This is a genomic window from Mesorhizobium sp. M0771 (assembly GCF_040320155.1).
In the GTDB taxonomy this organism is placed as follows: domain Bacteria; phylum Pseudomonadota; class Alphaproteobacteria; order Rhizobiales; family Rhizobiaceae; genus Mesorhizobium.
This window is the reverse complement of the sequence record NZ_JAMYPC010000001.1, coordinates 391,595-622,280: the sequence shown is the minus strand read 5'-3', so window position 1 is coordinate 622,280 and position 230,686 is coordinate 391,595. Positions and strand designations below refer to the sequence as shown.

The window sequence follows — 230,686 nt, the reverse complement described above, 5'->3', positions numbered from 1 at the left end:
GGCAAGCGCGTCGGAGGCGGCAAAGAGCTCGCCGCCGAGTGCCATGCGGCGCACGATCTGGGCCCCAAAGCGGCGCACGGCGCGCTGCGTGCCGGACCAACCGGGGACGACGCCGATCGATGTCTCGGGAAAGCCGAGCTTCACCTGCGTTTCGGCGACCCGGAAGTCGCAGGCGACTGCCAGCTCCAGCCCGCCACCCAACGCATGGCCGGAAAGCACGGCGATGGTCGGCTGCCGCAGCCGCGCCAGTCGGTCGAAGACGCGGTGCCCGTAACGCACCCATTGCACCTGAAAGTCGGCAGCGCTCATCTCGCCCCAGGCCTCGACGTCGCCGCCGGCGCAAAAGCCTTTGCCTTCGCCGCAGATCAGCACGACGCGCACGCCTTCAGCCATTTCGGCTTCGTCGAGCGCTGTGTCGAGCGCGCGCAGCATCGGAATGTCCAGCGCGTTGAACTTCTCCGGCCGGCGCAGCGTGACGATGCCGATGGCGCCGTCCTGCTCGAAGGTGACGAGGCGCTCAGCCATGCGCGCATCCGAGAGAAGCGCCACCATTCAGCGACAGGCCGATCGGCCGATCCTGGTACAGCGCCGCCGGTGTCACCTTGAGGTCGTTGGCGACGCCGAGCGGTGTTTCGGACTGCGCCAGCACATCGCGTTCGAGGTCGATGCCAGGCGCCAGTTCCGTCACCATCAGACCGTCCGGCGTCAGCTTCATCACGCAGCGCTCGGTGACGTAGGTGATGTCCTGCCCTTGTGCGACGGCGCGCTTGCCGGAGAAGGAGATGTGCTCGACCTCGTTGACCACCTTCTTCACCTTGCCTTCCGCATCGATGCGGATGCCGCCATCGGCGAGCGACAGTTTTGCGCCGGCATTGAAGAAGCCGGAGAAGACGATCTTTTTCGCCCGTGCCGTGATGTCGACAAAGCCGCCGGCCCCGGCGGTGACATGTGGCCGGGCCGAGAGTTTCGACACGTTGACGGAGCCATGGCGGTCGATCTGCAAGAAGGAGAGCAGCGAGGCATCGAAGCCGCCGGCCTGGAAATAGATGAACTGGTGCGGCGAGGGCATGATCGCCTCGGCATTGGAAGCGCAGCCGAACTTGAAGTCGAGCAGCGGCACGCCGCCGACGGCGCCCTGCTCGATCACCCAGGTGACTTTGCCGTGCTGGCCTTCCTCGAGAAGGATACGCGGCACGTTTGCCGAGATGCCGAAGCCGATATTGACCGCCATGCCGTCGCGCAATTCCATGGCGACGCGGCGCGCGATTACTTTCTGGACGTTCATCTCAGCGTTGCGGAAGCTGGACAACGGCCGGAAGATCTCGCCCGAAATCGCCGGGTCGTAAGGCGTCAACGTCGTCTGCAACTGGTCCGGCGCCACCACGATGTGGTCGACCAGGACGCCGGGCACGCGCACGTCATGCGGCTTCAGCGTGCCGTTCTCGACGACGCGCTTGACCTGCGCAATGACGATGCCGCCATTGTTGCGGGCGGCGAGCGCCTGTTCGAGGCCGCCCAAATAGGCGCCTTCATGCTCGTAAGTGAGGTTGCCGCGCTCGTCGGCGGTGGTGGCGCGGATGATCGAAACGTTGGGCACGATCGAGCGGAAATAGAGCCATTCCTCGCCGTCGAACTGCTGCACCGAGACGATCGGCTCGCTTGCCGCCGCGTTCATGGCGCAGCCCTGGTGGCGCGGGTCGGCAAAAGTGTCGAGGCCGACCTTGGTCAGCACGCCCGGCCGCTTGGCGGCGGCCTCGCGGTGCATGTCGAAAAGGATGCCGGAGGGCACGTTGTAGGCGGCGACCGAATTGTCGCCGATCATCTTCCATATCTGCGGCGGCTCGGACGAGGAGGGGCCTGAGGGATAGGAGCCGCAGAGCGTGCGCTTCAACAAGCCGGGCTTGGCCAGATGGTCGATGCCCTTGATGCCATACATGTCGCCGGCGGCGATCGGATGCAGCGTGGTGATGTCTTTCGGATGGCCTTCGGCGTCGAAGCGCTCGCCGATGGCAGCCAGGACGGCGTCAGGGCAGCCAAGGCCGCTCGACGACGAGACGGAGACGGTCATGCCGTCCTTGATGAGGCTTGCTGCTTCAGCGGCGGAGACGAGCTTGCTCACACAACACCTTTCGGATCGATAGTGACGGCCTTGCCGGACTTTGCCGACTGCAACGCTGCTTCGGCTGAGGCCAGCGACCAGACGCCGTCCTCGCCGGTGGCGGAGGGCTGGCCTTCTCCACGCATGGCGGCATGGAACTGGCGCAGCGACCTGGCGTAGAGGTCTTCTCGGTCGAAGCTCAGTTCCTCCTCGCCTTTGGCGGTGCGTAGCAGCACCGAGCCGACTGGCTTCTGCGTCATCACATTTTTTGCGATCAGCGAACCTTCGGAACCATGCACCTCAAAGCCGGTATCGGCGAACTTGGTTGTGAAGCCTTCATGCGACTGGGCGATGATGCCCGACCCGAAGCGCCAGATGCACATGGCGCCGTCTTCCAGCCCGCTGCTGGCCATGCCGGCCAACTGGGTGAAGGCCGAAATCTCGACCGGGTCGTCGCCGAGCACGAAGCGCAGCGTGTCGGCATCATGCACGGTGATGTCGAGCACCACGCCGCCGCCGGCCTCAGGCTTGGTAATGCGCCAGCCCTGCAGGTTTTCCGGCAAATAGACGGAATGGAAGACGCGCGCGGCAATCGGCTTGCCGATATGGCCGGCTGATATGGCGTCGCGCATGGCGCGGTGGGCGCCGGCATTGCGCAGATGATGATTGGTGCCAAGCACGACACCGGCTTCCTTGGCGGCGGCGACCATTGTGCGCGCGTCGGCGCTGTTCAGCGCCAGCGGCTTTTCGCACAGAACATGCTTTCCCGCCTTGATCGCAGCCAATGCCTGTTCGAGATGCAGTTCATTGGTGGTCGAGATGTAGACGGCGTCGATTTCGGCGCCGAGCAGGTCGTCCAGCCTCGAGACGGCAAGCGGAATATTCTGTTCCGCGGCATAAGTCTTGGCGCGCTGCGGACTGGAGCTCATCACCGCCGCGATCTCGCCACCCTCTTGCGCGCGGATGGCGTTGATCATGAACTGTTTGGCGATCGTGCTGGCGCCGATCAGTCCCCATTTGACGCTCATGCCGCGTCTCCCATTCCTGCTGATGTGTCCTGGGCGCCGCGATCGGGACCGCAGCTGTCCCTGACGACCAGATTGACGGCGCCGATATGGTCCTCGGCATGCGTGATGCGCGACTGGATCATCTTCAGCATGACGTGAGCGGCGCGTTCACCGAGGCCGGGTGTGTCCACCGAGACGCTGGTCAGCGCCGGCATATAATGCTCGGCTTCGACCACGTCGTCGAAGCCGACGACAGCAAAGTCCGCGCCGGGCTCCAGCCCGCGCTTGCGCAGCGCCAGCATGACGCCGAAGGCGACGGCATCGTTGAAGCACAGTGCCGCCGTCGGCGGCTCGGCCATGGCAAGGGCGGTTTCCAGGCACGCGATGCCGCCCCTGCGGCTGGTCTCGCCTTCGACGACAAGCACGTCGCGCCTGGCAATGCCCAATGTTTGGCAAGCTTCACGAAAACCGCCCAGGCGCTCCTGATAGACGACCAGGTCGGAGGTGCCGCCGAAGAAGGCCAGCCGGCGATGGCCCTTGCCGATCAGATGGGCGGCGGCGAGATACGCGCCGCGATGGTTGTCAGGAGCGATCACCGGGATGCGGCTGTCCGGCAGGCGGCGCATGGCGAAGACGACCGGCACGCCCGCCATCTCGAGGCGACGGAAGGCGCCCGGCGTGGTGCCGCGTGCCGGTGACACGATCAGGCCTGCGACGCCCTGTTCCATCAGCGATTTCAGCACTTCTTCCTGGCGCACCGGGTTCTCCGCCGTGTTGGCGATGAAGGGCACGATGCCGGCCGACTGGAAGACGCGCTCCATGCCGACCGCCAGCTCGGCGAAAAAGGGGTTGGTGAGATCGTTGATGACCATGCCGATGACGTTGGAATGGGCTTTGCGCAGATTGGCGGCGCCGCGGTTGTAGACATAGCCGACATCCTCGATCGCCTTGCGAACCTTGACCGCGGTTTCAGGCCGGATCAGCCCTGAGCCTTGCAGCACAAGCGACACCGTCGATTTGGACACACCAGCCTCGCGGGCGATGTCCAGGATCGTTGCCTTGGCCCGGCTGGCCATGTCGGTGGTTTCCTCCGCTTAAATGGGCAAATCTATTGGAACGTTCTAATCACTCTGCCAACCGAGAGTCAATCGGGATTCTTGCGGAGATCGAAAAGGTGATGAATGTGGTTCCTAGCAAGGACTCTTAGCCTTCTTCGGCATTTGGACCGGTTCAATCGCCGCAATCATAAAGGTTCTTGATTTATTGGAACGTTCCATTTATAGGATGCCGAAAACGGAGGTTGCCATGGATATCACCCTGCCTACGCAGAATGGCGGCCGCGTCAGCTACAAGCTGGCGGGCAGTCCGGTCGAGCCCGTAATCGGTGCGGTTTTCCCGCGTATCGCCTATGCCGCGGCCCATGTCGTCGCCGATCCTTTCGCGATGACCGACCCCTGGTCGAAGCCTGCGGTCGATTGGGACAAGACGATGGCGTTTCGGCATCATTTGTGGCGGCTTGGCTTCCGCATCGCCGAGGCGATGGACACCTCCCAGCGCGGCATGGGTTTCGACTGGGCGAATGCGCAGGAATTGATCCGCCGCTCGATCGCCGAGGCGCGCAGCGTCGAAGGCGCAGACCTCGCCTCGGGCGCGGGCACCGATCATCTGGCGCCGGCCGCTGCCAGAACGCTCGACGATGTGATCGCCGCCTATGAGGAGCAGTTCACCTTCATCGAAGGCGAGGGCGGCAAGGCGATCATGATGGCCAGCCGGTCGCTGGCGACGGTCGCAAAAGATCCGGACGACTATATCAGGGTCTACGATCGCATCCTCAGCCAGGCATCCGGCAAGGTCATCCTGCACTGGCTGGGCGACATGTTCGATCCGGCGTTGCAGGGATATTGGGGCAGTGGGAATTTCGAGGCTGCGCTCGACACCGTCGTCGCCATCATCGAGCGCCATGCTAATAAGGTCGAGGGGATAAAGATATCGCTGCTCGATGCCGGCAAGGAAGTTGCCTTGCGCAACCGGCTGCCGGAAGGCGTCGTCATGTTCACTGGCGACGATTTCAACTATCCCGAACTGATTGCCGGCGACGGGAAGCGGCACTCGCACGCTTTGCTCGGCATATTCGATGCCATCGCGCCGGTCGCCAGTGCGGCGCTGGCGAAACTGGCTGAGGGCGACCGCGCCGGCTATGACGCGCTGATGGCGCCGACAGTGCCGTTGTCGCGCAAGATCTTCGAGGCGCCGACGGAGTATTACAAGGCCGGCATCGTCTTCATGGCCTGGCTCAACGGCCATCAGGACCATTTCGCCATGGTCGGCGGCATGCAGTCGGCGCGCGGCATCCTGCACTATGCCGACATCTTCCGCCTTGCCGACCAGGCAGGGTTGCTCGCCGATCCCGAGCTTGCGCTGGCCAGGATGAAGCATTTCTGCGCGGTTGCAGGTGCCTGAGAACGACACAATCGCTGGCTGAAACCTGTCTCCCGTATGGGGGATTTGCGTTCTCGCGCCAAATCTGTATTCGGTTGCCGGGATTGGATGCGGACGGAGCGGCAATGACGGAAAAAGTGGCGCTCATCACCGGGGTTACCGGGCAGGACGGGGCCTATCTCGCAGAATTGCTTCTGCAGAAGGGCTATATTGTCCATGGCGTCAAACGCCGCTCGTCCTCGTTCAACACCGAGCGCGTTGACGACATCTATGTCGATCCGCACGAGCGCGGTGCGCGTTTCTTCCTGCATTATGGCGACCTGACCGACGCGACCAACCTTATTCGCCTGGTGCAGGAGACACAGCCCGGCGAGATCTACAATCTCGGCGCCCAGAGTCATGTCCAGGTGAGTTTCGAGACGCCGGAATACACCGGCAATGCCGATGCGCTGGGAACACTCAGGCTGCTCGAGGCGATCCGCATCCTGCGCCTGGAGAAGTCGGTGCGCTTCTATCAGGCATCGACGTCGGAGCTTTACGGCAAGGCGCGCGAGGTCCCGCAAAGCGAGGCGACGCCCTTCCATCCGCGCTCGCCCTATGCCGCGGCCAAGCTTTACGCCTACTGGATCACGGTCAACTACCGCGAGGCTTACGGCATGTTCGCCGCCAACGGAATCCTGTTCAACCACGAAAGCCCGACACGCGGCGAAACCTTCGTCACCCGCAAGATCACGCGGGCCGTCGCCTCGATCCATCACGGCCTTCAGGCCACGCTCTATCTCGGCAATCTCGACGCCAAGCGTGACTGGGGCCATGCGCGCGACTATGTGGAGGGCATGTGGCGCATTCTGCAGCACAGTGAAGCCGACGATTTCGTGCTGGCGACCGGTGAGGCGCATTCGGTGCGCGAATTCGTCGAACTGGCTTTTGCCGAGACCGGACGCACCATCCGCTGGCAAGGCGAGGGTGTCGATGAAGTCGGTGTCGATGCCGGTTCGGGCACTGTCCTGGTGCGCATCGATCCGCGCTATTTCCGGCCGACCGAGGTCGACCTGCTGCTCGGCGACCCCGCCAAGGCCAAAGCCAGGCTGGGGTGGTCGCACACGACCGGCTTCAGGGATCTGGTGGCGGAAATGGTGCAGGCCGATCTGGCGCGCACCGCCGGCGGCACGCGGCAGAACAGCCGTTCTGCGTGAGGCAGGTTCATGGACGCGACATTTGATCTGAAAGGCAAGCGTGTCTTCGTCGCCGGGCATCGCGGCATGGTCGGTTCGGCCGTCGTGCGCCGGCTGGCGAGCGAGGACTGCGAGATACTCACCGTATCGCGCGACGGGCTCGACCTGCTTGACCAGGCAGGGGTGCGGCGCTGGATGGCCGAGCACAGGCCGGATGCGGTGGTGATGGCGGCCGCCAAAGTCGGCGGTATCCTGGCCAATGACCGGTTCCCTGTCGATTTCCTGCAGCAAAACCTGGTTATGCAGGGCAATGTCATTGACGGCGCCTTTCGCAGCGAGGTCGGCAAGCTTTTGTTTCTCGGCTCGTCCTGCATCTATCCAAAGCTCGCGCCGCAGCCGATCAGGGAAGACGCCCTGCTGACCGGTCCGCTCGAACCCACCAATGAATGGTATGCGATCGCCAAGATCGCCGGGCTCAAACTGTGCCAGGCCTATCGGCGCCAGCATGGCGTCGACTACATCTCGGCGATGCCGGCCAACCTTTACGGTCCTGGCGACAATTTCGATCTCCAGTCCAGCCATGTCGTGCCGGCCCTGATGCGAAAGGCGCATGCGCTGGCGCTGAGCGGCGGCAACAGCCTCGAGGTCTGGGGCTCGGGCACGTCACGGCGTGAATTCCTGCATGTCGACGACGCCGCCGATGCCTTGGTCTGGCTGTTGAAGAATTATGCCGGCGACAGCCACGTCAATGTCGGTTCGGGCGAGGATGTCACCATTGCCGAGCTTGCCCAGACCGTCGCATCGGTCGCCGGCGTCGAGGCTGATATCGCCTTCGATACGACCAAGCCAGATGGCACGCCGCGCAAGTTGATGGATGTTTCGCGGCTGTTTGCGACTGGATGGCGCCCGCGCTACGCGCTTCGCGGCGGATTGGAACAGACATATGCGTGGTTTCTCAACCATATTGGGAAGGGTGGTGTCCGCCTCGGCGCGGCCTGATTCCAATTTTCCTTGAACCATTTCGCTGCCGCTGGCGACCAAGCGGTGTGTAGCAAACACGGTCCATCAAGGAGAACGTCAATGTTTATCACTTCAAGAAACGTCTTTCTCGCCGCCATCGCGGTTTCGGTGCTGGCAGGGTGTCAGACGGCACCGCCGAGGGAATGCGAGAAGACCAAGCCCGGTGTCACCTACAACGGCAAATGCTGCGGCATCGGCACACCGTGCCGTGAAGGCAACAACACCCCTCATGACAAGCCCGACAGGCCCGATCCGCGGCCACAGTGATCCGCGAGCCAGAAACGTCCCGGCACGTGCCGGGACGTTTCGTCCCCCGACAGGGTGGATTTACGGATCGGAAGGCCGCTACCCGGTTCCTTGCTGGCCGGCATTTTAATACGAAACGGGACGGCGGGGCAGTAGACGATGCGGTCGCGCAGATCGCGCGAAAACTTCCCGCCGGATCTGTACTTCAAGGGGCTGTTCGACTGTTCGAAGGGAAGGTCCCGGAGAAACTCAGATTTCGCTTTCCGTCGATGCGAAGGATGCTACTAAAAAAAATTCGAGATGCTCTTGAACTCATTTGGGGCGCCTCCTAATTCGATTTCCGCCAAGGCCATAAGGCTCGGCAAAAAATGGCGGCGCCGCACGGGGCGGCGTCCTTGTACCCATGTTGCTTCAAGGAGGATGTGGCTATGAGAACCTTTGATACCCTCTATCGGACCACCGTCGGTTTCGACCGGCTTTTCGACATGCTCGACAGCGGCACGCGTCCGGACTGGCCGCCCTATAACATCGAGAAGGTCGACGAGAACGATTACCGTATCTCGATGGCCATCGCAGGCTTCAGCCAAGATGAGGTTGAGCTGACCCAGCATGGACCCGAACTGGTCGTGGTAGGCCAGAAAGCTGATGATCAGAGCGGACGCCAGCTGCTGCACCAGGGCATTGCCTACCGCAGTTTCAGGCAGACGTTCAAGCTTGCCGACCACATGAAGATCAAGGCAGCCAAACTGGAGAATGGCCTCCTCTCGATCGACATTGTCCGCGAGATTCCCGAAGAGCTGAAGCCGCGCCGCATCAGCATCGGCGTGGGCGACACGCCAACGGCCGCCACTCAGATCACGCAAGACACGGACCGCGCGCGTAAAGCCGCGTAATCCTGTCGATCTGTCACACTTTGAACTGCGGGTCCGCCTCCCGGTTCCGGCCGGGAGGCTGTGATTGCGGAGAAACGAAGATGATCACTGCAGGACCTACTGGCGCGCCTCTGTCGCGCGCCTGCAGTTGGCCTGGACCGCGCAAACCATGAAACTCAATGGTTCGTTCAATTTGGAGGATCATATGAACGATCGGATGTTTGACAGCGCCGTTTTCGTGAAAAGCGGCGACAACCTTGTTCAGGAAATCACGTGTCTCGAGGACGCTCTGGAGTTCCTCTATGAATGGCCGAAGGACAGGCGCGGCCCCATTCACCAAACCGCATTGCGGGCCTGCCAGCGAGCTTTCGATAGCGATTATCCGCTTTCCGCAGCCAGAGACGCGTTCAGCGGTTTTGCGAAAGCAGCCAGAATCCTTGAGGAAGTATCCACGACAATGCCGTGGATGATGGGCAGAGGTGGCGAAGGCGGAGGAGTGACTGCCTAAAGCGCGTCGCGAAACGGATTCATGCGACACGCTTTAAGTCTTTGTTTTGATGCATGTCGTTGTCCCAGAACGGCGGCATACTTCTGGGTGACATGCATTAGGAAAGGAGGTCATGATGCTATCGAAACCTTTTGAAAAGCCAGTCCGGGTGTGGGTGGGATTGGGCTTTCCCCGCCAACTCAACACGGTCGCAGATGCCTATCAATTCGCAGCCGAATGGTGTGGCAACAGCCCGGAGCAGAGAGCTGCTATTCGCGCTTGCAAAGCCGCTCTGATTGGTGATGTGGAACCCGAGACAGCACGAGGCGTCTTCGTCGCGTTCGCTCGCAAGAAGGATATTCTTATGGAGGACGGCATCGAGCCTGCGCCTTCAAGGACGCTAAGCCCGCACCACGTCTAAAGCGCGTCGCGTTTGAACGGACTCAGACGACGCGCTTTAGGTCTTTGTTTTTATGCATGTCGTCGTCTCAAAACCGGGGCCACTTTTGAGCGCCATGCATTAGAATGTCCACAAACACGAGGCGGCTGCCACAAGCGGTGGCCGCCTTACCGGCTAAGTCGTCGAAGGGGTGCGCCAAAAACGGGCTTGGCTAAGTTATTGAAAGGATGGTGGGCGTGACAGGGATTGAACCTGTGACCCCTGCAATGTCAATGCAGTGCTCTCCCGCTGAGCTACACGCCCATCCGAAGCCGCGCATACACCATTTTTGGTCCAGCGCGTCAATAGCCGGAAAGGGAAAGAAAGGCTCGTTTTGTCGCGCCGCCGACGAAGCGGCGAGATCACACTGTGCGTGCTTCAGGCGGCCTGCAGCATTTTTTCGACCTCGTTGACGAGATCGCGCAGGTGGAAGGGCTTGGACAGCACCTTGGCGTCTTTCGGCGCCTTGGAATCGGGGTTGAGCGCGACGGCCGCGAAACCGGTGATGAACATCACCTTCAGGTCGGGATCGATCTCGGTGGCGCGGCGGGCGAGTTCGATGCCGTCCATCTCCGGCATGACGATATCGGTCAGCAGCAGGGAGAAAGGTTCTTCGCGCAGCCGCTCGTAGGCGCTGGCGCCATTGTCAAAATCGCTGACGTGGTAGCCGGCCCGCTCCAGTGCCTTGACCAGGAACCGGCGCATGTCGTCGTCGTCTTCCGCCAGCAGAATGCGTGCCATCTTGTCCCGTCCGAATCACCCCAGCCAAGCCTGCCGTCCGGCAAGCCCGTTAACCATCCTGTATATGAGGAGCTGACGGTAAACATCAAGTGAACGTTGGCGGCATTAATCCTGATTTGACGGGGTTCCTGACATGCCGAAATGCTGGACATGCGGCCGATGAGGTGGCAGTTTCCCATCATGATGCATTGCTGTTTCCGGGTTCGTTCAAATTGACGACGGCAGCCGAAGATTTTTCGGTCGTTCCACCCTTCGAAATCCGATCGGGCGCCGAGCAGCGCGTTCCCTTCGTCTTCAACTCACCGCATAGCGGCCGCTATTATCCAGACCGCTTCCTGGCCATGGCGCGGCTCGACCGGAACGCCATCCGCCGCTCCGAGGATTGCTATGTCGACGAGCTGTTCGGCAGCGCGGTGGCGCTGGGCGCGCCGATGCTGGCGGCGAATTTTCCGCGCGCCTATCTCGACGTCAACCGCGAACCCTGGGAACTCGACCCGCGCATGTTCGCCGAGCCGGTGCCGTCCTTCTGCAACATCCGCTCGGCGCGCGTCGCCGGCGGGCTCGGCACCGTGCCCAAGCTGGTGGGCGAGGGGCTCGACATCTATTCCGGCCGTCTGCCGCTGGCGGAGGCCGTCCAGCGCATAGAGGTGGTCTACAAACCCTATCACGAGACGCTGAAGCGGCTTTTGACCAGAACCCATGCCAGGTTCGGCTATGCCGTGCTGATCGACTGCCATTCGATGCCGGCGAGCATCAGGGTGGGCGACAGCGGCCTGCGGCCGGATTTCATCGTCGGCGACCGTTTCGGCATCTCGGCCACGGCGGCCCTGACCGAGACGGCGATCGGCCTGCTCATCGGCATGGGCTACACCGTCGCGCACAACAAACCCTATGCAGGCGGCTTCATCACCGAGCATTACGGCCGGCCGGCGCGCCATCTGCATGCGCTGCAGATCGAGGTCAATCGCGGCCTCTACATGAATGAGCGGACGTTCCAGAAATCGGCCGGCTTCGATGCGCTGGCCGACGATATGGCGCGCTTTTCGGCCGACCTGATGGCGATGCCCGACCACCACTTCATAGACCTGCCGCTGGCCGCCGAATGACACGGAGCGGCGGCTGTTCATGAGATCCCGCGCTGGCCATCCCGCAGCGTAAAAAAAGACCGCATCGTTTGCACGACACGGTCGAAGTCTAGGGAGGAAACGCCCAAGGAGGGCATGGACAGGAAAACCTGTCCGAGAACAAATTTATTGTGCGATGCACAAATGTCAATCGATCCCACGCTTTTTTGATTCACTCTGATGTGAAAATGCGTTTCGATGGCGCCGATGTGTGACATTTCGGCAACGCTGATGTCTCTAAAATCGATAAACCGGCTTGTTTTGGCGGGAAAGTGCCTGCAGACCGGGTTGGCACTCTGCAATGCGGGAGAATCACGTGGACATCAGCATCGATTTCATGCGCCGGATCGCGCAAGCGGCGGCGGCTGAAACCTTGCCGCGTTTTCGCGCACAGGGCGCGGTGGCCAACAAGGAAAAAGGCAGTTTCGACCCGGTCACCGAGGCCGACCGCGAGGCCGAGCGCGCCATCCGGGCGCTGATCTCGGCTGAGTATCCCGATCACGGTATCCTTGGCGAAGAACATGGCAGCGAAAACATCTCCTCAAGGCATGTCTGGGTGATCGATCCGATCGATGGTACCCGCGCCTTCATCTCAGGCCTGCCGGTGTGGGGAACGCTGGTCGGATTGACGGTCGACGGTGACGCCGTCGCCGGTATGATGGCGCAGCCGTTCACCGGCGAGCTGTTCTACGCCAACGCTTCCGGCTCCCACTACGAAGGCCCCGGTGGGCCGCGGAAGCTGTCGACCCGCAAGAGGACGAAGCTTGACGAGGCGACCTTGTTCACCACCACGCCGGCGCTTTTCAAGGGCGAGGCGCGCATCCGCTACGACGCGTTCGAGAAACAGATCCAGCTCGCCCGCTACGGAGCCGATTGCTACGCCTTTGCCATGATTGCCTCGGGCAGCGTCGACATCGTCGCCGATCCCGGATTGAAACCCTACGACATCGTGGCGCTGATCCCGATCATCGAAAAGGCCGGCGGCGTCGTCACCACATTCGTGGGCGGTCCGGCGGAAAAGGGCGGCGACATCCTGGCCGCCGCAACGCCGGAGCTTCACGCGGCTGCAATGGCAGCCCTGCGGGGCTGATAGTCGACCCGATCAGCGCGGCTTGATCGAGCGCTGGAATTCCGCCGGCGTTCGCCCGTAGACCTGCCTGAACGCTGAGCTGAAATGGCTGTGGCTGGAGAAGCCGAGGTCCAGGCCGAGCGTGGTCAGATTGTCGTAGCGGCCAAGCAGGTCGAGCGCGCGCGCCAGCCGCAGGCGCAGATGGTAGCGATAGAGCGGCATCGCCTCGACCTGCTGGAAAACCTGCGTGAGATAAACCGGTGATACCCCGACTTCAGCGGCGATCTCGGCCAGCGTCCAGCGCCGCGAAAGATCCGAGGACAGGACGAGCTTGGCGCGATCGACCAGCTTCTGCCGGCCAGCGCTTGCGCCGGCCGGCATGCGAGGTGCGCTCGCCGAGGGAGCGCCGCACCAGCGTCAGCGCCAGGGTTTCGGCCTCCAGCGTTTCGGCAATGTTGCGGCTCAGGCTGTGGCGCAGCACCGCCACCAGCGCCTGAGCCCGCGGGTCGATGCGGCGGCGCTGACGACGAAACGCCACGGCGCTGCCCGAGCGCAACTGCTCCTTCGGCGTCAGCTCCTGCAGTTGCGCCTCCTCGACAACGAGATCGAGGCAGGAATCGCCACCCTCGACGGGATGGCTGATCCGGTAGCCTTCGGCGTTGTTGAAGAACAACAACTGGTTGGCTTCGGCGACCGCATCGTTGCGGCCGACATGGCGCACGAAGACGCCGCGATAGGGAAACACAAGATGCGTGGCAGCGGTGCACTCTTCTTCGCTCTTGTGCCGGCATTCGCCGCTGCAGAGGACATCCCTCACCATGACGGTGCCGGTGTCCAGAAGTGTCTGTACCGTGAACTGCGACATGGTGAGCTGAGACATGGCCGTGGCATTCTACCCTTGCACCGAAAGCTGCTCCGGCACATTAGGCGATTGACCTGTCCAAACCTGTCAGGAGACTTCACCTGTCGGGCCCTTTGTAACGGCCATGGCTCAGTCCCACAAACGGCGCATGTATTCGCAGTGAGCTTGGCTGCGCGACAGGCCGATGTCCTTGAGCTGTTCGTCGGTCATTTCGAGCAAGGCAAGGCGGCTTCGGCGCCTTTCCAATTGACGGCCGATCCAGTTGGCCGCCGCGATGCCTTGTGTCCGCAAGGACCGCCGGAACGTCGCGGTTTGAGTTGTCGGCTGATGTGCGAGGCATTGCGCCGCATGATCGGGGCGCATCGCTCAGGCTTCCCCGTTGCCGGCGCCGGCCACTGAGGCGCCGGCTTCGTTCAGCGCAATCGCGCATTCCTCGCAGCAGACCTCGACGGTCTTGCCGCCGACCTTGACGCGGATCGGGTTGGCGTCCAGCTGGCAATCGCAGGCAGCGCAGGTTTTCTCGGTCATGACGTCATCTCCTTGGCGTTCGGTTCGACCCGGAGAGATGAGCATTCCGGGGCGGCACCGGCTGTCAGAATCTTTAGCTCTTTGGATGCTGCCGGCGCTGCTCCTGACAGTAGGCTGTCAGCAGGCGACGCAAGCTCAAGGCGCCGCAACATGCAGCGCCGGCGGCATCAGGCTGTCGGGTCGCCGTTGCCGGGTATGAAGGCGTCGAAGGCGGCGAGCAACTGCTCGCGATAGACATCGGCCTCCTGCAGGATCTCGTGTTTCGAGCCATCGATCATCAGCAGCGAGCCCAGACGCAGACGCCTGGCATAGGCTTCCACGGCCTTGGTCGAGACGACCTGATCGGCGCCGGCGGCGATCATCAGCAGCGGCACCTGGATCCTGGCCATGAAGTCGGGCTCGCTGATGGCTTCGCCTGCCTTGATTGCCGCCTGCAGCCAGCGGATCGTCGGCCCGCCGAGCGCCAGTTGCGGATAGTGCTCGTAGATTTTCGTGTTGCGCTGATAGCGCCCGGGGTCCGATGTCACCTTGTTGAGGGCGAAGGGCAGGGTTTCCCTGGGACGCGGACCCCAGGCGGCGTAGAGCCGGCCGAGGCCGAGAAAGCACAATACCGAGCAGACGCGGCGCGCCGTTTTTGCCGACACGGGCGAGTCGGGCACCGTCAGGAAAGGCGCAATCAGCACCATGCGACGCACCCGGTTGACCATCGACGGCGCCGCGAGCAGCGCGATCACGGCGCCCATGGAATGGGCGAGGATGTAATACGGGCCGCGGCAGTCGGGCAGCACGATATCCTCGAAGAACTGTTCGAGGTCGCCGGTGTAATCGTAGAAGGAGCGGACATAGCCGCGTTGCGGGTCGGCGATCAGCCGGTCGGAATCGCCCTGGCCGCGCCAGTCGAGGGTGGCGACGCCGAGGCCGCGGTCGGTCAGGTTGCGGATGGTTTCGAAATATTTCTCGATGCACTCGTTGCGGCCGGGCAGCAGCACGACGGTGCCTTTCAGCGGCCGGGTGACCGCGGCAAACAGGCCGTAGCGGATCTTCTTGCCGTCGCGCGTGGTGAAAAAGCCGCCGCCGACATTTTGCGGCGGCGGATTGCCTGGCGTGGGATGGAAGAGATCCGTCATTAGGCGCTTGCGTCTTCGTGGTGTCTCACCCGGCAGGGCGTCGGCATGGTGATAGACGCCAATGGATGAAAAGCAAAGGGACGACGCCAAGGGGGCGGACGAACGACAAGCAAGGCCGGAAGCAGCCTGCGGCGGCGTGCTTCCGGCCTCTGTCGATCCGGGAGGAAGGGACGTTACACCCGGTCGGCCTCGTCGCGGCGCTTTCATCCGGCGCCGCCTGGTTCTTTATCGTGGGGCACTCTAGCGCCGGCCGGCTGAACGGGCGCCGAAGCGGCGGTTCATCTGCCGTTCATCGACGCCTCGATTGGCGCTCTTCAAAAATCCTTGAAATGCGCTTTTGCGCTCCCCAAATGTCGGATGCAGCCGCCGATGTCGGGGCTGCTGGTCCACCCGAAACGCCTTTCCAGGGTTTCGCACCGGCCACACGCAAACATGTTGCTCAACAGGAGAACACCTCATGCGTCACGTTGATTTTTCCCCGCTCTATCGCTCGACCGTCGGCTTCGACCGCCTGTTCACCATGCTCGACTCGCTGGCCCAGCCCGATGGCGCGCAGACCTATCCGCCCTACAACATCGAGCGCACCGGCGAGGACGCCTATCGCATCTCGATGGCGGTTGCCGGCTTCTCGGACGAAGAGATTTCGATCGAAGCCCACCGCAACGTGCTGACCGTCAAGGGTGAGCGCAAGGAAGAGGGCAATGGCGAAGGCTCCGAGCTGCTCTACCGCGGCATTGCCTCGCGTTCGTTCGAGCGCCGCTTCCAGCTTGCCGACCATGTCGAGGTCGTCGGCGCCACGCTGAAGAACGGCCTGCTTTTCGTCGACCTTAAGCGCAACATCCCCGAGGAGCTGAAGCCGCGCAAGATCGCGATTACCGCCTCTTCGGCCAACGCCAAGCAGATCGAGGCCAAGAACGCCGCGTGATCAAGACGGCGGCGTCACAACGCCCAAGGTTAAAAGCGTTTCCTCCCGAGACGAAAGCGGCGCCGCGAGGCGCCGCTTTTTTTTCGCCGCAGCCTCTGTCACCCCAACCGAAGAGTTCTGGCTCTTTTGCGGCGGGCGCCGTCTTCCCATGAAGGGCGATGTCTGATCTCTCGGCTGATTTTTCCCTGGCCCTAACGGCAACCATTGCGGTGACCTTCCTGCTGGCCGGCATCGTCAAGGGCGTTACCGGTATGGGACTGCCGACGTTGGCGATGGGGCTGCTGGGCACAATCATGCCGCCGGTCGCCGCGGCTTCGCTGCTGATCGTGCCGTCCTTCGTCACCAATATCTGGCAGCTGTTTGCCGGCCCGAGCTTCGGATGGATCCTCAGTCGGCTGTGGCTGATGATGGTCGGCATCGTCGCCGGCACGCTGGCCGGCTCATGGCTGCTGGCCAGCGACAATGTCAAATGGACGACGGCCGGCCTCGGGGCGGCGCTGATCGTCTATGCCGTCTATACGCTGCTGGCGCGGCAGTTGACGGTTCCCGCGTCAGCCGAGCGCTGGTCGTCGCCCATCGTCGGTTTCCTTACCGGCATCGTCACCGGCGGCACCGGCGTGTTTGTCGTGCCCGCTGTACCTTACATTCAGGCGCTGGGCTTGAGCCGTGACGATCTGATCCAGGCGCTCGGCCTGTCCTTCACCGTGTCGACGATCGCGCTCGCTGCCGGCCTTGCCTCGCACGGCGCGTTCCAGGTCGGGCATGTCGCCATGTCGTCGCTGGCGGTTGCGCCGGCCTTGCTCGGCATGTGGCTCGGACAGTTGCTCCGGCAGCGGATCAGCCCGGCGACCTTCCGGCGCTGGTTTCTTGTTTTCCTGATCTTGCTTGGCCTCGAGCTTTTGGCGCGGCCTTTCCTTGCTTAGCGACCGGTGCCGGTTGCGAGAACGGCCTCGACGTTTTGCCGGTGGACGGGCTCGTACAGCGCGAAGTACTCGACAGCGCCCGTGGCGAACATGTCGGCGCCGAAGGTTTTCAGATCCTGCTTCGCAAGATCAGGCTCATGCCGGCAGCGAAGCAGTTTTTGAACGTAGGCTTGCGTGGCGGCGATGAGGCCTTTGTCGTAGCCGCCTCGCTCAATCGCTTCGAGCGAGCCGTGATTGGGCAAGATGCGGTCTATCGGCCACCCGCTCATGCGTTCGAGATCGACCAGATGTTGCGCCAGCCGATCCGCCTCGCTGACATACGTGATCGGATCCTCGAGCGTGTCGCCCGCCAGGAGCAGGCCGGTTTCGGGCATGAACAGCACCGTGCCGTCATGGCTGTGGATTTCGACCTGACGCAGTTCGACGGCGATCGATCCAACGGCGAGGTCAAGACTGCCTGCGAAGGTCCTGTTCGGCAGCACGAGAGGCTTGATAGGTGGAACACCGCTTTCGATCTCAGCCCGGTTGTTCGCAAGCGCCGAGGCGGTGAGCGTGTTGGCGATAATCTCGCAATCCTGAAACACCTCATTGCCGGCAATATGATCGTCATGCCAGTGGCTGAGCACGACCCGGATCGATGTTGCGCCCATGTCTTCGAGCGTCTGCCTGATGAAGCGCGCGTGAGGCAGCGAAATATGCGTGTCGTAGACAAGCGCCTGCGAGCCATCGACGATAGCATAGGTGCAGATGCCGAGGGCATAGGCGCCGTCGTCCAGCCAGTTCGGCTCGTCCGACCAGGCGCGAACGCCGTCAACGCGGCCATCGTAGAAGCCGAGCACGTTTGGCGCCGGGCGAACCAGCCGCATGGTTGAGCCGAGAGGCATTGGCGCGGTCTCGCGGGTTCAGGCGATCATCTGGCCGAAGCGATCGACCTCATCTGAAGTCGTGGCAAAGCTGGTGACGAAGCGATAGAGCAACTCGTCCTCGCCGACATGGCCGTCGAAGCCGTGCGGCCGGTGCCAGTCGTAAAAGGCGGCGCCGACGGATTGCAGCCTTTCGGCTTCCGCCTTTTTCATCACCGCGAACACCTCGTTGGCCTGCGGCAACCAGGCGAGCTTAGCCGTTGCCGAATCCTCGATCGCAGCCGCCAGGCGCGCGGCCATGGCATTGGCACGACGGGCCATGTCCAGCCACAGGCCGTCCGTGAAGTAGGCGTCGAACTGCGCTGCGATGAAGCGCGACTTGGAGAACAGCTGTGCGGCGCGCTTGCGCAGGAAGGACAGCTCCTTGGCGCGGTTTAGATCGAACAGCACCACCGCTTCGGCGCACCAGCAGCCGTTCTTGGTGCCGCCGAACGAGACGATATCGACGCCGCGCTTCCAGGTCATTTCGGCCGGCGTCGTCTCAAGCGCGACCAATGCGTTGGCAAAACGGGCGCCGTCCATATGCAGCGGCAGGGAAAAGCGTTTGGCGATCTCCGAAATGGTGGAAATGTCGTCGAGCCCGTACACTGTGCCGACTTCGGTCGATTGGGTGATCGAGACGGCCGTCGGGCGTCCCCAATGGACGATTTCGGGTGCGAAACGGGCGACGGCGCGTTCAAGATTGTGCGGATCGATCTTGCCCAGGGCGCCGTCGACAGCATGGAGACGCGAGCCGCCGCTGAAATATTCCGGCGCGCCGCATTCGTCCTCGATGATGTGCGATTCGCGGTGCGCAAAGGAAATGCCGCCGGGCTTGTTGCAAGCGGCCAGGGACAGCGAGTTGGCCGCCGTGCCGGTAGCGACGAAGAACACCACGACCTCGCGTTCGAAGATCTCGCTGAAACGCTGGTAGACGGCGCGGTCGAGATCGCCATCGCCATAGGCGGTCGAAAAGCCGCCGGCATTGGCTGACAGCCCGGCGGCAATGTTGGAATGGACGCCCGCCCAGTTGTCGGATGCAAAGAACATCAGGAAAGTCCCTGTCTGGTTGAGAAAGTCTGGTTGCGACAAGAGCGCGACCATGGCCGTTTCGGGGTTTGACGCGCAAGGGCCAAGGGCTGAAAAAGCGGTAAAGCCAAAGGCGATCACGAAGGAGCGCCGGGACCGAAATTTCGTTTCAACAGCGCCTGACGTAATTTTCTGTCGCCAAACGTCCGAGATTTGGTGAATCGGTCTTGTGTGCGCCCAGGATTTCTGCCATAAAAATTTAGGACAGTAGTGCTGTCTTATTTTGTCGCACAAGTCAGGCTGGATTGGCGTATCATTTGGGCCACTCCGGCCGTTGCCGCGAGCGACGGGTAGACGGCTCGGCTGTGGCCTGTACGATACCGGATACGAACCGGCGGTGCACCGCACGCTCCGCCAAGGATTTCGAAAAGACGTGCCGCAAGAATGAGAGCGGAAGCCAGTCGCTTCCCAAGGTAGACCAGCGACCCAAATGCTAGACGTGCAAGGGGCCGGAACGGAGGACAGGACGATGACGGAACTGACGCCATCTGCGATTATCGGCCAGGCCGCGCAGACGAAAGCGGCAGCCGTTAAAAATACCGTTCTGACCAAAGAAGGCCGAACCACCAACGGCCTGACCGGCAACGGTATGGCCGCGCAGGGTCTCTACGATCCGCGCAACGAGCATGACGCGTGCGGCGTCGGCTTCATCGTCAACATGAAGAACGTGAAGTCGCACCAGATCGTCAAGGACGGGCTCTTCGTGCTCGAAAACCTGACGCATCGCGGCGCTGTCGGCGCCGATCCGCTGATGGGCGACGGCGCCGGCGTGCTGGTGCAGATTCCCGATCATTTCTTCCGCGAAGAGATGGCGGCCCAGGGCGTCGAACTGCCGGCGGCAGGCCAATACGGCGTCGGCCACTGGTTCATGCCGCAGGATGCGGCACTGCGCGCCCATATCGAAGAGATCATCGCCGAATCGGCGCTGTCAGAAGGGCTGCCGCTTTTAGGCTTTCGCGACGTGCCAGTCGACAATTCATCGCTGTCGAAGGCGCCCGATATTGCGGCCTCCGAACCGTTCCATCGCCAGGTCTTCATCGGCCGCACATCGGACATTCCAGATGACGAGGAATACGAGGCCAGGCTGTACCTGCTGCGCAAGGTGATTTCCGGCCGTATCTACGCCGAGAACAACAACAAGGATATCGGCGCCTACTGTGTGTCGCTATCGGCGCGTACCATTGTCTACAAGGGCATGTTCCTGGCCTACCAGGTCGGCGCCTATTACAAGGATTTGTCGGATCCGCGTTTCGAGACCGCGCTGATCCTCGTCCACCAGCGCTTCTCGACCAACACCTTCCCGTCCTGGAAGCTGGCGCACCCCTACCGCATGGTCGCGCATAATGGCGAGATCAACACGGTGCGCGGCAACAACAACTGGATGGCGGCGCGCCAGGCCTCGGTCGATTCCGAACTGTTCGGCAACAACATCTCGAAGCTGTGGCCGATCTCCTATGACGGCCAGTCCGACACGGCGTGCTTCGACAATGCGCTCGAGTTCCTGTTCCAGGGCGGCTACAGCCTCAGCCATGCCATGATGATGCTGATCCCCGAAGCGTGGGCCGGCAACAAGCTGATGGATGCCGACCGCAAGGCTTTCTACGAATACCATGCAGCCCTGATGGAGCCGTGGGACGGGCCGGCCGCGGTCGCCTTCACCGACGGCCGCCAGATCGGCGCCACGCTCGACCGCAACGGGCTGCGGCCGGCGCGCTACATCGTCACCGACGACGACCGCGTCATCATGGCGTCAGAGGCCGGCGTGCTGCCGGTGCCGGAGGAGAGGATCGTCAAGAAGTGGCGGCTGCAGCCCGGCCGCATGCTTCTGATCGACCTCGCCAAGGGCCGCATCATTTCCGACGAGGAGATCAAGTCGGAGATCGCCACCAGGCATCCCTACAAGACCTGGCTCAACAACACGCAGCTGATCCTCGAGGATCTGAAGCCGGTGGAGCCGCGCGCGCTGCGCAAGGATGTCAGCCTGCTCGATCGCCAGCAGGCTTTCGGCTACACGCAGGAAGACACCAAGCTGTTGATGTCGCCGATGGCGACCACCGGCCAGGAAGCCGTGGGTTCGATGGGCACCGACACGCCGATCTCGGCGATGTCGGACAAGTCGAAGCTGCTCTACACCTATTTCAAACAGAATTTCGCCCAGGTCACCAACCCGCCGATCGACCCGATCCGCGAGGAGCTGGTGATGAGCCTGGTGTCGTTCATCGGGCCGCGGCCGAACATCTTCGACCTGGTCGGCAATTCGCGCCGCAAGCGGCTCGAAGTGCGCCAGCCGATCCTGACCAATGGCGATCTGGAAAAGATCCGCTCGATCGGCCACACCGAGGACCGTTTCGACACCAAGACCATCGACATCACCTACGGGTCGAGCGAGGGCGCGGCCGGCATGCAGGGCGCCGTCGAGCGTCTGTGCGAGCGGGCGGAAGCCGCTGTCGCCGGCGGCTACAACATCATCATCCTGTCCGACCGCCAGGTCGGTCCCGACCGTATCGCCATTCCGGCACTGCTGGCGACGGCTGCCGTGCACCACCATCTGATCCGCAAGGGTCTGCGCACCGCGGTCGGCCTGGTCGTGGAATCCGGCGAGCCGCGCGAAGTGCATCATTTCTGCTGTCTCGCCGGCTACGGCGCCGAGGCGATCAACCCCTACCTTGCCTTCGATACGCTGCTCGACATGCACAAGCGTGGCGAACTGCCGGCTGAGGTCGACGCCTACGAGGTGGTCTCGCGCTACATCAAGTCGATCGGCAAGGGCATCCTCAAGGTGATGTCGAAGATGGGCATCTCCACCTACCAGTCCTATTGCGGCGCGCAGATATTCGACGCCATCGGGCTGAAGTCGGATTTCGTCGAGAAGTACTTCACCGGCACAGCGACGCTGATCGAAGGTGTCGGTCTGGACGAGGTCGCGGCCGAGACGCTCAGCCGCCACACCGACGGTTTCGGCAACGATCCGGTGCTGCGCAACAGCCTCGAGGTCGGCGGCGAGTACATGTACCGCATGCGCGGCGAAGCCCATATGTGGTCGCCCGACGCCGTCGCCACCTTGCAGCACGCCGTGCGTCAGGGCTCGTGGGAGACGTTCAAGGAGTATTCCGCGCAGATCAACAGCGAGACGGCCCGTGCCCAGACCATACGCGGCCTGTTCAGGATCAAGCTTGCGGAAGAGACCGGCCGCAAGAAGGTGGCGATAGAGGACGTGATGTCGGCGGCCGATATCGTCAAGCGCTTCTCGACCGGGGCGATGTCGTTCGGCTCGATCTCGCGCGAGGCACACACGACGCTGGCGCGCGCCATGAACCAGATCGGCGGCAAGTCGAACACCGGCGAGGGCGGCGAAGAGGCCGACCGCTATCTGCCGCTGCCCGGCGGCAGCAAGAACCCCGAACGTTCGGCGATCAAGCAGGTCGCCTCGGGGCGCTTTGGCGTCACCGCCGAGTATCTCGTCAATTCCGATGTCATGCAGATCAAGGTCGCGCAGGGCGCCAAGCCCGGTGAGGGCGGCCAGCTGCCCGGCCACAAGGTCGACGCCACCATCGCCAAGGTCCGGCACTCGACGCCCGGCGTCGGCCTGATCTCGCCGCCGCCGCATCACGACATCTATTCGATCGAGGATCTGGCGCAGCTGATCTACGATCTGAAGAACGTCAACCCGGCGGCCGACGTCTCGGTAAAGCTGGTGTCGGAAGTCGGTGTCGGTACGGTTGCGGCGGGCGTCGCCAAGGCGCGCGCCGACCACATCACCATCTCCGGCTATGATGGCGGCACCGGCGCGTCGCCGCTGACCTCGCTCAAGCATGCCGGCAGTCCATGGGAAATGGGCCTTGCCGAGACGCACCAGACGCTGGTACTGAACGGGCTGCGCTCGCGCGTTGCGCTGCAGGTCGATGGTGGCTTGCGCACGGGGCGCGACGTCATCATCGGTGCGCTGCTCGGTGCCGACGAGTTCGGCTTCTCGACCGCGCCGCTGATCGCGGCCGGCTGCATCATGATGCGCAAGTGCCACTTGAACACCTGCCCGGTCGGCGTCGCGACGCAGGACCCGGTTCTGCGCAAGCGTTTCAAGGGCACGCCCGAGCATGTCATCAACTTCTTCTTCTATGTTGCGGAAGAGGTGAGGGGGCTGCTGGCCGAGATGGGCTACACCCATATCGACCAGATCATCGGCGACAGCGACCTGCTGGAAAAGCGCGAGATGATCCAGCATTGGAAGGCGCGCGGGCTCGATTTCGGCAAGATGTTCTTCAAGCCGGACGCGCCGCATGAGGCGGTGCACTGGACCGAACGGCAGAAACACCCGATCGACGATGTACTCGATCGCAAGCTAATCGAACTGGCGAAGCCCGCGCTCGAAAGCAAGCAGCCGGTCAAGATCGAGGTCGACATCCGCAATGTCGATCGCTCCACGGGCGCCATGCTGTCGGGCGAAGTCGCCAAGCGCTTCAGGCACAAGGGCCTGCGCGAGGACACGATCCAGGTGAAGCTGACCGGCACCGCCGGCCAGTCGTTCGGCGCCTTCCTGGCGCGCGGCATCTCGTTCGATCTCGTCGGTGCGGCCAACGACTATGTCGGCAAAGGCCTGTCGGGCGGACGCATCGTCATCCGGCCGCCGGAGGAGTCCAGGATCGTCGCGGCGGAATCGATCATCGTCGGCAACACCGTCCTCTATGGCGCGACCGAGGGCGAGGCCTATTTCGCAGGTGTCGCCGGCGAGCGCTTCGCGGTGCGCAATTCGGGCGTCGCCGCCGTCGTTGAAGGCGTCGGCGATCATGGCTGCGAATACATGACCGGCGGCATCGTCGTCGTCATCGGCCAGACCGGTCGCAACTTCGCTGCCGGCATGTCGGGCGGCGTGGCCTATGTTCTGGATGAGGCCGGCGATTTCGCCGCGCGCTGCAACATGGCGATGGTCGAGCTGGAGCCGGTTCCGGAAGAAGACGATCTGATGGAAAGGCTGCTGCATCATGGCGGTGACCTCGACCACAAGGGTCGCGTCGACGTCTCGGGCGACATGACCACCCATGACGAGGAACGGCTTTACCAGCTTATCTCGAACCACGTCCATTTCACCGGTTCGGTACGCGGCCGCGAGATACTCGACGACTGGACGACCTTCCGGCCGAAATTCCGCAAGATCATGCCGGTCGAATACCGCCGCGCGCTGATCGAGATGGAACGCATGCGCATGGGCGTGGCGGCGGAATAGGTTTTTCGACTTGCCGGGAGGCGCAGGCTTCCCGGCGGAACTTTCAGCGACAGTTTGACCTCGGATGCAAGGTTGCCACGGCTGCCTCAAGGGGTTAACGGGTGCGAAAACCGCACCATCTGGACAGCAGGAACTGGACTATGGGCAAGGTAACAGGCTTTCTCGAAATCGACCGGCAGGTGCACAAGTACCAGCCGGCCTCCGACCGCATCCGGCATTTTCGTGAATTCACGCTGCCGATGTCGGACAAGGAGGTCGAGAAACAGGCGGCGCGCTGCATGGATTGCGGCATCCCGTTCTGCCACGGGCCGACCGGTTGCCCGATCCACAACCAGATCCCGGACTGGAACGACCTCGTCTACAATGGCGACTGGGACAATGCGATCCGCAACCTGCATTCGACCAACAATTTCCCCGAGTTCACCGGCCGCATCTGCCCCGCGCCCTGCGAGGAAGCCTGCACGCTGAACCTCGAGGACATTCCGGTTGCCATCAAGACTGTCGAACAGGCAATCGCCGACAAGGCTTATGAAACCGGCCATATCCGGCCTTATCCGCCAGAGAAGAAGACGGGCAAGCGGGTCGCTGTCATCGGCTCCGGCCCGGCAGGGATGGCGGCGGCGCAGCAGCTTGGCCGCGCCGGCCACGAGGTCAGCGTTTATGAGCGTGAGAGCCGTCCCGGCGGGCTGATGCGCTACGGCATTCCCGACTTCAAGATCGAGAAGCACTATATCGACCGCCGCATCGAGCAGATGCAGGGCGAGGGCGTGACCTTCCATTGCGGCGTCAATGTCGGCGTCGACAAGCCGGTGGCAGAGTTGCTCGCCGGATACGATGCGGTGCTCTATTGCGGCGGTTCGGAATCGCCGCGTCCGGCCAACATTCCGGGCGACGATCTCGGCGGCGTCTATGACGCCATGCCCTATCTGGTGCAGCAGAACCGTCGCGTCGGCGGCGAGCCGATCCAGTCGGTGGCCTGGCCGTCGCATCCGATCATCGCCGGCGGCCAGCATGTCGTCGTCGTCGGCGGCGGCGATACCGCGTCCGACTGCGTCGGCACCGCCTTCCGCCAGGGCGCGGTGCGCGTCACCCAGCTCGACATCCGCCCGCAGCCGCCGGAGAAGGAAGACAAGCTTTCGGTCTGGCCTTACTGGGCGACCAAGATGCGCACCTCGTCCTCACAGGCCGAAGGTGCGGAGCGCGAATTCCAGGTGGCGACGCTCGAATTCATCGGCGAGGACGGCCAACTGACCGGCGTCAAATGCTGCGAAGTCGACGAGAAGCGCAAGCCGATCGCCGGCACCGAATTCGTCATCCGTGCAGACCTCGCCTTCATCGCCATCGGCTTTGCCGGACCGGCTGCCGCCGGCGTCGCGAAAGAGCTGGACGGTGAGATGAAAATCACCACCGACAGCCGCCGTTCCCGCAATGTCGAAGCCAACGATCGCGACTACAAGACCAGCGTCGACAAGCTCTACGCCGCAGGTGATGTGCGCCGCGGCCAGTCGCTGGTTGTGTGGGCGATCCGCGAAGGCCGCCAGGCCGCGCGCTCGATCGATGAAGCGCTGATGGGGTCGACGGTACTCCCCCGTTAACGGTTGATCGCCGTCGTCGTATCCGTCGCGGCAGCGGCCTTGGGCGGCCAGGAGAAGTCGTCGGCGCGGCCGGGCGAGGCCTCGGGCGCCTTGCCTTCGAGGATTAGTTTTTCGCCGGGCAGATCCGGATTGGCTTTCGGCGCCGCCGCCGCACCGAGAAGCTCGGTCCCGCCGTCGAGCGCCGGATCGTTGAGCAGCATTGGAACGGTGCGGTCGACCACGATCGGGGCGGCGGGCAGCGACGGCGCCTCGACCGGGGCGCCGGCCGGCGCGGCAGCCGTCACCACGCTTCCCGGCGCTGCCAGGCCGAGGATCTTGGCCAGCGGCTTTTCGGTGTAGAAGGCGAGCTTTCGCTTGCCGGCTTTCGAGACGTTGATGCCGTCGTCGGAGCGCAGCCGCACGGCCTGGCCGTTAATGTCGGGGCCGGTCGAGACAAAGGCGCCGTTCTCGTCGACGAACCCATCCCAGACATCGACGAATTCGCCGCCGTTCTTCTCGGCTGCCGAGTGGTAGATGTCGTTGAATGCCAGCATGTCGGAGGTCATCTTCGGCGTCTTGAAGGCTGGCATGCCGACCCACAGATAAGGCACCTTGGTCGCCGCCAGTGCCTTTCCCAAGGCTTCGGTCCGGCGTTCGTATTCCTTGGTCCAGTTCTCGGAGCGCGGCTGCTCGCGCACATCGTTGACGCGCATCTGCTGGCGGTCGTTGGAGCCGAGCATGACGACGACCACGGAGGGTTTTTCGGTCTCGACCAGCGATTTGACCTGTTCGGGCCAATTGTAGACATCATCGCGCACGAAACCCGAAGAACCGTTGGCGCGCTCGACGATCCTGACGTTGGCATTGTCGGCAAAGGCTGTTTCGAGGCCCTCGGCCAGGCCGTTGGCCATGAAATCGCCGATCACCAGAACGACGCGGGCATCCGGTGTCTTCTCGACAATCGGAGCGGAAGGTTCAATGGGTGCACGGGGCTTCTTCTTGACCTTCGGCTTTGCCTTGCGGACGTCGAGCGGCGGCTCGATGCGTTCGCTGCGGCGCGGGAACAGAAGGTCGCGCAGCGACCAGCCGCGGTTCTGCGGTTGTTCCTGCGCCAAAGCCGGTGTGTGGAAACTGCCGGCGAGTCCCGTCGCCAGGACGACGATGGCCAGAACGAGGATCGGCAAGCGGAAAACGATCACACGGATACGCGTTGCCGAAACCAAGCACCCTCTCCATCCCTTGGTGCATGGCCCTCGCAGGGGATCATGCACAGACCGATGCTACGGCATCCCTTGCGCGTCGCAGATGCGCGCTGCCGTCGCCGGCTCTATTTCTTTCTGAGCCATTTGAGCACTTCCATGCTCGGATACCCGTCCTGGGTCAAGCCGACCGTTGCCTGATAGGTCATGATCGCGGTTTTTGTGCCGTCACCGATCTTGCCGTCGAACTTGCCGTCGTAAAGTCCGTGCTGCGAAAGCCGCTTCTGCAACTCCTGCCTTTCCTCGAAGGACAGTTTGGTGAAAGGCCGCTTCCAGTCCTGCACCAGACCATTAGAGCCGGCGATTTCGTCGGCAAGAAGGCCGACGGCCAGGGCATATTTGTCGGCGTTGTTGTAGGCCTTGATGACGGAGAAGTTCTTGATCATCAGGAAGGCCGGTCCGCCGCGGCCGTCCGGCACTTTCAGCGTCGCCTTGTCGGTTGCGTTCTTGAACGGCTTGCCATTGGCCCTGGCGACGCCGAGCGCCTGCCACTGCGCCAATGTCTTCGAGCCGGCCGGCAGTTTGCCCGCCGGAATGGTGACCTCGTAGCCCCAGGTCTTGCCGCCCTGCCAGCCATTCTTCTTCAGCAGATTGGCTGATGTCGCCAACGCATCGGGGATCGAATTCCAGATGTCGCGCTTGCCGTTGCCGTCCATGTCGACGGCATAATGCTGGTAGCTGGTCGGGATGAACTGGGTCTGGCCCATGGCGCCGGCCCAGGAGCCCATCAGGTGGCTTTCGTCGATGTCGCCGGTCTGCAGGATTTTCAGCGCGGCGACCAATTGGGTGCGGGCGAATTTCGAACGCTTCGGGTCGCCATAGGCGAGGGTTGCCAGCGAGCGGATGACATTGCGCATGATGTCGTCGCGCTTGAGGATCTCGCCATAATTCGATTCCATCGACCAGATGGCGAGCAGGATGTAGCGGTCGACGCCGAACCTCGCCTCGATCCGTTCCAGCCACGGCTTCCATTTTTTGGCCATCTGCTGGCCGACGGCAACGGACTGGTCGTGGACGCGGTTGTCGAAATAGTCCCAGGCAGGTGCGGTGAATTCGGGCTGGGTGCGTGCCTTTTCCAGCACCACCGGGTCGGGCTCATTGATGCCCCGGAACGCTCGGTCGTAGACCCCGCCGGAAACGCCGCCCGCCACGGCCGTGGCGCGGAAGCCGGCGACCCATTGCCGAAAACCGGCATCGGCGAAGGCCGGTCCGGCCGGCATCAGCAAGGCGAGCGAGAGGCTGGCCGCCGTCAGCACGCTGGTAAAGAGTTTTGCGGCACTGCGAACGGACATATTTTCCCCTTTCTCTATCTCAGGAAAGACCATTCATCGCCGAACCGGGTTAGCAATTGGTTTACCATAGGCGGCGCCTGGAACGAAAAGACACCTGGATGCTTTACCGGTTGATGTTTCCCTCAATGGCCCGATAATCCACAATTCCGGCGCGAAAATGTCGCGAGGCCGGGCACGCCCTCAAACGGATAATTGACGCATGAAGCGAGTTCGCAAGGCAGTTTTCCCGGTCGCCGGTCTCGGCACACGGTTTCTCCCGGCCACCAAGGCCATTCCCAAGGAGATGCTGACCGTCGTCGACCGGCCGGTCATCCAGTATGTCGTCGATGAGGCGCGCGAGGCCGGCATCGAACATTTCATCTTCGTCACCGGCCGCAACAAGGCGGTCATAGAAGACCATTTCGATATCCAGTTCGAGCTCTATGATACGCTGGCACAGCGCGGCAAGGACGATCAGCTGGCCCGCTTGCAGCGGCTGCAGCCGGCGCCGGGGCAGACCTCGTTCACCCGCCAGCAGGTGCCGATGGGGCTCGGCCACGCCGTCTGGTGCGCCCGCGAACTGGTCGGCGATGAACCCTTCGCGCTGTTGCTGCCCGACATGATCATGCAGTCGGAGAAGAGCTGCACGAAGGCCATGGTCGAGCTCTACGAGGAGACGGGCAACAACATCATCGCCGTACAGGAATGCGATCCGGCCGAGACCCACAAATATGGCATTGTCGGCCGCGGCGAGGACACGCATCACGGCTTCCGCATCACCGAGATGGTCGAAAAGCCGAAGACCGGCACCGCGCCGTCCAATCTCTACATCAACGGCCGCTACATCCTGCAGCCCGAGATTTTCAAGATCCTCGAAAGCCAGGAAAAGGGCGCCGGCAACGAGATCCAGCTCACCGACGCGATGCTGAAGCTGGAAAAGCAGCAGCCCTTCTTTGGCTACCACTTTCAGGGCCGCACCTTCGATTGCGGCTCGCCGGAAGGCTTCGTCGAGGCCAATGTCGCCTTCGCGCTGTGGCGCAGCGACATGAACGAGAACATGGCCGGCGTCATCCGCACGCTGCTCGATGAGATGAAGCCGTCCGAGCGTCGCGGCGCTGCTTTTTAGCTACCGCTGCAGCTTCAGCCCCAAATAGATGCTGTTGGCGGTGTAGTTGCGCCCGGGCAGATTGCTGGTCAGCTTTTCGGTGCGGGCGCGGCTGGTGAGGCCGACATAGCGGTTCAGCCACCAGGTCAGCCCGGCCTCTGCACTCAGCGTCATGTCATGGCCGTCGGAGCCGGTGTAATTGCGCCAGTCGAGCCCAAGGGCTGCGTTGCCGGTCAGGTCGGCGCGGATCTGCCGCTCGCCGGTGAGGCGGCCGGAATAGAGGATGTCGCCGCTCTCACCGGCATTCGTTGTGCCTTCGACCGTGGTTCGCCCGGTGAGGCCGATGATGGTACCGCGCTCGGGCGACCATTTGAGGTCGGCATTGATGGTGGCTCCCGAAATCGCCTCCAGGTTCTTGTCGTCGATCGCCTCCCTCAGCCAGCCGGCCGAGAACTCACCCTTGAGCTTCTCGCCCATGTCGACTTCGATACCGGCGCGTGCGCCAAGCCGGGTCGAAGAGCGCTCGAAGCCCTTGTTGTCGATCCGTTGGTCATATACCCGGCGGCCGAGCTCAATCTCGGCAAAGGGCGTCAGAGCCGGGGAAATTTCATAGCCGGTCCGCAACGTTGCGGTGTAGAGCGTGTTGTCCTGGTCCTTCTGCGACAGCGAGGTGCCATCGGTAAGTTCGGCATCGCCATAGATGTCGTGGGAGACGGCGCCGGTCAGCGCAAAGCGCATCTTGCCGACGTCCTTCTCGACGCCGAGGCTGCCGTCGACCGTCTGGCGGATCGGCTGCGATTTGACGCCGGCAATGGCGTCGGGCGCGGAGGCCGATTCCGGCGCAATCTCGTAGCCGAGCTTGGCGATGGCACGCAGTTCATTATCGAGGTCGACATTGTACGTGCCTTGGATACGGCCGCGTGCCTCATTGATCTTCTGGCCCGAAATGGTGTTGCGGAAATTGCCGTAGCCGTCGATGACCGCCGAATTCTCGCGCCAATCGGAGGCGGCGGAAAAACGCAGCGCCGTTTCGGACAGCACCGCCGACTTGCCGCCAGCGCTGGAATCGGCGTTCGACGTGACGGCAACGCCCTGCTCGAGCGTCGGCCGCAGCAGGAACGAGCCGACCTTGATGCCGGTTGCCGCGTACGGGTCGTCCTCGAGCTTCTTCTTCTGGCCCTCGATGGCGTCGGTGCGCTCGGCGCCAGGGTCGAGCTTCTGCCGGTCGACGCTGTCGACGGTGAGGACACGGCGGTTGGCTGTGTCCTGATCGGCGTCGTCTGCCGCAGTGCCGTCCGGAGTCGTTCCGGTGGTGGTCTGGTCCGTGGCTTTGCCAGGCTTCTTCTTGTCGGCAGCCTTGGTTTTGTCCTTGGCCTTGTCTGCATCCGCGGAGGCGCCTTGTTTTGCCGTCGATGGCCGGCGTGGCTGGACGGTTGGCGGCTTGTCGGCGCCCGAATCGTCGATGGTCGCCGGCGGGTCGAAAATGCTGTTTGCGCCGGCCTGGGGCGGGTCGGTGTCGTCAGGCAAGGCGCCATCGCTGGCCGGCACATAAGCGGTTGGCGTGTTTCCCGTGGGGGCGGTGTCGGCAGGGGCGGGCTTGACCTGCGTGTTGGCCTTGGTCAATTGCCTGGCCCGGCGCTGCTGGTCGGACAGGATCGCCGATTCCGAAACCTCGCCGCGCAGCTCGGTCTCCTGGGCATGAAGCGCAGTTGGCCGCAGCAAAGCGAGCACGCTCGTCGCCAGAAGCAGAGCGCAAAAGGCTCTGCCCGTTCGACCTTTTTTCTCTTGAGGCTGGGCCCGCGACATCGTCACCACTGCTTGCGCGGCGCAAGCGCGCCATACTTACCGAACCGTAAACGGGGATGGTTAACGGAGGGTTGAAGGTGTGCCTGTACGACATGGCTGGACGGCAATTCTGTTGGACAGGCGAACGGCAAAGCGCTAATCGCATCAGCCATGCATGCGGGATCCCCAGAAAAGAAGCCTTTGGAGGCTTCGGTCGCCTCGGCGCTGAGAACGGTAGCCACGGAACAGGCCGGCGTGGCGGCATTGGCCGCCGCGCTGGAGAACGAACTGGCCGAACCTTTCGCCCGCGCCGTCGACATGGTGTCGCGCATCAATGGCCGCGTCATAGTCACCGGCGTCGGCAAAAGCGGCCATATCGGCACTAAGATCGCGGCTAGTCTGGCTTCGACCGGCACGCCTGCCTTCTTCGTCCATCCGGCGGAGGCCAATCATGGCGACCTTGGCATGATCGCCAGAGACGATGCCATCATTGCCATGTCATGGTCCGGCGAGAGCAAAGAGTTGATGGGCATCGTCGCCTATTCCAGGCGCTTCTCGATCCCGCTGATTGCGATTACCGCGGGCGCGGCCTCGGCGCTGGCGCGCGCGGCCGACGTGGTGGTGCTCCTGCCGTCCGCGCCGGAAGCCTGCCCGCACGGTCTGGCGCCGACGACATCGACCCTGCTGCAACTGGTGGTCGGCGATGCGCTGGCCATAGCGCTGCTCGAAGCGCGCGGCTTCACGCCCGACCATTTCCGCACGTTCCACCCCGGCGGCCAGCTCGGCGCCAACCTCACGCAGATCCACGAGATCATGCATGTCGGCGACAGGCTGCCGCTGGTGTCTTCCGGCACGGGCATGCGCGAGGCGATCCTCGAATTGTCGAACAAGGGCTTCGGCTGCGTGGCGATCGCGACGGCGGATGGCGCGTTGGTGGGCATCATCACCGATGGCGACATCAGGCGTCACATCGGCAGCAATCTCATGGAAATGAGCGTCGATCAGGTGATGACGAAAAAGCCGAAGACGGCCACACCGGACACGCTGGTGGCGACGGCGCTGCAGATTATCAACAATTCGGCCATTACGAGCCTGATGGTGGTCGAAGGCAGGCGGCTCGTGGGACTGGTTCATCTGCACGACCTGCTGCGCATCGGCGCCGCCTGAAAAAATCAAAGGACGCGTCGCGTTCGGGAAGCCCTAGGCGACGCGGCCTGATTTTTCCGGATCGAAAGCGCCATGCGCTTTCGAAATGTCAAACTGCCTCGACGGTCAGTTCCAGATCGGTGTCGGCCGAACTGACGACGCGCACCTGCGTGCCGGCCGGCAGGTCGGGACCGGAGACGCGCCACAGTGTATCGCCGAGTTTGATGCGGCCGCGACCGTCCTTGATCGGCTCGGCCAGCGTTGCCATCCTGCCGACCAACTGCGCGCCGCGCCGGTTGAGCAGCGGCTGGTCGCTAGGGGTATTACGCCCACCAACCAGCTTCTTTCCGGCAAAGGCCGAGACCAGCGACAGGGCCAGGAAGGCGAGGACCTGGACTTCCCAGGCCCAGAAGCTTGCGTCCCAGACGAGCAGGGAAATCACACCGATCACCAATGCGGCGATGCCGATCCACAGCATGAATATTCCTGGCGCGATGACCTCCATCACCAGGAGGACGAAGCCCAGAACCATCCAGTTCCACGGACCAAGTTCGGAAATGATGCGGTCGAACATGGGAGTGCGCTCCTATGATCTCAGTTCTCAGCTAGCCTCAATTCTCGCCTGGGCGAACCACCGGAGGGCGGGCGGCCTGCCTGGCGGCGCCGGCGGTGCCTTCGCTGCGGAACACCTCCCTGGCGATCTCGCTTATGCCGCCGAGCGTGCCGATCAGCGCCGAGGCTTCCATCGGCATCAGCACGACCTTGCTGTTGTTGGCGGTACCGATCTTGCCCATCGCTTCGGTGTATTTGAGCGCCACGAAGTAGTTGAGTGCCTGCACGTCGCCCTTGGAGATGGCTTCCGATACAACCTGGGTGGCTCGCGCTTCGGCTTCGGCCGAGCGTTCGCGCGCCTCGGCGTCGCGGAAGGCGGCTTCCTTGCGGCCCTCGGCCTCGAGGATCTGCGACTGCTTGAGGCCTTCGGCGGCGAGGATCTGCGCACGCTTGTTGCGTTCGGCGGTCATCTGACGGCCCATCGATTCGATGAGGTTGGCCGGCGGATTGATGTCCTTGATCTCGACGCGGGTAATCTTGATGCCCCACGGATGCGCCGCTTCGTCGACGACGCGCAGCAGCCGTTCGTTGATGGCGTCGCGGTTCGACAGCAGTTCGTCGAGGTCCATCGAACCCATGACGGTACGGATGTTGGTCATCGTCAAATTGAGGATGGCGTTCTCCAGGCCGGCGACCTGGTAGGCGGCCTGGGCCGCATTGAGGATCTGGTAGAAGGCGATGCCGTCGACGCCCACAATGGCGTTGTCGCGCGTGATGATTTCCTGGCTCGGAACGTCGAGCACCTGCTCCATCATGTTCATCTTGGCGCCGATTCGGTCGACGAACGGCACGATGAGGTTGAGGCCGGGGCTTAGTGTTTTGGTGTAACGACCAAAGCGCTCCACCGTATAATTATAGCCTTGCGGGATTGTTCGGATGCCTTTGATAAGAAGCACCAATACCAGAAAGGCAAGCGCACCAATCGCAATACCGAAACCACTGAAGTCCATTTGAATCTCCCTCAGATGCCGGCCATGGCGTTGATTCCATGCAACCGACTTCACCAAACACTTAGGTGTGTTTCAATAATGTTACAATCAGGTGATCGTTGATTATTAGTGCATGGAATAGCGCAACTGCGGCGATCGATCGCCGCAACGTGGCGGCCTCAGACCCAGCCCGACAGCTCGCGCCGCACCATCGCCTCGATCACCGCCATGCCTTCTGCACTGTCGTTGAGGCACGGGATGTGGGCGAATTTCTCGCCGCCGGCGTGATGGAAGGTCTCGGCCGCCTCGCGGCCGATTTCGTCCAGCGTCTCGATGCAGTCGACGGAAAAGCCTGGGTTGACGATGGCGATCGATTTCACGCCGTCCTTCGCCAGTTTCTCGACCGTCTTGTCGGTGTAGGGCTGCAGCCATTCCTGGGCGCCGAAGCGCGACTGGAAGGTGATGATCAGCTTCTTTTCATCCCACCCCAGTCGTTCACGCAACAGCCGTGTCGTCTTCTGGCAGTGGCAGTGATAGGGATCGCCCTTCTCGAAATAGGGCTTCGGGATGCCGTGATAGGAGGTGATGACCACCTCGGGCTCGAAGTCTAGCGTTGCCAGATGCCGTTCGATCGAATGGGCGAGCGCCTCGATGTAGACCGGCTCGTCATAGTAGGGCGGAACACTGCGCACGGCAGGCGCGCGGCGCATCTTCATCAAGGCGCGAAACAGCTGGTCGTTGGCGGTCGCGGTGGTGGTCGCGGAGTATTGCGGGTAGAGTGGGAACGACAGGATGCGGTCGCAGCCTTGCTCGACCAGCCTTTGAGCGACGCTCGCGGTCGAGGGGTTGCCGTAGCGCATCGCCCAGTCGACCACGACATCGGGTAGGTCGATGAGCGCTGCGGCCAGCTTTTCGCCCTGCGCGCGGGTGTAGGTGCGCAGCGGCGACTCGTTCCTCTCGCGGTTCCATATCCTGGCGTAATTGGCGCCGGACTTCTTCGGTCTGGTGGTCAGCACCAAGCCGTAGAGGATCGGATACCAGATCGCCTTGTTGAGTTCGATGACGCGCGGATCGGACAGGAATTCGCGGAGATAGCGCCACATCGGCTTGAAATCGGTACCGTCCGGCGTGCCGAGATTGACCAACATGACGCCGATCTTGCCTGCCTTTACCGGCGGATGTCCGGCCGGCAGCGGGTCGAGCGCTTTCGCGGCTTTGGGGTCGACAGGCGTGGAAAGCGTCATGAAGGTCTCCCGACACCGCGAAACCGACGATGTCGGGCGAACCTAGCGATGTGGCGCGAGTTTTCAATGCCGCGTCTGGCCGCACCTTACCCTGAAAGCCAAAAACCCGTCCGGTTACCCGGACGGGTTTTGCTGGTCGCAAGTGCGAAGCGAGGTTACTTCGCCGGAATGGTCAAGGTCGCGCCGACAGGAAGCCGGCGTGGTTCGTAGCCTTTGTTGGCCTCGGAGATCACCTTCCACTTGGCGCCGTCGCCGTAGGCCTTCTTGGCGAGATCCCAATAGGTATCGCCGGCGACGATGACATGGCTGGCTTCGGCCGGGGCGGCGTCAGCCGGCTTTGCCGGAGCAGGTGCGGCTTCGGCCGGTTTTGCCGGTTCGGCCGGAGCCGGCGTTGCCGGGGCGGTTTCCGCCGGGACAGTCGGCGGCGTGGTGGTGATGTCGCCGGAGCCTGCCGGCAATGCGGGCATCGCCGGCTCCGCCGGTGCAGCCTCGGCCGGTTTTGCCGGTTCCGCTGGAGCAGGTGCCGGTTCGGCTGGTTTTGCCGGCTCGGCGGCCGGGGCAGCCGCTACGGTTGCCGCGACCTCGGTGATGCGGCCGTCGAGCTTCGGCGTATAGGGCCGGTGCGCCGCGAGATAGTCGGCAACCACCTGTTCGAGGCCGGGGCCGTAATCGTAGGCGTTCTTGGCCTTCTCGGCGAAGACCTTGTAGCCGTCGCCGCCCTGGCGGACGTAATTGTTGGTGGCGACCAGATAGTCCTTGTCCGGATTGATCGGCGCCCAGGCACCGTTCTGCATCACCTCGACCGACTTGACTCGGCCGGCATTGGGCGCGACCGACTTGTCGAAGGAGTATTTCAGACCTGCCACCTGCGGGAAGCGGCCGCCGCCGTCCTCGACCTGGCTGACGCCGTTTTCCAGCCCGGCAACCAGATCCTTGCCGGAAATCTGGAAGGTCGCCAGCGTGTTCTGGAAAGGCAGCACGGTCAGCACCTCGCCCATGGTGACGGTGCCCTTGTCGATCGAAGCACGCAGGCCGCCGCCATTGGAGACGACGATCTCGACGCCCTGTCCCTTGACGCGGTCGAGAATGGCGTCGGAGACGAGATTGCCCATCGCGCATTCCTTGGTGCGGCAGCTTTCGCGGCTGCCGTCGATGGCCTCGGTGGTCTCGGCCACTTCCTTGTTCTTCAGCGCCTCGATCGGCGCGCCGAGCTCCTTGATGCGGGCAAGAACGGCCGGATCGGGGATGATCGACTTGTCGAGGAAGATCGGGTCGCCGCTGGCTTCCTTGACGCTGCCGTTGTCGTCGAACACGACCTTGAATTCGCCGAGATATTTCGAATAGGACGCGGCCTGCACGACAGGCACCTTGGAGCCGTCGGGGTTGTCGACCATCGTCGGATAGGGGCCTTCCGCCTTCGGGTCGGTGTTGGACAGAAGCGAATGGCTGTGGCCGCCGACCACCACATCGATGCCCGGGATCTTGGCGATGACATCGCGCTCGCGCCTGTAGCCGATATGGGTGACGGCAATGATCTTGTTGACGCCTTGCGCCTTCAGCTTCTCGACCTCGGCGGTGATCGACTTGACGTCGTCCTCGATGGTAATGCTGGGGCCGGGAGAGGCGAGTTCCGGCGTGTCGTTGGTCACGGCGCCGACAATGCCGATCTTCTGGCCGCCGACCTCAAGCACAATCGACGGCTTGATCTTGCCTGCGGCGCCGGACTTGTCGTTGGGCACGACATTGGCGCTGACGATCGGGAACTTCGCCTTGTCGAGATAAGGCACCAGCGCGCTCTCGCCATCGTCGAATTCGTGGTTGCCGAGCGTCACCGCGTCGGGCTTGATCTGATTGAGGAATTCCTCCTCCGCCGTGCCCTTGTAGGTGATGTAGAACAGCGATCCCTGAAAGCTGTCGCCGGCATTGAGCAGCAGCACGTTCTGGCCTTCGAGCTTCTTGCGCTCCTGTGCGATCGCGGTGACCAGCCGGCCGGCGCCGCCGATGCACTCACCCTTGGTCTCTTCCTCGGCCGAGCAGGTCGACTCGTATTTGTTGTTGCCTTCGATGCGGCTGTGCCAATCGTTGAAATGCAGGATGTTCAACGTGTAGTCGGCAAAGGATGGTGCGGCCGACAGGCCGAGTGTCGAGGCAGAGAGGGCGGCAATGGCGGCGAGCTTCTTCATCTTCGTCTCCCGGATATGATCAAAGGCGTTTAACGCTCTTGCCCGACTGCAGGATAACAGCCAGCATTTCGGGTATGTTCACATCGCGGTTGTGGCGATGCAAGAAGAATCAGGGCGGATAACCGGCATCGGTTTTGCCGGCATAAAAAAGGTGGCGGCGTCGCGGCGCCGCCATCCGCAAAGCCGCATGGGAAAGGTTCAGCCGCGCCTGGTCAGCACGAAGTTCTGCCCGGCGGAGCTGGTGCAATTCAGCTGGTTTATGGACACCAGCAGGCAGTTGAAAGCGATTGGCTGCTGCCGGATCAGCGAGGTTCCGTTGATCTCGACCGAGGTGGCGCCGGTCTTGGTGTAGCTGCCGTCAGCGAATTTCTCACCGGTCTCCGCCGAAACGGTGGTGAAGACGCCGCCGTTCAATGTCGAGACCGCCTTGCCTTCGGCGTTCAGCCATGAGCCTTCGACGCCTCGCGCCTGCGATGAGATCGGTGGCCCGTCGGAGCCGCCGGTGGTGCAGGCGGCAAGCATCGTCGCAAGAACGCCCGCCGCGCCCGCAGAAAGAATTTTGCGCGCAATCGTCATATCAAATCCTCTCCTGACGCATCGGCCCAATCGTCACGACGTTTTGGGGAACACGATGTGCGTGGCCTCAAGTTTCCAGAGCCGTCCCTCGTGCGTCCAAATGGATGCACACTGCTCTCGTCCGCATCCCTTCAATCGCCCGATTTCCGGGCGATTGCAAGGCAGTGAGGCAGGGGTATGGAACCGCTATCGAACGAGGATGTTGCGGAATTGCCACGGGTCGCTTTTGTCGAGGTCTTCGGGAAACAGGCCCGGACGGTTATCGAGCGGCGTCCAGTCGGTGTAGTAGCCCTTGACAGGTCCGAGATACTGGGACTGCACTTCCAGGCAGCGCTTGTAGTCCATCTCGTCGGCCTCGACGATGCCGGCTTCCGGGTTTTCCAGCGCCCAGACCATGCCGGCGAGCACGGCCGAGGTGACCTGCATGCCGGTAGCGTTCTGGTAGGGCGCCAGCTTGCGGGCTTCGGCCAGCGACAGCTGCGAACCGTACCAGTAGGCGTTCTTGGCATGGCCGTAGAGCAGCACGCCAAGCTCGTCGACGCCGTCGACCAGCTCGTTTTCGTCGAGCACATGGTGGACCGGCTGCGGCTTGCCGGCAGCGCCGAACATTTCGTGGAGCGACAACACGGCGTCGTTGCAGGGGTGATAGGCATAGTGGCAGGTCGGGCGGTATTGCACCTTGCCCTTCTTACCGCGCACGGTGAAGAAGTCGGCGATCGAGATCGCCTCATTGTGCGTCACCAGGAAACCGTATTGCGCGCCCGGCGTCGGGCACCAGGAGCGCACGCGGGTGTTGGCGCCGGGCTGTTCGAGATAGATCGCAGCCTTGGAGCCATGCTTGTGCTCCTTGCCGTTCTTCGGCATCCATCTCTCATGCGTGCCCCAGCCGAGCTCGGCCGGCTGCAGCCCTTCCGAGATGAAACCCTCGACCGACCAGGTGTTCCAGAACACGTTCATCGGCTTCGGCTTCTTGGTGCGCTGGGTGTCGCGCTCGGCGATGTGGATGCCCTTGACGCCGGCCTTTTTCATCAGCTTGGCCCAGCGGTCACGGTCGTCCTGCGCGGGTTCGGAAAACTCGAGGCCGAGGTCGCCGGCAAGGTTCAGCAGCGCCTGCTTGACGAACCACGAGACCATGCCCGGATTGGCGCCACAGGTCGAAACCGCGGTAGCGCCGCCGGGCTTGTCGTGCTTCTCCTTGATCAAGGCTTCGCGCAGCGCGTAGTTGGTGCGGCTGGCATTGTCGGCCCTGGCGTCGAAATAGAAGCCGAGCCACGGCTCGACGACGGTGTCGATGTAGAGCACGCCGAGCTTGCGGCAGAGCCGCATCAGGTCGACCGAGCCGGTATCGACCGACAGATTGATGCAAAAGCCCTGGCCGCCACCATTGGTCAAAAGCGGCGTCAGCAGTTTCTTGTAGTTTTTCTCGGTCACGTGCTCCTGCACGAAGGCGATGCCGCGCTCGTCGAGCAGCTTGCGGTCGGTGTCGAGCGGGTCGATGACCGTCATGCGCGACTTGTCGAATTTGAAATGGCGCTCGATCAGAGGCAGCGTTCCCCGTCCGATCGAACCAAAGCCGATCATCACGACAGGGCCGGTGATTTCACCGTAAACGGGCCAGTTTTCATTCGCCATTTTATCGAGCACTCCTTCAAGCAACGCGCCAAAACGGCCGTTCGACCGCCGCGCGACAAACCATAGATCATTGTCACAATAAAGCGAAAAGCAGGGATAAGGTTAGTTCCCGACGGCGCAGATGCGCGCCTACGGTTCGAGCAGTTTCGCGAATTCCGGTGTGAACAGCGCTTGTGCTTCGGAGACCGGCATTTCAACGAGATCGTCGCCGCAAGCCTGGATGACGTTGGGCAAACCTTGCAGCCCGAAGACCAGAACCTGCCTGTCGCCATCGCGCTTCAGGCTGGCGCCGAGATAGTCGCTGATCAAATCGTCGATGCCGCATTCGGCCTCGTAATCCACCTCGGTCTGGTCGCTTGGCTTCTTGCGGTTTTCCCTGACGAAGGCGGCCAGCGAGGGGCCTGGCTTGCCGTCGCCCGTATCGGAAAACATGTCCTGAAGGGTAAGCAAGGCGCCACGGCGCACGTCCATGACATAGGCGTCGGAATAGTTGTTCGGATGCGCACCGCCGCAATAGAGGCTGCCGGATTCCGACCAGCTCATCAGCTTCGGCGTCAATGACGTCACTTTGGACGTCGTGTCTTCGTAGCCGCCAAGCGAATCGTCATCCATGCCCTCCATCGGTGGTCCATCGTGGAAGCCGGCGTATTGCAGCGCCGCGCAGGTCAAGGCGCTGAGGCTGTCATGCCAATGGCGGTTCTGCAGCAAGGCATTGGCGGCTTCGATCGGCGCGCCGCCGGCGAGATCGACGATGCGCGGCCTGGCGAATTTGGTGCGTGGATCGGTGACATAGTTGTAGGCTGCATCCGGCCAACCTTCCTTGGCGTCTGCCTCGGGCGCGAAATCCAGCTTGAGATAGTCGTAGGGCGATGCCGCCATGGTGATCGGCGCATCGTCACCCGAGAATGTCATGTCGGTGAAATCATAAAGATCGCGTGGCGTCGTCGCCGGCGTCTCCGTCTGGGCACGGCTGGCGATCCTTGTCAGCTTCAGCGGCAGGGTCTTTTTGGCCGTCCAGGTGCCTTCCAGCGTCTTGCCATTGTCGGCGGAACTCAATCGCCAGACGGCGCCGATGGGTGGAGCCTGGCCGTCGCCGCACTTCTTGGCATCGCAGGCTTCTTCCTCGGCCAATTGAAAGGTGGCGCCCTTGCTCGACTTCGCCTGCAGAGGAATATCGACGCCCTTGGAGCGGTAGAAATAGCGGCCCGCCAGTGCCTCTCCAGCCGTCGCCGGATCACCGGTAAACTCGACGACGATGTCGATGTTGCCGAGCTTCCCCGCATAGGTCACCGGTTCCGCATGCGCTGTTGCCGGCAACGCCAGCAATGCACCGAGCAGGACGGCTAGCTTCAGAACATGTCGGATCATCGTCACTCCTGAGCCATGGTTTGCAGGCGTTGCACCAGCCGGTCACGGTCTGATGTCATCCCCTTGTAGTCGAGTTGAGCCTCATCCAGCGCCTGCAATTGCGCCGCGAAAGAGGCGGCAAGCGTTGCCCGGTCGGGATGCCGCGCCAGCACTTTCAGCGGGTCGAGATGGATGCGGATGGTGAACAGGATGTCGCGCGAGACGGGGAGCTTGCGCAGCGTCTGGCGCTCGACGCGGATGAAGGCGTGGGCGTTGACGTCGCCGTCGGGAAATCGCGAGGGGCGGTTGGTGGCGCGGTCGATGCGCTCGACATTGGAGAGCGGATGATAGAGCGCGTCGTCGGCCTGGATCGACCAGTTGAAGCGTTCGACAGCCTGACCCTGCAGGCCGTCGAACATGCGGTTGATGAGCTCGGCCGGCCTGGTGCCCGGACCGAAGCCCGGCACCGGTGCGTGGATCTGCTGCAGCGGCCGGCCGAATTTTTCGACCAGCGACCAGGATGACGGGAAGCACAGCGAGCCGGCGGCGAGTCGCCAGCCGGTGTCGTCACGGCGCATCAGGATCAGGTCTTCCTGGACGAGCAGCGACGCTGCGACCAGCGGGGCATCGGGGAAGGTGGCGTCAGAGTCGGCTTTGGCGCCAATGACCTCAACCCCGGCATTGGTGCGCCGGTACATCCCGGGAAATGTCGACAGCAGATGTGCTTCGATGAGGCCGCGCACTTCGCGCTGGGCGTCGCGCGTGCCGTCTTCCTCGACAAACACCTTGTCGGGGATTTCGGCATACAGCCGGCGCTTTTCGGCGAGATGGTCGAAGAGATACCGGTCGACCTCGATCCACTTGTCGAGTTCGAGCGGCTTCAGCCCGATGGTGAAGAGCTTTGAGGAGCCATCATAGGGCGTGTGCGTGGGCTGACGAGAATTCATGCTTCGCTAGAAAGTGTCCAATGCCGGCGGTTATTCTCGCAGCCGCTTCGTATCAGGCCAATGTTGCCGGGATCAAGCCGCGCAGAGAATTGCCGACGAACAGTGTTTTGGCGGATTTCAACTCGTCATAGCTGTAGATCGCCTCCTGGGCGCGGCCTTCGTCCAGCAGCTCGGCGCGCAATACGCCAGGCAGCAGGCCGCAGTCGAGCCTGGGTGTCATCAGCATGCCATCACCGAAATCGGCGAAGACGTTGGTGATGGTGCCTTCGCAGATTTCACTGCGCTCATTTGCGAGCAACACTTCGTCGGCCTGGGTGATCAGATATTCGGAGCGGGCGTGAGTGTAGACTTGCCGCCGGCCGGTCTTGTGGCGCAGCAGCGTGTCGGTGGAGGAGAGCCGCACCCGTGCCAGCTGCAGCCGCCAGACCTTGTCGGCGGCGAACGGCTCATAGGGCTGGACCGAGGCGGTCACTTCGCCATCGCGCTGCAGGACGAGCCGGGTGCGCAGCGCCTTTTGCTGCGGCCCGATAGTATTCGCCAGCACCTCGCCGATCCGCTGCGGATCGCAGGCAAAGCCGAGTTCTTCCGCCGAGCCATAAAGGCGCACGAGATGGCGTTCGAAGCGCAGAAAGCCCTGGCCGGGCTCCCAGCGCATCGTCTCGATCAGCTCGAAATCGGCGGTGTCCCCGTCGCGAAGCGCGCCTTCAGCAGACACTCCTGATACTCCTCTTGCGCCGTCGAATCGAAGACGATGCCGCCGCCGACATTGTAAACGGCCTCGCCACTGGAAAAGAGCGATATGGTGCGGATCGCCACCGAAAAGCGCATCATGCCGGCAGGCGCGATCCAGCCGATGGCGCCGCAATAGACGTCGCGCGGTGTCTCTTCCAGCTCGTGCAGGATTTCCATGGCGCGGATTTTCGGTGCGCCGGTAATCGAGCCACAGGGAAACAGCGCGCCAAAGATTTGGCGGATGCCGAGATCAGGCAGAAGCTTCGCCCGCACACGGCTCACCATCTGATGGACGGTCGGGTAGCTCTCGATGCGGAACAGTTCCGGCACTTCCAGCGTGCCGATCTCGCTGATCAGGGAGATGTCGTTGCGCAGGAGATCGACGATCATCCGGTTCTCGGCCTGGTTCTTTTCATCGCTGCGCAAGAAGGACTTCAACCGCGCGTCCTCGGCCTTGGTCGCGCCGCGCGGTGCAGTGCCCTTCATCGGATGGGTTTCGATCATGCCTAAGGCATCGATCTCGAAGAACAGCTCGGGCGAACGCGACAAGATGATGGGATCGCCGAGCGAAATCAGCGCGCCATACTTGACCGGCTGGCGTCCTGTCAGTGCGTCGAAGGCAGCAACCGGATCGCCCGACCATTGGGCACGGACCGGAAAGGTCAGGTTGCCTTGGTAGCAGTCGCCCTTGCGGATGTGGTCGTGAAGGCGCGCGAAGCGTTTGGCGTAGTCCTGAGCGGACCAACTGGCCCTGGCGTCGAAGATGGGGCCATTGGTGGCCGGCGCATCGTTGCGCGGCACGGCCTCTTCGACCGGAGCATCGAACACACCCAGACAAACCAGTGGCGCGCGCCGGCCTTCAGGCAGCAGCGGCACCAGTTTCGGTTCGAGCAGATAGCCCGCTTCGTAGGAGAAATAGCCGGCCAGCCATTTGCCGGCATCGCTCGCCGCCTGCGCGGCCACCAGCGCCGGCAGAAAATCCTTGGCATCATAGGCAATGATGATGTCGGCCTGGTGGTCGAAGACCAACTGACGGCCGCTTTCATCGTTGCGGAAAATGGCAGAGGGCAGGGGCATGGGGCTCGGGTACTGCGGTCGATGACGCCAGAACCGCTCTATATGGGGGCCGGGCGGCGTGCAATCGAGGGAGCGGCGTCGCAGGGCGCAAAGACAGTGGCGAATGCAAAAACAAAGACGGCGCCCGAGAGCGCCGCCTTCTGGTTATGTTGCCGATGACAGATCAGCTGTTGTTGGCGGTCCCGGCGCTCGGGAATTGGCGTGCGAACTCCTTTTCGTCGCCGGCGGCAAGCAGCTTGGCCTGCTCGACCCACTTTTCGCGGGCGATGCGGCCGTCGAAATTCAGCGTGTCCTCGATGCGCTTGACATCGGCCGCGGTCCAGCCGGCGATCTGCGCGTAGGTCGTGACGCCAAGGCCCTTGAGCAGTTTGTCGTTGACCGGGCCGATACCGATCAGGCGGCGCAGATTGTCGGCCTTCCCAGCTGCCGGGGCGGCCTTCTTCGGGACGGCGGCGGGCTTTGAAGCCGCGGCTTTGGGCGCGGCCTTGGCGGCGGCAGGTTTGCTGGCCGCTGGTTTTGCGTCCGCGGATTTGGCCGCAGCTGGTTTGGCCGCGGCGGGTTTGGCGGGGGCCGGTTTCGCGGCCGGGGCGGACTTGGCCGTTGCCGCTGTCGACACCAGCGCGGCCGGCGCCGAACTGGAAGGCTTGGCGGATGGAGCCGATGTTTCACGCAGCCGGCGTTCGAGATCGGCGCGGGTCTTGCCGCAGGCGTCGAGTTCGCCGGTCAGGCGGTCGGCGTCGGCGCGCAGTCTGTCCCGCTCGCTGCGGGTGCGGTCGAGATCGCCGCGCAGGCTGTCAAGTTCGCCGCGCAGCCGGCCCCAGATAAACCAGCCAACCAACACACCTACAAGGAACGCCAGGACAATGTAAAAGAAGGTCATCGTCTCTCTCCAGTCGGATCCGTCCGCCGCCGTCCCAAGTCATGACCTTGGCAGATCGGATCATCCAATGTGGTTCGGCGGCTCAGGGAACAGCCGGTCTGTCGTCGAGTGTCGGCGTTCGGCTTTGCCGCCCATTGCCAACCGTCGCTGTCGCATTCGTCAGACCGCTGCCATGGGCCGGGATGCTGTCCGGCCTTAAGCCGCGCGCCCGGCTGAGCTTCGGTCGGAAAGCTATCATACGGCTTCGGGAAAGCTAACGGAAAATTTCGCCGGAGAGTTATTCAAGAACAGGTATTTAGAACAAGAACAGCGCTGCCGTCACATGCATCCCGGCTAAACTGTTCTGCGATTCTGCAAAGTCGAGGCCGCTGCTGAACCTGCCACTCTGCGCCATCGGTCCAATGGGTGCGCGCATTAACTGTCGAGCGCTTCCAACTCGTCGATCAGGCCGCCGATCACGCCAAGCCCGATCTGCCAGAAGGCGGGGTCGGTGGCGTCGAGGCCGAAGGGCGCGAGAAGCTCCGAGTGATGCTTGGTGCCGCCGGCGCGCAACATCTCGAAATACTTATCCTGGAAGCCATGCTCGGCGTTCTGGTAGACCGCGTAGAGCGAGTTCACCAGGCAGTCGCCAAAGGCATAGGCGTAGACGTAGAAGGGGGAGTGGACGAAGTGCGGGATGTAGGTCCAGAAGACCTCATAGCCCTCGCGCAGCTTGATCGCCGGCCCCAGGCTTTCGGCCTGCACCTCGAGCCAGAACTGGCCGAGCTTGTCGGAGGTCAGTTCGCCGTTCTTGCGCTCTGCATGCACCTTGCGTTCGAACTCGTAGAAGGCGATCTGGCGCACGACCGTGTTGATCATGTCCTCGACCTTCTGGGCGAGCATCGCCTTGCGCTCGCGCTTGTCGGTGGTCTGGTCGAGCAGCGAACGGAAGGTCAGCATCTCGCCGAACACCGAGGCCGTCTCGGCCAAAGTCAGCGGCGTCGAAGCCATCAGCGCGCCCTGGCCGCCGGCCAGCACCTGATGCACGCCGTGGCCGAGTTCATGCGCCAGTGTCATCACATCGCGCGGCTTGCCCATGTAGTTGAGCAGCACATAAGGGTGCGCCGAAGGCACGGTCGGATGGGCGAAGGCGCCGGGCGATTTGCCGGGCCTGACCGGCGCGTCGATCCAGTTGCGGTCGAAGAAGGTGCGGGCGATCTGCGCCATGTCGGGGGAAAAGCGCTGATAGGCCGATAGCACAGTGTTCCTGGCATCATCCCAAGGAATCACCGCTTGCGGCGTTTCGGGCAAGGGCGCGTTGCGGTCCCAGTGGTTCATCACCTCCATGCCCAGCCAGCGCGCCTTCATCGCGTAGTAGCGATGAGACAGGCGCGGATAGGCCTCGCGCACGGCCGATGCCAGCGCGTCGACCACGCTGCGCTCGACACGGTTGGCGAGATGGCGTGAGTCGGCGATGTCCTCGAAGCCGCGCCAGCGGTCGGAAATCTCCTTGTCCTTGGCCAGCGTGTTGGTGATCAGCGTGAAGGTGCGCAGGCTCTTGCGGAAGGTTGTGGCCAGCGCTTCGGAGGCGCGGCGGCGGACCTCCCCATCGGCGTCCTGCAGGCGGTTCAGCGCCGGCTCCAGCGTCAGTTCCTCGCCGTCTATGTCGAAGCGCAGATCGGTCATCGTCTCGTCGAACAGCCGGTTCCAGGCACCGCGTCCGGTGATCGATTTCTCATGGAACAGCTGCTCGACCCGGTCCTCGAGCTGGTAGGGCTTGTCCATTCTGAGGTCGAGCACCCAGGGGCGGTAATGGGCAAAGCCGGCGTCGGCGGCGAGGGCTGCTTCGAGCGCCTTGTCGTCGATCAGGTTCAGCTCCAGCGCGAAGAACAGAAGATGCGCGCTGGCGTCGGTCATCTTCTCCTGGATGTCGCCATAGAGCTTTGCGCGCTGCGGATCGGCGGTGTTGCCGGCATAGATCAGGCCGGCATAGGAGACGATGCGGCCGATCAGTTCCTCCAGCGCCTCATAGGCTGTCAGCGCCTCGCCAAGCCTGCCGGCGCTGCCGCGCCCGGCCTCCGCAGCCAGCGTGCCCTTCCAGCGGTTCTCGAAGGCGACGGCATCGGCCGCCGCCTTGGCAAGGTCGCGCTTCAGTTCGGGTGCTTCCATGCCGGAATAGAGGTCGGCGAGATTCCATTCCGGCAGGTCGCCGAGTTCCGCCGCGCCCTGACCGGACGCTACCGCCGCAAGCTGCCGACCGAGAATCCTGCGCATCAACAATTACCTTCTGGAATCAAGGGGAAAGGACAAGCCGGTCAAATCCTAAGGAATTCATTCACCGGGTTTTTTGAAACCTTGTTTAGAACCCTGTGCCAAGATGATCCATGGGAATTTCCCAGGCGGGCAACTCAAATCAGTCATGACAGGTTCCATTCTTATAGTCGATGACGATCCCGTGCAGCGCCGGCTGCTCGAGGCGGCGGTGACGAAATTCGGCCACAGCGCCATCGTTGCCGATGGCGGCGAGGCCGGTCTGAGCGCGCTTGACGGACCCAATGCGAGGGATATTTCGGCAGTCATCCTCGACCTTGTCATGCCGGGCCTCGACGGCATCGGCGTGCTGAAGGCGATGCGCGAGCGCGGCATCACTGTTCCCGTCATCGTGCAGACTGCGCAGGGCGGCATCGAAACGGTGGTTTCGGCGATGCGCCACGGCGCCTTCGATTTTGTCGTCAAGCCGGCGTCTCCCGACCGGCTGCAGACCGCGGTCGGCAACGCGCTCAAGGTCGAGGCGGTCGAGGACGAGGTCAAGCGCACGTCGCGGCGTCGCGGCGGCCACCTGACCTTCAAGGACATGATCACGCACAGCCCGGCGATGGACCGGGTGATCCGCCTCGGCCAGAAGGCTGCGGCCTCCAACATCCCGATCCTGATCGAGGGCGAATCGGGCGTCGGCAAGGAATTGGTGGCGCGCGCCATCCAGGGCAGCGGCGAACGCCGCACAAAGCCGTTCGTCACCGTCAATTGCGGCGCCATCCCCGACAATCTGGTCGAATCGATCCTGTTCGGTCACGAAAAAGGTTCGTTCACCGGCGCCACCGAAAAGCACACCGGCAAGTTCGTCGAGGCGCATTCGGGCACCCTGTTCCTGGATGAGATCGGCGACCTGCCGCTCGACGTGCAGGTCAAGCTGTTGCGCGCCGTGCAGGATGGCGAGGTCGATCCGGTCGGCGGCCGTTCCACCGTCAGGGTCGACATCAGGCTGATCTCGGCCACGCACCGCAACCTTCTGCAGCAGGTCAAGGACGGCAAGTTTCGCGAGGACCTGTTCTACCGGCTCAACGTTTACCCGATCGTCGTGCCGCCGCTGCGCGACCGCCGCGACGACATCCCCTATCTGGTCAAGCATTTCATGGACAAGGTGGCGCCGGCGGGCAATCGCCTGCACGGCATCTCGGATGCCGCACTGGCCATGCTGCAGGCCTATGATTGGCCGGGAAACATCAGGCAGCTGGAAAACGCCGTGTTCAGGGCCTCGGTGCTTGCCGAAGGCGATGTGCTCACGACTGACGAATTTCCGCAGATCCGGGCGCAGGTCGACGGCACCGTCAATCTCGACGCCGATGCGTCCTTGTCGGACCCCGGCATGGCCTTGAGCACCGGATCGCAAGGCGATGGCGCGCAGACTGATGATGCCGGTACTGCAGCTGCCGAGTTCGCCCCTCCGGCCAGGTTGCTTCAGCGTTTCGGCACATTGAGGGCGCTGGACGAGCGTGGCAATGTGCGTGCGCTGGCCGATGTCGAACTCGAAATGATCAAGCTCGCCATCGACCATTACAACGGCCAGATGAGCGAGGTCGCACGGCGTCTCGGCATCGGCCGCTCGACGCTCTACCGCAAGCTCAAGGAATACGGCATCGACCCGGAAACCGGCCGCCTCGACCGCCTTGCCTCCTGAACGCCGAATTCCACAGCTTGCCAACGCAAGGCCGGGACCAGCTTGCCATGCCACATCCGGCGCTGCATAAGGGTTGGGGCGGGAATATGGCTGATGCGGACAGCGTTGTTCACGCATTAAGGCCAGCGGTAACAGATCGTGTAGCGGGAAAAGGCTGAATCTTGATCTAAACCAGCAGTTTACCAAGAAATCCTGTGTATTATTTTTGACGGGATATCGCCACGGTGTTACCGCATTTCGGCTTCAATAAGCGATGATTAACCATTAGGATCGATATTCGGATGTGAGAACCACGCATCCGTTTGGACAAATCCGGGGACAAACGGCAGCCTGCAAGGCCTTTTGATTTGAACAAAGTCGAACGACACAGAAACGGGTGGCGCGATCACATGGGCGTCTGGCCGAGATGGCTGGCAGCGTTGATCGTTGCGTTCGCTTTCCTCGCCGCAACTGCTGCCGGCGCCAGCGCTGAAACGCGCTCGCTCAAGCTCTATCACCTCCACACGCACGAAAAGGCCGAGATCGTCTACAAGCGCAATGGCCGCTACGATCCGGCAGGCCTCAGGAAGATCAACATCATCCTGCGCGACTGGCGTCGCAACGAACCGACCAAGATGGATCCGCGCCTGCTCGATCTGGTCTGGGAAGCTTACCGGCAGGCCGGCGCCACCGACTACATCCAGGTCGTTTGCGGCTATCGCTCGCCGTCGACCAATTCGATGCTGCGCAGCCGCAGCCGCGGTGTCGCCAAGGAAAGCCAGCATATGCTGGGCAAGGCGATGGACTTCTACATTCCGGGTGTGCCGCTGAAAAAGCTGCGCAACATCGGCCTGAAGATGCAGGGCGGCGGCGTCGGCTACTATCCGTCGTCGGGTTCGCCCTTCGTCCACATGGACGTCGGCAATGTGCGGCATTGGCCAGGCATCAGCCGCCAGGAACTGGTCAGCCTGTTCCCCAATGGCAAGACGCTGCATGTGCCGAGCGACGGCAGGCCGTTGCCGGGTTATGACCAAGCGCTCGCCTCCTACAAGGCGCGCAAGGGCGCCGGTTCTCCTGCCATCATGATGGCCAGCGCAGGCGGCAGCACCAAGAAATCCGGTGGCTTCCTGTCCGCGTTCTTTGGCGGTGGCGGTGAAGACGAAGCCGACGACAGCGCCGATGTCGCTACCGCCGCGCCGCCGCCGAGAAGCGTGAAGCCGGTGCTGGCTGCCACGAGCAACAACAACAGCAATCTGCCTGGCATCGCGATCGTGTCGCCGCAGAACGCCAAGCGCGCCAACATTCCGCAGCTTGCCGACGACAGCGCTGACGATTCGGAGCCGCAGGACACGCCGGAGACGATCATCGCCGCGCTGCCCGCCAAGGAAGTGCCGCTGCCCGCTTTCGCACCGCGGCCGAAGGCCGATGTCGGCGCGCAACAACCTGAGACCGTGCCGTTCGGCGTGGCCGATGCCACCACCGAACAGACGGTGGCGACGGCGCAGGCGCCGGCCAATGTGCCGTTCGGCACGGCCGATGCGAGCAATGCCGACCAGGGGGCCGATCAAGCTGCCGCTCCGGCGCAGGTCGCGGTCAACGTCCCGTTGCCGACCTGGCGTCCCGACCGCTCTTCGCCGCCGGCTGAGCTTGCGCCGCAGGACAAGGGCGTTCTGCTGGCGCTGGCCGATACGGCTGCCCACAAGCAGACCGCAACCGACGCGTTCTCGGTGCTGCCGTCGCAGCGTCCGGACGAGGTCAAGGCGGTTCTCGAACAGGCCAGCGCCGCCGATACAGCCGGTGCTACCGACGACTATCAGGTTGCGTCGCTCGAGCCTCGCTCGGCGTTCAACGATCCGTCAGGTGTCGATGCCGCATCGCCGCGCGGTGCTATTGCTGCCCGTCCCGCCGGTACCGATCCAGCCTCGGTGATCGGCGCCGGCGTCAAGACGACACGCAAGGAAGCAAGGGCTTCGGCTCGCGACCTGAAGCCAGGACCGAAGGCAGTGGTGGTGGCGGCCGAACCGCAGGCGACGCGCTGGGCGCTGAGCAGCGGCGACAACATCGCCACCGTTTCCAGCCCGACGACTGCGCCGCGCTATGCCTACAACATCGTGCATACGCCGCCGAGCGAGGTCTACACCGCAGGCTTCCAGGCGGACAACCAGATGGCCGATGCCAACCGCTTCACCGGCAATGCCGTAAAATTCCTTTCGGTCGCCCGCTTCCAGACGAAGTAAGGGCGTGACCGGGGCGTTATCGACTCGAAGCCGCGCTGGGCAACCCGTGCGGCTTTTGTTTTTAGCGAGATCTCGAGCACTGGCTTCCATCGCCACAGAATGCTAACCACCAAGCTGCATTCCCGCTTCGTCTAATGGTAGGACAGCGCCCTTTGAAGGCGTGAATCGAGGTTCGAGCCCTTGAGCGGGAACCAAAATCTCAACGCGTAGCAAACCCGGTCGGCGCAGCTGGCGGGTTTTTGTGCCGAGTGCAATTCCGGGAACACTGTGATTTTCCCGGGAAAGCGCGGAGCGCTTCCCTTGGGATTGCGCAAAGATAAAGTAGCGGAGGTTATTTTCCGAGCTTGCTCGCGGTCTGTGCGAGCGCCTCGATCTCATCCCACTTGCCGGCCTTGACCAACTCGTCCGGCGCCACCCACGAGCCGCCGACGCAGATAACGTTGGACAGGCTGAGATAGTCGGCGGCGTTCTTGGCCGAGATGCCGCCGGTCGGGCAGAATTTCACGTCGGCCAGCGGCGAGGCAAAGGCCTTCAGCGAGGCGATGCCGCCGGATTGTTCGGCCGGGAAGAATTTCAGGAACCGCAGGCCGGCCTCGCGGGCAGCCATGATCTCGCCGGGCGTGATGGCGCCGGGCAGCAAGGGAACGTCGCTGTCCTTGGCCGCCGCCAGCAACTCGCGCGTGATGCCGGGGCTGACGATGAACTTCGAGCCAGCCGCCGCTGCCTGGTCGAACTGCTTGGCATCGAGAATTGTGCCGGCGCCGACAATGGCGCCCTCGACCTCACCGGCCACGCGGCGGATCGCTTCCAGCGCATCGGCGGTTCTCAACGTGATCTCGATCGCCGGCAGGCCGCCGGCGGCCAGCGCCTGGGCGAGCGGGACGGCGTCCGCGACATTGGCGATCTTCAGCACCGGAATGACCGGCTGGCCATTGAGCAGCGACAGGAGCTTTTCGGTCTTGCTGGGCATTGGCTTTTCTCTCCCTGGGTGATTTCAACCGATTAGCAGAAGGCCGATTCCGAGTCCACGAAACTCGGCCTGCCGCGATGTCACATGTCGGCCAACGAGCCTGCGGGCGAATACCGACGAAGTGTCTTTAGCTCTGCCTTGAATCCGCTTTGACCACGGTCTAGTGGCTTGGCGATGACCAACCATGAACCCGTGCGCGTCGCCGCGCTCTACAAATTTGCGAGGCTGGGCGACTTCGACGCGCTGCGGGTCTTGCGCACGCCGCTTGCCGCCTTCTGCTGCGGGCGCGGCATCAAGGGCACGCTGCTTCTGGCGCAGGAGGGCATTAACGGCACGGTCGCCGGCAGCGAAACCGACATAGCCGACCTGATCGCTTATCTCGAGGCCATCGAGGGTCTTGCCGATCTCGAGGTCAAATACAGCACTGCCGCCGAAATGCCGTTCCATCGCATGAAGGTGCGGCTGAAGCGCGAGATCGTCACCATGGGCGTCGAAGACCTCGACCCGGCGACGGGTGCGGGGACCTATGTCGCGCCGGCCGACTGGAACGCGCTGATCTCGGACCCCGGCACCATCGTCATCGACACACGCAACGCGTACGAAGTGTCGATCGGCACGTTCGAGGGCGCGGTGGACCCGCGCACGTCGAGCTTTCGCGAATTCCCGGCCTGGGTGGAAAAACACCGCGACCAACTCGACGGCCGCAAGGTTGCGATGTTCTGCACCGGCGGCATCCGCTGCGAAAAGGCGACGGCCTATGTGAAGTCGCTCGGCTTCGAGGATGTGTTCCATCTCAAGGGCGGCATCCTCAGATATCTCGAAGAGGTGCCGGCCGAAGACAGCCTGTGGCAGGGCGAGTGTTTCGTCTTCGACGAGCGGGTCTCGGTGTCGCATGGGTTGACCGAAGGCGAGGCCGAACTCTGCCGCGCCTGCCGGCATCCGCTGACGCCGGAGAACCGGCTGTCGCCGCATTTTTCCACCGGCGTGTCATGCCCGCATTGCTACGAGGCACGCTCGGATGAGGATCGCACCCGCTATGCCGAGCGCCAGCGCCAGGTCGAACTTGCGCAGGCGCAGGGCAGGGGACATATCGGCAGTTAAGTGCCGCCGACGCCCTGACTGGATCACCACACGACAGAATAGCGGTCGATCACCCACAGCCATGTGCCGTCGGCCTGCCGGCGCGCGACCTCTGAGGTTATCGAGCCGTCGGCAAGCCTGGTCGACGTCAACGCGAGTTCGCCGTTAATGGCCGCCGGGCGCTGCTCGCCGCGCTGGAATTTTCGCCAGCTCGCGGCAAAGGCTTCGAACAAAGCGCGGATCGCCTCATGGCCACGCGTCAATTCGGCTGCTCCGGTGTCGATGACGGCATCGGGTTCGAACAGCGCTACCATGCCCTCAATGTCTCCCGCCCATTGCCGATCAATTAGCAGGCGCTCCAGATCCTGGGGATCTCGTGCTTGGTCGCGGTCTGGCTGATCGGTCACGGCAAAACTCCTCCCTCGCCGACGTTGCGGCGACACTAACCGAAGCCGAGGCGGGTTTCGACACATCGAATTTGATTTGCGGCATTGCCGGCGCCGATAGCAAAGCGCCGGTCCGTCATTGTAATGTCAACAATCGGGACCTACGTCTGCAACGTCCAAAACCTGCCCGTCCACGTTGGCGCGGGCCCTTTTCTGGAGGCACCATGTTCGACCCCAAGAAGCTTCTCGACGATCTGCTCGGCTCGCAAGTTCCCGGCACAACCGGCACCGTTCGCGACAAGGCCGGGCAGGCTGTGCAGATGGCCAAGGACAATCCGCTGGCCGCCGGTGCGCTGGCCGCGGTGCTGCTTGGAACCGGCACGGGACGGCAGGTCACCGGCACGGCCGTGAAGCTCGGCGGACTGGCTGCGATCGGCGGTCTCGCCTACAAGGCCTACCAGAATTACAAGGCCGGCAATGCACCCGAGCAGGCGCCGGCGGCCGGCCAGCCGGAATTGCTGCCGCCGCCCGCCGACACCGGCTTTCATCCTTCACAGGCGCCACAGGGGGAGGACGAGTTCACGCTGACCCTGGTGCGGGCGATGATCTCGGCGGCCAAGGCCGATGGCCATGTCGATGACGCGGAACGCCAAAAGATCGCCGGCAAGCTCAGTCTGGCCGGCATCGGCACGGAAGCGGAAAAGTTTCTGATGGCCGAGCTGGACAGCCCGCTCGACCTCGATACGCTGGTCGCAGGCGCCAAGACCGATGAGCAGAGGCTCGAGCTCTACACGGCGTCCCGACTGACGATCGACCCCGATACGCGCGCCGAACGCGGCTATCTCGACCTGCTCGCCGGCCGGCTCGGCCTGCCGGATGCGCTCGTCGATCATGTCGAGGCGACGGTGTCGGCGGCCAAGGTGCCGGTTCCGTCAGGCACGGCGCCGAACCCGCGCTGGTAGACAACGCAGCCGCGCGCCTGGGGCAGGGGCGCCGAGGCCGGAAAAAATGCGTTAACGTCTCGTTTACCGAGGAAGCGCATGATTTTAGTCAGTCGGATCGGCTTTTCCTCCTCCCAAGCCCGGTTCAGATCAGGGGGCGGTCGCCAATGACCGCCCTTTTTGTCGGACCGATCACATAAAGCGCGTGGCGCTTCATGTTTTTGTCCTGATGCATGTCGTTCTCTCAGAACCGGGGCCACTTTTGAGCGACATACATTAGTGTCCGGCTTGCCATGATCGCCCTCATTTGCGATGGGTCGGTGCATTCGGATGCACCCCGATCTGTGCCGGGGATGCGCGGCGCGCAGGAGCAAAATCATGACAGTCCTCACAGAGAAAACCGCCATTGTTACCGGCGCCGGCACCGGCATCGGCAAGAGCGTCGCCACGGCGCTGCTCAAGGCGGGCTGGAACACGGTGTTTTGCGGCCGCCGCAAAGCGGTGCTCGATGCCGCCATTACCGAGGCCGGGAAAACGGACGCCAAGGCGCTGGCGGTTGCCTGCGACATCAGCAAGGCCGGCGAAGTCGATGACCTGTTCGAGACGGTGGCCGCAGCCTTCGGCCGCGTCGACCTGCTCTTCAACAATGCCGGCATGAGCTACAAGTCGACGCCGATCGACGAGATCCCGGTCGAGGTCTGGAACGATATTGTCGGCGTCAATCTCACCGGATCGTTCCTATGCGCCCGCGCCGCCTTCGGCGTCATGCGCAAGCAAAAGCCAATGGGCGGCCGCATCATCAACAATGGCTCTGTGTCGGCCTATGCGCCACGGCCGGGCTCGGTGCCCTACACCGCGACCAAGCACGCCATATCGGGGCTGACCAAGACGCTGGCGCTCGACGGCCGGCCCTATGACATCGCCTGCGGCCAGATCGACATAGGCAACGCGCTGACCGATATGGCGCACGCAATGACGGTCGGCGTGCCGCAGGCCAATGGCACCATCGCCGCCGAAGCGGTGATGGACGTCCAGCGCGTCGCCGACGCCGTCGTCCACATGGCCAGCCTGCCGCTCGATGCCAATGTGCTGTTCATGACGGTGATGGCGACCAAGATGCCGTTCGTGGGGCGTGGGTGAAGAGCCGAAGGCCTACCTCTTCAAAAACGACTCGATCCGCTCCAGCGCGCGCAAGATGTTCTCTTCGGAATTGGCGTAGGAGAGCCTGATGTAGCCTTCGCCGAGAATGCCGAAATCGGGGCCGCCGATCAGCGCCACGCCGGCCTCCTCGAGCAGTGCCGAGGCGAGCTTCTTGGCCTTCCAGCCGGTCTTCGAAACATTCGGGAAGGCATAGAATGCGCCCTTGGGCGTGATGCAGGAGACGCCGGGCAGCGCGTTCAGCCCCTCGACCACGATCTTCCTGCGGTTGTCGAAGGCGCGCATCATCTTGTCGACATCGTCCTGGGGGCCGTCGATGGCGGAGATGCCGGCGAACTGGCTCGGCGCGTTGACGCAGGACCAGCAATTGACCGCCAGCTTGCGCACCTTGTCGTAGAGATGCGCGCCCTTGTCGCCATTCGGCCAGATCGACCAGCCCATGCGCCAGCCGGTCATCGCCCATGTCTTCGACCAGCCGTTGAGCACGATCAGCCGGTCGCGAATTTCCGGAAAATTGAGCAGCGAAAAATGCGTCTCGCCGTCATAGGTCATGACGTCGTAGATTTCGTCGGAGAGGATAGCGACCTGCGGATGCGCTTGCAGTCCCTTCACCAGCTTCTCGATCTCGGCGCGCGGCGTGACGCCGCCGGTCGGGTTGGCCGGTGAGTTGAGGATCAGGAGCCTCGTCTTCGACGTGATCAGCGCCAGCGTCTCTTCTGCCGAGAAGGCAAAGCCGTTCTCCTCGCGGATCGGCACCGGAATGGGCGCGGCGCCGGTGAACTCGATCATCGAGCGGTAGATCGGAAAGCCTGGGTCTGGATAGAGGATCTCGGCGCCGGGTTCGCCGAACATCAAGATGGCCGCGAACATGGTCGGCTTGCCGCCGGGCAGGATCATCACATTTTCCGGCGAGACCTCGACGCCGGTGGTGGCCAGCGTGCGCCGCACCACCGCTTCGCGCGTCGCCAGCAGGCCGTTGGCCGGGGTGTAGCCATGGTGACCGTCGCGCAGCGCCTTGATCGCTGCGTCGACAATGTGCTGCGGCGTTTTGAAGTCGGGCTGGCCGATGCCGAGATTGACGATGTCGCGGCCCTGTTGAGCCAGTGCAGTGGCGCGCGCCAGCACGGCAAAGGCGTTTTCCTCGCCGAGGCGGTCGAAGGCCGAAATCGTGTGGAGCATTTTTCCCGTCCGTGTGGTTCTTGCTGTTAGGTCGCGTTTTTGTGAGCGTCTGCTCACAAAAGTCAAACGGATTGGAGTTTTGCGTGTCGGAAAATCTCAAAGATTGGCAAGCGCGTCCGCGGCCCGAGCGCAAGCCCATTGACGGCCGCTATGTCCGGCTCGAACCGCTGAGCGCCGAAAAGCACGGCGATGGGTTGTACGAGGCGTCGTCCGTGCCCGACATCGATGGACGCTTTGCCTGGCTGCCCGACTACCCGCCGCAAACCCGCGCCGATTTCCAGCCATGGCTGGATAAGGTCGAGGCGAGCGAGGATCCGCTGTTCTTCACCGTCATCGACAAGGCCAGCGGCAAGGTCGCCGGGCGACAGACGCTGATGCGCATCGATCCCACCTATGGCGTCATCGAGATCGGCAACATCTATTGGGGGCCGCTGATCTCGCGCAAGCCGGCAGCGACCGAGGCGCAGTTCCTGTTCATGAAGTATATTTTCGACGGGCTCGGCTATCGCCGCTACGAGTGGAAATGCAACAACCGCAACGAGCCGTCAAAGCGCGCGGCGGAACGGTTCGGCTTCAAGTTCGAGGGCATTTTCCGCCAGCATCTTGTGGTCAAGGGTGAAAACCGCGATACCGCATGGTACTCGATCATCGACAAGGAATGGCCGGCGCTGCGCAAAGCCTATGAGGCATGGCTCGATCCCGCCAATTTCGATGGCGAAGGCCGGCAGAAGCGGCGGCTCGAGGATTTCCGCGCCGAGTTCGGCGCGTAACAGGAGTTTTTTCCGATGGCGCACAGCCATGATCATGGTTCGCATGCTGGGCATGGCGCCGGCCACGTGCATGGCTCGACCGACAAGAAGCGTGTGCTGATCGCAGCCTGCCTGACCGCCGGCTTCATGGTGGCCGAAGTGCTTGGCGGCCTTTTGACGGGATCACTGGCGCTGCTGGCCGACGCCGGCCACATGCTCGCCGATTCGATCGCGCTCGGCCTTGCCTGGTATGCCTTCCATCTTGGCGGACGGCCGGCGACCGTGCGCCTCACCTATGGCTTCGGCCGGGTCAAGACGCTGGTCGCCTACACCAACGGCATCGCCATCTTCGCCATTGCGCTGTGGATCGTCTACGAAGCCTGGGGCCGGCTGATGACGCCGGCGCCGGTGCTGGGCGGGCCGATGCTGGTGGTGGCGATCATAGGGCTCCTGGTCAACATCGCCTCGTTCTTCGTGCTGCATGGCGGCGACCGCGACAGTCTCAACATGCGCGGCGCCATCCTGCATGTGCTGGGCGACCTGCTCGGCTCGGCGGCGGCGATCGTGGCGGCGCTGGTCATTCTGGCGACCGGCTGGACGCCGATCGACCCGATTCTGTCGGTGCTGGTCTCCGTGCTGATCTTGTCCACCGCGTGGTCGCTGATGCGCGAAGCCGCTCATGTGCTTCTCGAAGGCGTGCCGGCAAGCCTCGACCGCGACCTCATCGCCAAGGACATTGCCGGCACCGTCAAGGGCGTGCGCGAGGTGCACCATATGCATGTCTGGTCGCTGGACGGCTCCAGCAACATGGCGACGCTGCATGCCTGCCTCAACGATGGCGTCGATCCGCACCAGGCGGTCAGCGCCATCAAGAAGCGGCTCGCCGCCGAACACGGCATCAGCCACGCGACGGTCGAACCGGAATTCGGCCAGTGCGCCGACAGCCATGACGAGCACGATCATGACCACGACCATGGTGCGCCACCGCATCACGGCCATTATCACTGACAGGGAATTTCATGGCATTGGCATCCGAGTTGACGAGTTCCCGCTGTGGCGGGACGGCATGATGGATCGCGACACGCGAAACGCGCTGATTGCCGCAGCCTGGATCATGCTGCTGTTCGGCATCGCGGCGTTCTATCTGCCGACCGTGATGCTGGCCGTCGGCAATGTCTCGACCGTACTTGCCGGCATCGTCGGCATCGCCTTCGTGCTGGCATTCTTTCTGGTGTTCTGGTTGCGGGGTCGCAGCCAGAACAAGGGCAAATAAGAGGCTTTGAAATGCGCATCCTGATTACTGGCGCCGCCGGCATGGTCGGCCGCAAACTTGTCGACCGGCTGGCCAAGGACGGCACGCTCAACGGCCGCAAGATCACCGGGCTCGACCTGCACGACATCGTGCCGCCGCAGGCGCCGGCGATGGACGGCGTCAGCATCGCCACGCATACCGGCGACCTTGCCGACGCCGGTGCTGCCGAGAGCCTGGTCGCCTCACGCCCCGACGTCATGTTCCATCTCGCCGGCATCGTGTCGGGTGAGGCGGAAGCCAATTTCGATCTCGGCTACCGCGTCAATCTCGACGGCACACGGGCGCTGTTCGACGCCGTGCGGCTGGCGGGCTTTTCGCCGCGTCTGGTCTTCACCTCGTCGATCGCGGTGTTCGGCGCGCCGTTCCCGGATGTCATCCCGGACGACTTTCATCCGACGCCGCTGACCTCCTACGGCACGCAGAAGCAGATGAGCGAAGCGCTGCTGGCCGACTATTCCAGGCGCGGCTTCTTCGACGGCATCGGCATAAGGCTGCCGACCATCTGCGTGCGGCCCGGCAAGCCGAACAAGGCGGCGTCAGGTTTCTTCTCCGGCATCATCCGCGAGCCGCTGAGCGGCCACGAGGCGATCCTGCCGGTGCCGCGCTCGGTGCTGCACACCCATGCCAGCCCGCGCTCTGCGGTCGGTTTCCTGATCCATGCCGCCGGGCTCGACGGTGCCGCTGTCGGGCCGCGCCGCAACCTCACCATGCCCGGCGTTGCCGTCACCGTCGGCGAGCAGATCGAGGCGCTGGAGCGCACTGCAGGCGCCGAGGTGGCGAGCCTGATCCGTGAGGAGCCCGACGAAACGATCTGGGCGATCGTCAAGGGTTGGCCGACGCGCTTCGAGGCGCGCCGTGCAAGGGACCTCGGCTTCAGCGCCGAAAACAGTTTCGATGAAATCATCCGCGCTCATATCGAGGATGAGCTGGGCGGAATGATCGCGGGTCAGGCCTGACCCGCCGAGGTCACACAGCTCCGGACAGGCTCGCCGACAACAGCAACAGCCCGAACAGGAAGACGAAGGCGGCGCCGCCGATTTCGACGACTGTGTGGATGCGGTTGCCCATGCGGCCGTCGCCGGCGAAATAGACCGCCCAGTTCTTGGCTGTCACCGCGATCGTCGCCAGCGCCGAGACTGTGATGGCGGTGCCGATCGACATCGCCAGCACCGAGAGCAGGCCGCCGAGCCACAGGCCGTTGAGCAAAGCGAAGCTCAGCACAATCAGCGCGCCGGAGCAGGGGCGGATGCCGACGGCGGCTACAGCCGACCAGGCCGTGCGCCAGTCGAAGCGGTCGCCCGACAGCAGCGCCGGATCGGGCGCATGTGAGTGGCCGCACGTATCACAGACCTCGCCGGCTGGGTGATCGTGAGCGGCGTGATCGTGATGAGCGTGGTCGTGATGGGAATGATCGTGCGTGTCGTGGTCGTGCGCAGCGTGATCGTGATGATCATGCGAATGGTCGTGATGCACATGCAAGGCATGCGAATGCGCATGCGCCGCGTGGCTGTGAGCGGCATGCGAATGGCCGCCATGGGAATGACCGGCGTGGGCTGCCGACAGGCTGTAGGCGGGCGCCCTGCCGAACCAGCGCTGGACCGTGGGCCTAAGCTTGCGCCACAGCAGCCAGGCGCCGAACAGAGTGACGAAGACATAGCTCATGATCTCCATGAACCAGGCTGCGTCGGTCATCGAGATCGCGGTGCCGCGCAGGACGAAATAGGCAAGCAGCATCACCAGGATCGCGGTCAGGCCCTGCAGCAGCGCCGAGACGAAGGACAGCAGGATACCGCGCCTGAGCGCCACTTCATTGGCCACCATGTAGGACGAGATCACCGCCTTGCCGTGGCCGGGGCCGGCGGCGTGGAAAATGCCGTAGGCGAAGGACAGGCCGATCAGCAGCCACATCTTGCTGCCGTCCTCGCGCATTGCTTTCATCGCCGTGGCCAGTGCGCGGTAGAATTCCTGCTGGCGCAGATTGATCCACATCAGGATGTGGGCGAACGGGCCGGTGGTGGGCGCCATGCCGTCATTGACGCCGATGCCGAGTGAGCTCTGGGCATGGGCCTGCCCGAGAAAGTGCGTCATCAGCAGGGCAGCGGCCACGAGGCCGAATGCCAAACGCAGGGACGGTTTCATCACCGGATCTATCCTTCTGGCGGGCAATTCAGTTCGAGCTTGGTGGCGAAGATCTTGCTCATGTCGGTGCCTGTCGGGTCGTTGAAGAACGCGTCCGTCAGGGTCTTCTGGTTTTCCTTGATCGCCTCGTCTGGATCAGGCCGGATGACGCTCTTGGTGCAGTTCGAGGGCAGGCCTTCCACCGTGATGTTGCTATCCTCGGTGAAGTCGATCGCTGTGTAGAAGGTTGGATCGTAGACGCCGAAATCGATCTTGCCGGCGAGCTTGATCGGCACCTTGGGTTCGGATTCGAACAGGATGATCAACTGGTCGTTGTCGAAATTGGCCATCAGATGCGGTGGCGGCGTCATAGGCACGTCCTTGCCGTCGACGGTGACGAGCTGGAAATAGTTGAATTCGGCCAGCGAGGCATGAACTGTGTCGGCGACATCCTTCAGCTCCTTGTCGTCAAGCTTCAGGTCGGAGTTCTTGTCGAACTCCATCATCACCGTACTCGAAAACAGATCATCGAAACGCCAGAGGTGACGCAGCGCTTTCACACTTTGGTGATCCGGCGAGAGGATCACGTCGAGGCGGGCCTCGGCGAAGACATGAGGATGCGCTCCAGCCGCTCCGACGGAGGCAAAAGTCGTCGCCAGGGCCGAAGCCAGCATGATTGCGTGCCGTTTCAGATGCATTCTCGGTCGCTGTTCCATCGGCCTCGGAGAGATTTCGAGAGGTTACCAGAAACGGGGCGAAATTGGGACCGCGGCACGGCAGGACCGGCTCAAGCGCTCTCGCGGTTCTTGAACCATTGCACCAGGAAATCGACGAAGACACGGACCTTGGCCGGCAGATAGCGACGGTGCGGGTAGACGGCGAAAATGCCGCTGCCCGACTGGATGCGGTCGTCGAGCAAGGACACCAGCAGCCCGGATGCGAGGTCGGGCGCGGCGATGAAATCCGGCAGGATGGTGAAGCCCAGACCGGACACGGCGGCGGCTCGCGCGGCCATCGGGCTGTTGACCTCGATCGGACCCGATACGTTGACACTGACTGACTCCTCGCCATCGCCCCTGAAGCGCCAGTTGGCGAGCGAGCGGCCATTGGTGTCGACGATGCAGGGCAAGTTGGCGAGATCCTGCGGGCGCGTCGGCTTGCCGTGCTTGGCGATCAGCTCCGGCGAGGCGCAAAGCTTGATCGAAAACGGCCCCAGGCGGCGGGCGATCAGCGATGAGTTCTCCAGGCGCGAGATGCGCACGGCAAGATCGAAACCTTCCTCGACCAGATCGACAAAACGGTCGTCGAGATGGATGTCGAGCACGATGTCGGGATGCTGTTTGGCGAAGTCGATGAGCGACAGGCCTATCGGCGCGTCGGCGAAGGTGCGCGCCGCGGAGAGCTTGATCCTGCCGCGCACGTCGCCGGAGGATTCGCGCACGGCGTCGGCTAGGCTGTCGACCTCGCGCACGATTTCCGAAGCGCGGCTGTAATAGGTATGGCCAGCCTCAGTCAACGAGAACTGCCGCGTGGTGCGGTTGAGCAGCAGCGCGCCGAGTTCGTCCTCGAGTTCGCGCACATATTTCGACAGCAGCGCCTTGGAGCGACCGATCTTGCGCGCGGCCGCCGAAAAGCCTTCGGCCTCGACGACGTCGATGAAGGCGCGCATGCGGGTCAGTGTATCCATCATCAGGCCTTTCGTGCCGCATCGAGAATTCGCCGGCCGAGCCGTATCAGGGCAATGTCGCTGCCGGGAGGGCCGAGCAGCGAGAGGCCGAAAGGGGCACCGTCAACCGAGCCCAGCGGCAGGGTGATTTGCGGAAAGCCTGACAGACCCGAAAGGCACAAAAGATGCAAGGCCCTTTCGCGGTAGGCCTGGAGCTGCTGCGGCTCGCTTTTGACCAGAGGTGCGGGGCCTGGAACGGTGGGCAGGACAAGAAACCCGTCCTGGCCGAGCAGCGCGGCTAGCTCGGAGCGGAACGTCAGGCGGCGCACCGCCTCGGCCCGCGCGGTCTTTTCGTCGATCGTGCGGCCAAAACCAAAGCGCTCCTCGACGCCCGGCCCGAGATCGCGCTCGCCAGAAATGATCCAGGCGCCATGCTGCTGCCAGGCCTCGGCGGCCTGGAGGCGGCGAAAGCACCAGTAGAGCTCGTCGGGGAAGGAGGCGAAGCTGTACTCTTCCGGCGCCGGCTCACCGATAAGACTGGCGGCCAGCGCTCTCATCCTGGCATATTCGGCTGCCTCAGCGGGGCCGGCCACGAAAGCGTCCAGCCAGCGGATCGAAAGCGGCCGGGTGAGCGGATACGGATGCGGGTCGCGGCCGAGCAGCAATTTGCCAATCGTCTCATAGGTCTCGATGTCGTCGGCGAACCAGCCGAATGTGTCGAAGCTCGGCGCCAGCTTCATCGTGCCTTCGAGCGAAATGCGGCCATGCGTGGTGCGCAGCCCGATCAATCCGCAAAAGCTCGCCGGGGCGCGGATCGAGCCGCCGGTGTCCGAGCCGGTAGCGATATCGGCAAGCTTGCCGGCCACCGCCGCCGCCGAGCCTGACGAGGAACCGCCGGTGACGCGATCGGGAGCGGCCGGGTTCACCGGAAACGGAAAATGCGCGTTCTGGCCCATCAGCGAGAAAGCGAACTCGTCGGTCTGCGTCTTGCCGATGAAGCGCGCGCCGGCGTCGAGAATCATCTGCACGGCCGGTGCCGTGCTGGACGCGGCATGCGCCTCGTCGAACTTCACCGGATTGCCGCAACCGGTGCGGTAGCCGGCGACGTCGTAAATGTCCTTTACCGCCAGCCTGAGCCCGGCCAGCGGCCCCAGTTCCGCATTGGCGACCGGCATGCGGCGCAGGTCAAGAAAGGCGTTGAGCGGGCCGTGCGTGCCTGGCATCGTTCGATATCCGTATACAGTAGGCCCAGCATTGTTCGATGCCGGAAATTTTACAACCTGGGATACGATTTTTATTGATTGTGAAATCTTTCGATCTTATATCGCGCTTGCCCAAAGTCGCACGTGCCTGTGGGTGTCCGCCGATCCTCGAATGGTGAGGGAAATCGGTAAGGTAACTGGAGCTAACCCCTCCAGTCGGTCTAGCGGCCAACCGCCAGCCCGAGGACACCTTGAAGCAACGACGGTGCGGGCCTTTCTGGTGTTCTGCCGGTCGTCCAAAGACCGGGGTTACTGAAGAGGCACACCTTCATTGCCGGCAGTGCGGACGGGTCTCCCATCCAAGCCAAGGCAGACAAAGCGAACCGAGGCCGGGCAAGGCCAAGGTTCACCGCCGCGAGACGGCGTTTCATGGTTCCGGGGTCTCCACCGGCTGGTTCCATGAATTTCCGTCCCGCCTTTGTTTGACCGCGCGTCGCGAGGCCGAGAGCCCGCGTCCGCAGCCTTATTGCGCGCCGCAAGGCGTTAATGGAGAGACCCCGATGGCCACTCAGCGCATCCTCGACTTCCTCGCCACCCGACGTCCGTCCGGCCCCTGCCTCGTCGTCGACCTCGATGTCGTGCGCGACAATTTTCGCGCCTTCGAAAAGGCGCTGCCCGATTCCCGGATCTACTATGCGGTGAAAGCAAATCCGGCGCCGGAAATCCTGCGCCTGCTTGCTGCGATGGGCTCATCCTTCGACACCGCTTCCGTTGCCGAGGTCGAGATGGCGATGGACGCCGGTGCGCCGGCGGACCGTATCTCCTTCGGCAACACCATCAAGAAGGAGCGTGACATTGCACGCGCCTACCAGCTCGGCATTCGGCTGTTTGCCGTCGATTGCGTCGAGGAAGTCGACAAGATCGCCCGCGTCGCTCCCGGCGCCCGCGTGTTCTGCCGCGTGCTGACCGACGGCGAAGGCGCCGAGTGGCCGCTGTCGCGCAAGTTCGGCTGCGTGCCGGCGATGGCCGTCGACGTGCTGCGCCATGCCAGGACGCTCGGCCTCGACGCCTATGGCGTGTCGTTCCATGTCGGCTCGCAGCAGACCGACCTGACGGCGTGGGACCGTGCGCTGGCCGACGCCAAGAAGGTGTTCGCCACGCTCGCCGATGAAGGCATCGTCCTCAAGATGGTCAATATGGGCGGCGGTTTCCCGACGCGCTATCTGCGTGACGTGCCGGCGGCCCAGGCCTATGGCCAGGCCATCTTCTCGGCGCTGCGCAAGCATTTCGGCAATGCGATCCCTGAGACCATCATCGAGCCGGGTCGCGGCATGGTCGGCAATGCCGGCGTCATCAAGTCGGAAGTCGTGCTGATCTCGAAGAAGGCCGAAAACGACAATGTGCGCTGGGTGTTCCTCGACATCGGCAAGTTCGGCGGTCTGGCCGAGACGATGGACGAGGCGATCCGCTATCCGATCGTCACCCGCCATGACGGTTCGGAGACCGCACCTTGCGTGCTCGCCGGCCCGACCTGCGATTCGGCCGACGTGATGTACGAGAAGACGCCGTATCCGCTGCCTCTGTCGCTGACCATCGGCGACGATGTGCTGATCGAAGGCACCGGCGCCTACACGACCACCTACTCGGCGGTCGCCTTCAACGGCTTCGAGCCTCTCCGATCCTACGTGATCTGACGGCTTCGGCCTTCAGATCACCCCAGGCGGACGTTTGCGTCCGCCCGGGTTCGCCTGTGGAACAAGCTCCGCTCGTGAAGGATCGCGGAAATGGACATTGTAAATTACATTGACGGCATTGGATTCTCCCCCCCCGAGGGGGAGATGGCCGGCGCCATTCCCATCGTCGCCGAAACTGCGGCAGACATTGGATCGCGTGAAGCGTTGCTCGATCGCGCCATGGGGCCGATGCGGCGCAAGAAATCGTCGGAGAAGCTGCGGCGTGGCCGCCGGCCTTCCGAAGGTCTCGCTTTTGTCGTGCGGGATGCCGCCGGCGCGGTTGCCGGCACGGTGCGGCTGTGGGACGTACGTCTGGGCGAGGGCGGCCCGGGAGCACTTCTGCTCGGACCGCTCGCCGTCGATCCGGCGCTGAAGAACGCCGGCATCGGCTCGGCGCTGATGCGCCATGCTTTGGCCGAGGCCGCGCGTCTCGGCCATGCCGCGGTGCTGCTGGTCGGCGATGCGCCTTATTACGGTCGCTTCGGCTTTTCGGCGGAGAAGACCGGCGCGCTAGCCATGCCTGGTCCGTACGAGCGGCACCGCCTGCTCGCGCTGGAACTGATCGATGGTGCGCTCGACGGCGCGCATGGCACGCTGAAGGCTGCAGGTCGCAAGCTCAAGACACAGAGGCTCTCGCTGGCCGCCTGATTGGTCACAAACAAACGCCGCCGGTCCTTTGCATTTCAGCGAGGGCGGCGTTTTGTTTTTGCGAAGGGCTCAGCCGATCAGCTGGCTGAGCGCCATGGCGACCGACATATCGCCTTCGACCTTTATCTTGCCGGACATGAACGCCATGGTCGGATTGAGGTCGCCGGCGATCAGCGAATCCAGATCGTCGAGCGACAGCTTGATGGTGCAGTCGGTCGGCGCATCGGTGTTTGAGACGGTCGCGCCATCGATGACGATGACGCCGTCGGTGCCGGTGTCGAACTTCACGGAATGTTCGAACCCGGCGCTCGCCACGCGCGACCTCATCTTCTCGGCAATGTCCTGAACGCTCATGACTGTTCTCCTGGTCTCGTTGCGTTTTGCCGCGCTTCAGTGACCGGCCTCCGCCGAAGTCGCTGTCTCGCGCGTACCGCGATCCTGGTCGCTTGGCGCATATAGCTTCGAGTTGACGTAAACGTCAACGCGCGATGCGTCATCTCGTTTCAGTCGGAAGGAATGCGGCAGAGACATTCACCCTGCGATGAAGGTTAGTGTTCAGCAGCGGACTTCGCTGCCTCGGCCTGGGCCGATTCCGCCGGGGCCGGTTCGGTCGGCGTGGCCGGATCCTTGCGGCGGCGCATGGCGTTGTCGCGGATTTCGTCCTTGGTCAGGAAGTTGACCTGGTCGATCAGCACTTCATGCACCAGGTCGGCGCCGACGCGCGCGTTGACGGTGTCGCGTATGGCCTTGCGGAAGGCATCGAGATCGATGGTTTCCTTCTTGGTGAAGTCGATCTGAGGATTGGAGTAGAGATAGGAATAGACCTGATCGGTCATCAGGGCTTCGGCCGGAATCGACATCTTCTTTATCTCGGCCGGCTCGACCGTGTAGACGAGCTTGGTGAGGAAATAGCCGTCGATCTTGGAATCGCGGATCAGCGGCACCGAGATGATGTCGGTCTTGACGTAGTCGAGGCCACCCAGCATCGGTTTCGGCGTCTCGCCGACGCCGCGCTCACCGGCCGCCTGGAACGAATAGAACACGGCGCCCAGCGTGGCGGCGCAGATCCAGATCGCGGCGGCGATGAATTTGATCACCGGTTGTTCCCGCCTGGTGCCGAGATCATCAGCTCGCCCAACCGAATTCGCCGGCCGAATAGGTGCCGTCGGCTTCGGCGCGCTGAATGGCGTTCTTCAACAGCGTGGCGACTTCGTTGACCGCGTTGAGGTGGGCGAGGATTGCAGCCTCGTTTTTCGCGAGCTTCTGGCGCAGCCGCGCCAGACTGTCGCGATGCTGTTCCAGGAATTCGATCTCGTTGGCGCCCTTCATGGCGCGGGTCAGCTCATAGAGGTAGCGGCTCTTGCGGGCGTTGGAGGCCTTGAGGTCATAGCTGGTGTCGTTCTTCAAACCGGCCGTCTCTTCCTCGACCGCTTCCTCGATGCGGCCGATGATGGCGGCAAGGTTGCCCGGCCGTGCAAACGGGATCGGCGCTTCGGACGTACGCGCCGGCAGGTTGGAAGAGTATTTTGAAAAATCGGCCATTGAAAATCCTGGTCTAGATCTTGATTTCGGTTTTGATGGTCGTCTCGTCGCCGGTCATCGACCGTGCGGCCTTGCGCTGCAATTCCTCGACCAGCGAGGTGGACAGCCGGGTCTGCTGGTCGATCTCGGTCTTGTGCGGCCCGGTTGACACCGGGCCGATCGGCACGGTGCGCTTGCCGTCCTTGTAGTGGTCGGCGAGCAGCGATTTGGCGATGCCGATCCCGCCGCGCTCGGCCATGACGTCGGCGACACGCTCGGCAAGCTGCGATTTCCACATGTCGCCGGCCAGCCCCTTGCCGTAGACGCCCTCGGTGTCCTTGGGCAGCATGTTTTGGATGAAGGTCTGCAAGACCATCGCCTCGAACTTCTTGAACTTGCTGGCGGGATCGGCATTTGCGGCGGCCTTGTCAGCGGTAGCGCGCGACAGGATCGAGCCGGCATCGACCGAAGCAGCCATGTTGACAGAAAAATTACCGCCAACGCCGTTGGCCCGCTTGGCCAGCGCGGCACGGGCAGCCTCGATATGCGCCGGGTCGACGGCTCGGGCAACATCGAGAACGATGTCACTGGGTGGAGAAATCGCCAAGAAAGTCCGCCTCTTTGCCGGGTTTCCTGAGCGACCATGCCGCAACAAGCTTGTGGCAGGCTTGCGAGGGAGAGGGGAGGCGGAATGCTGTCAGCTCGTCTGCTACGAGCCAATAGCGGCCGTCCACACGGGTGGTCTTCAATGACCCCGACGGTGAAGGCCTGCTTACCGAAGCCTGTTCGACGAGGCGGCTATCCCACTTGTAATCCCGGCCCAATCCTTTACCGCACCCGTTGTGCGGTTTATCACCGCCAGAGTGGCGGATTCAGTGAGATCCCAAAGTGAAAAGAAGACGCCTCTTGTTTGTCGGCGGGAGCGGGGATCCTGGCGGTCTTCATATCCATACCGCCGACGTGGCCCACACCGCCGCTTCGCTTGGGTTTCCCGTCAAGATCATTTCAGTCAACACCGACTATTTTTCCGACCTTCTTCCCCCTGAGACAATCGATGTAGAGCTTGTCGAGGGCCTTTCTTATCAAAGGCTCATCGTCAAACCGAGACGGTTCCCGGTCTCAAGATACATCCTTTGGGGGTCTGTGCTGGTCAGGCATCCCGGCCATGACATCATTTTCTGCCGGGGGGCTTTCGCGGAAACGCCTGTCGTCGAGTTGCTCATGGCCAAGGCCGCGGGCCGGCGAATTTACACCATCGAACACAGGCCGCGCGAGGCCGCGTGGCGATCCATGTTTTCGAAGCGCAGATATGGCGCGGTCATGAATGCCTGCGTCCAACGCGCCATCGGCGTGTCGAGCGAATTGTCAGAGATCGCGACGAAAGAGTTTGACATGGCTCCCCATAAGGTCCGTGTCTGTGCCAATTGGGTAGACCCCAACTTCGCACCTCCGACTGCCAATGAAAGGCGCCAAGCGCGCGAACGGCTTGGACTGTCAAACGATGTGCGGACGATCGGCTATGTCGGCCGGTTCGGGCCGGAAAAAAATATCGACGTGCTGATTGATGCTTTCTCGGCTCTTCGCGCGAGTCGGCCCGCCGCCAACGTCGCTCTGATCATCGCCGGGGATGGCTGGTTTCGCTCCGAAGTGGAAAACAAAGTGCGCTCGTCCGGAGCTGCTGACCGGATCAAATTGCTCGGCTGGCAAAACGATCCGCGTGCGATCTACCATGCGCTTGACCTCTTCGTCCTGGCCAGCTCAGTCGAGGGTTTTTCCCTCAGCCTGCTCGAGGCGATGGCCACAGGCCTACCCTGTGTCGCCCATCCCATGGCGAGCGCGCTGGAGCTGATCAAAGACGGCAGTAACGGCTTTGTGTCCGACATATCGACGGCGAGCTTGTTGGGCGAAAAGCTGAAGGAATTTCTGGACGCCGAAGCAGCGACGGTGAGCCGTCTTGGTCAGGCTGCCGCGCAGACCGTGGCGACCAGCTTCTCACGCAGCGCACGCTTGCCCGCAGTCCTTAGGGCACTTGACATCCCGCTCGATGGCTCAGGCCTGCCGCAGCCATTTCCGCGCGTTCTCACCTATCGGAACGCACAAGCCCGATCGCCCGCCGCAGGCTCGAAATCCAGTGCTTGAGCCAGAGGGTTTTCCGGCCTGTCCGCCAGGCGGCCCTGGCACAATTTTTGTCAAAATAGTCGAGCCGGTCTTCCATCAGAGCGTTAAGCGCTGGAGAAAGTCGGTATTGTTTTCGAATGCGCAGCATGAGCGCGAGATGGTGCTTCCACTCCGTGTATTCGTCGTGATGTCGTGATTCTGAATGCGTCTGGTAGCGTTCGCCTTCTGCCGTATCGCGCCCAGTGACGTCATAGGTCGCCAATTGCCGGTCGATATAGACGAAGGGTCCGCGCGTGTTGAGCCGCAGCCAAAGGTCGATGTCCTCGGTGCGGGCGAGGCTTTCATCGAACCCTCCCGCCGCCAGTATCGCGTCGCGCCGAACCATCGTCGAGGAGGTGTGAATCCAAAGGTATCCGGCGATGGTCGTGGTCAGCACGACATCAGAGCGGGCCAGCAGAGAACGGTCCGCCTTGAGTTCCCGGCATGGCAGAAGAGATGCGGTCCGATCATAGGTTTCCCACCACGGCATCATGGTACCGAAGATCATGTCGCAGGCGGTCATGGACGTGTCGGCAAGCTCGTCGACCATGCGATAGTCGCTGCCAATCAGGATCGCGTCGGGCCGGGTGTTGGCCGCCGCAATGAATTGCGCCAGCTTGTCGTCGTCCCACCGATCATCGCTGTCCAGAAACGCGATATACCGTCCGCGCGCCTCGCGAATCGCGGCGTTGCGCGCGCCGGCCGGTCCGCTCGTGCCGGGGTTTCGCAGAATGCGCAGACGTGGCTCGGCCAGAGAGAGCGCAGTGATAGCGGCCAAGGTGTCGTCCGTGCTTCCGTCGTCGACAATGAGCAGCTCCCAGTCCCCGAACGTCTGAGCCGTAACCGAGGCGACCGCCTTCAGCAGATAAGGCAGGCGATTGTAGGTTGGAATGATGACCGTGCAGGCTCGCTCTGACATAAGGGCTCTTGCGTTGAAAGCCGGTGCCACGACGCGCTGTTGCGCCTTGCAGGCCCTGGACAGCAGGTTCACCGGCAGGCTTGTCACTCCTCGCGCCGCTTTGCAAGTCGCAGCGCCTGCCTACGGACCACAGCGCTTTCTCCGCCTGCTGCGAAACCACGTTGCAACGGCGTCGGAAACGGGGGACCGCTCCCAGCGCCATCTTTACGAGACAATCGCCTTTCATGGTGGCGCTTCACAGGGTGGCTGGACGGCAGGGACAAGCGTCGCCTTTACTCGGCAAAGAGCCCGTAAACCTCAGTTCCGCAACCGGGCAAATTCGAAGTGACGCAATCAATCAAAACCCTGATCGTGTCGGAGTATTTTCCCCACCTGCCGGACCAGATGGTCCATGGCGTCTTCCAGAGGCTCCGGCGTCACGCCGATGCGCTGGGTAGTGTCGGTTCCGTCGATTTCGTTTTCATGTGGCCGTTGCACTGGTCCGAAAACGAAGACCGGCAACGTCAATCCGTCGAGGATTTTCGGCGGTCATGGTCTGTTGCCGGGCGGATCATACTGATTTCACCGCCCGCTCTGCCGTCTTGGTTCCGGCGCTGGCCGCGCGATCTTGGCATCCGCGACGTGATCGCCGCGACGCGCGGCGCAGTCAGTTTCACGGAGGGCCGGGTCACGATGCGGTCCAGCCGTATGGCGGAAGTTTCCCGGCTTGAGCGGGCGATCCGCGAATTGAAGCCCGACCTCATCCTGGCGCATCGATTGGCGTCGACAGCGGCTCTGATCCGCACGGTGATGGATTTGCCTCCGGTGCTGGTCGACTTCGATGACCTCGAACATGTCGCCCTTGGCAGGTCTCGCCAGATGGAGCGCTCTCCCGCGAAACGCCTTAAACTGAGCCTGGTGTCCGCGGTCGCGCGCCGGACAGAAAGACTCGTCGCGGGGTTTGCGACGGTGGGCCTCGTGTGTTCCGAGCATGATCGCAAAATCGTCGAAGAGCTTTCGCCGGGCGCCCGCATCGAAGTCGCACCCAATGCTGCCGTGATGACCGGCCGTTCCCCGATGCCTTCCGAGCCAACGGCTCTTTTTGTCGGCTACACCCGATATCCACCGAATGCCGAGGCTATCCTCTGGCTTGTTGGAAAGGTTTTTCCGCTGGTCCGGGCACGGCTGCCGCGAGCGCGGCTCCTCATCGCCGGTGATGGCGGCCGCGAACTTGGAATAGATGACGCCGGCCCAGGGGTAGAGACGCTAGGATTCGTCACGGATCTTTCATCTGCCTATGCGAGGGCAAGGGTTGTTGTCTGTCCGGTCAAGCGTGGCGGCGGCACACGGATCAAGATCATTGAGGCTGCGCTGTACGGCCGACCGGTCGTTTCAACTTCCATCGGAGCGGAAGGGCTCGGTTTCATCGATGGCAAGGAAGTGGTCCTTGCCAATGAGGAAGGGGCCTTTGCCGAAGCGATGGTCGAGTTGATGAGCAGCGATGAAAGGTCGGCCAGCATCGGCGCTGCAGCGGAGGAACGGGCACGCCAACTTTACGGCGCGGAACAGGTGCGATCCAATCTGGCAGCGTTGGCAAGGTCGATGGTCGATCCGGACACTGCGCAGACATCGAAATCCGAACTGGACATCGATGCAACAGTGAACACGCCGATAGCGTACCTATAATCCAACGTGTTTCACGCAGTTGGTCGCGATCCACCATTGCATACCGGAGCCCCTCACAAGGCTCGAAAACTCCGAGGTTTTTTCACCAAAGCGTGAACGCTACATTCTTGTTTTTGTCGCATTCCTTGTTTTCAAAGCGTTTCGACTGTGGGGGCCAAATATAGTGTTTTGCCGGGATTACTTCCGTTCCGAGGGCTGGTGAATGCGCTTCGGGATAGCGATCAGCAACCTGTCGACTTTCGGCGGGCTGCAAAGGGATTGCCTCTCTATCGCCAGGAATATCGTGGCGGCGGGGCATGAGGTTACGATCCTGACCACGGAAATACGCGGGTCGATCGCAGACCCCGGCTGTTCGATCCAGATTGTAGAAGCCAACAATCGCACCAATCCCGGAAGGGATATCGCGCTTGGCGCCGCGCTGAAGGCGCATCGCCAGGGGTTTGACCGGATCATCGGTTTCAACAAGCTTCCGATGCTCGACATCTATTATTCCGGCGATCGCTCTTACGCGAAGATCAAGACAGGCGCGTGGCGCCCTTTTTCACCACGCCACCGAACCCAGATGCGGCTGGAGCAGCTTTGCTTTTCGCCAAGTTCGCGCACCAGCCTCATCATGCTGACCGAGCGCCAGCAAAATGAGTATCAGAGCGTCTGGAAAACGCCGGAGAGTCGGTTTCGACGCATTTCGCCCAATCTCGATCCGGCGAGGCGCATGCCGCATCTACGCACCGACGGAACGCGCGAACGCATCCGGGCTGAATTGGGCATTGCGCCAAACAGCAAGGTATGGCTGTCGATCGGCTCCTCGGCTTGGGTAAAGGGCTTCGACAGGGTGGCGGCCGCGCTGGAGGCATTTCCCGACTCGGTCTGGGTGGTGGTGGGCGTCGTGCCTGTCAGCGGCATGGGCAGCCGCCTGATCCAGAAGGTGACAATACACGCCCGGGGCCGAACAAAGATCATTGGAATCCGAGACGACATACCGGCTGTTATGGCTGCGGCGGATCTTCTCATTCATCCTGCCCGAATCGAAACCACGGGAACGGTCATCGTCGAAGCCCTTGCCAATGCACTTCCGGTGATCACCACCGATACGTGCGGGTTTGCTCCCTTGGTCGAAAAGGCCGATGCCGGCGTCGTCATCGCCGGCGCGTACTCTTTTCGGGCGCTCGTCGAAGCCATCGCCATGGCACGAGCACCGGGCCAGCAAGCAGCATGGTCGTCACATGCCAAAGCTTTCGGCGGCGACCCCTCCTTATCCGATGGGCACGAGGAAGCGGCGCGCCTGTTTGTCGGAGAGCTTTGGTAGACACGGCCACATGCGCCGAGCCGAGGCAGTTGCTTTCAGCGGCTGGGCATTGGAACAGAAGCCTGACTATTTCGGGGTGCATGGCCGGCAAGATGAAAATCCCACGCTTCTCATCACCGTTTGACGCCCGGAAGCGTGACGCCGGGAAATTGCCGAAGCGCGTCTGGCTTACGCTCGACGATGGTCCGGAGCCCGGTCATACCGAGCAGATCTTGAAGGTGCTCGACCTTCATCGGATCAAGGCTACGTTCTTCGTGATTGGAGAAAAGGTGGCCGCTCATCCGGCCATCGTCCAGCGCGTCTTCGATGCGGGACACCGGATTGGAAACCATACGTTTTCGCATCGCCGTCTGACCGAGCTTAAACCAGCGGAAGTTCGCCAGGAGATCGAGAGCACCGGTAGTCTGATTTCCGCATTCACGCCGGGAGGGAAGATTTTTCGTCCGCCTTTCGGGGCTTTGAGCCGGGTCGTTTCAGAGATTGCGGATGAACTCGGGCATCGCACCCTTCTGTGGGATGTGGATCCAAACGATTGGGATCCTCACCGCCAGCCGAAGGGGTGGATCAGGAGCGCGCTTCGCGAAGTTCGAGCGAAGCGGGATTGCGTTATCCTCACCCACGATAGCCTGCCCACAACCGCTGAGAATTTCGACCTGTTCATCACGCTCCTGAAGAAAGCCGGCCCGATTACGTTCGAAGATCCGGCGACTCTTTGTGCGACCCACCTGGCCCTTCAGGCGTTCTCGTCGACCGATTGAGCCATAGCTTGAGCCGATACCGCCAGAACCGCCATTGCGTCCTTGCGGTCTTCGGCATAGGCCTGGCGATCATGAGAAATCGTTCGGCTGTGCGGAAACTGCCGTGGAGGTAATGGACGCGGGCAATCTTGATGGCCAGAAGAGCTTCCCGCCTGCGCAATGTATCCTCGTCGATCCGAACAGTGCCAAGCTCGCGCAATGCCTTGCGCCAAATGAAAAACTGCGTAGCGGGCTGGACCAAAAGCCGATTGTCGGCCCGTGCAGTCGATATTTGGTAGGTCAGCACCGGGTTGGGCACCTTGTCGACGCCGGCCTGGGTCAACAGCCTTGCCCAGAACAGTGTGTCCTCCTCGTAGGCGACGCCTTCGGGAAAGCGGACTGTGCCGATCGCCAGGCTTCTGATCAGGGCAGCGCCGACGTTGATCGTCTCGCATTTGTCAATGAGATAATTGCCTGCGTTTTCGAGCTTTGATGGACCATATCCGGCTGGCGCGTCGATGAGCCGGTCAACGCCATCTGTGCGCCTGATATAGGAGCCGACCACTATTCCGGTGCTCCCGTGCTCGGTCCCCTTGCGCAGCAAGTTGCGCAGCCCATCCTTCATATGGATGTCGTCGGCGTCGATGAAGTAGAGCCATGGCGAGACGGCTGTCTTTATGCCGACATTGCGGGCGGCGCCCGCCTGAAATCGGGCCACCCGTTTGACCAACACCGGAAGCCCGCTTTGCCGGCCGGTCTGCTCGGCGATTTCAGCGGTGCCGTCCGTCGATCCGTCGTCGACGATCAGGATTTCCTCGATGAGGTCGGCTTCCGAAGCCAGCGACCGGATCGTCGAAGCGATCGAACGCCCTGCATTGTGTGCAGGGATGATCACTGAAATGTCCTTCATCCGTATGCCCCCCACCCGACATCAGCAGTTGCGATTTGCAGGTTCGGGTCAAGCCGCAGTTTGGCGCGGGCGCCTTCTTGCGGCAACTTTCCGGTGAACAGGAGCGCGCCGGTTCGCTTTGCTCGCCGGCGGGCGACTGTTTTTCGGGCGTTCGGCTTTGCCTAACGGCAAATTGAGATTTGTTCTGCGAGGAGCGCCGTTATAAACCCATTGCTGTTGGAGGGGATACTCTTGAAGGGCGTTGCGCTTTTAACCGTACCGAGAAGCGGCTCCGAATGGCTTGGAAGCCTGGCGAACGCCACAGGTTCCATGGGGTGTTTCGGGGAATGGCTGGATCCAGACCATCTCAAATTCGTGGCCCGCTCCTATGACGAGCTGGAAAGCGCCGTCCTCAAGGCCGGATCGTCAGAAAACGGGCGTTTCGCCATCAAGCTGTTCCCTGGCCATCTGCGTGAGACGCGAGAAAAGTTTGAGAAAGACTTTCTGTTTGAAACGCTGAAGAAGCACGAAATCGGGTTGATTTTCCTTGAACGGCGAGACCGGCTCCGGCAGGCCATTTCGTACTATCGCGCCAGTGTTTCCAGGCAATGGACCAACAGAGCAAGGGGAACGGGAGCGAAAGCCGCCTACGATTTCGCGGAGATCTCCCGAGCCTGCATTTCTCTTGAAGATGGGTACTCGTTCTGGTCGAAATATCTCGACATGCTTGGGCTGCCCCACAAGCATGTCGTCTATGAGGAGATGTTTGAGGATCCGACACCTTTTTTGGAAGCGGTCGCTGAGCATATGGGTGTTGGAGCTCCAGCCGAGAGACCGGCTTCTTCGATTCAGATCCAGCGCGATGGCCTGACAGAAGAATGGGCAGAGCGTTTTCGATCGGATGCCGCAGCCAACGGGATTATTGATCTGCTGCTTGAGGAGAGACCAGCTGTAAGGACGTTGTCCAATCTTCGGCGGTTCTTCAAAAAGCGGCCACTAACCAAAGCCTATTCGTAGGATATCGGGCTGCGCAGATGCAGAGGTCATCTCGCTCGAAGCTGACGCGTTTAAGATCGCGGTAAACCGCGGAACGTCCAATGCGCGCAAGCCAGCCTGTCGACAGGCCGCCGGAAATGCTTGCATTTACTGGAACGCAGCTACTCGCCGCCTCGCCTCTGCGCGATCAGATCGAGCCGGTCGCGGTCGGAGCGTTCGCGTTCGTCCTGTCGGCGCACGTCCTTGTAGGCGCGCTCGACCATGTTGGTGCGCGCCGTCGCAGTGGCGATGAGCGTGACCTCCTGCCTGGCGCTTTCCAGGCTCGCTTCCTGCCGGACCAGCGCATTGGCGATGCGGCGATGGTAGAGGTCAGGGAACAGCACCGCCATCGACTGGTCGGCGTCGAAATGCTGGACAAGTTCCCTGGCCTCGGTTTCGGCGGTTGCCGCTGCCGCCAGGAAGGCCGCATGGCGCGTCTCGTGCAGGGCCTTCAACTGCTCCTGCACCTTGACCAGTTTCTTCAGCCGTTCCTTGCGCGTGCTCATCTCACCTCGCCAGCGTCAGGTCGACAAAGCCGTCGACGAACAGCGACAGCATGGTGCCGATGGCGAAGTAGAAGATGATCATGCCGCCGGCGATGACGAAAGGCAGCGAGATAAAATAGACCGGGATCTGCGGCGTCAGCTTGTTGACGAAGCCGATCGTCAAATTGACGAGAATGGCATAGGCGATGAACGGGCTGCCGAGCCGGATGACCAGGAAGAAGGCGTCCGACACCGTGTCGGTGAGATCGACCAGGGCGGCCTGGGGATTGAAGAAGACGTTGACCGGCGCCACCGTGTAGGAGGCGACCAGAGCGCGGATGATCTCGTGGTCGAAATCGAAGACGAAGAGCAGCAGCAACGCTGAAAACGAGATGATGGCGGCGAGAGCCGCCTGCGGTTCTGGCTCCTCGATGGCGGGGCCGCCGGTGCCGCCATAGCCGATCAGCATGGCGATGGCCGAACCCATGAAGCGCAGAGCCTCCATGTAGAGCCTCGTCATCGCGCCGATCAGCCCGCCGACCAAAAGTTCGGAGATGATCATCGGCGCCAGCACCTGCGGACGCGCATCGACGAAGGGAAAGATCTTGTCCCACAGGAAGGCGAGCAGGCCACCGGTGGCGGCGATCGACACGAACAGCCGGACCTGGACCGGCACGCGGGCGCTGGACAGGCCCGGCATCAGCATGAAGCAGGCGCCGATGCGACAGAAGGCGAGGAAGGCGGCGATGACGACGCCTTGCGACAGTATGTTCACGAGATCGTCCCGAGCACCTTGATCTCGACGCCCTTGGCGATTTCGACATGGGAGAGAACGGGAAGCGTCGTGAACAGGCGCTCGATGATCATGCGCACATAGGGGCGAGCATCGGGCGCGGTGACGAGGACAAAACGCTCGCCGGCCTCGAGATGCTTGCGGATCGCCTTGGTCGCGTCCTGGCCGAATTCCTCCAGCTGGCGCGGGTCGATGTCGAATTCGCGCACCTCGCCCTTGGCGTCGCGCTTGAGGCTCTGGTGGAAGGCGAGGTCCCAGCGGTTGCCGAGGCGCAGCACCTTGAGCATGCCGCCCTCGGAGAGATCGCCGCAGATCTGCTGGGCCATGCGGATGCGGACATGCTCGACGATCTGCTCGGTGCGGCGCACATGCGGCGCGATCTCGGCGATAGCCTCGATGATCAAATGCAGGTTGCGGATCGATACGCGTTCGGCCAGCAGCAATTTCAGCACCGCCTGCAGGCCGGGATAGGAGATGTGCGAGGTGCAGATCTCGTCGGCGAGCTTGCGGTATTCCGGATCCTGGCGCTCGAGCAGCGCCTTCATGTCCTTGTAGGACAGAAGCTGCGGCAGGTTGTTGCGGATCACCTCGGACAAATGGGTGAGCAGCACCGACATGTTGTCGGCAAAGGTATAGTTCTCGCGCTTCAGATCCTCGGCGAAGGTTTCGAGCACCGAGAAGGCGCGCATGCCGAAGGCCGGCTCGCGGATTTCCTCGCCGGGAACGTCGGGCAAATCCCGGTTCCCCAGCAGCACCATGATCTCGCCGACGCGCATCTGGTATTCGGCGACGACGGTGCCGTGGACCTTGATCTGATAGCTTTTCGGCGGGATGCCGAAATCGTCGGCGACGCGCACTTCCGGCACGACGAAGCCGTATTGCGTGGCAAATTTCTTGCGCATCTTGGCCATGCGGAACACCAGTTCCTGATGCGACACCAGCAGCCGCGTCGACAGCTGCTTGCCGATCAGAAGCTCGATCTCGGCGGTGGTCAGCGAAGCCTTGACCGAGTTCTTCTCTTCCTCGACTTTGTTCGCCTTCTCCAGATCCTTGATCGCTTCGGCGGCGGCAGCCTCGCGGTTGGCGCGCATCGGGATGACGTAGCCAAGACCGGCCATGCCTGCAGCCAGCGTGAAGAACGGGAAGAACGGCAGGCCGGGCATCAGGCCGAGCAGGACGAGCAGCGAGGCCGCGACATAGAGCGCGCGCGGATGCGCGCCGAGCTGGCCGAACACCGCCTGGTTGGTCGAGCCGCGCGTGCCGCCCTTGGACACCAGCAGGCCGGCGGCGAGCGAAACGATAAGCGCCGGGATCTGGGTGACCAGGCCGTCGCCGACCGACAGCTTGATGAAGACATCGGCGGCTTCGCCCATGCCCATGCCGTGCCTGATGTAGCCGATGGCGATGCCGCCGACGATGTTGATGGCGGTGATGATGAGGCCGGCAATGGCATCGCCGCGCACGAATTTCGAGGCGCCGTCCATCGAGCCGAAGAAGGACGATTCTTCCTCGAGTTCTCTGCGGCGCAGTTGCGCTGTCTTGTCGTCGATCATGCCGGCGGACAGGTCGGCGTCGATCGACATCTGCTTGCCGGGGATAGCGTCGAGGGTAAAGCGGGCGCCGACTTCGGCAATACGGGTGGCGCCCTTGGTGATGACGATGAAGTTGACTACGATCAGGATCATGAAGACGATCAGGCCGATGACGAAATCGCTGGCCATCACCAGTTTGGAGAAGCCGGCGATGACATAGCCGGCGGCGTGCGTGCCCTCATTGCCATGCGACAGGATCATGCGCGTGGTGGCGATGTTGAGCGACAGCCGCAACATGGTGGCGATGAGCAGCACGGTCGGGAAGGACGAGAAATCGAGCGGCCGCTGGATCCACAGCGCCACCATCAGGATCAGCACCGACAATGCGATCGAGAAGGCGAGGCCGATGTCGATGAGGAAGGCCGGGATCGGGAGGAACAGCACGGCCAGGATGATGACGATGCCGATGGCGAAGAAGACATCGCGGCCGTTCTTGGCCACTGTTCCTGTCGCTAAGCTTTCGCTGACTGCCATGTCGTCCCCAATCACAAGCCTGCCGAGCACGCGACAGCCCTTCGAGCCTAACCGGTCAAGCTTGCGCGAGGGTGGGAGGACTGGTTAGTTGCCAGGACGACAGAGGCCTTGAGGAGAGAGATCATGCTGGTGATCATCGGCACCATTCGCTTGCCGGCGGAACGGCTCGACGAGGCAAGGCCGGCCATGCGGCGCATGATACTGGGCAGCTGGGCGGAGCCCGGCTGCATCGAATACTCCTACGCGCAGGACGTGCTCGACGCCGGGCTCATCCATGTAATCGAGGTGTGGAGCGACAGGGCCGCGCTCGACGCGCATTTCCGCTCGCCTCACATCGCCGATTGGCGGGCGAGCTGGGCATCGCTCGGCATAGGCGAGCGCAACCTCATGCTCTACGAGGCCGGCGAGCCGAAGCCGATCTGAGGACCGGGCACAGTCAAGAAGGCGTAGGCCCAAGAAAGTCTAGCAGGCGTTGACCTGTCTGCAGGACCATCCGCCGCCATCGGTATCGTGGCAGTCTTCATAGCTGCCGTAGCAGGTGTTCGTCGAATTGCGATACCAAGGGTAGCCGCCAGGACAGCAAACATCTTGTTGTGCAGTCTGGATAAATTCCTTTGCCGGCCGGCTTTGGTTTTCCGGATTGCCTCCCGCCAAAAAAAGAGACATCGGGTGTGACACAACAGACCTAACCGGCATATCCATGCTTGAATTGCTCACCGCAGACGAGCTCAAAAAAATCATGCCAACAGCTAATGAAAAAAATCCCCGCGCACTCATCTTCTCCTCCTTGAGGGAAATGGAGACGGCCAAAAATAACACAGCTGCGTCGATTGCGTAAGCGATCGCTCATATACCTCGACACGCTCGCGGGGAATTGAAGCGGGGCGGCAAGCCTGACTGCGCCTCAGCGCCAGAATGGCGCCGCAAGCAGCCGGCATTATGTCGGCGTGCTGATCGTCGCCGAACTGCACAGCGATCCGTTCGATGGTGAGACGCCGGTGCTGGCGCCGGCCAAATTCCGGCATGCGGTGCTGGTGCCGACCATGAACGTCCAGTCCACCGCCGAAACCATCCAGCGCGCCGTCGCGGAGGAACTGGCGGTGGTCGAGAATTTCGACAACCGGGCCGTTGTCGGGCTTTTGACCGAGGGCCATCTGATACGGCGCTACGCCGAGGAACTCGACAAGGCGCGGCGCGACCTGTCGGGCGAAGACTAGGCCTCGGCCGGCATCTTAAATGTCCCTACTCGGCGCTTGCCACGTGTACAGTGTCACTGTACAAATTGTTCAGTGGGAGAAAAAGACGGGATGAGCACCGACCAGGCTCCGGTCAAGAATGGCGTCGCCTCGACGGCGACGCATGCCCATCAGATGCTGGGCCAGCGGCTGAAGAGCCTGCGTCTCGGCCGGCGGCTTTCGCTGCGCGAACTCGCCGAGCTGACCGGGACCAGCGCCAGCTTCATCAGCCAGCTCGAGCGCGGCCTGACCGGCGCCAGCACCGCCTCGCTCAACCAGATGGCCTCGGCGCTTGGGGTGAGCGTGGCGATGCTGTTCGAGGATAGTGCCGCCGGGCAGCGCGGGGTCTTGCTGCGCAGCGAGCGGCCGAGCCTGCCGCCCAGCGACGGCTGCCGCAAGATGCTGCTCTCGCGTCCCCCTTTAAGCGACATGGAAGTCTATGTCGGCGAGTTCGAAATCGGCGGCTCGACCGGCCCAGCGCTCTACACCCATGGCGACGCGCACGAGATGCTCGTCGTGCTGCGCGGCATCGTCGAGGTTTCGCTCGGCGATGTCAGGCATGTGCTGGAAGAGGGCGACAGCATCGAATACGCGACATCGACAGCACATCGCTCAGAGAACATCGGCAGTGGCCGAGCCGAGGTGATGTGGATCATTGCGCCACCGACTTCGGTGCGCGCCGAACTCGATCAATACAGGGCCTGGAAACCGCTCGCAGCCAGGTAGGTTCAATCCATGCGGGTCAAATGGGAGAACAATAATCATGCTGAAAACAAGACATCTTGGCCTTGGCGCCGTGCTGGCGCTCGGCGTTCTGGCAACCGCAGCGTTCGCGCAGGAAAAGCCTGTCGCGGGTGAGGTCAAGGAAGGCTCGCTCAAGGGCAAGACGCTGACGCTCGTCTCCTATGGCGGCATCTACCAGGACGGCCAGGCCGCCGCGCTCAAGGAGTTCGTCGAAAAGTCCGGCGCCACGCTGCTCAATGACGGGCCGACAGAGATCGCCAAGCTGCAGGCGCAGGTCGAATCCGGCAACGTCACCTGGGACGTCGTCGACACCGCCGACCTGCCGCCTTACGTCTATTGCGGCAAGCTGTTCCAGAAGCTTGATTTCAGCAAGCTTGACGTCTCCAAGGTGCCCGAGGGCCAGGTCGGCGAATGCTCGGTGCCGGCCATGAACTACGGCGTCGTGCTGATGTACAACAAGGAGAAGTATGGGGATAACCCGCCCAAGAACTGGGCCGATTTCTTCGACACGGCAAAATTCCCCGGCACGCGCGCGCTCGACGGTTCGGGCGACCCGACGGGCGGCCTGCTGGAGCAGGCGTTGAAGGCGTCTGGCGGCGACCCGAAGGCGATGACGGCGGCCGACATCGACAAGGCCATCGATGTCATCCGCAAGCTCGGTCCCGACACGATCTATTGGAAGACCGGCGCTGAGTCGCAGCAGCTTGCCGAATCTGGCGAAGCCGACATGCTGATGATGTGGACCGGACGTGCCATGACGGCGGTGAAGAACGGCGCCAAATATGCGCCGGCCTGGCAGGACTGGCTGGTGGTGATGGACCAGATGACCATTCCGGTCGGCGTCAAGGATACGGATGCGGCTTATGCGCTGCTCAATGCCTATCTCGGCAAGGGGGCGCAGGAGATCCTGGCGCAGCAGACCTCCTATACGCCGATCAACAATGACGCGCAGCCCAAGGTCGATGCGTCGGTCGCCGCCTTCCTGACCAACACGCCCGAGCGCCAGAAGCAGGGTTACAAGCAGAACATCAAGTTCTGGGTCGAGAACTTCCCGGTGGCGCAGGAGAAGTGGTCGGCGCTGATGGCAGGCAACTGAACAGCCAAGTGAGAGCCAGGCCGTGAGCGCGTCCGAACCCATCGCCCAACCCGCCGCCCATGCGCGGCCGGGTCGGGCATGGCGGCCGTTCGCGCTCACGGCGCCGGCGCTCATCCTGCTCGTCGCGGTGATCGGGTATCCGCTGCTCACCATCGTGCTGCGCAGCCTGTCGGAACCTGAGTGGGGGCTGCAGAACTATGCCTGGTTCTTCGGCGCGCCGGTCAACCTGACAGTGCTGCAGCGGACTTTCGTCATTTCGGCCTGGGTGACGCTGGTCTGCGTCATCGCGGCCTATCCCTATGCCTATCTGATGACCGCGGTCGGGCCGCGCGTCCGGCTGGTGCTTGTGCTTTGCGTGCTGATCCCGTTCTGGGTGAGTGGTGTGGTGCGAACGCTGTCATGGGTGATCCTGCTGCAGGATTCGGGCGTCATCAATTCGTTGCTGCGCTCGGTCGGGTTCGGCGGCGTCAAGCTGATCCGCACCCAGACCGGCGTGGTCATCGGCATGGCGCAGGTGCTGTTGCCGTTCATGATCCTGCCGCTCTATTCCGTGATGCAAGGCATCGACCTCAGGCTGATGCGTGCGGCGCAAAGCCTCGGTGCGCGGCCGTCGCGCGCGTTCTTCACCGTCTATCTGCCGCTGTCGCTGCCCGGCGTCTATGCCGGCGCGATCATCGTCTTCATCCTGTCGCTCGGCTTCTACATCACGCCTGCTTTGCTCGGCGGCCCGCGCTCGACCATGCTGTCGACGCTGGTGCAGACGCAGGTGCTCAGCCTGCTGCAATGGGGCAGGGGCGGCGCCATGGGCGTCGTTCTGCTGGTCACCACCTTCGTGCTGCTGGCGCTGGCAGCACCTGTGATGCGGTCCAGTCATCGGGAAGCGGGGCGGCGCTGATGGAGATGAAGCCGCTCACCCGCGTTCTTCTCGGGCTCGTCTGCCTGCTGGTGGCGATATGGCTGGTGGCGCCGACGCTGGTCGTGGTGCCGATGTCGTTCAACGAAAACAAATCGCTGGCGTTTCCGCCGCAAGGCTTTTCCTGGCAGTGGTACCAGAATTTCGCCACCAATCCGGACTGGTCGAACAGCTTCCTGAACTCGCTGAAAGTCGCCTCCATCGTTGCCGTCCTGGCAACGGTGCTCGGCACGCTTGCCGCCTTCGGCCTCGACCGCATGAAGGCGCGGCCGGCGAACCTTTTGCGTATGCTGATGCTGACGCCGATGGTGGTGCCGGGCGTGGTGCTGGCGATCGGCATCTATGCCGTCTATCTCGACACGCAGCTCGTCGGCACGCTGCTCGGCTTCGTGCTGGCCCACACCATCCTTGCGCTGCCCTTCGTGCTGATCGCGGTCTCGGCCAGTCTCGAAGTGTTCGACCGCCGGCTGGAGACAGCCGCCGCGAGCCTGGGCGCCGGCGCACTGACCACGTTTCGCACGGTGACGCTGCCGCTGATCGCGCCGGGCGTGCTCTCAGGCCTGCTGTTCGCTTTCGCCACCTCGTTCGACGAGATTGTCGTGTCGCTGTTCATCACGAACGCCTATCTCAAGACATTGCCGGTGCAGATTTTTGCCTCGATCACGCGCGACGCCGATCCGACGGTGGCGGCTGTCGGCACGATCCTGCTTTTCGCGACCACGATCCTGATCGGCGGCGGCATGCTCCTTCTTGGCCGCGAGCGGAAAGGACGCCAATGAATCCGAAGCCGACAAGCAAGGGCGCGGCGATCGATCTCGAAGCGATCAGCAAGGCCTATGGCGGCTTCAAGGCGCTGGACGGCGTGTCGCTGCGCATCGAGCCCGGCGAGTTCATGACGCTGCTCGGCCCCAGCGGCTCGGGCAAGACGACGACGCTCAACGTGATTGCCGGTTTCACCGATGTCACCAGCGGCAAGCTTCTGGTCGGGGAAAAAAGCGTCGTCGGCGTGCCGGCGCACAAGCGCAACATCGGCGTCGTCTTCCAGCATTACGCGCTGTTCCCGCATATGAGCGTCGGCCGCAACGTCGCCTATCCGCTGACGCTTCGCGGCGTCGACCAGGCGACGAGGCAGACACGCGTGGCAAGGGCGCTCGACATGGTCAAGATGGGCGATTTCGCGCATCGCTATCCCAGCGAATTGTCGGGCGGCCAGCAGCAGCGCGTGGCGTTGGCACGCGCCATCGTCTTCGACCCGCCGCTGCTCCTGATGGACGAGCCGCTCGGCGCGCTCGACAAGAAGCTGCGCGAATGGCTTCAGCTCGAGATCAAGCGCATCCATCGCGAACTCGGCACCACCTTCGTCTATGTCACGCACGATCAGGAAGAGGCGCTGGTGCTGTCGGACCGCATCGCCGTGTTCAACCGCGGGCGCATCGAGCAGGTCGGCACCGGCCGCCAGCTCTATGACGAGCCGGCAACGCTGTTCGTCGGCCGCTTCATCGGCGATTCCACCGTGCTGCGCGGCAAGGCGCGCAGCGATGGCAACAGCACCGCGCTGAGCATCGCCGGCGAGACGGTGACGGTACCGCGTAAGCTGTCGGGAGAAGCCAGTCCGGTGATGCTGCTGCGTCCCGAAAAGCTCGCGATCCGAAGAGCCGGCCAAAGTGCTGCCAATGGCGCCAACCGCCTGTCGGGGACGATCGCGGAAGCCATCTATCTCGGCTCGGAATCGAAATACGAAGTTAAGCTCGCCGACGGCTCGGCCGCGATCGTGCGCTCACCACTGACCGGCGAGAGTTTTGGCCTCGGCGACAAGGTCGAGCTCTGCTTCGACGGCAGCGATGCCAAGCTGCTCGCGGACGACGCAAGCGCCGACACCACACTCACCTGATTCCATCTGGCCTGATCCCATCTGGCCTGATCCCATCTGAAAGTCATTCCATGCAAGCCAAGCGCAACGGCGACATATCGTTCTGGTATGCGGATCTGGGGGCGGTTCCCGTTCCGCGCCCGTCCTTGCCTGGAAACATCGAGGCCGATGTCGCCATTGTCGGCGCCGGCTATACCGGCCTGTGGACCGCCTACTATCTGAAAAAGGCGAAGCCATCGCTGCGCGTCGTGATCGTCGAGCGCGAATTTGCCGGCTTCGGCGCTTCGGGGCGCAATGGCGGCTGGCTGTCGGGCGGCTTCAGCTGGTCGCGCGAAAAATATCTCAAGACATCGAGCCGCCAAGGCGTGATGGCGATGCAGGCGGCGATGGCAGGCTGCGTTGATGAAGTGATCCGGGTCGCGACCGAGGAAGGCATCGACGCCGACATTCGCCGCGTCGACAATCTGACGGTGGCCACCAACGCAGCGCAGTTGGAGCGCGTGCGCGAAGAATGCGAGACGATCCGTTCCTGGGATGTCGACCCGAACCGCGTCGAGATGCTGGACGCCGCCTCAACGCGCACGCGCATCAACATCCGTAACGTCATGGGCGGCTTCGTCGTCCATGGCCAGGCGCGGGTGCAGCCGGCCAAGCTGGTGCGCGGGCTTGCCGATGCCGTCGAGCGGCTGGGCGTGCCGATCTATGAGAAGACGACGGTGACAAGCATCGCCAAGGGCAGCGTGACGACAGACCGCGGTACGGTGCAGGCGGAGACGATCATCCGCGCGACCGAGGGTTTTACATCAGGCATCCCCGGCGAGGAGCGGACCTGGCTGGCGCTCAACAGCGCGCAGATCGTGACTGAGCCGCTGCCTGCCGACCTGTGGCGCGACATCGGTTGGGAAGGGCACGAACTGCTCGGCAATGCGGCGCATGCCTATTGCTATGCCCAGCGCACGCGTGAGGGACGCATCACGATGGGCGGACGCGGCGTGCCTTATCGCTACGGCTCGCGCACCGACGTCAACGGCCAGACGCAGCAGGCCACGATCGACCAGCTGCACACGATCCTGACGACGCTCTTGCCGCAGACCAAGGGATGCCGCATCGATCACGCCTGGTGCGGCGTGCTCGGCGTGCCGCGCGACTGGTGCACCACGGTCGGCCTCGATCCCGCGACCCGCATCGGCTGGGCCGGCGGCTATGTCGGCCTCGGCGTGTCCAGCTCCAACCTTTCGGGGCGCACGCTGGCTGACCTTGTTCTCGGGGCAAACACCGAGCTGACGAAGCTGCCCTGGGTCAACCGCAAGGTCAGGCCATGGGAACCGGAGCCCTTCCGCTGGCTGGGCGTGCATTCGATGTACCAGCTTTATCGCATTGCCGATGGCCGCGAGGCGGCAGGGCTTGCGCGCACCTCGAAGCTGGCCGCGTTGGCCGACAGCATCACCGGCCACTAAAGCCATTTGTTCTCACGCAATTCCGGGGCAGACCGCTTTCCTGGAATTGCTCTTATCCATGGAGCTAGACTTGATCGATCTTTCGACCTTCCACGATCTCGCCAAGGCCGAGATCGGCGCGTTCTCTCCTAAGCCAAGCTCGATTGAAGGCGATCAGGTCGAGGCCGTGCGCTCGTTCTTTCAATCGCCTGACGGGACTGTCGATGTCGGCATCTGGGAATGCACGCCCGGCCGCTTCACCGCCGATCGTTCGGACTCGTCGGAGATCTGCCACATCATTTCGGGGCGCGTGGAACTGAGCCGCATCGATGGCGAGGTGCGGGAACTCGGTCCGGGCGATCTCCTCGTCCTGCCGCAGGGCTGGAAGGGCGAGTGGCTGATACGCGAGACCACGCGCAAGCTCTACATGATCCAGAGCGCCGGCTGACCGGCGCTACGGCTATGGCGAGCTCAGTGATCGATCGGCCCCTTCGGCGAGACCAGCGCGGTGCCGGCGGTCGTCGGGCGCTCGATCAGGCGGCGCACGCGCGGCGGTTCGTCGCCGCTGTGCAGCGCCCGCACCCGCTCGCCGACGACGGCGTCGGCATGGGTGGCGCGCCGGTTGTGGCGGATGTATTCCAGCCAGGTCGGCGTGTGGTAGTGTTCGATCCAGACTGCGGGATTTTCTAGGTCCCGAGCCAGCGTCCAGTTGCGGGCGCCGTCGCGGCGGCGGATGCGCCCGCGCTCGGCCATGGTGGCGAGGAATTCGGGTACATCTTCGTCGCGGATAATGTACTCTATCATGATGGCGATGGGGCCGCTGCGCGGCTTCAGGTCGAGGCCGAGATGCGGCTCCTTGAAGCGGTTGAGCGGGTCGAGGTTGAGAGTCGTCTGCTGCGGCAGCGGCAGGAACAGGCCGATGGCGCCGCCAACAAGCATCGCGATGGCCGCCGCAATCAGCGCGGTTTCGGCGCCATGCGCATCGGCAACGACGCCCCAGATCCAGCTGCCCAGCGCAATGCCGCCGAAGGTCGCCGTCTGGTAGACCGACAGCACCCGGCCGACGACCCAGCGCGGCGTCGACATCTGCACCGTGACGTTGAAATGCGACAGCGCGATCACCCAGCAGGCGCCGCCGATGAGCAAACCCGCCGCAGTCTGCCAGGCATTGAGGCTGATGGCGGCATTGAAGGCGCAGACGGCAAAGCCGGCGAAGGCCATCCGCACCATCGTCTCGCTGGACAGCAATTGTCTGAGACGCACGCTTATCAGCGCGCCGCCGACGGCGCCGATGCCGAAGGCGCCGAGCATGATGCCGTAGGTCAAGGCATCGCCCTTGACGACGTCGCGCGCCACCAGCGGCAGCAGCGCCAAAACCGCGCCGGCGCTGAAGCCGAAGGCGGAGCCCCTGACCAGCACCTTGCCGATGTTGGGCGACATGGCGACATAGCGCAGGCCGGCGCCCATGGCGGCGCCCAGCGTCTCGCGCGGCAGCGTCGAGACCGGCAGCTCCGGCTTCCAGCGGAAGAGCACGATGATGAGACCTATATAGCTCAGCGCATTGGCGGCGAACGCAGCAGCCGCACCAGCGGCGGCAACGATGATGCCGCCGATCGCCGGGCCGACGCTGCGTGTCAGGTTGAAGCCCAGTGAATTGAGTGCAACCGCGGCCGGCAGCTTGTTGCGCGGCACCATGTCGCCGACCGATGCCTGCCAGGACGGGTTGTTGAGCGCCGTGCCGCTGTCGATTAGGAAGGTGAAGGCAAGCAGCGTCCACGGCGTCATCCAGCCGTTCCAGGTGAACAGCGTTAGAAGTGCAGAGACGACCAGCATGAAGATTTGGGCGATCAGCATCACCTTGCGCCGGTTGAAGCTGTCGGCGATGGCGCCGGCGACGAGTGCAAACAGCATGATCGGCAGAGTGGCCGAGGCCTGGACCAGCGCCACCTGATAGGGCGACGTGGCGATGGTGGTCATCATCCAGGCGGCGCCGACGCCCTGGATCAGGCCACCGAAATTCGACACCAGGCTGGCCGACCAGACGGCGCGGAAGATGCCGTGCCGGAACGGCGCCAGCGCCGAAACGCGTTCGCTGTCCGGCTCGTCATCGATCATCAGACCTGTCCCACCTTAACGTGCTGGTTTCGTCCGCGGGGACGACAATCATGGCATCCGTTTGAAATAGAGCACGACATCCAAAAGGGCGAACGCGTCTTCGAAAAAGATCATGGTCCAACAACAGGATAGCAAGGCGAAAATACGTCAGCCGGGAATGGTCCGCTACCCAGAGCGATGTTCTCATTGGTCCACTGCGCGGGGCTGTCGGCCGCGCGCGAAGTCAGCTTCTGTCCCGGGCAGCGGTATGCAAGGCTTCGGTCAGCGTGCCTGTCGTCTCGCCGCCGGCGTGAAGGCGCAGGAAAAGCTCCATGCCGACAAGCCGCAGCCTGGACGGTTGCTCGCGCCGCGCCAACTGGACCATGTCCTCCAAATTCGCGGCGGGCCATTTCAAGGCATCGCGCAGGAAACCGCCGCGTAGCAAAGTCTCCGTGCCGGCCGAAAATTGCGACGACATCTCGAAGCCGATCTTGCGCGCCTGGACGTTCTGGCGCGGAATATGCTTTTCAGCGACCTTTCGCAAAAGCCATTTTCCTGTTTTGTCGCGGTATTTCTGCCGCCTCGGCAAATGGATGGCGAAGTCGATCAGGCGGTTTTCCAGGAACGGGACCCGCAGTTCCACGGACGCCGCCATGCTCAGCCGGTCGTGCCGGTGCAGGATGTCCTGCAGATGCGAATAGAGGTCGTAGAGGCAACTACCGAGAAAGGCGCGATCCGCGGGCGGCATAACCGGCTCCAGGCGGTCGAAGATCTCGGTTTGCACGAAATTCAGCTCCGGCGACAAAGCACGCAGGACCATGCTGCGATCCATTTGTGAGTGGCTTCCAGCCGAGACCTTGTAGGGGGCATGACGCTGTTGCTCGAATCTCCGGTCGAGCGAGCGCTTCGAATGGACCAGGCGCCGGGGCCACGACCAGGAACGCCACTTCTTCATGCTCAAGGCCTGCAAGGGGTAGCCGCCAAACAATTCGTCTGCGCCTTCGCCGGTGAGCAGCACCTTGACGCCATCGGCCCGGCATTGTTCGGCAAGCGCCAGCAGCGCGACATGGCTGGCGTGCCAGCCATCGCTTTCAAGATGCCAGATTACCCTTGGCCAAAGTTCGAAAAACCGGTTCCTGTCGACCTGCACCCGGCGCAAGGGCACGCCCACATGGCGGCCGGTGCGTTCGGCGTCTTCGGCCTCGCTGTGACCGAGCTGCGGGTCGACGACATAACCATGGACTTCCGGCCTGAACCGCTTTGCCAGCGCCGTTATCAGGCCGGAGTCGACACCGCTGCTGCAGGCGGTGGCAACGCTGGTATCGGCGATGCAGTGAAGCCCGACGCTGTCCTTGAGCAACGCCTCGAGCGTCGCCATGTGCTCAGCATCAGAGGATACGTCACCGGTAATGCGCGCGGTCTCCAGCACGTCCAGCACATGCCAGAAGCGGCGCTTCTCGATAACGCCATCGGTGATCTTCCACAGGCCGGCGGGCGGCAGGCGCTCGATGCGGTCGAACAGGCTGTAGCTGGAATCGCGGCTCTGCCAGGCAAGCCGCAAGGTGATCTCGCGGCTGTCGATGTCGCGCGGAAAACCGTCGCAGGCGAGGATCGCCTTGTCCTCCGAGGCGAACAGGATTCGCTCCGGCGTGTCGGCCACCGACATCGGCTTGATTCCAAGACGGTCACGCGCAAGCCACAGCGCACTGCTGCGAGCGTCGAAATAGGCGAAGGAAAACATCCCGTCGAACAGCGGCACGGCTTTTTCGGGACCCCAGTGATGCAAGGCTTCGAGAACCACTTCGGCATCGCAGATGGTTCGAAAGACGACGCCTTGCGCCTGCAGCGTTTCGCGCAGCGAGCGGTAATTGTAGACCTCGCCATTGTAGACGAGAACGCCATTGCCGGAAGAAGTCAGCATCGGCTCACGGGCGGCGGGCGAGGGATCGATGATGGTCAGTCGGCGGTGACCGAGGGCCAGCCGATTGTTGTGCCAGCTGTCATGATCGTCGGGGCCGCGATGTACCAGCGCCTGCATCATGCTGGCGACATCCGACAGGTCGTTGGCGTCGATCGGGTTTCGTTTGCGCCAGACGCCGGCTATTCCGCACATGGCCTGCCGGTGAGTTCTGCCTGAGTCATGGCCTGCAATCTAGTCGGAACACAGCCGCCTGCAAGCGCTGCCTAGAACCCGTTTTCAATGCGCTCGAAAATGACGTTGGTGAAGGCCGAGATCTGGCTGCCGATGAACGGACCGGTCAGCGCCACGACCAGCATGATGGCGACGATCTTGGGCACGAAGGTCAGGGTGATTTCCTGGATCTGGGTCAGGGCCTGGATCAGGGCAATGCCGATGCCGACCACCATGGCGACCAGCACCACCGGCGCGGAAGCAACAAGCACCGTCCATACCGCGTACTGGACGATGTCGAGTGCGTCGGCCTCGTTCATGTGAGCGCGCCTCTATGGAACTGTCTAGCTGGCCGGCTTTATCGAAACGCCCGCGCCGACCGGCACTTCGGTGCCGTTCTGCAACACGGCGATCACGCCGTTGCTTGCAAGCTTGACCGAGGCCACGACGCCGGTCGTCTTGCCGTCGGCCGAGGTGATCGAGCGGCCGATCAAGGCATCGGCCTGCGACAGCGCCGACGACTGCATGATCTGGTCGAGCTTGGTGTTGGTCTGCACCGATTGCTCTACCTGCGAGAAGGTGGCGAGCTGGGCTACATACTGTGTCGAATCCATCGGTTTCGTCGGATCCTGGTTCTTCATCTCGGCGATCAACAGCTTCAGGAACGACTGGTAGTCGACCGCTGTCTTCGACGTCTGCTGGGTGCCCTGGTTGGCGCCCGTGGGGATCGTCGTCGTCATGTCCACATTCATCAGTATTGTGCTCCCACGGCCAGCGGGCGCTTCGCACCCTGAACATCGTCATTGCCGCCAAGTGCGCGGCGTTCGAGCGGATAAAGCGCACGGATAGCCTTCAGCGCTTCATAGATATGGTCTTCGCCGACCATGCGGTCGATCTGCTTCAGCGCGCCACTGATCTGCTCATCCTCGAAGCTTGCCAAAAGCAAGGGCAGCGAGCGGCGGAACATGGCGCGCGCCTCGATGGCGCCGGCCGGGTTCATCAGCATCACCTGCAGGATGAAATAGAGCTGCTTGAGCGGCGTCAAGGCATCGTCGGCCTGGATGACATGGTTCTCGAGCAGGAACTGTACGTCGTTCATCAGCTCGACGGTGACCTTGCGGTCGACGCGGATGACGGCGCCGTTGATGTAGATCTTCTCGTTCGGCTTCAGCGATATCTTCAGCGTGTTGGTCATTGAATGCCGTCCCGGATGATCTGGGACACTTCGATCAGCCCTTCGAAATTGTCGGTGCGGCCCTGGCGGATGTCCTCGGCCTCGCGCAGCAGCCACAGGCCGATGGAGATGAGGTTGGCGCGCAGTTCCTTGGGCAGGACATTGTCGCTGGAACCGAGATCCTCGACGAAGGTGGTCCAGACCCGGTTGGTGAAGTGCAGCGCTTCGACCGCCTCCATCGAGGTGTGGCCGACCGCCGCCGCCGCCGCCAGCATTTCGATCGAGCGGGTCAAAAGCTGCCGCTCGCGATCTTTCGCATCGGCAACGGAGTCGGTCTGGATGTCGGCGTAGGAGAATTGGTACATCGTTTGGCTCTACCGTTGCGGTTGAGATTGTCAGGTCAGGTAGTTCAGCAGGCTCATCTGCTGCAGGCGCGCGGTCAGCGCGAAGGACGTCTCGATATGCTGCGTCAGATCCGCGACGCGGGTGGCTGCCTCGGCGGGGTCGACGCCTTCCAGATCAAGGATATGGCGCTCGAACAGGTCGACCTGCGTCTTCATGCGGTCGCTGGCGTCGGAGACCCGCTTCTCGGCAAGGCCGGTCTCGGCCTGCAGTTGCCCTAGCCCGCCCAGCGCCTCGCCGACCATCGCCTGGGCGCGGCCGACAACGGTGGTCTTCGCCGCCTGGCTGATATTGCCGGAGAGCAGGCCGGTGATCAGGGCGGAAGCCATGGCGAGCTTGCGGATGCTGTCGTCATTGGCGCTGGCCGAGGTTTGGGTGGTTTCGCCCAGCGAAATGCGGCTGACGATCTGCTGGTCGGTGGCGTTCGACCAGTTGGCCTGCCAGCCGGAGCCCATGAACTGCGGCAAGACATTGCTGGTGATGAAGCCGTCCATCTGGGCGGCGGTGATGTTGGCGGCGAGCGGATCGGTCTGCGTGAAGCCGAAATACGACGAGAAGGAAGCGTCGAACGCCGCCTTGGCCGGCGAGCCCGCGGCGGTGAAATCGTCGATCGGCTTGACGTCGGTGTTGGTGCCGGCAAACAGATATTCGCCGTTGACGCTGGCGTTGAGGATAGAGGTCATCTGCTGCACGGCGGCCTTGCCGGCTTGCTGCGTGATGGTGCTCGAGGAATTGCCGGCGGCGGTCAGCGCGGTCAGCAAATTCTGCGCAGTGTCGGAAAGCTGGCCAAGCGCAGCCTGCGTCGAGGACAGCCGCGCGGTGACCAGCGAATTGGAATCGATGATGACGTTCAACCGGTCGAGGTCGCGCGAGAAGGTGACCGCCTGCGAGGTGCGCGCGCCGAGCGCCAGACCGACATCGGCGACGGTGCCGGTCGTCGATTCCTTGGTGGCTTTGACCAGTTCGGCCTGCATGCGCATCTGCTGATAGCGCGCGGCGTTGGAGAGGGCGGCTGATGAGACGGATGTGGCTTTCATGGCTTATCCTACGGCATCGAGCAGGGCCGACAGCATGTCGTCGACGGTTTTCATCATGCGCGCCGAGGCCTGATAGGTGTGTTCGAGGTCGAGCAGCAGCGACATCTCCTGGTCGACATTGACGCCGGTGTCGTTGGACAGCGCCTCGGCGGTGCGCGATGCCAGCGCTTCCTTGGCGTCGGCGTTGCTCGAGGCCTGCTGGCGCTGGCCTTCGAACCAGCCAATGGCATTGGCGGCGTAGTCGGACACGCTGGACGTGACGGTGATGCCGGCCGCAGCGTCGAAAGGCATCGGCTTGTCGAGCTTGTCGCCATAGCCGATCAAGAGCTGCGAATAGGAGGCGTTGCCGGCAGTGTTGGCGATATAGGCCGCACCATTGGCGCCGCCGTCGCGCAGCAGCACCGGATTGCCGCCGACGCTCGAGTCCATTGCGGCGTTGACCTTGATCGAGCCGGCAAGCCCGTCGATCAGCGTGCCGGCGGCCGGAATGGCGGGCGCACCCGACCAGGTGAACAGGCCGGTTCGGTCGGGCTGCGAAGGTGCTGTTTCGGCAAAGGCGGTGATGAGGCCGCGCGCCACTTCGTCGAGCTGGCTCTGCATCGTCGCCGCGACGCCGTCGCGCAAGGTGATGAGCCCGGCGAGCTTGCCGTCGGCGCTGGTGTTGCCGCCAGCCCCGGCGCTGACCGGCACATTGTCGATGTAGATGGTGTTGCCTGGTGTGCCGGCCGTGTAGCCCGCCGACGGGGTGAAACTTACCGAGCGCGGAATGGTCTCGAACAGTGTCGTGCCATCCTTGGTGGTGATGACCATGTCGTTGTCGCCACGCGTGAAGGTCGACACCGGCACATAGTCCGCGATCTTCTTCAGCAAAGCGTCGCGCTGGTCGAGCGCGTCGGATGCGTCGGTACCCGAACGGGTTGCGGAGATGACCGCCTTGTTGGCGTCCTGGAACTGACTAAGCAGCGAGTTGAGATCGTTAACCGCCGTTGATATCTCGCCATCGGCCTGGGTGCGGAAATCCTGGATCGCGTTGGTGCCGTCGTTCAGAGCGCGCACCACCTGCTGGGCCGCGTCGATGACGCTGGAGCCGAGGTTCTGGTTGGATGGCGTAGCGGCGTAAAGCTGCAGCGCGTTCTGCAGCTTGCCGATCGCGGTCGAGGCAGAGGAGGCGTTGTCGACGCCGTTGACGGCAACGGCGAGGCGGTCAATTCCGCTGTAAAGCGTGCTCTGGCCGCTCCATGCCGATTGCGCGCTAAGGTTCTGGCGAAACAGCAGGGCGTTGGTGGCGCGCTGGATCTCGACCGAGCGGGCGCCGGGCGCGCTGCTGACGACGACCGCCGTGCGGCGGGCATAGTCGGGGTTGCTGGCGTCGGCAATATTGCGGGAAAGGACGCTGGTCTGCTTCGATGTGGTCTGAAGCGACTGTTGGGCTATGGTCAATGCGGAAGTCAGCGACATGCGGGTCTTTCACGAGGCCAGTGGGGAGGGGATGACGTCTCTGCCCTGTCGGCGGCGTCGGCGTTCGGAAACCTGCAATTCCAGACCACCCCGGCCGGTTTGCCGGTGTGGCCTTGAATTCGAAATCCGCGCACCGCGCTGCTCTGGTTTGGGTTCATTCCCCTGGCGCCCGTCGTTTATCTCTTCAGGTTGACAAGGACATCCATGAGGTCGGAACCGGTCTGGAACACTTTCGAGTTAGCGGTGTAGCTGCGCTGCGCCGCGATCATGTTGGTCAATTCCTCGGCGATATCGACGTTGGAATTTTCCAACGCGCCGGAGATGATGCTGCCGAGCTTGCCTTCATTGGCGAAGCCGATGCGCACGGTGCCGGAGTCGGTGGACTGCGCATAGACATTGCCAGGCAGTGCGGTGAGGTTGTCGGCGCTCTGGACGTCGGCCAGTGGGATCTTGAACAGCGGCTTGGTCGAGCCGTCCTGATACTGGGCGTAAATGACTCCGTCCTCGCCGATCTGGATCTTTTCGATCGTGCTGGGCGCGTTGCCGTTGACCTTGGCTTCGGAGACCGTGAAGCCGGTGCCGAGCTGAGTCAGCTTGGACAAATCGAGGTCGAGCGACGCACCGCCCGGTACGGGGATGGTAATCGAATCGACGGCGCCGGTGAGTTTGCCGGTGGTGGTGTCGAAGGTCAGGTTGGCCGTGGCCAGCGCGCCGCCCGTATAGGGAAAGGATGTGCCCGGCGTCGCCTGGGACTGGTCGAACACAGAGACCGACCAGGTGCCGGTCCCGGTGTTGGTGAAATAGAGGTCGAGCAGCTTCTTGTTGCCGAGATTGTCGTAGGTGACCATCGAGGATTTCGACGTGTATTCCGCCGTCGGGCTGTTGGTGGACGGCAGCGGACCGGCGGGCGGCGTGGCGCCGGCCGGCAGATTGGCGTTGAAGTTGCCCGCGGTGCTGGGCGTCGCGGTCATTTCCTGGTCGGAGATCTGGACCGGCACCAGCCCTTCGAAACCGTTGGCGGTGGCAGCCGGTGTGCCGTTGGCGTAGCTGTAGGCCATCAGCTGGTAGCCGGCGGCGTTGACCAGTCTGCCCTGAGCGTCGGGAACGAATGCGCCGGCGCGGGTGAGGAAAGGCGTTCCGCTGGGGTCCTGGACGACGAAGAAACCGTTGCCGTTGACCGCAAGGTCGGAAACCGAGGTCGTGTACTGCAGCACGCCCTGGGCGCTGATGGCCGAGCGGATGGTGGTGTTGACGCCGCCGGAATTATAGGCGCCGCCGACCTGCGGCATGATCAGCGTCGAAAACTCGGCCGAGGATCGCTTGTAGCCGGTGGTGTCGGAATTGGCGATGTTGTCGGCTGTGGCCGAAAGGCGGTTGGCCTGCGCGTTCATGCCGGAAACGCCGGTCCGCATCATTCCGTAAAGGCTCATCGAACGTCTCCTCAATGCCCAACATCGTTGGGCCCATCTGTGGTCGCGAGGATATAATTTCTGTCTTGCGCGAGGCTGGCGCAGACCGCCATCAGAACACCAGCCGGTAGCCAAGGAAGCGCTTGGAATCTATCGGGTCCTGGCCGAGCTTTTCGCGCAGCTTCTTGCGCAATTTGGAGATGTGGCTCTCGACGACGTTCTCCTCGACCTCTTCGTCGAAGATGCCGTAGATGGCGTTGAAGACCTGGGTCTTGGTGACGCGGCGTCCGCGGTTGCTCGCCAGATATTCGAGGATGCGGCGTTCGCGGCGCGGCAGAGGCAACGGCTGGCCATCGATCTCGGGATCGCGGCCGTCCATGAAGATGCGCATGGCGCCGATCTCGGTATAGCTGACGTCCTCATGGGCGCGGCGGCGGATGGCGGTGATGCGGGCCAGGATCTCCCGGATATGGACCGGCTTGCGGATGACGTCGTCGACACCGCTCTCGAACAGCCGCAGCGTATTTTCAAGCGAGTGCTGTTCGCTGAGCGCGATAACCGGAGCGCCGGTGCGGTCGCGGATCTGGCGTGGCGAGATGGCGCCTTCGCGGCAGTCGCCGATGAGGAAGGCTCGGACCGATCGCAAATCCGTGTCGGCGGCCGATGTCACCCACTCGCCGAATTCACCGGACGCGAAGCCTGCACAGGCGACGCCCTCACGATCGAAAAGTGAATTATAGCCTTCAGTTACGAGCTCACGCTCGTCAACGATTACAATCATCGGCCCCGCCTCCGAATCAGATCATCTGCCCCGTGGGAAGAGCCGTAACCGGTGCCGGGAATCCTGAACAACCATCATTTCTTGTAGCTATTTTCTTGGGAGTTATTTCGAGTTTCGAAATAACCGCAATCAGGAGGTTGTATCGTTGGTTGCCGAACGGGTGACGTGGCACGTCACCCGCCGGGCGTGGATTTGCAGCCGTTCGCAAGAGATGATTCACCTAATGGTTGCAGAAGTTGCGGGCGTTCGGGGTCCATTTGCCGAAGCCGGTGGCGACCATATTGGCGATGACGCGGCAGACATAGAATTTCTGCGCGGGGTCATTGTCGGGGCCGGCGTGGTAGCGGGCGACGGCCATCGACCAGCTGACATGACGCGCATGCAGGCTGGCCAGGAAGCGCGCGGCATAGTCGACATTCTGGCGCGGGTCCAGCATGTCGTCGACGCTGCGGAAATGCGCGGCGTGATAGTGATGGTTGATCTGCATGCAGCCGAGATCGATGAGTGTCTTGCCCTCGCGCCGGGCTGCTTCGAAGGCGGCCAGGGCCTCGGTGCGGTTCCTTGGAAATACCGCTTTCCCCTCTATATTCAACGCATTAGGCTGCAGGCTTCCCTTCTTGCCGGTCTCGGTCAGTCCGACCGCATAGAGGATGCCGGCCGGCACGCCATAGCGATCGGCGGCACGCAAAATCTCGGGCTCGCAAGGGTTGGTGGCGGCGGTGGCCGGCTTGGTGGCGAGGCTAGATAAACATATCGTCGCCAGCACGCTCGCGAGCAGGCGCGCCAGCGCGGCCGAATTCCTGGGCATCGTCATTGCGGTTTCTTCCCGACTGGTGGCCGCCCGAACCCGTATTGTTGCCGCTCGAGTTTCCGGGCTGAAAAGCGGACTGGTCGCGGCCTTGCGGCATTGGCTGCGAGTTCGCTGCATCGCTGCGGGCCGCTGCGTGGATCGCTATCGAGGGTTGCAGGATGGTCACCTTGTCGACATCGAAGCCGAGCCCGCGCAACGACTTCACGATGGCGTCGCTGTCGGTGGCGAGACGGCGGTAAGCCTCATGGGTTTCGGGCTTCAATTCTATCGAAAGTTGTTCTCCGGAAAGCCTGAGACTGGCGGTGACCATGCCGAGCTCTGCCGGGTGAAGCTCGATCTTCAATATATGTGTCGGAACGGCAACAGAACCGGCCGTCTGGGCGGTCGTCGACGGCGTCGAAACCGCTTGCCGCAGGCCGTTATCCGAAGCCAGCGCGTCGATAAGCGCCGAAGTCGTTTGGTTTATCGGACTATGCGCCGGCGCGGGGAAGCTCTGTTCGGCGACAATGTCGACGCGCGCAGCGAATGGCGGCTGTTTTCCCTGTGTGGACGATGCCGCGGAATGGGCTCCATCGACGGACTTCGCCGACGGCGCGGACCGTTTTGCCTCGGGTGCCGAAACGTCGCTTGCCGTCTGGCCCGCCGGTAGAGGAGGCGTCGGACCATCCTGGTGCGGCAGTTTGCCGGACTGGAGCCCGATCGCGGGCAGCTTTTGCCCCTGATCCTGTGCGGAAACGCTGGTACCGGGCTTGGCCCGTTCCGATCGCGTCGTCGTGTCGAGTCTGTTGTCAATGCCGGACGCTGCGCGGTGTCTCTTCAGAGGCGACGTCTGTGCAGAAGTGGCCTCGCCAGCGGGCGCCGGTTGCCCAGTCTGTCCATTCGTCGCGATGCCGTTCCCGCTTGTCCGGACCGTTGAGAAATGCCTGATATCGTGCAGCGCCAGCACCAGTGGCAAATGATCCTGCAGCGATCCTGCATCCGCGTCTCGTCCGGCCACCTCAGCGTCCTTGGATGGTTTGTCCGGGCCACTATCGGCATGTTCTTTTGCGGCCTTGCCGGCAGCGGATTTCGTCCCCGTTTTGCCAGACTGGGTGTGTGGGATTTCGCTTTTGCCGGGACCGGCAGGGCTGCGTTTGGCCCAATGCAGCTCGTGCGACGCGGCCTCAATTGCTCCCTGGCCTATCGGTGTCGGCGCATCGTCGTCGCCGCGCACCATGTCGCCGAAGCTTTTGTCGCCGCCCTTGGCGTTTGAGGCCGACTGCTTCGATCCGGCGTGCGCGGGAGCCGGCAGGGCCTGGCCAACATTGGTGGTCATTTCGGGGCTGCTCCAAGCATCTGGTCGATCAAATCGAGCTGGTGACGCGTCCTCGCCATGGCGGCGTCGGTGGGATCGGTAGGCTCTACTGCGGCGGGGGCCGGCACCGATGCCGGCACGACCGGAGCCGCATCGCTGGCCGAGGCGACTGCAGGCGTTTCCGCCGCCTTTGGCTCGGGCGTGCTCGGTGCCTGCGCGGCCGGCTCACTTGCCGCCTTCGGTTGGTCGGTTGCGGGCTGTTCACTCGACGTTGTGGCGGCTGGCTGTTCCGGCATCGCGCCTTCGACCGGCGGCAGCTCTGGCTCGTCGGGTCTTTCCACGGCCGCGGTCTTGACCGGCTCCTGCCTGGCCGCGGCAGGTGCGGGCTTTTCGGCAGGCAGCGGCGCCGGCGGGGCGATGACTTCACCCGCCACGGCCTGCGCGGCATCGAGCAGGTCGCGGTCGCTTTGCGAAAGCTGGTTGCGATCGATCTTGTCCAGCTTGGCGCGGACCTCGCCGATGGTGCCGGACGTTACCGTGGACAGGCTGGAATAGAGCTGGGCGCGCGGATCGTCCTGATTGTGGATGCCGTCGCGGCCCCGTTCAGCCCTGGCCGAGGCAAAGGCGGAGAGATCGGCAAAGCCGTCGATCGCGGCGCGGCGGGCGATGCGCAGATAGATCACCTTCTCGCGTTCTGGATCCATCATTGCGGTGATGTCGGCGAGCTTGTCCTGGCTGATCGCCATGTGCAGCGTGATGACGCCGGAGACGAAGGCGTCGGCGAACTGGCTGGCATAGGGCGAATAGAGGTAGTCTTCGACGTATTGGGTTGAGGCAAGCGCGAAACGCGCACCGTCGCCTTGCGCGGCGGCGATGCCGACCGAGCGGCGCAGTGCTGCTTCCTCGACCAGCGTGCCGGGGCTGAGCAGGCGAGCATCGTCGAGCAGCGCAAGCGCGCTGACCGGTTGCTCGGTGGCGAGAAGCGAGCCCTTGACCAGCGCCAGAAAGGCACCGACATCGGGGGGCAGGGTCATCGGATCGATCGGCTTCAGCGCCTCGATCGCAGCCGCCTGCCGGCCGTTCAGATAATCGACAATGCCCTTGGCGATGGTCAGGCTTTGCGGGTCGGTCTTGGCGCGCGACACCGCCGCCTCGACGGTGACGGGGTTGCCGCCACTCATGCCATAGACCAGCAAGGCGCGAAAATTCTTCGGGTCGCTGAAATCATCTGCGTCCGCCGCGCGCAGCCTTGTGTCGGCCATTTCGAGCAGCTTGGCCTGCATCGGCAGCGCGGCGTGATCGCCGGCGGCGATGCGGTCCTGCACAAGCTGCAGCGAGCGCACCAGCTGATAGGGCTGCAAGCCGTCCTCGGCGAAGGCCGATGGCGGATGGACAGCGCTCAGCAGCAGCAGCCCGACGGCGCGGCCGATGATGGCGGCGCGCCTCATCCGTCGGTCGCCATCAGGATTTCGATGCGGCGGTTCGCGGCCGCCATCGGGTCGGCTGCAATTTTCGGCTCGCGATCGGCGAAGCCGGCGACCTCGGTGATGCGGCGCTCGTCGACGCCGCCGCGCACCAGCATGTAGTAGGCGGAATGGGCGCGCGCCGTGGACAGCCGCCAATTGTCGTAAGTGTCGCTGCGGAACGGCCGCGCGTCGGTGTGGCCGTTGATGATGATCGTGCCTTTCTGCTCGTTGACGATGCGGCCGATCTTTTCCATCGCCAGCACCAGTTCACGCCTAGGCACCGCCGATCCGATCTCGAACATGCCGAAATCGAACTGGTCCGTGATCGAAATGACGACACCCTTGTCGGTGGCCTCGACGGAAACGCCGTCATGCAATTTGTCGCCGGACTTGAAGGCCTCGGCCAGTTCCTGCTTGACCTGCGCCGCGGCTCTAACAGTGGCGGCCGTCGGCGCCTTTTCCGCGGCTTCGGGTTTGGGTGCGGGTTGTGCTTCGGCAGCTTCGGCCTTTGCAATCTGGGCCTTCGCTGCTTCAGCCTTGGCCTCTGCCTTGGCTTCAGCCTTGGTCAGTGGCTTATCGGAAACGGATTTCGCCAGCGGCTCGAGCGGCGCCGCGGCCACTGGCGGCGCGGCCGGCACGGCCTTCACCTCCGCCACTTGCGTCTGTGCCGCCTTGTCACCCGGCTTCAGGGGATCGCCTTCGATCTTGGTGCGTTCGGCGGTGGCTTCGGCGCCTGGTGCAGCCACCTGCTGCGACCAGAAATCCGGCGCGAACGGGTCGCGGTAGGATTGGCCGCCGGATGCGCCGGTAGCCGGGCCGGACGCCTGCGCGCCGCCATCGCCCTTCTCGCTGACATTTTGCATGACGCCGGTGTCGGTGGCGATTTCCGACAGCACCGCATATGGATCGGCAAACAGATGCTCGTCGGAAAGATCGGTCTTCGGCGCCGATTCCTTCGATTGCTTCTTGTCGGAAGTACCGGCGCCGCCGACGCCGTCCTGTCCGGCCTTGCTGGTCTTGTCCCGCGGGTCGTCCGCCGTCAGCCTGACCTTGCTCGGGCCATCGCCGAGGTCTTCGAGGCCCTTGCGGCTGGCGTTGCGATCGACCAGCTTGACCGGATTGAAGTAGCTGGCGACGGCTGCCTTGGTCTGCTCGTTGGCGGCGTTGATCAGCCACATGACGAGGAAGAAGCACATCATGGCAGTCATGAAATCGGCAAAGGCGATCTTCCAGACGCCGCCATGGTGGGCGTCGTCGTGGTCGTCGTGGTTGCGCCGCACGATGATGATCTCATGCCTGGCGTCTGCGGCCTCGACAACGCTCATGACGTCCACTCGTTCTTAAGAGGGCCCTCGCTCATGACAGGGCCTCCGACAAGGCGGCCGACCATTCGGCAATGCGGGTTTCGAACACCGCCTCGTCAATGGCGACGGTAAGGTCGAAGCCGGGCGCCTCGACGAAATCGAGATTGGCCGCGCGTGGGCCGAGCGAAGCCTTCAGCGTCTCGAACAATGACAGCGGTCCGCGCACGGCGATGCGCACCGCCTCGCTGTCGCCGACGGCTTCGCGGATCGTGCCGGCAAGGGCTTCCAGCGAACGCTTCTGCAGATCGTCGCTGACAAGGCCGCCAATGATGCGCGCGATGGTGGCGCCGACGAGGTCGCTGACCTTGGCCTCCATGATCTCGATACGGGCAGTGACGACCGCGCCGAGATCGCCGCCGAAACTTTCCAGAAAGGCCTTTGCTTCATCGGCGTTGGCCTGTCTCTGCGCCTCGAGCGCTGCCTGTTGGGCGATGGCAAGGCGGGCTTCAAGGGCGGCTTCGGCATCGATGACCGCTTCGGCGATCAGCGCGCCGATGTCGGCCTGCGGCGCCGACGTCTCCGGCCTTGGCTCGGCCATGGCCGCGAGCGAGGGCTGGCCGGCACGCTGGCTGCGTGCGCCGAAATCCGGCAAAAGGTCGAAAAGCGCTGCCGAGGCCATGGTCTATACCGCTGCTTCCTGGGCCGCCCATTTGCGCAGGATCTGCGCGGTGCGCTCCTCATTGATGTCGACCATGCGGGCAAGCCGCTCCTGTGGCGCCGGCCTGATCTTCTGGCGAAGATCATCGAGTGGAGTCGGGCCGGGGCGGCTGCCGGGCAAGGCAGCCGGCGCCTGTTCGGCGCTGGCGGCTTCGGGTGTCGGCAGTGAACGCTGGACGTCGTCGAAGCTCGGACCGGCAAGTGCCGGCGTCGGCCGCGCGCTCAGCGCGGTGGCCATTGGCCTCAGGCCGAAGAAGGCGACCAGGAACACCACGACGATGAAGGCGCCGGCATTGATCATCGTACCGGCATGGGTTCCGATCGATGCCATTATGCCCGGCTGTTCGACCGCTTCGCCGTCCAGCCCGTCGATGAACTCGACCGCCGAGACATCGATGATGTCGCCGCGCTTGTCGTCGAAGCCGGTGGCTGAGGCGACCATTTTCTGGATGTCGGCGACGCGCTTGGCGATCTGTTCGGGTGTGGCGTCCTTGCCGAGGATGGTCATCAGCCGCTGCTGGTTGACGACGACGGCGATCGACATCTTGGTGACGGAATAGCCGTTGGAGACTGTGGCGATCTTCTTGGAGTTGATCTCGTAATTGGTGATCTCCTCCTTGCGATCATTCTCCGATGACGTCTGCGGACCATCGGTGCTGGTCGCCTGGGTCTCGGGCAGGTTCTGCTCGACGGTGGCCGGGGTCGAGGCCTGCCTCTGATTGCTGTTTTCGTTGGCGCGCACCGACTGCACGGAACGCTCCACGCGTGACTCCGGATCGAAGATCGTCTCTTCGGTCTGGCGGGTGTCGGTGTTGACGTCGGCCTTGACGCTGGCGCGGAAATTGTCGGGGCCGAGATAAGGCGTCAGCGCGCGGCGGATGTTGTCGCCGATCTGCGCCTCGACGGTCTGCTCGACGCCGAGCGTGCGGGCAGCACTTGTGTTGGAGGGATCGTCGCCGGCGGCGAGAAGGTTGCCGTTGGAATCGAGCACGGTAACCTTGTCGGCCGACAGGCCCGGCACGGCGGCGGCGACGAGATGGCGGATCGACATGGCGCTCTTTTCGGCGTCGATGCCGGAATAGCGGATGACCACCGAGGCGGAGGGCTGCTGTTCGTCGCGGCGGAAATTGGCGCGCTCGGACATGACGATGTGAACGCGGGCGGCCTTGATGCCGGATATCGACTGGATGGTGCGGGCGATCTCGCCTTCCAGGGCGCGCACGCGGGTGATCTGCTGCATGAAGGAGGTCAGCCCGAGCGAGCCGACATTGTCGAACAGTTCGTAGCCGGCATTGGCGCTGGTCGGCAGGCCCTTTTCGGCGAGCAGCATGCGCGCCTGCGCGGTGGTGCCGGCCGGCACCAGCACGGAGGTGCCGTCGGAGCCGACGTCGAAGCCGATGCCGGCCTCGCCGAGCACCAGGCCGATCTGGTTCACGTCGGAGCGATCGAGCCCGACATAGAGCGTCTCATAGGCCGGGCGGTTGAGATAGACCGAGCCGATGCCGATGACGGCCATCACCAGCGCGGCAATGCCGGCCAGCATGGCAAGGCGCCTGACGCCAAATGCCCTGAGATTCGAGATGATGCTCTGGATCTGTTGCGGCACGATTCAAGCGCTCCCAGCATGATATTCCGTGGGAACACTAGACCGCGAAGCTTGTGCGAAGATGATAGAGCATGTCGCCCGGAAGTGTGCAGCGGTTCCGGGTCAACGACATGCGTCAAAACACAGCCACAAAGCGAAAGGGCCGCGCTGTCGGCGCGGCCCTTCAATTCAAGAAGGAGAAAGCCGGGTCAGGCTTACTGCTTGAACAGCGCCAGGATCGACTGCGAGTTGCCGTTGGCGATCGACAGCGACTGGATGCCGAGCTGCTGCTGGACCTGTAGGGCCTGCAGCCGCGTCGATTCCTTGTTCATGTCGGCGTCGACCAGCGCGCCGACGCCCTTGTCGATGGAGTCCGAGAGGTTCGACAGGAAGCTCTTCTGGGTGTCGATGCGCGACTTGGCGGCGCCGAGATAGGCGGCACCCGTGGACAGCTTGGCAAGCGCCGTTTCAACGGCGCCGAGTGCGGTGTCGATGGCCGCCGGGAGGACCTGGGTGGTGCTGGGATCGAAGAAGGTCGTCGCCAGCAGAGCGCCGACGATGCCGCCAGTGCCAGGAAGATCGAGAACCTGCGTGTCGGCCGCCTTGACGTCGATGGTGTCGATGGCGACGGTCGTGCCGGTGCGGTTATAGGACGCGACGATCTTCAGGTCGGAGGTCGCAGCAGCGTCGTTCTGCAGCAGGTTCGAGCCGGCATAGGAGGCGTTGGTGACCGACGACTTGATCTGGTCCTGGATGGCCTTGATTTCGGTCGCGATCTTCTGCTGGTCGTCCTTGCTGGCGCTGCGTGCAGTGACCAGCTTGGCCTTGATCAGGTCGACCTGGTCCTTGATGTCGGTGATGGCGGTGTAGGCGGTATCGACCTTGCCGGCGCCGAGGCCAAGCGCGTCCTGAACGGCCGAAAGCGCCTTGTTGTCGGACTTCATCGTGGTGGCGATCGACCAGTAGGCGGCGTTGTCGCTGGCGGTGGCGACGCGGTAGCCGGTCGAAATGCGTGACTGGGTGGTTTCAAGCTGCTTGTTGGTGTTGTTCAGGCTCTGCAGCGCGGTCAGAGCCGAAGCGTTCGTCATGATGCTAGCCAAGATATTTACCCCTTTTCAAACACTGGCGTGTCCCGAACACGCCGGATCAACTTCATCAAGGGGGTAGGCATAAGCCCATCGACCGTATGGTCTGCCCGCCATGGAATGGTTAACCATGACTACCGGGATATGGTTAACGGCCTGTTAAACCAAGCCATTCAGGGCGCTGGCCAAGAGCAAAAATCGGCAGCCATTCAGCAAGACAATCAACAGCCGCAAAAGAAATCGGGCCGCGCTGTTGGCGCGGCCCGACGGATGGTGTCAGTCGTAATGTCGAGAGATCAGCCGCGGAAGAGCGACAGGATCGACTGCGAGTTGCCGTTGGCGATCGACAGCGCCTGGATGCCGAGCTGCTGCTGGACCTGCAGGGCCTGCAGCCGCGTCGATTCCTTGTTCATGTCGGCGTCGACCAGCGCGCCGACGCCCTTGTCGATCGAGTCCGACAGGTTCGACAGGAAGCTCTTCTGGGTGTCAATGCGCGACTTGGCGGCGCCGAGCGAGGCAGCGCCGGTGGACAGCTTGGCAAGCGCGGTTTCAACAGTGCCGAGCGCGGTGTCGATGGCGGCGGGGGTAACCGCCGTGGTGCTCGGGTCGAAGAAGGCAGCGGCGAGCAGGCCGCCGACGATGCCGCCCGTGCCGGCGACATCGAGAACCTGCGTATCGGCTGCCTTGACGTCGATGGTGTCGATGGTGACGGTCGCGCCGGTACGGTTGTAAGCCGCAACGATCTTCAGGTCGGACGCAGCGGCAGCGTCGTTCTGCAGCAGGTTCGAGCCGGCGAAGTTGGCGTTGGCGACCGAGGACTTGATCTGCGCCTGGATGGCGTTGATTTCGGTCGCGATCTTCTGCTGGTCTTCCTTCGAGGCGCTACGGGCAGTGACCAGCTTGGTCTTGATCAGGTCGACCTGGTCCTTGACGTCGTTGATGGCGGTGTAGGCGGTGTCAACCTTGCCGGCGCCGAGGCCGAGGGCGTCCTGCACGGCCGAGTTGGCCTTGTTGTCGGACTTCATCGAGGTCGCGATCGACCAGTAAGCGGCGTTGTCGGAAGCGGTGGCAACGCGGTAGCCGGTCGAGATGCGGGCCTGCGTCTGCTCGAGGGATTTGTTGGTGTTGTTCAGGCTCTGCAGCGCGGTCAGCGCCGAGGCGTTCGTCATGATACTGGACATGGCTACTCGTACCTTGATTTTTACAGGGTGTTTTTGACATACCGGCTTTTCCGGTATGACGGAGCGGCATCATGCCAATGATCGTGAGACCCAATCACCCGCCATCTGCGAGCAATATGCGGGCAAGTCCCTACCAAAGGGCTAAACGGGACGGTTAACCGGAAATATATTGCATAAAACTTTAGCAAGGCGCCAACGGCGCGCGGACGGTCAGGTGAAGGAGCGCACCAGGCTGCCGACAAGCAGGTTCCAGCCGTCGATGAGGACGAAGAACAGGATCTTGAAGGGCAGCGAAACGACGGTCGGCGGCAGCATCATCATGCCCATGGCCATGGTGATGGTGGCGACGATCAGGTCGATGACGAGGAACGGCAGCACGATCAGGAAGCCGATCTCGAAGCCGCGGCGGATTTCGGAGATCATGAAGGCCGGCACCAGGATGCGCAGGTCGACGGTGTCCCTGGCAACGACCTGGCCGCGTTCGCGGGCGAGATCGGCGAACAGGTCGAAGTCCTTGTCGCGGACATTGTGCAGCATGAAGGTGCGGAACGGGTCCGAAATCTTTTCGAACGCCTCGGTCTGGCTGATCTGGTTGTCCATCAGCGGCTTGACGCCGGTGTTCCAGGCCTGGTCGAAGGTCGGCGCCATGACGTAGAAGGTCATGAACAGCGACAGCGAGATCAGGATCAGATTGGCCGGCGTCGACTGCAGGCCGATGCCGGCGCGCAGGATCGAGAAGGCGATGACGAAGCGGGTGAAGCTCGTCACCATGATCAACAGGCCCGGCGCCACCGACAGCACGGTGAGCAGACCGAACATCTGGATGATATAGCCGACGGTGGCGCCGTCGGCCTTGCCGATGCCGCCGAGATCGAGCTGCTGGGCGGCGGCGACAGAGGTGGCGGCGACGACGATCGCGGCGGCGAGGACGAGTTTTCTCATTCGAGCAGCAATGTCCTGATCAGAACCTGTTTGGCATGGCCACCGCTGCGGATTGCGGCGCGCTCCTCGAGGTCGGCCTTCAAATGCTGGTAGCCGCTGGCGCCTTCGATCTGATGCATCTTCAGGGTGCGGACCATGGCAAGCAGGTCCTGGTGAATGCTTTCGGTAAGTTCCGGCGGCTGCGGCGCATCGTAGACCACCGACGCTTCCAGCCTTATCCAGGTGTCAGCAGGCGAAGCCAGATTGGTGGTGATCGGCGCCAGCTGGACAAGCGTCGGCCCGGTGCCGGGAGCATGTTCGGCCGCCTTGCTCGGTTGCTCGGCATTGGACTGGTTCTCCGGTGCGGCGGGCACAGGCACCGGTCCCCCGACGCCCTTCAGATAGCCGCCGGACATCCAGCCCATGCCAATCGCGGCGCCCGTCACCGCCAGCAGCATCGCAAGCTGGATGACAAGCGACGGGCCCTTTTTTTGCTGAACCTGTTCGACATTTGCCACGGCGCCGTTCTCCAGTCCTAAAAGGGGAGGACTTGGTCGAGGATCTGCTGACCGTAAGCGGGCTGCTGGATTTCGCTGACGCGGCCGCGGCCGCCATAGGAGATGCGCGCCTCGGCGATGCGTTCATAAGAGATGGTGTTTTCAGCGCCGATATCGGATGGACGCACCATGCCGGCGATGGTCAGCACCCTGAGCTCGTAATTGACGCGCACTTCCTGCGAGCCGCGGATCATCAAATTGCCGTTGGGCAGGACTTCGGTGACGACGGCGGCGACGTTGAGCTCGAGGTTCTCCGAGCGCTTGATTTCGCCGTCCGCATTGGTTTCGGTGGTGGAACTCAAGCCGGCGTCGCCCTTGCCGCTGGTGGTGGCACCTTCCCATCCGAGGTTGACGTCATAGCCGAGCTTGCGACCGGCGGTGCGGCTGCGGTCGTTCTGGTTCTTGAAGTTGGCCTTGTCGTTGAGCTTGATCCTGACGGTGAGGATGTCGCCGTCGCGCAGCGCGCGTGGGTCGGTGAACAACCGGCTCTGGCGATCATCCCACAGCGAGAATTTCTTCACCGGCGCGGCTGGCGTTTCGGGATAGGAGTAGGGCGCATTGACGCTGCCGGTGATGCCGGTGCCAACCGGCGACAGCGCCGGCTCCCTGCCGATCTCCCTGGGGTCGGAGGCGCAGCCGGCAAGTGAAGCCGTGGCGACCAGGGCGAGAATATGCGACTTCATGACGGATCTACCCTTCGGGCCGCGCTGGCCATGATGCCGGTGAGTGTGGCCGCTGCCTTCTGGTCCATCTCGTTGAGAATGACGCCGGCTTTGCGCGAATCGAGTTTCATCAGGATGGCGGCGGCGAGATCGGCGTTGACCATGGCCAGGCGCTCGGCCGCGGCATCCGGTTTCATGCCGGCATAGATCTTGACGACGCCATCCTCGGCGCGGGCCAGGAAGACTTCACGCCGCTTCAGCCATTGCTCGTATTCGGCGCGCTTGTCGTCCAGCGCCTTCATGCGGAGGTCGATGCCGGCCTGCAGCTGCTTCAGCTCTTCGGCCTGCAGCGCGTAACGGCGGTCGCGGGCGGCGTCGGCGATGTTGGAGCAGAAGCGCTGGATCTCGCTTTCATCGGGCACCTTCTCGCGGACCAGCTGCTGCACTGCCGCCGGCTGTTGCCCGCCAGGCAGAACCTGCCGCACCGCTTCTTCCGCGCGGACAGTGCCGCCGGCAAGGACGGTGGCGGCGATGACGCAAGCTGCCAAGGCTGCGCTGCGTCGGTGCTGCTTTTGGGAAAAGAAATCGATCATCGGCATGGCCTATTGGAGAACCAGATCGGCCTGCAAAGCGCCGGCCGACTTGATGGCTTGCAAAATGGCAATGATGCCGTCCGGCTTGACGCCGAGACGGTTGAGGCCCGACACCAGCGTTTCGAGGTTCGGTCCGTCGAGCACATTGACGCGGGCGTCAGGCCGCGTGGCATCGATGGTGGTGAAGGGTTCCTCCGCTGTCACGCCCTTGGAGAACGGTTCCGGCTGGACGATCTTCGGCTGTTCGGTGATGCGCACGGTGAGCGTGCCGTGGCTGATCGCCACCCGCGAGATCTTGACCTCGTTGCCGATGACGATGGTGCCGGTGCGTTCGTCGATGACGACGCGTGCCGGCGTGTCGGTCTCGACCACCAAATTCTCGATCTCGGCGTAGAAGCGCGCCGCCGAAACATTCTTCGGCCGCCTGATCTGCACGGTACGTGCATCGCGCTCCGCCGCCACGCGCATGCCGAAGCGTTGCGAGGTGTAGCCGTTGATGGCGTCGGCGATGCGAACGGCAGTGGAGAAATCGGGGTTGCGCAATTGCAAGGTGAGCAGCGCCTGGTCCTCGAATTCGGCGCGCACCGTGCGCTCGACGATGGCGCCGTTGGGCACGCGGCCGGCCGTCGGCACGCCCTGCGTCAGCTTTTCGGCATCGCCCTGGGCAGTGAAGCCGGAAACGATGACCGAGCCTTGCCCGACAGCATAGATTTCGCCATCGGCCGCCTTCAGTGGCGTCATTATCAGCGTGCCGCCGGCAAGCGATGTGGCGTCGCCCATCGAGGAGACGTCGATGTCGATGCGGGCGCCCGACTGCACGTAAGGCGGCATGTTGGCGGTGACGATGACGGCGGCGACGTTCTTGGCCCGCGCGCTGCCGCCTTCGGTGGCGATGCCGAGATTTTCGAGCATGGCGCGGATCGACTGTTCGGTGAAGGGCGAATTGCGCAGGCTGTCGCCCGATCCGGCGAGGCCGATGACGAGGCCGTAGCCGACGAGCTGGTTGTCGCGCGAAGCCTGCAGCTGCGCAATGTCCTTGATGCGCGATGCGACCTGGCCGGGTGGCAGAGAGCTTGGGCCGTTGGAGACCCTGAACATGCGGTTGGTGGTGGCCGGATCATATTCGGGATCGACAAAGGCGCCGCCATTCTGGCCGGCAAGATCGCGCTTTTGCTTCGGCGTAAGACCGTCGGCCAGCGCCGGCTGCAGGCCGACAACGGTCGCGAGCAGAAGGGCAGCTCCGCGTCTCATGACGCGCTGACCCGGACGGTGCCGTCCGCCATCACCGTGCCGGAAAAGATCTTGCCGCTGTCTGTGTTGCGGACCTTGATCAAATCGCCGGCGGCACCCGGCTGCAGCGACACCGCCGTAGCCGAAATGGTGAGGTCGCCGGCGATGAAATAGACCTGCACGGCGGCGCCCTGTTCGACCAGCCAGGCGTCGCGGATGGCGGCGGCCGGGATGTAGCGGCCGGGCAGCAGCGTGCGCTTGGCGACCTTGCCCTGGAGTTCCATGGCCTGCGTGGCGACCGCATCCGGCCTGTGCTTTCCGGGGAGCAGCGTCACCGGTTTCAGCACGCCGGTGTCGATCATCTCGCCGGGATAAATGACCCGGTTGGGGATCAGAACGATCTCGCCGGTTGCCTGACTGCTCGCGACGTGGGTGCTGGTCTGCTGGTCTGCGCTCTCCTGGGCAAACGCCGGCACACCGCCGGCTACCAGCGCGAGCATCAGCGCGGTGCGGCAAAGCGCGGAGCGGGAGGCCGGAGAGAGCATCAAACCTTACCTGATGTTCTTGGACACGACGGAGGCCATGTCGTCGGCGGCCTGGATGACCTTGGAGTTCATCTCATAGGCGCGCTGCGCCGAGATCAGCTCGGTGATTTCCTTGACAGGATCGACGTTGGAGGCCTCGAGATAACCCTGCTCGACCGAGGCGAAGCCGGGATCGCCGGGCACGCCGACATTGGCCGGGCCCGAGGCCGGCGTTTCCTGGAACAGATTATCGCCGAGCGGCGCCAGGCCGGCTTCATTGGCGAAGTTGGCGAGTTGCAGCTGGCCGAGCAGCTGGAGGTCGGTCTGGCCGTCGATGCGGGCAAAGACCTGGCCGGTCTTGTTGACCACGACTTCGATGGCATCGGTCGGCACGGTGATGGCCGGGATGACATTGGCGCCGTCGACGGTCACCAGCTGGCCGGTGGCGTTGGTGTTGAAGGCGCCGGCGCGGCTGTAGAGCGTGCCGCCGTCGCCGCCCTCGATCTGGAACCAGCCGCGGCCCGTCAGCGCCATGTCGAAACTGTTGCCGGTCGAGGTCAGTTCGCCCTGCGTATGGACGTTGCGCACCGCCGTCGTCTTGACGCCAAGGCCGATCGACACGCCTTCCGGCACAAGCGATGAATTGGAGCGGTTGGGCACGCCCTGCGTGCGGTCGACCTGGTAGAGCAGGTCGGAGAATTCGGCGCGCGCGCGCTTGTAGCCGGTGGTGTTGATGTTGGCGATGTTGTTGGCGATGACTTCCAGATTGGTCTGCTGGGCATTCATGCCGGTCGCTGCGATGGCGAGTGCTTTCACGGCAAGTCTCCTCAGATGCCCATACGGCTGATTTCGAGATAGGCGGAGACGACCTTGTCGCGGATGGCGATCGTGGTCTGCAGGGCCTGCTGGGCGCTCATGACGGCGTCGACGACCTGACGGGTATCGGCGTCGCCCTTGAGCGCCTGGATCGAGACCTGCTCGGCGTTCTGCAAGGTGTTGACGGTCTTTGAAGCAGCCTGGCTCAGCGCTTCGGCGAAGGTGGCGCCGATTTCGCTGCCGGCCATCGGCGCCCTGGTGCCCTGGAACAGGTCGGTCGTGGTATCGGCGCCACCGATCTCCGGCTTGAGGGGAAGCGATCCGATACCGCCAATGCCGCTGATCATTACTGGTTCCTCATCAGGTCGATGGTCATGGAGATCAGATCACGCGCCTGCTTGATGACCTGAAGGTTGGCTTCGTAGGAGCGGTTGGCCTCGCTCATGTCGGCCATCTCGACCAGCACGTTGACATTGGGCATCTTGACGTAGCCCTTGTCGTCGGCGGCCTCGTTGCCGGGCTGGAATTCGACGGGAAAGTCGCTGGGGTCGCGGTCGATGGAGTTGACCTCAACCGTCGTGCCACCCGAGGCACGATCGAGTTCCGAGACGAAACTGATGGTCTTGCGGCGATAGGGGTCAGCGCCCGGGGTGTTGCCGGTCGACTGCGCGTTGGCGAGATTTTCCGAGACGACGCGCAAGCGGTCCGACTGGGCGCTGAGGCCGGACGCGGCGATCTTGAGGGCTGAGGTCAAGGCGTCCATGGTCAGCTCTTCACCGCCATCATCATCATCGAATGGAAGGCCTTGACGATCGCGGTGTTGAGTTCAAACGAGCGGCGGACCTCGCCGGCCTTCATCAGTTCGTTCTCGACCACGACCGTGTTCTTCGAGGGCATGATGGCGCCGGTCGTCTCTTCTGGCTTGACCGTGAAGCCGGCATTAGTGGCGGCAGTGCCGAGGTGGCCTGCCTGGGTGGCGGTCAGCGACACTGCCGTGCGGTCGAGCACCTTCTCAAACGGCTCGACATCGCCGGCGGTGTAGCCCGGCGTGTTGACGTTGGCGATGTTGCCGGCAATGGCCGACTGGCGCACCGACAGCCATTGCGACTGCTTGGCGGCGAGATCGAAAAGATTGACGGGCTCCATGGGGATCTCCGGGCTGGTACGTACAAGACTAGGCTGCCAGTCTTGCGCGGACCTTGCGCGGCTCGGGGGTAAATCCGGTGTGCCGCTATTTGGAGAGTTCGATCACCTGGTCGGTGCTGGTGACCATGACCCACTTGCCGCCCCGTTGCTCGATCGACGAGACGACGCTGGTATCGGGCAGCTTCGAGCCGCGCTGGACGATCCACAGGCCGGCATCGTCCTCGATCATGGCGCGGCCATTGGCGACATGAACCATGCGAAATTTGGCGTCCGCCGGGAAGGGCTGCTGGTCGACGCCGGGAGGCTGGGTCTTGTCCTCGGGGTCCTGCAGCGTGCCGGTGGCGAACAGGTCGACATCGGGAACATCGTTTGCCGTCAGCGGCTGACCGCTGTTCTCCATCTGCGAGCCGCCGCTGACCCGCCCTGCATTGGTGCCGCTGCCGCCGAACTTGATCGCCTGCACGCCGAACTGGTCCTGATTGAAGAAGATATACCAGGGAAACAGCGCGCAGATCAGGCCAAGCGTGATGCCGAGCGCGGCAAAGACGATATCGCTGCGGCGGTCGGATTTCTTGTCGAGCCTGGGATATTGCGGCCTTGGCGGCTGCGGCCATTCGGTGACCGGGAACAGCCCGTCGAGAAGCGAGCCACGACTGGTCTCGATCGCTTCTTTGGGGCCGGCGCGAGGGGTCCTTGGCAATTCAGGCTTGACGACGCTGGGCAAGGCAGGCTCGGCCAAGCGAGGCACAGTGGACTCGACTACGCTGGCTACCCTGGGCAAGAATGGCCTGGCGGCCCTGGCCAGAATGGCCTCAGCCTTGGCGGCCTTGTCGAGATCGGCCTTTGCCCTGACAGCTCTCGCTTCATTGGCCCGGGCTTCCTCGGCGGCACTGGCCTCTGCGATCATCTCGCGCAAAAGCCGCTCGGTGTACTGAAGCTCAGTCTCCTGCATCGACACTTTGCTTGCCTTTCAGATGACGGGCGAGGTCGGAGAATGCGTCGCTCGAGGCGCGATCCCTGGGCGACTGCGTCAGCGCCTCGTAGATCAGCGGCACCTGGCGCACGGCAATATCGAGCTCGGCATCGGCGCCGCCCTGATAGGCGCCGAGCAGGCGGATGTCGCGCGTGTCCTCGAAGCGCGAGATCATCGACTTCAGCCTGGTCACCAGCATGCGTTGCTCGGGGCTCCATGCCTTGTCGGCGAGGCGCGAGATCGACGACAGCGGATTGACCGGGGGGTAGCGGCCCTGTTCGGCAATGGCGCGGTCGAGCACGACATGGCCGTCGAGAATGCCGCGTACCGAATCGGCGACCGGGTCGTTGTGGTCGTCGCCGTCGACCAGCACCGAGATGATGGCAGTGATTGATCCCTGTCCTTTGATACCGGGGCCTTCAGCGCCCGGGCCAGCGCGTTCGAGCAGCTTGGGCAGGTCGGTGAAAACCGAAGCGGGATAGCCGCGGGCGACCGGCGGCTCGCCGGTGCCGGTCGCTACCTCGCGCAGCGCATGGGCAAAGCGGGTAATCGAATCCAGCACCAGCAGCACGCGATGGCCCTGGTCGCGAAAATGTTCGGCAACGCGCATGGCGGTATCCGGCGCGCGCCGGCGCATCATGGCGCTCTCGTCGCTGGTAGCGACGACGGCGACCGTCTTGGCCATGCTCTCTGCGCCGATCGTGTCTTCGAGGAATTCGCGTACCTCGCGGCCGCGCTCGCCGATCAGCGCCACGACCACGGTGTCGAAGGCGTCGGCGCCGGCCAGCATGGCGAGCAGCGTCGACTTGCCGACGCCGGAACCGGCAAAGACGCCGAGGCGCTGGCCGAGGCAGAGCGGCGTGAAGATGTCGATGACCTTGACCCCGGTCGTGAAGGCGGTGCCGACGCGCTGCCGCGCCATGGCGCCGGGCGTTGTGCCGTCGCCGCTCGCAGCCTCGCCGATCCTGATCAGCGGCGGGCCGCCGTCGATGACGCGGGTCAGCGCGTCGATGGCGCGCCCACGCCACGAAGCATGCGGCGTTACCGTCAGCGGGCCGCGGCGAAACACGGCGTCGCCGATGCCGGCGTCGGCGCTGCGTTCGAAAGGGGCGATGACGACTTCGTCGCGGCCGATCCTGACGATCTCGCCGCGGCGCGTGCCGGCATTGCCGCGCTGTTCGACGAGGTCGCCAAGCCTGGCGACTTCAGACAGGCCGCGCACCTTGTAATGCGTTGGCGAAACCTCCGAAACACGGCCGCCGCGCCGCAGCAACGTCTCGGTGTCATCGAAGCGGCGCCAGATCCGCTCCAGCGCAGCCAGCCGGTTTTCCGGTGCTGTCTCCGGTTGCCGTTCAAGCGCGCGTATCGATGATTTGCTGCTCGACATGCTGCTACGACTTGGAGCCGAGCGTCTTGATGGCGTCGTCGGTCGAGGCATCGGTCTGGCGCATCAGCGCCGCCGTGTTCTCGAAGGCGCGCTGGACCATGATCAGGCGCGTCATCTCCAGCACCGGATTGACGTTGGATTCCTCGACATAGCCCTGCGCGACGCCGAGATCGGAACGGTCGGTGACCGGCTCCGGCGCACGCGCGGGCACGATGCCAGAATTGCCGTAGCGGACGAAATTCGGGCCGGGATCGAAATTGAACAGGCCGATGGCGCCGACGAGCTTGTCGCCCTGGCGCAGCGAGCCGTCGGCGCCCGCCTTGGGTGGGCCGTCGCGCGGGTCGAGCTGGATCGGCGCACCGCCGGCGTCGAGCACCGGATGGCCTTCGAGCGACATCAACTCGCCGTTCTCGTTCATCGAAAAGCGTCCGTCGCGCGTCATCACGGTGCCGGCCGGGGTGTCGATGCCGAACCAGGCATCGCCCTGGACGGCGAAGTCGAACGGGTTGCCGGTCTGCGTCATCGCGCCATGCGCGCCGGACAAATAGGTCTTGCCGGAGGAGGCGAAGGACACCGATTTGGGGCCGCTGCCGGAGACGACATCCTCGAACTTCACGCCGGTGGCGCGAAAGCCGATGGTCGAGGCGTTGGCGACATTATCGGCGATGGTGTCGAGACGGCGCTCAAGCGCGATCTGCGAGGAAAGGGCGACGTAAAGGCTGTCCTGCATGGTGTTCTCAGAATCTCAGTTTCTGCATGGCCATCATCAGATCGGTCGAGATGCCGACGGTGGTCGGCTGCGCAAACAGCACACCGATCGATGTCTGGGCGGTCGAGGTCGGATGATTGATTTCCCAAAGGCTGGTGAAGCGGGTGAGGAATTTCTCGAGCTTGGCCGGGTCGGTGAAATCGGTGAGGTCGAGCTTTGCGTCGAAGGCCTGCGCCTGCTTGTCGATATCTGCGGCAGCGAAGGAATCGGGCAGGCCGATGGCGGTGCGTACCACGCTGGCCAGGGCCGTGTCGGCCAGCACGTCGTACCAGTTGGTGATGGTCGAGGCCTTGCGCTCGAAATAGAGCGCCAACCGCACGCCCTCATTGGTCTTGCCGGCGTCTTCTTCCAGGGTCTGGCGCATGTATTTGTCGACCACCGGCTGCTGCGACGGGCTGCGGGTCGTTGCCGCTTCGCCGTAGGCCTCGAAATTCAACGAGGTGGCGAGCCTGGCATAGGCCTTGTTGGAGAGCTTGTTGGCGACACTGGCGGGATCGCGGACACCGCCCTCAAGGACATCACGGACGAGATCCTTGTTGGTGGTCGCCGGATCGAACCCGCTTGCGGACAGAGCATAGTTATAAAGGCGGCTGTCGGCCATCAGGTCGTCGACCGATTTCACCTTGGTGATGTTGGCGAGGTAGTAGCTGGTCTCGGCCTGGACGGCGTCCGCATTCGGCTTGATGAGGCCAAGACTGGACTCGGTCGTGTAGAGCTTCGGCGTGGTCTTCAGCACCGCGTCGCGCGTGATCGTCTGATCGCCATACTGGGCAAAATCAAAGGCGCTGACGAAGTTGGCGTAGCTCTTGTCGGTCAACAGGTTGGCGGGACTCAACGGATCGGTGACGCCGCCATTGACCATGGTGCGGATCTGCTTCGTCGTCTGGGTCGATGCATCAAGCCCATAGGCAGCCATGGCGAAGGTCAGCAGGCGCTTGTCCTTCAGCAGGTCTTCGATGGACTTCACCTTGGAGATGTTGGCTGCGTAGTAGTCGGCCTCGCCCTTGATGTATTGCGCGGTCGGCTTGACGAGCAACAGTCCGGTTCCGCCGATCACAGCCTTCGGCACCGCCTGCTGGACGGCGTCGCGCGCCGTAGCCTGGTCGCCATATTGGGCAAAGTCGAAAGCCGCGACGAAAGCCGCATAGCCCTTGTTTGTCGACGTGTTTGCGGGGCTGTTCGGGTCGGTGACGCCGCCTTCCAGCATGGCCCGCACGGTCGCAGCCGGCTCGGCGTCGGCGTCCAGGCCGAACGCGGCCATCGCATAGGTGAGCAGGCGATCGTTGCCCATCAGGTCGTCGATCGATTTTACGTTGGAAATGTTGCTCAGGTAGTACGAGGTTTCGCCCTTGTAGTAGGTGAAGCCGTTCTGCGAAGGGCCGACCGAGACCTGGAGACCATAATTGTTGGTCACGCCCTGCTGTGCCGAATTGTAGCTCGTGGCATTAGCGCCAAGTGCGGCGAAATTGAAGGCCGACACGAACTCGGCATAACGCTTGTCGCTCAGTTTGTTGGCGAAGCTGTCGGAATCCGACACCCCTTCCTTCAGGGCTTTGACCATGAAGGCCTTGGCGTAAGCCATGTCGCCGAGACCGAAGGCTTTCATGGCATATTTGAACAGCCGGTCGTTCTTGACGAAATCGTCGATCGATTTCACGCTGCCGATGTTCGCGAGATAGTAGTCGGTGTCGCGCTTGGTGATCGGCTCCGCCTCGATGCGGTCGATCGCCTTGGGGATGTCCCTGGCGATGAGCTGGTAGCTGGTAAAAGTGCTCAACACGACATGCCTCCGGTCGCAGCTTCAAAAGCAAGACTATGCGGACTTGCTTGCGCGAGGCTGAATCGCCTCACCTTGCATGATTCAAGCCTCACACAAGGCACGGGGGCTATCGGTTAGGCCTGACGTGATGCGGAAGGATCTGGCGTGGGCATTCTGATCGGACTTGTGGTGACGCTCGGCTGTGTTCTCGGCGGCTTCATGGCGATGGGCGGCCATCTGCATGTGCTGATGCAGCCTTGGGAAGCGGTGGTCATCTGTGGCGCCGCACTTGGAACCTTTCTCGTCGCCAACCCGATGAAGACGGTCAAGGACACCGGCAGGGGTATCCTCGAAGCGTTCAAGCAGGCGGTGCCGAAAGAGCGCGACTATCTGGAGACGCTGGGCGTGCTGCACAGCCTGATGCGCGAACTGCGCTCGAAGTCGCGCAGCGAGGTCGAGGCGCATATCGACAATCCGGAGGAGTCGGCAATCTTCCAGGCGTTCCCGACCGTGCTCAAGAACCACGACCTGACGAATTTCATCTGCGACTACTGCCGCATCATCATCATCGGCAATGCCCGCTCGCATGAGATCGAGGCGCTGATGGACGAGGAAATCCAGACCATCAAGTCCGACAAGATGAAGGCTTACCATGCGCTGGTGGCGGTGGGCGATGGTCTGCCGGCGCTCGGCATCGTCGCCGCCGTGCTCGGCGTGGTCAAGGCGATGGGCGCGCTCGACCAGTCGCCCGAAATCCTCGGCGGCCTGATCGGCGCTGCCCTTGTCGGAACCTTCCTCGGCATCTTCCTGTCCTATGCGGTGGTCGGGCCGGTCGCCACCAAGATCAAGACGGTGCGCGAGAAGAAGAACCGCCTCTATATCATCGTCAAGCAGACGCTGCTTGCCTACATGAACGGCGCCCTGCCGCAGGTGGCGATCGAGTTCGGTCGCAAGACCATCTCGTCCTATGAGCGGCCGACGATCGATGCCGTCGAGCAAAGCACGATGAACACAGCTTCCGCCGAGAAGAAAGCGGCTTGAGCCATGCATGACGACAGACAGGACCGCACGCCGTCATGACAAGTCCTGGCAGCCCCTCGCAAGCCCGCTCGCTGATCATTGAGCGTCTGGTCGGTGACAGCGGTGAGGCCGCTCATGTCATCGGCACCGGGCGCTCGATGGGCGAGCGCGCCCTGCCGCTGCTGCAGAAGAGCCTGGCCGGCGAACTCGGCGCACCGGTCACCGTCGACCTGCGCGCGGTCGAGATCAGCCGTGTTCCCGATGCCCGCACGAATGCCGGCGATGCCTTTGCCATGGCCATCATAGCATCGCCGACGTCTTCGGATGCGATGACGCTGGTGGCTGATGCGCCGGCCATCGCCGTGATGGTGTGCGCGCTGTTCGGCGGCGATCCGGATCAGCCGGTTTCGCCGATCGAGCGCGCTCTGTCGCAGATCGAGACCGATGTCGCGACCACGGTCTTCCAGGAAGTTGCGCAGGCGTTGAACGGATCGGGCCGGCGCTCGCTCGAGCTGCGGCTGCCGGTGCCGCGGGCGCTTTCGGGCAGCGAAGCCAAGCGTCGCGTGCTGCGCGATGGCGCGGCGGTGCGCATCGTCTTCGGCATCTCGACGCCGACCGACAGCGGAACGGTCACGGTGATGATCCCGCAGCGCATTCTGCTTGCCACACGCGGTATCGCCGATGTCCACGACAGCGAAGGCACGACCTCCGACTGGCGGGCACGTTTTTCCGAAGAAGTGATGCGCTCGACGGTGACGCTCGAAGCGACCATGCCGCTGGCCCGCCTGACGCTCGGCGATCTCGCCGGTTTCGAGCCAGGCCAGGTCATCGAGTTCGAGGAAACCGCGCAGTCGCAGGCCAAGCTGAGCGCGCGCGACAAGACGCTGTTTGTCTGCGAGTTCGGTAAACTCGGGCAGAACTACACCGTCCGGATCAGGCATCCTTACGATGCCGGTCAGGATTTTATCGATGGGCTCATGCCGGGCTGACGCCGGGCAAGCCCAAGCATTTGGAGACGACTGATGGCCAAGACCAAGGTGGAAGCCAATATCGACCAGCCGGACGAACAGCTCGACCGCGCCATCGAGGAATTGCGCGGCGTCCTCCAGGAGGAGGAAAAGCGCCCCGACGCCGCCTTGCGGGCTGCCACGTCCGGCGCCAATTCCAACATCATCATGAGCATCCCGGTCGATGTGCAGATCATCCTCGGCAGTACGGAAATGCCGGTGTCGGACCTGATGGCGCTGCAGAAGGGCTCGACGGTGGCGCTCAACCGGCGCATCGGCGAACCGGTCGATGTCGTGGTCAACGGCCGCAAGATCGCGCGCGGCGAGATCACCGTGCTGGAAAGCGATCCGTCGCGCTTTGGCATCAGGCTGACCGAAATTATCGCGGCGACCAAGGGCGCTTGAGCAATGAATGACATGCGGTCTCAGCAGGAGCGGATGCCATGACGACGCCGGTGACGCTCACGCGCCCGCAAAAGGCCGCCGCCATCCTGGTGGCGATGGGCAAACCTTCGGCCAGCCGGCTGCTGAAATTCTTCAAGCAAGAAGAACTGAAGGCACTGATCGAAGGGGCGCGGCTGCTGCGCACCATTCCGCAAAGCGACCTCGAACGCATCGTTGCCGAATTCGAGGCCGAGTTCACCGAAGGTGCGGGCCTGCTCGATTCCGCCGACCGGATGGACACGATCCTCAATGAATCGCTGTCGCCCGAAGAGATGAGCGCCATCATGGGCGACAAGCGCTTCGAGGTTGCGCCGGAAGGGCCACCGCCGATCTGGCCGGAGCTGGAAAAGCTCGAACCGACGCGTCTGGGCACATTCCTTGCCGCCGAGCATCCCCAGACCGCGGCCATGGTGCTGTCGAAGCTTGCGCCGCAAGCCGCCGCCAACATTTTGCTGACCATGGAAAAGCCGATGCGCAGCGAGATCATCAAGCGCATGGTGACGATGGCGACCATTCCGGACGCGGCCACCAGGATCATCGAGAACCAGCTGCGCGCCAGCGTGCTGGCGCAGACCGCGACCAAGGATATCTCGGCGGGACAGGCGCGCGTCGCCAGTATGCTCAACGAGATGGACAAGCCTCAGTTGGAAGAGGTCATGCAGGATCTGGAAGAGGCCGGCACGCCGGACCTCGGCGGTGTTCGCTCCAGGTTGTTTGCCTTCGACGATCTGCCGCTTTTGACGCAGAAGGCGAGGGTACTCCTTTTCGACGGGCTGTCGACCGAACTGATCACGCTGGCGCTGCGCGGTGCGGCGCCCGCATTGACGGAATCGGTGCTGTCGGCGATCGGCGCACGGTCGCGGCGCATGATCGAGTCCGAGCTCGGCCAGGGCTCGGAAGGCATTCAGCTTGCCGACATCATGACGGCGCGCAAGAACATCGCGGTGGCGACAATCCGGCTTTCGCGCGAGGGGGCTTTCGAACTGCCCTCATCGCAGCAGAGCGAAGCGGCTTAACGCCGAGCGCTGAATGGCTGAAGCGGCGGACAAAGACTCCAAAACCGAAGACGCGACCGAAAAGAAGATCCGCGACACCGTCGAACAGGGCAAGCTGCCCCATTCGCGAGAGGCCGCACTTCTGGCGTCCTTCATCGCCATACTGGTGTTCACCGTCTTCTACGCCAAGGACGCGGTCGTTGATCTCGGCATGTTCCTGTCGATGTTCCTGGAAAAGCCCGAGGCGTGGCCGATGGACACCGAGACCGACGTCATCGCGCTCTACAAGACCGTGATGATGGAAATAGGCAACGCCGTCGTCAGCCTGCTGGTGCTGCTGGTGGTGGCCGGCATCGGCGCCTCGGTGCTGCAGAACATGCCGCAAGTCGTCGGCGAGCGGATCCGGCCGCAACTGTCGCGCATCTCGATAGCCAAAGGCTGGACCAGGATGTTCGGTATTCAGGGCTGGGTAGAATTCCTGAAATCGCTGGGCAAGCTCGGCTTCGCCAGTATCGTGCTCTACTTCACGCTGTCGCAGGACTACCGCCAGCTCCTGGCCGGCATGATCACCAACCCCGTCGCTTTCGGCCTCGTCATCAAAAGCATCACCGTCGACATATTGGTGGCGATCGTCTTCGTCATGGGGCTGATCGCGGCGGTCGACGTCGTCTGGTCGCGCTTCCATTGGAAGCAGGATCTGCGGATGACCAAGCAGGAGGTCAAGGACGAGTTCAAACAGTCCGAGGGCGACCCGATCATCAAGTCGCGGCTGCGCTCGCTGGCGCGTGACCGGGCGCGCAAGCGGATGATGACGGCGGTGCCGCGCGCGACGCTGATCATCGCCAATCCGACGCACTTTTCCATCGCGCTCAGATATGTCCGCGACGAGGATTCAGCACCCATGGTGCTGGCCAAGGGCCAGGACCTTGTGGCGCTCAAGATTCGCGAGATTGCCAAGGAGCACAACATCCCGATCTTCGAGGACGTGGCGCTCGCCCGCTCCATGTACAAGCAAGTTTCGGTTGATAGCGTGATCCCGTCGCAATTCTACCAGGCCGTCGCCGAACTGGTGCGGATCGTCTACTCCAAAAAGGCTGAGCGGAGACAAATTTCATGAACCGCCAACCGCACGCAAAATCCCGCGAACTCATCGTCGCCAAGGCCATCGAGCAGGTGGTCGACGAGTTGCGGCTGATCGATGTCGCCGACTACATCGCCTTCATCCGGCTCGAGCATTTCGCTTGCCTGTCGGATCTGGTGGATTCGGCGGTGGAGCTGTTCTTCCTGCCGGGCACGCTCAGGCTCGGCCATGGCGGAGAGGCACATGTCGACTGGAGCGGCAGCCCGCGCATCGTGCTCGATCTCGAGCTTCGGCCGCCGGGCGTCACCGTCTATTTCCAGCTGACGCTGAGCGAGGAGAGGTCTTCGGTCGCGGTCAACTATGTTTCGTTCGAGAAGCCCGGCGAAGACCCCGAGCACAACACCGCCTTGCTGGAGACGGTCATCGAAGAGGCGCGCATTCGCCGGACCGAGCCGCTCGCCTATCGCTGATCTTTTGTCTTATCCCAATCGCCGGACGCGGCTTTGATCACTCGATCAGACCCAGGCGCAGCGCCTTGGCCACCGCCTGGTTGCGGTTGACCGCGTTGAGCTTCTGCGTCGACTGGGTGAGATACTGGTTGGCGGTGTGGACCGACAGCTTCAGCAGCCTGGCGATCTCTTCGCTGGTGTTGCCGTTGGCGGTCAGCTTCAGGCACTCCAGTTCACGCTTGGAGATCGACCGCATCCGGCCGGCATCGTTCGGACGAATGCGGGCGACGGCGGCGAACAGCGAAAAACAGCGGGCGTGGATTTCGTAGAGCGTGTCCTCCGGCAGAGCGATCGTCGAGCCGAGGAACACCACCAGCCCGCAATGGCCGCGATCGGCATGGACGGGAAAGGCAATGCCGTTGGTGCCCGGCGCCAGCGGCGCCGTCCGCTCCGCCCAGGCGAGGTTCTTGAAGACGGCGTCCGAGCCGGCGATGCCGTCGTCCGCCCACCAGCGCGGCGCTGTCGAGGCGCCGCTGTGGCGAACCATCTCCTCGCCATTGGCGCCGGCGATGAACTTGGTTGTCACCGCAGTGGCTGGATAGTCGGAATCGAAGCTCGGCACCAGGCGCGCCCGTTCCGGCGAGGGGCTGACGAAATAGAGGCCGAACGCCGACGCGTTGATGTCGACGGCGATCCAGCGGCAGCGGCGCACCGCGTCCGGGATGGTAACGGCATGGTGCGTCTCGGAACCGATGGAGAAGGCGCCGAACGGATTGCGCTGCTCGTTGAAAAGGGCTTCGGCCGCCGCCTTGATGTCAGCGTGTTTCAAATGATGCCGCTCCTGATCGCCGTGGCGATGGCCATCGCGCGGTTCGAGGCCGCGAATTTCTGGATGGCGTGGGTGATGTAGCTGTTGACGGTGTTGGACGAGACCCCGAGGATCACCGCGACCTCATCGGTGGTCTTGCCTTCAGACACCCAGAACAGGCATTCGCGCTCGCGGTCGGACAGCGGGTCCTGCATGGCGGCGGCGGCGATCAATTGCGGGATGGCGGACAGCGCGTAGCAGCACTTCAACTGAGCCTTCATCAGCGCCGGCTGGTCGATTCTGCCGGCCTCGGCCGCCGAGAAAAGCGCAAACAGCCGCTGGCGACCGACATTGAGCCGCAACGAATAGACTTCGGCATGGCCAAGCACGTCGAGCAGGCGCGCCTCTTCGCCGGTGAGCAGTCCGCCGGCGTCGGGCGCCGCGGCGGCGACCAGCGGCCTCGGGCGGATGCCAGGTGCAACGGTCAGCGGTCCCTGGGCAAGGCCGGCGATCAGCCGCTTGCCGATCAGTTCGATGGCGTCGAAGATCCAGTTGGATGAGACGATGCGGGCGTCGTTGCGATCCTGGTCGTGGACGATGGCGACGAGCATGTAGCTGTCGGCGCCGATCTCGGCGGCAAGCTGCATGAAAAAGGAGGTGAGATCGCCGCGCGATTCGAGGCGCGAGCCTAACGTATCGGATTGGAGAAGCGCGGCGGAACTGCTCATTGGATGCTTTGGTTGTATGTCATGGCCGGAGTCTTTTCTTGAGCCCGGACGCTGGGGTTAGCAGCGGCCGAACTTGAAGACGCATCACGTTTACGAAGCACTCACACGGCGCGGCGGTCGCGCTGATCGCCGAATCCATTCAGGGAACGCGAAGCCGTCCGCGTCTGGTGCCGGTCATTGGCCGGAACTTGAGACTTTGGGTGGTCGCCGCGCCCCCCAAGGACCGGCTGATTCGGGTCTAATCTACCCGCAGATGAATCCGACATCAAACGCGATTTGACAAAATCAATATTATTGGACTCAAGCGACTCAGGGGCGGCTTTCGCGGCCTTTTCCGCCGCAAAAGGCCTGAAACGCCGACACGAAAAAGCCAGAGGGTGTTGCGATACTGCCGTATCGAGGGCCGATCGATTCCGATAGGGTCTCGGCAGCCGGCAGGGGCGGGCATCCCTTCGGTCATACGGCGGATTTGGCGGCGCTTGCTCGCGGCCATCAGCATCGGGGGTCATGATGAAGCAGGTTTTCCTGGCGTTCACGGTGGTGCTTGCGGCTCTTGCCGGCATGGCAGCGCCCGCCAAGGCTGAGCCGACCGTTACCTATGCGCTCGACAACGGGCTGCAGGTGGTGCTGGTGCCCGACCATCGCGTGCCGAAGGTGGTGATGAACCTGCGCTACCGCGTCGGGTCGATGAATGAACCCGCGGGACGCTCGGGCTTTGCGCATCTGTTCGAACATCTGATGTTTTCCGGCACGCCGGCCTGGCCGAACGTGTTCGGCGCGCACGCCGCGCTCGGCAACGAGATCAATGCCTGGACCACCGAAGACGGCACGGTTTATTACGTCGACGGGCTGTCGTCGTCACTGCCGATGATCTTGTCGCTGGAGGCCGACCGCATGGCCAATCTCGGCCGCTCGGTGACTCAGGCCAAGCTCGATCTGCAGCGCTCGGTGGTCAAGAACGAGATGCGCCAGAACGTGCTCGACAAGGCCGGCGCATCCGGCTGGGAAGCTTTCTGGTCCGGGCTGTTCCCGAAGCCGCATCCCTATAGCCGCATGGTCATCGGCTCGGTCGCCGATCTCGATGCGGCGACGCTCGACGATGTCAGGGGTTTCTTCAACAGCTACTATCTGCCCAACAATGCGGTGTTGGTGCTGGTCGGCGACTTGGAGATCGACGACACCAAGGCGCTGATTGCCGACACGTTCGGCCGCGTGGCGCGCGGCGCCGATGTGGCGCGGCCCGCCGTGCCGGCACCGACGCAGGCCCGGCTCAAGCTGGTGCTCGAGGATCGCGTGCCAAGCCCCATCGTCGTGGTCGGCTTCAGTGGCCCGGTGGCGCAGTCGCCCGACAATGGTGCGCTCAGCATTGCCGCCGAACTGCTCGGCAACGGCGAATATGGGTGTTTGCGCAACCGGCTGGTTTCGCAGTTGGGCATTGCCACCTATGCCAGCGCGAGCTGGACCGGCGGTCTGCTCGGTGGCCGCTTTACCTTCGAGGCGGGTGCCGCCGAAGGTGTGGCGCCGGAAGCGCTGGAAAGCGCGATGAAAACGGCGTTTGCGGATTTCCTGAAGACCCCGCTCGATCCGGTCGATGTCGAGCGTGCGCGCACCGGCATCTTGCAGGCAGCGCGGCTCGGCAGCGAAGCACTGAAGGATCGCGCCGGCGTCGTCTCCTACAATGCCGACGTGCTCGGCGGTGCGCAGAGCGCGCTGGTCGACGACCCGCGGGTGAAGGACGCCAGCGTGGCGGATGTCGAGGCAACGATGAAGCGGCTGTTGAAACCGGAAGACGCCAGCGTGCTGGTGCTGAAGCCCGGCCCGCGCGGCGGCTATCCCGATGCACTGATCGGCTCGTCCGGCACACCGCAGCCGTTCACCGCGCCGGAGCGAGCGGCGATCGACATTCCGAAGCATGCGGCCGGGCAAGCGCCTTCGGCAACACTGCCCGCCATGGAAACGGCGACGCTCTCGAATGGCATCAAACTCGTCCACTACACAATGCCGGAAGCGCCGATGGTCTATGTCGCGGCCAGTGCCGCCGGCGGCTGGAACAGCGTGCCGGAAGGCAAGGAGGGATTGCTGGAGCTTGCAGCAAGCATGGCGACACGCGGGGCCGCCGATCGCGGCTCGGCTGATTTCGCCAAGGCGGCCAGCGACATCGGCGCCGGCGTCAGCCACCAGGCCGGAACGCTGACCACGATGATGACGCTTGGCGTGCCGCCGGAAAAGCTCGACCAGGGTATTGGCCTGCTCGCCGACGCGGTACTGAAGCCTCGTTTCGACAAGACCGAATGGACGGTGCTGATGGCGCAGACAGTCGACTGGCTAAACGGCCGCGAGGCGGATCTGCCCGACGTTGCCGGCCGCATGGCAAAGGCGACGCTGATCCCGCAGGTGCCGGGCAAGGCAGCGGTGGACTGGTCGGCAAAGGCGCTGGCCTCGATCTCGCTCGACGAGGCGAGGGACGCATTCAAGGCGGAGTTCACGCCGAAGGCGGTGACCTTCTACAGCGTCGGCCCGATGCCGGTCGCGACCGTCGCCGCCAGCCTTGAAAAAGCATTCGGCGCGTGGACAAGCGACACCGCCGGCTATGCCGTCGAGCCGTCGCCGGCGGCGCATTTCAACGGGGGACAGAAAGTGCTGCTGGTGCCCGAACCCGGCGCCAGCCAGTCGGCGCTGTTCGTGGCGCGGCCGGCGCCCGGCACCGACGAGAGCGAGCGCGCTGAATCGACCGCGGTCTCCAACCTGCTTGGCGCCGATTTCTCCAGCCGGCTGAATTCGGTGATCCGCGAGGAGAAGGGCTACTCCTATGGCGTGTCGAGCTATCTGATGAGCCCGATGAAGGCCGGCTCGGGATTGGTCGTGGCAACCACCGTCGAGCGCGCCAACACCGGGCCGGCGATTACCGAAATCCTGAAAGGATTTGCCGGCCTGACCACCTTGCCGGTGGCGCAGGACGAAGTCGACCGCACGGTGACTGTCTATCGCCGGGCGCTGGCTGGATCGGCCGAGACGTCGGCTGGTCTGTTCTCCTCGCTGATTGGCGCGGTCGGCAGCGGATCGACGCTGGAGGACCAGCAAACCCGCATGGCGGGGCGCACAAAGCTGACGCTCGATGCGGTTCAGAAACAGGCGCTGGCCCTGGCGTCGCTCGATCCGTCGCTGATCGTGGTGGCGGGCGACCCCGATGTGGTGATGCCGCAGCTTGCCGCGATCGGCCTCAAGGACGTCGAGATCGTCAAGCGTGACGAGGCTGGCGAAGAGACGGCGATGCGGGCGCTCGATCTTCTCGGGGGCAATCGGCAGGCGCCGCTGTCTGCCTCGCCGTGGCGGGTTGGCGATGGCGGCACGACACGGGCGGTGCACGCCTGCGCCGGCGACAGGGATTGCGGCGCGCAGATCCACGCCGATTGACGGGTTAAACACGCGGCCGCCGGCCGCGTTGTAATTCTGGGGTAACTTTGTTTCGGGGGAAACGATGAGCGATTCATTTCGGGAAGTCACATCCGTCTCGTGGTTCGGGCGGATCAAGCGCGCGGTCGGCGGGGTCATCTTCGGCCTTATCCTGATCGTGCTGATGGTGATCGGGCTGTTCTGGAACGAAGGCCGCGCCGTGCAGACGGCGCGCTCGCTGGCCGAAGGTTCTGGAGCGGTGGTTTCGGTCGGCGCCGACAGCGTCGATACCGCCAATGACGGCAAGCTGGTTCATGTCAGCGGACTGGTGACGGCGGACAGCGGCCTGGCGGATCCGGATTTCGGCATCGCCACGCAAGGGCTGCGGCTGTCGCGCAGTGTCGAGATGTATCAGTGGAAGGAAGAGTCCAAGTCGGAGACGACCAAGAAGCTCGGCGGTGGCGAAGAGACGGTGACCACCTACAGCTATTCCAAGGTGTGGGACGACAGCCAGATCGACTCGTCGGACTTCAAGAAGCCGGACGGCCACCAGAATCCGCCCATGGAAATCCACGGCCGGACCTTCCAGATTCCTGAGGGCAAGCTTGTCGCCTTCGATCTCGATACGCCAGTGCTGGACCGTATCGAGGGTGACAAGGACTATTCGCTCTCAGCCGACCAGTCGGCGGCGATAAAGGCTGCCTATACCGGAACGAAACCGCTCAGCATCGTCGATGGCAAGATTTTTCTCGGCAATGACAACACGACGCCCGCTTTGGGTGACTATCGAATCGGCTACGAACTGGCGCCGCTGGGCGTGATCAGTATCATCGCGCGCCAGGCCGGCAGCCGCTTCGAGCCCTACCAGACGCAAGCCGGCGATGCGCTGCTGATGGTCGATACCGGCAACGTCCCGGCCGAAAAGATGTTCGCCGACGCGGTCAGCGCCAACACGCTGATCACCTGGCTGCTGCGCGGCGCCGGCTTGCTGTTGCTGACCATAGGCTTTGCGCTGTTCCTCAGCCCGATCGGGGTGATCCTCGACGTCATACCCTTCCTCGGCAGCATGGCGCGGATGGGCACCGGCATCATCGCCTTCGTCCTGGCGATCCTGGTCGGCACGGTGACGATTGCGATTGCCTGGTTCTGGTACCGGCCGTTGCTGGCGGTGGCCATCCTGGCGGCAGGCGTGATTGCGGCGGTGATTGTCTACCGCATCGGCCGGTTGCGAAGGCCAGCCGTTCCGGTGGTTGCACCCAACCCGGCTGCGGCCGCCTAGATGGTCGGGGCGGCCGGAGCCGCCCCATATCTCTTTGGCGCAATTCCGGCCGGAAAACCGCCTCACACTTATCCTGGAATTGCTTTCTTATTTGTCCTCGAAGCCGGTGAGCACGCCGACGGCGTTGATGCCGATCTCCTCGACGGCGTAGCCGCCTTCCATCACGAACAGCGTCGGCAGGCCGAGCTTGGCGATGCGATGGCCGATCTTCGGATAGTCCGGGCTTTTCAGCTTGAACTGGCTGATCGGGTCCTTCTCGAAGGTGTCGACGCCAAGGGAGACGATGACGATATCGGGGGCGTAGGCGGCGAGCTTGACGCAGGCATCCTCCAGCGAGGCGTTCCAGGCGTCCCAATTGGTGCCGAAGGGCATGGGATAATTGACGTTGAAACCTTCGCCGGCGCTGGCGCCGCGTTCATCGGCATGGCCGAGGAAGAACGGATACTCCACCATGGGATCGCCATGCAGGTTGAGAACCTGCACGTCGGCGCGTTCATAGAAGATCTCCTGCGTGCCATTGCCGTGGTGATAGTCGACGTCGAGGATCGAGACGCGTTTTGCGCCCTGATCGAGGAACCACTGCGCGGCGACCGCGGCATTGTTGATGTAGCAGTAGCCGCCCATGAACCCAGCACCGGCGTGATGGCCGGGCGGGCGGCAGAGCGCGAAGGCCGACCGCTCGCCACCCTTGACCAAGGCCGCCGCCGTCAGCGCCACGTCATAGGATGATTTGATGGCGGTCCATGTGCCTTCGACGAAGGTGGCGCCGGCGTCGAAGGAATAGTAGCCGAGCAAGGCGTCGACGCGCTTGGGTGGCACGTCGCCGCGCAGGCCGCGCGTCGGCCAGGTGAAGGGCATCGCCGTGCCCTCGAAGCCGGCGGCCTTCCACGCCGGCCAGACGGTCGGCAGGAAGTCGATATAGTCGGCCTTGTGGATGCGCTTGGCGGCTGTGAGATCGTGCTCGACCGGTCCGATGATCGGCCCCAGCTTCTCGCTCTCGACCCGCGCCTTGATGAACTCGGCCCGCGACGGCTTTTCGAAACCCGGCACGATTGCCGACGTGACCAGTTCCATCTGGCCGGCATGGCCGGCATGAAGCGGCGAATAGACAGTCTTCATGAATTTCCTCTCGAAATAGCGAAATCAGTCAAGGTTGAGATAGGGGGTGACCAAAGCGAGCCACATTCTTTCCACATCGTCCTCGATGAGGTCGTATGTCTTGCGATCCCGCTTCAACCCCACAAGCCGGCAGGCGTGCCCGACATCCATCATCAGCACGCCGAGCCGGCTGGCGATCTTGTCTTCAAGGGCCGGGTTCACATGCTGCAGCCATGCGGCGTAAAGCGCGATGATCTGCTCGTCATATTCGTCTTGGATCGGCCTGAGGTCGGCATTGCCGGATATCGCCTCGATCACCGGCATCAGGGTGGCGTTTTCGAGATATATTCTGGAGGTATCGATGAAGAGCTTGCGCACCTCCTGCCGAAACTCGTCGCGGTTGGTGGGTGGGGTGACCTCGATGCGCCTGGCGATCACCTCGGGAAACGACGACAGCCAGCGCCGGGCGAGGTCGAGGAGAATGGCTTCCTTGTTGGGAAAGTACTGGTAGACCGAACCGACCGACAGGCCCGCGCGCCGGGCAATGGCGAGCGTCGTCGGCGTCTTGGTTCCCTGCTCCCGCGTCAGGATCAAAGCCGCGTCGAGTATCCGGTCGACCACCTTGCTCGACCGTTCCTGCCGCGGCTGCTTGCGCGGTTCGAGCGCCATCCTGGTTTCGCGGCTGAGACTGCGCTTCACGGATTGATGCCTTCGTTCCCTGCCGGTTTCAACACAGGTCCCGGTCTCAACATTGGCGTGGTGTGTTGTCCACAATACATTCGAAATTCGGCACGTTGACAAACGCGAATAATTAGTCGCATTCTTTTATCCACGCTGTTTTGAGAGATCACAAGGGGAATTTCGAAACAGCGCACTGGCATCAGTTTTCGTCCGATAACGCCGCTCCAGCGGAGTGGCAGCTTGTCGGACAAGAGGGTTGTCGGTCTCAGCCAGTCGTCAAAAGCGCGGAGTCGCGATGTCTGTCACGGGTGCGGGTCAAAATGCTGATCTGATCGTCATCAATGGTCGCGTGCGGACCATGGACGATGACAATCCCGCCGCCGAGGCGATTGCCGTCAAGGACGGCGCCATCATCGCCATCGGCAACCACGCCGCCATCGAAAAACTCAAGGGAACGACCACAGAGGTGATCGACGCCAAGGGCGGTTCGGTCCTGCCCGGTTTCATCGAAGCCCACATGCATCTGTTCTCGGGAGGGGCCGAACTCGCGCATCTTCAACTCGGCGGTATCCATGGCTTCGAGGCGCTTCAAAGCGCCATCCGCGACTACGCAACGACGCGGCCCGAGGCGAAAATGCTTGTGGGACAGGGCGCCGACTACACCGTGCTCGGCGACGAGCGGGTGACACGCCATCATCTCGACGCCATCCTGCCCGACCGCCCCTTCTGCATGGCGGCGCCCGACCACCATACGATGTGGGCCAACACCAAGGCGTTGGAGATGGCCGGCATCCTGAAGGGACGCACGCTCGGTCCGGGCAACGAGATCGTGATGGGTGACGACGGCCTGGCCGCGGGCGAATTGCGCGAGGGCGAGGCCTTCGGTCCGGTGCTCGACCTTGCCGGCGAAAGCCGGGTGCGGCTGGGGCTGTCGACCGGCGGCGAGCCCGACCCAATGCCGTCGGCCGCCGAGCGGGCCGCTGACCGTGACATCATGCGGCGCGGACTTGCCTGGTGCGCGCGCCACGGCATCACCTCGATCCAGAACATGGACGGCAATCTCTACCAGCTCGAATTGCTTTCCGAGATCGAGGCCGAGGAAGGCCTGCCCTGCCGCGTCAAGATCCCGTTCCACTACAAGAATTTCATGACACTCGACATGCTCGAGAAGGCGTCCGTCATGGCCGAGCGCTACGACAGCGAGTGGCTGTCATCGGGCATGGTCAAGGTGTTCTATGACGGCGTGCTCGATTCCTGGACCGCTGTTATGGTCGAACCCTATGCGGATCGTCCCGACTGGGTCGGCGAGCCGCTGTTTACGCCGCAGCAATTTATCGATCTCGCCGTGGCTATCGACAAACGCGGGCTGCAGATCGCGGTGCACTCGATCGGTGACGGCGCGGTGCGCGCAGTGCTCGACGGTTACGAGGCGGCGCAGAAGCTCAATGGCAAGCGCGACAGCCGGCACAGGGTTGAGCACATCGAGGTCACCACAGCAGCCGACGTGCCGCGTTTTGCCGAACTCGGCGTCATCGCCTCGATGCAGCCGTCGCATCCGCCCGGCGCCATGGATTTTCCACTGGAGCCGACGGTGTCACGCATCGGACCGGCCCGCTGGCCGCTGAGCTATGCCTGGCGCACCCTGAAAAGCGCCGGCGCCCATGTCGTGTTCGCCTCGGACTGGCCGGTGGCGGCGATCGACCCGATCCTGAGCATTCAGGCGGCAGTGCAGCGCAAACCATGGGCAGAAGGCGATCCTGACCAGAGTTTCTCGCTGCAGGAAGCGATTGCCGCCTACACGGTCGAGGGCGCCTATGCCGAATTCGCCGAGCATCGCAAAGGCGTTCTGAAACCCCGCTATATGGCGGATCTGGTGGTTTTGTCGGCCGATATCGAGAAGACGGCGCCGGCCGATCTACACAAGCTGCGGCCGGTGACGACGGTCTGCGGTGGCAAGGTCACCTACCAGGCCTGACAATGGCATGCGGCTTGCACAGCTTGCCGCTTGCAAGACGAAATGACCGACTGAACTGTGATTCAATGCCGGACTTGCCAACCTACCGGCCGTGTGGTCACATCGAACAGGGGAAAAACTCCGCCAGCAAGAGCGGGGTCAACAGTGAGGCGTATCGTGCCGGAAAAACCGGATCGGAATGCAATTGAAGTCGTAAACGTCAGTAAAATTTTCGGGTCGGGTGAGGGGCAGGTCGCTGCCCTCGATACGGTCTCGGTATCCATCCGCGAGAATGAGTTTTTTACACTGCTGGGACCATCCGGCTGCGGCAAGACCACGTTGCTGCGGCTGATTGCCGGCTTCGACTTTCCAACCGCCGGCGAAATCCTCCTCTACGGCCAGGACATCGCGCCGTTGCCGCCCTTCAAGCGACCGGTCAACACCGTCTTCCAATCCTACGCGCTGTTCCCGCATATGACGGTCGCCGACAATATCGGCTTTGGCCTGGAAATGCTGGGCAAGCCGAAGGCCGAGATCAAGGCGCGCGTCGCCGAGATGCTGAAACTGGTGAAGATGGAGGCGCTGGCGGGCCGCCGCACCAGCCAGATCTCCGGCGGCCAGCAGCAGCGCGTGGCGCTCGCCCGGGCGCTGGCGCCGCAGCCCAAGGTGCTCCTGCTCGACGAACCGCTCTCGGCCCTGGACTACAAGCTGCGCAAGGAAATGCAGATCGAATTGAAGCGGCTGCAGCACGAGACGGGCATCACCTTCATCTTCGTCACCCACGACCAGGAGGAAGCGCTGACCATGTCGGATCGCATCGCGGTGATGTCGTCGGGCAAGATCCTGCAGGTCGGCTCGCCGCGCGACATCTACGACCGGCCGGCCGAGCGTTTCGTCGCCGACTTCATCGGCGAGTCGAACTTCCTCAAGGCGGATGTGGTTAGCGCGACTGGTGGCCGGGCGACGGTGAAGCTGCCGTCTGGTGTGGAAATCCCAGCCTCGCTGCCGGAAGGCTTCAGCCCCAGCGGCAAGGTCACCATCGTCGTGCGTCCAGAGCATGCGCAGTTGGGCACGGCCAGCCCGAGCGCTTCGCTGTCCGGCACCGTCGAAAACATCGTCTATCTCGGCACCGACACGCACTTCCATCTGCGCCTTGCCGGTGGGGAGCCGTTCATCGTGCGGCGTCAGAACAGCCGCGGCGCCGGTGACGGCTTCGTGCAGGGCGGCCAGATCGGCATCACGATCGGCAACGACGCCGCGCAAGTGCTGAAGGACTGATCATGGCGACCGCGGAACAAGTCGCCAAGGCAGCGGAGCGACGCGATGTGCGCGACCGGTGGCTGCTGTCAGCGCCAGCCCTGCTGGTGATCTTCCTCGCCGCGACCGGCCCCTTGCTGATCGTGCTGATCTACTCGTTCCTGACGCCTGGCCCCTATGGCGATGTGAAGTGGCAGTTCTCGCCCGATGCCTGGCTGTCGGTGTTCATGGAACGCGACATTTTCGACGATACGCTTTCGCTTGCGGCAGCGCATGTCACCATCTTCTGGCGCTCGATCAAGCTGGCGGTGATAACGACGATCGCCACTTTGGCATTGGGGTTTCCAACCGCCTATTTCATGGCGACGCGCAGCGAGAAAACCAGGGATCTCTGGCTGTTCCTGATCACCATTCCGTTCTGGACCAACCTTCTGATCCGCACCTTCGCCGTGCTGCAGATCATCCGCAACGAAGGCATCATCAACACCATCCTTATCAAGCTTGGTATCGTCTCGGCGCCGGTGCAGATCCTCTTCACCGACACGGCGATTCTGATCGGCATGGCCTATGTCTATCTGCCGCTGATGGTGCTGCCGATCTATGCCAGCATGGAGAAGCTTGATTTTCGCCTCGTCGAGGCGGGCTACGACCTCTACGCGACCCGTTTCAAGGTATTGCGGAAGATCATTTTCCCGCTGGTCAAACCCGGCGTCATTGCCGGCTCCATCCTGGTCTTCATTCCAGCCCTTGGCGCCTATGTGACGCCGAGCGTGCTTGGCGGCGGCAAGAATATGATGCTGTCCAACCTGATCGAATTGCAGTTCGGCCAAGGCCGCAACTGGCCGCTCGGCTCGGCGCTGTCGATCACGGTGATGATCATCGTCATGGTGGCGCTGCTTGCCTATGTGCGCAATGCCGGCAAGTCGGGGGTGCGGCATGGCTAAGAACTTTTCCATCAAGCACCAGACCGGCTTCACGGTGATCGCTGCGACCTGTTTTATCGTGCTCTATCTGCCGATCATCGTGCTGGTCGCCTATGCCTTCAACGCGGCGAACTCGACGTCCGAATGGGGCGGCTTTTCGATGCGCTGGTTCCAGTCGGCTTGGCAGAACGTGCAAGTTATCGACGCGACGCTACGCTCGTTCCAGATCGGCGCCGTCGCTGCGGTGCTGTCGACAATCTTTGCCACCATGGCCGCGCTCGCCACCACGCGCACCGCGTCCTATCCGGGCCTCACCTTCAAATATGCGGCGATCAACCAGCCGCTGATGGTGCCCGAGATCGTCACCGGCGTGGCGCTGCTGATCTTCTTCTCGCGCATCAAGATCTTCACCGGCTATTCCGGCATTGGCTATCTGATCGCAGCGCACACGGCGTTCTGCATCCCGTTCGCCTATCTGCCGATCCGGGCGCGGCTGGAAAACATGGACCTGACGCTGGAGCGCGCGGCCGCCGATCTGTACGCGACGCCTTGGAAGACCTTCCGCCGCATCACGCTGCCGCTTTTGTGGCCCGGCATACTGGCCGGACTGATGCTGGCATTCGTCATCTCGCTCGATGACGTCGTCATCACCGAGTTTGTCAAATCGGGCGGCCAGGATACGCTGCCCACCTACATGCTCGGCCAGATCCGCCGCGGCATCACGCCTGAGATCAACGCGATATCGACCGCCTTCCTGCTGCTTTCGGTCGCGATCGTCACGTTGTTTTTCTTCGTCAGCAGGAAAAGAGACTGAACCGACAAATGGGAGCTAAAACCATGAACTGGAAAACAACGACAGCCGCCATGGGGTTGGCGCTGCTCGCAACGACGAGCCTGGCCAGCGCCGATGGCGAGCTGAACATCTACAATTGGGGCAACTATACCAGCCCCGACGTGATCAAAAAGTTCGAAGCCAAATACAACGTCAAGGTGACCATCACCGATTACGATTCCAACGATACGGCGCTCGCCAAGGTACGCCAGGGCGGCACCGGCTTCGACATCGCCGTTCCGTCGCAAACCTACGTGCCGATCTGGATCAAGGAGGGCCTCGTGCAGGAGACCGATCCGGGCAAGATGGAGAACTTCAAGAACGTGGCGCCGGAATGGGCCAATCCAGACTTCGACCCCGGCCGCAAATATTCCGTGCCGTGGGCGCTGGGCACCGTCGGCGTCGTCGTCAACACCGATGCCTACAAGGGACCAGCCGACAGCTGGGGCATCATCTTCAACACGCCGGACGAGCTGAAGGGCAAGACCAATGTCGTTCCCGAGATGAATGACGTTATCTTCGCGGCGATCAAATATGTCGGCGGCCAGCAGTGCACCGACGACAAGACGGTGCTGAAGAAGGTGCGCGACACGCTTGTCGCGGCCAAGCCGAACTGGATCGCCATGGAATACAACACCATCGAAAAGATGGGCGCCGGCGACTTCAAGGCGACCAGCGACTGGAACGGTTCGGCGCTGCGTCAGCGGCTGGCCAATCCGGCCATCCATTACAATTATCCGAAGGAAGGCTACGGCCTGTGGAGCGATAACGTCGTCGTTCTCAAGGAAGCCAAAAATGTCGAGAACGCCAAGCTGTTCCAGAACTTCATCATGGATCCGGAAAACGCGGCCGGCCTCTCGGCCTTCCACCGTTACGCAAACGCCATTACCGGCTCGGACAAATACATGCCGGCCGATATGAAGGATGCGCCGGAAGTCGTCATTCCGGAGGCTGCGAAGGCACAGGGCGAATTCCAGAAGATGTGCGCGCCTGAGATCCAGGACATCTACACCAAGATCTGGACCGAACTGCAGAAATAACCGCAGTCTGACAGACCCGGCGGCATGCGCCGCCGGGTCTTTTCTTTTCCGGAATGGCTTTCATGGACTCCTATGGCAACAGCGATCCTCGGCCGCCGATCATGCAGGGCTCGCCGCCTCAAATGGTGCTGCCGAAGCTCGACTGGGACCGGCCGCCATGGAATCGCTGGGCCTTCCAACACGTCCGCGAATTCCTGCCGACCATCGAGGTCTGGCGCGGTAATGGCCATCGCCATCGTCTTGAGCGCGCAGAGACCGATCTCGACGCGCTGCCGGTGGAAGACAGCAAGGGCCATCCGACGACGCTCGTTGGCCTGCTCGACGAGACCTACACGGACGGCTTCCTGGTGCTCAAAGACGGCAAGGTCGCCTATGAGCGCTATTTCAACGGCATGGCCGAGCGCACGCTGCATCTGTCGCAGTCGATGGCGAAGTCGGTAACAGGCACCGTGTTCGGTATTCTGGTTGGGCGCGGCTTGATCGACCCGGCCAAACCGGTGACCGCCTATCTGCCGGAGCTCGGCGCGACCGGCTGGGACGGCGCCAGCGTGCAGCATGTGCTGGATATGACCACCGGCGTGCGGTTTTCCGAGGAATACACCGACCGTTACTCCGACATCGGCCAGGTTGATGTCGCCACGGGCTGGAAGCCGGTGCCGCCGGACAGCGATCCGGATTTCCAATGGCCGCCGCATCTGTTCGAGTTGATCCTGCAGCTGAAGGACAAGGTGCGGCCGCATGGCGCCGCGTTCGAGTACCGCTCGATCGAGACCGACGTGCTTGCCTTCATCATGGAGCGGGTCACCGGTAAACGGCTGGCGCAGCTGGTGTCCGAGGAGCTGTGGCAAAAGCTCGGCGCCGACGAGAGCGCCTGCTTCACGGTCGACAGCGCCGGCTATGCTCTGGCCGATGGCGGCTTCAACGCGACGCTGCGCGATTACGCCCGCTTCGGCCAGCTGATTCTCGACAAGGGCCGCGGCATCGTGCCGGCCGACTGGATCGAGGCGACGCGCAACGGCAGGCATGGGCCGGACTTCAATCCGAGCCTGCCCGAAGGCAGCTATCGCAACCAGTTCTGGATCGAAGACCCGCGCTCGCGCGCGCTGATGTGCCGGGGCGTGTTCGGGCAGATGATCCATGTCGACTGGGACACCGGCATGGTCGTGGTCAAGCTTTCGACCTATCCGGATTTCAGCAATGTCGCCTATTCGGTAGCAACGCTGAAGGCGGTGCACGCCATCGCCAAGGCGCTTGGTTGACCCACAACAAATCATCCCTCCGAGGAAACGTTCATGACTGGCAAGACCGCGTTCGAGACCCGCTACGGCTTTGCCCGCAATGAGGTGCTGCTCTCCAACTGGCGCGAAAGCCCGTTCAACCGCTGGTCGTTCCAGAACCTTGGCGAGCTGGTGCCGACCGCCCCCGTGGCGGCGACGCTGGGAAGCGTCGAGGCACCGGTGCGGGACCTGAGCGGCCTGCTCGGCGAAAACGTCTCCGCCGCCGGCGCGCCGGAGACGGTGGCCGAATTCCTCACACGTTCGAGCAGCGACGCGCTGACGGTGATGAAGGCTGGCAAGGTCATCGGCGAGTGGTTCGCGCCCAATATGGATTTCGGCGCCCGTCACATCATCTTTTCGATCAGCAAATCGGTCACCGCGATCATCGCCGGCATATTGGAAGGCGAGGGCGTGTTCGATCCGGAGGTGCCGGTCACCCAGTACATTCCGGAAGCCGCCGGCTCGGCCTATGCCGATGCAAGCTGCCGGCATGTGCTCGACATGAGCGTCAGCCTCGACTTCGAGGAGGCCTATCTCGATCCCGAAAGCGCCTTTGCCCGTTACCGTCGCGCCACCCTGTGGAACCCGGGCGGCGGCATTGAAAGCCTGCGCGAATTCATCCTTACCTTGCAGCGGCTCGAAGAACCGCACGGCAAAACCTTCCGCTACCGCTCGCCCAATTCCGACCTGCTCGGCATCCTGCTCGAACGGGCTTCCGGCCAGCGCTTCCCGGACCTGATGCGCGAGAAACTGTGGCTGCCGCTGGGTGCTGTCAGCGAGGCTTCGATCGGCGTCGACATGGAAGGTACGGCGCGCACCGCCGGCGGCATTTCGGTGACGCCGCGCGACCTGGCGCGTATCGGCGAGATGATGCGGCAGGGCGGCACGGCCAATGGCCGGCGCATCGTGCCGGAAGGCTGGGTGCGCGATACGACCGTTGCCGGCGGCAGCGCGGAGGCCTGGCAGCGCGGCACGATGGTGCATCTGTTCCCGAAGGGCCGCTATCGCAACAAATGGTACCAGACGGGTGCGGCAAACGGTGCTTTCTGCGGCATCGGCATCCACGGCCAATGGCTCTACGTCGATCCGAAGATGGAAGTGGTGATTGCAAAAATGGGGTCGCAGCCGGTGCCTGAAGATTATCCGCTCGAACGCGAGATCGTTGCCTTTTTCGAGGCGCTGAGCGGGATGGTCTGAGGACGAGCCAAAGCAAGGCGCTTTCCTGTGGACCTCTTTGACGCTTGAGAACACTGCGGTTGGCGGGACGGACATCAGCGCCTATGGTCGCCGCTCTTTGCGACAGGGACCAGCATGGCAGCAGACAGCAAACGCATCGCATCCATCATCGCGGCAGAGATCGGGGCGCGGTCGGAGCAGGCATCAGCAGCTATAGGGCTGCTCGATGAGGGCGCGACGGTGCCGTTCGTGGCGCGCTACCGCAAGGAGGTCACCGGCGGGCTCGACGACACGCAATTGCGCGACCTTGCCGAGCGGCTGGCCTATCTGCGCGAGCTCGATGCGCGGCGCGATACGATCCTTGGTTCGATTCGCGAGCAGGGCAAGCTGACCGACGAACTTGAGGCCAAAATTGTGGCTGCCGCCACCAAGGCTGAACTGGAAGACATCTACCTGCCCTACAAGCCCAAGCGCCGCACCAAGGCCGAGATCGCCCGGGAGCGCAGGCTGGGGCCATTGGCGGAGGCTATTTTGGCCAACCGGTCGTTGGTGCCCGCCGAGGCGGCGCTGGCTTATGTGACCGAGGATGTGGCCGACGCCAAGGCCGCACTGGAAGGCGCACGCGACATCCTGTCGGAACAGTTTGCGGAAAATGCCGATCTGGTCGGCAAATTGCGAACCTACATGAAGGAGCGCGCTTTCATGCGTGCCCGTGTCGTCGACGGCAAGCAGGAGGCCGGGGCGAAATTCTCCGACTATTTCGACCATGTCGAGCGTTGGGCAAATGTTCCGAGCCACCGTGCGCTGGCCATGCTGCGCGGCCGCAACGAAGAGGTGTTGTCGCTCGACATCGAGGTCGATGCCGACCATGCCTCGCCGGTGAAGCCGGTCGAGCGGATGATCGCCAATGCCTACGCCATCGGCGGCAGCCTGCCGGGCGACCGCTGGCTGATGGAAGTCGCCGGCTGGACCTGGCGGATCAAGCTTTCGCTGCACCTGACGCTCGATTTGATGCGCGACCTGCGCGAGCGGGCGGAGGAAGAGGCGATCCATGTCTTTGCACGCAACCTCAAGGATTTGCTTCTGGCAGCACCCGCCGGCTCGCGGCCGACCATGGGGCTCGATCCCGGCATCCGCACCGGCGTCAAGGTCGCGGTGGTAGATGGCACCGGCAAGGTGCTGGCGACGACGACCGTCTATCCATTTCCGCCGCGGAACGATGTGCGCGGCACACAGGCCCAGCTCGCAGCACTCATCCGCCAGCATAAGGTCGAGCTGATCTCGATCGGCAACGGCACCGGCAGCCGCGAGACTGAAAAGCTGGTCGCAGACATGTTGTCCGACATGCCTTCGGATGGCGGGCCGAAGCCGCTCAAGGTGATCGTCAGCGAGGCCGGCGCCTCGGTCTATTCGGCCTCGGCGACAGCGGCGGCTGAGTTTCCCGGGCTCGACGTGTCGCTGCGCGGCGCGGTGTCGATCGCCAGGCGCCTGCAGGACCCGCTCGCCGAACTGGTAAAGATCGAGCCGAAATCCATCGGCGTCGGCCAATACCAGCACGATGTCGACCAGTACCGGCTCGGCCGTTCGCTGGAAGCGGTGGTGGAGGACGCGGTCAATGCCGTCGGTGTCGATCTCAACACCGCCTCGGCGCCGCTCTTGGCCCGCGTGTCAGGCCTGGGCGCTTCGCTTGCCGACGCCATTGTCGCGCATCGCGATGCGACCGGGCCGTTCGCCAGCCGCAAGGAGCTGCTCAAGGTGGCGCGGCTCGGACCGCGCGCGTTCGAACAGTCCGCAGGCTTCCTGCGCATTGCCAATGGCAGCGAGCCGCTCGACGCCTCGTCGGTCCATCCGGAAGCCTATGGCGTGGCCAAGAAGATCGTCGCTGCCTGCGGTCGCGATGTGCGCTCGCTGATGGGAGACAGTGCCGCGCTCAAGGCGCTCGATCCGCGCGTCTTCGTTGACGAACGGTTCGGCCTGCCGACGGTGCGCGACATCATTGCCGAGCTGGAAAAGCCCGGCCGCGACCCGCGCCCCGGCTTCAAGACCGCAACCTTTGCCGATGGCATCGACGACATCAAGGATCTGAAGCCCGGCATGCTTCTGGAAGGCACCGTCACCAATGTCGCTGCCTTCGGCGCCTTCGTCGATATCGGCGTGCACCAGGACGGGCTGGTGCATGTCTCGCAACTGGCCGATCGTTTCATCAAGGACGCGCATGAGGTGGTGAAGGCCGGCGACGTGGTGAAGGTGCGGGTCGTCGATGTCGACATCAAGCGCAAGCGCATCGCGCTGTCCATGCGCAAGGACGGCGGCGAGGGCGGGACGCCGAAGGGGCCGCGCGACAATGGCGGCGGCAAGCCGGCGCAACCTTCGCCGATGCCGCGGCGTCAGCCGGAACGACCGGCACAGCAAGGCGCGTTTGGCGCAGCACTGGCCGATGCCTTGAAGCGGAAGTAGCCTCGAATGGTTCCTTGCAATCGCTAGAGCGTTATCTACCATCCTTGTGTGGAGATACGCGCGATATGGCAAGTTTCGAGAAAGTGAGTGTCCAAGAGTTGGGGCGTCTTTGGGATGAGGGCATGGCGAGTGGCAGTTCGGTCGATGGAGACCAGGCTTTCGCCCGGATCAAAAGCAAGCTCGATGCGAAAGTTGCCGAACGCAAGTCGCAAAAACGCTGCGCTTCCAGCCGGAAACCGAGCCGATGAAGCGGAAGTAGCTACCAGGCCAGAACGGCCGGTTCCTTCTCAACCTGGCCCAGCAGCCAGTCGCGAAAGCTGACGACGGGCGGGTGGCCGCGCTTGTCGTTCGGGACGACGAGGTAGTAGGCGCTGCGGCTTTGCATCGGCTGTCCCGGCGCCGGCACGAGCTGACCGCGCTGCAATTCGCCGGCGATAAGAACTTGCGGCAGGAGCGCGACGCCAAGCCCCGCCATGCAGGCTTGGGCAACGGTGCCGAATTGCTCGAACTGCATGCCGGGTCCGATCGGTGCGCTCAAGCCCTGTTCCTCGAACCATTCGCCCCAGGCCCCGGGACGCGTCGCCATGTGCAGCAGCGGCAGGCGGCTGATGTCGGCCGCAGCAGTGATGTCGCGGCTGGCAAGGAAGTCTGGCGAGACCACCGGCATCACCGTTTCGCGCATCAACAATGTGGAATCGGCGTCCGGCCAGTCCGGCTGGCCATGATGGATGGCGGCGTCGAGCCGCTCGCGGGCGAAGTCGAAGCGGCCTATGCGGGTGACAAAGTTGATGGTGATGTCAGGGTTTTCTGCGACGAAATCCGGGATCAGCGGCATCAGCCAGCGCGTGCCGAAGGTCGGCAGGATGGCGAGGTTCAGCATGCCGCTATGCCGATTGCTCATCAATCCGAGCGCGGCGTCGCGCAATTGCCCGAGTGCCGCCCGCACGGCTTCGGCATAGATTTCGCCCGCCGTGGACAGCCGAACATTGCGGCTGTCGCGCTCGAACAGCCGGCGGCCGAACTGTTCCTCCAGAAGGGCTATCTGGCGGCTGACGGCCCCTTGGGTCAAATCGAGTTCCTGGGCGGCAGCGGTGAAGGAGCCAAGGCGGGCCACGGCCTCGAAGGCGGCAAGGGCGCTGGTGCTGGGCAAAAGCCGGCGTTGGACGTTCATTATCCATTACTAAACCTCATTGATCGGTGATGCAATTTTGTTTGATTTTTCCGAAGCGAAGGCGGATAAGCCCGAGCACTTCAAGATTTGGGAGAGAGCGAAGCCATGGCCGCCGACAAGAACGCGTTCGTCTGGGAAGATCCTTTCCTGATCGAGAACCAGCTTTCTGAGGATGAGCGCATGGTGCGCGACGGTGCAGCCGCCTTTGCCGCCGACAAGCTCGCGCCGCGCATCGAGGAGGCCTATCTCGAGGAAAAGACCGACGCCGGCATTTTTCGTGAGATGGGCGAGGCCGGCCTGCTCGGCATCACCATTCCCGAGGAATATGGCGGGCTCGGCGCCAATTACGTCACCTACGGGCTGGTGGCGCGCGAAGTTGAGCGTGTCGATTCCGGCTACCGCTCGATGATGTCCGTGCAGTCGTCGCTGGTGATGTACCCCATCCATGCCTATGGCTCGGAAGAACAGCGCAAGAGATACCTGCCGAAGCTGGCCTCGGGCGAATGGATCGGCTGCTTCGGCCTGACCGAGCCGGATGCGGGTTCCGATCCCGGCGGCATGAAGACGCGGGCCGAGAAGACCGCGAACGGCTACAGGATTTCCGGCTCGAAAATGTGGATCTCCAACGCGCCGATCGCCGATGTGTTCGTCGTCTGGGCGAAGCTGAAGGGCGACAACGGCAAGGACGAAATCCGCGGTTTTGTGCTGGAAAAGGGCATGAAGGGGCTGTCGGCGCCGAAGATCGGCGGCAAGCTCAGCCTTCGCGCGTCGATCACCGGCGAAGTGGTGATGGAAGGCGTCGAGGTTGGCGAAGACGCGCTGCTGCCCAACGCCAAGGGCCTCGCCGGCCCGTTCGGCTGCCTCAACCGCGCCCGCTACGGCATTTCCTGGGGCGCGATGGGCGCGGCCGAGGATTGCTGGCACCGGGCCCGGCAGTATGGACTCGACCGCAAGCAGTTCGGCAAGCCGCTCGCCGGCACGCAGCTGTTCCAGAAAAAGCTCGCCGACATGCAGACCGAGATTGCGCTCGGCTTGCAGGGCTCGCTGCGCGTCGGGCGGCTGATGGATGAAGGCAAGATGGCCCCGGAAATGATCTCGATCGTCAAGCGCAACAATTGCGGCAAGGCGCTCGACATCGCCCGCCAGGCCCGCGACATGCATGGCGGCAACGGCATCCAGATCGGCTACCACGTTATGCGCCACGCGCAGAACCTGGAGACGGTCAACACCTATGAAGGTACGCATGACGTGCATGCGCTGATCCTTGGCAGGGCTCAGACGGGGATACAGGCGTTTTTCTAAAGCTGGGCCGATGTTCAGGTGAGGCCGGCCTGCAAATGGCCGATGCCTGCGCTTCCGGTGCTCGCGTACGAAAAGTACGCTCTGCTCCGGTTCTCGGTATCAGCCATTTTCGACTCGGCCTGACCTGAATCTCGACACAGCGTAGCCGGCTTCGGCTGCTTAATTTAGGTGCAGCGCAACATCTCTGCTTGGAGAATGGCCAATAGATGTGTCAGGGTTCGGCTGAAGAAACGCCGATCTCCGGGGCCCCATGGCAATACTGGCAGCCGTCTACCACCTGACCCATTACAAATATGACCGGCCGGTGGTTCTCGGGCCCCAGGTCATCAGGCTGCAGCCGGCACCGCATTCCCGCACCAAGGTGCTCAGCCATTCACTGAAGGTCGGGCCGGCGAACCACTTCGTCAATCTGCAGCAGGACCCCTACGGCAATTTCCTCGCCCGCTTCGTCTTCCCGGAACCGGTGACGGAATTGAAGATCGAGGTCGACCTCGTCGCCGACATGACGGTCTACAATCCGTTCGATTTCTTCGTCGAACCATCGGCCGAGACCTTCCCGTTCGAGTACCCCGAAGACATCAGGGACGATCTCGCCATCTACCGCACGCCGGAGCCGGCGGGGCCGCTGCTGTCTGCTTTCCTCGCAAACATCGACCGTAGCGCCACCAACACCGTCAACTTCGTCGTCGACCTCAATGCGCGGCTGCAGCGCGAAATCGCCTATATCGTGCGGATGGAAACCGGCGTGTTCTCGCCGGAGGAAACGCTGGCCGCGAAAAAGGGATCGTGCCGGGATTCGAGCTGGCTGCTGGTGCAAATCCTCAGGAATCTCGGCATCGCCGCTCGTTTCGTCTCCGGCTATCTGATCCAGCTGAAGCCCGATCTGGTCGCGCTCGATGGCCCAGCCGGGACCGCCGTAGACTTCACCGACCTGCACGCCTGGTGCGAGGTCTATCTGCCGGGCGCCGGCTGGATCGGCTTCGATCCGACGTCCGGCCTGCTCACCGGCGAAAGCCATGTGCCGCTGGCGGCCACGCCGCATTTCCGCAACGCCGCACCCATTTCCGGCATGGCGAGCTTCGCCAATGTCGAATTCGGCTTCGACATGCGTGTCGACCGCATCGCCGAACATCCGCGCATCACCAAGCCATTCTCGGACGAAAGCTGGCAGGCGCTGGATGCGCTGGGCAACAAGGTCGACGCCGCACTTCAAGCGGGCGACGTCAGGCTGACCATGGGCGGCGAGCCGACCTTTGTCTCCATCGACGATTTCGAGTCCGCCGAGTGGAACACCGCCGCCGTCGGCCCGACCAAGCGCGAAAAGGCCGATGCGCTGATCCGCAAATTGCGCGAACGCTTCGCGCCGGGCGGCTTCCTCCACTACGGCCAGGGCAAATGGTATCCGGGCGAGAGCCTGCCGCGTTGGACCTTCTCGCTGTATTGGCGCACCGACGGCCAGCCGGTGTGGAGCGATCCGTCGCTGATCGCACACGAAAAGAGCGATGCGGAGGTCGGGCCGCAGCAAGCCGAAAGCTTGCTGACGGCAATCGCCGGCGAACTCGGCATCGACAAGGCGATGGTCAGCGAGGCCTATGAGGACCCGGCCGAATGGCTGCTGAAGGAAGGCAAGCTGCCCGACAATGTCGATCCGTCCAACTCCAAGCTGGAAGACCCGGAAGAGCGCAGCCGCATGGCGAAAGTGTTCGAGCGCGGGCTGACCAGGCCGTCCGGCTACGTGCTGCCGGTGCAGCGCTGGAACAGCCAGGCTTCGGACCCGCGCTGGCGCTCGGAGAAGTGGAAGACGCGGCGCGGGCGGCTGTTCCTGGTGCCGGGCGATTCCCCTGTCGGTTACCGCCTGCCGCTGGGCACGCTGCCCTATGTGCCGCCGGCGCAGTTCCCCTATATCGTGCCGGTCGATCCGTCGCTGCCGCGTGGACCGCTGCCGGCGCGGGAAGCCATACTGCCAGAACCGGCTCCGGCCGAGCTGGAAGGCGCCGACGAGATGGCGCGACGCCAGCAGGCGATTTCTTTCACGGCGACGACCGGCCAGCAGGATAGGGTCGAACAGGAGATCACCGAGATCGGCGGCGCTGTGCGTACAGCACTTTCGGTCGAGCCGCGCGACGGGCGGCTTTGCGTGTTCATGCCGCCGGTCGAGGCGCTGGAAGATTATCTCGAACTGGTCGCAGCCGCAGAAAACGCGGCCAAGGCGATCCGCCTTCCCGTGCATATCGAAGGCTATGGACCGCCGCACGATCCGCGCCTCAACGTCATCAGGGTGGCACCCGATCCCGGCGTCATCGAGATCAACATCCATCCGGCTGCCAACTGGCAGGACTGCGTGGCGACGACGACGGCGATTTACGAGGAAGCACGGCAGACACGGCTTGGCGCCGACAAGTTCATGATCGATGGCCGCCACACCGGTACCGGCGGCGGCAACCATGTCGTCGTCGGCGGCGCAACGCCCAATGACAGCCCGTTCCTGCGCCGGCCCGATCTGTTGAAGAGCCTGGTGCTACAATGGCAGCGGCGCCCGTCGCTGTCCTATCTATTCTCCGGCCTGTTCATCGGCCCGACCAGCCAGGCGCCGCGCTTCGACGAGGCGCGGCATGACTCGCTTTACGAACTCGAGATCGCGATGGCGCAGGTGCCGCATCCCGACCAGGGCAACGCACCGCTGCCTTGGCTGGTCGACCGACTGTTCCGAAATCTGTTGACTGACGTCACCGGCAATACGCACCGCTCGGAAATCTGCATCGACAAGCTGTTTTCGCCCGATGGCCCGACCGGCCGGCTTGGGCTTGTCGAGTTCCGCGGTTTCGAGATGCCGCCCAATGCGCGCATGTCGCTGGCGCAGCAATTGCTGGTGCGCGCCATCATCGCCCGTGCGTGGAAGAACCCGCTTGATGGCCGCTTCGTGCGCTGGGGCACCTCGCTCCATGACCGTTTCATGCTGCCGCATTATGTCTGGGCGGATTTCCTCGACGTGCTCGACGACCTCAAGCTCAACGGTTTCGAATTCCGGCCGGAATGGTTCGATGCCCAGCTGGAGTTCCGCTTTCCGTTCTGCGGCGAAGTCCAGCATGCCGGCATCAAGCTGGAACTGCGGCAGGCGCTGGAGCCGTGGCATGTGATGGGTGAGCAAGGGGCCATCGGCGGCACCGTGCGCTTCGTCGATTCCTCGGTCGAACGGCTGCAGGTCAGGACCGAAGGCCTCAACCCGGAACGTCATGCCATTGTCTGCAATGGCCGAATCGTGCCGATGAAGGTCACCGACAATCGCGAGGTCGCGGTGGCCGGTGTGCGCTTCAAGGCCTGGCAGCCTTCGTCGGGCCTGCATCCGGCGCTGCCGGTCAACACGCCTTTGGTCTTCGACATTTACGACCGTTGGACGGGGCGGGCGGTGGGCGGCTGCGTCTACCATGTCGCGCATCCAGGTGGGCGCAGCTACGACACGTTCCCGGTCAACGGCAATGAGGCCGAGGCGAGGCGTCTCGCCCGCTTCGAGCCGCGCGGCCATACGCCGTCGGCCTATGTGCTGCGCAATGAAGAAGCCTCTGAAGACTTCCCCATGACCCTTGACCTCAGGCGGCCAGCAAGACTCTGATCAGCGATGGCAAAGGGGAATCAGAAAAAGGTCCGCGGCAAGCCGCTGAGGCACAGTCTGCTGGAGCACTACCAGCCGATTGACGGCGTCGTCGACGAGATGGTCGATGCTTCGGGCCATCCGCGTCCGGCCTGGGCGCCCTTCATCGAGGCGCTGGAGGAGCTGGGTCCCGAAAAGCTGGGCCAGCGCTTTGCCCGCGCCGACCAGTATCTGCGCGACGCCGGCGTTTATTATCGCGTCTACGACAAGGCCGGCGCCAACGAGCGCGAATGGCCACTGGCGCATATCCCGCTGCTGATCGAAGACAAGGAATGGGCCGGGATCAGCGCCGGTCTCGTCCAGCGCGCCGAGCTTTTCGAGGAGATAGTCGCTGATATTTACGGGCCGAACCGGCTGATCGAGAAGGGAATCCTGCCGGCAGGCCTGATTGCGGCGAGCCCCGAATATTTGCGCCCCGTCGTCGGCACCATGCCGGCCAGCGGTCATTTCCTGCATTTTTGCGCCTTCGAGCTCGGCCGTGGACCGGATGGAAGCTGGTGGGTGCTGGGCGACCGCACGCAGGCACCGTCGGGCGCCGGCTTTGCGCTGGAAAACCGCGTCGCCACGACGCGGGCTTTGTCCGACATCTATGGCGAGATGCATGTGCATCGCCTGGCCGGTTTCTTCCGTCGCTTTCGCGATGCTCTGATCGGCATGGCGAAGGAGAATGACGGCCGCGTCGCCATTCTGACGCCGGGGCCGCTCAACGAGACCTATTATGAGCACGCCTATATCGCCCGCTATCTCGGCATCATGCTGCTCGAGGGCGAGGATCTGACCGTCGCCGGCGGCAAGCTGATGGTGCGCACGGTTTCGGGGCTGATGCCGATCAGCGTGCTGTGGCGGCGGCTCGATGCCGCCTTCGCCGATCCGCTGGAACTGCGGCCAGACTCGCATATCGGCACCCCGGGGCTGGTCGAGGCGATCCGCCGCGGCACGGTTTCGACGGTCAATGCGCTGGGTTCGGGCTTGATGGAAACCCGGGCGCTGCTCGCTTTCCTGCCGAAGATTTCGCGCGCATTGCGCGGCGAAGAACTTCTGTTGCCAAGCGTGGCGACCTGGTGGTGCGGGCAAGCAACCGAACGGGCCCATGTGCTTGCCAATATCGATCGCATGGTGATCGGTCCGGCGCTGTCGACGCGGCTGGCCTTTGAGGATGACGGCCAGACCAGGCTCGGTTCGGCACTGACGCCGGAGGAACGCATCGCGCTGATCGCGCGCATCGAGAGCGATGGCAGCGGTTTCGTCGGCCAGGAAGCGGTGACGCTGTCGACGACGCCGGTCTATGTCGGCGGCTGGCTGGAGCCACGGCCGGCAAGCCTGCGCGTTTATCTCGCGCGCACGCCCGATGGCTGGACGGTAATGCCCGGCGGTTTCGCCCGTGTCGGCCTTTCGCTCGACCCGACGGCCATCGCCATGCAGCGCGGCGGCCAGGCGGCCGACGTCTGGGTGGTCAGCGACCGGTCGGTCGAGCGCGAGACGCTGCTGCCGCAGGAGCATGACAGCTTCGTCCGCACCATGCCGGGCAGCCTGCCCAGCCGCGCGGCGGAAAACCTGACCTGGCTCGGCCGCTATATCGAGCGTTCGGAAGATACGGTGCGTATCCTGCGCGCCTATCATGTGCGGCTGGCCGAGACGTCCGATCCTGACATGCTGCTGCTCGCCGATATCAGGGACTATCTCGAACCCTTCGGCATCGATCTCGAAGCGGCCATTCCGCCCGGATTGATCGGCACGCTGGACAGCGCCGTCTACAGCGCCGGACAGATCCGCGACCGCTTTTCGCCCGATGGCTGGCTGGCGCTGAAGGACCTGTCGAAGACCATTCATCAGTTCGCCACCACGGTGGCGCCGGGTGACGACGCGACACGGGCGATGACGGTCATGCTGCGCAAGCTCGCCGGTTTCTCCGGCCTGTTGCACGAGAATATGTACCGTTTCACCGGCTGGCGTTTCCTCGAGATCGGCCGGCGGATCGAGCGCGGCATCCAGATCGCCCGTACGCTAGCCCGACTGACAAGGTCCGGTGCGCCGGACGGCTCGCTCGACATGATGCTGGAGATCGGCGACAGCGTCATGACCCACCGCCGGCAATATCCGGTGCGGGCCGGACGGCGCACGGTGATCGACCTCTTGGCGCTCGACCCACTCAACCCGCGCTCGATCCTGTTCCAGCTCGAACGGCTGAAGGCGGAGATCGGCCTGTTGCCATCGGTTGGGCCGGAGGGGCATATGTCGGTCGCGGCCAAGGAAATCCTGCAGCTCAACACGGCAATTGCCGTCATGGAGCCATCGGAGATGTCGGCGGAGGTGCTGGACGATCTCGCAACTGAGATCGGCAACCTCTATAGCAGCCTGGCTAAAGCGTATTTCGGTTAACATGCTGTACGATATCAGGCTTCATCTCAGCTACGATTATGACGCCGCGGCCGGTGGCAGCCGGCATCAGGTGCGTGTATTGCCGCCGACCATTGCCGGCGTGCAGCGCGTGATCGCGGCCTCGCTTTCGTTTGTGCCGACCCCATCGGAGCGCACGGATTTTGCCGATTTCTTCGGCAACAATGTCACCGCGATCGCCTTTCGCGACGTCCATGACGGGCTCGACATCAGAATGAGCGCGCGCGTGTCGGTGTCACGGCCGGAGCCTGGGCTCGACGTGTCGCCCGATCTGCAGCGCCTGCGGGAAGAACTCGGCGCCGTACGGTCACTGGCGCCGGATGCACCGCATCACTTTCTCGCCGCCAGCGATCATGCCGGCATCGATGCGGCGATCACCGCCTATGCCCGCGACAGCGCCGGCGGCTCGACGGTCGGCATGGCCATCGATCTGTGCAACCGCATCCACCGCGACTTCACCTATGACGGGGAAGCGACCACGGTGCGTACCGGGGCCAGCGATGCCTTCCGTTTGAAGCGGGGCGTGTGCCAGGACTTCTCCCACATCATGATCGCCGGCCTGCGCGGGCTAGGTATTCCTGCGGGTTATGTCAGCGGCTTCCTGCGCACCATTCCCCCGAAAGGGAAGCCGCGGCTCGAAGGCGCCGATGCCATGCATGCCTGGGTCAAGGTGTGGTGTGGGCGCGATGCCGGCTGGCAGGAATTCGACCCGACCAATGGCATGCGGGCCAGCAACGACCACATCACCGTTGGCTATGGCCGCGACTATTCCGACGTGGCTCCGATCGTCGGCGTGCTGAAAACCACCGGCGGCCAGGTCGGCGACCAGGCCGTCGACGTCATTCCGGTCGCGCTTGAGAAGGCCTGACAGCCTCGAAGCACAGCTTCTCAACAACGGCGATGCCCGTTATGCTCGGTTGAAACCTTCGGGGAGGATCGGTCGGCAGGCATGCTGATGCGGAGTTCGGTATTGACGGCAATCAGTGTCATCATCCCGGCGCACAATGCGGCGGCAACCATAGCGGCCACGCTGGCCTCGCTTCGTTCCGAAGCCGAGGTTATCGGCGAGGTGCTGCTGGTCGATGATTCCTCCTCGGACGGGACGGCAGAAGCCGCGCTGAATGCCGCCACGCAATTCTCGTTGCCGTTGCGCGTGCTCATGAGCAACTGCCGGGACGCGGGCGGCTCCCGCAATGTGGCGCTGGCGCAGGCGCAATGCTCCTGGATCTACCTGATCGACGCCGACGACTTGCATCTGGAGGGCGGGCTGCGGTCGATGCTGGTCCGGGCGGGGGCGCAGCCGGCCGCCGACATGGTGATCGGCGCCTACCGTCGGCGCACCGATGGCGAGAACCGGAACCTCAAGCTTCCAGCCGGCTACATAGAAGATGGTATAGCCAATGCCTCGGCCTATCTGGAAGGTCACATTCGCTCGATCGCCGTGGGCAGTGCGCTGGTTTCCCGGCGCGTCGTCGGCGACACGCGCTTCCCGACCGGGCTTGCCTATGACGAGGACACGCTGTTCTGGTCCAGGCTGATGGGCAGGGCGTCGCTTGCCCTGATCGTGCATCCCGTCATGATCTACCACGTTTCGGCAGTGCGTTCCGATGATCGCTTCATCACCAGGCCGGTGCGCCGCTTTCTCGACTGGCGGCTGGCGCTGCGCGAGCTGACTGACTGTGGCATCCCACTATCGTCGCTAAAAACCAGGGAGGGGCTGGTCGCCCTCAAGATCGCCAGGGTTCACTATGCGCGCGGCGATCTGGAGACGGCGGCGCGGTTCCTGAGGATCGCGGCGGCGGCGCCGAAGGTGCGGTCGAACACCTGGCGTTGCAGGCGCTACCAGCTGAAGCTGGCGCTGCGGCGCTGGTTTTCCTCTCCGCGCGTCCAGTTGCAACGTGCCTGAATCAGCCCCGCCGCAGCTTGCCGTCATTGTCATCGGCTATCGCGCGCCGGCTCAAATCGTCGAGGCGGTGACATCCCTGCTTGATCAGAATGCGCCGCTCGAGATCATGGTGGTCAACTCGGGCGGAGGCGAGGTCCTGGCGCTGCTGACCGGCGCCGGGGTCAAGGTGCCAGTGATCGAGGTCGGTCGAAGGCTGTTTGTCGGCGCAGCCCGCAATCTCGGCATTGCGGCCACCAAAGCGCCTTTCGTTGCCTTTCTTGCCGATGATTGCCTCGCCTGTTCGGGCTGGGCCGAGGCACGGATGCAGCGGCATCTGGCTGGCGACCGCGCCGTGGCGAGCGCGATGGTGAATAGCCATCCGCGCAATCTGATCGCCTGTGCGGCTCATCTGATCATGTTCATGCGACGGCTTCCCGGTCTGCCGTCGGATCGTGCGCTGCGTTACGGCGTGTCGTTCGATCGGCGGCTGTTCGATGAATTTGGCTTGTTCGATGAAACCATGCCTGCTGCCGAAGACACCGAATTCCTGGGGCGGCTGCCGCAGGAACTGCAGCCGGTGTGGGAGTCTAAGGTGCAAACCGTTCATCGCAACGAAACCCGGCTGTCCAGATTGCTTGCCGATCAGTACAGGCGCGGCTGTCGCCGCGGCGATTACCTCGCAGCGTCCGCCCTGAACACTCCGTTTCGGTGTTTTCGCGACACGTTTCGCGATCGGCGGAATGCCCGCAAGCTGGCGAAGATCGGGCTTTCCGATCGGGATCGAACTTTCGCGATGATGTCGATGCCAATTGTCTGGCTTGCCCTGCTGGTCAAATCCGTGGGTGTCTATATTGGCGTGCGAAATCGCGTGAAAGCGGCAACAAGAAAATGATAACGAGCCAAATCAAGCCTCGACGCTGGCGACGGAGCCGACTGTTCTGGACGCGGCAGAGAACGGTCGCAGTTTTCAGCTATCGTTATGACGCGCATCTGGTTGCCGATCTGATCACCAATATCGATCCGGTAGTTGACGGCTGGATTGCCTATGACGATCGCGGGGCGGCCGGCGTGTTCAGCAGCGAGCCGCAGCGGCGGCGGATCTTACTCGACGCAGCGCATGAAGCTGCCGCCGACTGGATCCTGGCTATTGATCCCGATGAGCGGCTGGAACGCGGTACCGCGGAGCGGATCGGACAGCTGACGGGGGATTACAGGCGCATGGCTTGGGGGTTCCGGCTCCGCGAATTGTATTCGCCGACCGAGTACCGGGTCGACGGGCTGTGGGCCGAAAAGTTCCAGTATCGTCTGTTCAGAGCCTACGATCCGGCGAAGTACCGACCAGAGGACCTGCACGGGCTCTGGTATCCTCCCGATCTTGGTTTCAAGGCCCGCAACAGCGGGCTCAACCTCTATCATTTAAAGATGATGGAGCCGAAGCGGCGGATCGCCCGCCGCAATCTCTACCACCACCTGGATCCAAAGGGGCTCCTGCAGGATGTGGGCTATGACTACCTTGCCGATGAGGCAGGGGCCGTGTTCGAACAGATTCCGCCCGGGCGCGACTACCATCCGCCTCACGTCGACGATGGCGGCCTCTGGATGGCCGTGCCGGCTGGTGCCACCATTGGTGGACCCGACCACATTCCATAGCAACGGGGTGGAACCAGCAGTCGGCCTGGCGCTTATCTACGAGAAAAATTTCGTGGAGCGGGCATGCTTGACAAATCTGGGACGCCATCCGGCCGGTCGGCTGCCGGACGGGGGGACGATGGAGCGCCGAAGAACGGCGCGCAGACCGCTGCCGAACAGGCCTCGCTCACCTATATCAGCGACAGCGAGCCGGGGATCCGGCGCCTGAAGGCGGGCGAAGGCTTTTCCTACAAGGGCGCGAAAGGACAGGCCGTCGGCGCGGCAGCCATTGCCCGCATCAAGGCGCTGGCCATTCCGCCGGCATGGACGGATGTGTGGATCTCGCCCGATCCCGCCGGCCACATCCAGGCGACCGGCCGCGACCAGCGCGGGCGCAAACAGTACCGCTACCATCCGCTGTGGGCCGCCGAGCGCGACGGCGCCAAATACTCCAGCCTTGTCGCCTTTGCCGAAAGCCTGCCGGAGCTGCGCCGCCGGATCGATGCCGATCTGCGCCGCCGTGGCCTGCCGGCCGAGCGCGTCGTGGCGGCAATTGTCTGGCTGCTCGACAACACGATGATCCGGGTCGGCAATGCCGCCTATGCCCGCGACAACAAGAGCTTTGGGCTGACGACGCTACGCGACCGCCACGTCGACATCAAGGGATCGAGCCTGCGCTTTGCCTTCAAGGGCAAGTCCGGCAAGGAATGGAAATTGAAGCTGGTCGACCGCCGCATCGCCCGGGTCGTGCGCGGCGCGCAGGATATTCCGGGGCAGCAACTGTTCCAATATCTCGACGAGGATGGCGAGAGGCATGGAGTGCGCTCCGACGATGTCAACCGCTATATCCGCGACGCGATCGGCGCCAATTTCAGCTCCAAGCATTTCCGCACCTGGGGCGGCACCATCCATGCCGCGTCGCTGTTTGCGCGGACGGAGCTTCCCGAAAGCCAGGCGCAGACCAAGCGTGTAATGAACGCCGTCATCGACAAGGTGGCCGAGCGGCTCGGCAACACACGCGCCGTCTGCCGCAAATGCTACATCCATCCACAGGTTTTCGAAGCCTGGGTGGAAGGGCGGCTGCTTAGCGAAATGACCGAGGCCAACAAGCGCAAGCGATCGATAGACGGTCTCGATGATGAAGAGGCTCTTGTGCTGAGATGGTTGAAGGCAAGCGAAGGCTGACAAAAATGGCGTAACTTTTTTGTCGACGCCATGTCGGCATAGGCCCTACTGTTTCGTCCTTTGAGACAGAAAAGGACGTCCCATGCTCTACGCTATCCTCTGCTATGCCTCCGAAGATGTCGTCTCCTCCTGGAGCAAGGCACAGGATGACGAGGTCATGGCAAAGCTCATGCATGTGCAGGAAAAATACGCTCAAGCCGGCCGGCTTGGGCCGGTGGCGCGGCTTTTGCCCACCACCGCCGCGACGACGCTGCGCAAGGTCAAGGGCGAATCGGTCGTCATCGACGGCCCGTTTGCCGAGACCAAGGAACAGTTCCTCGGCTTCTACACGCTGGAATGCGCCGATCTCGACGAGGCCGTCGACTTCGCGCGCGAGCTTTCCGAGGTCAATCCCAGCGGCGGATCCTATGAGATCCGACCGGTTTCCGTCTTCAACCCAACCAGAGTAGCCACATGACAGACCTCGCCTGGATAAGCTCGGCGATCAGCGCTGCCCGCCCGCAGGCTATGGGTGCGCTGCTGCGCTATTTCCGCAATCTCGATACGGCGGAGGAAGCTTTCCAGGACGCGTGCCTGAGGGCACTCAAGAACTGGCCGCAGAACGGGCCGCCGCGCGATCCTGCGGCCTGGCTAATCTTTGTCGGCCGCAACACCGGCATCGACGCGGTGCGCAAGCGCGCCAAGCAGGCGCCGATGCCGGAAGAGGACCAGATCTCGGACCTGGAAGATGCCGAGAGCGATATCGCCGAACGGCTGGACGGCGCGCACTACCGCGATGACATATTGCGGCTCTTGTTCATCTGCTGCCATCCGGATCTGCCGCCTACGCAGCAGATCGCGGTGGCGCTGCGCATCGTCTCCGGTCTCACCGTCAAGCAGATCGCGCGTGCGTTCCTGGTCGGCGAAAGCGCCATGGAACAGCGCATCACGCGCGCCAAGGCGCGCATTGCCGATGCCGGCGTGCCGTTCGAGACGCCCGGAGCGGTCGAGCGCTCGGAGCGGCTCGCCGCCGTTGCCGCCATGGTCTATCTGATCTTCAACGAAGGTTATTCCACCAACAGCGGCGAGGCGCCGGCGCGTGCGCCGCTTTGCGAGGAGGCGATCCGGCTGGCGCGCCTGTTGCTGCGGCTGTTCCAGACCGAGCCGGAGATCATGGGCCTGACGGCATTGCTTTTGCTGCAGCATGCGCGCGCGCCGGCCCGCTTCGACGAGAATGGCGAGATCGTGCTGCTCGACGACCAGGACCGCTCGCTGTGGAGCCGCAAGATGATCGACGAAGGCCTGGCGCTGGTCGACAAGGCCCTGCGCCACCAGAAGCCCGGACCCTACCAGGTGCAGGCGGCGATCGCCGCCCTTCATGCGCGGGCGGCAACCCCCGAGGAGACCGACTGGACAGAGATCGACCTGCTCTACAGCCTGCTGGAGGCGATGCAACCTTCGCCGGTGGTGACGCTGAACCGTGCCGTTGCGGTCGCCAAGGTGCGCGGGCCGGAAGCTGCCCTTGCCATGATCGAGCCGCTTGGCGAGAGGCTGTCCGGCTATTTCCACTTCTTCGGCCTCAAGGGCGGTCTGTTGATGCAGCTCGGCCGTGGCGAAGAGGCGCGTGTCGCCTTCGATCGCGCCATTGCGTTGGCCAACACGGCAGCGGAAGCCGCCCATATCCGCATGCATATCGACCGGCTGATGCGGGACGGAGCCGTGAAGGCGCCGGCGAAGACAGCGCACTAAGCCTGTTCCTCCTCTGGCTCAATCGTGCAATCCCGGCTTGGACCATGCCGGGGTGGCGATTTTCCCCTGAAACGAGTAATGGCACGCCATGACAGCGCCCGCGGCATGCGGGCGATAATGGCGCCAAGGCTCGACCGCCGCCCTATGATGGCGAGCGGATCTGAAAGGGATAAAAATGACGATAGCGAAGGAAACGGCCGAACTTCTGGCGAAACTGGGTGTGGCCAAGGACGCGCTGACCGGCGGCGACCTCGTCGTGCGCAGCCCGGTGACGGGTGAACAGATCGCGGCGCTGAAGACGATTTCGCCGGCCGATGCGGCCAAGACCATCGATGCCGCGCACACGGCGTTCCAGGCCTGGCGGATGGTGCCGGGTCCCCGGCGCGGCGAACTGGTGCGGCTGCTCGGCGAGGAGTTGCGCGCGCACAAAACCGAGCTTGGCCGGCTGGTGTCGATCGAGGTCGGCAAGATCCCGTCGGAAGGCCTCGGCGAAGTCCAGGAAATGATCGACATCTGCGATTTCGCCGTCGGCCTTTCCCGCCAGCTCTACGGTCTAACCATCGCCACCGAGCGTCCGGGACATCGCATGATGGAGACCTGGCATCCGCTCGGCGTCGTCGGCGTCATTTCGGCCTTCAACTTCCCGGTCGCGGTGTGGTCGTGGAACGCGGCGCTGGCGCTGGTCTGCGGGGATGCCGTGGTGTGGAAGCCCTCGGAAAAGACGCCGCTGACGGCGCTCGCCTGCGAGGCGATTTTTGCCGGCGCGGTCAAGCGCTTCGGCGCGGATGCGCCGCAGGGCCTGGCACCGGTGCTGATTGGCGACCGCTCCGTCGGCGAGATCCTGGTCGACCACCCGAAGGTGGCGCTGGTTTCTGCCACCGGCTCGACCCGCATGGGCCGGGATGTCGGCCCGCGGCTGGCCAAGCGCTTTGCGCGCGCCGTGCTCGAGCTCGGCGGCAACAATGCCGGCATCGTCTGCCCGACCGCCGATCTCGACATGGCGCTGCGCGCCATCGCCTTTGGCGCCATGGGCACCGCGGGCCAGCGCTGCACGACGCTGCGGCGCCTGTTCGTGCATGACAGCGTCTATGACGCGCTGCTGCCGCGGCTGAAGAAGGCCTATGAGAGCGTCTCGGTGGGCAATCCGCTGGAGACGTCTTCGCTCGTCGGGCCGCTGATCGACAAGGCGGCCTTCGACGCCATGCAGAAGGCGCTCAAGGAAGCCACCGCTCACGGTGGCAAGCTGACCGGCGGTTCGCGGGTCGAGAATGGCCATCCCGATGCTTATTACGTGCATCCGGCGCTGGTCGAAATGCCGAAGCAGGTGGCTCCCGTCACCGAAGAAACCTTCGCGCCGATCCTCTACGTGATGAAATATTCCGATTTCGATGCCGTGCTCGACGAGCACAATGCGGTCGGCGCCGGACTGTCGTCGTCGATCTTCACCCGCGACCTGCAGGAATCCGAGCGCTTCCTCGGCGTCGATGGTTCGGATTGCGGCATCGCCAACGTCAACATCGGCACGTCGGGCGCCGAGATCGGCGGCGCCTTCGGCGGCGAGAAGGAAACCGGCGGCGGGCGCGAGAGCGGCTCCGATGCCTGGAAGGCCTATATGCGCCGCGCCACCAACACGGTGAACTATTCCAAGGCGCTGCCGCTGGCGCAGGGCGTGTCATTCGACATCGATTGAGATGCTGCGCCCGGCTTTTGACCAGTTGATCCACCCGAACCCGTCGGGCGGATCGCTGCCGCTCGCGCGGATCGTTCCGCTTTCAGGCTTCGCCCCCGCTGTCCAGATGTCCGTATCCCGACGGCGGAAAGGCCACCTCGGCCCTGCGCCCGGACGGGTCCTCGCGGTCGGCACGATCGGCTGCGCAACAGCGTCTGCGCCGAACGTTCAGCCAGCGTGCGGCGACGCCGGTCGGCAGGCTTCGAACGCGGCATCGATGACGGCAAGTTTGGCGGCCTGCACGGTCATGTATTCCTGGTAGAAGCTGTTCGAGACCCACATTACGGAATGCCCGCGCCGGCCCAGCCAGCCGACGCTGCCGAGCTTTTCGGCGTCGCGCAATTTGCGCGCAAGATGGGTGCGCGAGAGTTTTAGCCAACTGGCGAATTCGCCGATCGAAACCACGCTGGTCGGGATCCGGTCGAGGGCGGCATTGTCGGGATCGATGCCGGACATCAGCCAATCCATGACGATGCCGCCATTGTTGAGCCAGATGAACAGCGAAAACGTCTGCTTGGGCTCACGCACAGGGTTGGAGGAGAGCAGGCCTTCCGCCACCAGCGGCTGCAGCCTGGAAATCATGCCGTGCTGCTCGAGAAACGCGGCGAGGCGGTTGCCGCCGTCGAGACCGTCGAGCGTGCGCAGATGCGCAACCACCCAGCCGTCGAATTCCTTCAGCGTCGCTGCCGTCACCTGAAAGGGATGGGCTCGTCCGTCACCGGTGTGCGGCAGGTATTCGATGATGTGATAGTACAGCATCTCCTTGATGAAGGCTTCGGCCGTGTTGCGGCTAGCGACGGAATAGTGAAGCACGGCATCGATGAAGCGGGCCAGTGTCAGTTCCGTGCGGGGATCGCGCGGGTCGCGGGCGAAATGCAGGGCTAGGCCAGTGTGAGCCAGCAACCAGCGCTGTTGCGTGGCGAACACGGCGGCCAGGCGTGGGCTCGTTTCATAGATATGCAGCAACGCCTTCGACTGCGCCTCGACATGACGGTGCAGCGCCGGATGGCCGGCAATATATTCGAAATTCAGCGCCATCCTCCTCGTCCTCCGGCCAGCCCCCCGGCAGCGAAGACGTGCAATCACATTTCCAGCCTTAGCCGCCCGTGTCCGGCCATGCCAACCCGGACAAAAGGCCTAGAGCGATCAACCGTTCCACAGACACGTTGAAACCCCCGTCATCTCTTGATTTCGAGGCAAATTGCTTGAGAAGCGCCGCGCGCTTCTGCAGAGAAAACCGTGTCACACTTTTTTGGAAACGCTCTGGTCCGTTCGCGCCTAGGGCGTGTCGGAAAACGCTAAGCCATTGCAACCGTTGAAAAACCTACCGCAATAATAGTCAGCCCGGCAGCCTGCGGTTGAATTTGCCTCAAGATCGCCAGCACGTTGCGCGCGGTCCGTTTGTATCCAGGGCGGTTCGCCACGTTGGAGCGCCTGGGCTATCGTTCCGGCTATTACGGCCGCACGCCCTGGAAGGGCTCGGCCTCAAAATTGTTTTCCACACACGCAACGCGAGGTGATGGAGAGCCATCGTGTCCTAGCCACGGGAGACCACATCGTGGCAAACTTCTTGTTAACCACATGCTCGGTGAAATTATCGGATTAACCTCAGATGCCACTATCGAGGTTATGTTCCGTACCTTAGCGTTCAATATGAGTTCAAGGGATGTGTGGATTCGGGGGTTATTTCGGGTCAATCCGGGATGCGGAAGCTTTGCTCACGCACATGGTAGCCGCAATTGCCCATCGTGGGCCGGATGAGCAAGGGAAATTCGTAGCACCCGATGCCGGGCTCGGGCATGCGCGGCTGTCGGTGATCGGCATCGGAGACGGCCAGCAACCGATGTCCGACGAGGCCGGCAATTTGACGATTGCGTTCAACGGCGAGATTTTCAACTACATAGAACTGCGCGAAGGGCTGATCGCCAAGGGCCGACACTTTCGGACGTCGAGCGACACAGAGGTCATCCTTCAGCTCTATGAGGAGATGGGCGAACACTGCTTGTCTCTCCTGAACGGTGATTTCGCCTTGGCGATATGGGACAATCGGCAGCGACGAATGGTGCTTGCACGAGACCGGATGGGTGTCCGGCCGCTCTTCTACACAAGTAAGGACGGGGTGCTTTACTTTGCCTCGGAGATCAAAGCTCTGTTGAAGGTCCCGGGCGTCTCCGCTGAAATTGATCCGATTGCGCTGGATCAGATCTTTACGCTGTGGGCGCCGATCGCTCCGCGCACGGCGTTCCGCAATATCCACGAGTTGGAACCGGCAAGTGTGATGATCGCGACGCAGGGGCAGGTCACGGTCAGACGGTACTGGCACCTGGACTATCCGCATCGTGATGAGCCGTCGAAGATCACGAACGAGGACCACGCGGCAGAGGAATTGCAAGCCCTTCTGACCGATGCGGTGAGGCTTCGCATGCGGGCCGACGTGCCGGTCGGTTCCTATCTTTCCGGAGGGCTCGATTCGTCGCTCGTTTCGGCGCTTGCCGCCGGCATGACTCCTCGGAGACTGGAGACATTTTCCGTAACCTTCGACAGCGCCGAGCATGACGAAAGCGCCTTTCAGACCGAAATGGCCTCGGCGCTCGGCACGCGCCACCACGCCATAGAATGCGGCGCCCGCGATATCGCCAGCGTCTTTCCTGACGTCATCCGCTTTGCCGAGCGGCCGATCATCCGCACGGCGCCAGCGCCACTCTACAAATTGTCCGCCCTGGTTCGCCAGGCCGGCCTGAAGGTGGTGCTGACGGGTGAAGGCGCCGACGAGGTCTTCGCCGGTTACGACGTCTTCAAGGAGGCGCGTGTCCGCCGGTTCTGCGGGCGGCAGCCCACATCGCGCATAAGGCCGCAGCTGTTCCGCCGGCTTTACCCGTATCTGCCGGGCCTGCAACAGCAATCGGTGGAGTATCTGGCTGCCTTCTTCGGCACCAGAAACGCTGCCCTCGACGATCCGCTGTTCTCGCATCGGCCACGCTTCAAGACCACGGCGGCGGCGAAAATCTTCTTTTCCGGCGACCTGCGCGCGACGTTGAAGGGTTATGACGCAGCTGAAGAGCTGACCAGCCGCCTACCCGAGGCGTTTTCCCTATGGCATCCGCTGCATCAGGCGCAATATCTCGAAACCCGCTTCCTCCTGCCCGGCTACATCCTCTCCAGCCAAGGCGATCGGATGGCCATGGCGCACGGCATCGAAGGGCGGTTTCCTTTCCTGGATCATCGCGTGGTAGAGTTCGCGGCAAGACTTCCGCCGGAGATGAAACTGAAAGGCTTGATGGAGAAGCACATATTGCGCAAGGTGGCCAGGCACCACCTTCCGGCGGCGATCGGTAAACGCACCAAGCAACCTTACCGCGCCCCGGAGGCCCGCTCCTTCGTCGGGGCGGAGGAACTAGACTATGTTCGTGACTGCCTGGGCGAGGCGAGCATTACCGCCGGCGGCCTGTTCAACGCCAAGGCGGTGGCCAAGCTCCACGAGAAATGCCGCATTGAGACCGCGACCGGATTTCGCGACAACGCCGCCTTCGTCGGCATTCTGTCGACGCAGCTGTGGCAGAAGAATTTCGCCGGCCAAGCGGCCGGCGCGGCAAGAGCGGCCTGAGACGGCGAGGAAAAGGAAAGACATGATGACGGCAATCAAGGACAGGGTCAGAAGCTTTATCGTCGACAACTTCCTGTTCGGCGACACCTCCTACAAACTGTCGGATTCAGCCTCGCTGATCGAGAACGACATTATCGACTCGACTGCGGTACTTGAGCTGGTGGCCTTCATCGAGGACAATTTCGGCATCGCGATGGTGGATGCCGACATCGTTCCGGCCAACCTGGACTCGCTTGACCGCATCTCGTCCTTCATCGAGGCGAGAGCACAAACGCTGGCAGCGTAAGCGCCAACGGCGAGGAACGTCCCGTGCGGATCGAGCATTTTCTGGTGGCGAAGGCTGCTGCCCACCCGGCCAAGACGGCATTGGTCACCAAGGGCAAAAGGCTGAGCTACGAAGAACTCGACGACCTTTCGAGCCGGCTGGCCACCGCTCTCTTCATGAATGGGATCAGGCGCGACGACCGCGTTCTGATCTTCATGGACAATTGCTGGGAGGCCGCCGTATCGATCTTTGCCGCACTCAAGGCAGGTGCGACCTTCAGTCCGATCAACCCCTCCACAAAGGCCGACAAGCTCGGTTACGTCATCGCCGATTGCGACGCCAGGGCGGTCCTGACGCAGGCGAAGCTGATGCCCGTGGTCACCGAAGCCTGCGCATCGCAAGGCAAGCCCGGCATCTTCGTGGCTTCCACCCCTGGGGCCGACGGGCAATGCCCGGCAGGGGCCGCGTCCCTGACTGACTGCCTGACGTTCGATGGCGCGGAGGTAAACCATCGCGGCATCGACGTCGACCTTGCGATGCTGATCTACACGTCAGGTTCGACCGGCCGGCCCAAGGGTGTGATGATGACGCATCGCAATTGCGACGCCGCCGCGGGGTCGATCGCCACCTATCTGCGCAACGCGCCGGACGACATCATCCTGAACGTCCTCCCGCTTGCCTTCGACTATGGCCTCTACCAGTTGCTGATGGCAGTCAGGCTCGGGGCCACGCTGGTGCTCGAGAAGTCCTTCGCCTTCCCGCACGAGATCTTCGAACGCATCCGCAAAGAGGGCGTCACCGGCCTTCCGCTGGTGCCTACCATGGCGGCGATGATCCTGCAGATGCGTGATCTGGCGCCGGGTTTCCTGCCCAGCCTCCGCTATATTTCCAACACCGCGGCCGCCTTGCCGCCAGCCCACATAGAACGCCTGCGCTCGCTGCTGCCCGGCGTCCGGATCTATTCGATGTATGGGCTGACCGAATGCAAGCGCTGCACCTATTTGCCACCCGAGGAACTTGACCGCCGGCCAGGGTCGGTCGGCATAGCCATCCCCAACACGGAAGCCTTTGTCGTCGACGACCTTGGACAACGCGTGCCGGCGGGCGTGGCAGGTGAGCTAGTCATCCGCGGTCCGCACGTGATGCAGGGCTATTGGCGCAACAAGGCCGCGACGGAACGAGCGCTCCGGCCGGGGCCTAACCCTTGGGAAAAGGTGCTCTATACGGGCGACCTGTTCCAGACCGACGAGGACGGCTTTCTCTATTTTGTCGGGCGTAAGGACGACATCATCAAGACGCGTGGCGAGAAGGTCGCCCCCAAGGAAGTGGAGGCCGTGCTCCACGCCCATCCAGGTATCGCGGAAGCGGTGGTCGTCGGCGTGCCGGATCCGGTGCTGGGGCATGCGATTGGCGCGCTCGTCGTGCGGTCCGATCCGGCGCTTAGCGGAAAGGACATCATTCGTCACTGCGCGCGCCACCTGGAGGATTTCATGGTCCCCAAAATCATAGAGTTCCGGAGCGAATTACCGAAGACGGAGTCGGGCAAGGTCAGCCGCCGGCTCGCGGCTGAGATGATGGAGGCCGAGCAATGAACATCGGCTCAACCCAGGATGCGCCGGCCTTCACGCAAGCCCTGGCCATCGATCCCGCCGCCGAAACGGACAGGATCGTGGCGGCCCTGCGCGAGCAGTTGCGCGGCATTCGCAAGCGCGGACTCGTGCTCGGTCTTTCGGGCGGTGTAGATTCCAGCGTTTCGGCTGCATTGGCCGCGCGGGCCGTCGGCCACCAGAATGTGCTGTGCGTCCTCATGCCGGAAAGCGATTCCGACCCCGAAAGCCTGCGGCTCGGCCATCTGGTCGCCGACACTTTCGGCGTCGAGGCCGTTGTGGAGGATATCGGGCCGACCCTGCGGGCAATGGGCTGCTATGAACGCCGCGACGCCTTCATCCGCGAATTGGTCCCGGACTATGGCAAGGGCTGGGCCTCGAAGATCGTGATCGCGAACGTGCTCGAAGGCGAGGGCTACAACATCTCGTCGCTGGTGGTGCAGGACCCGCAAGGCAAGCAGACGAAATTGCGGATGCCGGTGGCTGTCTATCTCGGCATCGTTGCCGCCACCAACATGAAGCAGCGCACCCGCAAGCAGCTCGAATATTATCATGCCGACCGGCTGAACTTCGCCGTGCTCGGCACACCTAACCGGCTGGAATACGACCAGGGGTTCTTCGTCAAGAACGGCGACGGCGCCGCCGACGTCAAGCCGATCGCGCATCTCTACAAGACGCAGGTCTATGCGCTAGCCGCCTATCTCGGCATTCCGGAAGAGGTCCGCAACCGGCCGCCGACCACCGACACCTACTCGCTGGCGCAGACGCAGGAAGAATTCTACTTCTCCCTGCCTTACGATCGGATGGATCTGTGTCTCTACGGCCTCAACAACGGCGTGTCCGCCGAGGTGGTAGGGCAAGCGGCGGGATTGACCGCCTCACAGATCGAACGCGTCTGGGCCGACATCGCCGCCAAGCGAAAGGCAACGCGCTATCTGCACCTGCGCCCGCAGCTCGTTGACGGCGTGGACGAAGTCGGCTCCTGACCTATGCATATCGAGCAAAAGTGATCCGGTCTTGCGATACGACATGCATGAAAGAAATACTAAGCTCTTGTCTTTACGCAATTCCGGACGGAAAGCCGCGCACCCTTTCCTGGAATTGCTGTAGGCGGAACGCTTCAGGTGAAGCGGCCGCCGATCAACTGGCTCCACTGCTCGCCCGCAAGCCCGTTCAGAAAGACCTGCGCGTTCTTCATGGCATCCAGAAGCTCGGGATCGCGTGAATGCACGACGGTCGAGGCGACCGGTATGAAGGCTATGCGTCTTACAAGCATGGCCTCCAGAAGCGCGGGCTGGACGCGGCCGCGCAAGCCGGAGACACCGCGCCGGGCGGCATGCTCGACCAGGCAATCGATCACCGGCCCGGCCTGGCCGGGAAGAGCGAGGACCTGCAGCACGCGGCCGATCCCGTCCGGTCGCGCGTAATAGGCGAAAGCGCCGACATTGGCGCCGTTCGGCGATGCCACCGACACGCAGACAAGCTCTCCGAAATCCGGCTTTTGCGCCGCATCGCCCAGAATATGGTTGAGCTGACCTTCCGCCCACTGCGGACGTAGCGGAAACTGGGCGCAAAGCGGCTCCAGCAGCCCCGCAAAGCTGCCGCTGTCGATCTCGGAGGTCCGAAATGCCCCCCGGCTCGATGCGTTGGCGACGACGCCGGTCCAGCGTCGTTGACCGCCCTCCATTTTGCGAAGGTAGAGCCGGTCGACCATCCGGGCGAGCGGGTTGAACATCCAGGCAAGCTTCATGTGATTGGCAAAAAGGCTGAGCATGAAGGTCGCCGGCCGCATCACGCGAACCCAGTCAAGACTGTATTGCGGCAGCACTACGCCGCGAAGCCGCGTCCACAGTTTCACGGACGTATCATTGGCGGTTTCGCTGAAGGAGATGTCCTGCGGACCATCGAGGAAGGCCTTCAACAGGCGGGCACCGGCCATCGGATCGGTCTCGTGATCCTCGACCATCAGCGAGCTGCAGATGGCAGCGTAGAGCTGCCGGCCGTTGAATTTCATTGGCAGCGCATGAACGCCGACGAAGCCGGAAACCTGGCCGGCGTCATTGACATGGACAAGCGAACGGAGCCCGCTGCCCCAGTCGGGTGCGTCCAGATAAAACCGCCTCATGTAATCGACGAGGGAGGCCGGCGCTGGCCCCCGCTTCTTGCGCAGCATGCGTTGAAACATGCCCGCGACGGCCGCAAGGTCGGCCTGATCGAGGGCGCGGACGACGCTCACGCCGGGCTCCCGGTTCCGGGAACCCGGCCACCATGTTTGCGCGCCATGGCGACACGGGGCTGGCCGTCGGCCGTCACGGCAAAGGTTGGGGTTTCGTAGGATTTCGTTCTCGATAAAAGGGTTGCTATCTGCCGATCTTGACCTTCGCCGAACTCAAACAGCAGCCATCCGCCTGGCTTGAGGAAAGCTGCGGCATCCCGGACCAGCCTTTGGAGGATCGAAATACCGTAAGGGCCGCCGTCGAAAGCTTCCCGAGGTTCGTTCTCCAACAGATGCGCGCTTTCGCTATCGAGACGGGATGAGGAAATATAGGGCGGGTTGCACACAACCATGTCGGCAGCGCCGTGGAGGCCGTCACCCTCGATCGCGGCAAATAGGTCGCCTTGCCGGACCTTGATCCTGTCCTGCAGGGCGAGGCGCACAACATTGCGGCGGGCAAGCGAAACCGTGCTGTCGGTCAGGTCCGCCGCCCATGCCCGAGCCCGAGGACATTCGCTGACGATGCCCACGGCAAGATTGCCGCTGCCGCAGCACATGTCGATCAGGATCGTTTCGTGCGCCTGTTGGCCAAGAATGGCCGCGGCCGTCCGGCCAAGCAGTTCCGTTTCGGCTCGCGGCACCAGGACGTCAGGCGCGAGTTCCAGCTCAACCCGCATGAAGCGGTGCAATCGCAGCCAATTGCGATCGTTTGCACGGCCGGCAGGAAGGCTGTGATGCTGCGGCAAGGAAAATCCCTATCCTGAGGATAAAACGCGGGTTCCCTGTTGTTACCAACTCCGGGTAAATTGATGTTAAAGATCATGATTGGATTGGGAGTAACCGGCCTATGTTGGCGGCGTCCTGTCCCATCAATGGCGAATTCCTGTGCCGCCGCAAGCCGATCCATGCGCTAATTCAGAGCAACGCCTCGTACCGGTCTCCGATCTTTTCAATTTCGAAATCCGCCGCCCTGCTTTTCAGGATCGCGGCGGTTGTCGGCTGGTCGAGCATTCTGGCCATCGCCACTGCCAGGGCCCCGGCATCGCCGACCGGCACCAGGGCGCCGACGCGGCCGTCATCAAGTATTTCGCGCGGGCCGTGCGGCGCGTCCGTGGAGACCACCGGAATCCCCGCTGCCATGGCCTCGACCAGAACATTGCCGAAGCCCTCGCTGGTCGATGATAGGACGAACAAGTCAGCTACGGCGTAGCAGGCCGCCGGATCATTGACATAGCCCGCAAACAGAACGTCTGCGCCGATACCGGATTCTTCGGCATAGGCGCGCAGCTCGTCGGCCAGCGGACCCTCGCCGAAGATGACAAGCCGGGCCCGGCGGCCGGCGCGCAGCACAGCGAAGGCCCGCAGCAACGTCCAATGATCCTTAACGGGCACCAGGCGTCCGGCGGTGATGATGACGGGGCCGTCGCCCATCGCCGCGAGCTCTGCCTGCCAGGCGTAGGAGCGTTGCTGGGATGCCGCAGCCGGCGGCAGCGGGTTGTTGATCACCACGACCTTGGATTTCGGGAAGCCTCGGGCCACAAGATCGCCGCCGACACCTTCAGAAACCGCGATGGCCCTGGTGGCGCGGGCCGCAACCAGGGCCGAAAGCCAGACCGCCATTTTCGCGCCAAGGCTGCCGGAAGGCAATGAGGCGGCGGCGTGGAAACTCGGGAAGAACCGCGCCCTGCTTCGCGCGAGGGAAAGCGCCAGCGCCACGACCAGATTGGCGAATTCCGGGGCGCTGTAGATCGCGTCGGGAGAAACGCGGCCAAGCAGGCCCGCGCTTCGCACGATGCCTTTCAATGTCGCCCACTTGCCATAACCCTCGCCGCGAATGGGGAGGCCGAAATCGACCAGATGTACGGCAGGCGAAAGCAGGGCGGCATTGGGCCCCTGCGCGTTCCAGGTAAAAAGCGTGACGTTGTGGCCGCGCGATGCCAGTTCGTTCGCCATCAGGACGAATACACGCTCGGCGCCGCCGCCCCTGAGGCTGGCAATGTGAAAGACAATCCGCTTCGCCATTTCAGGCGCGGCTGGCAATGACGTCCGGGCGGTTCGGCGGAAGACGCATGTCGCGCACGATACCCAGGGTAATGGCGAGCAACATGCCAAGGATCATGCCGCCAATGGCCCCCAGGCCGATCATCACGACCGTGCGCGGGGGCCATGAACGGCCCTTTGGCGGCACTGCGGTGGAAATCACCTGCACATTGGTGCTGTCGATCTGTTCGCGCTCGGTTATCTGGCGTGCCCGCGACAGGAAGCTCTCATAGATAGCCGTCTTCGACGCGGCGTCACGTTCAAGTTCACGCAAGGCGACCTCGGAATCGCTATCCGAGAACACGTTGCCCTTCAAGTCATTCATCTTGGCATTGAGGGAGGCCGACGAGGTTTTGGCGGCATCGAGATTGACCTTCGCCAGGCGCAGGGTGCGCGCGTATTCGGCGCTGAGTTGCGCGCTGACCGTGTTGTACTCCGTCTTCAGCCTGACGATCGACGGATGACGGGGGCCAAAGGTCATCGACTGCGAATCGATCTGCTGGCGCAGGCCGTTGGCCGTTGCGCGCAGCGCCACAAGCGCCTCCGACGTGGCGGGACCGGAATTGGTGCCGTTTGCGCCGGCGGCAAGCAGGGCGTCGTAACTTGCCTGCGCGGCGATGACGCGCGATTGCGTCTCCACGATCTGGCCGTTGAGCTGGGTCATGGTTTGCGAGGAAACAAGCTGCCCATTGCTGGTGGCCAGATTGTGGCTGCGCCTATAGGCCTCGACCTTCTCTTCGGCCGCCTGCACATCGCTCTTGAGCTGGCCCAGCCGCCCGTCCAGCGCGGCCGCGGCACGGCTGGCGCCGGAAGCCTCGGCGCTGGCCAGCTCTTCCTGGAAAGTCTTGACGATATCCTGCGAAATCAGGATCGCCTTAGCGGGGGTTTCCGCCGATACCATCAAGGTCGTGACAAACGACTTTTCATCCGCGATGCTGCTAACCCGTTCCGCCAGGTTCTTCAGGGCGGTAAGCTTTGGATCGGGTTTGGCGCCGTCCGTCCCTGTGCGGCTACGGTCCGCGTCGAAGAACTCCGGGTCACTGGCCAGGTCAAGATCGTCTACAACACGTGAAAGCACGCTGCCCGAGGTCAAGATGCGCTCTTTGCTGCGCGCGCTGAGCAGCTGTCCATCGACCTGGGCCGATTGCGGGTAAAGATCATTCGGAACAACCTGAAGATTGGCGGGATTGATGAGGATGTCCGTGGTCACGGTGTAGCGCTGCTTGCTCAGCAGAGCGTAGGCACCGCCGATGATCCCGCCGGCTATTGCCAGCAGGCATACCAGAGCGAGGCCGGCGCGCAGCCAGACAAACAGACGCCCGAAATCGAGTTCGAGAAAGGTTCCGATCTTGTTGAGCGTCACCGTCGTGACGGGCTCGGCTACAGGCGGCGCCACGGGTGCAGGCGACACAGGGGCCGACGTTACAGGGGCCGACGTTACAGGGGCCGACGTTACAGCGGGTGCCGCCGCATGTGCCATGATCGGCGCGGTTTGTTGCGGCTTTGGCCTGCTGGCGCGCCGCGCATTTTCGATCCGTTCATAGGGGCTAATGCCGGCGGCGGCCGCGGCTGGAGGAGGACCGGAAGCGGCGGACATCATGCTAACCCTTTAATATTCAATACGCACAGCCTGCTTTACGGAAACATCGTTAACATTTCATTTTCCAGGCGTGTCAGGCGCGTTCCGGAACAGCGACCTATCCACCCTTGGTCGGTATTCTGCCACGCCCGTCGTAGCCTGGCAAAGCGTGCAGGCGTTTCAAATGGAAATACAAGAGGTCGTCGCGAGGGCACCCGCAAGGAGCGGGCTTGGCGTCATGTCGCTGTTGATGCTGGTTGGCCTTGAAGGGGCGTGCCGGTTTGGCGCCCATCCGGCTTTCGATAAGCGAGCAACAAGATGACGAGCAGCATGATATCCGGCGCCTTCGAAGAAAGGGCATTGTTTGACAATGCCGCGAGAATGGACGCGGCCGCTGCGATATGGGCGGCCCGAGGCGTATTGCGCAGGAGCTTGAAAAGGAACCGGAAGAAAGCAAACGCGAAGAGCAAGGCGATCGGCAGGCCAAACAAAAGCGTAAGAACGACCGGCGTGCTTTCGATGAAGGGGAGGTTGAGCTTTTCGTTGACGATCTTCAACAACTCGTTGGGATTCATGCCAAGCAGGATGTCCCTCCATTCAACGAACTTGAATACATCGTAGATCTTGACGCGCGCATCGTAATTTTGATCAAAGAGCGTATTGCTGAAGCGGTTCAGCAGCCCCGCCGAAAAGAGTATCGCAATCAGTATGGCGCCACCGGCCAGCGTCAGCATCAGCACCAGGAGTTTGGCCTGGCGTTGATGTCTGGGTGACAAGTCCGGCCAAGGCAGGAACACGAGCAGGAACAGGATCTCGCCGCAAGCGAGCAGCAGGGCGGTGCGCGCGCCCGAAGCGGCCGTGCCGATGAAGAGAATGAAGATGCAAAGCGCGCACACCCAGATACGCCACCGCGTCAATGCAACGAAACCTATGGCGGTGGTGCAAAGCGCGCCCAGCGCCAGCGGATGGGCCGACAGTCCGATCGGCCGAAAGTCCAGCTCAACGAGGGGATAGGGCAGGAATCGATGCTGGGTGACGGCCTCGATCGTTCCGATGATGGCGCTGAGGACAATCATGCCGACGATGACATTGCCAAGCGCCCTGCGCACATGGTCACCCAGGGCAAGCATGATCATCGCCGCGGCACAAGAGACCAGATAGGAATCGATTATGAAGCCGGCCGAGCCGGCACGGCCTATCACGAAGAGATAAGGCACCAGCCACAACAGCAGCAGCGAATATAACAATGTCGCCTTGAACAGCCTGACTTCATCGCCTTCGAGCCGAATTGGCCGGGTCGTGGCGATGACGACAAGCAGCAGAAAGATGGCATAGGTCCCGATATGCAGCTTTTCGGGAAACGACCCCCCCTCCGTCGAATAGGACATCACCATATTCATCAATTGCGGAGAGATGGTCGAGCGGAGCAGGAAAGCGAAGGCCGCGAGGAGAAAGAACAGGAGTGTGAGGGCGTCTTGGCGGCTGGCCTGCGCGGTCACGAACTGTTGCTCTGTGGGGGTGACACTCACGATTATCTGACCAGCGTTGCGGCTTGCGATTGAGATGGCAGGGGACGAACGCACCCCCGGGTACATTTTCCTGCAAGAACGTAAAGGAATATGGATAACCCGATCTTAACAGTGGCGATGCCCGGCATGGGCTATTTCATGAAGTCGGTAACCCACACTTAATTGGCCGGTCGTATTGATGGCGATGCTTTGCACGGCGTCCGACGCGCTGCCTGTGGACGGCACAATGGCATCAGGCGCCGGCAAAGCGCAGGAGATCAAGGTGAAGAAGTTCTATTCGATTCAGTATCTTCGCGCCTGCGCCGCCTTGCTGGTTCTGTTCGCACACGCCTTTTCCTATCAGATTGGCGTGGACAATCTGATTATTGTGACGGCGGGCCGCCTGGGCGTCGTTCTGTTCTTTGTCATCAGCGGTTTCATAATGGTCCATATTACGGGAGATGGTCCGTTTTCCGCTGCCACCTTCCTGAAACGCCGAGCAATCCGGATCATCCCCCTTTACTGGCTTTTCACCAGCCTCGCCGCGGTTCTGGCGGCGCTCGCGCCAAGTCTCTTCCAGAAGACCGTCTTTACGTGGCCCCACTATCTTCAGTCGCTCCTCTTCATTGTTCACGAAGCGCCTGGACGGGATAGCGCCAGTCCAATCCTCTCACTCGGCTGGACGCTCAATTACGAGGTATTTTTCTATATCGCTTTTGCGGTGTTCGCATTCCTGTCCGTGACCTCGCGCGTATTTGTGCTGACGGTCTTTTTCATTGCGATGTGGATAGCCGGGCTGTGGCTGGCTCCCACCAACCCTGTTATCCAGTTCTATCTCAACCCTTCTCCGGTGGCATTCGTCATCGGTATGTGGATAGGGCGGCGCTATTTGGACGGTGATTTCACTTCCGACATACGCCATGCTTGGATATTCGGCGTAATGACCGCTGCGGGCGGGGTGCTTTCATTCGTCGATGACGGTACGCCGCTCTTGGGTCAGATCAGCTTCGCGGGACAAGCAATGTGGGCGGCGGGCCTACTTCATCTCAGCCTCATTCTGGAGCCGAAACTCAAGCACTGGAGCCTTCTCGAGCAGTTGGGCGACGCTTCCTACGCGCTTTATCTGTCGCATATCTTCGTGATCGGCGCTGTGGCGTACCTGGCCAGACGCACCGTCGGATACGAGCATCCGACAACGGTATTGTTGGTGTCGGTGGTCAGCATCGTGGCAGCCTGCCTCGTCAGTCTGGTGATTTACGAGATGATCGAGAAGCCGATTCTTCAGACCCTGAACGGCAAAAGGAAGACGAGAAACACACCGCTTCCTCATATTGCCACGGAGAACAAATAAGCAGGCCAAGCAACGGGACGGTCACGGCTTTCAGCGCTTCAGTCAGCCCGCGCTGTCCACGACCTCGACATTGCCGGCGCGGTTAAGCGTATGAATGCCCGTGCGTGCCCATGCCGGACCCGCGCCGATCGGCCGGGGCGAGGCGAAGCGGACATCGGACGCGTCGAGTCGCTCAAGCTGCATCAGCCCCAGACCACCGCCATAGGCCCTCGATCCGTTCTGCACCGGCAGCACCAGGGCATCGTCCTGGCGGATAAAGGCGCCGCCCGGCCGGGTGGCCGAATGATCGACGGCAATGGGATTGAGCGGATGGGCGACCCATGGCCCGCGCAGCGAGGGCGCGCAATAGACCGCCATCGTGTCCGATGCGCTGCCGTAGCCGAACCGCTCCGTTCCAACCAGCCAGAAGCGACCGTCGGATTCGAGCAGCGTCGCGTCGTTGAAATCCCTGTCCGTCATCAGCACCGTGTCGCGGACCCAGCGGTCGGGAAACTGCGCCGCGCGATAGAGCACAAGTTCGCGAGCCGAACCACTTTCGGGGATCATGAAAATCTCGCCATCGTGTGCGAACACCTGCGGATACGACAGGTGGTGCGCTTCCTCCAATACAACCCTTGGAACACCGAAAGTGCCATCGTCACCGAGCTCGGCGACGGAAATCACGCCGCGACTCGTCGCGTAGGGGAATTCCTCGACAAACAGATGATGGCGGCGGTCGGCCTCGAAGACGAACGGGTCGGCATAGAAGCGTTGGCCATCGTCCGGCAGGACTGTGAACGGTTTGCCGTCGAGTTGCCCGGTTTCGGCGATGCCTGGTCCGTCGATCACCCGATAGGCAACCTGCCAATAGAAGGGGCGTCGTCCCCGCCTGATTTTTTGCACGGCGCGATCGATCAAAGCCCTGCCGAAAAGGGGCACATAGTGTCGAACAAAACTGTCGTTCTTCAGGATCGGCACCGGGTTGTCGCTTACCGGCACAAGCTTGCCCGCAAAGAAGCGGGCGACGGTTTGCATGATCAGCGACATGGCGCCGGCGAGCAGGTCGTTGCAGCTTCGAGATAGCCAGAGCCTGTCTGCCAGCATCGGTCTAGCCTGGGCCACGACAACGCCATCGAGGCGAGCGCCAAGTTCAGGCAATTGTCCGCTCGCCAACATTGCGGCAACGCCGGCTGGAAAGCTGTTGCGACCGCAAAATTCGAGCCTCAGGACTGGCGCGTCTTGCCCCGTTGCGCTGGCAGTGAGATCTATGACGAGGTCCGGAGGGCCGCGATCGATGGGCGGCAACGGCTCGGACCGGCCCGCCAGCGAGGGACCGAAACGCCGGCTCTCGATCGCCAAGACAGTGTCCAGCCCCCGAGCGGTTGGCGCCGGCGCCGGCGCGTGGCAACTCGAGACCACATAACCTGCCGCACCCAACCGCATGAAAAGCTCATTTTCCCAGCGCCGGGATGCGACGGCGTGGCCGATGATTAAAATATTAGTCAACCCAAGTTATTCTCGTTAAAGCAAAAAATGGCTTTGCTCTGGTATCTTTCCCCACAGTTCCTGGCAAGGGTTGCCCAAGGGGGGCTGCGGACTCTAGCGTTAATCATACGTTAATTTTTTTGAATACGAAGGCGGTTCAGGGCGCTATTGTTAGGCTGAAAGCACATGTCAGCCGGGCGCCCACGCTTTCGGTGACCAGGGTCAACCATGAACGCCGTTTCACATCCGAACTTGCCCTCAAGGCGAAAACTGCTGATCGTGTTCGGCACGAGGCCGGAGGCGCTCAAATGTTTTCCGGTGGCGCGGGCCGCGCTCGCCCATCCAGGCTTCACCACGGAAATATGTGTGACGGGCCAGCATCGCGAGATGGTCAATCAGGTCATTGAACTGACGGGCCTGCCGGTGCACTACGATCTCAACATCATGCAGCCAGGTCAGACGTTGTTCGACGTGACCTCGCGCGTGCTCCTCGGAATGGCGGGGGTGCTGGAGAAGGCGAAGCCGGACATCGTCGTCGTCCAGGGCGACACAACCACCGCGATGACCGCGGCTCTAGCTGCCTTCTACAAGCACATTCCGGTTGCCCATATCGAGGCGGGATTGCGCAGCCACAACATCAACTCTCCCTTTCCGGAGGAACTGAACCGCAAGATTGCCGGCAACATCGCCACCTGGCATTTTGCGCCGACCACCGAGGCGCGCGACAATCTCATCGCCGAAGGAAAGGCTGCGAACACCATCTTCGTAACCGGCAATACCGTGATCGACACGCTGCTGCATTTCTCCAGCGAGATCGATGCCGACAAGTTGATGAACGCCAAGCTCGCCGCTCGTTTCCCCTTCATCGATCCGACCAAGAAAATGATACTCGTCACCGGTCATCGCCGTGAGAATTTCGATGGCGGCATCCAGAGAATCTGCACCGCGCTGAAGGCATTGTCGGCGCGCAGGGATGTGCAGATCATCTACCCGGTCCATCCCAACCCGAATGTGCGCTCCGTGGTCGAGGCCGAAATCGGGACGGTGCCGAACATCCACCTGATCGACCCGCAGGACTATTTGCCGTTCCTGTACCTGCAGAAACAGAGCTACCTGGTGTTGACCGACAGCGGCGGCGTGCAGGAAGAGGCGCCTTCACTCGGCAAGCCGGTGCTGGTAATGCGGGAAAACACGGAGCGACCCGAAGGGATCGCCGCTGGTACTGCCCGGCTGGTCGGCACCGATATCGAAAAAATTCTGGCCAATGCCAATAGCCTGCTCGATGATGAGAGCGTCTATCGCGGCATGGCGGAGAGGCACAATCCATACGGCAATGGCCAAGCTGCGAGCCGGATCGTTGAGGAATTGCTGAATCATGGCTGAAATCAAAACCGTTTCCGTTATCGGCATGGGCTATATCGGCCTGCCGACCTGTGCCATTTTTGCCAGCCGCGGACTCGATGTCATCGGTGTCGATATCAACGAGGCGGTGGTCGCGAAGGTCAACCGCGGCGAAATCCACATCATCGAACCGGACCTGGATGGTTTGATCCAGAAAGTCGTCGCCAATGGCAAGCTCAAGGCATTCAGCACGCCTCAGCCGGCCGATGCCTATATTATCGCCGTTCCAACTCCGATCACCCCGGACCGCAAGCCGGATGTCAGCTACGTGCTTGCGGCAGCGCGAAGCATCGCTCCGGTGCTAAAACGGGACGACCTGGTGGTGCTGGAATCAACATCGCCGGTCGGTACGACGCGTGTCATGACAGCGCTGCTCGCGGAACTGCGACCCGATCTCAAATTTCCCGTTGCGCATGGCGAGGAAGCTGACGTCCTGGTCGCCTACTCTCCCGAGCGCGTGCTGCCGGGAAAGGTGCTGACCGAGCTGATCAACAATGATCGCTCGATCGGCGGACTGTCCCGAAAGTCTTCGGAGCGGACAGCGGCACTCTATTCAAGCTTCGTCGCCGGCGACCTGTTCATAACCCAGGCCGAAAGCGCGGAACTGGTTAAGCTGACTGAAAATGCGTTCCGCGATGTCAATATCGCCTTCGCCAATGAGCTTGCGGCGGTGTGCCAGGATCTGTCGCTCAACGTCTGGGAGGTAATCGATCTCGCCAACCGGCATCCTCGCGTGAACATCCTGCAGCCGAGCCCGGGCGTGGGCGGCCACTGCATTGCGATCGATCCGTATTTTATCATCGACGCCGCACCGAACAATACGCGGCTGATCAGTTCGGCACGGCGCATCAATTCCGAGCGACCCTTGTCGGTGGTCAGGGACATCGAGGCATTGCTCGACCCGACCCGCAAGCAGACGATCGCCTGTCTTGGCCTCAGCTTCAAACCCAATATCGACGATATGCGCGAGAGCCCGGCTGTCGAGGTTGTTAAGCTTCTGTCCAAGATTCCCAATATCAAGATCGTCGCTGCCGAGCCCAATGCGCGTCAGTTGCCACACGAGCTCGAGGGCAGCGGCGTCATGTTCACCGATGCACTTTCCGCTATTGACCAATCCGATATCGTCGTCCTGCTGGTCGACCATCGACAATTCAATCTGATCGATCCCGAAGCGCTCAAGGACAAGAAGCTCGTCGACACACGGGGCCTGTGGACCTGGCGCAAGGCGCGCAAGCCCGACGCCCGCATCGAAGGCAAGAAATCCGAAATGGAACGCTCGCAGTCTCTCGCTCGTACCGGAGAAGCGGCATGAACTCGCATGACCCGGCATGGGCGCAACACTCTCTATTGGCATCACGCCGCCGCGAGTTTCTCGGTGCGACCATCCATGCGCTGACCATGGCCGAGACGCTGGCCATCGCAGACGAGGCGATGGCGACGCGGCGGCCGCTTCATCATGTTGTCGTGAACGTCGCCAAGCTTGTGAACATGCGCAAGAATGCCGAACTGCGCGAGGATGTCGTCGGGGCGGATATGGTCAATGTCGACGGCAAAGGCGTGCTTTGGGGCGCGCGGCTCTGCGGCGTCGAGTTGCCGGAGCGTGTGACCGGCGTCGACGTCATGATCAACCTGCTTGCGCTGTGCGCCAAGCGTGGCTATCGCCCCTACCTTTTGGGCGCTGAACAGCACATTCTCGACGCAGTTGAAAGCCGACTTGCCAGAGATCATCCGAGCCTGGCCATTGCCGGCCGGCGCAATGGGTATTTCAAGGCGGAGGAAGAGGCCGCGATCGTCGAGGCCATCAACGCTTCAGGTGCCGACTGCCTGTTTGTGGCGATGCCGACGCCGAGCAAGGAGCGCTTTCTCAAGCGCTATCGCGACGTACTCGCTCCGAGTTTCGTCATGGGCGTGGGCGGCAGCTTCGACGTCTATGGTGGAAAGGTCGCCCGGGCACCGAAACTGGTTCAGGCGGCCGGCCTGGAGTGGCTGTTCCGCGTGGCGCAGGAGCCGCGACGCTTGTGGCGCCGCTACTACGATACCAACACCGCCTATGCACTGCTGCTGTGGCGTGAGTTCTGGTCTCGCCGGGGACGCCGAAACGTCAATCCGTAAGCTCGCGACTTTCAGACAAGCATGCCTCATAGCGCGGGATTTATGCGATCCGGAGCCGTGCCCTTAGCTTGCCGATGAACTGCGTCACGGCCGCGGGGTGAAACAACCAGGTCAGTCCCAGGAAAGCCGCAGCGCCGGCGACGCCGCCCGCCGCGAGCGGAAAGATCGCCGGCATATAGCCCAGCGCAGTGCTGGCGAGGCTGGCGGCCAATCCGGTGCAGATAGAAATTATGATTGAGACAGCGATGTCGCGCCAGGGCACCGGCACCGGCGTGAGCCTCTCGGCGATGACGATGCAGGCTGCAAGACCTGCCAGCGATCCGCCCGCCAACGCCAACGCCGCGCCAACCTCCGCCATGGTGGGAATCAATAGAAAAGACAGTGAAATCGTTGCCACCGAGCCGAAGGAATTGGCGATGATCAGCAACCACGGCCGCTTATGTGCGTGCACCACGACGCCATAAACGAAGCTTGTGAGATTGGCACAAAGAACGCTGAAGGCGATGATCGGGAACAGCAGGCCGAAGCGACCATGATATTCCGCGGGCAGCAGGAGTCGCGTGATGTCGCCGCTGAGCGCGATAAGCATTGCTGCGACCGGCAGGCAAAGGCGTATCATCAAGGCCATGAGTTGCGACAACAACCGCCCGGACGCCTCGGATCCCTCTTCGTCGAAGCGGCTGACCACTTCTGGAAATGCGCCCATGTTGATTGCGTTGGCGACCATATCGATCGGCTGCCGAGCCAATGCGTAGGCGGCTGCGAAGACGGCCACCGCGCCGGCATCGTAGTAGAGCTTGAGGAAGACGCGTTCAGCGCTGTTGAGACCGAAACCGACCAGCGCCATGATGACCAGGGGCACGCCGAGGGCAAAAAACTCCTTGTGGGTGAAGCGCGGCGGGCCGCCAATAACGCGCCCGGATGCCACCACGCACGCCACGATGCCGGCAATCAGCACGGCGAGGCTCGAGCCGAGCGATACCGTCAGAAACGAGCGTTGGAAGATAAGGATGGCGGCGATCGGCAAGGCGAGTTGCAGCAGGCCGCGCAGATATTCAAGCATCGAATAGAGGGAATGACGCTGCTGCATTTGCAGCACCGTCAACGCGAACCGGCTGATGGAGCCGGCAATCAGATAGCTGCAGACGGCGATTGCAAATTCGATCCAGCGCTCCGGCACGATCACCGCCGAGGCGATCACGGATATGATCAGGGCCAGCACCGTGGTGACAAGCAATACCTGTCCGGCAAGCATCAGGCTGCCACGGCTGACGTCGCCTTTTCCGCCAAGCCGCAACAAGGCAATGCGCAGCCAGTTGGTAACGGCCACATCCGTCATTTCGCCCACGGTGACCACCAGGGTCAGCAGGCCATACTCGGTCTGGTCGATCAGCCGCGTCATGACGACCAGCAGGAGCAGAGCGGAAACCCGCGTCAGCAGAATTGCTGGGCCATAGATGAGTGTGGAACGGAGCAGCAAAGGGTTGTTCCCGGAAAATTTGCCGTCGATTAATCGTTGACCGACGGGAATTCCAGCATGATGACGGCAAAGGGTGAACGGATACAGTTTGAACCAAAAGATTTGTCGTAAACCTTTTTTGGAACGTTTGCTTTAGGGTCACCCGGCATCCGCAATCCAAATGGTGTCATGTTGCAGCGTCTCGCCCACAATAGAAAAATACATGTCTTGGTCGCAACGCCCTCGGGCGTTTCGGGACAAGGCGGCATCGACCGGATCATGGGGGCGCTGAAGCAGGAGTTCGAACGGCAAGAGATCGCCGACATCGATCTGCGCTTTCTTTCCAGCCGTGGCCCGGGACATGTCGGGCTTTCGATCTTCTACATGCTTGGTTTTTGCGCGCGGATGCTTGCGGCCCGCCTCGACAGACGCGCCGACGTCATTCACATCAATATATCGGTCTCCGGCAGCACCTATCGCAAGATGATGATCGCCGCCTGCGCCAGGCTGTTGTCGATACCATATGTCCTTCATCTGCATGGGGCGCAGTATCAGACATTCTGGAAAGATGATCATAGTTTCATGAGCCGCCGTATCAGGGCTCTGTTCGAGCATGCCGGCCGGGTGATTGTCCTGGGGGGGCTTTGGCGCGATTTCGTCGCCAGCCGGGCACCGGCGAACGGCGGCAATATTGTCATCGTTCCCAACGCCACGGCAGTTCCTTCCCTGGCGCATGTCGGCGGAGGCGATCACGTGCACATCCTGTTCCTCGGCCGCATCGGCGAGCGAAAGGGCGTGCCGCAGTTGGGCGAGGCGCTGGAGCGGATGAAACATCTCAGGGGTTGGCGTGCCACGATCGCCGGCGATGGTGAGGTCGAGCCGGCACGAGCGAGGTCGGTCGCTCTAGGGATTGCCGACCGTATTGCTTTTCCGGGCTGGGTGGGACCTGACGAGGTCGCATCACTGATCGCTTCGGCCGATATTCTGGTGCTCCCCTCGTTCGCCGAAAATCTGCCAATGTCGGTGATCGAAGGCATGGCGGCCGGCCTGGCTGTCGTGGCCACCCCGGTTGGCGCGGTCGAGGACATCATCACCCACGAACAATCCGGTCTGTTGGTGCCGCCCGGCGATGTGGCGGCGTTGACCGAGGCGTTAACTCGGCTGGTCGAGGATACGGCGCTGCGCGCGCGGCTTGGCGCCGCCGCCATGGCGGTGCACCGGGAAAGGCTTGAGCTTGCACCGTTTGTCGACGCGATCTGCGATGTCTGGAGATCGGTCGCGTCCGAGGCGCGATCGGTCAAGCGCTGACGCTGTCCTTCATTGTCGTCACTGCGGCGGGCCAAGCGCGAATTCGCGGTGGAATATCTCCAGGTTCAAAAGCGCCCATATCAGTTTTTCGTGGTCCGCGGCGCGCTCGGCGTGCTCCCTGACAATCTGGTCCAGCTTCTTGGCGCTCAAATAGCTACGGATGACCGAATGGGACGAACACAGATGGTCCCGTACATAATCGCTCATCGGCCCGCGGAACCATTCGGCGACGGGCACCTTGAAGCCGATCTTTGGGCGGTTGAGGACCTCGTCGGGAACCATGCCGGCCATGCAGTCGCGCAGGATCTGTTTGCTGTGCAGGAAGCCCAGCCTGTAACGATCGGGCAGTTGGCTGACGAAGGAAACCAGATCGCGATCAAGGAATGGCATTCGCCCCTCGATTGAACCGGCCATCATCACTCGGTCGCCCCGTTCCAAGAGGTTGTCGGGCAACCACGATGTCTGATCAAAAAACAACACACGGCGCAGATGAGATTCCGTCACACTCGAAGAGAACGGGAAATCGTTGCAGTCATGGCCGCAAGTGGCCAACCCACCGAGGAGCGAATCGCGTTCCCGCGCCGTCATGGCTCCAAACCAGGAGATCATCCGGGTGGCAAAGTCCCGTTCACCCGCGCTTCGGGCAAATGTATCGAACTTGGCCGATGCGCCGGGCAATGCGCGCATCAAAGGGGCGAGGAGATTGTTGTGAAGCGACGCTGGAACAAGTGACCGGTAGACACCCGCCAGAGACTCTGCGCGATGTTTGGGGTAGCCGCCGAGTATCTCGTCCGCACCTTCGCCCGTTAGCACCATCTTGACGTCCTGCGAGGCTCGAACCGACATCAGGTAAATTGGAATGTCCGTACTTTGTGAAACAGGTGCCCCCCGATGGCGGACCATCTTGGGCAGATGATTCATCAGGTCATCCGCCTGGATGACGATTTCGCAATGATCGGTCTTGAAATGATCGGCGACGCGCCGGGCGAATGGAAGCTCGCTGTAAGCCTGTTCGCTGAAACCGACCGAAAACGTACGAATGGGGTTGTCGCTGTGCCTGGTCATCAGGGCAACGATTGCCGACGAGTCGAGGCCCCCGGACAGAAAGGCGCCAAACGGCGCATCACTGCGCATCCTGATCTCGACAGAACGGTCGAGCAATTCCAGAAATCGCCGCTTGGCGGTTCCTGGATCGATATCCGCTGTCAGATCGGTCTGATCCGGGGGCGCATAGTAGCGCGTTTCCGTTACTTCCCCTTGCGACCACACAGCGTAGCTTCCCGGGTTGAGCTTGCGGATCTGTTTGAAAAGCGTCCGCGGTCCAGGCACGTAACGCCAGGTCAGATACTCGCGCACTCCATCCAGATCGAGCTGCTGGCCATCTGGCTGCGCAGACAACAACGCGCTGATCTCCGAGGCAAACGACAGCAAATTTCTGCCTTGCATGAGGTAAAGGGGTTTTTTTCCAAAGGGGTCGCGAGCGAGGATCAATTCGCGCCGTTGAGCGTCCCACAGCGCAAAAGCGAACATCCCGCTCAATCGGTCGAACATGGCCAGGCGCCACTGGTCATAAGCCCTGAGCAGCACTTCCGTGTCGGAGCGTGTGCGAAAACGGTGGCCGAGACCGATCAACTCCTCACGCAACTCGATGTAGTTGTATATTTCGCCGTTGAAAATAATCCGGAGCCGTCCGTCCTCGGTCTGCATCGGCTGATTTGAATCGGCGTTTAAGTCAATAATCGCCAGGCGGCGATGCACCAATGCCAACTGGTCCTCGCCTGTGTTCAGGTCCAGGAGTTCGATGCCTTCGGCATCGGGACCACGATGCTGCAAGGCATTCGACATCCCGGCGGCCCGATCTTGTGGCTTCTCGACCCTGCGCCCAATCCAGCCGGCAATTCCGCACATTCTTTCCCTTGGCCCTCTTTCCCTTGTTTGCGTATGATCGAGGACACCAATCTACAGCGAATATATTAAATAGCTGCTCGGTGGAGTGATTTTAAAACTGAGCCTGAATTGGTTCGATCAGGCCCTCTCGGCTGCAACTGGAGACGACAGTCCTTGGGTTTCACGCGATTGATCGCCAGCAACCAGGCAGACCGCTCGAACCGATCCTGACCCGATGACGAGTTATGGCAGGCCCAGTGCCCGCAACATCTCCCGGTCCGGGATCGCAGGCCCCTTGGGTTGGATAACACTCATTCCGTAAGGATTGGAGAATTCCCAGGCCGACCACGGCATCGCGAAGCGTTCCGCCTCTCTGCGCACTGCCATGAGATAGCGCAGGCGATCAGCATCGAAAGCTCCCATGCGGCCATCCGCAGACATCAGGATAACGCCGAATTCGCCCACGAACAGGCGTCTGCTCGCTATGCGATGGGCTTCAGCCCAGTCGACCGCCTGACGGAAACCCGCTTCGAGCTGGCTCTGCCCCCAATTCTGCTCAAAGTATCGGGCGATCGTTTCACGCGCCGAGGCCATGTTCATCACCTCTTCGATCTGGCTCAAGCCGGCGGCCTCCATCTGCGCCTTGAGGGTTTCGGCGACCACTTCGGGCGTGCTGGCGTCGGCAGGCCAGGGAAGGCCGGAGGAGAAAGCGTTCTTGTCATCGGCCCGCTGGTGCGTGAAGCTGTGCGGATCATACATGTGGAAGCTGTAATAGACGTTGGGGTCGTCGAAGTTGGGGTCCAGGTTGACCAGTCCCGCGATGCTCCCGCCGCAGGCGCCGGTCGCGACGATGGTGAGTTCGCTGCTGACGGCGCGAATATCGCGAACCGTGCCTGCCATGATCCGCTGCCAGTCATCGCTGCCGCTTGAATCGCAAGGGTAGTAGGCGGGCTCGTTATAGGGCTCGAGGGCGACCTTGTCGGCGCCAATTTTGATCAGCATGGCAGCCACCGCCACTACCATTTTGCGATAGCGGGCAACACCCTCGCTGTCGGCCCCGCCATAGATCATTTCCATGCTGTAGGCCGGAACCTGGCTGACGCCATGCAGATCGAAAACCACCTTGAGCCCGCTTGAAACCACCCGCTGCACCGCAGCGGCAAGCATGTCCAGCGCCTGTTGTCGTTTGGCGCCCTCGCTGGCAAGCAGAGGGCCAGGGTCGACACTCAGCCGGACAAAGTCGAAGCCCATGGATCGAATGCGATCAAACTGGTCGCCGTCCGGCCAATCGGTGAGCGGCCTGCCGCCCGCAAGCCATTCCTTCTCGCTGCGATAGGGCGGCCATTTGTAGGAACCATCTTTCTCCACCGGCGACCAGTTGAGCCATTCATGGACGCCAACGCCGCGCTCAAGCGGGATCGGCGCCGCCTCGGCTGACAAAGCCATGCCAAGCGCGCACGCTATGACGTAGACAACTTTTCTCATCGCAAAACTCCGCGTCATGGCCGAAGATATTAACCGCGGGAACGGAAAAGAGGATGCCGCCACACGCTTTTTCGACGGGATGGTGTATGAGGATCAAAATCTTGGCGGAGCGCGGATGAGGGTCGGGTGGTATTTCAACCGATTGCGCAGCATGGAGTTGGCCGAGATATTGCATCGGTTGGACGAGCAGCGCCGGAGGACCGTTTCGCGCCGCCGCGACAACGGCTGGCAGCGCTATGCGTCGCCGCAGTTGCACCCGGTGCTGCACGGATTGCGGAATGCTGTGCCGGCCGCTGCGACACCAGCCCAGCGGCAAGCTATCGAGGCGGCTGCGCAAAACACTCTTCGGGGCCAGTTTTCAGCACTTGGGCAGACCTGGCCACAGCGAGACCCCTATACTCTCTTTCCACCTGAGCTCTGGCGCCTTGATCCGGTGACCGGCCGGCTTTGGCCAGGCCCCAAGACCCATACTTTCGATATCGATTTTCGCCATGCCACCGGCCGTGGCGATGTAAAATATGTCTGGGAAATCAACCGGCTGCAGCAACTGCCGCCACTGGCTGCCCATCTGCTTCTCACCGGCGATGATCAATCCCGTGCGGCCATCGAGGCGGCGATCGAGAGCTGGCATTTCGCCAACCCACCATTTCGGGGCGTTGGCTGGGCCTCGGGCATCGAGGTCGCGCTACGAGCCATCAGCCTGATTGTCACGCTCGACCTCGTCGGCGACCGGCTTGGCGCGGCGACGCGAGAAAAAGTCGGTGAAATACTGGCGGCAAGCGCCTATTGGCTGCCGCGGTTTCCCTCCCGTTTTTCGTCCGCCAACAACCATCTCGTCGCGGAATTGGCTGGCGAATATTTGATCGGTCTGGCTTTCGGGGCCGAGGTGGCTCGCGAGTCGCTCCTGGCTGAGGTGCTCAAACAGATCCTGGCCGATGGCGCCGGGGCCGAGCAGACCCCGACCTACGCCGCCTTCAGTGCCGAACTTTTCCTGCTGTGCGCTGCGGCGGCGCGCCAGGCCGGACTGCCTTTTCCCCAGCCCGTCGAAGCGCGTTTGGCCGCTTTCGCCAATTTCGCAGGCTGGCTCCCGCCGAAAACCAGCGGCTTCGGCGACAATGATGAAGGCCGCGTGATCACGCTGGGGGGCGAAACCGATTATGTCGGATCGGTCGCGGCCGCCATCCGTGGTTTTCTACGGATGCCGGGCAGCGCACCGGAGCCTGGCGATTTTCGTGCGCTTTTCTTCGGCGCGCCACCGCGGCCGGCGCCGGTGCCGAATGGATTGCATACATTCACGCAAGGCGGGCTCTCCGTCTGGCGCGGCGAGATGAATGGTCGCAACGTCCATCTGACATACGACCACGGCCCGCTGGGCTACCTTTCGATAGCGGCGCACGGTCATGCCGACGCGCTGTCGCTCACCCTGTGCATTGACGGCGATCCGGTGCTGGTCGACCCCGGCACATGGCTCTATGGTTCGGGGGGAGGCTGGCGCGACTGGTTCCGCTCGACGCCGGCGCACAACACGCTGAACCTAGAGGGTAAAAGCCAAAGCATCATCTCCGGGGCGTTCAACTGGTCGCACAAGGCGGTTGCGACATTGGTGGAGAGCGAGCCGGGGCCGCACTGGAGGCTGTGTGCCCGACATGACGGGTACAAAGGCCGCTTCGGCGTTGTGCATCAACGCGCCGTGACACGCGATGGCGACGGCATCCTCGTGACCGACCAACTGCTCGGCGGCAGCCGCGTCGCTGAGATCGTCTTCCAACTCGCCGCCGACCTCCACGCCAACAGGGATGGAAACATTGTCACGATATTGCGCGGCGCTGAACCTTTGATGACTATCCACTTTCCAGACGCAGCGATCCACATCCGTTCCGGCGGCGACACACCGGGCCAGGGCGGCTGGGTTTCGCCGCGTTTTGGTGCAAGGCAGCCAGCCGAACGCCTCGCATGGCGTGGCCAAGTAGGCGAAAAGGGAGTAGTCATCCGGCTCGCGCCAAGTCCGCCGCAGACCCGATAACGGGCAGGTTGCAGGCGCAGCGTTCGACATTAATTACGTTCAGATATTTAGCGGTTTTGACACCGTTGATCTGCTAATTTGGCCATGATTGTTCTGCCAGTCGCATCCCGATACACAGTTGCGGGCAGCATATGATAGGCTTGGCAATATGTGCTTCGCGACGAGCCGGATCACCATTTCACCACCTAGGAGCCACTGCATCGATGTTTTCGGAATTCGCCAGAGTGATCGTGGAAAAACTCTCACACATCGATCTGCTGACACTCGGTCTCCTGTTGCTCACGGCGCTGGGGAGCGCGGTGGTCGCCTACTGGCGAACGGTCGAACAGAAATCCTTCCGGGACTTTTTCGACTTCGCCTTTCCCGCGGAAGTCATCATGCACCCATCGGCGCGAGCGGACGCATTGTTCTGGATCACGAAAAGGCTGGTGATGCCCTTCCTGCTCATTCCCGCCGGTGTCACCTTCGTTGCCGCCACGGGATATGCAACAAACCAGGCAGTCGGCTGGCTCTTCAGCATCTCGCAACCGCTGATACCCGGCCCCGCCGGCCCAGTGACGATCATCCTCTTCACCGCAACCATGCTCGTTGCTTACGATATCTCCTACTACCTATATCACGTTGCCCAGCACCGTTTCCCGTTCCTGTGGGAATTGCACAAGGTGCATCATTCGGCCGAAGTGATGGTTGGGATCACCAAGGACCGGGTTCACCCCCTGGACGATCTGATGAACCGGATCTGGGACGGCGTCATACCGGGGATCAGTTTCGGCTTGTGGAGCCTGATTGCGCTTGATCCGGTCGAGATCGCCATATTTGGCATCAACGTCTATGTCATTCGCAACATTCTCATGATGGACTTTGTTCGCCACACGCATCTGAAGATTTCCTTCGGCCGGTTGAACGGCGTCATCTTGTGTCCGCACTGGCACCAGGTGCATCACAGTGTCGACCCTCGCCACTACGACAAGAATTTCGGGCTGCTTTTTTCATTCTGGGATCGCATATTCGGAACGCAGTTCATCCCGGATCCGGACGAAGACCTCAAGTTTGGACTGATAGATCGCGACGTACGCGACTATCAGTCGCTTTTCGGACTTTACGTGCTGCCGCTCAAGAAAATGGCAAACCATATCATGCGACTTTTTCAAAAGCGCATCGATGTCGCGCAGCCGCAGGACCGTCTCCAACCATGAACAAAATGGCTTCGATTGACGCTGTTGGTGCGGAGCGACTGGAAATCGTCAGTTCGACGGATCGCCTGGCCGCCATCGAAGCCGAATGGGTAGACCTATGGCATCGTACCCATGCACTGATCTTTCAGAGCCATGCCTGGGTTTCGGCATGGTGGAGCACCGTGCGTGACCGCGACCGGCGCTCGCTGCGGATCGGCCTGGTATGGAGCGATGACAGGCTGGTCGCTGTCATTCCCCTGGCGATCGGCAGACGAAAAGGACTTCGGCTCCTCGAATGGGCCGCCAATAGCTATACGGACTATGGTGATATTCTTGTCGCGCCGGAATGCTCCCTATCGGCCCTCCAGAACCTCTGGAACCGGATCTGTTCGGCGGGTGGCTTCGATCTTGCTTTTATCAATCGTCTGTCGCCGGATGCGGCAGCCCGCAGGATTTTTACACCGGGCTCTTCCAGCGGCGTCAAGCTTCGCGCCAATCACCGGGAGGAAGTCAGTTATCGCGTCGCTGGACAGTGGGCCAGCGGAGCAGCATGGCTGGCGGACCAGCCGAAAAAGATGCGCCAGAACTATCGGCGCGGCATCAAGATACTGGAAGAAACAGGCGAAGTGAAATTCCGCCTCCTGTCGGCTGACGAGCCGCTGCAGCCATTGCTGGAGCGACTGTCGGCGCTGAAGCGCAGATGGCTGGAAAAGCACACGCGTGAATCCGACCTTTTCGAAGAGGGCGAGCCGGTTCTTGCCGCCCTGGTGGACGCGCTGTCACGCGCCGGTGTGCTGCGCATTTTCGTACTTGAATGCAATGGTGCGATGGTCGCGGTTTCCATCAACATCGTCCAGCACAACGTCATGATGGCATTCGTTACCACCTACGACCCTGACTTTAGCCGAGCGTCGCCGGGTGCGGTCCTGATTACGGAGTATATACAGTGGTCGTTTGATCACGGCTTGGGATTGGTCGATTTCCTCTGTGGCGGAGAGGCCTTCAAACATAGGTTTGCAACACAGGCCGTTACCCTCCAATCCGTTCTTGGGGCACGCACTGTGCAGGGCGCGCTCGCTTCTCTCGCTGATCGTATCTGTCAGACGATCCGCGTACGCTCACGCGGATTGGCGTCGGCGAATCCAGAGCGCCCGCCCGATGAGACTGCTTAATTTAGCTGGATAACTTGGGCATAAGCCGCCGAGCGTTGAGGGCTGGCGTGCGACATGGGCGCGCCATTCGAAAATCCGCGTCGATTACGCCTCGGAATCGGGACCGAATGGGTCCGCAGGTGGAGACTTCAGCCAATTCCCGCAAATCACGTCTCTCGAGGCACAGTTTGTTGTCTGCGAAGCGTCGCAACACGTTCGTTGGCGTCACAACGGTAGCAGGCTAGGTCCTGAAAATCATTGAAGATTTTTTCGGACAGGGCGCCTACCATAGGTCGGCGTTTTTTCTATAATTTCAGTAGCTTAAGGTAGGCTGGTAGCGGGAGAGCGCTACCGCCTTTCCCCCCACTCGGAGACCATGCGATATTTTCTACAGTGTCGGGCGTAGTGGGCCCTTCTCGGTGCTGCAAAGACCGGTAGGCAAAGGGAGAGTCTGACCCGGAAGCTATCCACGATGCGAACGGCAGCTTTGCGCCCCATATCAGACATTCCTGCCGTCCCGTCCTGCACCCAAAAGCCGACATCGCTAAATCCAGGGCACAGCCAGCTTTGCGCCAATCATCGTCGGACCGATGCAAGGCGGCAGTTCGCAGAGCATTGCGAAATGAGGCGAACTGGTGCGTGCTTGATACGAAGGTTGGGGCAGGCGATTTGAATCTAAGATGGTCGAGCAGTTCCTCGGGAGTTGGCATGCGACCGAGGCTATCCCCGCATAATACGATAGACAGTTGCATCACCCTCCACACCCCGAAGAGGCGCTTCAAACGCCTCGACGCGATGGCCGGCAAGCATTTCGCTAACCCCGGGCGCGGAATAGAGCGCTTCGGAAATGCAGATCTGTCCGGCTTCTGCTAGGGACTGCACGCGCGCGGCGACATTCACGGTCTGACCGAAGTAGTCGAGGTTGTCGTTGAGCGTCACGGCGATCGATGGGCCACAATGGGCTCCGATCTTCAGAATGATCCCCGGCCCGTCATGGTCGCCGTTGAAGCGATCGATTTCTTCAAAGATGTGGAGTGCAGCCGAAATCGCATCCGACGGCTGCGAGAATACAGCCATCACCGCATCGCCAATCGTCTTGACCACCGCGCCGCAATGTTGCTGAACCGCCGCGTTGACCAGAGCGAAATGCTCGCGGACCAAAGCATAGGCGTTGAGGTCACCAAGGCGCTCATACATGGCGGTCGAACCCTTGAGGTCCGTGAACAGGAAGGTGATCTGCCGGATACCGAGCCCCTCATTCTCGTCGACGCGTTCGGACCGGAAGAGCTGGCGGAAGGTTTGCCGTGCAAGCAGCGCTCCACCGGAAACATAAGGATCGAAATCGAGGGCCGGCTTGGTCGTCAACGCGACAAGCTCGGGCGGCCAGTTGATGACAAGCAGCGAACCACGCGCTGGCCCCCTATTTGCTACCTCTATAACGATCGGACCGGGTGGCACGGCGGGCAATGCCGGCAGGAAGCGTTTGCCGTCATAATCGATCTTCAGAACTGTGGGTGCCGACACCGGATCGCCTGATATTGGCACGGCGAATGCAGCCTGCGTCCGGACGTTGACTCCCGAAAGGGCGCCTAGTCCCAAGTCAGTGCGGAGCACTGTGATGGTGCCGGGCTGCAGAAACGTCATGCCCCGAACCAAGCCACGCAGAACGTCAAGAAAGCGAACGTCTTGCCCCGGTAGCCGCCCGTCATGTCCGAAGTGGAGCTTCCAGTGAAAATCCTCGACGGAAAGCGTCTGGGGATCGTGGTGCGGCAGGCGCCGTAACTTCGACGATACCGAGAAGGTGACCTCGATGAAGTCGTCTAGGTCGGTGTCGCCCGATACATCGCACAAGCCACAGACATAGTGGGTCTTCAGCGTGCGCAAGGCGCCGAAACTATCGAGCACCATCCCAGACTGGGGGCACAGCACATCCCAGCTCATGTCGAATAAGCCACAGCGGGCGGCATGAAGGAAGAGGTCGATCGCTTCAGGTTCGGCGATTGCGCGGTCGCGGGCGAAGGCCAGCGGATTGACACGATAGAGCGCCTGATCGTCGGCGCTCCTGATCAGCGTCTCGAATTTCGAGATGACGCGTGGGCTCCAGACTCGCGCCTGCTCTACTTTGGTCATCCTGCTTTCGAGAAGACGATCGTCGACTACCGTCACATCGGACCCTCAACCTTGCCGCCTTGCCGTGCGACAGCCTACTAAAAAACCAGCGCGATGCGAATGGATTGCCATCGAAAGCGTCTGCCGGCACAGCTGAGATGCTTATGCTCCTACTCGTCTAACCGACCATCCAAGGCATATCGATCGCCCCGAGCGATACAACGATCCCGAGGACCACCAAAGCAATGCCCAAACTACCTTCGAAGCGGCGGCCACGGGGCAGCAGCTTCTCGACGAAGACGAGCAGCGTCAAAAGCAACATCCAGGCGACGCTCATGACGCCGGTCGCGACCAGCACGGCAAACAGCGCCCAGCAGCAGCCAAAGCAATAGAGACCGTGGCGCAGCCCCATCTTGAGCGCGCCAACACGCCCGTCGCGCCAGTGCTGCGCAACGAAAGCGAGCGGCGAACGGCAATGGCTGAGGCAAATGTGCTTGAGGGTCGTGAATTGATAGAGCCCGGCGACGCCAAGCGTGGCACCGAGCGCGAGCGGTGCCCATTTCGCACGCTGGGGCGGATCGAGGCTCGTTGCAACGTCGCTACCGAACTGGACCAGGACATATACGACAAGGCCCGCCCCCGCCCAGACGAGCAGATAGCCCGCGACGAAGGTCCACGTCGGGATGGCCACATGTTGTTCGCGCCTAGCCTGCGCCGCCGCGAACATAAATATCATGGGCGCCGCGGCTGGCAGCATCATAGCCGCCATCATCACGGTCCACACAGCGAGAAAAGCGGCGGCGCCGGCAAATGACCAGTCGTCGGCGGCAATTCCGGCCATCGCCATGCCAGCCATGCCTTCCATACCCTCCATACCGCCGCGCGCGGCAATGCCCATGGGCATATCCATGCTGAATGTCTGGTAGAGGGTGAGCGTCCACGCCGCTGCCGTCAGCACGACGAGCGATGCGAGAAGGCCGAGCGGGATGCCGCGCAGATTCCGGGTGAACCGCCGCGATTTCCTGGGGAACGCGTCAGCCATTGTCACGCCCTAGTTCGGGCCGGTCCAGTCGAACGGAATGTGCTTGCTCGAGCGGGCCGTGCCAGTCCAGTCGAGCCCGAAGCCCTTGGTGCTCACCTCGACAGAACGCCCCCAGGTGGCAACCTGGCCCGGGCCGACCTCCGAACCCGGCGGGTTGATCGTCTGCACTCGCTTGCCGGGCGGGGTGGTGGGACCGGAAAGCGCCTCTGCGCGTCCAACGACGAGACCAGGAATTTCGACCCGCCAGGTGGCCAGGTCGCCCGCCACCTCGAAAGTGATCGGCACGAACTCCATGCCACGCATCTCCCCGATATTGGCGGCAAAACCCGCTGGCCAGCCGCCGGCGTGGCCGCCGAAGATCACCTGCAGGGCTTCGCGCTGCTGCTCATCAGCCTTCTCGTCCAGATACATGCCCATCACGGCCTTTGCCTCGCCGGCCCACAGATTGCCTTCAAACTCGCCGAGCGCCACCAGCGTCAGGCCGTCGAGCTTCACGCCGCCATACTGACCCTCGCGCACATGCCAGGCGAGCACGCCCTGGCAGTGATTGCCGGTTGGCCGCTGGGCGAACTCGCAAGGGCAAGGGATGTCGCAGCTGCAGATGTCGAACCAGTCGCCTGCGAGCCGCCATTGAGGCACTGCATTCATGGCTCATCCTCCGGAGATTGGGCCTAGTTATACGCCGAAGATTGGTCGCGCTCCAGCAGTTCGTGCGTCGCCACTGACTTTGATGGATTGGCCCCACCCCGGTGGTCGAGCTGTGCATGCCAAAACCTGCAGTTGGGGCGCTTCAGGTCCGGATCTCGACGACGGACGTGCCGGAGACGGCATCCGTCACGCCGAGCTCGGCGCCGAGATCCTCCAGCATATCGCGCATCGTATCGAGAAGGCCGATCATATGCGGCCGGGCCGCGGCGAGGCTGTTCATGTCGTCCCATTCACCGACGACGCAGAAGGTCCGGTCGCCGGTCCTGACGAGCGCGGCTTTGCGGAAGCCCTTGACGTCGAGCGTTGCCTTCTTGTGCGCGTCGATGAAGGCCTGTTCCTTGCCGGGCTTGGTGCGAACCGAACGACATTGTAAGCGGTCATGCCTTCCTCCAATCCATAGCCAAATTAATAAATCGACCAGGCTTACGGGCGAGCCTCCAGAACCATGTTGAACGGCGTCTCGGTGGCGCGACGGAAACGGCGGAAGCCGCCGCCGGTAACCACCTTGCGCAGCCTTGCCTCGCCCGCCTGGGCGCCGAGGCCGAGCCCAACCTCCTGCGATAGCGAGGCAGGCGTGCAGATGAAGGTCGAGGCGGCGTAATAGATGCGCCCGACCGGATTGAGGTTCGCTGAAAGCTTGTCATGAGCGAAGGGTTCGACGATCATCCATGTGCCGTCCGGCTTCAGTGCCTTGTGCACATGCCTGGCCGCACCCTCCGGATCGCCCATGTCGTGCAGGCAGTCGAAGAAGGCGACAAGACCGTAGGTGCCAGGAAAATCCTTGGCCGCCGCCACTTCGAAGCGGGTGTTGCCGGCGACGCCGGCCTCTCTGGCTGCGGCGCGCGCCCGTTCGACGACGGGGCATGATAGTCGAAGCCGGTGAAGCGCGAATTCGGGAATGCCTTGGCCATGAGCACGGTCGATGCGCCGTGGCCGCAGCCGACGTCGGCGACGTCTATGCCACGCTCCAGCTTCTCGATCGCGCCATCGAGCGCCGGCAGCCAGGAGCCGATCAGATTGGCGTTTTAGCCCGGGCGGAAGAACCGTTCCGTGCCGCGAAATAGGCAGGCGCTGTGATCGTGCCAGCCCAGGCCCTTGCCCGAACGAAACGCCTGCCGCACCTTTTCTTCGTCAAGCCATAGCGTCGAGACGACCTCGAAGGCGCCGGCCATGAAGGTGGGGCTGTCCTCGTTGACGAAGACCTGTTCCTGCTCGGGGCTGAGGTAGAAGCTGTCGCTGGCCTCGTCGTATTCGACATAGCCGGCGGCCGCCTGCGCCGAAAGCCATTCACGCACAAGCCGCTCCTGCGTGCCGGTGTTTGCGGCAAGCTGCCCGGCGGTCATCTTGCCGCCCTCGCTCATCGCCGAGAACAGGCCGAGCCTGTCTCCCAGCAGCACGGCCGCCCCGGTGGTGATGGCGCCGAGATCGCCGACCATCTTTCCCAGCAGGGCCTCCAGCTTTTCCTGGTCGGGCTGTTTGTCCTTGTTGCGCTCCAGCATCGGCTTTTCCTCCGGCTCGATCCCAAACATCGGCCCAAGGCTGGACGCCTGATCCCGCCGCCGGGATGGGCTGGCCATGGACAGCGGAGAAAGTTTACCTAAGGATAGCACCTGCCGATAATGCCGAGTTCTGATTGCGGCGATGCATGCCGGGCATCAGCGGGGATGTGTCATGGAAATGCACGAAATTCGTTATTTTCTGGCCGCCTGCCAGACGCTCAACTTTCGCCAGGCGGCGGACCTTGTGAATATCACTCAGCCTGCGCTCACCCGCGCCATACAGAAGCTGGAAGCGGAACTCGGCGGACTGCTCTTCCATCGCGACAAGGGCCATGTCCAGCTCAACGATTTCGGTCGCCTGATGCGGAGTCATCTCGACGAAATCGCGCAGCGCTCGGAGCATGCCAAGCGCACCGCCAGAAGCTTTCTGTCGCTCGAGACGGCGCCGGTGACGCTCGGCGTGATGTGCACTATCGGGCCGCTGCGCTTTATCGGCTTCCTCAATGCATTTCGCGAACGGTTTCCCGGAATCGAGGTGACCGTAATCGAAGGCGCCGCTGACCACCTCACCGACCTTTTGCTGCAAGGCAAGCTGGACATCGCGCTCTTGGCGCGCCCGGAGCCATTCGATCATCGGCTGAGGGCGGAGCAGGTCTATACGGAACGCTTCGGGCTCGCTTTCTCAACCGGGCATCCGTTCGAGACGCGGAATACGCTGCAACTGACGGATGTGCGCAACGAGCCCTATCTCGAGCGTATCAACTGCGAATATGGGAATCGCATCGACGAGCTCTGCCAAAACCTCGGCTTCGAGATCAAGAGCGCCTATCGCAGCGAGCGCGAGGACTGGATCCTGGCTATGGTAGCCGCGGGAATGGGCGTCTGCTTCATCGCGGAATTCTCCGCCAGCCAGCCGGGCGTCTGCCACAGGCTGGTCGTCGACCCAGAGATCGTGCGCGAGGTGTCACTGGTCTCCGTCGCGGATCGACTGCCTTCGCCCGCCATCTCTGCATTTGCCAAGGCGGTGATGGAGTATGACTGGCACATACCGATGACGGCGGGATCGACTGGTCTCTAAGTCCACAGTCCGCCTTCCGCGTCAGCAAACATGCGCCATACGATCACATCTTCGTGTCGATGTAACTGACCGCAATGTCGGGCGAACCCACGAATGGGGCAACTGTGCCCCGCAAAAATGGGAGTATTCCGAATGCATTCGTTGAAAATCTTCGTCGCCGCCAGCATTGCCGCTCTTTGCGCCTCGCAAGCATTCGCCGAGGACACGATGGGCACGATGTCCATGATGAAGGGCGGGCAAGTGACAGCCGTCATGCCCGACGGGCATATGGGCACCATGATGCCGGACGCCAAGATGAGCGCCGAAATGATGAAAATGGCCAAGCCGATCAAGCATTGCATGATGATGATGACCGACGCCAAGGGCAAAACCTACATGGTCGATACATCGACCAAGAAGGCCCAGGCCGAGTGTGAAAAAATGGCGATGTGAGGAGCCATCGCGCCCGTCAATGCTTCCATCCCGCCGGCACGCGCGCCGGCGGGATGTCCCATCGATCCTCCGCCATCGAGACCATGTCACTGCCGTGGTTGCTGTCCTCGCCAGCCAAAGCTGTTGCTTCGCAAGGTTGATCGGCTCGGTGGGTGTGTTAGGCCGGGTCTATTACGAAGGGACCCAACATGGCACGCATATCGCGACGACATCCGATGCTGCGACGCTCGCAGGCGATGTGGGTTTCGCGTCGCGTCTGGCAGCCGCGCATTGTCTTCTGGGCAGGCGCCATTTCGATCGGACTGATCAGCGTGCTGTTCGCGGTGCTTGCCGATCAAGCGCAGGCGCTATTCCATTCCGTCATCGACACCGATAGCGGCTGGCGCTTTTACCTGCCACTCGTGCTGACGCCGCTCGGCTTCGTTCTCTGCGCCTGGCTTGCGCATTCCTTCTTTCCAGGCTCGCAGGGCAGCGGCATTCCGCAGGCGATCGCCGCGCGCCATCTGCGTGATGACGACGACCGCGGCCATATCCTGTCGTTGCGGCTGGTAGTGGGCAAGATCGCGCTCACCGTCGTCGGTCTAGGTTGCGGGGCCTCGATTGGCCGCGAGGGACCGACAGTGCAGGTCGGCGCCTCTCTGATGCTGCAGGTCGCGCGCTGGGGTGGCATGGCGCAGGCGCGCGGGCTGATCCTGGCCGGGTCGGCGGCAGGCATAGCGGCAGCCTTCAACACACCGCTTGCCGGCATTGTCTTCGCTATCGAAGAGATGGGTCGCGCCTATGAATCTCGGACCAATGGGCTGGTGTTAACGGCGGTGATCCTCGCTGGACTTGCCTCGTTGGGCCTGGTCGGAAACTACACTTACTTCGGAGTCGCCAAAGAAACAGTGGCCTTTGCCAGCGACTGGCCGCTGGTGCTTGCCTGTGGCATCATCGGCGGCGGTGTCGGCGCGCTATTTTCTCTGCTGGCGCTGAACGCGATGCGCCGCATCCGGCGCTGGAACGCGTTCCAGCCGCTCTGGCGCACAATGGTTGTGGCAGGCATTTGCGGGCTGGCGGTGGCCGCGATCGGGATCGCCTCGAATGGCCTCACCTTCGGCACCGGCTATGCGCAGGCGCGGGGAGCCATCGAAGGCACGCCGCTGCCGGCGTTCTTCTTTGCTGGGAAATTCGCAGCTGGCCTGCTCTCGATGGTTTCGGGCATTCCGGGCGGCATCTTCGCGCCATCGCTGGCCGTAGGAGCCGGCCTTGGCAGCACGCTTGGCCTACTCCTCGGCGGCGCCACCGGCACCGCTGCGCTGCTTGGCATGGCCGGCTATTTCGCCGGCGTTGTGCAGGCTCCGATGACAGCCTTCGTCATCATCCTCGAAATGACCGGCAACCACGACAATGTCATTGCGCTGATGTGCGCATCGATGCTGGGCTATGGGACAGCGCGATTGATTTCGAACGAGCCGCTCTACCACGCCCTATCTCGCCTTTTCATCGCCGAGGCGATCCGGCGGAGAAGATCCAGAAATCTCGAAACATCCGGCTCTGCCGCTTGGAGCCCAGCTTGAGTTTGTCGATTGAAAGACATGCTGGCGAACTTTCTTGTGGATCCGGTGTGCGAGAATCAACATCGTCTGAAGAGGCGAGACGACTTGCATAAATCCGTATTCGCCCCGCGGCGAGTGCCCGTTACGGCCTCACAGCAACGCGACCGTTGCCGGAGTTAGTGGCGACGGCAAGACCGAAGATCGATACGTCAACCTTTGAGGTGCACCTAGCTCAGGTGAGAGGTGTTAGCTTAGGAACGGCGGACTGCGACGCGGTGTCCAGTGGGTTGGACAAGGCTCCTTCATCCAGCTTTCAGTGCACGGGTGAAGATGCACATCAGGTCAGCCTCCTCGACTGAAATATTCAGGTTTTGGAGGCCGAAGAGATTCGATCGGCTATATAGTCGAGTGAGAAAACCCCAGCACCACGCGTAAGCACCAGCAGCAACAGCGATGCCCACAGCAGATGCTCGGCCCAGTTCTCAGGGAACACGAAGATCTGGATAACCGAAACGACGCCGAGCAGCATCAGCGCGCCGAGACGCGAGAACAGCCCCAGGAAAAGCAGCACCGCCCCGGTGATCTCTGCCGTTGTCGCCAGCGGCGCCGCGATCGACGGATCGATGAGGGGTAGATTGTATTCGCTGGCGAACAGCTGCAGCGTCACCGGCCAAGACGCCAGCTTCGATTGTGCAGACTGCCAGAAGACATGCGCAATCGCCACTCGAGCCGCGAGCTGGACCAGCGAAAATGGTATACGCTCCGGCAAGCTGATCACTCGTCGGTAAACACCAACAAGGCCGGCAGGGCGAGGCGTGGAATATTCTGGTATCGCAGTCATGATCGTCTCCTTCAGTTTGAGAGAGGGGGCACCGGGACGCGCACGTCGGTGACGAGCCTGTCGCGGAACAGACGCACAAGCGCTGAAACCAGGTCGAAGGCCGGGTCGAGCGCCAAGGCGCGGCCAGTGGCATGCTCAAGGCCGAAGCCGTGCTTCAGCGAATGCCAGAAGCCGAAGCTCGCGCGGTCGAGCAGAAAAAGCCGCACGTAGTTCCCCGATCGCCACAGCGCCACCCGTTCAGGGCGTCTTGTCCAGGTGATTTTTTCATCGACCGCAGTCTCCTTTTGATGCTCCATCCATACCGATAGGATCGACCAGTGGGAGACCATCAGTCGCAGTGAGGGCTGGAGCAGGATATCCGGCGACAGCCCAAGGTCGGTGCTGTCGTATTCTGCGAGACTGCGGGCCGGCAGCGAAGCTGTATCGAGCGCTTCGGCAATGGCCCATTCGAGCCGAGCCGTCTCGGCGACGATCGGCATGTCGGACAGGGTGTCGATGGTCTTCAGGAAGCGAGGGAAGCCCGCGCCATAACGCGCCAGGCGTGACTCCGCCGGCGGATGCCGTCGAATGAACTCGCTCGCCATGAAGCGGAAGAAACGTTCGTCCACGAGGCGGGCCGTAACGGGGAAGACGGCCATCAGCACGGCGGTCAAGGAACTGCGCGTGTTGTTCTGGTAGATGCGCAGGCGAGCCATTGGGTCGGCCTTGCCAGCGGTCAGCACTTTCGCGTCGATCAGTGGCTCCATGGCCAGCACCGAGCGCGCCACCATGGTCTGCAGATGTTCAAGCGGCAGCATGATATCCTCCCTCGATTGTCGGCAAGGCCATGTGCATGGCCGGTCTGGCTCTGGCAGCGGCAAATGCCGCAAGCACAGGCATGCTGGTTCGCGTGCTTTCGAAAGCTGGCAGGCTGGACACCGGCAGGACCGTGGTTGGGGCGGTCTGCCTCGCGGCCTGCTTGCGGCCGAACATGATCGAAGCGGAGAGCATGTCGGCCCACATAGCCTCGCCGAGCAGCACGTCGAGAACCGGAACATCGGTATCCCATTCGATCAGCGTAGGGCGCGGCCCGAGATGGCTGATGGCATGGTGATAGAGCCCCCAGACAACCGGCGGCACGCGAGAGCCGTGGTCGTCGATAAGCACGGTGTCGCCGCCGACCTGATTGGTCGCATGGCCGGCAAGGTGGATCTCACCGATGGCATCGGCAGGCAAAGCGTCGATGAAGGTCTTTGCGTCGTATTGGAGATTGTGCGCCGAAACCTGGACATTGTTGACGTCCAGAAGCAGGCCGCAGCCAGTTTGCGCCACCAGCTCGGCCAGAAATTCAGCTTCATTCATGGAGGAGTCGGCAAACGCGACATAGGCGGACAGGTTCTCGATCAGCACACGTCGCTTCAACGTATCCTGGACGGTCGCTATGTTTCGCGCCACGATCGCCAGCGCCTCTTCGTCATAGCGAAGCGGCAGCAGGTCGTTGAGATAGGCTCCGTCGGCAACGCTCCAGGCAAGATGCTCCGAAACGAGATCGGGCTGGAACCGCTCGCAGACCTTTCGCAGCCTTTCCAGATGATCGCGGTCCACGCCTTGCGCGCTGCCCAGAGACAGGCCAACACCGTGAACTGACAGCGGATATATCTGGCGCAGCCGTTCAAGCGCCTCGACGGCGGTGCCGTCGCCCATATAATTCTCGGCATGCACCTCGAGCCAGCCGGCGGAGGGCCTGCGGCTCAACATTTCGCTGATATGAGGAGAGCGAAGACCGATGCCCGCGGTTGCGGGGATGGCGACACCTTGAAATGCACGGGGCATCGGTCTGCTCCCTTCCAAAGGGGGTTGGCTTGAAGTCTGGGTCGGTCAGGCTTTCGGCTTGTCGCTGCCGCCGGTGATCTTGGCGCAGCTGCCGGCCGGCACGTAGAGCCACGAGTCCGGCTGGTTGTCGGCGGTCGAGGTGCCGGCACATGAATGCGTCGCGGTCTGGCAGTCGTTCTGGCCGGCCTTGACGACGCCATAGCACTTCTCGAACGAGAAGCTGGGCTGAGCAGCCGGGCCGCTATAGGCTGCAGATGCAGCAAGCGAGGTGGCGGCTGCGAGGGCCGATCCGATGAGGGTCTTGGTGTTGATCACGGTCGTTCTCCTGGTTGCGTTTAGAGGGAAGACTGACCTGGCGGCCTGTCTGCAAGCAGTGTTGTCCAATGCGCGATGAAGCTGAAATGCTGTCTCGGCATGGATTTGATACGCGGTCACTATGTTGAGGAGGGTAACGACCAAAGCCCTCCGGCGGGGAACCGGAGCGCTTTGGCGCCTACACTTCGTGAGCGCGGAGAGGCAGGCGCGGCCAAGCGGAGGGAGGCGCCTAGACGTATCGATTTTTGCTGTCGACGACTGAGCTTTCGCTCAAGCTTGGATGGTCAGCGAGAAGCCATTCCTCGGCCCGCTGCCGTCCACGGTCACGCATGTCGGTCAATTCGCCCCAGTCGGTCCAGGGCCTGGTAAACAGCGCAGCACTTGTTCTGTGATGACTGTCGAAGAGGACAGATGCAGAGTTCAAGGCATTTGCGGCGAGGCGGTGAGCACAAGGCGTCATGCCCTCGGAGGGTTTGCCGCTGACAATCAGCCAATGCCCAGCCTCGATTTGCTGCACTGCTGGCAAGGCCGAAAAATCGCCTTCACCCCAATATGGATCGCCATCGATTTCCACGGCGGGAAAGAGGAATGGGACTGTCGCTCCCGCCAGGATCGCGTCGATCGACAACTGGTCGCCGGAGAAAATCGTGACGGTGTCGGTGAGGGCGTTCGAAGCCAGGATGTTGAGCTTCAACGGGCAGCTTTCCTTGCGGATCTCGGCAATGTCGATGGACTGTTCCAGGATCGATCTCAGCGGCTTGGCTGTATCGGCCGCGAACATCGTTGCATGGCTGACACGCCGCCAGAAATTGGTAAGCGCCGTCCTTGCCCCACGCCTGCCGCCCAGAGCCAGTCCGTAGGCAAGAACCGCTGCCTCCATGCCTCCGAAACCGGATGCAGTGATGCTGCGGAAGGAAAGGCGAGGCTCATCCAGCAAGCGATCGAGCACGCCCCAGACAAATGCGCCGTGTGCGTCGTTTGTCAGCGTAATGTCGATCAGCTGGCTGTCTTCCGTCGCCGGTCTTGCACCGGCAACAAAGCCATGGTCGGTTGCGGCCTGGATTTGCATCTTTTGGATCTCCTCCCGAAGAACGCCAGGGAAGGCGTTTGATGGAGACACTGCCGCATGATCCTTCATTGGCGAAATGCCAAGCTGGCATGAACTCCATAGTCAGATTGCATTGGCGGCAATCTCTTCCGCGCCGCAAGATTTGCGAGGCTGGCGAGTATCCGACGATCTCGCTTTGGAGCTGGCGCCACGACCTTCGCCGGCAGGCCTTCAGCACCAAAAGGAGCGTGTCATGAGAATACGAAATGTCTGTTTGGGGGCGTTCGCCCTCGCTCTTTTAGCCGGGCCTGCATCCGCCGATGCCTTCAGCGATCTGGCGTCGCTGCCGTCATTCTATAGCGATGCCGGCATGAAAACGATGAAGCCGATGGCCGGTTTCAAAAAGGCTTGGCTGACTGCGCCCCGGGGTGATCGGGACAAGATGATGAAGATGTGCAATGACGCAGCCATGAGCAAGCCGCACGCAGCGTTCTGCGCCAATGTATTGGCGCTTGGCGGCGCCAACTGAGCTGCACCGACTGTGCCGGGCAACACAGGAATGATGTCACAATGGCGAGCGGTCTGCTCGCCACCGTCTTTTGGTGATGGCCAGCTGCTGCGCAACGCAAGTAGTCCGCAGCGCGCGCTGTCGCGGCGCCATGACGGACCGCTATCGACTTTATAGCCGCAGTGCATTGGCGCCAAAGCGAGCCTTGCGGCAGTCTCCGAAGCGCGAACAACCTCGTGCAATTGGGGATAAATCGGCATGGACGTTCACCACATCCGCTACTTCCTGGCAGTGTGCGAGACACGAAACTTCACGCGCGCGGGCGAAAAGTGCAACGTCACTCAGCCGGCTCTGTCCCGCGCGATTCAACAACTCGAGGAAGAGGTCGGAGGGCTGCTGTTTCGCCGTGAACGAAGCTTGACCCACCTGACCGACCTGGGTGTGCTGCTTCGCCCCCGTTTTCAGCAGATTCTCGACGAACTGACTGGAGTGCGGCAGGAGGCATCGAGATTCCTGTGCCTGGAAAACGCCAACCTGAAGGTCGGAGTCATGTGCACAATCGGCCCCCGTCGCTTCACCGGTCTTCTGACCGAATTCAACCGGCGTCAGCAGGGCATCCAGCTGCAATTGGTTGAGGGTGTCCCGGCATCGCTCTCCCAGCTTCTGGAGTCCGGCGAGATCGACGTCGCCATCATGGCCTCGAGCGACAGCTTCCCGGACCGCTTTGACGTCACACCGCTTTATCGCGAGCGCTTTGTCCTCGCCTTTCCAAATGGCCATCGGCTGGCCCGCAATGACAACGTTGCCATCTCCGAACTCGATGGCGAAAATTATCTCAGGCGCCTGAATTGTGAGTATCGCGATCATCTTGCTGGTCTCTGCAATGATCGTGGCGTCAAGCTCAGGATCTCCTACGCCAGCGAGCGCGAGGACTGGATCCAGAACATGGTGTCCGGAGGGCTAGGTATCTGCTTCATCCCTGAATTCAGTGCGGTGATTCCGGGCCTGCAGGTCCGTCCCGTCATCGATCCTGAGGTCTGGCGGGAAGTATCCCTGGTCGTCGTTGCGGGACGCAGGTTCTCGCCTGCGGCGTCGGCTTTCGTGAACAGCGTCAAGGCGCATGGCTGGCCTGAGAGCCCAATAGCCCAGGCGATCCACAAAAACGCAGCCTGAAGCAAAACGACCAAATTCTGGGAGCGTGCGACAAGTCTTGTCGTGCGCTTTTTTATGCGCTCGCGTCGTTCGACGATAGTTTTCAGGTATCGAATTGAAAGCCAGTCAGCATTTCTCTTTTCTGATCGCTCCCGTCACTCTCCTCGTCATGCCCCGCCTCCCGCGTTTGGGCACCGACAAAGGAGATACAAGATGGCTACCAAGAAACTCACTCTGGCGTTTGCGGCAGGTCTGCTTTCGGCAACCGCTGCATTTTCCTCTGCCCCGGCCTTCGCCGGCGACTGCCCAGCCGGCCAGGCCGCAACGACTGATATCCAGGAACATCCCAGCAAACCGGTTGGCGTTGTCGACACGGTTCTCTCTGCGATCGATCTGAGCAGCAAGGGCGAGGCCTGGAAGGGCAATATGCTGCGCCTTCGCAAGCTCGTCGTTCAGCCCGGCGGCGTCGTGCCATGGCATGAACACAACGTCCGCCCGGCCAACATCCTCATCATCGAAGGCTCGATCACCGAATACCGCAGCACCTGTAAAGTGGGCATCGAGCACCCGGCTGGCGATTTGACTGCCGAGTTCGGCCAGCTCGCCCATTGGTGGAAGAACAACGGCAAGGTGCCCGCCGTGCTCTATTCCGCCGACGTCCTGCCGCCCGCGATGCCCGACGACCACATGATGTGATCCGCGTCTTTCGACGACGTCTTCCCGTAACCCCCCATTGAAGCGCGTCCTCGGGCAGCCGCCTGGGGACGTGTGGCCACGGAGCCCTGTCATGACGACCAGTGGATTGAGTGAACCAACGCGGCTCCGAATGGTTGCTGCGGATGGCCGGCGCTTCGGCCTGATCGCCCTGATTGCGTTCCTGACGCTTGTCGATCTCTTCGCCACTCAGGCCATACTGCCGTCGCTGGTCATCAAGTTCGGCGTCAGCCGCGCCACGATGGGTCTCGCGGTCAATGCCAGCACGTTCGGCATGGCTGTGGCCGGCATCGCGGTCGCGCTTTTCGGGCGCGGCATCGATCGCCGCAACGGCATCTGGATCAGCCTGGCCGTCCTGTCGATACCGACGACGCTGCTTTCGCAGACCGACAACATAATCGTGTTCGCCTTGCTGCGGGTCGCACAGGGCCTATGCATGTCAACCGCTTTCACGCTGACGATGGCCTATCTGGCCGAACATTTTTCATCGCGCCAAACGACCGGCGCGCTTGCGGCCTACGTGACCGGCAACGTCGCCAGCAATTTCTTCGGCAGGCTTATGTCGGCCGCCGTCGCCGATACGTTCGGCATCTCCACCAACTTCCTGACGTTCGCCGCCCTCAATCTGATTGGCGCGGCTCTTGTATGGTTTACGCTGCAAAAGACATCCGCAACTATGGGCGCCGACGCCATGGGCCAACCCGCGCGCGCGGCCTGGAAAGGCGCACTGAAGGACGCCGAGCTACGCGCCTGTTTCGCGATCGGCTTCATGATCCTCTTCGTGTTCATCGGCACTTTCACCTATGTGAACTTCCAGCTTGTCGCCACTCCGCTATCGCTGTCGCCGATGGCACTGGGTCTTGTCTATTTCGTCTTCCTGCCCTCCATGCTGACCACGCCGCTGGCAGGGCGCGTTGCTGCCGGCCTAGGCCCCAGGGTGGGGATCGGTGCAACACTTGCGCTGGCGATCCTCGGTTTGCTTCTGCTGCTTGCGACCAGTCTGCCGATCGTTCTTGCCGGGATGGCGCTTGTCGCCGTAGGCACCTTCCTGGCGCAGGCGATAGCCACCGGCCACGTCAGCCGGACCGTATCGCGTGATCGCACCGCGGCAAGCGGCATTTACCTCGCATCCTATTATGCGGGCGGGCTCGCGGGCAGTTTCGTCCTCGGCCAGATCTATGACCGGATTGGCTGGACCGCATGTGTGACCGTGCTTGTCGCTGTGCTTGCCTGTGCGGTTGCTGTCGCGGGGGTGCTGAAGACGCCAACAGTCTGACCGGCACGAACGGTGAGCCGAAGAAAGTCGCGCCGACGAGCAAGGCGCTGTGAATTCCATCGCTCAACTTAACGTCACGACAAACCCAAGGAGACTGACATGACCACTTATATGAAAACCCTGATTGCCGGCGCTGCCATACTGGTGGCGATCGTCGTCCCTGCCGCCGCCTCGGATGGCGTCGTGACGGTGAAGAGCGACTACTCCGTCGCTGAAACCGTTGCCCGCATCAAGAAGGACGTCCTCAAGAAAGGCATTATGTTCTTCGGCGTCATCGACCAAGCGAAGCTTGGCAACAAAGCAGGCAACGATGTCAAACCGTCGCGTCTTGTGATGTTCGGCAATCCGGCCCTGGGCACGACCTTCATCACGGCCAACCCCGAAGCCGGCCTCGACTGGCCGGTGCGCGTGCTGGTCTATCAGACGGCCGATGGCGGGGTCTACGCCGCCTATACCGATTTCGACTGGATCGCCAAGCGTCATGGCATCACCGACCGGGCGCCGCAGTTCAAAATGGCCACGGAAGTCATCCAGTCGGTTACCTCGACGATCAAGAAGAACTAGCGCCCGGGATCCAGCGAGATTATTCGGCGACAGCGGCGGGCAGAGTGCTCGCCGGTTCCCCGAACCATTTCTCTTGCAGGAGCGCGCCGACCGCCGGCGGTGTCTGCGGCCGCGCCGTGACGAGATTGACCTCATGTCCTTCACGCGAACGAAAGGTGGTTCGCCGGCCGGTGAAAAAGCCAGCCGGCTGGGGTCTCAGCCCGCCGGAGGAATGAGACCGGATCTGACCGTCGGCTATCGAATCCATGTCTCAACGGCATTTCCGATGTCCGGGGCCAGGGGTCATACTTTTCATCAACAGACAGAACTCGGAAACCACCCGGCGGCAGGCGGTCATGACCAGCTCGCGCTCAGATCGAAGGAGATCACCATGCTCACAGGAAAAACCGCGCTGATAACAGGCTCTACCAGTGGCATTGGCCAGGGGATCGCCGAAGCATTTGCCGCCAAAGGCTGCAATATCGTCCTCAACGGTTTTGGCGATGCCAAGGAGATCGAGAAGCTGCGGGCGGGTATTGCCGCGGAGCACGGTGTGACCGTCCGCTATGACGGCGCGGACATGAGCAAGGGCGACGCCATCACCGCGATGATGGACAAGGCGATCGCCGAGTTCGGCGCGATCGACATCCTGGTCAACAATGCCGGCATCCAGCATGTCGCGCCGATCGATGACTTTCCGATCGAAAAATTTGAAGCAGTCGTGGCGATCGACCTGATGTCGTCGTTCTATACGATCCGGCGCGCGTTGCAGGCCATGAAAGAACGCAAATGGGGCCGCATTATCAATGTCGCCTCGGCACACGCTCTCGTCGCTTCGCCATACAAGTCAGCCTATGTCGCCGCCAAGCACGGCGTTGCCGGGTTGACCAAGACGGTCGCGCTGGAAGTCGCCGAGCAGGGCATCACCGTTAACGCTGTCTGCCCGGGCTATGTGCTGACCCCGCTGGTCGAGAAGCAGATACCGGACACGGCCAAGGCACGCGGGATCACCGAGGAGCAGGTGATCAAGGACGTCCTTCTCGCTGCCCAACCGACCAAAAAATTCGTGACAGTTGCTCAGGTTGCGGCGCTCTGCCTGTTCATGGCCTCGGACGATGCAGCTTCGATCACCGGCGCCATCATCCCGATCGAAGGCGGTTGGACGGCTCACTGAACCCGAACGAGGAATAAAGACCATGAACAAGATCACCCGCAATCCGCCCGTGTCCGAGGCCGAGCCAAAGATCGACCGTCTGGCAGACAGCGCCGCCAAGCGGCAGACGGTGTTGGTTCTTCAGGGCGGCGGCGCGCTCGGCGCCTATCAGGCCGGCGTCTACCAGGCGCTGGTCGAGGGTGGCATCGAACCGGATTGGGTTATCGGCACGTCGATCGGGGCTATCAACGCCGCGTTGATCGCCGGAAACGAACCAACGGTTCGGCTCGCGAGGCTTCAAGAGTTCTGGGAAGGCGTCAGCCGGATCAGCCCGCTCGATGAGTTTTTCGCAATGATGGTTCCGAGCAACGTCTTTGCCAATATGGGCACCGTGATGCGCGGCATACCGGGGTTCTTCGAACCGAATCCAAGTGCCATGTTCGGAGTGAACCGCGAAGTGGGTGTCGAGAACGCCTCCTACTACACGACCGATCCACTCAAGCGGACGCTGAATGACCTGATCGACTTCGACTATCTCAACCGGCGCCATACCCGGCTGACGGTCGGGGCGGTCAACGTCAACACCAGTGAACTCAAATACTTCGACACCCGCGAGATGACCCTGTCGGCGGCGCACATCATGGCGTCGGGTGCCTTGCCGCCGGCGTTTCCGGCGGTCTGTATCGACGGCGAGCCTTACTGGGATGGCGGCATCTATTCGAACACGCCGATCGAGGTCGTGCTCGACGCGCGTCCGCGCCGCGACGCGCTGATCTTTGCCGTCAACATGTGGCAGCCCCGCGCCACCGAGCCGAAATCGATCTGGCAAGTCATGGGCCGGCAAAAGGACCTTCAATTCGCAAGTCGCGGCAAGAGCCACGTGGCCCGGCAGGAGCAATTGCATCGTCTGCGCCACGTCGTGCGTGAAATGGGAAAGCTCGTCCCGGACGAGCGGCGCGAGGATCCGATGTTCAAGGAATTGGCCTCCTATGGCTGCCCGTCGGTCATGCACCTTGTGCGGTTGCTTTCACCGCGCCTCGACGGCGAGGACCACACCAAGGATATCGACTTCACCCGCGCCGGCATCCGTACCCGCTGGCAGGCCGGCTACGAGCATGGCCAGCGCGTTCTCGCGGAGAAGCCATGGGAGTGCGAAGTCGACATGCTGCAGGGCATCGTCATCCACGAATCGCAAGAGTGACATCTTCGAGCGCGGCGGGAAGAAAGACGGAGAATACCGATGCAGATCATCACTCCCGGGATGCGGCTGGTTCCAGAAGCCGTGCTCGCCAACAACGCCGCGCTTTTTCGCGCGATACCGGAGACACCATCTCATGCGGACAGGTCTCGGCATCGCGTGGTCATCGTCGGCGGCGGTGCCGGCGGGTTGGAACTGGCAACGCGCCTCGGCCGTAAATTCGGCAAGCGGCGTCTTTCCGTTACGCTTGTCGACCGCAATCGCACGCACATCTGGAAGCCGCTTCTGCACGAGGTCGCCTCGGGCGCACTGAGCGCGTCGAATGATGCGGTGGAATACATTGGCCATGCCAGTCGCCATCACTATCGATACCGGATTGGCGACGTCGTCGGCATCGACCGCGCCAAGCGGCAGATCTTTGTTGCGCCAAGCTTCGACGACGAAGGCAGGCAGATCATACCGCCGCGCGTGCTGGGCTACGACACGCTGGTGCTGGCCGTCGGCAGCGTCAGCAACGATTTCGACACGCCAGGGGCGGCCCGCCACGCAATCGCACTCGATACGGCTACCCAGGCCGTTCGATTCAACAAGCGCATGATAGACGCCTGCCTGAGGGCCAACGCTCAATACGAGCAGCTGTCGCCGAGCCAACTCCATTGCGTCATCGTTGGCGCTGGAGCCACCGGCGTCGAACTGGCGGCCGAGTTGCACAGGTCGATGCGGGAGATAGCGTCGCACAACCTCGACAACATTGATTTCAAAAGACTTATCCGCATCACCCTCGTCGAGGCCGGGCCACGAATCCTTCCGGCCTTGCCCGAGCACCTGGCGCGCGCCTCGGCGCATCTGCTTCGTGATCTCGGCGTTCAGATACGGTGCGGGATCAAGGTCACCGAAGTGACGGAGGGCGGTGTCAGTCTCGGCGAGAAGCTATTCGTGCCGGCCGAACTCGTCGTCTGGTCTGCGGGGATCAAGGCGCCGGATTTCCTTAAGAAACTCGATGGCCTCGAGACAGACCGCATCAACCGCCTGGTCGTGGATGAGACCCTGCAAGCGCTAGGGGATGAAAACGTGTTTGCGATCGGCGACTGCGCGAGTTGTGTCCTCCCCGGCAGCGAAGCTCCCTTGCCGCCGCGCGCCCAGACGGCCCATCAGCAGGCCGATCATATGGTCAAGGTGATCGCGGCGCGCCTCGAAGGGCAGGTGGCGCCGGCGTTCCGTTACCGCGACTACGGTTCCCTGGTTTCACTGGCCGATTACGGCACCTTCGGCAACCTGATCGGCGGATTGAAGGTTGAGGGTCTGCTTGCCCGGTTGATGTATCGCTCGCTCTACAAGATGCATCTCAAGGCAGTGCACGGGACCTTCAAGACCGTGCTGGACACGGTCACCGGAATCCTGTCGCACCGCACCAAACCGCGGGTCAAATTGCATTGAATCTCGATAGGCCGGGACGGTGGAGAATTTGATGTCGCGATCCTTGGTGGCGGTATGGCTGTGAAGGTCGCTAGACCTGCTGCCGGCCTGTCGGAGGCAAAAGTCGAGGCGCGCGATCTCGGCAGCAGCTGTCCCAACCAGACCGGACGTAACAACTCGAGCGGAAATAACGAACAGAAGGTGAATCCGTGCAGTTTCGATGCACGCAAGGCATCGACTCCATGCAAGAAAAGCATGGCCGTGCCCGTGGGGCTTCAATGATAGGCTGTATGCAATTGCGAAAGTGCAGAAATGGACGCCGACGACCAGGCAATGACGTTTGAACAGTCCGTGCAGGCTGCCATCGAACTCGACGCACCTCTCAACGACCGGCTGGCGGTGATTGCCGGTGCCGTGCGCCGACTAAACTCGGATTTTGCGGATGCGGTGGACCGCCTGGTGACGCGCCTAGGGCAGCAAGGGGCTGGATCCATGGCGCCGACTCCCGGCGATATCATGCCGGGATTCCTGCTGCCCGATGACGAGGGGAGACTGATTGGCCTGGGCGACATCCTCTCCCAAGGTCCGGCCGTGATCACCTTTCAGCGCGGGCACTGGTGTCCATATTGCCGGTTGAATGCGATTGGCATCGTTGAAGCTCAGGAGGAGATTACCACTTTGGGCGGCCAGATTGTGGCGATTATGCCGGAGCGGCGCAGGTTCGCGAAGGCGATGAAGGCAGCTGTGGGCGCCAAGTTTCCATTCCTCACCGACATGGATAATGGCTATGCCCTCTCGCTCAACCTTGCGATTTGGATCGGGGCCGAGATGGAGCGGTTGATGGGCGTTGCCTATGACATCCCAAACTTTCAAGGCAACTCCAGCTGGTTCCTGCCGATCCCCGCGACCTTCGTCGTTGGCACGGACGGCATCATCACCGACCGCTTCGTTGATCCGGACTACCGCCGGCGGATGGACATTGAAGACTTGATCGGGGCGCTTAGGCGGGCTCACTGACGCCAAAGGTCGACCAGTCGGTCGATGGCAACAGGTTTAGCAGCGTCGTTGCCACTGGGGAACGGTGGCGGCCGGCGACTGCATAGACGGCAACGACCCGCGAGATGTCCAAGTCGCGGAGCTTTAGCCTACGGACGTTTGGCGAGCGTGGCGCAGTCACCGAGACAAAACCAACGCCGGCGTTTGCTTCCAGTAGCGCCAAGAGATCATGATCGGTCTCGACCTCATGCGCGGACCGTGGCGTCAGTCCATTTGCCGACAGGCAGCGTGACAGCTCCTCGCTCGTTTCCCAGTCGATCCTGCTCAACACTGGCTCCGCGACAAGCTGGATCAGCGCGACATCGGCCTCGTTGCGGCGTGCAAGCGGATGATCGGAATTCACCACGAGCTCTATGCCTTCTTGGAACAGCGGCCAGGTGTCGAGCCGGTCCCATGCCGCCCCCAGCGGACCGGCAACGGCGAGTTCGACATCGCCGTTCTTCAGCGCATCAATCACAGCGTTCGGCGAGCCGCGGTTGATCTTGAGATGCACGCCGGGATAGGCCCGGAAAAGCTCCGTAAACGGCGAGACCAGAAGTGCGATGTTGACGCTGTTGGAAATGGTGACATTAAGCGGGGCCACGTCGCTGCTTTGCACCGCCTTGGCGAGCGATTTAGCGGAAGTGGCAGCATCGTAACACTGCTGCAGCAAGGGCAGCATGCGTCGGCCAAGCTCGGTCAGATGGGAATGTTGGCGCTCGCGCCGAAGCAGCTCACCGCCCAATTCGTCTTCGAGGGTCTTGATTGCGCGCGTCAGAGCCGGCTGCGTGACATTGCACTCTTCCGCTGCTCTGGTGAAATTAAGCGTGTTGGACAGGGCCAGAAAATAGCGAACCTGCTGCATCTCCATGAATTTCCGCCCCCTCAGCGAAATCCGATTCGTCAGGCGTAGCTAGCTTCTATCTATGCTAGCGCAACAGGACGCTAAGGCAAAGGCGGAGGGCTTGCGGAGGCGAAACGGTGCAATCGGGCTCTGAAGTGCCGCCGGCTTTGGCCGGCGGGTTGTCGGGCACTTGGCACATCCTCGCCTGGATTCCAGCTTTGAAGTTCCGAAGGTCGTGCTCAGCTGTGCAGAGGTCTCGTAACAACGAGACCTCCCTTCCAGGCAAGCTGAGGTCGCAAAGAGTCACTTGAGATTGCACGTCTAAGCCGTGTGGTGACAACCCAAGGAGTGGGAGCCGGAGTCGATTTCTGGACGCCCCGGGTTCGGAACTGCGCTGCGGATGGCCAACGCATGGAAAAGGAGTGCCTGTCAGTTCAGGGTTCTACCGTTCCCTGCCGCGCTGCCCAGTCGAACGGGTAAAGGCAATAGAAATAGCCGGTACGCTCGGTGGCGATGTATTTCAGGTGGGTGCCGTTTGGCAGCCAGACGATATCGCCGGGATTGCACTCATGGCGACCGTCGTCCAGTTCGATCGTCAAGGTGCCCTCGTGGATGAACAGCACCTCGTCGTAGGTCACGGTCCAGTCGATCGAGGCGTTCTCGAGATACTCGATGCCGCCGCCCATGGTCCGACTGATATCGGCATTGATGACGCGGGCAATCGAGGATGTGCCGGTCGGTGTGATGGACGGCTTCAGGGTCAATTCGCTGTGCTTGAAGATCTTGGCCTTGGACACCGTTTATCCTTTCCTTGCGCGGAGGTTGGCTTTCGAAGGGGTGACGCCGGACGGGGCCAGTCCCGCGAGCCATCTGGTCAAGAGGTCGGGTTTTCGGCCGGCATGTTCGAGATCGTCGCGCCGCCGCACCGCGCCACGAACGAAATGCGCGCCGACGAAACGGAATGGTTCGGGTGGGAAGCCTCGCGTCACCGGACGCACGAGCGCCGAATGGGTTAGTTCGGATTCGCCTGCGGTCAACAGGGTGGTCAGGATCTTGCCGCCGAGATAGGCCATCGTCGTACCGTTGCCTGAAAAGCCGTAGCCGTAAATGATGTCGCGGTTAGAGGGCAGGGCGCCGAACAGCGGCACGCCGCTGACGGTCCGGTCGATGGGTCCGTTCCACGATGTATCGAGCGGAAAGCCGGCGAGCGCCGGGTGACCGTCCCGCAACACGCGGCGCATGTCGGCAACCCGTGGCGATTGGCCATGAAATCGCTGGTCGACGATGCCGCCGAGGCCGATGACGCCGCCACTGACGCCAACAGACAGCCGGCCATCGCGGGTCGGCGACCAACCGCCAACGAAGACGCGGGAATCGATCATCAGCGGCGCGCGGCGGTAGCCGACCTTGTCGAGAAGGTCTGGAATGCGCTTCGACATGGCGTCGTCGCTGGAGATGTTGAAGATTGCCGGCGCAAGTTCGGGAATGGCGCCGGACCATGCATTCATGGCAAGCACGATCTTGCCACAGGACACAGTTCCTCTCGCCGTTTCCACCTTGAGCTTGCCGCCGCGTGAAAAACGCGTCATCGGCGATTTCTCGTAGATGCGCACGCCGCGCTTCAGTGCTGCCCGGCGCAGGCCGCGCACCAGGTAGCCGGGGTGCACGGTTGCCGACGACGCATCGAACGCGCCGCCGAAGTGGCTCGTCGTGCCGGCCATCGCTGCGATCTCCTCGCGCGAAACTCGTCGCGCCGGCACGTAGCCATGCGCCGCCAGCTTGTTCAACGCGTCGTCCCAGGCGCCAAGCTGGGCTTCGCACGTCGCACCCCAGATCCAGCCGATGCGATCAAACCAGCTGTCTATTCCCTCGGCCTTGCAGAAAGCCTCGATGCCGCCGATTGCGGCTTCGGATGCCTTGATGATCGAAAGTGCATCGTTTCCGTCGCGCAGCGCGGCGAGCGCGCTGTATTTCGTCCATGCCGAGAGCACCATGCCGGAGTTGCGGCCGCTCGGGCCACCGCCGCAAATGTCGCGCTCGACGATGACAACATCGAAGGCGGGATTGTGCTCCTTGAGGCGTATGGCGGTCCACAGGCCCAGATAGCCGCCGCCGACGATGCAGATGTCAGCCTGGGTCGCCTCTTCGAGCGGAGGCGCAAGGTCTGGGTCCTCGGGCAGGGCCTGCCGCAGCCAATGGCTTCGCCAGACGATGTCCTTTTCCGTCAGTTGCATCACGATGCGCCTCTGGCTGATAGGCGGCGCTCCACGAGCCTGACCCAAAGGCTCGCGCCAATCGGCAGGATTGCGTCGTTGAAATCGTAGTTGGTGTCGTGAGCCGCAGCCTGGTGCGCATCGTCGGCCTGGCCGAGCAGGAAATAGCAGCCGGGCCGCTGTTCCAGCATGTAGCAGAAATCTTCAGAACCCATCTCGGGAGGCGGATCGATGACGAGACTTGCCGGTCCCATCACCTCGTTCACAATTGCGATCATCGCGTCGGCTTGCGCCGCAGTGTTTATCGTCGGTGCGAAGGGCGTTTCGTAGCGGATGTCGACGTCGGCGCCAAAAGCTTCAGCTTCGTTTTTCGCGATGCGGCGGATTGCCGTCTCCAGCGTCTTTTGAACCTGATGGTCAAAGGTGCGCACGGTGCCGGTCAGAAACGCCGTATCGGGGATGGTGTTGAAGGCTTCGCCGGCGCGCAGGCTGCCAACGGTGACGATTGCGGAAGAATGCACATCGGTGACGCGGCCGGGCAGGGCTTCGATTGCCAGCAGGATGCGCGCGGCGATGGGGAGTGGATTGATCGCCAGATGCGGCATCGCCGCATGGCCGCCCCTTCCGTGGACGACGATCTCGAAGCGATCGGCCGCCGCGGCCACCGTTCCGCGGTGGACGGCGATCTCGCCGAGCGGCCGTTCGCAATTGTGCAGCGCGTAGACTTCATCGCAGGGGAAACGCTCGAAAAGGCCCTCGTTCAGCATGGCAAGCGCCCCACCTCGACCCTCCTCGGCCGGCTGGAAGATGAAATGCACCGTGCCGGCGAAGTCGGGCGAGCGAACAAGCGCCGAGGCTGCGCCGAGCAGCATAGTGGTATGGCCGTCATGGCCGCAGCCATGCATCCGCCCGGGGGTGCGGGACGCATGCGCCAGCGGCCGTGCCTCTGTCATCGGCAGGGCATCCATGTCGGCGCGGATGCCAAGGCTCCGACCAGCGCCGAGCCTGCCCCTGAGCGTCCCGACTACACCTGTGCGTCCGACGCCTTCGGTCGTCTCGATGCCCCACGCGCGCAGTTTGTCCGCCACGAAATGGGCCGTCTCGAACTCTTCGAAACCGAGTTCGGGATTGGCATGGAGATGCCGCCGCCATGCCGTCATCTCGGTCTCGAGTTGCTGCACCGACGGAACCAGTTTCATGCCGATGCCTTTGCGCGGAGAGCTTGCGAGCGGCTCTGCAGGATGGCGATGACCCCAAGCAGGATCGCCGAGAAAGCGATCAGCAGCACGGCGACGGCCGCGATGGCAGGGCTGATGGACTCGCGCAACCCGGAGAATATCATGCGGGGCAAGGTTCGCTCCGCGCCCGTCGAGAGGAAGCTTGCGACGACGACTTCGTCGAAAGAAATGATGAAGGCGATGATGGCCCCTGTAACGACGCCCGGCGCTATCAGCGGCAGCACCACCTTGAAGAAGGTGCGCATGGCGCCGGCGCCCAGCGATGCCGCCGCACGAACCAGCGTCCGGTCGAAGGTCGAAAGGCTGGCGACGACGGTGGTCAGCATCACAGGCACGGCCATCGCCGTGTGCACCAGAATGATCGATAGCTTGCTGCCAACGAGTCCCAGCGTGGCGAAGAATGAAAAGGCCGCGACGCCGACGATGACGACCGGCGTCACCAAAGGCGCGGCGATGATCGCGTAGAGGATACGTTTCCCGGCAAAATCACCCCAGGCGAGCCCGATCGCCGCAGGTATGCCGAGCAGCAAAGCCAGAACCGTGGTGGATAGCCCGATGACGACCGAGTTCCACAGCGCGTTCGGCCAGCGCTCGTCGACCCACAGCTCGGCATACCAGCGCAACGACCAGCCCGGCGTTGGAAATGCCAGCGAATTGCTCGAGGTCAGTGACATGGGGACCACGATCAGCAGGGGCAGGATGATGAAAGCCAGCAACGTCGCCGCATAGGCATACATCAGCCATTTCCGGAAGCGGTCGGCGCTCATGCGACATGCGCCTTGCTGCGGAAGAGGACGGATGCCGTCCAGAACAGGAACGCAAACAACACGAGGATCATGAGCAGTTGCAGGGAAAGCGCTGCGCCCATGCCCCAGTTCAGCGTGCTGTTGGTGTAGAAGGCTATGTAGCTGGAGATCATCTGGTCCGTCGGCCCGCCGACAAGCGTCGGGGTGATGTAATAGCCGAGCGCGAAGACAAAAACGATCGCCCCGCCGGACAGGATCCCGGGCAGGATCAACGGCAACTGCACGCGGCGCCACGCCGTGAGCCACGGGGCACCCAACGACAGCGCCGCGCGCATGTAGGTGGTCGGAACCCGCCGCATGACGGCGACGACGGAGAGGACCATCATGGGCAGCAGAACCTGAACCATCGCCAGGTACAGCGAAAAGCGGGTGTAGATGAGGTCGAGGGGTTCGCTGACGATACCCAATCCGAGCAGTGTGGAATTCACGGGACCGTTCTTCTGCAGCACGATGATCCAGATGACGGTGCGCACCAGCAGCGATGTCCAGAGCGGAAACAGGATCAGCGCGAACATCAGCTTCGACCAGGCAGGCGGCGCGCTGACGATCGCCTGCGCCAGCGGCACGGCGAGCACCGCGCAGATGACCGTCACCACGATGCTGATCCAGATCGTACGCAGCAGCGCGTCGACGAAGATGGCGCGGTCGGCCGAAACGGCTTCGATCGAATTGTCCGCGCCGCGCTTCAGGTCGAGGCTCGCAAGCAGATAATAGTCCGTTCGCGCGCTTTGCTGACGCGCTATGACCTGCCAGAGATCGATGTTTTTCCAGCCGGCCTGTTTGGCGAGCACCTCGTCGCGCACGGGGCGCATGCCGAGCTTGCCGTCGGCCGCATCCTTTGCCGTCTTGATGACGAGGAAACGGCTACCGACAACGCGCTGGTTCACGAGTTGCGCCAGGACGCCTTCCTTCCCGGCGCGCCGCGCGTCGGCCAGGTCCTCGACGAGTGCTGCAAAGACGGGTTCGCCAGGCAGGCCGCTCTCTGCTTTCCAGCCGGCCAGAGCGGCAATGGTGCGCGGCAGGTTGTTCGAGAAATCCGAGTTGTCGACGGCCAGAGCGAGGAAGCGCGCCACCGGCCACAGAAACAGAATGACGACGAATAATATAAGCGGAGCCGTCAACAGGGCGAGCATGCCGCCCCGTTGGCGTCGCTTCATAGCCGGTTTTGTCCCGACCAACATGCCCAAGTTACTTCGCGAGCCAGGCCTTGAAGCGTTCTTCCAACGCTTCCTTGTGCTCGGTCCAGAAGTCGTTGTCATAGGCGGCGCCGTACTGGAGGTGCTCCGGCGACGTCGGCAGGTTGGCCTTCCAGTCCGCGGGAATGAGGTCGGCGGCTTCCTTGCGGCCGGTGCCATAGGCATAGAGCTTGGAGAAGCCGGCCTGGTTTTCAGGGATGGAAAACCACTTGAGGAGATCCAGCCCGCCCTGCTGGTGTGGTGCGCCCTTCACCACGGCCCAGTAGTCGGTGCCGTAGAAGAAGCCGGCGTCCCACGCGATGGCGTAGGGCTTCTTCTCGTTGATGGCTTCGTTGGTGATGCGTGCATTGAACGCGTCGCTGAGCGTCTCTTCGCCGCTGTCGAGGTTCTGGATGCCCTGCGTCGTGGTGGACCACCAGACGACGTTCGGCTTGATCTTGTCGAGCATGGCGAAAGCCCGGTCGACACCTTCCGGCGTGGCCAGCACCTTGTACATGTCCTCGCGTTTCACGCCGTCGGCCATGAGCGCATTTTCTAGCGTGAACTGCGCTTGCTGGTAGAGGCCGCGCTTTCCTGGAAATTTCTCGACGTTCCAGAAGTCCGCCCAGCTCTTTGGCGCGGCGTCGCCCTTATAGACATCCGTGTTGTAGGCAAGAACCGTTGCCCATGTGTCGGACGCGACACCGCATTCGTGCAGGGTTCCTGGGAGATAGTTCGCTGCGTCGCCTGTGATCTCGGGTGTCAGCGGGACGAACAGGCCTTCGGCGCAGCCGACTTCCATGGCGGGCGCTTCCACCGAGACGACGTCGTAAGTAATGTTGCCCGCTTGCACCTGGGCACGCACCTTGGCGACCTCGCCGCCCCACTCTTCCATGACGATCGGGACGCCCGTCTTTTCGGTGTACTTGTCCCAGACTCCATCCTTGTAGGCCTTGTCCCATGTACCACCCCAGCCGACCACCGTGACGGGATCGGCCGCGGACGCGGCAAAAGTCGAGGTCGCGAGGCAGATCGCGGCGGCAGATACGGCTTGCAGATAAGTCCTCATTGCAGTTCCCCTTTCTTATCGTTGTAGATTTGATCAAATTTCAAACGCAAAATGGATTGATTAGCAACAGGAATTTGCGATAGGGTGCAAAAAAGTTAAAAAGATAAGGGGATTTGATCGAATGCTGCAAGGCACTAGAGACGTGCGCGCCAATGTCAGTCTCGCTGCTGTTCTGGACGAGGCGCGACAGTGTTTCGCTGACGCCAACCCGAACAGCCTGGCGCGTCAGAACGAGGCCGCGGCATCCTTGCCGGGCGGCAATACGAGGGCTGTACTTTGGTACCCGCCATTCCCTGTTTCGTTCGTCTCCGGCGAGGGCTGCAGGGTCACCGATCTCGACGGCCATACCTATGTCGACTTGGTCTCGGAATACAGCGCCGGCTTCTACGGCCACTCCGACAAGGCGATTTCGGCGGCCCTTGTGGACGTCATACAGGGCGGCATCATGCTGGGTGCACCCAACCGCTACGAGGCGCGCCTGGCAGCGGCGGTGGTCGAGCGTTTTCCAGCCATCGAGCGCGTGCGCTTCTGCAACTCGGGCACCGAGGCGAACATCATGGCGATTTCCGCCGCTCGCGCCATCACGAAGCGTTCGAAGATACTCGCCTTCCGGGAAGGCTATCACGGCGGCGTACTGACTTTTGCGCATGGCGGCTCACCGCTCAATTTGCCTTTCCCCTTTGTCTTCGCCGACTACAACGATAGTGCAGGCGCCGTGGCGCTCATCAAGGAACAGGGCGACGACCTTGCCGCCGTCATCGTCGAACCGATGATGGGCGGTGGCGGCTGCATCCCGGCGACCTGCGAGTTCCTGCAAGCGCTGCGCACAGCGACGAAGGAGACCGGCGCGCTGCTGATCTTCGACGAGGTCATGACCTCGCGCCTCGACTATCGAGCGCTCCATGGCGCGCATGAAATTTTTCCCGATTTCGTGACGCTCGGAAAGTACATCGGCGGCGGTGCGAGTTTTGGCGCATTCGGTGGACGCGCCGACCTCGTCGACCCCTTCGATCCGGCTTTGCCTGATGCGTTCTCGCATGGCGGGACGTTCAACAACAATATTCTCAGCATGGCTGCTGGTTTCACCGGTCTGACGCAGGTGCTGACGCGAGAGGCGAGCCGCGCCATCAATGCGCGCGGCGATCGCTTGCGTGAAGCGATGAACGTCTCACTTGAACGACATGCCGTCGAGGGCATCGTCATAGGGCGCGGGTCGTTGATGAACCTGCATTTCGTCAGGGGGCCGGTGGACACGCCGGCGCGGCTCGACGATGCCGATCCATCGGTGATTGCGCTTTGGCATATCGAGATGCTGTTGCGAGGGTACTACGTGACGCCGCGCGGCATGCTGGCGTTGTCACTGCCATTTGGCGACGCCGAACTCGACGGCTTCGCCGCCGCATTCGACGATTTCCTGTCGAGCAACCTCAAAATACTGCCCCGCCGGACAAACTGATGCTTGATCGCAAGGATGCCACCGCCGGCTCGGCCGCGCAAAAGACAGCTCATGTTCGTGTCCATACGGGCTTGAAGGAAGCACTGATGAACGGTGACTTCCTGCCCGGCCAAAGACTGGTCGTGCGACAGCTTGCCGAACAGTACCGGACCAGCGCCATGCCGGTGCGCGAGGCCTTGCGGCAACTCGTCAGCGACGAGGCGATGTTCGACCACCCAAACCGGGGCGTCATCGTCCCCGAGGCCACGGTGGCGCGTATTTCGGATCTCGTGCGTGTGCGCTGCAGCGTCGAAGGGACGGCGGCCGAATGGGCTGCGACGACCATCACGCCCGAAGAACTCGATGAATTGGCGAAGCTGAACAGCCTGATGCGCGAGTGCGTCGAGAGCAACGTCATGGCTAACTATCTCGGCCTGAACAGGCGGTTCCATTTCACGATGTACCATGCCGCGCGGTCACCTCTCATCCAGCAGATCATCGAGAAATTGTGGCTGCAGGCAGGACCGTTCTTGAACATCGTCCGCTCGGACGTGACCTACGGCCTGGGCCTGGACCATCACGACGAAATGCTCGCGGCGCTGCGTCGCGCCGATGGCGCGGCTGCGCGCAAGGCCCTGGTGGCCGATCTGCGCGAGGCCGCCGACATCATTCTTCGCGCCGCGGCGGCGGCTGAGGTGCAGCCTGCTCGAAAGCGCCCGACTTCGGTGCGCCGTGATCCGAAGGCGCAGGCGCGGTGATGGGCGGATCTCCGCGTGGGCCGGTTCACGTCGAGTTTCGCGGCGTCAGCAAGCGCTACGGGCATGCGGTCCAGGCGGTGCGCCAGCTCGACCTGGAAATCATGCGCGGCGAATTCCTGACGCTGCTAGGCCCTTCCGGGTCCGGCAAGACGACGGCGTTGATGATGCTGGCAGGATTCGAAGATACGACCGAGGGCGAAATTCTCATTGACGGTCAGCGCATCGACAACGTTCCCGCCAATTGTCGCGGCATCGGCATGGTGTTCCAGAACTACGCGCTTTTCCCGCACATGACGGTCGCCGAAAATCTGGCTTTCCCGCTCGAGGTCCGCAAACTTGGCCGCGAGGAGGTCAGGCGACGTGTCGGGAACGTTCTCGACATGGTCCAGTTGCCCGAATTGGGCAATCGGCGGCCAGCGCAGCTTTCGGGCGGGCAGCAACAACGTGTGGCGGTTGCCCGCGCCCTAATTTTCGAACCAAATCTTGTCTTGATGGACGAACCGCTTGGCGCCCTCGACAAGCAGCTGCGCGAGCAGATGCAGTTCGAGATCAAGGATATTCACGCCCGGCTGGGCGTGACCTTCGTCTACGTCACGCACGACCAGACCGAAGCGCTAACCATGTCGGACCGGATCGCGGTGTTCAGCGCCGGCCGCATCGAGCAACTGTCGACGCCGCGCGAACTGTACGAGCGTCCCGCGGCGAGCTTTGTCGCAAGCTTCATCGGTGAGAACAACCGCATGTTCGGCGCCGTGCTGGCCGGGAGCGAGGATGGCGGCGTATCCGTCCGTCTCGACGACGGCGACGTTGTGTTGAACGCCATGTCCTGCGGCGCTGCGCTTGCCGCGGGCACCAAGATAACGCTGTCGATAAGGCCCGAGCGCCTGTCCGTTCTGCAGGACGGCGTCACGGCACTCAACGAGATCCCGTCGACGGTCGTTCAGTCAATCTATGTCGGCGATCATGTCCGGCTCATCGCCGCGACCGCGAGCGGCCAGAAACTCATCGTCAAGCTAGCCACTTCATCGTCTCAACCGAAGCTCGATCCGGGTACGGCGATCCGGCTGGGTTGTGGCCGCGAGGATTGCCTCGCGCTCGATCGATAACAACAAAAGGCAGACAAGGGAGGCTCCAGCTATGAAGAAATCGCCGAAAGTCGTCATCACCTGTGCGGTCACCGGATCGATCCACACGCCGACCATGAGTCCCTATTTGCCGATAACGCCGAGCGAGATCGTCGATGCCGCTGTCGGCGCAGCCGAAGCTGGCGCCTCGGTAATCCATCTACATGCCCGCGACCCCGAGACGGGCAAACCCACCCCCGATCCCAGGCTTTTCATGGACTTCCTGCCCCGCATCAAGCAGCAAACCAACGCAGTGATGAACATCTCCACCGGCGGCGGCCTCAAGATGACGCTCGACGAACGTCTCGAAGCCGCCCATGCCGCCAAGCCCGAACTCTGCTCGCTCAACATGGGATCGATGAATTTCGCCCTGCACCACATCGCGCCGAAATACACCGACTGGAAGTACGACTGGGAGAAGGGCTACCTGGAAGACACGAAGAAGGGCATCGTCTCCAACACGTTCGAGCAGATCGAGCGCATCATCCTCGAGGTTGGCCAGGCCTACGGCACCAAGTTCGAGTTCGAGTGCTATGACGTCAGTCACCTCTACACGCTGGCGCACTTTCTCGACCGCAAGCTGCTGAAGCCGCCGCTTTTCGTCCAGACGATCTTCGGGCTTCTGGGCGGAATCGGCGCCGACGCCGAAGACATGATGCACATGCGCAGGACGGCGGACAGGCTGTTCGGAGACGACTATCTCTGGTCGATCCTTGCCGCCGGCAAGCACCAGATGAACCTCTGCACGATGGGTGCGATCATGGGTGGCAATGTGCGTGTCGGGCTGGAAGACAGTCTCTATATCGGCAAGGGCGCGCTTGCCAAGAGCAATGCCGAGCAGGTCGCCAAGATCAAGCGCATCCTTGGCGAACTGTCGCTTGAAATCGCAACCCCCGACGAAGCCCGCCAGTTGCTGGATCTCAAGGGCGGAAACGAGGTCGGGTTTTGACGCCCCCGATTGAAACTTATGTCGGCGTCGTCCATCCTTGGATGTGTGACGCGATGGGCCATCTCAACGTCCGTCACTACGTCGCTATGTTCGACGACGCCAGTTTCCAGCTGCTCGGCAGGATCGCCGATCCCCGTTTGACGCCGACGCTCGGCTGGGCGGATGTGAGGATGGAGATCGACTACGTGCACGAAACCGAGGTGGGAACTCTGGTCACCGTTCGCACCGTTATAGAAAAGCTTGGGAAGTCGTCGCTGACCTATCTGCATGAAATGCGCGGCACGCTGGACGATGTGCTGCATGCACGCATGCGCACCGTAACGGTGCGCTTCGATCTTCAAGCGCGGAGCAAGATCGAGATCGAAGGCAAGGCCCGACAAGCGAGCGCAAATCTCCCGAGGGGTGAAGCCGATGCGCATGGGTGACGGCGAGAATGTCTTGAGCGAGATGCGGTAGGTCGCGGAAGGCTTCTACTCGCCATAGGAAGGGCAAAATATAGCCGCAATTGCACAGACACCGCATTGGGCGGCCGACACAATCGGGCCGTTGCGTACGATAGCGGGGTTGAATTGGTAGCGGGACATTCGCAAGGGCGCTCTTTTGCTATCGTCAGCCAGCGTGACGGCAATTCGGTATCGAGTGTCACGACGTTGAAAAACAAGACTCGTCGCAATGATGGACGGGGCAGATACGTCTATCAGATGGTTGTCGGAAGGCGTGTGCAAAAATCGCACACGAAAGTTCTGCTTCTCTACTTTTTTCGTTCCCACGACGGAGCTGCCGATAGCCCTTTCGGACGTTCTTCTGCCGACGATTTGGCCGCTCCCTATCGTCCCCAGGATACCCTATGCCGGTACTTTCGAGAAATCGCAGGGTTCCCACAACCCAATCATATCGCGTCGCCAAGCAGTCGGCCTCGAAACAATATTGATACGCCGGGCACGATCCAGGTCAACACGCAGCCCTTGTCTGGCCGAAACACCGCAGGCCGCCGTGCGTCTGTAGGGGGCGGAAACGGTCAAATGGGCATGCCCTCCCGCCGCAGAGACGCTGCCGCCTGAGGGGGAAAGCAGCCGGGCCAGGCTGGAAAGAGTTCCGCTCCAGCCCAGCCATACCCAGCATTATCCGCATCGCACCGGTGCGCAAGCGGCTGCCGATGGTTATTCCGAAGCCTGACCCCAAGCCCTGCCGAAACAGCACATCGCGAGGCCAGGGGGCAGGGGCAAACCCGACCGAAAAGCCCACCACTTTGCGCTAGAATCCATTAGCGCACGGAACCGATCCTTGGCACCCTTGTTATCGAACGGAAGGGACATTGCTTTGTCATTTGGAGATGAACGATGAAACGGCTTCTTTTTGCTACTACCATGATGGCTCTTTCCACCGGGCTTGCTTTAGCCGGGACGACAGGGACAACAGGGACGACGTCGAGTGGTTCCTCCACTACAACCACAACGATGCCGACGACAGATAGCAACACGGATTCGACCACAACGAAGTCGACAAACTCGAACTCTGCGAAGGACTGTGCGCCTGGCCAGCAGAGTGGCAGTGCGAAGCAGGCGGCTCCTGGTCAGCAGGATGACACAAGCGCCAAGTCCGCCGCCCCTGGGCAGATGAAAACGACTGCCGAAGGTTGCTAATTGTGCCGACCGGCCGGCAGCGATTGGTGTGGATGCCTCCCGCTGCCGACCGACGGCAACGATCGGGTCAGCGCCGCCTTTCGAAAGCTGCGGTTTTTTACTTATGAACCTCTCACGGCGTCTATCCTGCGATCCGCAGTTGGATTTCTTCAAAGATCCTAACCCAGCTGCGAACGCCCTTTCGTAGACGTCGCGTATCGTAGTGTTCGTCTGGCGCATGGATGAAGTCACCGGGCAAGATGAAGCCGATGACGACGCACTCAACGCCAAGAACCTCGCTTAGTTGGTGGACTAAGGGTATCGCACCACCTGTCCCTCTCAGAATGGCAGGTGTTTCCCACTCGCGTTCCAGTCCGTGCGCAGCGGCAGCTACGAAAGGGCTGTCGTGCGAAAGGACTACCGCCGGACTGCCGTCATCACCCTCAAATTCCACAGTGCAACCCTTCGGAAGCTTCGATTCAACGTAGGCCCTGAACCCGGCACGGATCTTCCCCGGTTCCTGTGCATCGACGAGCCGGAAGCTGAGACGTGCTGTTGCACTTCCAGGCAAGACTGACCGTCCGCCCGGTCCTTGATTGCCTCCCGTGATGCCGTTCATGTCGACGGTGGGGCGTGCCCACATTGCTTCCAGCGTGGTATATCCTTCTTCCGTTATGCCGCCGCTCAGGTTGACCTCTTCAAACCGGCCTGCGTCTTGTTCGAGCCCCCGCCATCGCCGACGCAGATTATCCGGAATCTCGCGAACTCCGTCGTAAAACCCCTCAATGCGCACTCGCCCAGCTTTGTCATGAATGTCTGTCAGAATGTTGCTCAGTATGCGGATGGGGTTCGCGGCCACGGCACCGTAGTGGCCTGAATGAAGATCGGGATTGGGCGCCAAGATGGTCACTCGCTCGTGGACCAGCCCCTTGAGTCGTGTCGTGATGGCTGGCTGGGTGGGCGACCACATCTCTGCATCGCAGATGAACGCGACGTCGCATTGAAGATCATGCCGATGCGCTTCGATGAAGGCAGGCAAACTTGCCGAACCCGACTCCTCTTCCCCTTCCAGCATCACGATGATGTCGGCTGGAAAACTGCACTCGATACTTTTCCATGCACGGAGAGCCTCGATGAACGTCCAGAGCTGGCTTTTGCTGTCCGATGCACCTCGGCCGTAAAAGCGATGAGCGCCATCTTCTTCCTCGATCACGCGCGGCTCAAACGGCGAATGCGTCCATTGTTTCAAGTCGCCGACCGGCTGCACATCGTAGTGTCCGTAAAACAGCAAACGTGGGCGCTCGATCATGGAGCCTGCGGGAGAACTGGCGAGGACAACCGGGTGACCGTTGGTCTGGATGATCTCCGCGGAAAGCCCGATCGCTGACAACTCCGACTTGAGCCAGTGAGCCGCGCGACGAATTTCTGGTTCGCCCGAAATCTCGTTCGAAACCGACGGGATAGAGATTAACTCCAGAAGTTTGCGGACTGAAACCTCAAAATTGTCGTCAATGTCACGGAGCACATTTTCCACATCCGGCATGTTGATCACCTTAAGTGCGCAAAAATTTTTATCGCGGACGCCGTCAGACGCAGCGGACGACCTTGAGAGATCCTTCGCTCGCGCTTTTCGTTCCCGTTGATCCCATGCTTGTTGTCAGGAGGCGCTCGATATCGCCCCAGAGCTCGCCTTCGTCCTCCAGGCCGATACTCAGGCGCAATGTTGCGTCGGGCCCCTGGCCATGACGTCGCGCTTCGGAAGCCGTCAATGGACAGGCGCTGGATGCACTCCAACACCAAGAGATGCAAAGTCCTCGGTTGGCCCTTGGGGTGTAACAACGAATTGGATGAGAGCGCCTTTCCAAACCACTGTGAACGCTGTACGGATTTCGATCGAAAAGGACGCGAATTTTCCGCACATCTATTCGCGTGAGTTATTGAATTGAAGTGGCGGCATCGATGAATTTTCGGCAGGTTGAGGTCTTCCGGGTAGTGATGACCAACGGTACCACGGCCCGCGCGGCTGACGTTTTGCATGTGTCCCAGCCAGCGGTCAGCAAGATGATCCAAGAGCTGGAACGCTCGCTTGGTTTCGATCTCTTCCAGCGGATCAAGGGTAGACTCCACCCTACTCCCGAGGGACAGCTTTTCTTCCGCGAGGTCGAACAGGCTTTTGTTGGCCTCAGCCATCTCAGGGGGGCGGCCGCCCGCATTCGAGACTACGGCTCCGGCGAACTCAGGATCGCTTGTCTTTCGGCGCTCTCGACCAATGTTCTTCCGCGCGCCCTTCGCGCCTTTATGGATCGAAATCCGAACATCGCCGTCACCTTCCAGACGCGCATGTCCTCTAATGTGCGCGACCTCGTCGCTTCCGGCCAGTTCGACCTCGGGATTGTCGCTGACGAGATCGATCGCACGGGTGTTGAGGTGAGCGAGTTTGCGCAGTTTCCAGTAGCCGTGGCGGTGCCCAAGGGACATCCACTCGAGTCCTTGGACATCATCCGCCCAATCGATCTTGCCGGCTGTCCATTTATCGCTCTCGCCCCGGAAGACACGACCCGACGCGACGCCGAGCACGTTCTCAAGGAAGCCGGCGTCGCGGTGCGAACTGTGATGGAAACGCCCTATTCGACAACGATCTGTGCGATGGTGGCTGCTGGTGTCGGCGTCGGCCTTGTCGATCCTTTGACCGCACAGCCGTATGAGGGCCGCGGGCTGACCTTGCGGCCGTTCGAGCCCGCACTTTACTTTCGAACCCTCTTGATCAGGCCGCCCAATCGTCTCCCCTCTCGTATTATTGCGGAGTTCCTCGAGGATTTGCGAGCCGCGATCTGAAATGGTCGAACACACTCGTGCGTCAGGTTGCTTCCGGATGAGTGGATCTGCATCGGCTCTTGCCTGCTCCGATGACCAGTCCTTTACGTGAAGAGTTCCCTCCATCACACTTCCACGGCTCACATCCCGCTCCACGAAACCCTGCAACCCACCTTTCACCAACACGCTTCCCGGCTGAGATGCATCCAACTAGTTGATGAAGAGAAGCGGCGTGCCGTTGCGAGTATCGGCTGCTCAAGCTTGAAAGTATTCCCACCACTCGTCCATCGACTGCATCATGGGAAGGACGCACAGGTTCGTCCAATGGTAAGATTTAGGCCTCCTATTCCGTCAGGTTATTGGGTGGCCGGCGGCTGAGAAAGCGTCGCCTCACCGGGATGCGCGATCACGACCTCCTACACGGGCTCGGCGCTCGACAATGGAAGGCACACCAACGGTGCCCCATCGTAGCTCACAATTGGCTCGGGCCGCACGCAAGGTCTTCTGGATGACCTCGAATTGCGTCTCTCAAGCTGTTGCGAACAGGTCTCGAAATGATGCCTTCTGCTAAGTGCAGCACTCGCATGCATCGCATGCTCTTGTTGCGACGGCAAAGCGCCGAATGGCGGACTTGAAGCCGACCCGCGCTCCAGAGAACTCCGTAGGCCCATAACCTAAGAGAATAGCAGCGCCATTTGTTGCTATTGGACGGGATACATCCCCGCATGTCAACAATGGCGTCATTAACGGAGACGGGATCGAATGCATGATGACACAAGATCGGTGGCGAGGTTCGCGGTGAGCCTGGAAGGCTATGACAGCCTGACCGTTCCGATACATCGCGCCTCGACAATCCGGTATCCGGATGCCGCGTCCTTCGCCGCCCGGTTCGAGCGCAGTGCTGATGGATATGTTTACGGGCTCTATGGAACGCCCACTCATCGGTACTTGGAGAAGAAGATCACCGAACTGGAAGAGGGCGCCCGCACACTGCTGGTGCCTTCCGGTCAAGCTGCTGTCGCTTGTTCCATGCTGGCCCTTGTTGCCGCACACGAGAAAGTACTCATACCCGACACCGTGTATGGCCCCGTGCGCGATTTTGCCACCCATGAGTTGGCGTCGCTTGGCATTGAGGCCGTCTTCTACGATCCCGTCGACTTGCGCGCACTGGATTCCCTGATTGATGCGCGCACGCGCCTCGTCTGGACAGAGTCTCCAGGGTCAATAACGCTGGAGATGCAAGACATTCCGGCGATTGTCCTGATAGCTCACGCCAAAGGCGCACTCGTCGGGTGCGATAACACATGGGCTTCTCCCCTCAATTTCAGGCCGATCCGCCATGGCGTGGATATTGTTGCGGAAGCTCTCAGCAAACATTTCTCCGGTCACTCCGACCTGGTCTTGGGCTCGATCACCACAAGGGACGACGCCTTGGGCCTGAAAATCAAAGCCTCTCTTGGAAGACTGGGCATCGGCACGTCGCCTGACGACTGTGTGCTTCTGGCTCGCGGACTGGAGACCTTGGCAATACGCCTCGCAAGATCCGACACATCCGGCCTTCGCATCGCGGCTTGGCTAGCCGAACATCCATGCGTGGAAACGGTGATCCACCCTGCGCTGCCTGGCAGCCCTGGCCACGAAATCTGGAAGCGAGATTTCAGCGGCTCCTGCGGTGTCTTCACGTTCATACTGAAGGAACAGTATGCGGGCCAAGCATTCGCTGCATTGGACGCCTTACAGATAATTTCCATTGGCGCTTCTTGGGGAGGAACCAAGAGCCTGATCGCGCCATCAACCGTGAAGGCACTGCGAACGGTTCGGCCTTGGACGGGTCCGGACTATCTCTTTCGCTTGAATGTCGGGCTTGAACACCCTGACGATCTTGAGGAAGATTTGCAGCGCTTCTTCGCGGTGTTGATCGACGGCGAGAGAAATGAACCGCGCAGCGCCGTCCACGGCTAGTTGTTTCCGGTCGTCGACGTGACTCATGGAGAGAGGGGAGAAAGCTGGTGCGCCCGGACTTTCTCCGCAGGCATGACAACGCGATCGAGGCGAGACCGGAGCCAGCAGGCCGCTCCCCATTTGCGATCCATTCTGGAAGCGCACAGTTCCTGTCGGTCACGCCGCCTTCAAATCGGTGCCGAAATGACACGCGAACTGACGTCCGCGGCCACCACTCTTCATCTCAGGAGGGGTCTGCGAACAAATGCTCTGCGCAATCGGACATCGCGAGTGGAACCGGCAACCGGAGGGAGGATTGATCGGGCTGGGGATTTCGCCCGCCAGCGTGACAAGTCCCCGTTCAGCGGCAACACGAGGATCCGATTGCAGAACCGAAGCTAACAGAGCCCGGGTGTAAGGGTGCTGAGGTGTCCGATAGACCTCCTCGCTCGTACCCTCCTCGACGATTTTCCCGAGATACATCACATAGAGCCGCGTCACGGCCTGTCGAACCAGCGCTAGGTCGTGAGCAATGAAAAGCATCGCCACCCCCAGATCACGCTGCAGCTCCAAGAAAAGATTCATGACTTGAGCCCGGATTGACAGGTCAAGAGCGGACACAGGCTCATCGCATATCAACACCTTCGGTTCGACCGCCAAGGCCCTGGCGATTGCGACCCGCTGCCTTTGTCCACCCGACAGTTCGCGAGGAAACCGGCTATTCATTTGGGAGGGTAACCCAACCTGATCGAGCAACTTGCCGACCTTGGTGTCGATTTGCTTGGCCGAAACCTTGCCGGCAATGACAAGTGCCTCGGCCAGGGTCTCACCGACGGTCTGACGTTCGGAGAGGCTGGCATAGGGATCTTGAAAGATGTACTGGATTGTACGTCGCCGATCTCGTAGCGCGCGCCCCCGGAGGGTTGAAAGATCGGTGCCGTCCAGCACTACGCTGCCATGCTGATGATTCTCGAGACCAACTATGGTTCGTCCGAGAGAGGATTTGCCGCACCCGGATTCGCCGACAAGTCCAACGATCTCGCCGGCATTTAGGTGAACTGAAACGTTATCGACAGCGGTGATCCATTTGTCCCGTTCCCCGCTTTTATAGCGGGTGGTCAGGTCCTTTACCTCGAGGATGCTTTTCACTGTCCCTACCTCAGTTGCTCGTATTTTACAGTGCACGCCATCGAAACAGATGATTGCGGAATGGAGTGCAGTTGGGGCCGGCCGTTGAGACAAACCGGCTGGGTAAATGCGCACCGCTCGGCGAATGCGCATGCCTCCAGAGGCGCTCCCATGCTCGGCGGAAGCCCGGCAATTCCCCTGAAGGGTGACCCGGAAGGATCTTCCTCTCTTGGAATCGCGTCGACCAAACCACAGGTATAAGGATGGGAGGGTGACACTAGTACGTCCGCTACGGGGCCGTACTCCACAATACGTCCCGCATACATCACGGCGACCTGATGCGCGATGGCGGCAACGACGCCCATATCGTGCGTGATCAGCACGATACCCATGTTCAATCTTTTCTGAAGGCTTTGCAGGAGCTTGAGTATTTGCGCCTGGATCGTCACGTCCAGCGCCGTTGTCGGCTCGTCCGCGATTAGCAGAGGCGGCTCGCTCGCAACCGCAATCGCAATCATGACGCGCTGTCGTAGACCCCCCGACAGTTCATGAGGATATTGTCTCATGCGCTGGACTGGGTCCGACATTCCTACCAGGGAGAGCAATTCCTCAGCGCGCTTCTCAGCTTGCCGGGTGGTCAAGCCTAGCTGCTTTTGCGCCACCTCCGCGATCTGTCGGCCCACCCGCCTGACCGGATTCAGGGCGCTCATCGGATCTTGGAAAATCACTCCAACCGATTTCCCACGAACATGGCGCAGGCTGGAAGGCGGCAAGGCTGCAATATTAGTACCGGCGATGTTGAATGAACCGCTGATCTGGACCGCCAGCCCAACTGGCATAAGGTCGAGTGGCGCGAAGTTCATCACAGTCTTGCCGGAGCCGCTCTCGCCGACAATGGCTAGCGTCTCTCCCCTGCGCACGCTGTAGCTGACCCGGTCAACAGGCCTAAGTGCACCATTCTTGGTGAAGAGATCGACACTGAGGTCTCTTACCTCCAGAACTTTATCTGTGCTCATGTCGCAATCCGCTTTTTCGGATCTTCGATTGGTGCTCGTTCCCATGAGGCAGCGACAAGCCGGCCGCGCCGCAAAACCGAACGTCGCAAGTCGCGCGGCACACGGTTCAGTGCAATCGCTTCGCCAAGCAAGTTGAAGCTGACGACGACTCCTGTGATCGCAAAGCCGGGAAGCAATACCATCCACGGATTGAGATCGAGGTACGGCAACGCATCAACGAGCATCTGCCCCCACTCCGGAGTGGGCGGTTGTATGCCCAGTCCGAGAAACGAAAGAGTCGCAATTGATAGTGCAATCCCTCCTGCATCCGCTGAAACATAGACCAGCACCATTCCTAGCGTTGATGGAAGCAGATGACGGAAATAGATTCGCAGCGGGCTGGCCCCAAGAACCCGGAGTGCTTCGATATGCGGCCGGTTCAATATCCCGATCGCCACGCCGCGGGCGACGCGAGTGGAACCTGCCCAGAACGCCAGGATCAGCGCCAGCACCATGTTCCAGTAGCCCGTTCCGAGCATGCCGATGATTGCGAGAGCTATGATGAGCGACGGAAGCGCCATGAAGAGTTCCACGAAGCGCATCAGGATCTCTTCGGTCCGCCCTTTGACGAAGCCGGCGAAAGTACCCAGCGTGACTCCGATAAGGAGCTTGAAAGTCACGACAATGGTCATTGCGACGACTGTTGTTCGAGCCGATACAATCAAGCGCGAGAAGACATCGCGGCCGATATGGTCCGTCCCGAGCCAATGATCGGCTGAGGGACCGGCGAAGCGAGCAGTAAGATCCTGTAGGTTGGGGTCGTGGGGGACCAGCCACGGACCGAATGCTCCTAGAAAGAGAAACAGACCTACCCCAATCAGCGCGGACTTTGGAAAGTTGCTGAACGCCTCTCCAACGGAATGCCAAAA

Annotated in this window: 209 protein-coding genes, 2 tRNA genes and 2 pseudogenes (2 of these 213 cut by a window edge); 100 read left to right on the top strand and 113 right to left on the bottom strand. The window is 62.5% G+C overall.

The genetic code is table 11. From position 1 onward, the window contains the following. The 4 genes in view from NKI05_RS03010 to NKI05_RS02995 are tightly spaced (each overlapping or abutting the next) and all read right to left on the bottom strand, a layout consistent with a single transcriptional unit that may run on beyond the window. Positions 1-525, bottom strand: the 5' portion of a protein-coding gene (locus NKI05_RS03010) for an enoyl-CoA hydratase/isomerase family protein (protein ID WP_023814624.1). 252 nt of this gene lie to the left of the window's left edge; 525 of the gene's 777 nt are visible here — the first part of the coding sequence; the start codon lies at positions 523-525; the stop codon falls past the left edge of the window. Beyond that, positions 518-2,119 (bottom strand): acyl CoA:acetate/3-ketoacid CoA transferase, encoded by a 1,602-nt coding sequence (locus NKI05_RS03005; RefSeq protein WP_023814623.1) that lies wholly within the window; start codon positions 2,117-2,119, stop codon positions 518-520. Before NKI05_RS03005 ends, NKI05_RS03010 begins: the two co-directional genes overlap by 8 nt. Further along, positions 2,116-3,126: a Gfo/Idh/MocA family protein gene (locus NKI05_RS03000; protein ID WP_023686430.1), complete on the bottom strand. Its 1,011-nt coding sequence runs from the start codon at positions 3,124-3,126 to the stop codon at positions 2,116-2,118. The genes NKI05_RS03005 and NKI05_RS03000 overlap by 4 nt, the downstream gene beginning before the upstream one ends. Continuing rightward, positions 3,123-4,181: a LacI family DNA-binding transcriptional regulator gene (locus tag NKI05_RS02995; RefSeq protein WP_023686429.1), complete on the bottom strand. Its 1,059-nt coding sequence runs from the start codon at positions 4,179-4,181 to the stop codon at positions 3,123-3,125. Before NKI05_RS02995 ends, NKI05_RS03000 begins: the two co-directional genes overlap by 4 nt. A gap of 229 nt (positions 4,182-4,410) precedes the next feature. On the opposite strand from NKI05_RS02995, the gene NKI05_RS02990 reads away from it, so the two are divergent. From NKI05_RS02990 to NKI05_RS02960, 7 genes are all read left to right on the top strand, one after another. Beyond that, positions 4,411-5,565: a dihydrodipicolinate synthase family protein gene (locus tag NKI05_RS02990; protein ID WP_023686428.1), complete on the top strand. Its 1,155-nt coding sequence runs from the start codon at positions 4,411-4,413 to the stop codon at positions 5,563-5,565. Between the two features lie 104 nt (positions 5,566-5,669). Then, positions 5,670-6,740, top strand: a complete 1,071-nt coding sequence (gene gmd, locus NKI05_RS02985; RefSeq protein WP_023686427.1) for a GDP-mannose 4,6-dehydratase — start codon at positions 5,670-5,672, stop codon at positions 6,738-6,740. 9 nt (positions 6,741-6,749) lie between these two features. Continuing rightward, positions 6,750-7,718, top strand: a complete 969-nt coding sequence (fcl, locus tag NKI05_RS02980; protein ID WP_023814622.1) for a GDP-L-fucose synthase — start codon at positions 6,750-6,752, stop codon at positions 7,716-7,718. 81 nt (positions 7,719-7,799) lie between these two features. Beyond that, positions 7,800-8,006, top strand: a complete 207-nt coding sequence (locus NKI05_RS02975) for a hypothetical protein (protein WP_023686425.1) — start codon at positions 7,800-7,802, stop codon at positions 8,004-8,006. Positions 8,007-8,413: 407 nt separating this feature from the next. Beyond that, positions 8,414-8,878, top strand: coding sequence for an Hsp20 family protein (locus NKI05_RS02970; protein WP_023671192.1), 465 nt, complete (start codon positions 8,414-8,416; stop codon positions 8,876-8,878). Between the two features lie 64 nt (positions 8,879-8,942). Continuing rightward, the gene (locus NKI05_RS02965) at positions 8,943-9,365 is read left to right on the top strand and encodes a DUF982 domain-containing protein (protein ID WP_306413578.1); all 423 of its coding nucleotides are present in this window, start codon (positions 8,943-8,945) and stop codon (positions 9,363-9,365) included. Positions 9,366-9,477: 112 nt separating this feature from the next. Beyond that, entirely contained in the window at positions 9,478-9,765 is a 288-nt protein-coding gene (locus tag NKI05_RS02960; protein ID WP_245260022.1) for a DUF982 domain-containing protein, read from the top strand. 207 nt (positions 9,766-9,972) lie between these two features. Here the strand turns inward: NKI05_RS02960 and NKI05_RS02955 are convergent. Continuing rightward, a tRNA-Val gene (locus NKI05_RS02955) sits at positions 9,973-10,047 on the bottom strand. 114 nt (positions 10,048-10,161) lie between these two features. Further along, a complete protein-coding gene (cpdR, locus tag NKI05_RS02950; protein ID WP_023671195.1) occupies positions 10,162-10,524 on the bottom strand; it encodes a cell cycle two-component system response regulator CpdR in 363 nt (120 codons plus the stop codon). A 164-nt stretch (positions 10,525-10,688) separates the two neighbouring features. On the opposite strand from cpdR, the gene NKI05_RS02945 reads away from it, so the two are divergent. Continuing rightward, positions 10,689-11,630: an N-formylglutamate amidohydrolase gene (locus NKI05_RS02945; protein ID WP_023814620.1), complete on the top strand. Its 942-nt coding sequence runs from the start codon at positions 10,689-10,691 to the stop codon at positions 11,628-11,630. Between the two features lie 334 nt (positions 11,631-11,964). After that, positions 11,965-12,738, top strand: coding sequence for a histidinol-phosphatase (hisN, locus tag NKI05_RS02940; RefSeq protein ID WP_023735045.1), 774 nt, complete (start codon positions 11,965-11,967; stop codon positions 12,736-12,738). A 12-nt stretch (positions 12,739-12,750) separates the two neighbouring features. Here hisN and NKI05_RS02935 read toward each other — a convergent pair. From NKI05_RS02935 to NKI05_RS02920, 4 genes and pseudogenes are all read right to left on the bottom strand, one after another. Continuing rightward, positions 12,751-13,582, bottom strand: a pseudogene (locus NKI05_RS02935) (helix-turn-helix domain-containing protein). A 126-nt stretch (positions 13,583-13,708) separates the two neighbouring features. Further along, entirely contained in the window at positions 13,709-13,942 is a 234-nt protein-coding gene (locus tag NKI05_RS02930) for a DUF1127 domain-containing protein (RefSeq protein WP_023751336.1), read from the bottom strand. Positions 13,943-13,945: 3 nt separating this feature from the next. Continuing rightward, positions 13,946-14,107, bottom strand: a complete 162-nt coding sequence (locus tag NKI05_RS02925; RefSeq protein ID WP_023695699.1) for a hypothetical protein — start codon at positions 14,105-14,107, stop codon at positions 13,946-13,948. 167 nt (positions 14,108-14,274) lie between these two features. Continuing rightward, positions 14,275-15,234, bottom strand: coding sequence for an alpha/beta fold hydrolase (locus tag NKI05_RS02920; protein ID WP_023814618.1), 960 nt, complete (start codon positions 15,232-15,234; stop codon positions 14,275-14,277). Positions 15,235-15,691: 457 nt separating this feature from the next. Here NKI05_RS02920 and NKI05_RS02915 point away from each other — a divergent pair, with 457 nt between their 5' ends. Both NKI05_RS02915 and NKI05_RS02910 read left to right on the top strand, forming a co-directional pair. Next, positions 15,692-16,159 (top strand): Hsp20 family protein, encoded by a 468-nt coding sequence (locus NKI05_RS02915; protein ID WP_023671202.1) that lies wholly within the window; start codon positions 15,692-15,694, stop codon positions 16,157-16,159. 158 nt (positions 16,160-16,317) lie between these two features. Then, positions 16,318-17,082, top strand: a complete 765-nt coding sequence (locus tag NKI05_RS02910; protein ID WP_023814617.1) for a sulfite exporter TauE/SafE family protein — start codon at positions 16,318-16,320, stop codon at positions 17,080-17,082. On the opposite strand, the gene NKI05_RS02905 is transcribed toward NKI05_RS02910, so the two are convergent. Together NKI05_RS02905 and NKI05_RS02900 are read right to left on the bottom strand one after the other, a co-directional pair. After that, the gene (locus NKI05_RS02905; RefSeq protein WP_352792170.1) at positions 17,079-17,966 is read right to left on the bottom strand and encodes an MBL fold metallo-hydrolase; all 888 of its coding nucleotides are present in this window, start codon (positions 17,964-17,966) and stop codon (positions 17,079-17,081) included. The genes NKI05_RS02910 and NKI05_RS02905 overlap by 4 nt on opposite strands. A gap of 18 nt (positions 17,967-17,984) precedes the next feature. Further along, a complete protein-coding gene (locus tag NKI05_RS02900; RefSeq protein WP_352792169.1) occupies positions 17,985-19,034 on the bottom strand; it encodes a threonine aldolase family protein in 1,050 nt (349 codons plus the stop codon). 508 nt (positions 19,035-19,542) lie between these two features. Between NKI05_RS02900 and gltB the strand changes: the two genes are divergently transcribed. Together gltB and NKI05_RS02890 are read left to right on the top strand one after the other, a co-directional pair. Then, a complete protein-coding gene (gene gltB, locus NKI05_RS02895; RefSeq protein ID WP_023814614.1) occupies positions 19,543-24,294 on the top strand; it encodes a glutamate synthase large subunit in 4,752 nt (1,583 codons plus the stop codon). A gap of 140 nt (positions 24,295-24,434) precedes the next feature. Beyond that, positions 24,435-25,889 carry a glutamate synthase subunit beta gene (locus tag NKI05_RS02890; protein ID WP_023671207.1) on the top strand — a complete coding sequence of 485 codons (1,455 nt, stop codon included), beginning with the start codon at positions 24,435-24,437 and terminating at the stop codon, positions 25,887-25,889. Here NKI05_RS02890 and NKI05_RS02885 read toward each other — a convergent pair. Together NKI05_RS02885 and NKI05_RS02880 are read right to left on the bottom strand one after the other, a co-directional pair. Then, positions 25,886-27,091, bottom strand: a complete 1,206-nt coding sequence (locus NKI05_RS02885; RefSeq protein WP_023691764.1) for an SGNH/GDSL hydrolase family protein — start codon at positions 27,089-27,091, stop codon at positions 25,886-25,888. The two genes, NKI05_RS02890 and NKI05_RS02885, sit on opposite strands and share 4 nt — an antisense overlap. 104 nt (positions 27,092-27,195) lie before the next feature. Continuing rightward, entirely contained in the window at positions 27,196-28,419 is a 1,224-nt protein-coding gene (locus tag NKI05_RS02880) for a lytic murein transglycosylase (RefSeq protein ID WP_023691763.1), read from the bottom strand. Positions 28,420-28,618: 199 nt separating this feature from the next. Here NKI05_RS02880 and galU point away from each other — a divergent pair, with 199 nt between their 5' ends. Further along, a complete protein-coding gene (galU, locus tag NKI05_RS02875; protein WP_023671956.1) occupies positions 28,619-29,524 on the top strand; it encodes a UTP--glucose-1-phosphate uridylyltransferase GalU in 906 nt (301 codons plus the stop codon). Here the strand turns inward: galU and NKI05_RS02870 are convergent, their stop codons facing one another. Next, positions 29,525-31,309, bottom strand: a complete 1,785-nt coding sequence (locus NKI05_RS02870) for an outer membrane beta-barrel protein (protein ID WP_031205110.1) — start codon at positions 31,307-31,309, stop codon at positions 29,525-29,527. It lies immediately after the preceding gene. Positions 31,310-31,459: 150 nt separating this feature from the next. Here NKI05_RS02870 and NKI05_RS02865 point away from each other — a divergent pair, with 150 nt between their 5' ends. After that, the gene (locus NKI05_RS02865; RefSeq protein ID WP_023686410.1) at positions 31,460-32,455 is read left to right on the top strand and encodes a KpsF/GutQ family sugar-phosphate isomerase; all 996 of its coding nucleotides are present in this window, start codon (positions 31,460-31,462) and stop codon (positions 32,453-32,455) included. Positions 32,456-32,543: 88 nt separating this feature from the next. Here NKI05_RS02865 and NKI05_RS02860 read toward each other — a convergent pair whose 3' ends face one another. From NKI05_RS02860 to NKI05_RS02805, 12 genes are all read right to left on the bottom strand, one after another. Further along, positions 32,544-33,008, bottom strand: a complete 465-nt coding sequence (locus NKI05_RS02860; RefSeq protein ID WP_023671953.1) for an NfeD family protein — start codon at positions 33,006-33,008, stop codon at positions 32,544-32,546. Positions 33,009-33,045: 37 nt separating this feature from the next. Beyond that, positions 33,046-33,996 (bottom strand): SPFH domain-containing protein, encoded by a 951-nt coding sequence (locus NKI05_RS02855; protein WP_023695711.1) that lies wholly within the window; start codon positions 33,994-33,996, stop codon positions 33,046-33,048. Positions 33,997-34,154: 158 nt separating this feature from the next. Beyond that, positions 34,155-35,219, bottom strand: coding sequence for a ferrochelatase (gene hemH, locus NKI05_RS02850; protein WP_023686407.1), 1,065 nt, complete (start codon positions 35,217-35,219; stop codon positions 34,155-34,157). Between the two features lie 155 nt (positions 35,220-35,374). Further along, positions 35,375-37,402, bottom strand: coding sequence for a bifunctional metallophosphatase/5'-nucleotidase (locus NKI05_RS02845; RefSeq protein WP_023814613.1), 2,028 nt, complete (start codon positions 37,400-37,402; stop codon positions 35,375-35,377). A gap of 198 nt (positions 37,403-37,600) precedes the next feature. After that, positions 37,601-37,978 (bottom strand): Omp10 family outer membrane lipoprotein, encoded by a 378-nt coding sequence (locus NKI05_RS02840; protein ID WP_023671949.1) that lies wholly within the window; start codon positions 37,976-37,978, stop codon positions 37,601-37,603. A 186-nt stretch (positions 37,979-38,164) separates the two neighbouring features. Continuing rightward, positions 38,165-39,610: a homospermidine synthase gene (locus tag NKI05_RS02835; RefSeq protein WP_023725184.1), complete on the bottom strand. Its 1,446-nt coding sequence runs from the start codon at positions 39,608-39,610 to the stop codon at positions 38,165-38,167. 129 nt (positions 39,611-39,739) lie between these two features. Further along, positions 39,740-40,978 (bottom strand): hypothetical protein, encoded by a 1,239-nt coding sequence (locus NKI05_RS02830; RefSeq protein WP_023691758.1) that lies wholly within the window; start codon positions 40,976-40,978, stop codon positions 39,740-39,742. 2 nt (positions 40,979-40,980) lie between these two features. Then, on the bottom strand, positions 40,981-41,904 hold the full coding sequence (locus NKI05_RS02825; RefSeq protein WP_023814612.1) for a heme-dependent oxidative N-demethylase family protein: 924 nt from the start codon (positions 41,902-41,904) through the stop codon (positions 40,981-40,983). A 52-nt stretch (positions 41,905-41,956) separates the two neighbouring features. Further along, positions 41,957-42,619 (bottom strand): aminotransferase class IV family protein, encoded by a 663-nt coding sequence (locus tag NKI05_RS02820; RefSeq protein WP_032893849.1) that lies wholly within the window; start codon positions 42,617-42,619, stop codon positions 41,957-41,959. After that, positions 42,568-43,713, bottom strand: a complete 1,146-nt coding sequence (locus NKI05_RS02815) for an aminodeoxychorismate synthase component I (protein ID WP_023735033.1) — start codon at positions 43,711-43,713, stop codon at positions 42,568-42,570. The genes NKI05_RS02820 and NKI05_RS02815 overlap by 52 nt, the downstream gene beginning before the upstream one ends. Positions 43,714-43,876: 163 nt before the next feature. Next, a complete protein-coding gene (locus NKI05_RS02810; protein WP_023735032.1) occupies positions 43,877-44,593 on the bottom strand; it encodes a helix-hairpin-helix domain-containing protein in 717 nt (238 codons plus the stop codon). A gap of 414 nt (positions 44,594-45,007) precedes the next feature. Beyond that, complete coding sequence (locus NKI05_RS02805) at positions 45,008-46,846, bottom strand: M3 family oligoendopeptidase (protein WP_023814610.1); 1,839 nt, start codon at positions 46,844-46,846, stop codon at positions 45,008-45,010. A 145-nt stretch (positions 46,847-46,991) separates the two neighbouring features. Here NKI05_RS02805 and NKI05_RS02800 point away from each other — a divergent pair, with 145 nt between their 5' ends. The 3 genes from NKI05_RS02800 to NKI05_RS02790 all read left to right on the top strand — a co-directional run bounded on the left by NKI05_RS02800 (position 46,992) and on the right by NKI05_RS02790 (position 50,940). Further along, positions 46,992-48,530 (top strand): sigma-54-dependent transcriptional regulator, encoded by a 1,539-nt coding sequence (locus NKI05_RS02800; RefSeq protein ID WP_023814609.1) that lies wholly within the window; start codon positions 46,992-46,994, stop codon positions 48,528-48,530. Positions 48,531-48,919: 389 nt separating this feature from the next. Further along, a complete protein-coding gene (gene mepK / locus NKI05_RS02795) occupies positions 48,920-50,746 on the top strand; it encodes a peptidoglycan L,D-endopeptidase MepK (protein WP_023671939.1) in 1,827 nt (608 codons plus the stop codon). Positions 50,747-50,866: 120 nt separating this feature from the next. Next, positions 50,867-50,940: transfer RNA gene (locus tag NKI05_RS02790), tRNA-Gln, on the top strand. Positions 50,941-51,077: 137 nt separating this feature from the next. Here NKI05_RS02790 and NKI05_RS02785 read toward each other — a convergent pair. Then, the gene (locus NKI05_RS02785; protein ID WP_023704005.1) at positions 51,078-51,716 is read right to left on the bottom strand and encodes a 2-dehydro-3-deoxy-phosphogluconate aldolase; all 639 of its coding nucleotides are present in this window, start codon (positions 51,714-51,716) and stop codon (positions 51,078-51,080) included. Positions 51,717-51,890: 174 nt separating this feature from the next. Here NKI05_RS02785 and trhO point away from each other — a divergent pair, with 174 nt between their 5' ends. Then, positions 51,891-52,817: an oxygen-dependent tRNA uridine(34) hydroxylase TrhO gene (trhO, locus tag NKI05_RS02780; RefSeq protein WP_023704004.1), complete on the top strand. Its 927-nt coding sequence runs from the start codon at positions 51,891-51,893 to the stop codon at positions 52,815-52,817. A 23-nt stretch (positions 52,818-52,840) separates the two neighbouring features. On the opposite strand, the gene NKI05_RS02775 is transcribed toward trhO, so the two are convergent. Beyond that, positions 52,841-53,203, bottom strand: coding sequence for a YybH family protein (locus NKI05_RS02775; protein WP_023733472.1), 363 nt, complete (start codon positions 53,201-53,203; stop codon positions 52,841-52,843). A 203-nt stretch (positions 53,204-53,406) separates the two neighbouring features. On the opposite strand from NKI05_RS02775, the gene NKI05_RS02770 reads away from it, so the two are divergent. Together NKI05_RS02770 and NKI05_RS02765 are read left to right on the top strand one after the other, a co-directional pair. Further along, positions 53,407-54,144 (top strand): tellurite resistance TerB family protein, encoded by a 738-nt coding sequence (locus tag NKI05_RS02770; RefSeq protein WP_023671935.1) that lies wholly within the window; start codon positions 53,407-53,409, stop codon positions 54,142-54,144. 357 nt (positions 54,145-54,501) lie between these two features. Then, positions 54,502-55,263: an SDR family oxidoreductase gene (locus NKI05_RS02765; protein WP_023683264.1), complete on the top strand. Its 762-nt coding sequence runs from the start codon at positions 54,502-54,504 to the stop codon at positions 55,261-55,263. A 12-nt stretch (positions 55,264-55,275) separates the two neighbouring features. Here NKI05_RS02765 and NKI05_RS02760 read toward each other — a convergent pair whose 3' ends face one another. Further along, the gene (locus NKI05_RS02760) at positions 55,276-56,460 is read right to left on the bottom strand and encodes a pyridoxal phosphate-dependent aminotransferase (RefSeq protein WP_023707642.1); all 1,185 of its coding nucleotides are present in this window, start codon (positions 56,458-56,460) and stop codon (positions 55,276-55,278) included. Between the two features lie 83 nt (positions 56,461-56,543). Between NKI05_RS02760 and NKI05_RS02755 the strand changes: the two genes are divergently transcribed. Genes NKI05_RS02755 through denD form a run of 4 tightly spaced genes read left to right on the top strand, consistent with a single transcriptional unit; the run spans position 56,544 to position 59,477 of the window. Then, on the top strand, positions 56,544-57,230 hold the full coding sequence (locus NKI05_RS02755; RefSeq protein WP_023701049.1) for a GNAT family N-acetyltransferase: 687 nt from the start codon (positions 56,544-56,546) through the stop codon (positions 57,228-57,230). Positions 57,231-57,245: 15 nt separating this feature from the next. Further along, positions 57,246-58,217, top strand: a complete 972-nt coding sequence (locus tag NKI05_RS02750) for a cation diffusion facilitator family transporter (RefSeq protein WP_023814608.1) — start codon at positions 57,246-57,248, stop codon at positions 58,215-58,217. Positions 58,218-58,275: 58 nt separating this feature from the next. Further along, positions 58,276-58,482, top strand: coding sequence for a hypothetical protein (locus NKI05_RS02745; RefSeq protein WP_023686390.1), 207 nt, complete (start codon positions 58,276-58,278; stop codon positions 58,480-58,482). 11 nt (positions 58,483-58,493) lie between these two features. Continuing rightward, complete coding sequence (denD, locus tag NKI05_RS02740; protein ID WP_023710956.1) at positions 58,494-59,477, top strand: D-erythronate dehydrogenase; 984 nt, start codon at positions 58,494-58,496, stop codon at positions 59,475-59,477. 10 nt (positions 59,478-59,487) lie between these two features. On the opposite strand, the gene NKI05_RS02735 is transcribed toward denD, so the two are convergent. The 4 genes from NKI05_RS02735 to NKI05_RS02720 form a co-directional block, all read right to left on the bottom strand. Then, on the bottom strand, positions 59,488-60,660 hold the full coding sequence (locus NKI05_RS02735) for a nickel/cobalt transporter (RefSeq protein ID WP_502898752.1): 1,173 nt from the start codon (positions 60,658-60,660) through the stop codon (positions 59,488-59,490). A gap of 8 nt (positions 60,661-60,668) precedes the next feature. Further along, the gene (locus NKI05_RS02730) at positions 60,669-61,337 is read right to left on the bottom strand and encodes a DUF1007 family protein (protein WP_023671926.1); all 669 of its coding nucleotides are present in this window, start codon (positions 61,335-61,337) and stop codon (positions 60,669-60,671) included. A gap of 89 nt (positions 61,338-61,426) precedes the next feature. After that, positions 61,427-62,326, bottom strand: coding sequence for a LysR family transcriptional regulator (locus tag NKI05_RS02725; RefSeq protein ID WP_023814606.1), 900 nt, complete (start codon positions 62,324-62,326; stop codon positions 61,427-61,429). 2 nt (positions 62,327-62,328) lie between these two features. Continuing rightward, complete coding sequence (locus NKI05_RS02720; RefSeq protein WP_023740970.1) at positions 62,329-63,528, bottom strand: amidase; 1,200 nt, start codon at positions 63,526-63,528, stop codon at positions 62,329-62,331. 539 nt (positions 63,529-64,067) lie between these two features. Between NKI05_RS02720 and odc2 the strand changes: the two genes are divergently transcribed. Both odc2 and NKI05_RS02710 read left to right on the top strand, forming a co-directional pair. Continuing rightward, a complete protein-coding gene (gene odc2, locus NKI05_RS02715; RefSeq protein ID WP_023671923.1) occupies positions 64,068-65,201 on the top strand; it encodes an ornithine/lysine decarboxylase in 1,134 nt (377 codons plus the stop codon). A 144-nt stretch (positions 65,202-65,345) separates the two neighbouring features. Further along, positions 65,346-65,888 carry a GNAT family N-acetyltransferase gene (locus NKI05_RS02710; protein WP_023814605.1) on the top strand — a complete coding sequence of 181 codons (543 nt, stop codon included), beginning with the start codon at positions 65,346-65,348 and terminating at the stop codon, positions 65,886-65,888. A 69-nt stretch (positions 65,889-65,957) separates the two neighbouring features. Here the strand turns inward: NKI05_RS02710 and NKI05_RS02705 are convergent, their stop codons facing one another. The 4 genes from NKI05_RS02705 to NKI05_RS02690 form a co-directional block, all read right to left on the bottom strand. Continuing rightward, on the bottom strand, positions 65,958-66,242 hold the full coding sequence (locus NKI05_RS02705; RefSeq protein WP_023714024.1) for an SCP2 sterol-binding domain-containing protein: 285 nt from the start codon (positions 66,240-66,242) through the stop codon (positions 65,958-65,960). A gap of 194 nt (positions 66,243-66,436) precedes the next feature. Beyond that, positions 66,437-66,985, bottom strand: coding sequence for a hypothetical protein (locus NKI05_RS02700; protein ID WP_023714023.1), 549 nt, complete (start codon positions 66,983-66,985; stop codon positions 66,437-66,439). 28 nt (positions 66,986-67,013) lie between these two features. Then, complete coding sequence (locus NKI05_RS02695) at positions 67,014-67,430, bottom strand: hypothetical protein (protein WP_023671919.1); 417 nt, start codon at positions 67,428-67,430, stop codon at positions 67,014-67,016. A gap of 13 nt (positions 67,431-67,443) precedes the next feature. Beyond that, complete coding sequence (locus NKI05_RS02690; protein ID WP_023686383.1) at positions 67,444-68,016, bottom strand: rod-binding protein; 573 nt, start codon at positions 68,014-68,016, stop codon at positions 67,444-67,446. Between the two features lie 281 nt (positions 68,017-68,297). Between NKI05_RS02690 and NKI05_RS02685 the strand changes: the two genes are divergently transcribed. Continuing rightward, a complete protein-coding gene (locus tag NKI05_RS02685; protein WP_081727269.1) occupies positions 68,298-69,548 on the top strand; it encodes a glycosyltransferase family 4 protein in 1,251 nt (416 codons plus the stop codon). Here the strand turns inward: NKI05_RS02685 and NKI05_RS02680 are convergent. Beyond that, positions 69,490-70,572 (bottom strand): glycosyltransferase, encoded by a 1,083-nt coding sequence (locus NKI05_RS02680; RefSeq protein WP_023814603.1) that lies wholly within the window; start codon positions 70,570-70,572, stop codon positions 69,490-69,492. The two genes, NKI05_RS02685 and NKI05_RS02680, sit on opposite strands and share 59 nt — an antisense overlap. Before the next feature lie 237 nt (positions 70,573-70,809). Here NKI05_RS02680 and NKI05_RS02675 point away from each other — a divergent pair, with 237 nt between their 5' ends. After that, on the top strand, positions 70,810-72,150 hold the full coding sequence (locus tag NKI05_RS02675) for a glycosyltransferase (RefSeq protein WP_023814602.1): 1,341 nt from the start codon (positions 70,810-70,812) through the stop codon (positions 72,148-72,150). An 82-nt stretch (positions 72,151-72,232) separates the two neighbouring features. On the opposite strand, the gene NKI05_RS02670 is transcribed toward NKI05_RS02675, so the two are convergent. Next, positions 72,233-72,580, bottom strand: coding sequence for a hypothetical protein (locus NKI05_RS02670; RefSeq protein ID WP_198028933.1), 348 nt, complete (start codon positions 72,578-72,580; stop codon positions 72,233-72,235). A gap of 42 nt (positions 72,581-72,622) precedes the next feature. On the opposite strand from NKI05_RS02670, the gene NKI05_RS02665 reads away from it, so the two are divergent. Then, the gene (locus NKI05_RS02665; RefSeq protein ID WP_198031610.1) at positions 72,623-73,456 is read left to right on the top strand and encodes a glycosyltransferase family 4 protein; all 834 of its coding nucleotides are present in this window, start codon (positions 72,623-72,625) and stop codon (positions 73,454-73,456) included. An 80-nt stretch (positions 73,457-73,536) separates the two neighbouring features. Continuing rightward, the gene (locus NKI05_RS02660) at positions 73,537-74,214 is read left to right on the top strand and encodes a polysaccharide deacetylase family protein (protein WP_023804733.1); all 678 of its coding nucleotides are present in this window, start codon (positions 73,537-73,539) and stop codon (positions 74,212-74,214) included. Here NKI05_RS02660 and NKI05_RS02655 read toward each other — a convergent pair. Beyond that, positions 74,144-75,103, bottom strand: a complete 960-nt coding sequence (locus tag NKI05_RS02655; RefSeq protein ID WP_023814600.1) for a glycosyltransferase family 2 protein — start codon at positions 75,101-75,103, stop codon at positions 74,144-74,146. The genes NKI05_RS02660 and NKI05_RS02655 overlap by 71 nt on opposite strands. Positions 75,104-75,334: 231 nt before the next feature. Here NKI05_RS02655 and NKI05_RS02650 point away from each other — a divergent pair, with 231 nt between their 5' ends. After that, complete coding sequence (locus NKI05_RS02650) at positions 75,335-76,099, top strand: Stf0 family sulfotransferase (protein ID WP_023814599.1); 765 nt, start codon at positions 75,335-75,337, stop codon at positions 76,097-76,099. A gap of 140 nt (positions 76,100-76,239) precedes the next feature. On the opposite strand, the gene NKI05_RS02645 is transcribed toward NKI05_RS02650, so the two are convergent. The 3 genes from NKI05_RS02645 to flhA are packed head-to-tail and all read right to left on the bottom strand — an operon-like array spanning position 76,240 to position 79,461. Next, on the bottom strand, positions 76,240-76,623 hold the full coding sequence (locus tag NKI05_RS02645) for a hypothetical protein (RefSeq protein WP_023814598.1): 384 nt from the start codon (positions 76,621-76,623) through the stop codon (positions 76,240-76,242). Between the two features lies 1 nt (position 76,624). After that, positions 76,625-77,377, bottom strand: coding sequence for a flagellar biosynthetic protein FliR (gene fliR, locus NKI05_RS02640; protein ID WP_023691740.1), 753 nt, complete (start codon positions 77,375-77,377; stop codon positions 76,625-76,627). Further along, positions 77,374-79,461: a flagellar biosynthesis protein FlhA gene (gene flhA / locus NKI05_RS02635; protein WP_023671908.1), complete on the bottom strand. Its 2,088-nt coding sequence runs from the start codon at positions 79,459-79,461 to the stop codon at positions 77,374-77,376. Before flhA ends, fliR begins: the two co-directional genes overlap by 4 nt. 123 nt (positions 79,462-79,584) lie before the next feature. Here flhA and NKI05_RS02630 point away from each other — a divergent pair, with 123 nt between their 5' ends. Beyond that, positions 79,585-79,884, top strand: coding sequence for a putative quinol monooxygenase (locus NKI05_RS02630; RefSeq protein ID WP_023691739.1), 300 nt, complete (start codon positions 79,585-79,587; stop codon positions 79,882-79,884). Positions 79,885-79,923: 39 nt separating this feature from the next. On the opposite strand, the gene NKI05_RS02625 is transcribed toward NKI05_RS02630, so the two are convergent. Then, on the bottom strand, positions 79,924-80,238 hold the full coding sequence (locus tag NKI05_RS02625; RefSeq protein ID WP_155921527.1) for a hypothetical protein: 315 nt from the start codon (positions 80,236-80,238) through the stop codon (positions 79,924-79,926). Positions 80,239-80,408: 170 nt separating this feature from the next. Here NKI05_RS02625 and NKI05_RS02620 point away from each other — a divergent pair, with 170 nt between their 5' ends. From NKI05_RS02620 to NKI05_RS02585, 8 genes are all read left to right on the top strand, one after another. Continuing rightward, complete coding sequence (locus tag NKI05_RS02620) at positions 80,409-80,678, top strand: hypothetical protein (protein WP_023740977.1); 270 nt, start codon at positions 80,409-80,411, stop codon at positions 80,676-80,678. Positions 80,679-80,768: 90 nt separating this feature from the next. Beyond that, positions 80,769-81,422, top strand: coding sequence for a helix-turn-helix domain-containing protein (locus NKI05_RS02615; RefSeq protein ID WP_027049833.1), 654 nt, complete (start codon positions 80,769-80,771; stop codon positions 81,420-81,422). Between the two features lie 37 nt (positions 81,423-81,459). Further along, positions 81,460-82,536, top strand: a complete 1,077-nt coding sequence (locus NKI05_RS02610) for an extracellular solute-binding protein (protein WP_023728389.1) — start codon at positions 81,460-81,462, stop codon at positions 82,534-82,536. 22 nt (positions 82,537-82,558) lie between these two features. After that, on the top strand, positions 82,559-83,431 hold the full coding sequence (locus NKI05_RS02605; RefSeq protein WP_023691735.1) for an ABC transporter permease: 873 nt from the start codon (positions 82,559-82,561) through the stop codon (positions 83,429-83,431). Beyond that, positions 83,431-84,228, top strand: a complete 798-nt coding sequence (locus tag NKI05_RS02600) for an ABC transporter permease (protein WP_023691734.1) — start codon at positions 83,431-83,433, stop codon at positions 84,226-84,228. The genes NKI05_RS02605 and NKI05_RS02600 overlap by 1 nt, the downstream gene beginning before the upstream one ends. Then, a complete protein-coding gene (locus NKI05_RS02595; protein WP_023686365.1) occupies positions 84,225-85,340 on the top strand; it encodes an ABC transporter ATP-binding protein in 1,116 nt (371 codons plus the stop codon). Before NKI05_RS02600 ends, NKI05_RS02595 begins: the two co-directional genes overlap by 4 nt. A 50-nt stretch (positions 85,341-85,390) precedes the next feature. Then, a complete protein-coding gene (locus NKI05_RS02590) occupies positions 85,391-86,776 on the top strand; it encodes an NAD(P)/FAD-dependent oxidoreductase (protein ID WP_023695740.1) in 1,386 nt (461 codons plus the stop codon). Positions 86,777-86,834: 58 nt separating this feature from the next. Beyond that, positions 86,835-87,203, top strand: a complete 369-nt coding sequence (locus NKI05_RS02585; RefSeq protein ID WP_081725355.1) for a cupin domain-containing protein — start codon at positions 86,835-86,837, stop codon at positions 87,201-87,203. A 23-nt stretch (positions 87,204-87,226) separates the two neighbouring features. On the opposite strand, the gene NKI05_RS02580 is transcribed toward NKI05_RS02585, so the two are convergent. From NKI05_RS02580 to NKI05_RS02425, 32 genes are all read right to left on the bottom strand, one after another. Further along, positions 87,227-88,870: an MFS transporter gene (locus tag NKI05_RS02580; protein ID WP_023671898.1), complete on the bottom strand. Its 1,644-nt coding sequence runs from the start codon at positions 88,868-88,870 to the stop codon at positions 87,227-87,229. Between the two features lie 223 nt (positions 88,871-89,093). After that, a complete protein-coding gene (gene asnB, locus NKI05_RS02575) occupies positions 89,094-90,962 on the bottom strand; it encodes an asparagine synthase (glutamine-hydrolyzing) (RefSeq protein ID WP_352792168.1) in 1,869 nt (622 codons plus the stop codon). 71 nt (positions 90,963-91,033) lie between these two features. Continuing rightward, the gene (fliQ, locus tag NKI05_RS02570; RefSeq protein WP_023671896.1) at positions 91,034-91,300 is read right to left on the bottom strand and encodes a flagellar biosynthesis protein FliQ; all 267 of its coding nucleotides are present in this window, start codon (positions 91,298-91,300) and stop codon (positions 91,034-91,036) included. Between the two features lie 24 nt (positions 91,301-91,324). Further along, on the bottom strand, positions 91,325-91,732 hold the full coding sequence (flgD, locus tag NKI05_RS02565; RefSeq protein ID WP_023671895.1) for a flagellar hook assembly protein FlgD: 408 nt from the start codon (positions 91,730-91,732) through the stop codon (positions 91,325-91,327). Beyond that, on the bottom strand, positions 91,732-92,175 hold the full coding sequence (gene flbT / locus NKI05_RS02560; protein ID WP_023671894.1) for a flagellar biosynthesis repressor FlbT: 444 nt from the start codon (positions 92,173-92,175) through the stop codon (positions 91,732-91,734). Before flbT ends, flgD begins: the two co-directional genes overlap by 1 nt. Continuing rightward, positions 92,172-92,519: a flagellar biosynthesis regulator FlaF gene (gene flaF, locus NKI05_RS02555; protein ID WP_023671893.1), complete on the bottom strand. Its 348-nt coding sequence runs from the start codon at positions 92,517-92,519 to the stop codon at positions 92,172-92,174. The genes flbT and flaF overlap by 4 nt, the downstream gene beginning before the upstream one ends. A 30-nt stretch (positions 92,520-92,549) precedes the next feature. Next, entirely contained in the window at positions 92,550-93,593 is a 1,044-nt protein-coding gene (locus NKI05_RS02550; protein ID WP_023740982.1) for a flagellar hook-associated family protein, read from the bottom strand. A 3-nt stretch (positions 93,594-93,596) separates the two neighbouring features. After that, a complete protein-coding gene (gene flgK, locus NKI05_RS02545; RefSeq protein ID WP_023686357.1) occupies positions 93,597-95,051 on the bottom strand; it encodes a flagellar hook-associated protein FlgK in 1,455 nt (484 codons plus the stop codon). Between the two features lie 176 nt (positions 95,052-95,227). Continuing rightward, a complete protein-coding gene (locus NKI05_RS02540; protein ID WP_023691731.1) occupies positions 95,228-96,481 on the bottom strand; it encodes a flagellar hook protein FlgE in 1,254 nt (417 codons plus the stop codon). 91 nt (positions 96,482-96,572) lie between these two features. Beyond that, on the bottom strand, positions 96,573-97,241 hold the full coding sequence (locus tag NKI05_RS02535) for a response regulator transcription factor (protein ID WP_023683295.1): 669 nt from the start codon (positions 97,239-97,241) through the stop codon (positions 96,573-96,575). Between the two features lie 220 nt (positions 97,242-97,461). Beyond that, entirely contained in the window at positions 97,462-98,049 is a 588-nt protein-coding gene (locus tag NKI05_RS02530) for a transglycosylase SLT domain-containing protein (RefSeq protein WP_373432824.1), read from the bottom strand. Continuing rightward, on the bottom strand, positions 97,982-99,367 hold the full coding sequence (fliK, locus tag NKI05_RS02525) for a flagellar hook-length control protein FliK (RefSeq protein WP_352792167.1): 1,386 nt from the start codon (positions 99,365-99,367) through the stop codon (positions 97,982-97,984). Before fliK ends, NKI05_RS02530 begins: the two co-directional genes overlap by 68 nt. Beyond that, entirely contained in the window at positions 99,364-100,794 is a 1,431-nt protein-coding gene (locus tag NKI05_RS02520; protein ID WP_023744229.1) for a MotC family chemotaxis protein, read from the bottom strand. Before NKI05_RS02520 ends, fliK begins: the two co-directional genes overlap by 4 nt. Further along, positions 100,791-102,137, bottom strand: coding sequence for a MotB family protein (locus tag NKI05_RS02515; RefSeq protein ID WP_023814593.1), 1,347 nt, complete (start codon positions 102,135-102,137; stop codon positions 100,791-100,793). The genes NKI05_RS02520 and NKI05_RS02515 overlap by 4 nt, the downstream gene beginning before the upstream one ends. A gap of 31 nt (positions 102,138-102,168) precedes the next feature. After that, positions 102,169-102,795, bottom strand: a complete 627-nt coding sequence (locus tag NKI05_RS02510) for a hypothetical protein (RefSeq protein WP_023814592.1) — start codon at positions 102,793-102,795, stop codon at positions 102,169-102,171. Between the two features lie 3 nt (positions 102,796-102,798). After that, on the bottom strand, positions 102,799-104,439 hold the full coding sequence (gene fliF / locus NKI05_RS02505; protein ID WP_023686350.1) for a flagellar basal-body MS-ring/collar protein FliF: 1,641 nt from the start codon (positions 104,437-104,439) through the stop codon (positions 102,799-102,801). 194 nt (positions 104,440-104,633) lie between these two features. Next, the gene (locus NKI05_RS02500) at positions 104,634-105,518 is read right to left on the bottom strand and encodes a flagellin N-terminal helical domain-containing protein (RefSeq protein ID WP_023683302.1); all 885 of its coding nucleotides are present in this window, start codon (positions 105,516-105,518) and stop codon (positions 104,634-104,636) included. A 281-nt stretch (positions 105,519-105,799) separates the two neighbouring features. Beyond that, positions 105,800-106,684: a flagellin N-terminal helical domain-containing protein gene (locus NKI05_RS02495; RefSeq protein ID WP_023683303.1), complete on the bottom strand. Its 885-nt coding sequence runs from the start codon at positions 106,682-106,684 to the stop codon at positions 105,800-105,802. Between the two features lie 210 nt (positions 106,685-106,894). After that, positions 106,895-107,626, bottom strand: coding sequence for a flagellar type III secretion system pore protein FliP (fliP, locus tag NKI05_RS02490; RefSeq protein ID WP_023710973.1), 732 nt, complete (start codon positions 107,624-107,626; stop codon positions 106,895-106,897). Then, positions 107,623-108,123, bottom strand: coding sequence for a flagellar basal body-associated FliL family protein (locus NKI05_RS02485; protein ID WP_023673655.1), 501 nt, complete (start codon positions 108,121-108,123; stop codon positions 107,623-107,625). The genes fliP and NKI05_RS02485 overlap by 4 nt, the downstream gene beginning before the upstream one ends. A 17-nt stretch (positions 108,124-108,140) precedes the next feature. Further along, positions 108,141-108,845 carry a flagellar basal body L-ring protein FlgH gene (flgH, locus tag NKI05_RS02480; protein WP_023691727.1) on the bottom strand — a complete coding sequence of 235 codons (705 nt, stop codon included), beginning with the start codon at positions 108,843-108,845 and terminating at the stop codon, positions 108,141-108,143. Continuing rightward, positions 108,842-109,423, bottom strand: coding sequence for a MotE family protein (locus NKI05_RS02475; RefSeq protein WP_027049841.1), 582 nt, complete (start codon positions 109,421-109,423; stop codon positions 108,842-108,844). Before NKI05_RS02475 ends, flgH begins: the two co-directional genes overlap by 4 nt. 3 nt (positions 109,424-109,426) lie before the next feature. Next, positions 109,427-110,668, bottom strand: a complete 1,242-nt coding sequence (locus NKI05_RS02470) for a flagellar basal body P-ring protein FlgI (RefSeq protein WP_023695751.1) — start codon at positions 110,666-110,668, stop codon at positions 109,427-109,429. Then, the gene (gene flgA, locus NKI05_RS02465; RefSeq protein WP_023686344.1) at positions 110,665-111,192 is read right to left on the bottom strand and encodes a flagellar basal body P-ring formation chaperone FlgA; all 528 of its coding nucleotides are present in this window, start codon (positions 111,190-111,192) and stop codon (positions 110,665-110,667) included. Before flgA ends, NKI05_RS02470 begins: the two co-directional genes overlap by 4 nt. Positions 111,193-111,198: 6 nt before the next feature. Then, on the bottom strand, positions 111,199-111,987 hold the full coding sequence (gene flgG, locus NKI05_RS02460) for a flagellar basal-body rod protein FlgG (protein ID WP_023673650.1): 789 nt from the start codon (positions 111,985-111,987) through the stop codon (positions 111,199-111,201). Between the two features lie 11 nt (positions 111,988-111,998). Then, the gene (fliE, locus tag NKI05_RS02455) at positions 111,999-112,334 is read right to left on the bottom strand and encodes a flagellar hook-basal body complex protein FliE (RefSeq protein WP_023701074.1); all 336 of its coding nucleotides are present in this window, start codon (positions 112,332-112,334) and stop codon (positions 111,999-112,001) included. Then, the gene (flgC, locus tag NKI05_RS02450; RefSeq protein WP_023686341.1) at positions 112,334-112,750 is read right to left on the bottom strand and encodes a flagellar basal body rod protein FlgC; all 417 of its coding nucleotides are present in this window, start codon (positions 112,748-112,750) and stop codon (positions 112,334-112,336) included. The genes fliE and flgC overlap by 1 nt, the downstream gene beginning before the upstream one ends. A 2-nt stretch (positions 112,751-112,752) precedes the next feature. Further along, positions 112,753-113,133: a flagellar basal body rod protein FlgB gene (gene flgB, locus NKI05_RS02445; RefSeq protein WP_023683310.1), complete on the bottom strand. Its 381-nt coding sequence runs from the start codon at positions 113,131-113,133 to the stop codon at positions 112,753-112,755. A gap of 85 nt (positions 113,134-113,218) precedes the next feature. Continuing rightward, on the bottom strand, positions 113,219-114,085 hold the full coding sequence (locus NKI05_RS02440; RefSeq protein ID WP_031205100.1) for a hypothetical protein: 867 nt from the start codon (positions 114,083-114,085) through the stop codon (positions 113,219-113,221). Beyond that, positions 114,072-115,493: a flagellar protein export ATPase FliI gene (gene fliI / locus NKI05_RS02435; protein WP_023710976.1), complete on the bottom strand. Its 1,422-nt coding sequence runs from the start codon at positions 115,491-115,493 to the stop codon at positions 114,072-114,074. The genes NKI05_RS02440 and fliI overlap by 14 nt, the downstream gene beginning before the upstream one ends. 4 nt (positions 115,494-115,497) lie before the next feature. Next, positions 115,498-116,223: a flagellar basal-body rod protein FlgF gene (gene flgF / locus NKI05_RS02430; protein ID WP_023671749.1), complete on the bottom strand. Its 726-nt coding sequence runs from the start codon at positions 116,221-116,223 to the stop codon at positions 115,498-115,500. Positions 116,224-116,230: 7 nt separating this feature from the next. Beyond that, positions 116,231-118,042 carry a DUF1217 domain-containing protein gene (locus NKI05_RS02425; protein ID WP_023814591.1) on the bottom strand — a complete coding sequence of 604 codons (1,812 nt, stop codon included), beginning with the start codon at positions 118,040-118,042 and terminating at the stop codon, positions 116,231-116,233. Between the two features lie 144 nt (positions 118,043-118,186). On the opposite strand from NKI05_RS02425, the gene motA reads away from it, so the two are divergent. From motA to NKI05_RS02395, 6 genes are read left to right on the top strand one after another with little or no spacing between them, the layout of a single operon-like run. Next, positions 118,187-119,062 carry a flagellar motor stator protein MotA gene (gene motA / locus NKI05_RS02420; RefSeq protein ID WP_023671751.1) on the top strand — a complete coding sequence of 292 codons (876 nt, stop codon included), beginning with the start codon at positions 118,187-118,189 and terminating at the stop codon, positions 119,060-119,062. A 35-nt stretch (positions 119,063-119,097) separates the two neighbouring features. Beyond that, positions 119,098-120,030: a FliM/FliN family flagellar motor switch protein gene (locus NKI05_RS02415; RefSeq protein ID WP_023683478.1), complete on the top strand. Its 933-nt coding sequence runs from the start codon at positions 119,098-119,100 to the stop codon at positions 120,028-120,030. Between the two features lie 33 nt (positions 120,031-120,063). Next, a complete protein-coding gene (fliN, locus tag NKI05_RS02410) occupies positions 120,064-120,453 on the top strand; it encodes a flagellar motor switch protein FliN (protein WP_023683477.1) in 390 nt (129 codons plus the stop codon). A 38-nt stretch (positions 120,454-120,491) separates the two neighbouring features. After that, on the top strand, positions 120,492-121,508 hold the full coding sequence (locus NKI05_RS02405; protein ID WP_023683476.1) for a flagellar motor switch protein FliG: 1,017 nt from the start codon (positions 120,492-120,494) through the stop codon (positions 121,506-121,508). A gap of 13 nt (positions 121,509-121,521) precedes the next feature. Next, entirely contained in the window at positions 121,522-122,604 is a 1,083-nt protein-coding gene (gene flhB, locus NKI05_RS02400; RefSeq protein WP_023683475.1) for a flagellar biosynthesis protein FlhB, read from the top strand. Then, the gene (locus NKI05_RS02395) at positions 122,601-123,038 is read left to right on the top strand and encodes a BspJ family T4SS effector nucleomodulin (protein WP_023671756.1); all 438 of its coding nucleotides are present in this window, start codon (positions 122,601-122,603) and stop codon (positions 123,036-123,038) included. Before flhB ends, NKI05_RS02395 begins: the two co-directional genes overlap by 4 nt. 37 nt (positions 123,039-123,075) lie before the next feature. Here the strand turns inward: NKI05_RS02395 and NKI05_RS02390 are convergent, their stop codons facing one another. Together NKI05_RS02390 and NKI05_RS02385 are read right to left on the bottom strand one after the other, a co-directional pair. After that, complete coding sequence (locus NKI05_RS02390) at positions 123,076-123,846, bottom strand: helix-turn-helix transcriptional regulator (RefSeq protein ID WP_023733429.1); 771 nt, start codon at positions 123,844-123,846, stop codon at positions 123,076-123,078. Then, complete coding sequence (locus tag NKI05_RS02385) at positions 123,843-124,553, bottom strand: helix-turn-helix transcriptional regulator (RefSeq protein WP_023814590.1); 711 nt, start codon at positions 124,551-124,553, stop codon at positions 123,843-123,845. Before NKI05_RS02385 ends, NKI05_RS02390 begins: the two co-directional genes overlap by 4 nt. Before the next feature lie 507 nt (positions 124,554-125,060). Between NKI05_RS02385 and NKI05_RS02380 the strand changes: the two genes are divergently transcribed. Together NKI05_RS02380 and NKI05_RS02375 are read left to right on the top strand one after the other, a co-directional pair. After that, positions 125,061-127,967 (top strand): M16 family metallopeptidase, encoded by a 2,907-nt coding sequence (locus tag NKI05_RS02380; RefSeq protein WP_352792166.1) that lies wholly within the window; start codon positions 125,061-125,063, stop codon positions 127,965-127,967. A 64-nt stretch (positions 127,968-128,031) separates the two neighbouring features. Further along, the gene (locus NKI05_RS02375) at positions 128,032-129,225 is read left to right on the top strand and encodes a TMEM43 family protein (protein ID WP_023814588.1); all 1,194 of its coding nucleotides are present in this window, start codon (positions 128,032-128,034) and stop codon (positions 129,223-129,225) included. 87 nt (positions 129,226-129,312) lie between these two features. On the opposite strand, the gene NKI05_RS02370 is transcribed toward NKI05_RS02375, so the two are convergent. Both NKI05_RS02370 and NKI05_RS02365 read right to left on the bottom strand, forming a co-directional pair. Then, positions 129,313-130,344: a histone deacetylase family protein gene (locus tag NKI05_RS02370; RefSeq protein WP_023814587.1), complete on the bottom strand. Its 1,032-nt coding sequence runs from the start codon at positions 130,342-130,344 to the stop codon at positions 129,313-129,315. A 24-nt stretch (positions 130,345-130,368) separates the two neighbouring features. Continuing rightward, the gene (locus tag NKI05_RS02365) at positions 130,369-131,022 is read right to left on the bottom strand and encodes a TetR/AcrR family transcriptional regulator (protein ID WP_023686329.1); all 654 of its coding nucleotides are present in this window, start codon (positions 131,020-131,022) and stop codon (positions 130,369-130,371) included. A gap of 277 nt (positions 131,023-131,299) precedes the next feature. Here NKI05_RS02365 and NKI05_RS02360 point away from each other — a divergent pair, with 277 nt between their 5' ends. From NKI05_RS02360 to NKI05_RS02320, 9 genes are all read left to right on the top strand, one after another. Next, positions 131,300-132,979: an amidohydrolase gene (locus tag NKI05_RS02360; RefSeq protein WP_023814586.1), complete on the top strand. Its 1,680-nt coding sequence runs from the start codon at positions 131,300-131,302 to the stop codon at positions 132,977-132,979. A gap of 156 nt (positions 132,980-133,135) precedes the next feature. Then, positions 133,136-134,236, top strand: a complete 1,101-nt coding sequence (locus NKI05_RS02355) for an ABC transporter ATP-binding protein (protein ID WP_023699750.1) — start codon at positions 133,136-133,138, stop codon at positions 134,234-134,236. 2 nt (positions 134,237-134,238) lie between these two features. Next, positions 134,239-135,159, top strand: coding sequence for an ABC transporter permease (locus NKI05_RS02350; RefSeq protein ID WP_023733424.1), 921 nt, complete (start codon positions 134,239-134,241; stop codon positions 135,157-135,159). Beyond that, on the top strand, positions 135,152-135,952 hold the full coding sequence (locus NKI05_RS02345; protein ID WP_023671766.1) for an ABC transporter permease: 801 nt from the start codon (positions 135,152-135,154) through the stop codon (positions 135,950-135,952). The genes NKI05_RS02350 and NKI05_RS02345 overlap by 8 nt, the downstream gene beginning before the upstream one ends. A 23-nt stretch (positions 135,953-135,975) precedes the next feature. After that, positions 135,976-137,010: an ABC transporter substrate-binding protein gene (locus NKI05_RS02340; RefSeq protein ID WP_023683465.1), complete on the top strand. Its 1,035-nt coding sequence runs from the start codon at positions 135,976-135,978 to the stop codon at positions 137,008-137,010. A gap of 62 nt (positions 137,011-137,072) precedes the next feature. After that, positions 137,073-138,269 (top strand): serine hydrolase domain-containing protein, encoded by a 1,197-nt coding sequence (locus NKI05_RS02335; RefSeq protein WP_023714004.1) that lies wholly within the window; start codon positions 137,073-137,075, stop codon positions 138,267-138,269. A 33-nt stretch (positions 138,270-138,302) separates the two neighbouring features. Next, complete coding sequence (locus NKI05_RS02330) at positions 138,303-139,484, top strand: serine hydrolase domain-containing protein (protein ID WP_023814585.1); 1,182 nt, start codon at positions 138,303-138,305, stop codon at positions 139,482-139,484. Between the two features lie 114 nt (positions 139,485-139,598). Continuing rightward, complete coding sequence (locus NKI05_RS02325) at positions 139,599-141,920, top strand: Tex family protein (RefSeq protein ID WP_023814584.1); 2,322 nt, start codon at positions 139,599-139,601, stop codon at positions 141,918-141,920. 65 nt (positions 141,921-141,985) lie between these two features. Then, complete coding sequence (locus tag NKI05_RS02320; protein WP_023671771.1) at positions 141,986-142,168, top strand: hypothetical protein; 183 nt, start codon at positions 141,986-141,988, stop codon at positions 142,166-142,168. Between the two features lie 11 nt (positions 142,169-142,179). Here NKI05_RS02320 and NKI05_RS02315 read toward each other — a convergent pair whose 3' ends face one another. Beyond that, positions 142,180-143,091 (bottom strand): LysR family transcriptional regulator, encoded by a 912-nt coding sequence (locus NKI05_RS02315; protein ID WP_023696882.1) that lies wholly within the window; start codon positions 143,089-143,091, stop codon positions 142,180-142,182. Between the two features lie 105 nt (positions 143,092-143,196). Between NKI05_RS02315 and NKI05_RS02310 the strand changes: the two genes are divergently transcribed. The 11 genes from NKI05_RS02310 to amaB all read left to right on the top strand — a co-directional run bounded on the left by NKI05_RS02310 (position 143,197) and on the right by amaB (position 158,556). Then, positions 143,197-144,393, top strand: a complete 1,197-nt coding sequence (locus NKI05_RS02310; protein ID WP_352792165.1) for an acyl-CoA dehydrogenase — start codon at positions 143,197-143,199, stop codon at positions 144,391-144,393. 250 nt (positions 144,394-144,643) lie between these two features. Continuing rightward, positions 144,644-148,003 carry a transglutaminase family protein gene (locus NKI05_RS02305; RefSeq protein WP_023714000.1) on the top strand — a complete coding sequence of 1,120 codons (3,360 nt, stop codon included), beginning with the start codon at positions 144,644-144,646 and terminating at the stop codon, positions 148,001-148,003. A 6-nt stretch (positions 148,004-148,009) separates the two neighbouring features. Beyond that, the gene (locus NKI05_RS02300; protein ID WP_023696879.1) at positions 148,010-150,421 is read left to right on the top strand and encodes a circularly permuted type 2 ATP-grasp protein; all 2,412 of its coding nucleotides are present in this window, start codon (positions 148,010-148,012) and stop codon (positions 150,419-150,421) included. A gap of 1 nt (position 150,422) precedes the next feature. Further along, positions 150,423-151,307 carry a transglutaminase family protein gene (locus tag NKI05_RS02295; RefSeq protein WP_023683456.1) on the top strand — a complete coding sequence of 295 codons (885 nt, stop codon included), beginning with the start codon at positions 150,423-150,425 and terminating at the stop codon, positions 151,305-151,307. 102 nt (positions 151,308-151,409) lie between these two features. Further along, positions 151,410-152,345 carry a glycosyltransferase family 2 protein gene (locus NKI05_RS02290; RefSeq protein WP_023725135.1) on the top strand — a complete coding sequence of 312 codons (936 nt, stop codon included), beginning with the start codon at positions 151,410-151,412 and terminating at the stop codon, positions 152,343-152,345. After that, a complete protein-coding gene (locus NKI05_RS02285) occupies positions 152,338-153,216 on the top strand; it encodes a glycosyltransferase family 2 protein (protein ID WP_352792164.1) in 879 nt (292 codons plus the stop codon). The genes NKI05_RS02290 and NKI05_RS02285 overlap by 8 nt, the downstream gene beginning before the upstream one ends. Continuing rightward, complete coding sequence (locus NKI05_RS02280) at positions 153,213-153,974, top strand: hypothetical protein (protein ID WP_023814581.1); 762 nt, start codon at positions 153,213-153,215, stop codon at positions 153,972-153,974. The genes NKI05_RS02285 and NKI05_RS02280 overlap by 4 nt, the downstream gene beginning before the upstream one ends. Before the next feature lie 63 nt (positions 153,975-154,037). Next, positions 154,038-155,138, top strand: a complete 1,101-nt coding sequence (locus tag NKI05_RS02275; protein WP_023683452.1) for a DNA topoisomerase IB — start codon at positions 154,038-154,040, stop codon at positions 155,136-155,138. Positions 155,139-155,220: 82 nt separating this feature from the next. Continuing rightward, a complete protein-coding gene (locus NKI05_RS02270) occupies positions 155,221-155,595 on the top strand; it encodes a YciI family protein (RefSeq protein WP_023671781.1) in 375 nt (124 codons plus the stop codon). After that, positions 155,592-156,866, top strand: a complete 1,275-nt coding sequence (locus NKI05_RS02265; RefSeq protein WP_023707663.1) for an RNA polymerase sigma factor — start codon at positions 155,592-155,594, stop codon at positions 156,864-156,866. Before NKI05_RS02270 ends, NKI05_RS02265 begins: the two co-directional genes overlap by 4 nt. Positions 156,867-157,041: 175 nt before the next feature. Continuing rightward, positions 157,042-158,556 carry an L-piperidine-6-carboxylate dehydrogenase gene (amaB, locus tag NKI05_RS02260; protein ID WP_023671784.1) on the top strand — a complete coding sequence of 505 codons (1,515 nt, stop codon included), beginning with the start codon at positions 157,042-157,044 and terminating at the stop codon, positions 158,554-158,556. Between the two features lie 207 nt (positions 158,557-158,763). Here amaB and NKI05_RS02255 read toward each other — a convergent pair whose 3' ends face one another. Then, positions 158,764-159,633 (bottom strand): hypothetical protein, encoded by an 870-nt coding sequence (locus NKI05_RS02255; RefSeq protein WP_023814580.1) that lies wholly within the window; start codon positions 159,631-159,633, stop codon positions 158,764-158,766. A gap of 628 nt (positions 159,634-160,261) precedes the next feature. On the opposite strand from NKI05_RS02255, the gene asnB (NKI05_RS02250) reads away from it, so the two are divergent. From asnB (NKI05_RS02250) to nadE, 4 genes are read left to right on the top strand one after another with little or no spacing between them, the layout of a single operon-like run. After that, entirely contained in the window at positions 160,262-162,199 is a 1,938-nt protein-coding gene (gene asnB, locus NKI05_RS02250) for an asparagine synthase (glutamine-hydrolyzing) (RefSeq protein WP_352792163.1), read from the top strand. 22 nt (positions 162,200-162,221) lie between these two features. Next, positions 162,222-162,485: an acyl carrier protein gene (locus tag NKI05_RS02245; protein ID WP_023671787.1), complete on the top strand. Its 264-nt coding sequence runs from the start codon at positions 162,222-162,224 to the stop codon at positions 162,483-162,485. 23 nt (positions 162,486-162,508) lie between these two features. Further along, positions 162,509-164,056, top strand: a complete 1,548-nt coding sequence (locus NKI05_RS02240) for a class I adenylate-forming enzyme family protein (RefSeq protein ID WP_023814579.1) — start codon at positions 162,509-162,511, stop codon at positions 164,054-164,056. After that, complete coding sequence (gene nadE, locus NKI05_RS02235) at positions 164,053-165,057, top strand: NAD(+) synthase (protein WP_023751291.1); 1,005 nt, start codon at positions 164,053-164,055, stop codon at positions 165,055-165,057. Before NKI05_RS02240 ends, nadE begins: the two co-directional genes overlap by 4 nt. 134 nt (positions 165,058-165,191) lie before the next feature. Here nadE and NKI05_RS02230 read toward each other — a convergent pair whose 3' ends face one another. From NKI05_RS02230 to NKI05_RS02210, 5 genes are all read right to left on the bottom strand, one after another. After that, entirely contained in the window at positions 165,192-166,307 is a 1,116-nt protein-coding gene (locus NKI05_RS02230; protein ID WP_023733411.1) for a hypothetical protein, read from the bottom strand. After that, a complete protein-coding gene (locus NKI05_RS02225; protein ID WP_023733410.1) occupies positions 166,304-167,032 on the bottom strand; it encodes a N5-glutamine methyltransferase family protein in 729 nt (242 codons plus the stop codon). Before NKI05_RS02225 ends, NKI05_RS02230 begins: the two co-directional genes overlap by 4 nt. A gap of 169 nt (positions 167,033-167,201) precedes the next feature. Further along, on the bottom strand, positions 167,202-168,308 hold the full coding sequence (locus tag NKI05_RS02220) for a glycosyltransferase (protein WP_023733409.1): 1,107 nt from the start codon (positions 168,306-168,308) through the stop codon (positions 167,202-167,204). 1 nt (position 168,309) lies between these two features. After that, entirely contained in the window at positions 168,310-169,923 is a 1,614-nt protein-coding gene (locus NKI05_RS02215; protein ID WP_031197769.1) for a GumC family protein, read from the bottom strand. 218 nt (positions 169,924-170,141) lie between these two features. Beyond that, positions 170,142-171,404 (bottom strand): VpsF family polysaccharide biosynthesis protein, encoded by a 1,263-nt coding sequence (locus tag NKI05_RS02210; RefSeq protein WP_023671794.1) that lies wholly within the window; start codon positions 171,402-171,404, stop codon positions 170,142-170,144. Between the two features lie 256 nt (positions 171,405-171,660). Here NKI05_RS02210 and NKI05_RS02205 point away from each other — a divergent pair, with 256 nt between their 5' ends. Continuing rightward, positions 171,661-172,764 (top strand): acyltransferase family protein, encoded by a 1,104-nt coding sequence (locus NKI05_RS02205; RefSeq protein WP_196814872.1) that lies wholly within the window; start codon positions 171,661-171,663, stop codon positions 172,762-172,764. 42 nt (positions 172,765-172,806) lie between these two features. On the opposite strand, the gene NKI05_RS02200 is transcribed toward NKI05_RS02205, so the two are convergent. Further along, positions 172,807-173,847: a glucosamine inositolphosphorylceramide transferase family protein gene (locus tag NKI05_RS02200; RefSeq protein WP_023814578.1), complete on the bottom strand. Its 1,041-nt coding sequence runs from the start codon at positions 173,845-173,847 to the stop codon at positions 172,807-172,809. A gap of 609 nt (positions 173,848-174,456) precedes the next feature. On the opposite strand from NKI05_RS02200, the gene wecB reads away from it, so the two are divergent. From wecB to NKI05_RS02185, 3 genes are read left to right on the top strand one after another with little or no spacing between them, the layout of a single operon-like run. Next, on the top strand, positions 174,457-175,611 hold the full coding sequence (wecB, locus tag NKI05_RS02195; protein ID WP_023814577.1) for a non-hydrolyzing UDP-N-acetylglucosamine 2-epimerase: 1,155 nt from the start codon (positions 174,457-174,459) through the stop codon (positions 175,609-175,611). Beyond that, positions 175,604-176,941, top strand: coding sequence for a UDP-N-acetyl-D-mannosamine dehydrogenase (gene wecC / locus NKI05_RS02190; protein WP_023686301.1), 1,338 nt, complete (start codon positions 175,604-175,606; stop codon positions 176,939-176,941). The genes wecB and wecC overlap by 8 nt, the downstream gene beginning before the upstream one ends. Beyond that, a complete protein-coding gene (locus NKI05_RS02185; protein ID WP_023725122.1) occupies positions 176,938-177,741 on the top strand; it encodes a WecB/TagA/CpsF family glycosyltransferase in 804 nt (267 codons plus the stop codon). The genes wecC and NKI05_RS02185 overlap by 4 nt, the downstream gene beginning before the upstream one ends. Positions 177,742-177,781: 40 nt before the next feature. Here NKI05_RS02185 and NKI05_RS02180 read toward each other — a convergent pair whose 3' ends face one another. Beyond that, positions 177,782-179,221, bottom strand: coding sequence for a lipopolysaccharide biosynthesis protein (locus NKI05_RS02180; protein ID WP_352536594.1), 1,440 nt, complete (start codon positions 179,219-179,221; stop codon positions 177,782-177,784). 168 nt (positions 179,222-179,389) lie between these two features. Between NKI05_RS02180 and NKI05_RS02175 the strand changes: the two genes are divergently transcribed. Further along, on the top strand, positions 179,390-180,508 hold the full coding sequence (locus NKI05_RS02175; protein WP_023671802.1) for a glycosyltransferase family 4 protein: 1,119 nt from the start codon (positions 179,390-179,392) through the stop codon (positions 180,506-180,508). Between the two features lie 18 nt (positions 180,509-180,526). Here NKI05_RS02175 and asnB (NKI05_RS02170) read toward each other — a convergent pair whose 3' ends face one another. Further along, the gene (gene asnB / locus NKI05_RS02170) at positions 180,527-182,416 is read right to left on the bottom strand and encodes an asparagine synthase (glutamine-hydrolyzing) (RefSeq protein WP_023703936.1); all 1,890 of its coding nucleotides are present in this window, start codon (positions 182,414-182,416) and stop codon (positions 180,527-180,529) included. Between the two features lie 222 nt (positions 182,417-182,638). After that, positions 182,639-183,880 carry a glycoside hydrolase family 5 protein gene (locus NKI05_RS02165; RefSeq protein ID WP_352792162.1) on the bottom strand — a complete coding sequence of 414 codons (1,242 nt, stop codon included), beginning with the start codon at positions 183,878-183,880 and terminating at the stop codon, positions 182,639-182,641. A gap of 16 nt (positions 183,881-183,896) precedes the next feature. Here NKI05_RS02165 and NKI05_RS02160 point away from each other — a divergent pair, with 16 nt between their 5' ends. The 3 genes from NKI05_RS02160 (at position 183,897) to NKI05_RS02150 (ending at position 188,250) form a co-directional block, all read left to right on the top strand. Beyond that, positions 183,897-185,903 carry a heparinase II/III family protein gene (locus NKI05_RS02160; protein WP_023671805.1) on the top strand — a complete coding sequence of 669 codons (2,007 nt, stop codon included), beginning with the start codon at positions 183,897-183,899 and terminating at the stop codon, positions 185,901-185,903. A 203-nt stretch (positions 185,904-186,106) separates the two neighbouring features. Continuing rightward, on the top strand, positions 186,107-187,099 hold the full coding sequence (locus NKI05_RS02155; protein ID WP_023686296.1) for a sterol desaturase family protein: 993 nt from the start codon (positions 186,107-186,109) through the stop codon (positions 187,097-187,099). After that, positions 187,096-188,250, top strand: coding sequence for a GNAT family N-acetyltransferase (locus NKI05_RS02150; protein ID WP_023696861.1), 1,155 nt, complete (start codon positions 187,096-187,098; stop codon positions 188,248-188,250). Before NKI05_RS02155 ends, NKI05_RS02150 begins: the two co-directional genes overlap by 4 nt. 699 nt (positions 188,251-188,949) lie before the next feature. Here NKI05_RS02150 and NKI05_RS02145 read toward each other — a convergent pair. The 5 genes and pseudogenes from NKI05_RS02145 to NKI05_RS32240 form a co-directional block, all read right to left on the bottom strand. Beyond that, complete coding sequence (locus tag NKI05_RS02145; protein ID WP_023686294.1) at positions 188,950-190,395, bottom strand: adenylate/guanylate cyclase domain-containing protein; 1,446 nt, start codon at positions 190,393-190,395, stop codon at positions 188,950-188,952. Positions 190,396-190,516: 121 nt separating this feature from the next. Then, positions 190,517-191,380, bottom strand: coding sequence for a DUF2182 domain-containing protein (locus NKI05_RS02140; protein ID WP_245261700.1), 864 nt, complete (start codon positions 191,378-191,380; stop codon positions 190,517-190,519). Positions 191,381-191,389: 9 nt separating this feature from the next. Further along, positions 191,390-192,028 (bottom strand): DUF1326 domain-containing protein, encoded by a 639-nt coding sequence (locus NKI05_RS02135; RefSeq protein WP_023683386.1) that lies wholly within the window; start codon positions 192,026-192,028, stop codon positions 191,390-191,392. 142 nt (positions 192,029-192,170) lie between these two features. Continuing rightward, a complete protein-coding gene (locus NKI05_RS32245) occupies positions 192,171-192,413 on the bottom strand; it encodes a DUF718 domain-containing protein (protein ID WP_502898751.1) in 243 nt (80 codons plus the stop codon). A gap of 98 nt (positions 192,414-192,511) precedes the next feature. Then, positions 192,512-193,587 (bottom strand): annotated as a pseudogene (locus NKI05_RS32240) (class I SAM-dependent methyltransferase). 172 nt (positions 193,588-193,759) lie between these two features. Between NKI05_RS32240 and NKI05_RS02110 the strand changes: the two are divergent. From NKI05_RS02110 to NKI05_RS02100, 3 genes are all read left to right on the top strand, one after another. Further along, a complete protein-coding gene (locus NKI05_RS02110) occupies positions 193,760-194,665 on the top strand; it encodes a LysR family transcriptional regulator (protein ID WP_023683382.1) in 906 nt (301 codons plus the stop codon). Between the two features lie 132 nt (positions 194,666-194,797). After that, positions 194,798-195,097: a hypothetical protein gene (locus NKI05_RS02105; protein ID WP_023683381.1), complete on the top strand. Its 300-nt coding sequence runs from the start codon at positions 194,798-194,800 to the stop codon at positions 195,095-195,097. A gap of 188 nt (positions 195,098-195,285) precedes the next feature. Next, complete coding sequence (locus tag NKI05_RS02100; RefSeq protein ID WP_023691684.1) at positions 195,286-196,656, top strand: chloride channel protein; 1,371 nt, start codon at positions 195,286-195,288, stop codon at positions 196,654-196,656. Between the two features lie 343 nt (positions 196,657-196,999). Here the strand turns inward: NKI05_RS02100 and NKI05_RS02095 are convergent, their stop codons facing one another. From NKI05_RS02095 to NKI05_RS02075, 5 genes are all read right to left on the bottom strand, one after another. Then, entirely contained in the window at positions 197,000-197,476 is a 477-nt protein-coding gene (locus NKI05_RS02095; RefSeq protein ID WP_023686290.1) for a DoxX family protein, read from the bottom strand. Positions 197,477-197,487: 11 nt separating this feature from the next. Then, positions 197,488-198,273, bottom strand: coding sequence for an HvfC/BufC N-terminal domain-containing protein (locus NKI05_RS02090; protein WP_023814572.1), 786 nt, complete (start codon positions 198,271-198,273; stop codon positions 197,488-197,490). After that, complete coding sequence (gene bufB, locus NKI05_RS02085) at positions 198,260-199,288, bottom strand: MNIO family bufferin maturase (RefSeq protein WP_023686289.1); 1,029 nt, start codon at positions 199,286-199,288, stop codon at positions 198,260-198,262. The genes NKI05_RS02090 and bufB overlap by 14 nt, the downstream gene beginning before the upstream one ends. A gap of 45 nt (positions 199,289-199,333) precedes the next feature. Beyond that, complete coding sequence (locus NKI05_RS02080; RefSeq protein ID WP_023683376.1) at positions 199,334-199,603, bottom strand: BufA1 family periplasmic bufferin-type metallophore; 270 nt, start codon at positions 199,601-199,603, stop codon at positions 199,334-199,336. 229 nt (positions 199,604-199,832) lie between these two features. Next, positions 199,833-200,672 carry a patatin-like phospholipase family protein gene (locus NKI05_RS02075; RefSeq protein ID WP_023814571.1) on the bottom strand — a complete coding sequence of 280 codons (840 nt, stop codon included), beginning with the start codon at positions 200,670-200,672 and terminating at the stop codon, positions 199,833-199,835. 76 nt (positions 200,673-200,748) lie between these two features. Between NKI05_RS02075 and NKI05_RS02070 the strand changes: the two genes are divergently transcribed. The 9 genes from NKI05_RS02070 (at position 200,749) to NKI05_RS02030 (ending at position 209,628) form a co-directional block, all read left to right on the top strand. Further along, positions 200,749-201,180, top strand: a complete 432-nt coding sequence (locus NKI05_RS02070) for a hypothetical protein (RefSeq protein WP_245261696.1) — start codon at positions 200,749-200,751, stop codon at positions 201,178-201,180. Positions 201,181-201,417: 237 nt separating this feature from the next. Continuing rightward, positions 201,418-202,332, top strand: coding sequence for a LysR family transcriptional regulator (locus NKI05_RS02065; protein ID WP_023683373.1), 915 nt, complete (start codon positions 201,418-201,420; stop codon positions 202,330-202,332). 192 nt (positions 202,333-202,524) lie between these two features. Next, positions 202,525-203,007, top strand: coding sequence for a cupin (locus NKI05_RS02060; RefSeq protein WP_023814570.1), 483 nt, complete (start codon positions 202,525-202,527; stop codon positions 203,005-203,007). Between the two features lie 91 nt (positions 203,008-203,098). Further along, positions 203,099-204,301 (top strand): MFS transporter, encoded by a 1,203-nt coding sequence (locus NKI05_RS02055; protein ID WP_023686286.1) that lies wholly within the window; start codon positions 203,099-203,101, stop codon positions 204,299-204,301. 99 nt (positions 204,302-204,400) lie between these two features. Next, positions 204,401-204,865: a DUF302 domain-containing protein gene (locus NKI05_RS02050; RefSeq protein ID WP_023683370.1), complete on the top strand. Its 465-nt coding sequence runs from the start codon at positions 204,401-204,403 to the stop codon at positions 204,863-204,865. Positions 204,866-205,235: 370 nt separating this feature from the next. After that, positions 205,236-206,018, top strand: coding sequence for a 3-hydroxybutyrate dehydrogenase (locus tag NKI05_RS02045; RefSeq protein ID WP_023686285.1), 783 nt, complete (start codon positions 205,236-205,238; stop codon positions 206,016-206,018). A gap of 22 nt (positions 206,019-206,040) precedes the next feature. Further along, a complete protein-coding gene (locus tag NKI05_RS02040) occupies positions 206,041-207,198 on the top strand; it encodes a patatin-like phospholipase family protein (protein ID WP_023683367.1) in 1,158 nt (385 codons plus the stop codon). A 39-nt stretch (positions 207,199-207,237) separates the two neighbouring features. Next, positions 207,238-208,632, top strand: a complete 1,395-nt coding sequence (locus tag NKI05_RS02035) for an NAD(P)/FAD-dependent oxidoreductase (protein ID WP_023686284.1) — start codon at positions 207,238-207,240, stop codon at positions 208,630-208,632. Between the two features lie 291 nt (positions 208,633-208,923). Continuing rightward, positions 208,924-209,628, top strand: coding sequence for a peroxiredoxin-like family protein (locus tag NKI05_RS02030; protein ID WP_023686283.1), 705 nt, complete (start codon positions 208,924-208,926; stop codon positions 209,626-209,628). On the opposite strand, the gene NKI05_RS02025 is transcribed toward NKI05_RS02030, so the two are convergent. The 7 genes from NKI05_RS02025 to NKI05_RS01995 form a co-directional block, all read right to left on the bottom strand. Then, positions 209,612-210,511, bottom strand: coding sequence for a LysR family transcriptional regulator (locus NKI05_RS02025; RefSeq protein ID WP_352792161.1), 900 nt, complete (start codon positions 210,509-210,511; stop codon positions 209,612-209,614). The genes NKI05_RS02030 and NKI05_RS02025 overlap by 17 nt on opposite strands. 413 nt (positions 210,512-210,924) lie before the next feature. After that, a complete protein-coding gene (locus NKI05_RS02020) occupies positions 210,925-211,287 on the bottom strand; it encodes a EutQ-related cupin domain-containing protein (protein WP_023683363.1) in 363 nt (120 codons plus the stop codon). A 3-nt stretch (positions 211,288-211,290) separates the two neighbouring features. Further along, complete coding sequence (locus tag NKI05_RS02015) at positions 211,291-212,724, bottom strand: NAD(P)/FAD-dependent oxidoreductase (RefSeq protein WP_023683362.1); 1,434 nt, start codon at positions 212,722-212,724, stop codon at positions 211,291-211,293. Further along, the gene (locus NKI05_RS02010) at positions 212,724-213,902 is read right to left on the bottom strand and encodes a M20 aminoacylase family protein (protein ID WP_023686281.1); all 1,179 of its coding nucleotides are present in this window, start codon (positions 213,900-213,902) and stop codon (positions 212,724-212,726) included. The genes NKI05_RS02015 and NKI05_RS02010 overlap by 1 nt, the downstream gene beginning before the upstream one ends. Then, positions 213,899-214,708 (bottom strand): ABC transporter permease, encoded by an 810-nt coding sequence (locus NKI05_RS02005; RefSeq protein WP_023683360.1) that lies wholly within the window; start codon positions 214,706-214,708, stop codon positions 213,899-213,901. Before NKI05_RS02005 ends, NKI05_RS02010 begins: the two co-directional genes overlap by 4 nt. Beyond that, positions 214,705-215,904 (bottom strand): ABC transporter permease, encoded by a 1,200-nt coding sequence (locus NKI05_RS02000; RefSeq protein ID WP_023686279.1) that lies wholly within the window; start codon positions 215,902-215,904, stop codon positions 214,705-214,707. The genes NKI05_RS02005 and NKI05_RS02000 overlap by 4 nt, the downstream gene beginning before the upstream one ends. Positions 215,905-215,935: 31 nt before the next feature. Beyond that, entirely contained in the window at positions 215,936-216,991 is a 1,056-nt protein-coding gene (locus NKI05_RS01995) for an ABC transporter substrate-binding protein (RefSeq protein ID WP_352792160.1), read from the bottom strand. 121 nt (positions 216,992-217,112) lie between these two features. Here NKI05_RS01995 and NKI05_RS01990 point away from each other — a divergent pair, with 121 nt between their 5' ends. From NKI05_RS01990 to NKI05_RS01970, 5 genes are read left to right on the top strand one after another with little or no spacing between them, the layout of a single operon-like run. Beyond that, the gene (locus NKI05_RS01990) at positions 217,113-218,447 is read left to right on the top strand and encodes an aspartate aminotransferase family protein (RefSeq protein ID WP_352792159.1); all 1,335 of its coding nucleotides are present in this window, start codon (positions 217,113-217,115) and stop codon (positions 218,445-218,447) included. Then, positions 218,447-219,184: a GntR family transcriptional regulator gene (locus NKI05_RS01985; protein ID WP_023683356.1), complete on the top strand. Its 738-nt coding sequence runs from the start codon at positions 218,447-218,449 to the stop codon at positions 219,182-219,184. Before NKI05_RS01990 ends, NKI05_RS01985 begins: the two co-directional genes overlap by 1 nt. Further along, positions 219,184-220,290, top strand: a complete 1,107-nt coding sequence (locus tag NKI05_RS01980; protein ID WP_352792158.1) for an ABC transporter ATP-binding protein — start codon at positions 219,184-219,186, stop codon at positions 220,288-220,290. Before NKI05_RS01985 ends, NKI05_RS01980 begins: the two co-directional genes overlap by 1 nt. Before the next feature lie 31 nt (positions 220,291-220,321). Beyond that, positions 220,322-221,257: a 3,5-dioxohexanoate:acetyl-CoA acetone transferase gene (kce, locus tag NKI05_RS01975; protein WP_023683354.1), complete on the top strand. Its 936-nt coding sequence runs from the start codon at positions 220,322-220,324 to the stop codon at positions 221,255-221,257. A 41-nt stretch (positions 221,258-221,298) separates the two neighbouring features. Further along, positions 221,299-221,682, top strand: coding sequence for an acyl-CoA thioesterase (locus NKI05_RS01970; protein WP_081731284.1), 384 nt, complete (start codon positions 221,299-221,301; stop codon positions 221,680-221,682). Positions 221,683-223,021: 1,339 nt separating this feature from the next. On the opposite strand, the gene NKI05_RS01965 is transcribed toward NKI05_RS01970, so the two are convergent. Continuing rightward, a complete protein-coding gene (locus NKI05_RS01965) occupies positions 223,022-224,422 on the bottom strand; it encodes a M20/M25/M40 family metallo-hydrolase (RefSeq protein ID WP_023686275.1) in 1,401 nt (466 codons plus the stop codon). A gap of 416 nt (positions 224,423-224,838) precedes the next feature. Here NKI05_RS01965 and NKI05_RS01960 point away from each other — a divergent pair, with 416 nt between their 5' ends. Together NKI05_RS01960 and NKI05_RS01955 are read left to right on the top strand one after the other, a co-directional pair. Further along, on the top strand, positions 224,839-225,714 hold the full coding sequence (locus tag NKI05_RS01960; protein ID WP_023686274.1) for a LysR substrate-binding domain-containing protein: 876 nt from the start codon (positions 224,839-224,841) through the stop codon (positions 225,712-225,714). Positions 225,715-226,455: 741 nt separating this feature from the next. Continuing rightward, entirely contained in the window at positions 226,456-227,655 is a 1,200-nt protein-coding gene (locus NKI05_RS01955) for a trans-sulfuration enzyme family protein (RefSeq protein ID WP_023683349.1), read from the top strand. A 156-nt stretch (positions 227,656-227,811) separates the two neighbouring features. On the opposite strand, the gene NKI05_RS01950 is transcribed toward NKI05_RS01955, so the two are convergent. The 3 genes in view from NKI05_RS01950 to NKI05_RS01940 are tightly spaced (at most 5 nt apart) and all read right to left on the bottom strand, a layout consistent with a single transcriptional unit that may run on beyond the window. Next, the gene (locus NKI05_RS01950) at positions 227,812-228,783 is read right to left on the bottom strand and encodes an ABC transporter ATP-binding protein (RefSeq protein ID WP_031198302.1); all 972 of its coding nucleotides are present in this window, start codon (positions 228,781-228,783) and stop codon (positions 227,812-227,814) included. Between the two features lie 5 nt (positions 228,784-228,788). Next, positions 228,789-229,778 carry an ABC transporter ATP-binding protein gene (locus tag NKI05_RS01945; protein ID WP_023683346.1) on the bottom strand — a complete coding sequence of 330 codons (990 nt, stop codon included), beginning with the start codon at positions 229,776-229,778 and terminating at the stop codon, positions 228,789-228,791. Next, positions 229,775-230,686 carry the 3' portion of an ABC transporter permease gene (locus NKI05_RS01940; protein ID WP_023683345.1) on the bottom strand. The gene runs 9 nt beyond the window's last position, so only the last 912 of its 921 coding nucleotides appear in the window; its start codon lies beyond the right edge, outside the window — the gene reads right to left on this strand; it ends in the stop codon at positions 229,775-229,777. Before NKI05_RS01940 ends, NKI05_RS01945 begins: the two co-directional genes overlap by 4 nt.

Bases quoted from the DNA above. Each gene is read 5' to 3' on its own strand.
- NKI05_RS02110 (WP_023683382.1), top strand. From the start codon at position 193,760: ATGGAAATGCACGAAATTCGTTATTTTCTGGCCGCCTGCCAGACGCTC.
- NKI05_RS02160 (WP_023671805.1), top strand. From the start codon at position 183,897: ATGGCCGAAGATATTAACCGCGGGAACGGAAAAGAGGATGCCGCCACA.
- NKI05_RS02200 (WP_023814578.1), bottom strand. From the start codon at position 173,847: ATGCTGGCAGACAGGCTCTGGCTATCTCGAAGCTGCAACGACCTGCTC.
- NKI05_RS02135 (WP_023683386.1), bottom strand. From the start codon at position 192,028: ATGAATGCAGTGCCTCAATGGCGGCTCGCAGGCGACTGGTTCGACATC.
- NKI05_RS02165 (WP_352792162.1), bottom strand. From the start codon at position 183,880: ATGAGAAAAGTTGTCTACGTCATAGCGTGCGCGCTTGGCATGGCTTTG.
- NKI05_RS02990 (WP_023686428.1), top strand. From the start codon at position 4,411: ATGGATATCACCCTGCCTACGCAGAATGGCGGCCGCGTCAGCTACAAG.
- NKI05_RS02730 (WP_023671926.1), bottom strand. From the start codon at position 61,337: ATGCATCTGAAACGGCACGCAATCATGCTGGCTTCGGCCCTGGCGACG.
- kce (WP_023683354.1), top strand. From the start codon at position 220,322: ATGAAGAAATCGCCGAAAGTCGTCATCACCTGTGCGGTCACCGGATCG.
- NKI05_RS01945 (WP_023683346.1), bottom strand. From the start codon at position 229,778: ATGAGCACAGATAAAGTTCTGGAGGTAAGAGACCTCAGTGTCGATCTC.
- NKI05_RS02255 (WP_023814580.1), bottom strand. From the start codon at position 159,633: ATGGCGCTGAATTTCGAATATATTGCCGGCCATCCGGCGCTGCACCGT.
- NKI05_RS03000 (WP_023686430.1), bottom strand. From the start codon at position 3,126: ATGAGCGTCAAATGGGGACTGATCGGCGCCAGCACGATCGCCAAACAG.
- fliP (WP_023710973.1), bottom strand. From the start codon at position 107,626: ATGAGAAAACTCGTCCTCGCCGCCGCGATCGTCGTCGCCGCCACCTCT.
- flgC (WP_023686341.1), bottom strand. From the start codon at position 112,750: ATGGACGCCTTGACCTCAGCCCTCAAGATCGCCGCGTCCGGCCTCAGC.
- NKI05_RS02215 (WP_031197769.1), bottom strand. From the start codon at position 169,923: ATGTCCGCCGCTTCCGGTCCTCCTCCAGCCGCGGCCGCCGCCGGCATT.
- NKI05_RS02550 (WP_023740982.1), bottom strand. From the start codon at position 93,593: ATGAAAGCCACATCCGTCTCATCAGCCGCCCTCTCCAACGCCGCGCGC.
- NKI05_RS02585 (WP_081725355.1), top strand. From the start codon at position 86,835: ATGGAGCTAGACTTGATCGATCTTTCGACCTTCCACGATCTCGCCAAG.
- asnB (WP_352792163.1), top strand. From the start codon at position 160,262: ATGTGTGGATTCGGGGGTTATTTCGGGTCAATCCGGGATGCGGAAGCT.
- NKI05_RS01990 (WP_352792159.1), top strand. From the start codon at position 217,113: ATGCTGCAAGGCACTAGAGACGTGCGCGCCAATGTCAGTCTCGCTGCT.
- NKI05_RS02070 (WP_245261696.1), top strand. From the start codon at position 200,749: ATGCCAAGCTGGCATGAACTCCATAGTCAGATTGCATTGGCGGCAATC.
- NKI05_RS01995 (WP_352792160.1), bottom strand. From the start codon at position 216,991: ATGAGGACTTATCTGCAAGCCGTATCTGCCGCCGCGATCTGCCTCGCG.
- flgB (WP_023683310.1), bottom strand. From the start codon at position 113,133: ATGGAGCCCGTCAATCTTTTCGATCTCGCCGCCAAGCAGTCGCAATGG.
- NKI05_RS02440 (WP_031205100.1), bottom strand. From the start codon at position 114,085: ATGCAGGAGACTGAGCTTCAGTACACCGAGCGGCTTTTGCGCGAGATG.
- NKI05_RS02655 (WP_023814600.1), bottom strand. From the start codon at position 75,103: ATGAAGGACATTTCAGTGATCATCCCTGCACACAATGCAGGGCGTTCG.
- flhB (WP_023683475.1), top strand. From the start codon at position 121,522: ATGGCTGAAGCGGCGGACAAAGACTCCAAAACCGAAGACGCGACCGAA.
- NKI05_RS01955 (WP_023683349.1), top strand. From the start codon at position 226,456: ATGCATGATGACACAAGATCGGTGGCGAGGTTCGCGGTGAGCCTGGAA.
- fliI (WP_023710976.1), bottom strand. From the start codon at position 115,493: ATGTCGAGCAGCAAATCATCGATACGCGCGCTTGAACGGCAACCGGAG.
- NKI05_RS02330 (WP_023814585.1), top strand. From the start codon at position 138,303: ATGACTGGCAAGACCGCGTTCGAGACCCGCTACGGCTTTGCCCGCAAT.
- NKI05_RS02815 (WP_023735033.1), bottom strand. From the start codon at position 43,713: ATGCCCCTGCCCTCTGCCATTTTCCGCAACGATGAAAGCGGCCGTCAG.
- NKI05_RS02035 (WP_023686284.1), top strand. From the start codon at position 207,238: ATGCAGATCATCACTCCCGGGATGCGGCTGGTTCCAGAAGCCGTGCTC.
- NKI05_RS02735 (WP_502898752.1), bottom strand. From the start codon at position 60,660: ATGAAACCGTCCCTGCGTTTGGCATTCGGCCTCGTGGCCGCTGCCCTG.
- bufB (WP_023686289.1), bottom strand. From the start codon at position 199,288: ATGCCCCGTGCATTTCAAGGTGTCGCCATCCCCGCAACCGCGGGCATC.
- flhA (WP_023671908.1), bottom strand. From the start codon at position 79,461: ATGGCAGTCAGCGAAAGCTTAGCGACAGGAACAGTGGCCAAGAACGGC.
- NKI05_RS02090 (WP_023814572.1), bottom strand. From the start codon at position 198,273: ATGCTGCCGCTTGAACATCTGCAGACCATGGTGGCGCGCTCGGTGCTG.
- NKI05_RS02470 (WP_023695751.1), bottom strand. From the start codon at position 110,668: ATGAGACGCGGAGCTGCCCTTCTGCTCGCGACCGTTGTCGGCCTGCAG.
- NKI05_RS02745 (WP_023686390.1), top strand. From the start codon at position 58,276: ATGATGGATCGCGACACGCGAAACGCGCTGATTGCCGCAGCCTGGATC.
- fliN (WP_023683477.1), top strand. From the start codon at position 120,064: ATGGCCAAGACCAAGGTGGAAGCCAATATCGACCAGCCGGACGAACAG.
- NKI05_RS02765 (WP_023683264.1), top strand. From the start codon at position 54,502: ATGACAGTCCTCACAGAGAAAACCGCCATTGTTACCGGCGCCGGCACC.
- NKI05_RS02025 (WP_352792161.1), bottom strand. From the start codon at position 210,511: ATGCAGCAGGTTCGCTATTTTCTGGCCCTGTCCAACACGCTTAATTTC.
- amaB (WP_023671784.1), top strand. From the start codon at position 157,042: ATGACGATAGCGAAGGAAACGGCCGAACTTCTGGCGAAACTGGGTGTG.
- NKI05_RS02865 (WP_023686410.1), top strand. From the start codon at position 31,460: ATGCATGCGGGATCCCCAGAAAAGAAGCCTTTGGAGGCTTCGGTCGCC.
- NKI05_RS02925 (WP_023695699.1), bottom strand. From the start codon at position 14,107: ATGACCGAGAAAACCTGCGCTGCCTGCGATTGCCAGCTGGACGCCAAC.
- NKI05_RS02805 (WP_023814610.1), bottom strand. From the start codon at position 46,846: ATGCGCAGGATTCTCGGTCGGCAGCTTGCGGCGGTAGCGTCCGGTCAG.
- wecB (WP_023814577.1), top strand. From the start codon at position 174,457: ATGAACGCCGTTTCACATCCGAACTTGCCCTCAAGGCGAAAACTGCTG.
- NKI05_RS02515 (WP_023814593.1), bottom strand. From the start codon at position 102,137: ATGAGCGTTGTCGAGGCCGCAGACGCCAGGCATGAGATCATCATCGTG.
- NKI05_RS02005 (WP_023683360.1), bottom strand. From the start codon at position 214,708: ATGAGCGCCGACCGCTTCCGGAAATGGCTGATGTATGCCTATGCGGCG.
- NKI05_RS02205 (WP_196814872.1), top strand. From the start codon at position 171,661: ATGGCATCAGGCGCCGGCAAAGCGCAGGAGATCAAGGTGAAGAAGTTC.
- NKI05_RS02870 (WP_031205110.1), bottom strand. From the start codon at position 31,309: ATGTCGCGGGCCCAGCCTCAAGAGAAAAAAGGTCGAACGGGCAGAGCC.
- hemH (WP_023686407.1), bottom strand. From the start codon at position 35,219: ATGACGCTTTCCACGCCTGTCGACCCCAAAGCCGCGAAAGCGCTCGAC.
- NKI05_RS02475 (WP_027049841.1), bottom strand. From the start codon at position 109,423: ATGCCGATGATCGATTTCTTTTCCCAAAAGCAGCACCGACGCAGCGCA.
- NKI05_RS02725 (WP_023814606.1), bottom strand. From the start codon at position 62,326: ATGGATACACTGACCCGCATGCGCGCCTTCATCGACGTCGTCGAGGCC.
- NKI05_RS02785 (WP_023704005.1), bottom strand. From the start codon at position 51,716: ATGCCCAGCAAGACCGAAAAGCTCCTGTCGCTGCTCAATGGCCAGCCG.
- NKI05_RS02100 (WP_023691684.1), top strand. From the start codon at position 195,286: ATGGCACGCATATCGCGACGACATCCGATGCTGCGACGCTCGCAGGCG.
- NKI05_RS02310 (WP_352792165.1), top strand. From the start codon at position 143,197: ATGGCCGCCGACAAGAACGCGTTCGTCTGGGAAGATCCTTTCCTGATC.
- flgH (WP_023691727.1), bottom strand. From the start codon at position 108,845: ATGAAGTCGCATATTCTCGCCCTGGTCGCCACGGCTTCACTTGCCGGC.
- NKI05_RS01970 (WP_081731284.1), top strand. From the start codon at position 221,299: ATGTGTGACGCGATGGGCCATCTCAACGTCCGTCACTACGTCGCTATG.
- NKI05_RS02530 (WP_373432824.1), bottom strand. From the start codon at position 98,049: ATGCCCAGGAATTCGGCCGCGCTGGCGCGCCTGCTCGCGAGCGTGCTG.
- NKI05_RS02065 (WP_023683373.1), top strand. From the start codon at position 201,418: ATGGACGTTCACCACATCCGCTACTTCCTGGCAGTGTGCGAGACACGA.
- NKI05_RS02580 (WP_023671898.1), bottom strand. From the start codon at position 88,870: ATGATCGATGACGAGCCGGACAGCGAACGCGTTTCGGCGCTGGCGCCG.
- NKI05_RS02520 (WP_023744229.1), bottom strand. From the start codon at position 100,794: ATGAGGCGCGCCGCCATCATCGGCCGCGCCGTCGGGCTGCTGCTGCTG.
- NKI05_RS02380 (WP_352792166.1), top strand. From the start codon at position 125,061: ATGATGAAGCAGGTTTTCCTGGCGTTCACGGTGGTGCTTGCGGCTCTT.
- NKI05_RS02340 (WP_023683465.1), top strand. From the start codon at position 135,976: ATGAACTGGAAAACAACGACAGCCGCCATGGGGTTGGCGCTGCTCGCA.
- NKI05_RS02060 (WP_023814570.1), top strand. From the start codon at position 202,525: ATGGCTACCAAGAAACTCACTCTGGCGTTTGCGGCAGGTCTGCTTTCG.
- NKI05_RS02015 (WP_023683362.1), bottom strand. From the start codon at position 212,724: ATGCAACTGACGGAAAAGGACATCGTCTGGCGAAGCCATTGGCTGCGG.
- NKI05_RS02645 (WP_023814598.1), bottom strand. From the start codon at position 76,623: ATGAGCACGCGCAAGGAACGGCTGAAGAAACTGGTCAAGGTGCAGGAG.
- NKI05_RS02000 (WP_023686279.1), bottom strand. From the start codon at position 215,904: ATGAAGCGACGCCAACGGGGCGGCATGCTCGCCCTGTTGACGGCTCCG.
- NKI05_RS02825 (WP_023814612.1), bottom strand. From the start codon at position 41,904: ATGAATTCTCGTCAGCCCACGCACACGCCCTATGATGGCTCCTCAAAG.
- NKI05_RS02750 (WP_023814608.1), top strand. From the start codon at position 57,246: ATGGCGCACAGCCATGATCATGGTTCGCATGCTGGGCATGGCGCCGGC.
- NKI05_RS01980 (WP_352792158.1), top strand. From the start codon at position 219,184: ATGGGCGGATCTCCGCGTGGGCCGGTTCACGTCGAGTTTCGCGGCGTC.
- NKI05_RS02185 (WP_023725122.1), top strand. From the start codon at position 176,938: ATGAACTCGCATGACCCGGCATGGGCGCAACACTCTCTATTGGCATCA.
- NKI05_RS02175 (WP_023671802.1), top strand. From the start codon at position 179,390: ATGTTGCAGCGTCTCGCCCACAATAGAAAAATACATGTCTTGGTCGCA.
- NKI05_RS02600 (WP_023691734.1), top strand. From the start codon at position 83,431: ATGGAGATGAAGCCGCTCACCCGCGTTCTTCTCGGGCTCGTCTGCCTG.
- NKI05_RS02900 (WP_352792169.1), bottom strand. From the start codon at position 19,034: ATGTTCTTTGCATCCGACAACTGGGCGGGCGTCCATTCCAACATTGCC.
- NKI05_RS02970 (WP_023671192.1), top strand. From the start codon at position 8,414: ATGAGAACCTTTGATACCCTCTATCGGACCACCGTCGGTTTCGACCGG.
- NKI05_RS02995 (WP_023686429.1), bottom strand. From the start codon at position 4,181: ATGGCCAGCCGGGCCAAGGCAACGATCCTGGACATCGCCCGCGAGGCT.
- NKI05_RS02300 (WP_023696879.1), top strand. From the start codon at position 148,010: ATGGCAAAGGGGAATCAGAAAAAGGTCCGCGGCAAGCCGCTGAGGCAC.
- NKI05_RS01985 (WP_023683356.1), top strand. From the start codon at position 218,447: ATGCTTGATCGCAAGGATGCCACCGCCGGCTCGGCCGCGCAAAAGACA.
- NKI05_RS02245 (WP_023671787.1), top strand. From the start codon at position 162,222: ATGATGACGGCAATCAAGGACAGGGTCAGAAGCTTTATCGTCGACAAC.
- NKI05_RS02800 (WP_023814609.1), top strand. From the start codon at position 46,992: ATGACAGGTTCCATTCTTATAGTCGATGACGATCCCGTGCAGCGCCGG.
- galU (WP_023671956.1), top strand. From the start codon at position 28,619: ATGAAGCGAGTTCGCAAGGCAGTTTTCCCGGTCGCCGGTCTCGGCACA.
- NKI05_RS02325 (WP_023814584.1), top strand. From the start codon at position 139,599: ATGGCAGCAGACAGCAAACGCATCGCATCCATCATCGCGGCAGAGATC.
- NKI05_RS02630 (WP_023691739.1), top strand. From the start codon at position 79,585: ATGCTGGTGATCATCGGCACCATTCGCTTGCCGGCGGAACGGCTCGAC.
- NKI05_RS02890 (WP_023671207.1), top strand. From the start codon at position 24,435: ATGGGCAAGGTAACAGGCTTTCTCGAAATCGACCGGCAGGTGCACAAG.
- nadE (WP_023751291.1), top strand. From the start codon at position 164,053: ATGAACATCGGCTCAACCCAGGATGCGCCGGCCTTCACGCAAGCCCTG.
- odc2 (WP_023671923.1), top strand. From the start codon at position 64,068: ATGGCCACTCAGCGCATCCTCGACTTCCTCGCCACCCGACGTCCGTCC.
- NKI05_RS02720 (WP_023740970.1), bottom strand. From the start codon at position 63,528: ATGCCAGGCACGCACGGCCCGCTCAACGCCTTTCTTGACCTGCGCCGC.
- NKI05_RS02915 (WP_023671202.1), top strand. From the start codon at position 15,692: ATGCGTCACGTTGATTTTTCCCCGCTCTATCGCTCGACCGTCGGCTTC.
- mepK (WP_023671939.1), top strand. From the start codon at position 48,920: ATGGGCGTCTGGCCGAGATGGCTGGCAGCGTTGATCGTTGCGTTCGCT.
- NKI05_RS02910 (WP_023814617.1), top strand. From the start codon at position 16,318: ATGTCTGATCTCTCGGCTGATTTTTCCCTGGCCCTAACGGCAACCATT.
- NKI05_RS02760 (WP_023707642.1), bottom strand. From the start codon at position 56,460: ATGCTCCACACGATTTCGGCCTTCGACCGCCTCGGCGAGGAAAACGCC.
- NKI05_RS02345 (WP_023671766.1), top strand. From the start codon at position 135,152: ATGGCTAAGAACTTTTCCATCAAGCACCAGACCGGCTTCACGGTGATC.
- NKI05_RS02150 (WP_023696861.1), top strand. From the start codon at position 187,096: ATGAACAAAATGGCTTCGATTGACGCTGTTGGTGCGGAGCGACTGGAA.
- NKI05_RS02930 (WP_023751336.1), bottom strand. From the start codon at position 13,942: ATGCGCCCCGATCATGCGGCGCAATGCCTCGCACATCAGCCGACAACT.
- NKI05_RS02395 (WP_023671756.1), top strand. From the start codon at position 122,601: ATGAACCGCCAACCGCACGCAAAATCCCGCGAACTCATCGTCGCCAAG.
- NKI05_RS02710 (WP_023814605.1), top strand. From the start codon at position 65,346: ATGGCCGGCGCCATTCCCATCGTCGCCGAAACTGCGGCAGACATTGGA.
- NKI05_RS02350 (WP_023733424.1), top strand. From the start codon at position 134,239: ATGGCGACCGCGGAACAAGTCGCCAAGGCAGCGGAGCGACGCGATGTG.
- NKI05_RS02845 (WP_023814613.1), bottom strand. From the start codon at position 37,402: ATGAAGAAGCTCGCCGCCATTGCCGCCCTCTCTGCCTCGACACTCGGC.
- asnB (WP_023703936.1), bottom strand. From the start codon at position 182,416: ATGTGCGGAATTGCCGGCTGGATTGGGCGCAGGGTCGAGAAGCCACAA.
- NKI05_RS02095 (WP_023686290.1), bottom strand. From the start codon at position 197,476: ATGACTGCGATACCAGAATATTCCACGCCTCGCCCTGCCGGCCTTGTT.
- NKI05_RS02625 (WP_155921527.1), bottom strand. From the start codon at position 80,238: ATGAGTGCGCGGGGATTTTTTTCATTAGCTGTTGGCATGATTTTTTTG.
- NKI05_RS02405 (WP_023683476.1), top strand. From the start codon at position 120,492: ATGACGACGCCGGTGACGCTCACGCGCCCGCAAAAGGCCGCCGCCATC.
- NKI05_RS02045 (WP_023686285.1), top strand. From the start codon at position 205,236: ATGCTCACAGGAAAAACCGCGCTGATAACAGGCTCTACCAGTGGCATT.
- NKI05_RS02280 (WP_023814581.1), top strand. From the start codon at position 153,213: ATGATAACGAGCCAAATCAAGCCTCGACGCTGGCGACGGAGCCGACTG.
- NKI05_RS02415 (WP_023683478.1), top strand. From the start codon at position 119,098: ATGACAAGTCCTGGCAGCCCCTCGCAAGCCCGCTCGCTGATCATTGAG.
- NKI05_RS02960 (WP_245260022.1), top strand. From the start codon at position 9,478: ATGATGCTATCGAAACCTTTTGAAAAGCCAGTCCGGGTGTGGGTGGGA.
- NKI05_RS02360 (WP_023814586.1), top strand. From the start codon at position 131,300: ATGTCTGTCACGGGTGCGGGTCAAAATGCTGATCTGATCGTCATCAAT.
- fliK (WP_352792167.1), bottom strand. From the start codon at position 99,367: ATGACCACCAATGTTGGCCAGGCCCTGCCGGCTCCCGCGCACGCCGGA.
- NKI05_RS02770 (WP_023671935.1), top strand. From the start codon at position 53,407: ATGTTCGACCCCAAGAAGCTTCTCGACGATCTGCTCGGCTCGCAAGTT.
- flaF (WP_023671893.1), bottom strand. From the start codon at position 92,519: ATGTACCAATTCTCCTACGCCGACATCCAGACCGACTCCGTTGCCGAT.
- trhO (WP_023704004.1), top strand. From the start codon at position 51,891: ATGACCAACCATGAACCCGTGCGCGTCGCCGCGCTCTACAAATTTGCG.
- NKI05_RS02590 (WP_023695740.1), top strand. From the start codon at position 85,391: ATGCAAGCCAAGCGCAACGGCGACATATCGTTCTGGTATGCGGATCTG.
- NKI05_RS02040 (WP_023683367.1), top strand. From the start codon at position 206,041: ATGAACAAGATCACCCGCAATCCGCCCGTGTCCGAGGCCGAGCCAAAG.
- flgK (WP_023686357.1), bottom strand. From the start codon at position 95,051: ATGTCGCTGACTTCCGCATTGACCATAGCCCAACAGTCGCTTCAGACC.
- NKI05_RS02385 (WP_023814590.1), bottom strand. From the start codon at position 124,553: ATGAGCAGTTCCGCCGCGCTTCTCCAATCCGATACGTTAGGCTCGCGC.
- NKI05_RS02835 (WP_023725184.1), bottom strand. From the start codon at position 39,610: ATGGCGAATGAAAACTGGCCCGTTTACGGTGAAATCACCGGCCCTGTC.
- gltB (WP_023814614.1), top strand. From the start codon at position 19,543: ATGACGGAACTGACGCCATCTGCGATTATCGGCCAGGCCGCGCAGACG.
- NKI05_RS02305 (WP_023714000.1), top strand. From the start codon at position 144,644: ATGGCAATACTGGCAGCCGTCTACCACCTGACCCATTACAAATATGAC.
- flbT (WP_023671894.1), bottom strand. From the start codon at position 92,175: ATGACCAACACGCTGAAGATATCGCTGAAGCCGAACGAGAAGATCTAC.
- NKI05_RS02315 (WP_023696882.1), bottom strand. From the start codon at position 143,091: ATGAACGTCCAACGCCGGCTTTTGCCCAGCACCAGCGCCCTTGCCGCC.
- NKI05_RS02860 (WP_023671953.1), bottom strand. From the start codon at position 33,008: ATGTTCGACCGCATCATTTCCGAACTTGGTCCGTGGAACTGGATGGTT.
- cpdR (WP_023671195.1), bottom strand. From the start codon at position 10,524: ATGGCACGCATTCTGCTGGCGGAAGACGACGACGACATGCGCCGGTTC.
- NKI05_RS02695 (WP_023671919.1), bottom strand. From the start codon at position 67,430: ATGGCCGATTTTTCAAAATACTCTTCCAACCTGCCGGCGCGTACGTCC.
- NKI05_RS02075 (WP_023814571.1), bottom strand. From the start codon at position 200,672: ATGCAAATCCAGGCCGCAACCGACCATGGCTTTGTTGCCGGTGCAAGA.
- fliE (WP_023701074.1), bottom strand. From the start codon at position 112,334: ATGATCAGCGGCATTGGCGGTATCGGATCGCTTCCCCTCAAGCCGGAG.
- NKI05_RS02615 (WP_027049833.1), top strand. From the start codon at position 80,769: ATGAGCACCGACCAGGCTCCGGTCAAGAATGGCGTCGCCTCGACGGCG.
- NKI05_RS02370 (WP_023814587.1), bottom strand. From the start codon at position 130,344: ATGAAGACTGTCTATTCGCCGCTTCATGCCGGCCATGCCGGCCAGATG.
- NKI05_RS02320 (WP_023671771.1), top strand. From the start codon at position 141,986: ATGGCAAGTTTCGAGAAAGTGAGTGTCCAAGAGTTGGGGCGTCTTTGG.
- NKI05_RS01960 (WP_023686274.1), top strand. From the start codon at position 224,839: ATGAATTTTCGGCAGGTTGAGGTCTTCCGGGTAGTGATGACCAACGGT.
- NKI05_RS02880 (WP_023691763.1), bottom strand. From the start codon at position 28,419: ATGTCCGTTCGCAGTGCCGCAAAACTCTTTACCAGCGTGCTGACGGCG.
- flgF (WP_023671749.1), bottom strand. From the start codon at position 116,223: ATGCAGGACAGCCTTTACGTCGCCCTTTCCTCGCAGATCGCGCTTGAG.
- NKI05_RS02975 (WP_023686425.1), top strand. From the start codon at position 7,800: ATGTTTATCACTTCAAGAAACGTCTTTCTCGCCGCCATCGCGGTTTCG.
- NKI05_RS02270 (WP_023671781.1), top strand. From the start codon at position 155,221: ATGCTCTACGCTATCCTCTGCTATGCCTCCGAAGATGTCGTCTCCTCC.
- asnB (WP_352792168.1), bottom strand. From the start codon at position 90,962: ATGTGCGGAATAGCCGGCGTCTGGCGCAAACGAAACCCGATCGACGCC.
- NKI05_RS02610 (WP_023728389.1), top strand. From the start codon at position 81,460: ATGCTGAAAACAAGACATCTTGGCCTTGGCGCCGTGCTGGCGCTCGGC.
- NKI05_RS02105 (WP_023683381.1), top strand. From the start codon at position 194,798: ATGCATTCGTTGAAAATCTTCGTCGCCGCCAGCATTGCCGCTCTTTGC.
- NKI05_RS02265 (WP_023707663.1), top strand. From the start codon at position 155,592: ATGACAGACCTCGCCTGGATAAGCTCGGCGATCAGCGCTGCCCGCCCG.
- NKI05_RS02220 (WP_023733409.1), bottom strand. From the start codon at position 168,308: ATGGCGAAGCGGATTGTCTTTCACATTGCCAGCCTCAGGGGCGGCGGC.
- NKI05_RS02905 (WP_352792170.1), bottom strand. From the start codon at position 17,966: ATGCCTCTCGGCTCAACCATGCGGCTGGTTCGCCCGGCGCCAAACGTG.
- NKI05_RS02335 (WP_023714004.1), top strand. From the start codon at position 137,073: ATGGACTCCTATGGCAACAGCGATCCTCGGCCGCCGATCATGCAGGGC.
- NKI05_RS02535 (WP_023683295.1), bottom strand. From the start codon at position 97,241: ATGATTGTAATCGTTGACGAGCGTGAGCTCGTAACTGAAGGCTATAAT.
- NKI05_RS02855 (WP_023695711.1), bottom strand. From the start codon at position 33,996: ATGGACTTCAGTGGTTTCGGTATTGCGATTGGTGCGCTTGCCTTTCTG.
- NKI05_RS02830 (WP_023691758.1), bottom strand. From the start codon at position 40,978: ATGATCCGACATGTTCTGAAGCTAGCCGTCCTGCTCGGTGCATTGCTG.
- flgD (WP_023671895.1), bottom strand. From the start codon at position 91,732: ATGAATGTGGACATGACGACGACGATCCCCACGGGCGCCAACCAGGGC.
- NKI05_RS02540 (WP_023691731.1), bottom strand. From the start codon at position 96,481: ATGAGCCTTTACGGAATGATGCGGACCGGCGTTTCCGGCATGAACGCG.
- NKI05_RS02010 (WP_023686281.1), bottom strand. From the start codon at position 213,902: ATGAAACTGGTTCCGTCGGTGCAGCAACTCGAGACCGAGATGACGGCA.
- NKI05_RS02840 (WP_023671949.1), bottom strand. From the start codon at position 37,978: ATGACGATTGCGCGCAAAATTCTTTCTGCGGGCGCGGCGGGCGTTCTT.
- NKI05_RS02140 (WP_245261700.1), bottom strand. From the start codon at position 191,380: ATGGCTGACGCGTTCCCCAGGAAATCGCGGCGGTTCACCCGGAATCTG.
- NKI05_RS02030 (WP_023686283.1), top strand. From the start codon at position 208,924: ATGGACGCCGACGACCAGGCAATGACGTTTGAACAGTCCGTGCAGGCT.
- gmd (WP_023686427.1), top strand. From the start codon at position 5,670: ATGACGGAAAAAGTGGCGCTCATCACCGGGGTTACCGGGCAGGACGGG.
- NKI05_RS02920 (WP_023814618.1), bottom strand. From the start codon at position 15,234: ATGACGGATCTCTTCCATCCCACGCCAGGCAATCCGCCGCCGCAAAAT.
- NKI05_RS02275 (WP_023683452.1), top strand. From the start codon at position 154,038: ATGCTTGACAAATCTGGGACGCCATCCGGCCGGTCGGCTGCCGGACGG.
- NKI05_RS02155 (WP_023686296.1), top strand. From the start codon at position 186,107: ATGTTTTCGGAATTCGCCAGAGTGATCGTGGAAAAACTCTCACACATC.
- NKI05_RS02665 (WP_198031610.1), top strand. From the start codon at position 72,623: ATGCTCGACATCTATTATTCCGGCGATCGCTCTTACGCGAAGATCAAG.
- NKI05_RS02705 (WP_023714024.1), bottom strand. From the start codon at position 66,242: ATGAGCGTTCAGGACATTGCCGAGAAGATGAGGTCGCGCGTGGCGAGC.
- NKI05_RS02375 (WP_023814588.1), top strand. From the start codon at position 128,032: ATGAGCGATTCATTTCGGGAAGTCACATCCGTCTCGTGGTTCGGGCGG.
- NKI05_RS02810 (WP_023735032.1), bottom strand. From the start codon at position 44,593: ATGACCTTCTTTTACATTGTCCTGGCGTTCCTTGTAGGTGTGTTGGTT.
- fliQ (WP_023671896.1), bottom strand. From the start codon at position 91,300: ATGAACGAGGCCGACGCACTCGACATCGTCCAGTACGCGGTATGGACG.
- NKI05_RS02670 (WP_198028933.1), bottom strand. From the start codon at position 72,580: ATGCGCCTTCAGCGCGGCGCCAAGCGCGATATCCCTTCCGGGATTGGT.
- NKI05_RS01965 (WP_023686275.1), bottom strand. From the start codon at position 224,422: ATGCCGGATGTGGAAAATGTGCTCCGTGACATTGACGACAATTTTGAG.
- NKI05_RS02510 (WP_023814592.1), bottom strand. From the start codon at position 102,795: ATGGCCTCGGCAGCGCTTTTCGACCTTTTGCCGGATTTCGGCGCACGC.
- NKI05_RS02660 (WP_023804733.1), top strand. From the start codon at position 73,537: ATGGCCGGCAAGATGAAAATCCCACGCTTCTCATCACCGTTTGACGCC.
- NKI05_RS02055 (WP_023686286.1), top strand. From the start codon at position 203,099: ATGACGACCAGTGGATTGAGTGAACCAACGCGGCTCCGAATGGTTGCT.
- wecC (WP_023686301.1), top strand. From the start codon at position 175,604: ATGGCTGAAATCAAAACCGTTTCCGTTATCGGCATGGGCTATATCGGC.
- NKI05_RS02295 (WP_023683456.1), top strand. From the start codon at position 150,423: ATGCTGTACGATATCAGGCTTCATCTCAGCTACGATTATGACGCCGCG.
- NKI05_RS02495 (WP_023683303.1), bottom strand. From the start codon at position 106,684: ATGTCCAGTATCATGACGAACGCCTCGGCGCTGACCGCGCTGCAGAGC.
- NKI05_RS02050 (WP_023683370.1), top strand. From the start codon at position 204,401: ATGACCACTTATATGAAAACCCTGATTGCCGGCGCTGCCATACTGGTG.
- NKI05_RS02595 (WP_023686365.1), top strand. From the start codon at position 84,225: ATGAATCCGAAGCCGACAAGCAAGGGCGCGGCGATCGATCTCGAAGCG.
- flgA (WP_023686344.1), bottom strand. From the start codon at position 111,192: ATGCTCTCTCCGGCCTCCCGCTCCGCGCTTTGCCGCACCGCGCTGATG.
- denD (WP_023710956.1), top strand. From the start codon at position 58,494: ATGCGCATCCTGATTACTGGCGCCGCCGGCATGGTCGGCCGCAAACTT.
- fcl (WP_023814622.1), top strand. From the start codon at position 6,750: ATGGACGCGACATTTGATCTGAAAGGCAAGCGTGTCTTCGTCGCCGGG.